Source organism: Arthrobacter sp. Y3221087 (assembly GCF_059089905.1).
The window spans coordinates 449,339-671,771 of sequence record NZ_JBNHFE010000001.1; the positions used below are offsets into that span (position 1 = coordinate 449,339).

Below are 222,433 nucleotides of genomic sequence, written 5' to 3' on the forward strand. Positions count from 1 at the left end.
GCCAGTAACCACCGTCGTCGAACCTGTTCCCTGGGGCAAGAAATCAGGCGCGCATTTCCGTGAGCCCGGCAGGTTCCTGCACTTGTCTCGTCGCGGCGGCGGAACGCTTCCCCGGCGCAAAGGAGTTGCGGGTCACCGGTTGAAGATCCGGGACGGTGACCTCATCGATGTTGATAGGTTGAGGCTTACGTCAGTCGCCCGGACGTGGGTGGACCTCGGTTCAATCTTGCCTTTGGATGACCTCATAGTTGCCGGGGACGCCATCGCCAGCGAGCACAGCAGAAGCTTCGGAGAGGCAAGGCTGCCAATGGTATCCCTGCGGGAACTCAGGAAATTCGTGGAAGGGGCGAACGGGATTCATGGCGTGCGCAAGGCCAGGGAAGCACTGGAGCAATTGCGCGTGGGGGTCGACTCACCGCCGGAAACGAGGCTGCGACTGATGCTGGACGACGCCGGCCTGCCGGAGTTCCTGCCCAACTGCCGGGTTGATGATGCGCTGGGCAGACCCGTCTGGACTGATTTGGGCTGTCCCCGGTTCCGGACCTGCCTTGAGTATGAGGGCCTGCACCATCTGACGCCGGAACAGCAGGGGCTGGATGCGTACCGGGACCAGCGCGTTGGTGAGGCCGGGTGGCGGCAGGTGAAGATCAACCGCATCGACATGGAGCGGGGTGCGGAGTGGGTGGTGTCCAGGGTCCGTCAGGCGCTGCGCAAACAGGGCTGGCACCGCTGAGTTTTTGTCCAGATACGGCGGGTTCAGGCGGACATAACTCGCCATATCTGGACAAAAACTTCAAGGCAGGGAAGGAGCTTAGAGGGGGAGGAGCTCCGAGAGGTCCGCGCGCAGCCCGGACGCTGCCACCTTGCCGGCAGCGACGGCCTCCGCCCAGCCCAACTGTCCCGTCACCATGCCAAGCCAGGTGGCGGCGTCGCACTCAATGACGTTGGGCGGGGTGCCGCGCGTATGCCGGGGACCTTCCACGCACTGCGTGACACCGAACGGCGGCACGCGCACCTCCACCGAATTGCCGGGTGCGCGGGCGGTGACTTCCTCCAGTGAAAAGCGCACAGCCGTAGCCAGCACAGTTCGGGGCAGCGGAGCGTCCGACGGCGATTCGGCGGCTTTCCGCCATGCGGCCAGCGCCGCCGCACCTTCCTCAACATCGATCCGACGGCGTGCTACAGCCATGTTTCCGGCTCCCATCCGGTAGGAATTCTCAGTATTGCGCCCTGAATGGGCGAGTAGCGGTCCACCGGAAAGACGGGTAGCCGCAAGGGCAATTAGAGTACCGCGGTGACTGGTGGGATCCGAACCCGATCGAGCATGCTCGTAAGGAAGGCTCATCGAAGAGCCGGCAGCAGAAGCCCGGACCCTCAAGAAACGGGGGCATCATCCAGGGCCCGCCACATCTTTCCGTGGCGGCAAGACCTAGCGCCGGCCGTTCAGCCGGCGATTCCCTCACTGATTTTCCCCAGCGAAGGACTGCCCATGCCTACTCTTCCGCCCTACATCGACGACGCATTCAAGCTACTCATCGGCAGCAGCTTCAGTGAGTTCTACGCAGAATTCTCGCCCTACTTTCCGCTGGCCGTGGCAGGCGTCATCGTCTGGGGCCTCTGGCTGTACCGTTTCGTACTGTCCCACCGGGCAGGCCCCATCGTCACGGACTTCCGGGCGTCGACGTCGGTGATTGTCCCCTCGTTCCATGAGGATCCAGACATCCTGATGGGTGCGCTGGAGTCCTGGCGGCAGCAGAAGCCGGACGAGATCATCATTGTCCTTGATGTGGAGGACCTGGAGGCCCACCAGCGCATCACCGCCCTCGGTGACAGCACCATCCGCCCCGTCCTGTTCCACCACCTGGGCAAAAGGTCCGCCCTGGGAGTGGGCATGCGGATGGCCCGGCACGAGATCCTGGTCCTCACGGACTCGGACACGTGGTGGCAGCCCGGCCTGCTCGCCAATGTCCAGATGCCCTTTGCGGACCCGTTGGTGGGAGCAGTGGGCACCCACCAGAACGTGTACCAGCGGGACACCAGCATCTGGCGCCGCATCGCGGACTGGCTGGTCAACGTCAGGTACCTGGACTATGTCCCGGCCATGGGCCGCGCAGGCGCCGTTCCCTGCGTTTCCGGCCGCACGGCCGTCTACCGCCGAAGCGCGGTGTTGGACGTCATCGAGCACCTGGAAAACGAGTACTTCATGGGCCGCCGCTGCATCTCCGGCGACGACGGCCGCCTCACCTGGCTGGTCCTGGCCTCCGGCTACAGGACAGTCCACCAGTCATCGGCCCGGGCCCTGTCCATGTTCCCCGCCAGCTTCCGGGCGTTCATGAAACAACGTATCCGCTGGAGCCGGAACTCCTACCGCTGCTACCTGACGGCCATCGCCAAAGGATGGCTGTGGCGGGTCCCGTTCGTGACAAAGGTGACGGTCCTGCAGATCCTGCTGACCCCTGTCACCATGGGCCTCACCCTGGTGTACCTCATCTTCCACCGACTGGATCCCACCCCCTTTGGTGTCGGCGCCGCCGCCTGCTGGCTACTCCTCGGCCGTGGGATCCGCGGCATCTCCCACCTTCGCCGGCACCCCAAGGACCTCCTGATCCTGCCGGTCCTGGCCCTGACGGTGATCCTGGTGGCGCTGCCCATCAAGATGTACGCCTTCGTAACCATGAACAAGCAGGGCTGGCTCACCCGCCACGCCCACCAGACGGGCGGCGACGGCCAGGACGCCCGAACCCTCAGCACGGGGGAGGTGGCGGCATGAGGGCCCGGCGGGCCATCGCAGCGGCAGGCCTCACCGCGGTGCTGGGGACAGCGGGCTTCATCTACGCCGGCACCCCGGGCGGGGACCCTGCCGCGGAGGCGCTGGGCCGGAACGAGATAGCGGCCAACGGCAACGTGCAGGGCGTGCTGTACCCGGGCAACCCGGCCAGTGAAGCCCGGCTCGTAGAACAGGAGGATGAACGCCTGGTCTACGTCCGGACCATCGCGTCGGCAGCACGCTGGCGGGTGGAAGGGCTGGAAGGTCCCTACCGGATCCGGACAGGATCCAGTTACACGCTGGTCCTGCCCGCCAGGAGTGAGCCGTACACCGTGGCCGACCTGCTCGCCCTTGCCCCCAATGCCTTCCGCCTGCATTCCGACGGTGCGTACCTGCTGTCCGAAAGTATCGCTGTCCTTGCCGGCGCCACCTTGTCCCTTGCCCCGCCGGACCCTGCTGCGGCCCTGAACCTGCGGCTGGAGAGCGGGCCGGAGACTTTCGTGTCCATCGTGTCCCTCGGCGGGTCCCTCGCGCTCGCCGGCTCCGAACCGGCCCGTGTCAACATCACCAGCTGGGACAGTACAAAGGGCGCGCCCGACAGAAGCACCGTGGACGGGCGCGCCTACATCAGGGTGCTGGGCGGCCACGCTTCCTTCGCCTCCGCGGACGTAACCGACATGGGTTTCTGGAGCGGCAATACCGGTGGGCTTTCCCTCACCGGCACCGACGCTGTGGGCACCTTCACGGGGGAACCGCCGACGCCAGCCGAAACGGAGGCCGCCACCGGCGGCGCCCGTCTCCTGCCGGACGCGGACCTGGCGACCCTCACCCAGGAATCAGCACAGGACTACAGCATGGTGACGGCGGGAATCGACAATGTCCGGCTCCGCAACAACGCCTTCGGCCTCTTCGTTACCAACGCCAGGGACATCGCCGTGCGGGACACCACCATCACCGGAAGCCTCGTCGATGGCCTGGTGCTCCACCGGTTTGTCTCCAACGCCACCATCACCGCCACCATCTCATCCGGAAACGCCGTGGACGGCATCAGCGTGGGACGCTCCACCCGGGGCGTCACGCTGGACGGGGTGCAGGCCGCGGGCAACGGACGGAACGGGATCTCGTTGGACGGGCGCGCCCTGGCGGACGGTCCCAACGCCGTCGGAACCGCCGTCGACGTTTATGGCGGCAACACCGTTGCTGGCAGTACCTTCGAAGACAACGCACGTTATGGGATCGAGGTCATCGGCGGTACCGCGCTGGCGCTCAGGGACAACCGCGTGACAGGCAGCGAATTGGGCATCGTGGCAGCTGACGGCGCCAAAGGCGTCACCATCACGGGAAACAGACTGGCGGACAACGCCCGCCAGTCCATTGCCGTGCGGGACGCGGGCTCCACCGCCGAGGTGAGCGGCAATACCATCACCGGGGGCGACACCGGCATCTATGTCCGCGACGCCGGCGCCAGGATCAGCGGCAACCATCTGAACGGCATTTCCAACCACGGCATCAGCTTGCTGGGGGAGGTGCCCACGACCACGGTGTCCGGCAACTCCATCGCCGGCAACGGGTCCACCGCCATCTGGATGGAAGCCTCGGCAGGAGCGTCGCTGGGCGAAAACGACGTTCTGGCCTGGACTCCTGCGTTCACGGTGGAACGGGCGGTCAAATCCGTTTTCCAGCCCCTTACCTTCATCTGGTTGGTCCTCGCGGCGCTACTGCTGGTCACCGCCGTCGCCCGCGGCAGGAACGCCGAGCGCGTCATCCGCAGCCCCTACGCGGACCACGTCCCGCTGACCTCCCTGGGCAGGGGAGTGGTGGCATACGACGACGTGAGGCAGCCGACGTGACCAGCCGCCGGATCACACCCGGAGCCTGGGCAGCGCTCGCCGCAGTCCTGGCCGCCCTGGTGATTGGAGCTCTGGCCATCATGAGCATTGAGGACACCGGACCCCAAGGCGGCGGCGCACCACCGGCAGGGACGGACGGAAGCCTAGAAGGCCCCGCGCCTTCCGTCGGCGCCAGTGTTCTTGCCGTCCCCGCGCCATGCCCTCCCACGACAGTGACGGTGACGACGGCGGCGGAGCTCGCCGCCGCCCTGGCCGCCCCGGCGCCCGGCACCGTCATTCATCTGGCTGACGGCACCTACCTGGGCAACTTCCGGGCAACCGGGGCAGGAACCGCAGGGCAGCGGATAACCCTCTGCGGCGGGCAGGGGGCTGTCCTTGACGGCGGCGGCGTGGAGGACGGCTACGTCCTCCACGTGGAACAGGCCTCGTACTGGGTACTGCAGGGCTTCACCGTCCGGAACGGGCAAAAGGGTGTCATGGCCGATGAAACAGACCACTCGGTTTTCCAGGGGCTGACGATCGAAAACGTCGGTGACGAAGCCATCCACTTGCGGAAGTTCAGCACCGACAACAAAATCACCGGCAACACCATCCGCGGCGCCGGACTCCGAAAGCCGAAGTTCGGTGAGGGGATCTACATCGGCACCGCGGAAAGCAACTGGTGCGGCGTCGCCTCCTGCGAACCTGACAAGAGCGACAGGAACGAGATCCGGGGCAACACGGTCTCCAACACCACCGCCGAAAGCGTCGACATCAAGGAAGGCACATCCGGCGGTGTCCTGGCCGGGAACGTCTTTGACGGCACGGGCATGACGGAGGCCGACTCCTGGGTGGACGTCAAAGGCAGGGGCTGGAAGATCGAGGCGAATTCCGGCAGGAACTCGCCGCAGGACGGATTCCAGACACACGAGATTATTGACGGCTGGGGCACGGACAACGTCTTCCGCGGCAACGTGGCCGAAGTCAACGGGCCCGGACTCGGCTACTCATTGAAACCCGCGCGCGACAACATCGTCGATTGCAGCAACACAGCCTCGCAGGCTGGCCAGGGACTGTCCAACATCACCTGTACCAGCTAGGGGACCTGCCGGCCATCCGGCGCAACACCCGCTCCTCCCTCCGAGACGGAATCGAGAAACCAATGAACACCCTTCCTTCCTTCAGTGCGCCCAAAATCACGGTGGTCGGGACCGGCTACCTCGGTGCCACGCACGCCATCTGTATGGCGGTCATGGGCTTTGACGTCCTGGGATTCGATGTTGACCAGCGCAAGATCGCGCAACTGTCCGCCGGCGAAGTCCCCTTCTATGAACCCGGGCTTCCGGAGAAGCTGGACGAGGCGCTGGCATCCGGGCGGCTGATGTTCACCACCGACCTGGACGAGGTGGCGCAGTTCGGCGACGTGCACTTCATCTGTGTGGGAACACCCCAGGCGCCCAACTCGTCGGCCGCGGACCTGACCTATGTGGACGCCGCCTTTGCCGGCCTCGCGGCGCGGATCAACCGCAAGGCCCTGCTGGTGGGGAAATCCACGGTGCCCATTGGTACAGCCGCCCGGCTCGCGGGGATGGTTGCGGACATCTCGCCCCTGGGGCCGGAGCTGGAGGTGGCGTGGAATCCGGAGTTCCTGCGTGAGGGGTTCGCCGTGCAGGACACCCTGCACCCGGACCGGCTGGTGTTCGGGGTGGCATCGGAATGGTCTGAATCCATCCTGCGGCAGGCCTTCGAACCGCTGCTGGCGGCAGGCACCCCGCTGATCGTGGCGGACATGCCGACGGCGGAACTCGTTAAGGTGGCAGCAAACTCCTTCCTGGCCACCAAAATCTCCTTCATCAACGCCATGGCCGAAGTCTGCGAGGCAACCTCCGCGGACGTCAGCATGCTGGCCCAAGCCCTCAGCCTGGACGACCGGATCGGCGGCAGGTTCCTCAAGCCCGGGCTCGGCTTCGGCGGCGGTTGCCTGCCCAAGGACATCCGCGCCTTCAAGCACCGGGCCGAACAGCTGGGGGTGGGTCAGGCTGTCAGCTTCCTGGGCGAAGTGGACTCGATCAACAACCGACGTCGCGTCCGCACCGTGGACCTGGTACGGGAACTTGCAGGGGGAAACCTGGCCGGGGTCCGGGTGGCTGCGCTGGGTGCCGCCTTCAAACCGAACTCCGACGACGTCCGCGACGCACCCGCCCTGGACGTAGCCCGGATGCTCTACCTGGAAGGGGCGTTGGTCACGGTGTACGACCCTGAGGCAAATGCCAATGCACACCGGCTGTATCCGGACCTGAACTACGCGGCTTCACTGGCCTCCGCCGTCGGGGACGCCGACGTGGTGGCGCTCCTGACGGAGTGGGACGAGTTCCGGTCCGCCGAACCGGACTACCTGGGCAGCCTGGTCCGGCACCGCCGGATGGTTGACGGCCGGCACGCCCTTGATGCAGGCCGGTACCGTGCCTGCGGCTGGGAATACCGTGCCCTGGGCCGGCCGTACCAGGCCGCACTGGCACGGCAGGAAGCGGAGGGGTCAGTCCAGCAGCGCTGATACGGCGGGTCCGAGCCGGATCCTGCCCACCGGCCGTCCGCCGCCGAGAACCGGTTCCACCACCCGTTCCAGGACACTGGCGACGCCCGGAATGTCGACGGCGCCGGCCGCGGCAAGGAGCGTCAGGGCCACCAGCGAGGTGGCCCTGACGTTGCCGTCCAGGATCTTGACCGCCACGGACACGCCCTGCGCGGTGGCCATGGCCAGGACCCCTTCCGCCCCGATCTTGGCAATGATTCCCAGCTCGTCCATCACCATCGTGTTGGCCTCACCCACGCCCTGGACTGCCCACGGGTAATCCAGCATGGAGGTTGCAATGGTGGCTGCGCGGGCGCTGTATGCCTGGTCGCCTGGAGCCTTGGCCAGCTGCGAGTAGCCCCGGGCCACGCCCGTCAGGGAAACTGCCGCCACCGGGGCGCCGCAGCCGTCGATGCCCAGGTGGGCGATCTTCTCGCCCGTGTATTCCTCGATCACGGTGCGGACCCGCTGCTGCAGCGGATGGTTGGGCTCGAGGTAGCTGTGGGTGTCCCAGCCGTTTTCAGTGCAGGCCCAGAGGAAGGCCGCATGTTTGCCGGAACAGTTGTACGCCAGCCGCGACTTGCCCTTTTCCGAGCGGACCAGCCAGTTCCTGGCCGTCTCGTCCTGTGGCCACGCCTCCGGGCACTGGAGCTGGTCCTCCCGGACACCTGCAGCCTTCAGCATTCCGGCCACCACGTCCATGTGGTCCAGCGATCCGGTGTGGCTGCCGCAGGCAATCGCCACCTGGGCTCCGCGCAGCGGGACGCCGGACTGCATGGCCGCCAGCGCTTGGAACGGCTTCAGGGCGGACCTGGCGTAGATGGGCGTGTGGATGTCGCCAAGCTCGGTGACCACCGATCCGTCGGCGGACAGGAGGACTGCTGAGCCGATGTGCCGCGACTCCACGAAACCGCTGCGCTCGATCACGGCCAGTTCGACGGCGGAGTCCACGGTGAACGTGGCGTGCGGATTGTGCGGCATGGTGCCAGTCTAGGGGCCGCCCGCAGGAATATCGCAGAAGGTGCTACTCCACCGTGACCATCACGGACTGCCAGCCGGACGCACCGTCGGGCACGGGGTCGGCCCGCTGGTCCGTCTGCACCTCGCCGGTGCCGTCCGTGGCCCGGACCTTGATGTAGTGGGCGCCCGGCGCGGCATCCCACTCGTAGGACCATTGGCGCCAGGTCACCAGTGATGCCTCGGTGGACAGCTCAGCCTCCACCCAGTCCGCATTGTCGATCTGGATCTCCACCTTGGTGATGCCGCGGGTCTGCGCCCAGGCCGTGCCGCCCACCGCGACCTTTCCGGCCGGAACCTTGGCGAACGATTTCGGCACGTCCACGCGTGCCATCGTCTTGATGGGGCCGCGCTCGGACCAGCCACGCTCGGTCCAGTACGCCTTGCTGTCCGCGAAGCGGGTCACTTCCAGGTCAACCACCCATTTGGTGGCGGACACGAAGCCGTACAGCCCCGGAACCACCATCCGCACCGGGTAGCCGTGCTCCAGCGGCAGCGGCTCATCATTCATCCCGATGGCCAACATGGCGTCACGGTCATCCTGCAGGACCTCCAGCGGGGTGGAAGCGCTGAAGCCGTCGATGGAGGTGGAAAGCACCATGTCGGCGCCGTCCTTTGGCCGGGCCCGGCGCAGCACCTCCCGAATGGGCAGGCCCAGCCACTTTGCATTGCCCGCCAGGTTGCCGCCCACCGGATTGGACACGCAGGTGAGGGTCACGTGGGACTCGATCAGGTCGGCGTCGAGCAGATCCTGGAAGGTGAGGCGGACCTCCTCCTCCACCAGTCCGTGGACGCGGAGCTCCCATTCCTCGGCGTTTATCTCCGGCACGCTAAGGGCGGTATCGATGCGGTAGAACTCGTCGTTGGGGGTCACCCAGGGCGCCACGCCGGCCACGCCGGACTGTACGCCGGCGGGAACGGGGGGCGCGGCTTTGGCCGGGGACGGCAGCTGGAGGGCCTCCCGGGCCTTGGCGATGTTGCTGCGGGCGGCACCGAGAAGGCGTCCTCCCGTTGCGGCGATTCCGGCGGCCGCCGCGGTAATGCCCGCCGCAGCGAAGAACCGGCGGCGGCTGGTTGCCGGATTGCCTGGGGCAGCATCGGCCGGTGCCTCCGGCCACTGTTTCATGCCATGCAGCGGGGCCAGCAGCCGCCGCAGCACCACCAGGCCAGCGAGCGTTCCGAGCACGCTGGGCACCGCATCCACCGGTTCGACGCCGGCGCGGGTCACCACGCTGGCCACAATCACCGCGCCCATGAACAGGACGCCCAGGACGCCCAGGGCCCACCGCCGGTAGGCCAGCACGCCCAGGACGCACGCGAGCGCGGCGATGGTCAGCCCCATGCCCACAAACAGGGCGGCCTTGTCGTTGGTGCCGAACGTGGCAATGGCGAAATCCTTGAGCCAGGCCGGCGTGAAGTCGATGAATGTTGAGCCCAGGGCGAGCAGCGGTGCTGCCCGGGCGGTGAAGAATGCGCCAGCCAGCTCCGCAACGGCAAGGACGACGGCGGCCGCCGCCACCCCTGCCAGCGCAGACAGTGCGGGTGGGCCTTTGAGCCAGTTCCGAAGCTTCGTCATGGCAGTTGTTCGGAGCGGCACAGGCGGCGGACTTGTCGCGGGATCCGGAAGCGGTCACAGCTTAGGAGCGGGCAGGGTGCACAAAGTACCCTTGGTGACTGTGAAGGTACTCGTCATCGGCCCCGGAGGCCGCGAACACGCCATTGTCCGCTCCCTGCTCGCAGACCCCAACGTGTCCGAGGTCCACGCAGCGCCCGGCAACGCAGGCATCAGCAAGCTGGTCCCCACGTACAACGTCAACGGCAACGATCCCGACGCCGTGGCGGCGCTCGCAACCAAGCTGGCAGTTGACCTGGTGGTGGTTGGCCCCGAGGCCCCGCTCGCCGCGGGCGTTTCGGACGCCGTGCGCGACGCCGGGATTCCCGTGTTCGGGCCCAGCAAGGCGGCTGCACAGCTGGAGGCCTCCAAGGCGTTCGCCAAAGAGGTCATGGCTGAAGCCGGTGTTCCAACAGCCATGGCCATGGTGGCCTCCAATGCTGAGGAAGCGGCCTCGGCGCTTGATACCTTCGGCGCCCCTTACGTGGTCAAGGATGACGGGCTTGCCGCCGGCAAGGGCGTGGTGGTCACCAGGAACCGCGACGAGGCCCTCGCCCACGCGCAGTCCTGCTTCGACGCCGGCGGTTCGGTGGTCATCGAGGAGTTCCTGGACGGGCCCGAGGTCTCCCTTTTCGTGCTCTGCGACGGCCACAACACCGTGGCGCTCTCTCCGGCCCAGGACTTCAAGCGCATTTTCGACAACGACGAAGGCCCCAACACCGGCGGCATGGGAGCATACACGCCCCTGGAATGGGCTCCGGACGGCCTGGTGGAGGAAGTCCTTGAGCGGGTTGCCCAGCCCACGGTCAACGAGATGGCCCGCCGCGGCACCCCCTTCGTGGGCGTCCTGTTCGTGGGACTCGCCCTGACGTCACGCGGCACCCGCGTCATCGAGTTCAACGTCCGCTTCGGCGACCCGGAGACCCAGGCCGTCCTCGCCCGCCTGAAGACGCCGCTCGGTTCCCTGCTCCTGGCGGCCGCGAAGGGCGAACTGGACAAGGCGGAGGAGCTGCGCTGGGCGAAGGAAACCGCCGTCGCCGTCGTCGTGGCCTCGGAAAACTATCCGGACACGCCGCGCACCGGCGACCGTATCCGGGGGCTGAAGAAGGTGGAGGAGTTGGAGGGCGTGCACGTCATCCATGCCGGAACCGCCCTTGACGACCAGGGCAAGGTCATTTCCGCCGGCGGCCGGGTGCTCGCCGTCGTCGCACTGGGCAGCGACCTGGTGGAGGCGCGCGAACGGGCTTACGACGGCGTGGAGCTGGTGCAGCTGGAAGGCTCGCAGTACCGCACTGACATTGCAGGGAAAGCAGCCCGCGGGGAAATCACGGTTCCGTACGGAGCCACCGGTTCCCTGCCCGTGACGAAAGCGAAGGCCTGACATGACGGACACCCCCGCACCGCGCGGCTTCAACACCAGCACCCTGGACCTCCCGGGCTGGAAGCACGTCTACTCCGGCAAGGTGAGGGACCTGTACGAGCCCGCTGACGAGTCCATCGTCCAGCAGGTGGGCCAGGAATGCGTGCTGGTGGTTGCCAGCGACCGCATCAGCGCCTACGACCATGTGCTGTCCAGCGAGATTCCGGACAAGGGCCGCATCCTCACCCAGCTGAGCCTGTGGTGGTTCGACCAGCTGGGCGTGGAGCACCACGTGCTGGCCTCGACGGTTGAGGGCGGCGTGCCCGCAGAGGTCGAGGGCCGCGCCATGATCTGCAAGAAGCTGGACATGTTCCCGGTGGAATGCATCGCGCGCGGCTACCTCACCGGGTCCGGGCTGCAGGAATACCGGGCGTCCGGCACCGTCTGCGGCATCCCGCTGCCGGAGGGGCTGGTGGACGGTTCCAGGCTGGAGCATGCCATCTTCACGCCCTCGGCCAAGGCCGAAGTGGGCGAGCATGACGAGAACATCACGTATGACGCCGTTGTGGCCCTCGTGGGTGATGACATCGCGGGCCGGCTCAGCGAACTGACCCTGAAGATCTACACGACGGCGGAGCGCATCGCGCGCGAACGGGGCATCATCCTCGCCGATACCAAGGTGGAGTTCGGGTACGACGCCGTCTCCGGGTCCATCACCCTGGGCGACGAGGTGCTGACACCGGATTCCTCCCGGTTCTGGGATGCCGCCACCTACAAGCCGGGGCAGGCTCAGCCGTCCTACGACAAGCAGTACGTCCGGGACTGGCTGACATCTGCCGAATCCGGATGGGACAAGTCCTCGGACACGCCTCCGCCGGCGCTTCCGGCCGAGGTTGTTGAACGCACCCGCAGCCGTTACGTCGAGGCCTACGAGAAAATCACCGGCAAAACCTTCGTCTGACCGGAGCCCCGGCTGCTCCGGCGGACGGCCTGGCTAACCGGCCTGCTTGGCGGGTTTGGGGGTTGATCCGGCGCGCTTTTGTGCCAGCCGGATTTCCAGGATCGCGTCCAGCGCCTGCTGGACGCGGTCCCCGGCGCCCGCGGCGCTGAAGGCCTTTTGCGCCTCTTCGAGGTGCACCAGGGCTTCGTCGGGTTCGCCGGCAGCCTTAAGGGACTTGCCGAGCAGAAGCGAAACCTCGCCCGCGGTGTGCTTGGCCAGGGCAGCGCGGTCGGCATGGATCTCGCGGAGTTTTTCGACGGCGGCAACGATGTCTCCGGTGAGGTACAGCCACCGGGCGCGGATGAAGGCGACCTCCAGCGCATCACTCTTGGTCCCGCTGACGATCGAGAAGGCAAGCTCCGCGCGTTCGATGGATGAGAGGGTTTCCGGCTCAACAATGCCGGCCTGCAGCCTGACGGCGGCGGATGCCTTGTTGAAGCGGGCCCACATCTCGATGTCATTGGCGGGGGACAGCAGTTTTGCCGCCCGCTCATGGTGCCGGACGCCTTCCACGTAGTCGTGGCGCATGAACGCCACGTTGCCGATGACCCACGCCACTTCGCCGGCAAGCTGCGTCATGGCCTCTTCATCCACCTGCTCGTGCAGCTTCTGGCAGTACTTCCACGCCTCTTCAAGCCGGCCGCTCTCCGCCAGTGCCCCGATCAGGACCCGCAGGGCGCCGGTGATGATGGTGGAACTCTTCGGCAGCTGCTCGGACAGCCTGACCGCTTCCATTGCCTCCTCCACGGCAGCCGGCAACTGCCCGCGGCGCTGCAGGACTGCCGCGAGCATCTGGTGGGCACGGACGCCCAGCCCTACCGATTCCCGGGCCATAGGGTGCTCGATGAGCCTTTCCACGATCCGCTGGCACTCCGTGAGGTCGTCTTGCCTCATCAGGCACTCGGCCTGCATGTACGTCATGTTCCACCAGGCGCTCGTGTTCCGGCCTTCGAGCGCGAGCTGCGCGGCCGTGGCGGCGTGGCTGGCTGCCAGGGCATAGTCCCGAAGGTCCCAGGCCTGCCTGGCGTAGAGGCCGGCAAGGACGTATTCGGCGTCGCTGGCGGAGATCGGCTGGCTCCACGCCTCCAACGCCTTGGGAGCCAGCTCAAGCCGGCGGGCCAGTTCCTCAATGACCTCCGCGGTGGGCTCCCTGCGGCCGGTTTCGAGCAGTGAAATGTAGCTGGGGGAGTACAGGTCCTTACCCAGTTCGGCCTGCGTGAGGCCTCGCTCCAAGCGCTCCGCCCGGAGCTTCTCCCCGAATCCGTTGCCCACGGGACTTCCTCCTTGTTCCGGACAGCTCAGAAATAGCGCTTGACAGCGCCTGTGGAAAACATTTTACAATGTATGTCAACAAGGGCAGTGCTGACTTTGTAACGAATCCGACTCGTATTGAGGAACCAACATGTTCAAGAAATTGGTCACGGCCACGGTCCTGGCTGGCGCCCTAGCATTCTCTGCCGCGGCTCCGGCCGTACTGTCTGCGGGTTCTCTGGCGGATAATTCCGGTAATGCTGTTGCCACCGGCAACTGGCCGAACCCCATGTCCACCAAGGACAAGAAGAAGGACAAGAGCACCGACACCAGCACTGAGACCAGCGACACCTCGTACACCACGTACACAGGAAACTGGCCCAACCCCATGTAGGAACCTCCTCACCAAGGAGGCGAGGAAAAGCCCCGGAGCCCTGCTCCGGGGCTTTTCTTTTGGTCCAGGTGTAAAGGTTTGGTGATGGATCCGCGTAAGGCCCTTTTGACTTGCATACCGGGAATATTGCGCTAGGTAACGAAACAAAAAAGAGGGCCTTCTCAGAAGACCCTCTTTTTTCTCTTTGGTCGGGATGACAGGATTTGAACCTGCGACCTCTTCGTCCCGAACGAAGCGCGCTACCAAGCTGCGCTACATCCCGATCCGCTGCAAAAGCAACTTTACAAGGATAGCTGATGCCCGGCCTCGATGTGAAATCCGGACCCCGGTACCCGGGGCTAGACCAGTGAGTCCTTCCAGGCTCCGTGAAGTTCGGCGAACCTGCCCCCGCCGCGGATCAGCTCGGTGGGGCTGCCATCCTCCACGACGCGGCCGTCGTGCACCACCAGGACTCGGTCCGCCGTCTCGACAGTGGACAGACGGTGGGCGATGATCAGGGCAGTCCTTCCCGCGGATCCGGTGCCGGTGAGCAGCCGGGCCAGCCCGTTCTGCACCAGCCGCTCGGAGGGGATGTCCAGTGACGAGGTGGCCTCATCCAGGATCAGCACGGCCGGCTTTGCCAGGAAGGCCCTGGCGAAGCTGATGAGCTGCCGCTGCCCGGAGGACACGCGCCCGCCGCGCTTGTTAACATCGGTGTCGTAGCCCTCCGGCAGGGCCATGATGAAGCCGTGGGCGCCCACCGCCTTGGCCGCTTCCTCGATCTCCGCCCGGGAGGCCTCCGGCCGGCCCAGGGCAATGTTGTCCGCCACGGAGCCGCTGAAGAGGAAGGCCTCCTGGGTGACCATCACGATGTTCCGCCGCAGGTCAGTGGTGCTGAGGTTCCGCAGATCCACGCCGTCGAGGGTCAGCGAGCCGGACGTGACGTCGTAGAAGCGGGCAATCAGCTTGGCCAGGGTGGACTTCCCGGCCCCGGTCTGGCCCACCAGGGCGACGGTCTGCCCGGCAGGAATATGCAGGTTCATCGTCGGAACAATGACAGGGCCGTCGCCGTACCGGAACTCCACGTCCCTGAAGTCGATCTCGCCGGCGGCGTCCTTAAGCGCCACGGGATTCCGGGGCGGCCGGACCGTGGGCACCTCTTCGAGCAGTCCCGAGACTTTCTCGAGGGCAGCCTGGGCGCTCTGGAACGAGTTGTAGAACATGGCCATCTGGTCCACCGGCTGGAAGAAGCGCTTGGTGGACAGGATCAGGGCCAGCAGCACGCCCACGGCAAGGTCGCCGCCGAGGACCCGGAAGCCGCCGAAGAGCAGCACGACGGCCACGCAGACGTTGCCGATCAGCACCAGCCCGGGCTGGAAAATGCCGTTGAGGTTGATGGAGCGGACGGTGGCCTGCCGGTAGTCCTCGGCGAGCTGCCCGTACTGTTCGGCGTTCTCCCGTTCCTTCCGGAACGCCTTGACGGCGCGGATGCCGGTCATGGTTTCCACGAAGTGCACGATCAGCCGGGCGGACACCACCCGGGACTGCCGGAACGCGATCTGCGAGTGCTTCTGGTACCAGCGGGCCAGGAAGAACATGGGCACGCCTGCGGCCAGCACCAGCAGGCCGCTGCGCCAGTCCAGGGCGAAAACGGTGACGGCGGTGAACACCATGAACAGCAGGCCCGAGGCCAGCGAGCTCACCCCGGAATCGAGGAGTTCGCGGAGGGCCTCAAGGTCGGAGGTCTGCCGGGCGATGATCCGTCCGGAGGTGTACTTCTCGTGGAATTCCAGGCTCAGCCGCTGCGTGTGCCGGAAGACCCTGACGCGCAGGTCCAGCAGCATCGACTGGCTGAGCTTCGCCGTGGAGGTGACGTACAGGGCGGTGAGTCCCGCCGTCGCGATGGCAGCCAGGAGATACACGACGCCGGTGAGCACCAGGGGAAGGTTGTCCCCGGCGCGCAGCGCGGGCAGGGCGTGGTCGATGCCGAACGCGATGAGTGCCGGGCCCGCCACTCGGGCCGCCTGCGAAAGGACCACAGTGGCGATAGTCAGCCAGAACCGTACCCGCACCGGACGGATCAGGGACCGCAGCAAGGCGAGCGACCGGCGACGTACCGCCCTGCTGTCACTCTTGCTCAGGTGGGCGTTGTCCTCATTGGCGGTGCCGAACGTGGCGGTGCTCATCGGATGGCTTCCTCTGCATGGTCCTCGAGGTCCGAGAGCTCCGAGTCCAGATCCCGGGGTTCCTGGTCCAGGCTGGCGATGACATACCGGTAGTGGTGGTTGCCTGCGAGCAGTTCCGTATGGGTTCCGACGGCGGTGATGCGGCCTTCCTCCAGCAGCGCCACGCGGTCAGCGAGCGCCACGGTGGACGGCCGGTGGGCCACGATCAGTGTTGTGGTGTCCTTGAGGACCTCCCGAAGGCGCGTCTCCACCAGTTCCTCGGTGTGCACATCCAAGGCGGACAGGGGATCATCCAAGACCAGGATGCGCGGCCGCGCTGCAATGGCACGGGCCAGTGCTATCCGCTGCCGCTGGCCGCCGGAGAGGCTGAGGCCCTCCTCGCCGATCAGGGTGTCCACGCCCTCCGGGAGGGAGTAGGCGAAGTGCGCCTGTGCCACATCCAGTGCTTCCTCGAGGACGTGGTCGGTCCGCTCCCGGGCGCCCAGCAGCACGTTGTCCCTGACGGAGCTGGAGAACAGGGTGGTGTCCTCGAAGGCCACGCCCACAATGCGACGGAGTTCCGCGACGTCGAACGCGCGCAGGTCCACGCCGTCGATGGTGATGGCGCCGGCGGTGACGTCATACAGCCTGGGCACCAGTTGGATCAGGGCGCTCTTGCCGCTGCCCGTGATGCCCACCAGGGCCATGGTTTCGCCGGGCCGGACCTCGAGGTCGATGTCCTTGAGGATGGGCTTGTCCGGAGCGTCGTCGAAAGCGAAGGACGCGTTGTTGAAGCCCAGCGCACCGTCCAGCCTCTCCGGCATGCACGGTTCGGGTGGACTGGTGAGGGTGTTCTCCGTGTCCATCACCTCGTAATGGCGGTCGACGGCGGTCTTGGCCGTGAGTGCCATGGCCAGCAGCATGCCCGAGAACTCCACGGGGGAGGCGATGACGGCTGCGGTTGCGAAGAATGCCACCAGCGCACCGATGTCCAGCTGGCCGGTGGCGCAGAGCATCACGCCCACCACCAGCCCGGCGCCGAGGGCGAGCTCCGGCAGGAGCGTGACCACCATGGTGAAGGTTGCCTGGTGCCGGGCCTTCTGGATCTCGGTCTGGCGGAGCTCCTCGGCCTGCTCGTTGAAGCTTTCCAGTGCTTCGCGGCTCCGGCCGAAGGCCTTCAGCACGCGGATGCCGTGAACCGATTCCTCCACCGTGGTGGCGAGGTCACCGGCCTGGTCTTGGCTGCGGCGGGCAACTTTGCTGAAGCGTGTCCGGAACCGGAAGCTGTAGGCCATGATGGGCGCCGCGGCCGCCAGGAAGATCAGCGCCAGCTGCCAGCTCATGGCGAACATGGTGGCAATGCCGATGATGACGGTCAGGGTGGTGACCACCAGCATGATGGCGCCGAAGGCCATCCACCGGCGCAGGAAGTTCAGGTCCGTCATGGCCCGGGACAGCAGCTGGCCTGAGCCCCAGCGGTCGTGGAAGGACACGGTGAGATCCTGCAGATGGCCATACAGGGACACCCGCATCCGGGTTTCCACCGTGGTGGCCGGGTTGATGACGAATTGGCGGCGGAGCGCCACCAGGCCTGCTTCCGCCACGCCGAGGACCAGGATGAGGCCGGCGGAAGTCCAGACCGCTTGCGTGGCGCCGCCTGGCTTCAGGGATTCGTTGATGAGGACCCTCAGGACCTGCGGAATGGCCAGGGCAACCACACTGGCAAGGAGGGCGCAGAGAAGGCCCAGCAGCAGCCGGGGAATGATGGGGCGGACATGGGGATAGAGACGGCTGATGGATCGAAAAAATGGAGTTTGCTCGGCCATGCCCGCTTCTCAAGCTCTGAATCGAAGGTAGTTTCCCTTAGCAACTACCCTATGCCATGGCCTTGGACGATTCACAGGGTTTACAGCCCGGTCGGTACGCTTGCTTACTTATTGCAGTCCGTGATGGCTTGCGGCTGGTGCGGCTCAGGCAGGGGAGGTAAGCGTCAGCAGGACTGCCTCAGGTTTGCAGGCGATCCGGACCGGGGAGAAGCGGGAGGTGCCGATGCCGCCCGAGACGTTGACAGGCGTCGTGCTTCCATTGCTGGACCAGTCATTCAGGCCCTTCGCACGCCAGGTGGGGAGGTCGCAGTTGGACACCAGCGCCCCGTAGCCGGGGATGCAGAGCTGGCCGCCGTGGGTGTGGCCGGCGAGCAGGAGGTCCGCGCCGCTATCGGTGAAGTGGTCAAGCACGCGCTGGTAAGGGGCATGGATCACGGCGATCTTGAGGTGGTCGTTGGCATCCTGGTTGATGGTTCCCTTGGGCCAGCCCGCATAGCGTTCGCGGTTCAGGTGCGGATCGTCCACGCCGGAGAAATCGAAGCGCATGCCATTAAGGACCACTGACTGGTGGCGGTTGGTCAGGTCGATCCAGCCGGCCATCCCGAAGCCCGACCGCAGCCGCGGCCAGTCCAAGGGGAAGGTCTTGGGCTTGACCTTTGACGGCCCCAGCAGATAGGAGGCCGGGTTTTTAGGGCTGGGAGCGAAGTAGTCGTTGGAGCCGGGGACGAAAACGCCGGGAAACTCAAGCAGCGGGCGCAGGGCGGCAAGGAGTGGGTCCACCGCCTTGGCGTGACTCAGGTTGTCGCCGGTGTTCACCACCAGGTCTGGCTGGAGTCCGGCCAGGGACTCCAACCAGGCTGCCTTCTTCCGCTGCCCGGGGACAAAGTGGATATCGCTGAGGTGGAGGATGCGGAACGGGTCCCGGCCTGGAGGCAGGATCTCCAGCGTCTCTTCACGCAGCACGAACTGGTTCTTTTCCCACAGCCCGTACCCGGCGGCGGCCAGTCCGGCAGCCGCCCCGGCTCCCGCGGTGACGGCAAAGCCGCGCCCGATGGTACGGACGCGGCCGGCCAGCGCATTCAGGGCCACGGCTAGCCGTTTCCGTTGCCGTTGTCGTTGTCATCGCCGTTCCCGTTTCCGTTGCCGGTCGGCTGGGGCGCGGGCTGTTGGGTGGGCTGCTGGGCGGGTGCCGGTGCCGGGGCCGGCGCCTGGCTCGCTTGGGGGGCGGTGGTGGCGGGCGTGGTGTTGCGGTTGGAACCGTTGAGCAGGTTGCCGGGCGGTGCCGGGAACGGCTCCGTGCCATAGGCGGGAGCGATGCGGGACATGAAGTTGGAGAACATCGGGCCGGCGATCATGTAACCGTCGATGCCCTTGTAGAACTTCCCGTTTACGGTGATGTTCTGGCCCGGCCGGTTCTGGGCGCCCAGCGGATCACCAAACCAGGCCGCGGTGGCCAGGCCGGTGGTGTGGCCAACAACCCACGTCGATTCATTCATGTTTGACGTACCGGTCTTGGCGCCGATGGGGAAGTTGGTCCGGGTGGAGATCCGGGGCTGGATCAGTGAGCCGGAACCACGGTTGAGGACTTCCTGGAGCGCGTAGTTCACGCCGCGCGCAACCTCAGGCTTGACGGCGTCCCGGCAGCTGGTGGACTGTGCCGGCAGCTGCTTGCCCGTTGCGTCAGTGACGGAGGTGATGGCGATGGCCTCGCAGAACTTGCCGTCGTTCGCGAAGGTGGCGAAGGCGCTGGCCATGGTCAGCGGGGAGGTCTGCGTGGAGCCCAGCAGGTTGCCCAGGAGGGACATGTTGATCTTCGGGTTCGGGTCCCCCTCAGCGGGCAGGCCGCCGTGGAGGCCGGTGGCGTCCACGATCTTCTGGATCCCGCAGAAGTCCAGCTGGGCCGCCGAGGCGAAGGTCACGGTGTTGATGGAGTTGTAGAGGCCCTCAAGGACGGACAGCGGGCGGTACCACTGCGGCTCGGCGTTCTGCAGGTCATCAGCCGTGCCGAGGCCCTGGTTCTTCTGCGCGGTGCTGTAACCGCCGGTCACCTTGCCGCAGGTGTGGCGCCAGGGGAAGCTCAGGGGGTAGACGCGCTGGGCCGAATTCACCACGGTGTTCATGGACTTGCCCTCGTTGAGCCATTCGGCGAACGTGAAGGGCTTCATGGTGGAGCCGGGCTGTGCGCCGCCCAGGCCGTTGAGGTCGTTGCCGTCCTTGTCCAGCTTGTCCACGTTGAAGTTCACCTGCGAGTCGAAAGAGCCCTCGGCAGGCAGGAAGGTGGTGTTCTGCGCCATCGAAATGATCTTGCCGGAGTTGGGCTGCACGGAAACCATGGCAGCACCCCACTTGTCCGGGTTGGCGCCGGCGGAGGCGTTGACCTGCTCCTGGGCCGCGGCCTGGGCAGCCGGGTCCAGGGTGGTGGTGATGGTCAGGCCGCCGCCGTAGATGAGGCGCTGGCGCTCCTTGGGGTCCGCGCCGTAGGCAGGATTGTTCTCCAGCAGGTGCAGGACGTAGTCACAGAAGTACGGTGCCGTGGAAGCGTAAGCGCAGCCCTGGCGGGCGGGGGTCACTTTGGTTTCCACGGGAGTGGCCACCGCGGCGTCGTAATCGGCCTGCGTGATCCTGCCCTGGTCCAGCATGAGTCCCAGCACCAGGTCGCGGCGCTGCTTGGAGCTCTCCGGGTTGTTGATGGGATCGAACGCGGACGGGCTGTTCACGAGCCCGGCCAGCAGTGCGGCCTGGGGGAGCGTGAGGTCCTTGGCGGAGGTGCTGAAGAAGAACCTGGAAGCAGCCTCGATGCCGTAGGCGTCCCGGTTGAAGAACACGATGTTCAGGTAGCCCTCAAGGATCTGCTCCTTGCTGAATTCCTTTTCCAGGGCGATGGCGAGCTTCATTTCGCGGAGCTTGTCGCCCACGCCCTTGTTCACGCCGTTGAGCTTGATCTGGTCCTCGTTGCCCTCGGCCGCGAGGTTGGCGTTCAGGACGTTGTTCACGTACTGCTGCGTGATGGTGGAGGCACCCTGGCGGTTGCCGCGCGCGGTGCTGACCAGCGCCCGGAGGATGCCGGTGGTGTCCACGCCGCCGTGATCATAAAAACGGCTGTCCTCGACGGCGATGACAGCTTCCTTCACGAACGGTGAGATCTGGTCCAGGGCGACCTTGGTGCGGTTCTCCGTGTAAACGTTGGCAATCTCGCTGCCGTCCGCCGCCAGGATCCTCGTGGTCTGGTTCGGCGGGTCAACCTTGAGCTCCGCCGGAAGTGTGTCGAAGAACTCGATGGAACCGCTTGCAGCACTGCCCGAAACTGCGGCCGCGGGGACCAGCAGGCCAGCTACCAGGACACCGCAAATCGCACTCACGCCAAGGAAAACTAGGATCTTTCCGAGGGTGGTGGCAGTATCGAATAAGGGGTTCTTACGAGTCGCCATGTTTTCCACTTTACCGGCAACGACTAGTCTTTCTCTCATGACCAAATGGGAGTACGCGACGATTCCGCTCATTATCCACGCCACAAAGCAGATCCTGGACCAGTGGGGAGAGGACGGCTGGGAGCTCGTCCAGGTTGTCCCCGGCCCCGACGGCAACGGCCTCGTTGCCTACCTGAAGAGGGAGAAGCAGTAGCATGAGCACCCCCGCAGAAGCCCGTTCCGGCGCGGCTACACAGCCCGTTTCCGCCGTCGAGCAGCGCCTCGCAGAACTCGGATTGACCCTTCCCCAGGTGGCTGCCCCCGTGGCCGCCTACGTCCCGGCCATCATCTCCGGCAACCACGTCTACACCTCCGGGCAGCTGCCCTTTATTAACGGCAAACTCGAAGCTACCGGCAAGGTGTCGGCAGGCGCCGAGGGTGCCGCGGACGAGCCCACAGTGTCCCCCGAGGACGCCCAGCGCTACGCCGCCGTATGCGCCGTGAACGCACTGGCCGCGGTCAAGAGCGTGATCGGCGACCTGGACCGGATCACCCGCATTGTTAAAGTTGTGGGCTTCGTCTCCTCGGACCCGTCCTTCACCGGGCAGCCGGCTGTCATCAATGGCGCGTCGGAATTGCTGGGCCGCGTCCTCGGTGACGCCGGCCAGCACGCCCGTTCCGCCGTCGGCGTTGCCGTCCTGCCGCTCGACTCGCCGGTTGAAGTCGAACTGATCGCCGAATTCAGCTAGGACCGGTCGCTTCCCTTGCCACAGCTCGCCCGACGCCTTTTTGCACTTCCCCAGGATCTTGAAGGGGCAGCGCAGAGCTGGCTCGAACACGGCGAACGCACCCCGCGCGCCGCGCGCTTTGCCTCCTCCGTGGTCCTGCTGCGGGATTCCCCCACCGGCCTGGAAACCTGGCTGGCCTACCGGCCAGGTTCCTCGCCGCTGGGGGTCCTTGCGTTCCCCGGCGGTTCCCTGGACGCCGCCGACGACGATCCGATCGGCTGGCTGGGCCCGTCACCGCAGTATTGGGCCGAGCAGATGGGGACGGACGACGTCGGGCTTGCACGACGGCACGTGGTAGGCGCCATCCGCGAACTCTTCGAGGAGACGGGCGTGCTGCTGGCCGGCCCGGACAATGCGGGCACCGTCGAAGCCACCTCCACCCCGGAGTGGATGCGCGCCAGGCTTGCGGTGGCCGAGCAGGAAAAGACGCTCGCGCAGGTCCTGGAGAAGCGCGGGCTCTCGCTCCGGACCGACCTGCTGAAATCCCTCGTCAACTGGCGCAGCCCCGACTTCGCCCACCGCAGGTTCGACACCCGCTACTTCGCCGCCACGGTGCCGCTTGGCCAGGAGCCGACGCTGCTGGAAGGCAAGGGAGTCTGGGGCCGGTGGGTGAACGCCGCCAAAGTCATCGAGGAACGGAACAGCACCATCCTCGGGGAAGAGGTGGGCCAGGAAAACACGGTGGGCCGCACCCTCGGCGAACTGATGGTGCCGGGGTCCGAGATCATGCTCGAGAAGATGGCCACGGCCAACGGCTGCATCGCCTACCTCAGCTACAAGCGCAAGGCCCACGTGTACCAGCCCACGCTGGTGGTGGAGGACGGCAGGATGCTGCTCGAAGTGGAAGCGGCGAAGACCATGCCCGGCGATCCCCAGCGCGAACGCTGAGTGCCGCGGAACGCTAGATCCTGGGCAGCGTGGAATAGGGGCGGCTGGGCAGCGTCCCGGCTGTCCAAGGCCGGATGGAGGGTTCCGGCGGAATTTCGCCCCGGCCGTCGCGGATGACGAGGACTATCGTTCCGGCAATGGCGGCCACGGCGGCCACGCCCAGCAGGATCAACAGGACAAACATAGCCACGGACATTGCCATGCACCTCTGGCTTCCATTTTACCGCCCGTAGTTCCGGCCGGGATGGAGTGTGCGCAGTCAGGGCGCAGCGAAAAGGCCGCCCCGTGGGGCGGCCTTTTGCTTGGCTTTTGCCTAGCGGGAGCGCTGGCGGAGGCGCTGCATATCCAGGATGACGACGGCGCGGGCTTCCAGCCGGAGCCAGCCGCGCTGGACGAATTCGGCGAGGGCCTTGTTGACGGTTTCGCGGGAGGCGCCCACCAGCTGGGCCAGCTCTTCCTGCGTGAGTTCGTGGGCGACCAGGACGCCGTCGGTGGCCGGGCGGCCAAAGCGGTCGGCCAGGTCCAGCAGGGCCTTGGCAACGCGGCCCGGAACATCCGAGAAGACGAGGTCGGAGAGGGAGTCGTTGGTGCGGCGCAGGCGGCGGGCCAGGGCCTGCAGCAGCTGGGCCGAAACCTCGGGGCGGGTGCGCAGGAGGTTGTTCAGGCTCTCGTTCTTCAGGCCTGCCAGCCGCGTTTCGGAGACGGCGGTGGCCGTGGCGGTGCGCGGGGAGGGGTCGAACAGGGCCATTTCGCCGAACAGTTCGCCCGGGCCCAGGATCGCGAGGAGGGATTCGCGGCCGTCGGGGGAGGTGCGGCCGAGCTTTACCTTGCCGGAGACGATGAAGTAGAGCTGGTCACCCTGGTCGCCTTCACGGAAGACCGAGGCACCGCGGGAGAGGTCCACCTCGGTGAGCTCGTCCGTCAGCAGCCGGAATGCGTCGTCGTCAAGCGTGGCGAAAAGTGGTGCTCGGCGCAGTACCTCGATGTCCATAAAATCTCCTGAGTAAAAGTATCGGCTGTGGCGCTTTTGCCATTGTTTCAGAATTTTCAAGGTTCTGTGACGAACTTGGCACCCGATCCGCCGTGATGACGGGCTCACTGACTCCGCAGGCGACCCCGGAAGATTGTCAGGGAGCGCCATTAGAATGAGGTTTCAACTGTTAATAAGGAGCCCCTCGTGGTCGGCTTGACTGTCCTGGACCTGATCCTGATCCTGGCGCTGCTGTCCTACCTGGTCTACGGCCTGCGCAACGGCTTCCTCGTCACGGCAGGCGGCATCGCCGGTTTCGCCGCCGGTGCGGTGGCCGCATTCTTCGCCGTTCCCCTGGTCAGCGGCTTTGTTGAGGACTCCGGCTGGCGGCTCACCGCCATTGTGGCGGCCGCCGTCGTCCTTGTGGTCCTGGGACACGGTCTGGGAACTATGGTGGGACGGCAGATCCGGGGTGCCGTGCGGATCCGGCCGCTGCGTGCGGTGGACCGGGTTGTGGGCGGCGCCGTGAATGTCGTGGTGTCGGCGCTGGTCATGTCCATGCTGGCGTTCAGCATCAGTTCGCTGGGTGTCCCGCTGGTGTCCCAGCAGCTGGCCGAGTCCAAGGTCATCCGCTTCATCGACGGTCTGACCCCCACGCCCGTCAAGGCCACCATGGCTGAGCTCCGCTCCGCGGTGATCGGGAACGGGATCCCCACCCTCATCGAGGGGCTGGAACAGGGCCCCGCCGTGCCGGTGCCCAACGCCAGCACTGACACGCCTGCCCTCAACCGGGCGGCAGAATCCGTCCTCCGGATCGCCGGGACCGCCTACGAATGCGGCCAAAACCAGACCGGCACGGGCTTCGTAGTCTCCGAGGACCGGGTGGTCACCAACGCGCATGTGGTGGCGGGAGTGTCGCAGCCCGTGGTGGAAATGTCCGACGGCGGCGCGATGCCGGGGCGGGTTGTCTACTTCGACACCAAGCATGACATCGCCGTGCTGGCCGTGGAGGATCTGCCCGCGCAGCCGCTGCCCCTGAGTGCGGATCTCCCTGGCGGCAGCCCGGCCGCGTTCGCTGGGTACCCGCACGGCGGCCCGTTCCAGTCCAAGCCGGCCACGGTGCAGGACATCACCACGGTGCTGGTTCCGGATATCTACGGTAGCAACCCCACGCCTGAGGAGATCTACCGGCTGGCGGGCGACGTGCAGCCGGGCAACTCCGGTGGACCGCTGCTCACTACCGACGGTGCGGTGGCCGGCGTGATCTTCGCCAAGGCAACGTCGGATACGGACATGGGTTTCGCCATCACCATGGACGACCTCAACCCGGTGGCCGCGCAGGCCCCCGCGCTGACGGCAACTGTGTCGTCGGGCCAGTGCATCCAGAAGTGACGGTCCGCCGGAGCTGTCCGTCTAGAGGACCTCGGCCAGGTAGTCGATGGCCAGCCGGTACCCGGTAACGCCTGCTCCGACAATCACTGCCGAGCACACGGGGGACAGGTAGGAGTGGTGCCGGAATTCCTCGCGCTGGTGAACGTTGGTGATGTGCACCTCGACGGCGGGAAGCTGTACGGCGGCGAGGGCGTCGCGAAGCGCCACGGACGTGTGCGTGAAGGCGCCGGCATTGATGACGATGCCGGCGGCGTTTTCGCGGGCGGCGTGGATGGTGTCCAGTAGAACGCCTTCATGGTTGGACTGGACGCACTCCGCCACAAAGCCGTGGGCCTTCGCGGCCGCCGCGGCCAGGTCCTCCACGTCGGAAAGGGTGGAGGTGCCGTACTTTTCCGGCTCACGGGTGCCCAGCAGGTTCAGGTTGGGGCCGTTGATTACCAGGATGGTGCCGCGGCCGATATCGGTGGCGGAGGAAGGTTCGGTCATGGGTGCCAATCTATCCTTAGGTGACGGGGTGCTGTGCATGCTCCGCACCTGTCACGGTTCCCGCCAGGCGGGTGCAACCCGAAGCTTGGTCTTTTCACCGATTATGCGTTGGGCGTCGGCACCAAGGCCCGCATCGCTGATGACCTCATCCACGTCGTCGAGGGCGGCGATGGAGCTGATGCCCAGCATGCCCCACTTGGTGTGGTCGGCCAGGACAACCGTCTTGCGGGCTGCCGCCACGAAGGCGCGGTCTGTCTCCGCCTCGAGAAGGTTGGGCGTGGTGAAGCCCGCGTCAGCGTCCATGCCGTGGACGCCGAGGAAGAGGATGTCCAGGTGCAGCTGTTTCAGCGCGCCGGTGGCGATGGGACCCACCAGGGCATCCGAGGGCGTGCGCTCACCACCGATCAGGATCACCGTGGACGCGTAGCGCGCCGATCCGGACGACGACGCGTGGTGGAACAGGTCGGCGATCCGCACGGAGTTGGTCACCACCGTGATCCGGGGACCAGCGGCGAGTTCCTTGGCCAGCGCCCAAGTGGTGGTACCGGCGCTCAGGCCCACCGCCATGCCTTCCTGCACCAGCGCCGCGGCCTCCACGGCGATGGCCCGCTTCTCCGCGGTCAGCTGCGTGGATTTCTGTTCAAAGCCGGGCTCGTACGTGCTGGCATCGCCCGGGAGCTTGGCCCCGCCGTGGATGCGCTCCAGCTTGCCGCCCTCCTCCAGCTGCTCGATATCGCGCCGCACGGTCATGAGGGACACGCCAAGCTGCTGGGCAAGGTCCGAAACCCGCACCACCCGTTCACGCTGGACGGCGTCCACGATGGCCTGGTGACGTGCAGCGGGAAGCATCAGGGCGCATCCTTCGGGGCAGGGGACAGGTCTGCTCCCAGCATACGGCGGCGGCGCCTCCCCACCGCTGGGGAAGCGCCGCCGCCGTCGTCCTACTTCCGGAGGCTCGCCGCGATCTGCTGCATGATCGTGGGATCCGAAAGGGTGGTGGCGTCGCCGGGGTCGCGGCCTTCGGCGACGTCTTTGAGGAGGCGGCGCATGATTTTGCCCGAGCGGGTCTTGGGCAGTTCGGGGACCACCAGGATGTTCTTGGGTTTGGCGATGGGGCCGATTTCCTTGCCGACATGGTTGCGGAGTTCGGTGATGGTGTCCTCGCCGGTGTCCACGGCGTCGCCGCGGAGGATGACGAACGCGACCACGGCCTGGCCGGTGGTTTCGTCGGCGGCGCCCACGACGGCGGCCTCGGCCACGGCCGGGTGGGAGACCAGGGCGGACTCGATCTCGGTGGTGGAGAGCCGGTGACCGGAGACGTTCATGACGTCGTCCACCCGGCCCAGGAGCCAGACGTCGCCGTCCTCGTCCTTTTTGGCCCCGTCGCCGGCGAAGTACATGTTCTCGAACCGGGACCAGTAGGTGTCCTTGAACCGTTCGGGGTCGCCCCAGATGCCGCGGAGCATCGCGGGCCAGGGTTCGCGGATGACCAGGAACCCGCCGTGGCCGTTGGGCACGGAGGCGCCGTTTTCGTCCACGACGTCCACGGCGATGCCGGGCAGCGGGACCTGCGCGGAGCCGGGTTTGGCGGCGGTGACGCCGGGCAGCGGGGCGATCATCTGCGCACCGGTTTCGGTCTGCCACCAGGTGTCCACGATCGGTGCCTTGCCGCCGCCGATGACTTCCCGGTACCACATCCAGGCCTCGGGGTTGATGGGTTCACCCACGGAGCCAAGGACGCGCAGCGAGGTCAGGTCGTACTTGTCCGGGATTTCCCGGCCCCATTTCATGAAGGTGCGGATCGCGGTGGGCGCGGTGTAGAGGATGGACACCTTGTACTTTTCCACGATCTCCCACCACCGGCCCTGGTGCGGGGAGTCCGGGGTGCCCTCGTACATGACCTGGGTGGCGCCGTTGATGAGCGGGGCGTAGGTGACGTAGGAATGGCCAGTGACCCAGCCGACGTCGGCGGTGCACCAGTACACATCCGTGTCCGGGTGCAGGTCGAACACGGCCCTGTGGGTGTAGGCGGTCTGGATGAGGTACCCGCCGGTGGTGTGCAGGATGCCCTTGGGCTTGCCGGTGGTCCCGGAGGTGTAGAGGATGAACAAAGGGTGTTCGGAGTCGTGCCCGACGGCGGTGTGCTGGTTCGAGGCGGCGTCCACGGTGTCCGCCCACCAGTGGTCCCGGCCCTCGGTCCAGTCCACGTCCTGGCCGTTGCGCTTAACCACCACCACGTTCTGCACGGTGTGGCCGTCCTTGGACAGGGCCTCGTCCACGGCGGGCTTGAGGGCGCTGGGCTTGCCGCGCCGGTAGGTCCCGTCGGCGGTGACCACCAGCTTGGCTTCGGCGTCATCGATGCGGGAGCGAAGCGCGTCGGCGGAGAACCCGCCAAACACCACCGAATGCACAGCCCCGATCCGGGCGCAGGCCAGCAGCGTGATCACGGCCTCGGGGATCATCGGCAGGTATACGGCCACCCGGTCGCCCTTGGCCACGCCGAGGGACTCGAACGCGTTCGCGGCCTTCTTCACCTCCTCGGTCAGCTCGGCGTAGGTGTAGGAGCGGGTGTCGCCCGGTTCGCCCTCGAAGTGGATGGCCACCCGGTCGCCGCGGCCGTTTTCCACGTGCCGGTCTAGCGCGTTGTACGCCGCGTTGACTTCCCCGCCCACGAACCACTTTGCGAACGGCGGGTTGGACCAGTCCAGAGCCTCGTCGAAGTCCTTGCTCCAGGTCAGCAGCTCCCGGGCCTGCTTCGCCCAGAAACCCGGCCGGTCGGCGTCGGCCTCCCGGTACTCCTCCGCGGTGACAACCGCGTGGGCCGCGAACTCCGGCGACGGCGGGAACGTCCGCGTCTCATGGAGCAGGTTTTCGAACGCGTCACCGTGCTGTTCGGAGCCGGCAGGAACGGTGGCCGTGGAGCTTGGAGTGTCCTGGGACATGTGAACCTCATCATTCATCGATCTTCGCTGGCGGCATGATCGCCGGCCGGGCTCCGCCGCATGCACGACATCGGGCACCGGCCCGTCACGGTCGTACCGCAAAGAGCTGTTCCGGAATCAAGACTAATGCTTGGCCGCGCAGGTGTGTGTGCCGTGTCACAAGCCGGCCCGCGAGCGGCGTTTATTAAGCGGTGAATGGTCTGCCGCGCGGCCCTTCGGTGGTCCCGGCGGTCCCTTGTCAGCTAGTGATCAGCCCGGCTGTTGACTAGGCTGAAATGGAATTGTGACTTCACCTCGGGCCGCTGGAGCCGGGCGCTACCAGTGCCGGGCAGCAGCGGATCCGGTGTTACGACGGGACGGTACCGGGGCAGGCCCCGGTACCGCCACGCTAAGGAGAACAGAATGAACCAGCAGAGCTACGGCCAGAAAACAGGCCCCGACACCGCGGCTGGCGCAGGCGCCGAAGGGCCCGCCTCCGGGGACGGTCCGCAGGCGGCGGCCGCTGGAGAGGGCAGCCGCACAGGCCTTTCCAAGGATGCCAACCAGGCAGTGCTCGGGCCGTTCACCGTGCGGGACCTGGCTGTCTTCGGCGGCACCCTCATCCTGTTCATCGCCTCACTGCTGCCCATCTTCGGCGGGCGGTACAACCTGTGGAACCTGAACAACCTGTTCTTCCTGGGGTTGGGAATCATCCTTCCCCTGATCACCAGCGCCCTCTTCGCCGCGCGCAGGCTCGCGCCCGCCACCAGGATCCGCATCGGTTCCCTGTCCGTGGACCAGTTCGCCTCCGTGGTGGCCTGCTTCGCCGTTGCCTTCTTCTTCCTGTCCGTGGCAGGCGCTTACGCGCCCAGCCTGCTGGTGGGCCTGATCGGCTCCCTGGTCCTTTTCGCGGCAACCGTTCTGGGCCGCTTCCTGCCGTACCTCAAGGGTGACTTCCAGGGCCGCGCCGAAACGCCGGCCCACGTGGCGGCCCGTGAAGCAGCTGTCCCGGTCCAGAAGCCGCGTGCCCCCAAAGAACCCAAGCCGGAATCCGAGTCCAAGCCGGGCGCGGGGAAGCTGCTCAGTTCCGCCGGCGGCAAGCTCTTCGGCGGCGCGGGTGCCGGATCCTCGGCTGTCCAGCCGCGGTCAAACGACCATGCGCCCGCCAACAACCAGGCGCCGGCCACCGCCGCCGTCCCGTCCGTTTCCGCACACCATTCCCCGGCCACCGCGGCCGTGCCCGCCAGCGGTCCTGCACCGGCAGGGACCCCCGCGGCAGGCACTCCCGTGTCCACCGCTCCCGAAGTAGCCGACCACGCTCCTGAAATCGACGCTGGCCCGCCCACGCAGGCGGCCGACGTCGTGCGTCCCGCTGCGGGATCCGGCGAGGACACGCATTTCCGGGAGGTGCCGGCCGGATCCGGTTCGTCCGTCACAAACGGTGCGCCTGGCGGACATCACGACGCCGGTGCGCAGCCGGTTGCCTCCGGTGCGGCTGCCTCCGCAGCCCGGAGGTCGTGGGAGCCGCCTGCAGCAACTGCGGTGCACCAGCAGATCCGCCCCGAGGAACCGATCGGGGCAACAGTTGACCCGTCGAGCCGGCACGACCAACTGGACGAGCAGCCCATCCACGAGGCGTTCTGGTTCGCTGTTGCCCAGCACCGCACCGCCTACGATCCGCGCACGGGGGCGCCGGCCTTCATCATTGAACCAGGTGGCTGGGTCCTTGCCCTCGAAGACCGCGGCCATGAGTTCCTGGTCCAGCACACCGACGGGCGGCTGGGCGTCCTGCGGGACCTCAGCAACATCGAGCGCGGCTAGGTCCCGTGGCCGCGCCCCGTGCCGCAAAGGCCGGCGGAAAGACGGCCTCCGCCGGCCAAACCGCCGGGATGCCGGTGGTTTCCTCCGAGTCGATGCTCGCGCTGAAGCGGCGGGCACGGCGCATCAACAGGGCACTGGCTGAGAAGTACCCCTACGCGCACGCGGAGCTCGATTTCACCAACCCGTTTGAACTGCTGGTGGCCACCGTCCTTTCGGCCCAGACCACGGACGTCACGGTCAACCAGATCACGCCGCTGCTCTTCGCCCGCTACCCGGACGCGCGGGCCATGGCGGAGGCGGACCCGGCCACGCTCGAGGAAATCATCAAGCCAACCGGTTTCTTCCGGGCGAAGTCACGGAACCTTCTGGCGCTGGCCGCCAGGCTGGTGGATGAGTACGACGGCGTTGTGCCCGGCCGGATCGAGGACCTGGTCACCCTGCCCGGCGTGGGCCGCAAGACCGCCAACGTGGTGCTCGGAAACGCCTTCGGCATCCCGGGCATCACGGTGGACACCCACTTCGGCCGGCTGGCCCGCAGGTTCGGCTGGACGCAGTCGGAGGATCCCGTGCAGATCGAGTCCGATGTGGCCGAGCTGTTCGAACCGAAGGATTGGACCATGCTCTCGCATCGGGTGGTGTTCCATGGCCGGCGGGTCTGCCATTCCCGGAAACCCGCCTGCGGGGCGTGTCCGGTGGCCAACTGGTGTCCCAGCTACGGCCTGGGTGAAACGGACCCGGCCAAAGCGGCCAAGCTCCTGAAATACGAACTGGCGCCGGGCAGCGAGGACCTGCTCGCAGATCTGCTGGCCAACACGGCGCGGGCCGCGGAGATCAGGATGGCATCCCGGAAGAAGGCGCCGTGAGTGCCCGGGATGACCTGATCGGCTTGGTCCGTCGGTCCGAATCGGGAGTCGACGCTACACCGGACCCCCGTTGGGCCGCCCTTACCGTGGACGAGGAGGCGGCACGAAAAGCCGCCGTGCTGATGCTTTTCGGCGCGCTGGATGACGTCCCCGCCGCCTCGGGCAAGCCCCTTGCCCCCGCCGACCTCGACGTGCTGCTCCTTGAACGCGCCCACACGCTGGGCTCGCACCCGGGGCAGGTCGCTTTTCCAGGCGGCAGCATCGACGCCGGCGAGTCAGCAGTCGAGGCCGCCCTCCGCGAAGCCGAGGAGGAAACCGGGCTCGACGCGGGCGGCGTCGAAGTCCTGGGCACGCTCCAGCAGCTCGGCTTGGCCCACAGCAACTTCCTGGTGACCCCGGTGCTGGGCTGGTGGCGCTCACCCTCGCCGGTCCGGGTGGTGGATTACGCCGAATCAGCCCAGGTCTTCCGGGTACCGGTGCGGGACCTGCTGGATCCCGACAACCGGGTGATGGCTACCGTGCACCGGGCAGGGCGCACGTTCGAAAGCCCCGGATTCACCGTTAATGGTGTTCTGGTCTGGGGTTTTACCGGAATTGTCCTGAGCGGACTTTTCGACCAGCTGGGCTGGTCCGTCCCGTGGGACCGCACCCGCCTTCACAGGCTGGGCGTCTAATTCCAAAAGAATAGGGAAGCCACGCGCGCCTTTGAGCGCGGCTGCCCGGTCTTGGGGCGGGTCCCCGGCAAAAGCCGGGGAGCCCGGTGCGTGGTGCTTCAGGCCTGCTGCTGCCTCAGGTCCACCACGATGCCTGTCGCCGCGTTTTCCCGCATCGCCTTGATGCCTTCAAGCAGCGTGTTGAGCGACTTGAAGTTGGGTGAAACGGCAACGATGTTGCCTTCCGCATCTGTGAGCCGCAGCCGGTATGACTCGTCTCCTACGCGGTGAATTTCGAACCTGCCCGCCATATGTCGGACCTCCCCTTGTATGCGTCGTTGCATCAGCCGTCCCGACCGGTCTGCCTCAGTCGCCGCTATGAACTGTAATGCCCGTCACGCTGCCCGTCGAGCTACTGCCGGGTAGGTTACATTCCCCGACTTGTGGGTACGTGTGCTGACTTATATGCCGTCACTTGGCGTGGTCATAGGAGTCCACCACGGCCATGCTGACGGGAAACTCCACCGGAACGGGGCCGAACAGCAGTTCCTTGGCCGCATTGGCCGCGTCCTCGATGGCCCTGGTGCAGGCAGCCACCCGGTCCGCCGGAGCATGGACCATTACTTCGTCATGGAGGAAGAAAACAAGTTCGGCACCCGCGGCACCATCCGCGCGCAAGCCGCGCAGCCGCCGTCGTAATTCCGCAAGCCAGCAGGCCGCCCAGTCAGCGGCTGAGCCCTGGACCACGAAGTTCCGCGTGAAGCGGCCGCGGGACCTGGCAAAGGATTCCGCGCGGCGCTGCTCCTCGGCGGTGGTGGACCGCTGGCTGTGGAACCAGCGCTCCGACGGCGGCGGGCTGCTGCGGCCCAGCCTGGTGGTGACCGTTCCGCCGGTCTCACCGGTCCGCGCCGCACGCTCCACAAAGTCCACGGCGCGCGGGTATGTCCGGGCCAGCTGGGGCATAAGCCGCCCCGCTTCCCCCGACGTGGCCCCGTACATGGCGCCGAGCAGGGCCATCTTCGCCTTCGCCCGGTCCCCGCCGAAGCCCTTGGCGGCGATGGCCGCGTACAGGTCCTGGTCGCGCGCGGCCTCGGCCATCACAGAGTCCTGCGCCAGCGCAACCAGGACGCGGGGCTCCAGCTGGGACGCGTCCGCCACGATCAGTTTGTGGCCGGGATCGGCATGCACGGCGCCGCGGACCTGGCGCGGAATCTGCAGGGCACCGCCGCCACGGGACGTCCAGCGCCCGGAGACCACGCCGCCCACCACGTACTCTGGCCGGAACCTGCCTCCCGCCACCCAGGCATCGAGCCAGGCCCAGCCGTTGGCCGTGTGGAGCCGGGAGAGTTTCTTGTACTCCAGCAGCGGCTCTATGGCCGGATGGCCGGACTCCCGCAGCTCCCACTTGCGGGTGCTTTTCACCTCGATGCCGTTGCGGTGGAGGGCCCGGATCAGGTCCTGCGGGGAGTCCGGGTTCAGGGCGGGCGCGTTCAGCAGGTTCCGTAGTTCCGCGGCCAGGGCCTCCAGCCTGGCCGGGCGGTGCCCCAAAGGCGGGCGGGGCCCGAGATGGTCGGCAAGGATCTTTTCATGCAGGTCTTCGCGCCAGGGCACGCCGGCGTGCTGCATTTCGGCGGCGATCATCGCGGCGGCGGACTCTGCCGCGAGCAGCAGCTGAAGCCGGTTGCGCCGGTTCCCCTCCGGGCCCACCCCGGCAAGGGCGGCCTGCTGCGCGGCGTACTCGCTGCGGAGCTCACCGGGCGTTTGCCGGGGTAGGGGCGCCGTGTCCGGCTCATCGAACAGGGCACCCTGGTCCGCCGGCGGGCGGGGCGGCAGGAGTGTTTTGGGCGGGAGGACCGGGTCCTCCACCGGGGTCCTGTCCGCGGTGCGGGCGTACTCCGTGTGGGCGGTGAACTGGGAGAAGGCGAGGATGTTTCCGCAGAGGGTGAGGTCGTAGCACCGCTCCAGTTCCACGCCGGACGCCAGCAGGCCGGGGTACCAGTCCTGCGTGCGGTGCCAGATCCAGCGCGGTGGCTGCCCGCCCTTCCGGTCTGTTTCAAGCCGATTCACGACGGCGGGGAGGTCTTCGCGGGCGATAATGTGCGGTTCGGGGTTGGCCGGCTGGGGCTCGCCCGCCTGGGTCAGTTCCTGAAGGGCCGCGCCGTGGGGGTGGGCGGCGAGCAACAGGTACATGCTCCAATTGTGCCCTGATCAGGCGGCTGTCCTGGTGCGGGCAGCGCCCGGGCCCGGCTTTTCCACATAGCGGCCGCGGTGCCTTACCTGCTTCCGCGCGCCCGTGGAGAGTGGCTCCATGAGCAGGCACCAGTTGACCCCGTCCCATACAGATCCAGGCAGTGCCGGCAGTTCCGCGCGGTCCTCCGGCCAGGTGCCGGCCGGGACGGCGGATACCGGAGCCACCCCGGGGGACGACGCCGCCGGGGCGTGGCTTCCGGCCGGTGCTGACGAGGTGCTGCTGGTGACGTCGTCCGTCCTCCTCCGGTCCGAGGTGGAGCGGATTGTGGCGGCCGCCGGCGCGCATCTGCGTGTCGTTGCTGACGCTGCCGAAAGCGGCCGGCACTGGGAAGGGGCGGGCGCGGTCCTGGTGGGCAGTGATATCCGGGAACTGCCGCCGCGGCGCCGGGCACCCGCGGTGCTGGTGGGGCTGGACGGGGAAGGCGATAGCCTGTGGCACCTGGCCGCTGCCCTGGGGGCTGAACGGGTGGCGGTGCTCCCGGACGCCGCAGCATGGCTGGCCGACCATCTCAGCCGGTCGCGATCGCCTGCACCCGGCGGACTGGTGCTGGGCGTGACCGGCGGGTGCGGTGGCGCCGGGGCCACCACTGCGGCCGTCTGGATCGCGCAGGCTGCCGCCGGCCTGGGGGTCCGTGTGCTGCTGGTGGACGGCGACCCCTGGGGCGGAGGAGTGGAGCTTGCCATCGCCGCCGAGGAACACCCGGGCCTGCGCTGGCCGGACCTGTCCGATGCCCGGGGCAGCATAGATCCCGTGCAGCTTTCGGACTCCCTGCCCGTTGCAGGCGGGTTCTCCTTCCTGTCATGGCCCGCCAGCAGGGACCAGCCGGTTCCGGTGGCTGCCTCCACCACCGTGGGTGTACTGGACGCTGCCCGGCGGAGCTACGAACTGGTGGTGGTGGATATAGGCCGGCGGACAGAGCCGCTCCAGGCCTTCACGTGGGATTGCGACCGGATTCTGGTGGTGGTTCCCGCACAGCTCAAAGCTGCCGTGGCGGCGGCGCGGCTGCTCCAGGAGTTCCCTCCGGTTGAGGCTGCCCTCCTGGTCCGCGGAAAGCCCGGTTCCGCGCTGGACGGGCCGCTGCTCTCCGACGCCATTGGGCTTCCCATCCAGGGCCGGGTGCCGGAATTGCGCGGGGTGGCCGCCGCGGTCGAGGCCGGACGGCTCCTTGACCTGGGCAAGCGGCGAAGCATCCGGCACTTCGCCGCATCCGTCCTTGACGCATTGGGCGACGACATGTTTGTGGAGGAACTGGCATGAAACAACACCCCGGGCCGCTGGTGCCGGGCCCGGTCCTGTCCGGGCCCGAACCGGCCGGACCGCCGGCAGCCCGGCCGGGCCCGGGCCCTGTCCGGCGGCGCGACAACCGTGGACAGGACAGCCGGCGCCGGGTTGACGCCGGGCTGCTGGAATCCGTGCGGGAATCAATGATGGCCGAGGCAGGTGCGGTTACGCCGTCGCGGGTGGCAGCCGCCGTGCAGGCCACGGGAAAGCTCCTGGGCACAGCGGGTGCCCTGGCCGCCGCGGAACGGATCAGCGCAGAGCTGAACGGCCTGGGTCCGCTCCAGGAACTCACGCGCGATCCGGCCGCCACGGACATCTTTGTGAACGCACCGGATTCTGTGTGGGTGGACAGGGGCCGCGGCATCGAACGCACGGCCATCGTTTTCGACAACGAATCCCAGCTGCGGGCGCTGGCCTGCAGGCTGGTGGCAGCCGGCGGCCGGCGGCTGGACGACGGCTCACCCTGCGTGGATGTGCGCCTGGCCGGGGGTTACCGTGTCCACGCCGTCCTCCCTCCGGTCTCCACGGCAGGTACCCTGCTGAGCGTCCGTATCCGCCGGGAACGGGTCTTCTCCATGGCCGAACTTGGCGCGGCCGGAATGTTCAGTCCACGGCTGCAGGATGTCCTTAGAAAAGTGGTGGAGCGCAGGTTGAGTTTCCTTGTCAGCGGTGCCACCGGGTCAGGCAAGACCACCCTGCTGTCAACCCTCCTGGGGCTGTGCTCGCCGGAGGAGCGGCTCGTCCTGATCGAGGATGCGGCAGAACTCAATCCCCTCCATCCGCACGTGGTGTCGCTCGAGTCCCGGCACGGGAACCTGGAAGGCGGCGGCGAGGTGGACCTCCGTGAACTGGTCCGGCAGGCGCTGCGCATGCGCCCGGACCGGCTGGTGGTGGGTGAGTGCCGCGGAGCGGAGGTACGCGAGCTCCTCACGGCCATGAACACCGGCCACAGCGGCGGGGGCGGCACCATCCATGCGAACACTGCCGCCGCGGTGCCCGCCAGGTTGACGGCGCTGGGCGCCCTGGCCGGGCTGGGCCCGGACGCCGTGAGGCTTCAGGCAGCAAGCGCCCTTGACATCGTCATCCACGTTGAGCGGACTTCCCGGGGACGGGAAGTGTCCTGTATCGGCGTCATTGGTGATGGCCGGGACGGGCTGGCGGTCGTTCCCGCACTGGAAGCCGCTGCGGGCGTGCCGGACGTGCCCGGCCCGGCATGGCCGGCGCTCGCGGCCCGGCTGGGGATCCGGGCGGGGGATTTGTTGTGATCCTGCTGCTGGCCGCCACCCTCGTCCTGGCGGCCGTCCTGCTGCTGAGGCCGCCACATGGGGCCCCGGCCAGGCTACGCCGCGCGGCAGGACACTACCGGGCTGTGCCCTTTGCCGGTGCCGGGCGGTTCACCATGCCCTGGGCTGTGCGGAAGCGGGGGCGTTCGGCGGGGCGGGGCAGTAAGCCCGCAGCCTCGGCCCTGACCCTGGTGGTCCAGCAACTCGCAGCCCTGCTGAAAGGCGGACGGACGCCCGGCCGGCTCTGGGAGGAACTGTGGGTGGTCTACGGGACGGCGGGCAGCGGTGCGCCGCCGGCGCACCCTCCGGCCAAACTGTTCCGACCGCATCCTGTGCAGTCCCCGGACCGGAACCGTTCCGCCAGCCAGCAGGAGCGGCAGCCCGGCGTGGGACTGTCGGCGGGTTCCGCGGCCGTGCTTGCCGCTGCCAGGGCTGCAGCAGCCGGCGGCCGGCCAGTGTCCGAGGCCATCCGCAGGACCTTGGATTCGACGTCCACGGTCCGGGACCGTGAAGCACGGATCTGGTCCGAACTGGCGGCCTGCCTCGACATCGCGGAAGCCAGCGGATGTCCCCTCGCCGATGTGCTTATACGATTCGCGGCCCAGCTCGAAGTGGAGGACGACGCCGACGCTGCCCGGCAGACGGCCCTGGCAGGCCCAAAGGCCACCGTAACCCTGCTGACCTGGCTGCCGCTGATGGGGTTGGGCCTGGGAGCGGCGCTGGGGGTGGATCCTCTTGCCATTCTGCTGGGAACACCCTTGGGCCTGGCAGCGCTGGCGGCCGGGATAGCTCTCACTGCTGCCGGCCGGATGTGGTCCGCGCGCCTGGTGTCGGCCGCTGCCGGGGCGGGCGTTCCGTGAGCGGGCACATCTCGCTGGCCGGCGCCGTCTTCCTGTCACTTGCAGCTGCCGCCTGCCTCATCTGTTCGGACACATGGACGGCGAGGAAACGCCTTCGCCTCCTGCGCATCAACAAACTGGCCAGGGCTGTCCCGTCCGCCGGCGAGGCAGGAACCACACACAACCGGGGCGGGCCTGGCCTGCGAGATACCGCCATGATGCTCGAACTGGTGGCGGCGATGCTGGACGCAGGTTCCAGCATCGGACGGTCACTGGAACTCGTGGCAGCGTCGGCCTCAAACCGGTACCGTGGGGCGCTTCGGCCTGTAGTGTCCGCCCTGTCCATCGGCGCCGACTGGGAGACCGCCTGGCGCAGTTCAGCTGTCCGGCTCCCCGAGATCCTGGAACTGCGTGACGCCCTCGGGTTCGCCGCCCTCACCGGTGCACCGTCATCGGCCATCCTCTATGCCCAGGCCGCAAGGCTGCGCCGGGAAAGATTCCGGGCGGCAGAGAAACGCGCAGCATCGCTCGGCGTGAAACTCGTCGTCCCGCTGGGACTCTGCTCGCTCCCGGCCTTCATCTGCCTGGGCGTGGTTCCTGTCCTGCTGGCCCTGGTGCCCTCCGGCAGTTAGCCACGTCTTTCCCTCCACACCGGCCGGGAACCCGGCCTTATCCACTTAGGCCACCCGCGCACTTACCGGTCCTGCCCGGGACCGGAAGAGTCAAGACAGCCGGCAACATCACCGGCCCCAGGAAAGGAAACACCACATGTCCATGAACCACCGCCGGTACTACGCCGGACATGCCGCACCTGCCGCTTTCCGTCCGGCCGCTCCGGACCGGGAAGGCAACAGGTCCCGCAGGGCACGGATGAACACCGGCAGCATCCTGCCAGCCAACGTTGTGGAGCTCCACCCGGGCGCACGCCTGCCCCGGAAGCACAGCGGAACCATCAGGCTGATGGGATCGGAGGCGGGCATGGCCACCGCCGAATACGCCATCGCCACACTTGCTGCGGTTGGCCTGGCGGGCCTCCTTGTCTTCATCCTCCGCAGCGACGAGGTCCGCGGCTTCCTGCTGACCCTGATCCGCACCGCGCTGGCACTGCCGTGACCGCTGCGCCGGCCGCGCTCCAGCACCGGACAGCCCGGACCGTTCCCTTCTGCCCGGAAGGCCGGGAAGCCGGCACGGGGGGACACCGCAAGCCCGGTCCCGGACACGGAAGCAGCATGTCGAACGCGGGACGCGGCGCGGTCACTGCCGAGTTCGCCGTGGCGCTTCCCGCGGTGCTGGCCCTGCTGGCCATGCTCCTGGCGGGGGCTGCGGCAGGGGCAACCCAGCTGCGGATCGAGGAAGGGGCGCGGGCCGGTGCGCGGGCGTTGGCGAGGGGCGAGGATCCCGCCACGGTCGAGAGAACCGTCAGGACACTGGCCGGCGGCACGGCGGCAGCCACGGTCGCAGCGGAGGGCGGCTGGTACAGCATCACTGTCACGGACCGTGTGGCCGGGCCGCTGGGCTCCTCGGTTCCTTGGATCCTGACCGCCCGCGCCTCCACGCGCAGCGAAGCGCCGGCAGCATCCTCAGCCGGTGGACTGACTGACGGGAGGGGGACCAAGTGACGGAAGCTCACGGGCGCAACGGGCCGGCGCCTGGCCGCCGGAGTACTTGCAGGCGGCGCGGCTGCGGCCACATTGCGCCGCTCGTTGCGCCCCCTGACGACCACGCTGAGCGGGGCTCCGGGACGGTCCTTGCCGCCGGCCTGGCGCTGGTGGTCCTGCTCGTCGCGGCCATGGTGATGCTGCTGGCCCAATCGGCGGTGCTGGCCAGCAGGGCAGCATCTGCCGCGGATCTCGCTGCCCTTGCCGGTGCCGATGCGCTCCGCGGCCTGGCCGACGGCCAACCCTGTGCAGTAGCGGCAGCGGTGGCCGCCCGCCACGCAGCGGTGGTCGTCAGCTGCGTGGCGGGCCCGGACCAGACACTAGAGGTCCGGACACAGCTGGACGGGTCCATACTGGGTCCGGCCAGCGGCCATGCCAGGGCAGGACCTCCACCCGGTGGGATTCCCTAGGCGCGTGTTGAGCCCGCGCTTGGTTCGCCGATGCCCTGCTGCCCGGTCGCCTCCTGTGGCCCTGCGGCTTCCGGCTGCTCCGTGGCGTCCCTCAGCAGAACGTCCAGCAGCGTGACGGCGGCGTCCTTGTCCAGCGGGTTGTTCTTGTTTCCGCACTTGGGGGACTGCACGCAGGAAGGACAGCCGGAGTCGCACTCGCAGGCCTTGATCGCATCCCGGGTGGCGGCCAGCCACACCTTTGCCTTGTCGAAGCCCCGCTCGGCAAAGCCGGCCCCGCCGGGGTGACCGTCATAGACAAAAATGGTGGGCACCCCGGTGTCGGCATGCAGGGCAGTGGAGACGCCTCCGATGTCCCACCGGTCGCTCGACGCCACCAGCGGCAGGAGCCCGATCGCGGCGTGCTCGGCCGCGTGCAGCGCACCCGGGAACTGGGCTTCGATGAGGCCGGCGGCCGTGAGCGACCTGTTGTCCACCACGAACCACACGGCTTTGGTAAAGAGGTCCCGGGCTCCGAGGTCCAGCGGTTCCTCACCCAGGATCTCGTTGGAAATCAGGGCCTTGCGCTGGAAGGAAACCACCTGCGTGGTGACCTTGACGTCGCCGAAGTGGACGGTGATGTCGCCCCACTGCATGGTGCGCTGGGTCTCCAGCACCTCAATCTGGGTGACGTCCCGGGCGGTGGTGTAGTAGTCCGGGTTGGCCCGGCGCACCACCACGCAGTGGTCCTCCTCGTTCAGGTCCTCCACCACGTAGCTGTCGCCCTGGTGGATGTACACCGCGCCGTTGTGAGCCTGGTAATGAGTCTGTGGCGAATCCATCGTGCCCAGCAGGGAACCAGTGTCCGCGTCCACGATGCTTACCGGCCCGCCGCCGTCCGCCCGGAGGTTGACCATCGCCGCAGCGCTCTGGGCATGGGTCCAGAACCAGCCCGCGGGCCTGCGGCGGAGGTAGCCCTGCGCCACGAGCTTGTCCAGGAGTGCCCCTGCCGTTCCGCCGAACAGGTCCAGTTCCCCAGGACCCAGGGGGAGTTCGGCGGCCGCAGCGCACAGGTGCGGGCCGAGCACATAGGGATTGGAGGGGTCAAAGACCGTGGCCTCCACGGACACGTCGAAAATCGCTTCCGGGTGGTTCACAAGGAAGGTGTCCAGGGGGTCGTCGCTGGCCACGAAGGCGGCGATCGCCTCCTGGCCGGCCCTGCCGGCACGCCCGATCTGCTGGAACAGGGAGGCCCTGGTTCCGGGCCAGCCCGCCACCAGGACAGCGTCCAGGCCGGAAATGTCGATACCCAGCTCCAGGGCGGAGGTGCTGGACACGCCCAGGAGCTGGCCGGAGCGGAGGGCTCTTTCCACGGCGCGGCGTTCCTCCGGGAGGTACCCCGAGCGGTAGGCGGCCACCCGCTGCGGGAGGCTGGGGTCCACCTCGTCCAGGAGGCGCTTGGTAATGGTGGAGATGGTCTCCGCGCCGCGGCGCGATTTGATGAAGGCGATGGTGCGCACCTGTGCGGACACCAAATTGGCGAGCAGGTCGGCTGTTTCGGCCACGGCTGTCCGCCGTTCCTTCGCGCCGTTCTCGCCCCTGACTTCGCTCAGGGCCGGTTCCCAGAAGGCCACCGTGGTGGCGCCGTGGGGTGAACAGTCGCGGGAAACGGCCTGTACCGGGGCGCCGATCAGCCGGGAGAAGGAGGCATCGGGGTCCGAAGCCGTTGCCGAGGCAGCTATGAACACGGGTTCGGGGAAGGAGGTGCCGGCTCCGTAATAGGCGCAAATGCGACGCAGCCGCCGCATCAGGTTGGCCACATGGGACCCGAACACGCCCCGGTAGCCGTGGGCTTCGTCGACGATCACATAGCGCAGCCGGCGGAAGAACCCCGCCCACCAGGCATGGTTGGGAAGGATGCCGAAATGAAGCATGTCCGGGTTGGCCAGGATGAAGTTCGCATGGTCGCGGATCCAGCGCCGGGAGGCGGGGTCGGTGTCGCCGTCGTACGTCTCGGCCCGGACGGTGGGAAGCTTCAGGGCGCGGATGGCGTTCAGCTGGTCGGCGGCCAGCGCCTTGGTGGGGGAGAGGTACAGGGTGACGGCACCGTCGTCGTGGATCTTTCCCGGATCTGCGAGGACACGCAGTTCAGACCGGTGGATGGCATCCAGCGCTGGCAGCTGGTAAGCCAGCGACTTCCCCGAAGCGGTGCCGGTGGCCACCACCACATGGCCGCCGCCGTGCGCGATCCCGGCGGCTTCCACCTGGTGCCGGTAGGGCTCCCGGATGCCCAGGGAAGTGTAGGCGTCCACCAGGTCCGGATGGACCCAGCCCGGCCATGGTGCGTGGACCGCCGCGCGCGCCGGCAGGGTGCGGACATGACGGAGCTGTTCCGGATCCGGGCCGCGGCCCAGCATGGGAATCAGGGAGTCATGGGGGTTCACCCCAACATTGTTTCACCCGCGGGGAAACCGCAGCCCCGGTTCCCCCAAGGGCGAACCGGGGCTGCGGGACAAAGAGGAGGGAACGGTCAGCTCAGGGACAGATCCGAACCGTCGTGGGATGCGGACAGCATCAGCACGCGCGAGACCGTGCTCCAGCCCAGATGCGAGTAGAGCTTCTGGCCGTCAACGGATGCCAGCAGCAGCCCTGTGGTGACATCGTGCTCGAACGCCTGCGCGGCGAGGGCCCGCATGATGAAACTGCCCAGTCCGCGGCGCTGGAACCCCGGCTCGGTAATGATCTTGTCGAACACGGCGGTGTCCCCCACCACAAACACCCGGCCGCTCGCGGCCAGGGCATCGCCGGATCGCACCTCCGCGTAGTGGACTCCGTTCTGCTCGGTTGCGGAGAAGGTCAGGTCGTCGTCGGAAAGCCAGGGGTCCTCGGCATCCTGCGTCTCCATGTCAACGATCATCATGGTCTGGCTATCCGAGGTGACGTTTAGCCCGTGCCTGCCGGCCATGGCTGCATAGCGGGGGATGTCGTTGGTGAGGATCGTCAGGACGCGGGGCGGAACCTCTGCGGTTTTGGCAGCCAGGGCGGCGAATTCGTCGTCAGTGGGGTCGGACGCGAAGTATTCCCATTCGCCGCTCGTGTCCGCCCGGAGTGCAGCGGGGAAACGGCCCTCTGTGGATGTCTGGTACCCGCGGCAGCCGGCCCAGCCAGCCACCCACACTTCAAGAAGGCCAGTGATGTCTTCAATCATGGTTTCCGGACTCATGGCATGAACACTATTCCAGCCTGAACGCCAGCAACAGGGTGCTTACGCAATTGTGATGGAGGAGGTTCCGGACGCCGGTACGGGTGCTCGGGGCCAGCCCAACGGCGCAGGTGCACGGACCCCAGCCGGTACCCTTAAACACGTGGCTTTGAACCGAATCGTGCTCTTCTACGGCTTTACCCCCATCGTTGACCCGGACGCAGTGCGTCTCTGGCAGCGTGCCCTCTGCGAGAAGCTGGGCCTGACCGGGCGCATCATCATCTCCAAGGACGGCATCAACGCCACCGTGGGCGGCGAGATCGGCGCGGTGAAGCAATATGTCAAAACCACACGGGAATACAAGGGCTTCCGCGGCATCGACGTCAAATGGTCCGACGGCGGCGCGGAGGACTTTCCAAGGCTCAGCGTCAAGGTGCGCGACGAGATCGTCTCCTTCGGCGCACCCGGCGAGCTCAAGGTGGATGAGAACGGTGTGGTGGGCGGCGGCAAGCACCTTAAGCCCGAAGAGCTGCACCAGCTGGTGGACGCCCGGAAACAGGACGGCGAAGAGGTGGTCTTCTTCGACGGCCGGAACGCCTTTGAGGCCCAGATCGGCCGGTTCAAGGATGCCGTGGTCCCGGACGTCGCCACCACCCATGACTTCATCAAGGAACTGGACTCCGGTAAGTACGACGCCCTGAAGGACAAGCCGGTGGTGACCTACTGCACCGGCGGCATCCGCTGCGAGGTGCTTTCGAGCCTGATGGTGAACCGCGGCTTCAAAGAGGTCTACCAGCTGGACGGCGGCATCGTCCGCTACGGCGAAACCTTCAAGGACCAGGGCCTCTGGGAAGGCTCCCTGTACGTCTTCGACAAGCGCATGCACCTCGAGTTCAGCGAAGACGCCAAGACCATCGGCCAATGCACGCGCTGCTCCGCGCCCACCAGCAAGTTCGAGAACTGCTCCAACCCCAGCTGCCGCACCCTCACGCTGTACTGCGCCGAATGCGCCGCAAGCCCCGAAACGCTGCGCTGCCCCGAGGGTTGCGCCGCCTGAGCCACAGCTTCAGCCGGTCGGCTGCAGCGCGGCCACGTACAAGCCGCCCTCACAGCCGCCGCACCCGGTAGGCAAAGTTGGCGCCGGTCCTGGCCTCCACCGTGATGCTCAAGGAAGTCTCGGCGGAGAGGTAGATGACGTTCTCCCGGTTGACCCCGCATCTCAGCCCCAGGTCCACCAGGGTCAGCGCATCACTGCGGACAACGAAATCGACCCGCCGCTGGCTCCGGCAGGCCAGGGCCAGAGCGTAGGTGCCGGTTTCCAGCACCGGAGTGGTTTCCGTCCGCACTTCCGCGGCGGCAAGGAGCCCGGCCCCTGCATGGACCACCGGCTGCGGGGGGTCGGGCAGGGTCCGCTCCACCCACGCCTCCAGTTCCCCTTCCGGCACGGGGTCGCGCCGCAGTGCATCGCGGGTGAAGGCCGGAGCAGGAGTAACGGAAGGTTCCGCCGGGACGCCCGACCAGTCCCGGCCGTCGTCGTACGTGTATTCACAGCCGCCCAACGCCATCCCGGCTGCCAGCACAAGGCCCAGGACGACGGCGGCCGCCGGCCTCCGCGCCAGCGGTGCCCGTGCTGTCCCTCCGGAAAGGGGCGCGGAGAGCCTCCGCACGGTGGGCATAGTCCGACTCTAAGCCTGCAAGGCCCGGCGGGCCAGAGCGGAAGGACCGCTATCGGGCGGGCACCAAATGGTAGGCGTAGATGAGCGGGGCATCGACGCTGGAGGTGCTGACCTCCACCGTGCCGGGCTCGGGCAACGTGATCCTGGTGACTTCCCGGCTGCCGTTGCAGGCCGCCCCGGCGTCCACCACCTGGGTGCCGTTAAGTGATAGCGCGAAGAAGGCTTTTCCGCCGCCTTCGCAGGTGGCCGTCAGAGTGTAGCGTCCGGCCGGAACGCTGGACGCTTCCTGCACGATGTGGTCCCGGTTCAGAATCTTCCCGGCGTCCGACAGCACGGCTCCCGCGGCGGAAGGCAGGGCAGTGGCCTGCCACTGCGGCACGTCCGCGTTCTCTATCGACACCACGGGGGAACAAGCAGCCAGGGCAAGCGCCGCGGCGGGCATGACGGCAGCCAGCAGCAGCCCTCCGGACTTCAGCGGGCGGCAGGGGACGGCAGCCCGGCGGCGGGCGCGCGGAAGGAGGGGCAGCGGAGAAGGCATGCTTCAACGCTACCCCGCGGACAGGACACCCCTTGTACGAGACCCCGTCCGCCCCTGCCCGGACCGCCGGACTAAACTTGACCGGTGCCTAGATCCCCATACGAGTTTTCCGCCGGCAGCATCCCCGACGCCCCGCGCAGCGACCTTCCCCAACTGCTGTCAGCCCTCGCAGCGGACCTGCGCCGGACCGGATACGCCCTCGATGGCGTCGCGCAGCTCCTTGGGCCCGCGGCCTCGGCGGCACTCAACAGGGACCAGATCATCCCGGCCCTGCTGGCCACCGAACGCGCGGCCCGGCGGGACGAAAGTGCCCGGCCGCTTGCCGCCGTCGTCCGTCTTTGGCTCCTGGCCGAACCGCAGGAACGGGACGTGCTGGACGCCGCCCTCCCGGGCATCCGCAGCGGGGGCCTCCTGGAACTGGGGCTGGTGCAGCCGGTGTCCGGCAGCACCCTGCTGGCAGCCAAGGCTGACCTGCGCCCCTACGGCTGGGACGCGAATGAGGATGGAAGCGGCGGGGCCGAGCTGTGGGTGGCCAGCGACCTCGCGGCCCACCAGCAGGAGGGGGTCCTCCGGCATGACCACGTCCTGGGCATCGGGCAGGCCTCCACCACCCTGGTGCAGACCACCATCCGCCGCCACACCAGGCGGGCTCTGGACCTTGGCACGGGGTGTGGGATCCAGACGTTCCACCTGCTGCACCACTGCGAGCACGTGACGGCCACGGACATTTCAGAACGTGCGCTCGCCTTCACCCGTTTTAACATCCTGCTCAACGCCGAGCCCCTTTCCGTGGACCCGGCCCGGTTCGAGGACCGCGTGAGCCTCCGCCTGGGGTCGCTCCTGGAACCGGTAGCCGGCGAGGAATTTGACCTGGTGGTGTCAAACCCGCCCTTCGTCATCACGCCCCGCCGCGCCGGAGAGGACGCCGCGGGACAGTTCACCTACCGCGACGGCGGGCTGCCGGGCGATGACATCGTTTCCTCGCTGGTGGCGGACCTGCCCGGCGTGCTGGCGCCGGGCGGCACGGCGCAGATGCTCGGCAACTGGGAGGTGACAGCCGACGCGGAGTGGCACGAACGGCCCAGGACCTGGGTCCGGCCCGGCACGGACGCATGGTTCATCCAGCGCGAGCAGGTCAGCCCGGAGCAGTACGCCGAGACCTGGCTGCAGGACGCGTCCGAAGGCCGTGACCGGCAGCATTACCGGGATGCTTACGCCGCCTACCTTAGCGACTTCGAGTCCCGGAACGTGGAAGGGATCGGCTTCGGCATGGTCTGGCTCCGCCGTCCCCTGCCTGGCGGGCAGGCCACCGTCAGTCGCTTCGAGGAAATCACCTACCCCATCGAGCAGCCCATCGGTCCCCACCTGGGCGCCGCCGTCCAACGCTGCGACTGGCTCGCTGCCAACGGGCTCGAGGACACTCACCTGCTGGTGGCGGAGGACGTCACCGAGGAACGGCACCAGCGGCCCGGCGCGGAGCATCCGGGCGTGATCCTGCTCCGCCAGGGGGCCGGGCTGCGGCGGACCAACCTGCTCAGCACCGAACTCGCCGGGTTCGTGTCGGCCTGCGACGGCGACCTGACCGCCGGCCAGATCGCGGGCGCCCTGGAGGCGCTCCTGGGCGGCGGCATTGACCGCGCCGGCACGGAATTCGATGCCGGCAGCTTCCGCAGCGCGCTGCTGGCCGACGTGGAAAACCTGGTCCGCGACGGCTTCCTGGTTCCGGCCCACGGCTGAGCCATTCGGAGCCTTTGCGCACCGCAGGGTTTTCCACACCGAATGCGCACAATTGTCCAAAATATGGTGAACTAGGCCAATATGGGCTCATCTGCCCCAGCAACCTTTTTCTGTAGGAGCACCGTGCCAAGCAAGGCCAAAACCGGCAAGAAACTCGTGATTGTGGAGTCTCCGGCCAAGAGCAAGACCATCGCCAAGTACCTGGGCGAGGGCTTCATTGTCGAGGCCTCCATCGGTCACATCCGCGACCTGCCGCAGCCGTCTGAGCTTCCCGCAGAACTGAAGAAAACCTCGGTAGGCAAGTTCGCCGTCGATATCGAGCACGACTTCAAGCCCTACTACGTGGTGTCCGCGGACAAGAAGAAAAAGGTCACTGAACTCAAGGCGGCGCTCAAAGACGCCGACGAACTCTACCTCGCAACCGATGGGGACCGCGAGGGCGAAGCCATCGCGTGGCACCTGCTGGAAGTGCTCAAGCCCAAGGTCCCGGTATACCGGATGACGTTCGGCGAAATCACCAAGGAAGCGATCCAGCGCGCCATGGGCAACCTGCGCGACGTCGACTCCGCACTGGTGGACGCACAGGAAACCCGCCGCATCCTGGACCGCCTCTACGGCTACGAGATCTCTCCCGTCCTGTGGCGCAAGGTGGCCCGCGGCCTGTCCGCCGGCCGCGTCCAGTCCGTTGTCACCCGTATGGTGGTGGACCGCGAACGCGAACGCATGGCATTCAAGGCGGCGTCCTACTGGGACCTCACCGGCCAGTTCGGCGCCGACGCCGGCTCCTTCAAGGCCAAGCTCGCCGCCGTTGACGGTGCAAAGGTCGCCACCGGCCGTGACTTCAACGACGACGGCGTCCTGGTCTCCAAGAACGTCGCCCACCTCAACGAGGAACTTGCCTCGTCGCTTGCCGCCGGGCTCCAGGACGCGGACTTCCGCGTCCGCTCGGTGGACACCAAGCCGTACACGCGGCGCCCCGCCGCGCCGTTCACCACCTCGACGCTGCAGCAGGAAGCAGGCCGCAAGCTGCGGTTCTCCTCCAAGAGCACCATGCAGATCGCACAGCGGCTGTATGAAAACGGCTACATCACCTATATGCGTACGGACTCCTCGGCGCTGAGCGACGAGGCCATCACCGCCGCCCGCCGGCAGGCGTCGGAGCTGTACGGCCCCGAGTACATTCCGGGCTCGCCCCGGGTCTACTCCAACAAGGCCGCGAACGCGCAGGAAGCCCACGAGGCCATCCGTCCCGCTGGCGACTCGTTCCGGACCCCGGCGCAGGTTGCCTCGCAGCTCTCCGGCGACGAGTTCCGGCTCTACGAGCTGATCTGGAAGCGGACCGTCGCCTCCCAGATGGCCGACGCCAAGGGTTCGACGGCCACCATCCGGCTCGGTGCGGTGGCATCGGACGGCCGGGACGCAGAGTTCTCCGCTTCCGGCACCGTCATCACCTTCCCCGGATTCCTCGCCGCCTATGAGGAGGGCAAGGACGAGACCCGCGGGGACGACGACTCCGACGAAGGCCGCCGCCTGCCCAACGTGGCCAAGGACGACGCCCTCACGGCGTCGGAGATCGTGGCCGTGGGCCACGAGACCTCACCGCCGCCGCGGTACACCGAAGCGTCGCTGACCGCCGAGCTGGAAAAGAAGGGCATCGGCCGGCCGTCCACCTACGCGTCCACCATCTCCACCATCCAAGACCGCGGCTACGTCCGGAAACAGGGCTCCGCCCTGGTACCCAGCTGGATCGCGTTCTCCGTGATCCGCCTGCTGGAGCAGCACTTCAGCGACTACGTGGACTACGAATTCACGGCCGACATGGAAGGCGACCTGGACAAGATCGCCAACGGCCAGGCCGTGGGTGCTTCCTGGCTTCGCCACTTCTACTTTGGAGAGGATTCCGATCCCGGCCTGCTGAGCATCGTCAACAACCTCGGCGAGATCGACGCGCGGGAAATCAACTCTATTCCAATCACCGACGAGATCACCCTGCGGGTGGGCAAGTTCGGCCCGTACCTGGAGAGCTCCGCGGCCACTGTCGACCCCAAGACGGGGGAGATCGTGGAATCGGCGCGCGCGAACGTCCCGGAGGACCTTGCCCCGGACGAACTGACGGCTGCCAAGGCCATCGAGCTGATGGAGACCGCCGCCCCCGAGGAACGCGTGCTGGGCACCGACCCGCACACCGGCCACACCATCGTGGCCAAGAACGGCCGCTACGGCGCGTATGTCACCGAGATCATCCCCGAGATGACCGAGGAACAGATCGCCGCCCAGCCCGTCGAGTACTACAAGAACGGCAAGCCCAAGCCGCCCAAGAAACCGGTCAAGGCCAAGCCGCGCACCGGCTCGCTCTTCAAGTCCATGACGGTTGAGTCGGTGACCCTGGACGAGGCACTGCAGCTCATGAGCCTGCCGCGGGTCCTGGGCGAGGACGCCGAGGGCAACGCCATCACGGTGCAGAACGGCCGCTTCGGCCCGTACCTGAAGAAGGGGACAGACTCCCGGTCCATCGGCTCGGAAGAGGAAATCTTCACCATCACGCTGGAGCAGGCGCTGGAGATCTACTCCCAGCCGAAGCAACGTGGTGCCCGTGCAGCCGTACCGCCGCTGGCGGAGTTCGGCCCGGACCCGGTGTCGGAGAAGAACATCGTGGTGAAGGAGGGCCGCTTCGGGCCCTACATCACCGACGGCATCACCAACATCACTGTTCCCCGCGCCACCTCCCTGGAAGAACTGACGCGGGAACAGGCTGTGGAGCTCCTCGCCGAGAAGCGTGCCAAGGGGCCGGTCAAGCGCACCGCCACCCGGAAGGCGCCGGCCAAGAAGAAGGCCACGGCGAAGAAGTAGGCTGGTGGCCGGGCAGCGGCCCGGCCACCGGCGGGGAATTGCACAGGGCACCCGAACGTGATCGGGTAGGGGGATGACTGAACAGCCTGCAATTGCCGACCCCACTCCGCTGAACGACCTCGAGGAGCAGCTCGCCAAGGGCGGACAGCCGGACGCGAGTCCCGTGGACGTCATCCTGTCCTTCCTCAACAGCGAGGTCTACATCATCAGCTCGGATACGGTGGAGGGCGAGGACTCCCAGGTGGAGCCGCTGGTCCTCGCCAATGCCGAGGGTGACCCCGTCCTGGCCGTCTTCTCACACCCGAGCCGGGTGGACCGGCAGTACCTGGATGCCGCACCGAACGTACTGGGCACCCAGGGCGCAGCGATCATCGCCAACATAGGTGAGGAGCTGGGCATGGTGATCAACCCAGGCGCTGCCTACGGCTTCGAAATCAACCCGGAGGGCGTGGCCAACATCAAGCGCGACTTCAAGCGCGCGGACGAGCTTCCGCACACCGCCCCGGAGGACCCTGCCGGCATCTGAGCACGTCAACGGGCTGCGCACCGCGGTGCCCAGTTGGAATACGGCGCCCGCGCCGGTGAATAATGTCACCATGCGGCTAGGCGTCCTCGATATCGGGTCCAACACTGTCCATCTTCTGCTGGTGGATGCCCACCCTGGCGCGCGGCCGGTTCCGTTTGCCTCGCACAAGCGCCCCCTGTCCCTGGTCCAGTACCTGGAACCGGACGGCAGCATCAGTGATGCCGGGCAGCACGAGCTCACGGAGTTCGTCCTGGAAGCCTGGGAGTTCGCGGCCCGGCACAAGGCCGAAGACCTGCTGGCTTTCTGTACCTCCGCCATCCGTGAAGCAACCAACGGGCCGGAGGTGCTGGCCCGGGTCAAGCATGAAACCACGGTGACGCTGCAGGAACTCAGCGGCAGCGAGGAGGCGTCCATGACGTTCTTCGCCGTCCGGCGCTGGCACGGCTGGGGCGCCGGGCCCATCCTGAACCTGGACATCGGGGGCGGGTCCTTCGAAATGGCCTTCGGACAGGATGAGCTGCCTGAGTTGGCCACCTCGGTGCCGCTCGGCGCCAGCAGGCTGACCCGTGACTGGCTCGCCGATGATCCGCCCACTGCCAAGAGCGTCAAGGAACTGCGGCGCTACATCCGGGCCACCCTGAAGCCGGCTGTCCGTGAGTTCGACAGCCTGGGCAGGGCGAACGTTGTTGCCGGCACGTCGAAGACCTTCCGGTCCCTTGCCCGGATAGCCGGGGCAGCCCCCAGCGATGCCGGTCCCTACGTCAAACGCGAGCTCAACGCCACGGACCTGGGCATCTGGGCCCAGCGTATTTCCGCCATGAAGGCCGAGGACCGGCTGCACCTGCCGGGTGTCTCGGAAGCGCGTGCCCACCAGCTGCTGGCCGGGGCGCTGGTTGCCGAGGCCGCACTGGAATTGTTTAAGTTCAAGAAGCTGCGGATCTGTCCCTGGGCCCTGCGTGAGGGCCTCATCCTCCGGCGGCTCGACCAGCTGGTCTTCGACGGGCCGCTCGAGCCCGCGCCGCACATTGCGCCGCCGCAGGCTGTCCGGGCCGCCGTGTAGTTGCCTGCCCTCGGGGAGCAGGGCCGGAGGCTGCTAAAGGGGCGGAAGGCTGCTTAAAAGCGGAAACACCGGGGCCGGCAACAGGAAAATGGGGGAAAACCTGTTGCCGGCCGCCGGTGCCCTGGCAGGCATCCCCATGCCTGCCGCATCACTCGCACCCTCAATGAGGTAATAACCACAGTAGGGGCGCCAGATGTGAGCTACCTGCACTGAACATGGGAGCAACCTGTGAATACGTGCAGCGCTGTTCGGGAGATGGTGGCGTAAGGAATCGGCACGGGCCATGCCTAACTGCAATGATGGAGCCATGAGCAACCGAATCGCCTTCCTTGGCTGTGGGTCCATGAACGAAGCCATCCTGAGTGGCTTGCTGGAAGCAGGAACGGATCCGGCGGACATCGTCGCCACCGTCCGGCGCGCTGAGCGTGCCGCGGAACTGGCCGAACGGTACCACGGGGTCACGGCCATCGCCGGCGAGGAGGAGCCGGACAACAACAAGCAGGCCACCAAGGGGTCAGGCGTGGTCATCCTGGGCGTCAAACCGGTAGGCATCACCGACCTCGCCCGGGAAATCAGCGGAGCCCTGGCACCGGGCACCGTGGTGGTGAGCGTGGCGGCGGCCGTGTCCATCGCCCAGCTCGAGGCCGCCCTTCCGGCAGGCCAGCCGGTCATCCGGACCATGCCCAACACCCCGGCCAAACTGGGCCGCGGCGTCGTGTCCGTGTCGCCGGGAACCAACTGCAGCCCGGAACAGCTGCAAAAGGTCAAGGACATCCTGCAGGGCGCAGGAACCGTCGTCGAGGTCCCCGAGGAACAGGTGGATGCGCTCTCGGCCATCAGCGGCTCAGGGCCCGCATACGCGTTCTACCTCGCCGAGGCGATGGCCGCGGCAGGCGAGGAACTGGGCCTGGACCGCGAACTGTCACTGCTCCTGGCCCGCGAAACGGTGGCCGGCGCCGGGCTCATGCTCGCCGAGCCGGGCGCAGACCCGTCCGCCCTGCGCAAAGCGGTCACCAGCCCCAAGGGCACCACCGAGCGGGCCATCGCCACCTTTGATGAGCGGGGCATGCCCTCCATCATCGCCGCCGGCGCCCGCGCAGCGGCAGACCGGGCAGCGGAGATCACCCGCCAGCTCGGCTAACCCGGAGCTTTTGTCCAGATATGGAGGCTTCCGCGGCCTGGAAGTCACCATATCTGGACAAAAACTCTAAGCGAAGGGTCAGGGGCGGGCGGCGAACCGTTCCAGCAGGTCCACGTGCCCGGACACGATCAGCATGTCGCGGGAGGACACCTTGGTTTCCGGGCGGGCGTATGTGAAGTCCTCGCCCGGGGACTTCACCCCGACGATCGTCACACCGTACTTGGAGCGCACCTTGGACTCGTCCAGGGTGAAGCCCACGGTTTCGCGCGGCGGGTACATTTTCACGATGGCGAAGTCGTCGTCGAACTCGATGAAGTCGAGCATGCGCCCCGAAACCAGGTGCGCGGCGCGGACGCCGGCGTCGGCCTCGGGGTAAATGACGTGGTTGGCGCCGATGCGGGTGAGGATCTTGCCGTGCGACGGCGTGATGGCCTTAACCCACAGGTGCTCGATGCCCAGGTCCACCAGGTTGACGGTGATCAGTACCGAAGACTCGATGGACGTGCCGACGCCCACGACGGCGGAGCTGAATTCCTGCGCGCCAAGTTGGCGGAGGGCGTCGATGTTCGTGGCGTCGGCCTCCACCACGTGTGTGAGGGTTGAGGCCCACTTCTGCACCAGGCTCCGGTCACGCTCGATGGCAAGGACCTCCCGGCCCTGCTTGACCAGTTGCTCGGCAGTCGCTGAGCCGAAGCGTCCCAACCCCACCACCAGCACGGGGGCATTGTGGGCGGGACGCCTGCCGACTTCTGTGGAACTAGCCAATGATGGGCCTCTCTTCCGGATAGTGGTAAAGCTGCCTGCGTTGCCGCAGGGCAAGGGCTGCGGCGAGGGTCACGGTTCCCACACGTCCCATAAACATCAATGCGGTCAGCACGTAAGCACCGGCAGGTGGTACCTCAGCGCTCAGGTTCGTGCTCAGGCCACAGGTGGCAAAAGCCGAGATGGCTTCAAAGAGGACGCGGTCCAAAGATTCGCCGCTGATTGACAACAGCAGGAACGATCCAACGGAAACCAGGGTTGCCCCCGCAACGATAACGGAAATGGCCACCCGCATGGCACCCTCCGGGATGGTGCGTCCGTGGACCTTCACGTCGGCGTCGCCCCGGGCTTCGGCCGCAATGGCCAGGAACATGACGGCAATCGTGGTCACCTTGATGCCGCCCGCCGTAGATGCCGACCCTCCGCCGGCAAACATCAGAGCGTCGGTCAGCAGCATGGTGGTGGACTCCAGCTGGTTTTGGTCCACCAGGTTGAAGCCGCCGGAACGGATCTGGACTGACGCGAAGACGGAATTCAGGATCTTGTCACTGAAACTGAGCAACCCGATGGTTCGGGCATTGTCCCACTCCATCAACGCCCAAAGGATGCTTCCTGCTGCGAAGAGGATGAGTGAAACCTCAATGGTCAGCTTGGTGTGCAGATTCCATTTTTTCCAGTTCAGGCCGTTCTGCAGCAGAACCATAACCACCGGAAATCCGAGGCTGCCGAAAAATACACCAGCCATGATTGGAGCAAGTATCCACAAGTCACTGGCGAAGGGAACGATGCCGTCTGCATGGGCCGTGAATCCTGCGTTGTTGAACGAGGAGATGGCATAGAAGAACCCATGCCAGACCGCACCCCAGAAACTCTCGCCCAGCACGAGGAACCGGGGGATCAGGACCAGGGCAAGGGCGGCTTCGATCACCACAGACGTGGTGATGACAATCCGCAACAGGGCGCCCACTTCACCAAGGCGTCCGGCGTTATTCATCGATTCCGCCGCGATGATCTTGCCGCGGACCCCGAGCCTCTTGCTCACCATCAGTGCGAGGAGTGACGCAAGCGTCAGCGTGCCCAGGCCGCCGATGAACACGCCGATCAGAATCACCAGCTGGCCGAAAAAGGACCAATGGACGGCAGTTGTGACCACCGTCAAGCCGGTAACGCAGACAGCGGATACCGCAGTGAACATAGCCTGATGCAGGGGGGTGGACTGCCCATCCGCCGACGCGGCCGGCAGCGAGAGCAGGAACGTAAATAGAAGGCAGACGGCGGCAAACACAGTTAGGGCAAGCCGGGCGGGGGAGGTGTTGGCGATGTCATCAATGAAGTCGCGCAGCCGCGTCAGTATCCAGAGGCCTTCCCGCTCCTGTGCTGCGGGATGCCAGCTGGCCGGATTCCGTGGCCTCGACTGGCTTTGCGTCATGTGTGGCTTTTCCTCGGTTGAATCTGATTCCCTCTGTAGTAAACCACTAATGTCCGCGTAATGGCCGGGCCGGGCGGGGCCCGTGCTCGGGTAGCCTGTGATTGATGACATACCTGCCCGGTCTCAGCAAGCCCGCGCCGCCAACGCTGGTGGCGTGGGGTCCTGACATGACCGCCTACAACTTTGGCCCGGGCCACCCGATGGCGCCGGAGCGGATGGATCTCACCGCCCGCCTGGCGCAGAGCCTGGGGCTGTTCGCCCTGGACCATGTTTCCGTGGAACCTCCGGAGGTGGCCAGCGACGCCGAGCTCGAACTGGTGCACTCGCCCGAGTTCGTGGCGGCCGTGCGTCGTGTCAGCGAGGACCCAACCGAGCCGGACGAGTCCCGCGGCCTGGGCACCGAGGATGATCCAGCGTTCGGGGGCATGCATGAGGCGGCCGCACGGCTGGCCGGTGGCTCCCTGCTGTGCGCCGCGCAGATCCTGGACGGCTCGGCCCTGCATGCCGTCAACTTCGGCGGGGGCATGCATCATGCCGCCCGTGACCGTGCCAGCGGCTTCTGCATCTACAACGACGCCGCGCTCGCCGTGCAGAGGCTGCTCCACGGCGGCATCCGCAAGGTGGTGTATATCGACGTCGATGCCCACCACGGCGACGGGACGGAAAGCATCTTCTGGAACGATCCCCGGGTGCTGACGATTTCACTGCATGAGTCCGGCCTTACCCTGTTTCCCGGGACCGGGTTCGCCAACGAAATCGGCGGTCCACAGGCGGAGGGAACGGCCGTGAACCTTTCCCTGCCCGCGGGAACCGGCGACGCCGGGTGGCTCCGGGCCTTCTACGCGGTGGTGCCGCAGCTGGTGGCCGCCTTCGGGCCTGAAGTGATCGTGAGCCAGCACGGCTGCGACTCCCACCGCACGGATCCGCTGACGCACCTCAATCTCAGCGTGGACGGCCAGCGGGAGGCGGCCAGCGCCGTCGGGCAGCTCGCCGAACGCCTCTGCGGTGGCCGCTGGATTGCCACCGGCGGCGGCGGGTACAACGTCCTGGACGTGGTACCCCGGTCGTGGAGCCACCTGGTGGCCATCGCCGCGGGGCGGCCCGTCCCCCTGCGCGCGGCCGTGCCCCAGGACTGGCGGGACTACGTGGAGGACAAGTTCGGCGCCGCTGCTCCCGGGCTGATGGGCGATGACGTGGAGCTCTGGTGGCGGTCCTGGGAGGTGGGTTTCGACCCCAACGATGCCGTGGACCGCACCGTCATGGCCACCCGCAAGGCGGTGTTCCCGCTGCACGGGCTGGATCCCTGGTTCGACTAGGACGGGACCAGGCGTCGGTCTTCTCGGTCTGGAACACCCGCGGCAGGGCGTCCAGGCTGCGTTCTAGCACCGGCCGGGGCAGCGGGCAAGGGGCGGGTCCGGGGGCCGAAATAGTTGATGCCTTTCGGCGTATATGTCGCTAGGGTGGGAGGCATGGTGACAGACGACGTATTTGCCGTCATTGCGGAATCGACCCGGCGGGACATCCTGGTGTCCCTTCGTTCCGGGGACAAGGCCGTGGGGGAACTGGTGGAGGAACTGGCCGCAAGCCAGCCCACTATTTCCAAGCACCTGAAGGTCCTGCGCGAGGCCCAGCTGGTCAGCATGCGGGCGCAGGGCCAAAAGCGCTACTACGCGCTGAACCGCAAGCCCCTTGAGGGCATCGCCAGCTGGCTTGAGACGTTCGACGTCGGGTCCCCGGCGGCAGCCGGCACACCCGGAAAGGCCGCACAGCAGACCGCGGCAGCACTCGAAACAGCAGCCGCCGGCGGGGAGACGCCCGAAGCCGTAGCCGCGGGCGCCGTCTCCGAAGGCGTGCTGGCGCCCGACGGCGTGGAACTGAGTCCCGCCGTCGTCATCCCTGGCGGCACCACCGCTCCGCTCAGTGATGACAGCGTTCCCCAGCAGATCGGACGCACCGTTGGCCGTGCGGCCACCCGCGCGGCCGACCTGCTGGCAAACCTCCCGAAGTTTGGGCGCAAGAAGTAGGAGCCTACTTCCCCAGCAGCCGGACGTGGTCGGGCGTGAGCTCGGAAATCCGGCTGACACCCAGCAGCGCCATGGTGCGGGCCATGTCCTTCTCAAGGATCTGCAAGGTGCGGTCCACGCCGGCGCGGCCACCGGCCATCAGGCCGTAGAGGTAGGCGCGGCCGATCAGGGTGAAGTCGGCGCCAAGGGCCAGCGAGGCAACGATGTCCGCGCCGCTCATGATGCCGGTGTCCAGCATGATGGCCGCGTCCGTGTTATCCGCCGCGAAGGCCTGCTTGATCTCCGGGAGCAGGTGGAACGGGATGGGCGCGCGGTCCAGCTGGCGGCCGCCGTGGTTAGACAGTACGACCCCGTCCGCGCCGTGGTCCACCACCCGCCGGGCGTCCTCAACGGTCTGGATGCCCTTGACCACCAGCTTGCCCTTCCAGGTTTCGCGCAGCCAGTCGAGGTCCTCGAAGGTCAGGGTGGGATCGAACATGGAGTTGATCAGGTCGGCAACCGTGCCCGTGTAGCGTGACAGGGACGCGAACGTCAGCGGCTCGTGGGTGAGGAAGTTGAACCACCAGGCGGGCCGGTAGGAAGCGTCCAGTACGGTCTTGACGGTCAGCGCCGGCGGGATGGTCATGCCGTTGCGGACGTCGCGGAGGCGGGCGCCGGCCACGGCGGTGTCGACCGTAACCATGAGGGTGTCGTTTCCGGCCTTGGCCGCGCGCTCGATCAGTTCCAGCGAGCGGTCGCGGTCTGTCCACAGGTACAGCTGGAACCAGTTGCGGCCGTTCGGGGCAGCGGCGGCGACGTCCTCGATGGACGCCGTGCCCATGGTGGAGAGCGTGTAGGGGATGCCGGCGGCTTCCGCGGCCTGCGAACCCGCGTACTCACCCTCGGACTGCATCATCCGGGTGAAGCCGGTGGGAGCGATACCGACGGGGAGCCGGGACGGCTTGCCCAGGATGTCGGTGCTGAGGTCGATGCTTGAGACGTTGCGGAGGATCCCGGGGCGGAATTCGATGTCCAGGAAGGCCTGGCGCGCGCGGCGGAGGGTGATTTCCTCTTCGGCGGCGCCGTCTGTGTAATCGAACGGCGCCTGCGGGGTGCGGCGCTTGGCGATGTCGCGGAGTTCCCAGATGGTGCTGGCCCGCTTCAGCCGGGCTTCCTTGCTGAACTCGGGCTTCTTGAACTGCATCAGGGGAGCGAGGTCCGAGTACTTGGGAATGCGGCGCTTCAGTGCTGCCGGAACAGCGGACGACGCCGGCGCGGGAGTGCGTGCCGGCGCGGCGGGAATGTCGGTGGCATCCGGCGCGGGAGTGGTTTCGGGGTTGTTGGGCTGGATTGTATGGGTCATGGGTCCTCCATTGGGCCGGCGGTCCGTCTCCGGAGCCTCTGTGGTCTAACCACACTCTAGGTCATGTGGTCCAACCACATCAACTACTATTTATCCATGCGCACTCACCAGCTTGTCCTGTCGTGGATCGAGAACGAGCTCTCCGCCGGCAGGCTGGCCGTGGGCGGTCGCCTTCCCGCCGAGCGCACGCTGGCCGAGCAGCTGAAAGTGTCGCGGACCTCGGTCCGCGAGGCGATCCGCATCCTGGAAGCCATGGGTGTGGTGCGTGCAGGCGTGGGGTCCGGCCCGGACGCCGGAACGGTTGTCATTTCGGATCCCGCGGCGGCGCTTGGCTCTGCCCTTCGGCTCCACGTCGCCACCCAGCACCTGCCGGTGGCGGACATTGTGGAGACGCGTGTGCTCCTGGAATCCTGGGCCGTGGCGAAGGCAAGCCCGGACGCCCCGGAGCTGGATGGTGCCGCGGCGCTCCTGGAAGGCATGGACGCGGAAGACCTTGCCATCAGCGACTTCCTGGCAATGGACGTCCGATTTCACCTGGCCCTGGCCGACGCCGCGGGCAACGCCGTTGTCAGCGCCATGATGGGGTCGCTCCGGGAATCCATCCAGGGCTACGCGGCCGAGCTGACCTCCAGCCTGCCGGACTGGGATGCTACCGCGTCGCGCCTCCGTGCCGAGCACCATGACATCCTGGCGGCCATCAGGAACGGCGACGGCGGGCATGCCGCCCAGCTGGTGGTTGCCCACATCGAGGGGTACTACAAGGAGGCCGGGCTGGGTTCCGGCAGGACTGCGGACCCGTCAGCCGTGCACGGTTGACCGCGGAGCCTTGGCCGGGCCGGTGCTGGCGCGCACCTCAAGCCTGGGCTGGTACCGGCTGCCCGGCGCTTCATTCTCTTCCTTACGGATGAGTGCATGCAGCTGCTCCCAAGCCTGCTCACCCAGTTCGGTGATGGGGACCGCCGCCGTGGTGAGGGCCGGCGTCGTGTACTTGGCGAAGGGGATGTCGTCGAAGCCGGTGACGGAGATGTCCCCGGGCACGTCCAGCCCGCGCTCGTGCAGCCCGCTCATCAGGCCCATGGCCACGAGGTCGTTAAAGGCCAGGATTCCCGTGGCGCCGCTTTCCAGTACCGCGTCAACCGCCTCGTGTCCGGTGTCGAAGTCGGAGCCGCCCTCCAGCATCGTCACGTCCACCTGGGGATGTGCCGCCTTGAAGGCCTCCAGCCCTTGAAGCCGAAGCCCGTTCGAGGCACTGCGGGGCGGGCCGGCGAGGAAGGCAAGGCGGGTGTGCCCAAGCTCCACGAGGTGCTCCGCGATGTCCTGTACGCCTTGGCCGTAGTCGACCACCAGGCTGGGTACGCCCGCGGCGGCAGTGGTCCGGTTGATCAGCACCAGGGGGTGCAGCGAGGGGGCAATTTCTTCGAGCTCGGCGTCCGTCATGCGCGGTGCACACAGCACCAGCCCGTCACAACGACGGCGGGCCTCGCCGGCGAGGATGGCCTCCTCGCTGGAGACCTCGAACGAATCGGCGATGAGGACACGGTAGCCGTCCTGCGCGGCGGCACGGCTAAGGCCCCGGAGAATCGCCTGGAAGGTCGGGTTCGCCAGGTCCGGCACCACGATGCCGATGGTGTCCGTCTTGCCCAGGGCCAGGCTGCGTCCTACGGGGTTGGGCTGGTACTTCAGCTCAGCCGCGGCGGCCCGGACACGGGCTGCGATGTCAGGATCCACCGTGAAGTTCCCGTTCATGACGCGGGAAACCGTGGCGTGCGAAACCCCTGCCTTAACGGCAACATCAGCGATTCCGATCCGGCCGGTTGCCGATTTCCTGACCATGCTGGTCCCTTCCTTAGCGCCCGCGAAGCAGCGGGCCGTGTGCTTTTGCTGCCGGCGGCAGCGCCCGGCCGACCGGAGGGCAGTGTTTGAGGCAAAGCATATAACGGGATGGGAAAACGATTTCTATTGCTTTCCCATGTTTTCCCAAGGTATTTTCCGCTGCGAATACGGCCGGCACAGGCGGTCTGCGAGAAAACGGTTTCTTTCAACGCCCGGAACGGTTGACGGATTGCTGTCCGGGTTGATACAAATCTTATAGCGAACCGAGAAAACGCTTTCTCACAACGGTGCAGCAGTGCGCCGGCACCACACCTGAACGGCCATCAGAACGGCCGGGTATTTTGAGCTTTCGAAAGGGACCCAATGGTCAACACAGCCGAATCGAGTTCAGCAACAGCGGTATCCCGGACCGGCGCTGCCGCCGGCACCGAAACTGTTGCAGCCCCCGCCACAAAGGGCGGCGGCAAGGCCCGTATTGCCCTGATCGGCACCGGCGGCCGCTCTGAAATGTACATCCGGGCGATCTTCGGCAAGCACGCTGATACCGCAGAGCTGGTGGCTTTCTCGGACGTCAACCCGGGCCGCGTGGAGTTTTACCAGAAGCTCATCCAGGAACTGGGTGCGCCGGGGCCGGTTGCCTCGTTTGATCCCGCGGACCTCACCGCCTTCATCCAGGCCAACAATATTGACCGCGTGGTGGTGACCACCCCGGATTACACCCACGCCGACTACATCGTTGAAGCACTCGGTGCCGGGGCTGACGTCGTGGTGGAAAAGCCCCTCACCATCGATGCTGAGGGCTGCCGCCGCATCACCAGGGCCGTGCACGAAACCGGACGCAACGTGGTGGTCACGTTCAACTACCGCTACTCGCCGCGCAACAGTGCGCTTAAGGAAATCATCCAGAGTGGGGTGATTGGCAAGGTCACGTCCATCGACTTCAGCTGGGTCCTGGACACTGTCCACGGCGCGGACTACTTCCGCCGCTGGCACCGGGAGAAGAAGAACTCCGGCGGCCTGCTGATCCACAAGGCCTCGCACCACTTCGATCTGGTCAACTGGTGGATCGATGACGTCCCCGAGCGCGTCTTCGCTTCCGGAGGGCTGAAATTCTATGGTGACAAGAACGCTGCGGAGCGCGGACTGGGTCCCCGTCCCGAACGCGGCACGCCCGCGGCTGATGCCCCGGCCACAGCCGAAAAGGACCCGTTCACGCTGGACCTCCGCGAGGATGAGCGGCTCAAGGCACTGTTCCTGGACAACGAGCACTACGACGGCTACCGCCGTGACCAGGACGTTTTCACCGGTGGCATCACCATCGAGGACAACCTCGCGCTGGTAGTGGAGTACCAGGGTGGTCCGCGCCTGAGCTACTCGCTGAACGCCCACAGTCCGTGGGAGGGCTACCGCGTCGCCGTCAACGGCACCGAGGGCCGAGCCGAGCTGGAGGTCGTGGAACGCGCCGCTGTCACCAGCAGCACGGATAAGAAGACCGTGGTCGACCCCAGCGCAACCCCCATCGAGGAGGACGACGCCATTCGCCGCAACGGCGAACGGCTGGTGGTCCAGCGCCACTGGGAGGCTGCCTACGAAGTGCCCATCGTCAACGGTGAAGGGGGCCACGGCGGCGGCGACGAACTGCTGCTCTCCGACCTCTTCAACGGACCGGGCGAGGACCCGCTCGGCCGGCCCTCCGGCTACCTGGACGGACTGCGGTCCGTCTCCGTGGGCATTGCCGGCAACCGCTCTCTTGAATCGTCCCTGCCCGTTCGCATTGAGGACCTGGACCTCGGCGTCGACCTCCGCCGCGGCAACTGACCGCCCGGACCAGAAGGAAAAACATGAGCAGGATTTTTGTCACCGGCGGCTCCGGCAGGCTGGGACGCAGTGTGGTGGCGGGTCTCGCCGAAGCCGGCCACCATGTCATCTCGGTGGACCGGGACGCAGTACCGGCGGAGCAGTTGCCGGCGGGCGTAGTCCAGGAAACCGCAGACCTCCTGGCACCCGGTGAGGCCCTGCGCCTGCTCCGGGAGACCAGGCCCGACGCCGTCATCCACCTTGCAGCGATCGCCGTGCCGTTCAGCGCGCCCGAGGACGTCATTTTCGCCACGAACACCCGGCTCGCCTTCGCCGTCGTCAGCGCCGCAACGGAGCTGGGAGTGCCAAAGATCGTCACGGCCAGCAGCCCCACCGTTCTTGGCTACGGTTCTCCTGCCGGCTGGCTGCCGGCAGCCTTCCCGCTGGATGAACGGACCACTCCTCGCCCCTGGAACGCCTACGCGTTGTCCAAGCTCATCGCGGAACAGACCGTGCAGATGTTCGCGGCGGCGCAGGGCGAAAAGATCCGCTACGCCGCCTTCCGCCCCTGCTATGTCATCTCTCCGGAGGAGTGGGAAGGCGCACCCACGCAGCAGGGCCACACCCTGGCCGAGCGGATCGCCGATCCATCGCTGTCCGCGCCGGCGCTGTTCAACTACGTGGATGCCCGGGACGTTGCGGATTTCCTGGACCTGCTCCTGCAGAAGATGGAGTCCATTCCCAACGGGGAAACCTTTTTCGTGGGCGCTGCAGACGCGCTGGCCACGGCACCCCTGGCGGAGCTCATGCCCCGGTTCCTGCCCGGAAGCGAAGCCCTGAGCGCGGTTTTGACGGGCACCAGCCCCGCCTTCTCCATCGCCAAGGCCCAGGAACTCCTCGGCTGGCAGCCCAAGCGCAGCTGGCGCACGGAACTCAAGTCCCATTCCATCCTCAACGACGAGACCTCCGCGCTGGTCAGCGCCGGCAGCGGAACCAAGGAGACACCATGAAATTCGACGGCGTACTGTTTTTCCCCGTCACCCCGTTCACGCCGGAGGGCACGGTGGACACAGAGCTCCTCAAGGAGCACATCAGCTCGCGGCTGCCGTTCGGACCCGGCGGAGTGTTCCCGGCCTGCGGCACCGGCGAATTCCACGCGCTGAGCCTTGAAGAGGTCCGCACCGTGGTGGCGGCCGCCGTCGAGGTTGTGGCCGGAAAGGTTCCCGTAGTCGCAGGGGCCGGTGGACCGCTGGGACACGCCCTGGCCGCGGCCCGGGTGGCCGAGGAGGCTGGTGCCGACGCCCTCCTGGTGCTGCCGCCCTATCTGGTGACAGGCCCTACTGACGGTCTGGTGGCCTACATCGAAGCCGTGGCTGCTGCCAGCAGCCTGCCGGTTATCGTGTACCACCGCGGCAACGCAAAGTTCACGGCCGAGTCCATGGTCCGGCTGGCAGCCAACCCCAAGGTTGTCGGCTTCAAGGATGGCCTGGGAGACGTTGGACTGGCGCAGGAGATTGTGTCCGCCGTCAAGGCCGCGGGCCGCGAGGATTTCGCCTTCTTCAACGGATTGCTCACCGCGGAACTGACCCAGGGCGCCTACCGTGGCCTGGGCATTCCGCTCTACTCCTCGGCCGCTTTCGCCATGGCACCGGAAATTGCCAAGGCATACTACGATGCGTACATCTCCGGGGACGAGGAGCGCCGGAACGCCTTGCTTGAGGGCTTCTACACGCCCCTGGTCCGCCTTCGCGACCAGACCCCCGGCTTCGGCGTCTCCCTGATCAAGGCAGGGCTTCGGCTGGGCGGACTTCCCGTTGGACCGGTCCGTCCGCCCCTGGTGGACCCCACTGAGGAACAGCAGCTGGAGCTTAAGGCCATCCTCGCCAAGGGCTACGAGCTGGCCGGCCACTGATGAGTGCCCCGGCGGCCGAAGCTGTCCGCACCGTTCCCCGGATCAGTCGCCTTTCCTCCAGGCTCATCACCGTTCCGCTGCGCCGGAGCTGGGGCGCTGAGGCCCCGGAAAACCATGTGATCGTCACCGAGGTCCACACGGACGACGGCGGTGCCGGACATGGATTCTCCTGGACTCCCACCATCGGCCCGCACGCTGTCAAGGCGCTGCTGGACTGCGACATCGCCCCGTTCATCACCGGGCTGCCGGCAACACCCGAAGCGGTGTGGGACGCGTTGTGGAAACGGCTGCACGAAGCCGGCGGGGGAGGGCTCACCACCATCGCCATGGCCGGCGTCGACCTTGCCCTGTGGGACCTGCAGGCACGCTGCGCCCGCACCTCCCTCACCGGGCTCCTGGGGCAGCGCCACGAGTCCGCCGAGGTTTACGGCTCGGGGGTGAACCTGCACTACAGCCTCGAAGAGCTCGTGGCCCAGACTAAGAGGTGGGTTGCCGCCGGACACCAGGCAGTGAAGATCAAGGTGGGCAAGCCGGACATCCGCGAGGACGCCGAACGGGTGGCCGCCGTCCGCTCCGTCCTGGGCCCGCACCGGAAGCTGATGATTGATGCGAACCAGCGCTGGGACCTGCCCACCACATTCCGTGCCTTGGATGTCCTGTCGGAATTCGGGCTGGAATGGCTGGAGGAACCCATCCGCGCCGACGACCTGTGGGCCTACCGCAGGCTGCGCAAACATTCGCCGGTGCCCATCGCCCTCGGCGAAAACCTGCACACCATCTACCGTTTCCGCGATTTTATTGATGCGGAGGCAGTGGACATCATCCAGCCCAACATCGTCCGGGTTGGCGGGATCACCCCGTTCCGGAGGATTGTGGAGCTGGCCCGGACCAACAGCATCCGCGTGATGCCCCATCTGCTCCCGGAACTTTCGGGACAGCTGGCGCTTACCCTGGCAGAGTCCACCCTGGTGGAGGATGTTGAGGAAGCATCGTTCGAGCAGCTGGGCATCCTGGCCGGGCCTTCTCCGGTGCGGTTCAATGACAGCCGGGTCAGCCTGACCGATCAGCCAGGATTGGGCTTCCGGTTCCGCGATGAGCTGTAACGCAGCGACTGCATGGAAGGGTGCCGGCAGGCAGGAGCTCTGCCGGCACCACAGCTCCGATAATGTATATACGAAGAACAGGTATCCGACGTGACAACTGCAACGCTTTCCCTGACTGAACTCACCGCCGCTGCCACCCGTGCCGCCAAGAATTCTGCAGCCTCGACGGATGCCGAACGTGCAGCCTGGCTTACGGCAGTAGCTGACGCGCTGGACGCCAACGCGGCCGAACTGGTGGAAATCGCAGACGCGGAGACCAGCCTCGGCGCAACCCGCCTCACGGGCGAAGTGGCCCGGACAACCGGACAGCTCCGCCTGTTCGCCCGCGTGATCACCGAGGGTTCCTACCTCGAAGCCGTGATCGACCATGCCGACCCCAACTCCACGCCACCCAAGCCTGACCTCCGCCGCATCCTGCGCCCTATCGGTCCGGTGGCAGTCTTCTCCGCCTCCAACTTCCCGTTCGCCTTCTCTGTCGCCGGTGGCGACACCGCCTCTGCCCTTGCCGTGGGGTGCTCGGTCATTGTCAAGGCCCACTCCGGCCACCTGCGCCTCTCGGAGCGGACCGCCGAAATTATGGCCGATGCACTGTCTGCCGCAGGAGCGCCGGAAGGCCTCTTCGCCCTGGTATCCGGCCGCGAGGTGGGAACCGCGCTTGTGCAGGATCCCGCCATCAAAGCGGTCGGCTTCACCGGCTCCATCCCCGGCGGCCGCGCCCTCTTCGACCTGGCCACGTCCCGCCCCGAGCCCATCCCGTTCTACGGTGAACTCGGCAGCCTGAACCCCGTCGTCGTTACCGGGCAGGCCCTGGCGGAGCGCTCCGCGCAGCTGGCCGAGGGCCTGGCCGGATCCTTCACCCTTGGCGCCGGCCAGTTCTGCACCAAACCCGGGCTGGTCTTCATTCCGGCGGGAACGGACTTCGCCACGAAAGTGGCGGAGGCCAGCAAGGACAAGCCGGCGCTCGGCATGCTGACCACCCGGATCGCCGAGGCGTACCCGGACGGCCTGCGCAGCTTCGCTTCCGTGGAGGGCGTTGATGTTGTGAGCGGCAGCGTGGACCAGGATGCGGTGTCCGACGGGGCCGCCCCGGTGGTTTTCTCCACCTCCGCGGCGAAGGCTCTTGAGCGCCCCGAGGAACTGCTGGAGGAGTGCTTCGGCCCCACTACCATGCTGATCGAATACACGGACCAGGAGGAGCTGTCCGCAGTCCTGGCCAAGGTACCGGGCAGCCTGACCGCCACGGTGCACGCCCAGCCGGGCGAGGACGTTTCCGGGCTCGTGGAGCAGCTGTCCAACCTGGCCGGCCGGGTCCTGTTCGACGGCTGGCCCACCGGTGTTGCCGTCAACTGGGCACAGCAGCACGGCGGCCCCTACCCGGCCACCACATCGCTCTTCACCTCGGTGGGTGCGACGGCGGTCCGCAGGTTCCAGCGCCCGGTTGCCTACCAGGACGCCCCGGAAACGGTGCTGCACCCGGCGCTGCACGAAAGCAACCCGCTGGGCATCCCCCGCCGGGTCGACGGGGAACTGGTGCTTCCCCAGTAACGCTCCCTCACTTGATGCTGGTTTAACCGAAACGCTCTCCCACAGAATGAACTGCTCCCCGGAAGTTGGACTGAGAAATTCAGTTCCGACTCCGGGGAGCAGTTTATGCGTGCATGTAGTTCGTTGTCTGAAGTCCAGCGCGAGGCGGCGGTAGCGTGGTTTGGGAAAGGCATCGGGTATCGGGCAGCGGCTCGTTTGCTTGATGCGCCTGGTGTGCCGGTAAGGGCACTATATGGGCGGTGGAGGATTCATGGGCAAGGAGTGCTGGTGAGCAAACCGGCAAAGTCGTACTCGGTCGAGTTCAAGCTGACCTTAGTGGAGCGGTTCCTCGCGGGCGAGGCCGGTCCGGACCTGGATGTGGCGTACCGCCCCGACGCCCTGGCAACGGCACTGAACGAGTACATCCACTGGTACAACAACGAAAGAATCTCCACAAAGCTCAAGGGTCTGGGCCCGGTGCAAAACCGGGCCCAGACCCTTGCGGCCTAGAATCCCATTTAGCCAGTCCAACTATCGGGGACCAGCTCATGTACTGAGAGAGAGTTTGGCGTTTTACCGCAGAATTTGCAAGAGCGTCGTGGCTAGAGCTGCAGGGTTGCGGGGCGCTGCAGCCCGTTTATGGTGGTAACCGGCCAGCGGAGATCGACTGTGAGAACCTGCAGGCCGGAGCCGGTCAGCTGCACGGTGTCCTCGATCTTGACTCCGGGACCGGAAGGGTTCCAGGTAAAGGCCTGTCCCAGTACCACCGTGTCCGTGGCGGCCGCGGTGACCCGGGGATCACGGCCCGCGTAACCGGCGGGTCCGCCCTGATGGTGCAGTTCCCACTGGTCTTCGCCAAAGCCGTGGCGGACGTAGGATGCCTTGATCTCAGCGAAGATCCGGTCCAGTTGCGTCCCCGGAACCGTGGCGTCGAAGATGTCCGCCTCCACCGCGGCGATCCGTGCCTCGGCATCACGTTCCTCCGGCGTGCCGGCGTCGAACCGCACCCAGCGGGTGATGTTGGCGACCAGGCCGTCCCGCCGGGCGCACACCACAGCCATGGCACGGCGGCCGAGGGGTGAGTGCGTGGCCAGCGGGTGCCGGAACGTGCTGCGGGCGCTGCCGTTGCACAGGAGGACCAACGGTTCGGCGCCCGCAGCCACCACGCGTTCGGCCAGGGCCGAGACCAGTTCGAACTCCGTTGTGTCCGGCCGGGCGGTGGAGAGCACGTCCGTCATGAGGGCCGCCAGTTCGCCGCTGAGGCGGGCGTACCGGGCGCTTTCGGCCGGGAGCAGCTGCTGCCGGGCAGCACGCAGCTCAGCCGCGACGTCCGCTTCCGGCAGCGGGTCCTGTACGCCGGCGGAAGCCCCGACGGCGGCGGCCGCCCCGTGCAGATTCCCGTACCAGGGAACGGTGTGCAGGGAGACACCGGGGGGAAGCTCTTCAGCGGCGATGCGGCCGGCTTCGTTGTTGAATGTCACCAGGTGGTCGCCGGCGCGGTCCACCAACACTGCAGCGATGGGGTCGCCCGCCAGGCTGATGTGGACCCGGCTGCCGTCCAGGTACCAGGTCAGGGCAGTATGCGTGGTCAGGAGCAGCGAGTCCCGTCCGGCGGCGTCCAGGATTTCCAGGACCCGCCGGCGCTTAACGGCGCGATCTGCCGTGGAACCCGGAGCCACCCGGACCTCCTGGACGGAGCCGGGAATGAAGTCCACACTGCCGGTGCCCGCATTGGCAGCCGGCAATGAAGTGGCTGCGGGTTGGGGTGCGGCGGCTGCTGTCTGGGTCATGAAAGGTCCCCCTGCTGGTTAATCAACGTTTCGATATCGGCTGTGCCCAGGATGCCGTCGGCCACAAAGACGGAAATGTTGCGGCGAACCGGATTTCCGGGTTCCGCGATGACAGGGGAATCCCAGGCGAGGGACTGGCCCACTCCGGGGTAGCCCTCCACCCGGACGAACCAGGGGTCGGTGGATCCTTCAGGAGCAACGAAAATCAGGGTTGCGTCGCCGCCCGTTCCCGCGCCAAATGTTCCTGACCACGCAAGCCAGCGCGTCACGCTGCCATGCACCGCGGATTCTCCGGCGCCGGCCGGAGTCCACACCGAAGCATCCTGGCACTCGGGAAGCCGCCAGAAGAAGCCGCCGTAGCCGCCCTCGTGTCGGCCGTGGGACCCCGGGCTGCCCAGGCTGACCGGCTGGTCGCCGGCGGGGGAGAGGGCGAACTCGAGGGACAGGCTCCACACGGACGGGCCGGTGCCCTTCCAGCTCCAGGTCCGGTCCTCCGTGAGGACGGGCATGCCGTCCGGGCCGTTCCAGCTGAGCGTTTCCTCCAGCCTGCCGCCCGGGCCGCCGGACGTGGCCGCGGTTTGTTCAACGGTTGTGGCTGTGACGGCGATGCTGCCATGGTCGGGGCGCCAGACGTACTGCCCGGCTTCGCGGGTGTAAGTGCGGCCGCCCCAGAAGTTGACGCCGTCCACGTCCTGCAGTGCAACGCCGGCGCCAAGATGCCAGACATGGTCGAGCGGCTGGTGATCGGTCACCACGGTGCCGGCAAGAGTGCGGACGGGGTGCAGGTAGGGCCGCGGGGAGGAAACGGCACGGATGAGGCTGCCGTCCTGGTAGTCTGCCACCGGTTTCCCGTCCAAGGTCAGTGTACGGACCGGTAGCAGGGCGCGGGCCCAGGGGACGCCAAGTTCGGCGAACGTAGCCTGCGCCTTTGCAGCCCGGTCGATCAGTTCTGCGACGCCGTGCACCACGGGATGCGCGTCGTCACCTTCGCCCTCCCAGCTGATGTGGTCCGCCCCAATAGCCTGGGGTGCCGGGGAGGTCCGGATGGCTTCCAGAACAGTGGTGAACGCCCCGGTGTCCGGCAGTGAGCACAGCAGCGGCGCGCCGGTGCTTCGGGCTTCGAGAAGGTTTTCGAGCAGGTCGGTCCGGCCGTAGGTTTCCCGGCGCTCGCCATCCGGGGTAGTGATGACAACCTCGTCCTGCGTGTAGAACAGGGTGATCTCACCCCGGGTGCCGTGAACGGTGACCGAGGGATTCAGTTGCTCCGGGGCGCACAGGGTCAGGCTGCAGAGGAGGGTGGCACCGTGCGCTGTGCGGACCCGGATCACCGAGGTGTCATCGCTCTCGGTATCGTGGGCGCGGTAGAGGTCCGTCTCCACCGACGCCACGTCAGCTACCGTGCGGGCGCCGGCCATATTCAGCGCAGTAGCGACGGCATGGGCCAGCGCATTGGTGGCCACGCCATCCACGACGTCGATGCCGTCCAGGCTGCGCTTCCCGGCCCAGCGTGAGCGCTTGAAGTAGGCCTTGTTCCGCACCCATTGTCCCTTGGCGCTCAGGCCCAGAACGTCGCCGATCGCGCCTGATTCCACGAGGTTGCGGATGGCGGGCAGCGCATGGGAGCCGAGGCTCTGAAATCCCACCTGGACGAGCTTCCCTGCTGCATCGGCAGCTGCCAGGACCTCGTTGAACTGGGTGAGGGAGGCTACCGGGGGCTTTTCCACATAGACATCCATCCCGGCAGCCAGTGCCGCGAGGGCCAGCGGCGCGTGCGTCTGGATGGGGGTGGCGAGGATGGCGACGTCTGCGCCCGGCTGTGCGGCCAGCAGCTCGTCCAGGTTGGCAAAGACGGCCACCGACTCGGCGAGCCGGCCCGGTGCGGGAGGGTTGGGATCAGCGACGGCAACCAGTTCCAAAGCGCCGGCCTCCTCCAGCCGGGCGAGGTTGGCCAGGTGCCGTTCACCGAAACCGTGGACGCCCACCAGGGCTATACGGGGAACGGCGACCGGTGCAGGGGAGGCATCGCGGGGGCCGCTGCCGTGTTCCGCTGTTGCGGATTGCTGAATCATGAAGGGGTCCTTGCAGGCTAAGGGGCAGTAGCGGATGGGGTTTTAAGTGTCAGGGTGCCGGTCAGGAAATTGAGTGCTTCGGCCTGCATGGCAGCGGTGAAAACGTGGCCTCCGGGCCAGAAGCTTCCGGTGTACGTGCCGTCGCTGTGCAGCGATTCCAGCACCCGGTGTGCCTGCCGCATCCCTTCCTCCGGGAAAAGCTCGTCGGCCAGGGCGTACTGCACCAGGAAATCGGCGTCTGACCGCGCAGCGAGTTCAGGCCAGTCGCCGAGTTTCCACAGCCCGGGCGTCTGCAGCAGCCAGGAGTGGGCGTCGAGGTAGGCGGGCAGCAGTGATTGGAATGTGGTCATCATGCATGTCACCACAGACGCCCGGATCCTGGGCGAGAGGGCGGCCAGCGCCAGGGACCGGCCGCCGCCGCCGGAAAAGCCAACGCAGCCCAGGCGGTCCGGGTCGACTCCGGGCAGCCCGGAAAGTATGTTCAGCGCGGCAAGGTCGTCGTGGGCAACCATGCCGGCCAGGCTGGTGCCCAGCAGCCCGGCTGTTTTGGCCACGGTATCTTCGTGGAAACCCGCCGCGGCGTTGTAATCATCAGCTTCGGAAGGCACGACGCCGTCCTCCCGCCACTGCGTCCGGCGCGCCTCAAGGGCAGACGCGGTCCGCCAGGGCGGGGTGGAGAGGTCAAAACGGCGGCTGCCCCAGGCAAAAGTGTCATGGGCGAGGACGGCAAAGCCCTTGCGGGCGGTGTCGGTGGCAAGGGCGTGTCCGTCGTAGTGGCCGGCGCGGGCGGCCGCGGCGGAAGGATGGTTCGCTGGAAGCTCCACCAACCGGTCCGCGCCGCCAAACTTGTTCCCGCCGTGGCAGTGCAGGGCGAGTACCCCGGGCAATGGGCCAAGGACAACGGCCGGCTTGACGAGCCAGGCCGTTGTCCTTGGCCCGAAGCCCAACTGCCAGCTGAGCTGGGAAGTGGTGACGCCGTCGTACGTTTCTTCCCAATTGACCGTGACCCCAGGAAGGGGGGACGCGCCGGGCACACCCAGCGCGTCCGATAACTCCTGCGCCGCCGGGGTCCCGGCGTTGTATTGGGGATGTTCGCCGACGTAGGCAGGCCAGTCCTCGTAACCGGCGATGGCGCTGGGCCGTGTCGCCGCAGTGTCCCATCCGGTACTGCTTGTTTCAGTACTGCGTGCGCTGGAACCTGCTCCGGTGCCCACTGGCCTGCCTCCTGTCCTGGCGTCGTTGGTGCGATTGCGGTTGTTCAACGGGCAGAGGCCCGGGGGGTCAGCCCAGGTTCTGGTTTACCTCGTTGATCATGCCCTTGGCAGCGTCGCTCGGGGAGATCTTTCCGAACAGTACGTCCGTGTTGTAACGGTTCAGAACCTCCATGGTGGCGGAGGAACCGGCCGGGAACGGCTTCGGCGGATCGATCTTCATCTCGGCAATGCGGTCCAGGTACGCCGCCTCCTTCTGCTGCGTTTCCTTCAGGAGGGGAGTGATGCCGGCCTTCAGTTCGGTGTTGGCAGGCATGCCGCGGTCGCTCTTGATCTTGCTGGCTGCATCCATGTTGTTAACCAGGTAGTTGATGAAAAGTGCGGCTTCCTTGGGGTGTGCCGACTTGGAGGAGATGGCGTACTCCATGGACGAACGCAGCCAGGCGCCCGGCTGCTTGCTCTCACCGGGCAGCTTCATCATCTCCAGCGGCGCCCCCGAGTAGGAGGTCATCTGGTTGCTCCACGAGATCTTCATGCCCTGCTTGCCCTGGCCCATCAGGGTCATCTCAGGCTGGGCCGCGCCGTCTTCCACCGTCTGCGATGCGGAAGGTGCACCGCCCGTTTCCATGAGCTTCTTGTTCAGTTCGAACCAGCGCGTAAGGGTGCCCTCGCTGATGCCCATCTTCTTGCCGTCGTCCGTGTACAGGGCCTCGCCGTTTTGGCGGGCCCAGACGGCCAGGAAGGAATCGTTGGCCATGGGGGTGGTGCCAAAGGTGCCCGCAGGGGACTTCTTGGTGACTTCGGCGGCGATTTCCGCGTAGTCATCCCAGGTCCAGGTCTCGTCGTCCGGAAGTTCAACGCCCGCTGCTTCGAAAACCGTGGGGTCGACCACCATCGACATCGAGTTGACGCCTGCTGTGATGGTGTACTGCTTGCCGTCGATCTTGCCCAGGTCCACTGTTCCTTCGGCGAACTTCGAGGTATCGATCTGGTCCTTGACCTTGTCCAGGTCCAGCAGCACGCCCCGGCTGGAGTATTCGCTGGGGTACGAACCGCTCATGGCGAACACATCCGGGGTTGTGCCGCCGGCGATCTGTGTTGCCATCTTGTCCCAGTACGAGCTGAATTCGGTGTTCTCGCCCTGGACCTTGATATTGGGGTTGGCGGCCTCGAAGTCCTTGATGACTTCAAGGGTGGTCTTGGCCCGGGAATCGTTGCCCCACCAGGCGAAGCGGATGGTGACCGGGTCCTCCGCCGTTCCTACCTTTCCTGCTTCCGGGCTGCTGCCGCAGCCGGTGAGAACCATGGCCAGCGCAGCTGTTGCGCCGGCTACCCCCGTTACTGACTTCTTGAGACGAAACCGCATTGTCCTGCCCCTCATGTTGTGTGATCTAGTGTGAGTGATGCCCGTTACAGAAAACGCTTTCTCAAAAACTAACAAAGGGCTATACAGGAGTCAAGAAACCGTTTACTTTGGTACGGAGCCGCTTTTCCATCAGCACCACCGGCGGCGCCCGGACCATATACACCTAACTCAGTTGGGGCGCAGGTTCCGGCGCCCCTAAAGTGCTCGAAGACGTCGCCCCGGCGATGACAATAACGTGGAGGCCACGATGACCAAAGGAGACCGCATGGCCGCTAAACACATACCCAAGGCACCGCGCACGGCTGGAACGCCGGTTGCAGCGGGCCTGCAGCACGGAACGGGGTTGCCGCAGTGAGCGCCATCAGCGAACTCAGCTCCATCACCCGGCGGAAGGGCAAGCTGACTGCCGAGGAGAAGAAGGCGAACGGCCGGGACAACAAGGCTGCCTACATCTTCCTGCTGCCGTGGCTGGTGGGCCTTGTGGCCATCACCATCGGTCCGATGCTGATGTCCCTGTACCTGTCGTTCACGGACTACAACCTGCTCCAGCCCCCGGAGTGGACGGGGCTGGACAACTTCACCCGCATGCTCAGTGATGCGCGGCTTCATAACTCGTTGGGTGTGACGTTCACGTACGTCTTCATCGGCGTGCCGCTTCAGCTGGCCGTTGCACTCCTGATCGCGCTTGTCCTGGACAAGGGCCTGCGCGGGCTTCCGTTCTACCGTTCGGTGTTCTACCTGCCCTCCCTCCTGGGTGGATCGGTCGCCGTGGCCATCCTCTGGAAGCAGATCTTCGGCACTACCGGCCTGGTGAACCAGGTCCTGGCGATGTTTGGCATCCAGGGTCCGGGCTGGATCTCTGACCCCAGCACCGCGCTCGGTTCGATCATCCTGCTGCATGTGTGGACCTTTGGTGCCCCCATGATCATCTTCCTGGCGGGCCTGCGGCAGATACCGCACATGTACTACGAGGCAGCAAGGGTCGATGGTGCCACCACCCTTCAGCAGTTCTGGCGGATCACAATGCCCATGCTGAGCCCGATCATCTTCTTCAACCTGGTGCTGCAGATCATCGGTTCGTTCCAGTCCTTTACCCAGGCGTTCATCGTCTCGGGCGGCAACGGCGGCCCTTCGGACTCCACGATGTTCTTCACGCTGTACCTCTACCAAAAGGGCTTCGGCCAGTTCGACATGGGCTACGCCTCAGCCATGGCGTGGGTCCTGCTGGTGATCATCGGCGTATTCACCGCCGTCAACTTCATCGCTTCTAAGTATTGGGTTTTCTATGACGACTAAGCTGGAGACGCTGCCCACCCCGGACAAGAAGTCCGGAGGCACCGGCAAGCCTACGACCCACCGCAAGCCCCGCGAGTCCCGCGGAACCCTGGCCTTCAGCCGGGCGCAGCGGAGCAAAGCACTCATGAAGCACGGCATCCTGATCCTGGCCGGCGGCCTGATGATCTACCCGCTGCTCTGGATGGTTGTTTCCTCACTGCGTCCCAACGAGCTGATCTTCCGCGAACCGGGCCTGTGGCTCAACAGCCTGGAGATGAGCAACTACACCTCCGGCTGGTCCGCGCTGACGCATCCGTTCGGCCACTACATGATCAACTCCGCGATCGTGGTGATCGGATGCATCCTGGGCAACCTGATTTCGTGCTCCATGGCCGCCTACGCCTTCGCGCGGCTGCAGTTCACAGCCAAGAAGCTGCTGTTCGGCATCATGCTCCTGACCATCATGCTCCCGTTCCACGTGGTGATCGTGCCGCAGTACATCCTGTTCTCGCAGATCGGCTGGGTGAACACCTTCTGGCCGCTGATCGTACCCAAGCTGCTGGCCACTGAAGCCTTCTTCGTCTTCCTGATGGTGCAGTTCATCCGCGGCATCCCCAAGGACCTGGACGAGGCTGCGAGGATCGACGGCGCCGGCCACCCACGCATCTTCCTGCGCGTTATCCTGCCCCTGATGGTGCCGGCCCTGGCCACCACCACCATCTTCACCTTTATCTGGACCTGGAACGACTTCTTCGGAGCCCTGATCTACCTGACGGATCCGGACATGTTCACCGTTCCGGTAGCGCTGCGGGCCTTCGTTGACTCACAGTCCGCAACCAGCTGGGGCTCACTGTTCGCCATGTCCATCGTGTCCCTCCTGCCGGTCTTCCTGGTTTTCCTCTTCGGTCAGCGGTTCCTCATCAAGGGCATCGCGACCACCGGTATCAAGTAGTCTGCAGCGGGAGGAGCGGGCGCCGCGACCCAGTGACCTCCCCGTAACACCCGCAAGCCCGAGCGGCCCGTCCCTGCGGCGGGCCGCTCGGGTGCCCCTGAAACGTCCTTTGGAATTTCGCCCGGCAACATCTTGTATTACAAGTTTCTTACTTGTAGCATCGGGTCTAGAAAGCGTTTTCCCATAACTGCCCCTCACTATCACTTTCATCGGACCCCCGTACACTCAGCATCCGACGCAACACATCCCCAACCCCAAGATCGAAGAAGATCGGAGCACCCAGTGCCACTTTTCCCCCGCTCTGCATCTGCTGCCAAGCAGGCTGCAGGTACAAACTCCTCCGGCGCAGCCCGCCGAATCCGCAAGACAGGAATCGTAGCCGCCGCGGCCGCCGTCGTCATGGCTCTCAGCGCTTGCGGCGGGGGAGCCGCCCCGCAAAGCGACGGCCCTGTTGAGCTCAGGTTCTCCTGGTGGGGCGGCGACAAGCGCGCCCAGGTGACCCAGGAAGCCATTAAGCAGTTCGAAGCCGAGAACCCGAATATCAAGATCAAGCCGGAGTTCGGCGACTGGAGCGGTTACTGGGACAAGCTCGCCACCCAGGTGGCGGCAAACGATGCCCCGGACATCATTCAGATGGACGAAAAGTACATCACCGAATACTCCAGCCGCGGGGCCCTCCTGGACCTTTCGAAGTACGAGATCGACACTTCCAAACTCGACGAAGCGGCGCTCAATGCCGGCAAGAGTGACGACGGCCTGACCGGCATCGCGGCCGGCATTAACGCCGCAACGATCCTGGCCAACCCCAAGGTCTTCGAAGCTGCAGGAGTGCCGCTGCCCGACGATTCCACCTGGACCTGGCAGGACTTTGAGCGGATTGCCACCGAAATCACCGCCAAGTCTCCCAAGGGCACCTACGGCGCCGCTGCCTACGGAACCGATGAAGCTTCGCTGGGCGTCTGGCTCCGCCAGAACGGCAAGTCCCTGTACACCTCAGACGGCAAGTTGGGCTTTGAGCCGAGTGACATCGCCGAATGGTGGGCGTTCCTGAAGCAGCTCAGCCAGAAGCAGGCAGTTCCGTCCGCTTCCGAGGTAGTAGAGGCTGAGGCCGCGCCGCTGGACCAGAGTGGACTCGCCACCGGCAAGAACGGCATGGCCTTCTGGTGGTCCAACCAGGCTCCTGCCCTGGAAAAGGCATCGGGCGGGGACCTGAAGATCCTGCGGTTCCCCACCAAGACCGGAAAGGCCGCTGACGCCGGACTCTGGTACAAGGCTTCGCAGTTCTGGTCTGCCTCCTCACGCACCAAGCATCCTGAGGAAACCGCCAAGTTCATCGACTTCCTGACCAACAACGTCAAAGCCGGCGAAGCGCTCCTGGCCGACCGCGGCGTATACCCGAACTCCGACGTCCGTGCAGCCATTGAATCCAAGCTGACCCCTGCCGACGTCAAGGTGGTCAAGTTCATCGACCAGATCAAGGACGAGCTCGGCGAGGCTCCTGCTCCGCCGCCGAAGGGCGCCGGTTCCATCCAGGAGATCATCAAGCGGTACACCTCCGAGGTCCTCTTCGAGCGGCTGTCCACTGAGGAAGCAGGCAAGAAGGCGCATGACGAGATGAAGTCCGCGATCAGCAGTTAGTCTTCGCACCCCGAACACTGCTCTGGACACCTTGGGTGGATGCCTCCTCCGCCCACAGCGTCCGACGGCGGGTGACAGCTCCGTCCCGGCAGGAACCACTGGTTCCTCCGGGACGGAGCTGTTTAAGGCGGGCTGTTTGAGGCGGAGCTGATAGGCGGGACAGGGCTGGTGCGGCATGACGCGAGGGTTTCCCGCTGTTCGTGCCCCGGCCAGTGCCCCAACCGCTTCCATAAACAAAGTCTTTCCAGCAGGGTCTGACAAAAACTGCCGCGAAGAACCCTATGTGGAAAATTAGGCGCCAGCCGGGACGCAGGCGGTGCAGTAAGGCTTTTCTGACCGCGTGGCAAACAAGGTGGGACGGGGGTGCCAAGCAAGGCGTCGCCGTCGTACATCTATGTGTGCCAGGGCAGCGAGGCTGCCTGCGCCACCGCTGGGGGCGTCACCAATTACCAGCGACGCCCCCAGTGCACTTGGGCCTAGCCCTCGGCAATAACCGCCACATTGCCGGCTGCGACAATTCCGGAGAACGGCTCACCAGTCAGCAGGTCCGTCCCGGCAGCCTCAACGGAAGCATCAGAGCGCGTGTGGTTAATGGCGAACAGGAAGCTGCGCCCATCGGCGGAGCGCCGCCGCGTGACCTCCACCCCCGGATCTGCCACAGCTGCAGGGGCAATGCCGGATTCCGCCAGCAGCCGGTCCACCAGCGACTCGATTCCGTCGCGGTCGGGGAACGTCGCCAGGTACCAGGCGGCCCCGCTGCCAACGGGCCTGCGGGTCAAGGACGGCACGCCTTCCAGCGGGTACTCGGTGAAGGCCTGTACTGCTTCCGCGCCGGCAAGGTGCACATGCTCGCTCCAAACGGAGGACACGCTCCCGTCGTTCAGCTTCAACTGTGACCCGGCCAGCAGGGGATGGAATTCCTCCACCCGCACCCCCAGCAGCTCGCGGAAGGCTCCCGGGTAGCCTCCCAGCCGGACATGGTCCTTCTCGTCCACGATCCCGCTGAAGTAGCTGACCAGCACGGTGGCGCCGGCCGAAGCGGCAGAGGCAATATTGGCTGCGGCATCATCGGTGACCGAGTACAGCGTGCAGACGAGGACCAGATCGTAGCCCTCAAGCGACGCAGAGGGATGCACCATGTCCACGGAGACTCCCCGCAGGAACAGGGAGCGGTGGAAGGCCCGCAGCAGGTCCAGGTACCGGACATCAATGCTGGGCTTGGAATCGATTTCGCTGGCCCACCAGGCCTCGTAGTCAAAAACGATGGCCGCCCGGGACTCCACGCGGGAGCCGCGGACGGGCTCGAGCAGTTTCAGGGCGGCGCCCAGGTCCACTACTTCGCGCCAGACCCGCGTGTCGCGCCCGCCGTGCGGCACCATGGCCGAGTGGAACTTCTCCGATCCGGCAAAACTTTGCCGCCACTGGAAGAACATCACGGCGTCCGCCCCGCGCCCCACGTGGGCGAGGGAATTGCGGAGCATCTCGCCCGGCAGCTTTGGCTGGTTGCGCGGCTGCCAGTTGACGGCCGACGTCGAATGTTCCATCAGGATCCACGGTTCGCCACCCGCGATTCCACGGGTGAGGTCCGCGCTGAACGCGAGTTCTACGTGGCGTTCCGGATCCGCGGCCACCAGGTAGTGGTCGTTGGCAATGACATCCAGGTCCCTGGCCCAGTCGAAGTAGTCCATGGCCTTTGTGGCACTCGATGCCATCAGGTTGGTGGTGCAGGGAACGTTGGGGGTCACTTCACGCAGGACGGCCACGAGGTCGCGGTAGTAGTCCATCAGGACCCACGAGTTAAACCGCTGGAAGTCCAGCTGCTGGCCGGGGTTCAGTGTGCTGGGAGCGACGCCGGGAGGCAGGATCTCCTCGAACGATGCGTAGTTCTGGCTCCAGAATGCCGTGCCCCAGGCGGCGTTCAACGCCTCGATGCTTCCATAACGGCGCTCCAGCCACACGCGGAATGCTGCCGCGTCCTCCTCGCCGTAGAAAGCGGAAACATGGCAGCCCAGTTCGTTGTCCACGTGCCAGAGTGCCAGTGCCGGGTGGTCCTTGTAGCGTTCTGCCAGCGCCCGGGTAATGCCCTTGGCGTACCGACGGTAAGCGGCCGACGACGGCGTGTAGTGCCGCCGCGAGCCCGGTCCCAGCACTGTTCCGTCAGCCGTGACCGGCAGGATTTCGGGGTGTTTGCGGACCAGCCAGGCCGGGGGAGCGGCGGTGGCGGTGGCCAGGGCCACCTTGACGCCGATGCCCGCGAGGTTGCCCAGCACCTCGTCGAGCCAGCCGAAATCGTAGTGCCCTTCAGTAGGCTCGAGCAGTGCCCAGGAGAAGATCCCGACGCTGAGGAAGTTCACGCCGGCTTCCTGCATCAGTTCCAGATCCTCCAGCCGCACGCTGACGGGCCACTGCTCCGGGTTGTAGTCACCGCCGAAGGCAATGCCTTCGACGTTGCTCCAAACGCTGGCCGGGCCGGAAGTTGCCTGGATTGTCATGGGACTCCTATGTCTGCTGCGGGGATAGAACATGTCGGAACGTCAGATGTTTGGAAAACGCTTGCCCAAATGGGGGAATGGCTATATTGTATCGTTTCAGAAGCCGTGTAAGCCAGCTCACTACTCGCGTTGTAGATGAGATCAGGGATTGCACACATCGAGCAAGGAGGCTCCCGTGATCAACAGAAGGCATTTCCTCACCACCGTCGCCGTCGGCACAGCATCTGCCGGCGTTCTGGCTGCGTGCGGCACCGGGTCCAGCACTTCCGGACAGACCGGTTCCGCCGAGAACCCCGTTACCATCAACTACACCTGGTGGGGCAACGACGACCGCGCAGAGCGCACCCGCAAGGCCATTGCCCTGTTCGAATCGAAGAACCCGGACATCAAGGTCAACGGCAACTTCACCGATTTTCCCAGCTACTGGCAGAAGCGTGCCACCGAGGCTGCCGGCGGCGGCCTGCCGGACGTCATGCAGTGGGACCTTTCCTACCTGCGTGACTACGGCCAGCGCAACCAGCTCCTGGACCTGGGCACCGTCAACATCAACACGGACGCCTTCGAGAAATCCCTCCTGCCTTCCGGCCAGATCAAGGGCAAGACCTACGGCATCCCCACCAGCACCAACGCCTTCGCGGTCTACTACGACCCCGCCAAATTGGCTCCCCTCGGTATCGCGGAGCCCACCGGCAAGTGGACCTATGAGGAATTCAACGCTTTCCTCACCGAGGTGGGCAGCAAGAGCAACGGCGCGTTGTTCGGTTCCACTGATTACACCGGTGTCTGGTGGATGTTCAACATCTGGCTCCGCCAGAACAACATCGAGGCCTTCACCGAGGACGGCAAGCTCGGCTTCAGCAAGGATGACCTGAAGAAGTGGTGGAACCTCACCGCCGACCTCCGCGGCACGCCCGCCATCGTCCCTGAAGAGCGGGTGACCCAGCTCAAGCCCAAGTCGGCACTGGGCTCCAATGTGACTGTCTCCGAGGTTACCTGGGACAACTTTATGGCCGGCTACCTCGGCGACAGCGGAGCGAAGGAACTCAGGCTGGTTCCGGTTCCCTCTGACGACCCGGACAACTTGGGCCTGTTCCTGAAGCCCTCCATGCTGATGGTGGCCAGCGCCAAGACCAAGTTCAAGGACGCTGCAGCCCGGTTCATCGACTTCATGGTCAACGACCCCGAGGTGGGCCAGATCTTCAAGACTTCACGTGGCGTGCCGGCGTCCAAGACCCAGCGTGACGGCACCACCTTCGAAGGCACTGACAAGCTGGTTGTCGATTACGAAAAGTCCATCGAACAGTACCTCAAGGACGCTCCGGAGCCGCCCATCGTGGGCTTCGGCACATTGGAAGCATCCTTCGGCCGGATCGCCTCGGAGCTGAACTACGGCAAGCTGGACGTCAACGCTGCTGCCGACAGCTGGTTCAAGGAAGCCGAAGACCTCATCAAGCAGAATGCCTGAGCAGGCGCATCGCCTGACCAGGACGTTCACAACTGACGGAATGAACTCGTGACTCAAAGCCCAACAATGAGCAGGCGTTCGACGCAAACCGCCTCCCCGCAGCCGCGCAAGTCGCGGCAGCGGGGAGCGGATGCCCGCGCTGGCTACACCTTCCTGCTGCCCTGGCTGCTCGGATTCATCGCCCTCACTGTTGGGCCCATGATTTCCTCGCTGTACCTGTCCTTCACCAACTACAACCTGTTCGAACCGCCCAAGTGGATCGGCCTGGACAACTACGCCAGCCTCTTCCAGGACGAACGGTTCCTGCAGTCCGTCGGCGTGACCGTCAGCTACGTGGTGTTCGGAACTCCGTTGAAGCTCGCCGCCGCGCTGGCAGTGGCGATGCTGCTGAACAGCAAGCGCCGCGGCCAGGGCTTCTACCGCTCCGCCTTTTACGCACCGTCACTGATCGGCGCGTCGGTCTCCATTGCTATTGTGTGGAAGGCGATGTTCGGCGACTCGGGTCCGGTGGACCAGGGCCTGTCCTTCTTCGGAATCAACCTCGGCGGCTGGGTGGGAAACCCGGCGATGACCATGCCGATGTTCATCCTGCTGACCGTGTGGCAGTTCGGCGCCCCGATGGTGATCTTCCTCGCCGGGCTCAAGCAGATCCCCAACGAGCTCTACGAGGCAGCGTCGATGGACGGTGCAGGCCCGGTGCGGAAGTTCTTCAACATCACCTGGCCCATGCTCTCCCCGGTGATCTTCTTCAACCTGCTGATGGAAACCATCCACGCGTTCCAGATCTTCGCCTCGGCCTACATCATCTCCAACGGTGACGGCGGTCCGGCCGGTTCCACCCTCTTCTACACCCTCTACCTCTACCTGCGGGGCTTCAGCGACTTCCGGATGGGCTACGCCTCGGCGATGGCCTGGCTGCTGGTGATCGTCGTCGGCATCATCACCCTGATCTTTTTCCGCACGTCCAAGTCCTGGGTCCACTACAGCGGTGATGCAAAATGACAACCATGGCAACCCCCACCCAGTCCGCCCCGGACGCACCGGTGCCGGTCTACAACCCGAAATCCGAGTCGGCGGGTGCGAAGCGGGCCAAGAGCCTGGCCTTTCATGCCGCAACCCTCCTCCTCACCGCGATTGTGCTCTATCCGGGCCTGTGGATGATCGCCTCGTCGTTCAAGCCGAACTCGGAAATCGGTGGTGCGAACACGTCTCTGTGGTCGAACAACTTCAGCTTCGACAACTTCGTCACCGCAATGGAGGGGATCGGCGGTGTGTCCACTGTGCAGTTCTTCACCAACTCGTTGATCCTTGCCATCGGGGCAGTGGTAGGCACGATCCTCTCCGCGTCCGTGTCGGCCTACGCGTTCGCCAGGATCAACTTCCCCGGCCGCGGCGTATTCTTCGGCATGATGATCGCCACCCTGCTCCTGCCGTTCCACGTGGTGATCATCCCGCAGTACATTGTGTTCCAGCAGCTTGGCCTGGTGGACACCTACGTGCCGCTGCTGATCGGCAAGTTCCTGGCCGCTGACGCGTTCTTCGTGTTCCTGATGGTCCAGTTCATGCGAAACCTGCCCGGTGAGCTGGACGAGGCCGCAAGGATCGACGGCGCCGGCCACGCGAGGATCTTCACCTCCATCATGCTGCCGCTGATGAAACCGGCGCTGATCTCCACCTCAATCTTCTCCTTCATCTGGAGCTGGAACGACTTCCTTGGCCCGTTGCTCTACCTGAACACCCCGGAGAAGTACCCGCTGCCGCTGGCGCTGCGCCTCTTCGTGGACCAGACGCAGAGCTCCGACTACGGTGCCATGATCGCCATGTCCGTGCTGGCCCTGCTGCCGGTACTGATCTTCTTCCTTGTGTTCCAGCGGTACATTGTTGAGGGCGTCTCCACCCAGGGCCTGAAGGGCTGACGGAGGCAGGAATGAGCATCATGGACAGCACCAGGCCCGCATCCGACCACCATGAACCCGTCCCGGTAAACCGCTTCGCGTTGTTCTCCGAGACCCTCCTGGCAGGGGTCCTGGTGCTGGTCTTGTCCATTCCGCTGGTCACGATCCCCGCCGCCTACGCGGCGGGGATCGCCCATCTGGAACGGCACCTCGCGGGCCGGGACGATTCGGTCCGCGGGCTCTGGGGTACGTTCAAAGGTGCCCTTCCCGGCAGCTGGAGGCTTGGCTTCATCACCGCGGCAGCCGCCGTCGTGATCGTCCTCAATCTCCTGCTGGCCTGGGTGGGCCAGCTGCCCGGCCGGGAGGTGGTCCTGCCGGCAACCCTGCTCCTGGCCGGCTGCGGCGCCATCCTGCTCCTGCGCACCACCGCCGCCTGGTCCGACTCCAGCGGCCCGGGCACAGATGCCAAGAGCGCGTGGCGCTTCGCGCTGGAAACCGGAAAAGCGTTGTCCCTCAAAGACTGGACAGGCTCGCTTCTGCTGGGAGCCGCCCTCTTGGGCACCGTGGTCTTCGTCTGGATGCTCGCGGCACTGTTCGTCGTGGTCCCCGGCACTCTGATCCTCGCAGCCGCCGCAGTAAAGCTTCGCTCACACCGGGCCTGAAAACCCTGCCTCAACACCGTTCCGGCGCCGGCCTCCCGTCGGCGCCGGAACCATTGCCCCAGTCTTCCCAGCTATCGAGTTGAGTCTCCGACGTGCCTTCCGAACGCCCGCGTTCCGAACAGTCCACCCACCCGCCTGAAAGTACCGCCCGCTGGTACCACCCGCTGAAGCAGCACAACTACCGGCTCTTCCTGGGCATGCAGCTGGCGGGCAGCGTCGGCGTCTGGATGCAGCGGCTGGCCCAGGACTGGCTGGTGCTGCAGCTGACCGGGAGCCCGGCGGCCGTGGGCGTCGCCGTCGCCCTGCAGTTCCTTCCCATGCTGGTGGTGGGGCCCCTCGCCGGGCTGGTGGTGGACCTCTACCCCAAGCGCCGAATCATGATGGTCTGCCAGACCGTGATCGTGCTTCTCGCCCTGGGCCTGGCAGCATGGGTGGCCAGCGGCTCCATCACCGTTTGGGCCGTGTATGCAAGTTGCGTTGCGCTGGGAATCACCGCCGCCATTGACCAACCCGCCCGGCAGGTGTTCGTAAACGAGGTGGTGGGCGACGCCGCCCTCCGGCCTGCCATCGGCCTGAACAACGCGCTGGCGCAGCTCGGAGCCATGGCGGGACCTGCCCTCAGCGGCGTGCTCATCGCCCAGGCCGGTCCGGCCGCCGCCTTCGCTGCCAACGCCCTGATCGGCGTACTGATGCTAGGGCTGATCATCGGCATGCGCACCTCGGAACTGTATCCCGGCACTCCTGCCGAACGTGGCCGCGGGCAGCTCCTCGCGGGCTTCCGATATGTCCGGGACAGGCCGCGCCTGCTGCTCCTGATCCTGCTGGCGGGGCTCCTGGGTGCCTTTGGCATGAACGGGCCCGTGGTCCTGGCCGCCTTCGCCGACCGGGTATGGCACAACGGCGTGGAGGGCTTCGGCCTGTTCAATACCGTCAGCGCCATCGGGGCGCTCGCCGGCGCACTGCTTGCCGCCCGGCTCAGGAACATGGGGCGCAGGGGCATCGTGGCGGCGGCCGGCCTCTTTGGACTGTCCCAGCTTATTGCCGCCCTGATGCCCAACCTGGTGCTCTTCACGGCGATGCTGGTAGTGGTGGGCCTCATGACGCTCCTCTTCCTCACCAGCGCCGCCACCGCGGTCCAGCTCGAGGCCGGCCCGGCCATCCGCGGCCGGGTCATGGCGCTGTACCTGCCGCTGCTCCTGGGCGGACACGCCTTGGGAGGGCTCCTCGCCGGCTGGCTGACAGAGCAATTCGGAGTGCGCACCGGACTGGTGGTCACAGGCGGGCTGGGCATGCTGTCCGCCGTTGTCGTGGGCCTGCTGCTGTGGCGGCATGGCAGGCGGGTCCTGCACGCCGTAAATGCCTCGCCGAAGTAAGGCTAGTCAGGACGCAGGGAGGGCGAACGAAGTAGGGGAGCACCCGGCCCATGGCAGGCCGAGTTCGCTGAAGGTGGCATGCTGCCGGCCGGCGCGTTCCAGCGCGTCCTCAATGTCGACCACCACGGCATGGGCTGCTTCGCCGTCGCCCTCCCACCCGACGTAGGCGCCGTCGATGGGGGCGGGTGCCGGCGCGGTGCGGATGGCCTCCAGGACCAGCATGAAGGCGCCGCTGTCCACCGCCGAGCTGAGCAGGGGAACGTTGCCGTTCCGGTGCGCCAGCAGGTTCTCGGTGAGGTCGTCCCGGCCGAAGGTTTCCTCCGTGCGGCCGGACGCCGTTTCGATAGTGAGGCGGTCCTCGGTGTAGTGGAACACCGCGGTTCCGGCCGATCCCTGGAGCGTCACGTACGGCTCCACGGACTCGGTGGCACAGATGGTGAGGGCGCAGGTAATGGGCAGGCCGGATGCGGTGCGGATCCGGATCACGGAGGTGTCGTCCGATTCGATGTCGTTCGCGCGGTACAGCTCAGTTTCCACGGACGCCACATCCGCCGTGGTGCGGGCGCCGGCAATCCGCAGCGCGGTTGCCACGGCATGCGCCAGGGGATTGGTGGCCACCCCGTCCACCACGTCGATGCCGTTGATGCTGCGCTTTCCCGCCCAGCGCGACCGCTTGTAGTACGCCTTGTCGCGCACCCAGCGGCCGGTGGCCGAGATGCCCTGCAGGGTGCCGATGGTGCCCGCCGCCACCAGCTCTTCGATGGCCCGGAGGGCGTGCGAGCCGAGGCTTTGGAATCCGATCTGGACGCTCCTGCCGGAGGCGGCGGCGGCGTCGAGGAGTGTGAAGTAGTCCGCGAGCGAGGCCACCGGCGGCTTTTCCAGGTAGAGGTCGGCTTCAACGGCCAGCGCGGCGAGTGCCAGCGGGGCGTGTGTTTGGATGGGCGTCGCAACGATGATCACGTCCAGCCCCTGCGTGTCCGCCAGCAGTTCAGCGAGCCCCGGAAAGACAACGGCTGACGTCGGCACGGAGCCGGGTGCCGGCGGCTGCGGGTCGGCTACGGCCACGAGTTCGACGGCGCCTGCCGCCTGGAGGCGTTCAAGGTTGCGGAGGTGGTGGGTGCCAAAGCCATGGACACCCACGAGAGCCACGCGGGCGGGGGCCTCGTCCTTGCCGGCAACGGCTGGTGTAGGCAATTCTCGCGATGCCGGAGCTCCTTCCGGCGCGTCCGGTACGCGGGGGCCAGCTGGCATTCCCATGGTTCTCCATTCCGCCCAAGGGCATGAGTTGTCGGCTTCGAGCCTCCGGCTGCGGCAAGCGCTTTCCGCCTTCAAGTGTGCGGCATGGTCCCTACCGCCGTCCAGTGATGTAACGATTCAAAATGGCGGTTGACCTGGCCCGTAAGGTGGTCTAGCTTCTGAGAAGCCGACTACCTGCGCCGAACCCATGCACTTGCGCTATCACCTATGGGCCCCAGGGCGGGTTAAGCCGGCCATCTACCACGGCACTTATCCGGCTGCGGGGGAAGCTGTGCTTTGGCGCACCACCAGTTCGGGGGTGAAAACCACGGAGCGGTGGGTGGCGTTTTGCGACTCCACCTCCTCGGACAGCAGTTCGATGGCGGTGCGCCCCAGTGCCTCGGTGGGCTGCCGGATGGAGGAGAGTGGAACCACTGCGGAGGCGGCGAAGTCGATGTCGTCATAGCCGATCAGCGCAACGTCTTCGGGAATCCGAAACGTGTGCGTCATGGTCAGGGACTGCATGACTCCCAGGGCCAGGAGGTCGTTCGCGCAGAAGATGCCCTCCGGCAGATCGTCCCTGCCGCGCTCCACCAGCATGTTGCCCACGCTGCGGCCCGCCAGGACGGTCATGCCCTCCGAGGTCAGCACCTCTAGCGTTGCGCCCGGCTCCTCCTTCACGGCCCGCTCGGCCCCCTGCAGGCGGTCGGCCACCTGGCGGATGGAGGTTGCGCCGCCCACAAAGGCCAGCCGACGGCGGCCGGTGTCCAGCAGGTGCCGCGCTGCCAGGTACCCGCCGGCGTCGTCGTCCACTGCAACGGAACTGAACTTGGTCTCGTCGGCCAGGCGGTCCACCAGGACGGTGGGCACGCCGCGCTCGCGCAGCAGGTCCAGCCTCTCGGTCACGTCGCCCACAGGGGAAATCAGCAGGCCCTGGACCCGTTGCTCCTGGAACAGGTCGATGTAATTGGCTTCCCGGCCGGCGTCGTGGCCGCTGTCGCCCAGCAGCACGGCGCTGCCGTGGAGGGCAGCGGCGTCCTCCGCCGCCCTGACCACCGAGGTGAAGAAGGGGTTGCCGACGTCCAGGACGATCAGTCCCACGGTACGGCTGTGCCCGGCCCGGAGCTGCCTGGCAGCGTCGTTACGGATGAAGCCGAGCTCGTCAATGGCCTTCAAAACCCGTTCCTTGGTGCGCTCGGACACCCGGTCCGGGTAGTTCAGCACATTCGAAACGGTTCCCACCGCCACGCTGGCGTGCGTGGCGACGTCCTTGATGCTGGCTGAGCGGTTCATGGTTCTCCGTGCTGCTGGTCCGCGTGCGCTGCATTCCGGTCCATGAACGGCCAGACCCGAATGCTTGACACCTACTCTGGTTCAAGAGTACTTTGAATCGTAACAATGAAACGATTCAAAGTTTTGCGAGTTCAGGAGAGTTCCAGATGAGGGTGTGCTTCCGCTCTTCGATCAAGCCGGAGTTGACCGATGAATACAAGCGGCGCCACGCCGCCGTGTGGCCGGAGATGCTCCGCGCGCTGAAGGGTGCCGGCTGGAACAACTACTCCCTGTTCCTGGGGGAGGACGGGCTCCTGGTGGGTTACGTGGAGTGCGACGACTTCGACGCCGCCCGGGCACGCATGGCCCTCACCGACGTAAACACCCGCTGGCAAGCGGAAATGGCAACGCTTTTTGCAGACTCCGGCCAGGCGCCCGATGAAGGATTCCAGGTCCTGGAAGAAGTCTTCAACCTCGACAGCCAGCTTGCGGCAGCAGGAACATCCGCTTTCTGAACCGCCGCAAGCGGCAGCCCCGGCAGCGGGGATGCACCCAACAGACCACAGAACAAGACACCGGGAAGAACCATCATGAATGACGTAGCAACGGCGCTGGGCAGGCTCGGGGAGCTTGCCATCGAGGTCCCCTCGTGGGCCTATGGAAATTCAGGCACGCGGTTCAAGGTGTTCGGCACGCCCGGCACCCCTCGGACCGTGCAGGAGAAGCTGGCCGATGCCGCAAAGGTACATGAACTGACGGGCCTGGCCCCCACGGTGGCGCTGCACATCCCGTGGGACAAGGTGGACGACTACGCCGCGCTGAAGGAATACGCGGCCGGCCTGGGCGTGGGGCTGGGCACCATCAACTCCAACACCTTCCAGGATGACGAGTACAAGTTCGGTTCGCTGACCTCGTCCAACGAGGCGGTCCGCCGACGGGCCATCGACCACCACCTGGACTGCATCGAGATCATGCACGCCACCGGCTCGAAGGACCTCAAGATCTGGCTGGCGGACGGCACCAACTACCCGGGCCAGGATGACATGCGCGGACGGCAGGACCGCCTGGCCGAGTCGCTGCAGGAGATCTACGCCGCCCTGGGCGATGAGCAGCGCCTGGTGCTGGAGTACAAGTTCTTCGAGCCGGCTTTCTACCACACCGATGTTCCGGACTGGGGCACCTCCTATGCCCAGACCTTGGCGCTGGGCGAGAAGGCGTTTGTCTGCCTGGACACCGGCCACCACGCCCCGGGCACCAACATCGAGTTCATCGTGATGCAGCTGCTGCGCCTGGGCAAGCTGGGGTCCTTTGACTTCAACTCCCGCTTCTACGCCGACGACGACCTCATTGTGGGTGCTGCGGATCCGTTCCAGCTCTTCCGCATCATGCACGAGGTCATCCGTGGCGGCGGTTACGGCAAGGACTCCGGTGTGGCCCTGATGCTGGACCAGTGCCACAACCTGGAAGAGAAGATTCCGGGCCAGATCCGCTCGGTCCTGAACGTCCAGGAAATGACCGCCCGCGCCCTGCTGGTGGACACCGCCGCCCTGAACGAGGCCCAGCACGCCGGGGACGTCCTGGCTGCGAACGGCATCTTCAACGATGCCTTCTACACCGACGTCCGGCCTGTGTTGGCCGAGTGGCGTGAATCCCGCGGCCTGCCCGCGGACCCGCTGGCCGCCTTTAAGGCCAGCGGTTACCAAAAGAAGATCAACGAGGACCGCGTGGGCGGCCAGCAAGCCGGATGGGGCGCATAAGAAGCATGAACAAGACTGTTGAAGACCTGATCTCACGCTCCAACCGCCTGGGCGCGGACAAGCGGAACACTAACTTCGCCGGCGGCAACACCTCCGCCAAGGGCACCGAGAAGGACCCGGTCACGGGCGAGGACGTCCAGCTGCTCTGGGTCAAGGGCTCAGGCGGGGACCTGGGCACCCTGAAGGCCGAAAACCTCGCGGTGCTGCGGCTGGACCGGCTGAACGCCCTGAAGAACGCCTACCCCGGTGTTGACCGCGAGGACGAGATGGTGGCGGCCTTCGATTACTGCCTCCACGGTAAGGGCGGCGCAGCCCCCTCGATCGATACCGCCATGCACGGACTGGTGGACGCCGCGCATGTTGACCACCTGCACCCGGATTCCGGCATCGCAATCGCGACGGCGGTGGACGGCGAGGCGCTGACCACCAAGATCTTCGGCAACAAAGTGGTGTGGGTTCCCTGGCGCCGCCCCGGGTTCCAGCTGGGCCTGGACATCGCCGCGATCAAGGACGCCAACCCGCAGGCCGTCGGCACCATCCTTGGCGGCCACGGCATCACCGCCTGGGGCGCCACCAGCGAAGAGGCCGAGCAGAACTCGCTGTGGATCATCGACCAGGCCGAAAAGTACATCCGCGAGAACGGCAAGGCCGAGCCCTTCGGGCCCAAGCTGCCCGGCTACGGTCCGCTGCCCGAGGCCGAGCGCCGTGCCAAGGCCGCGGCCCTGGCACCCGTGATCCGCGGCCTGGCCTCCACGGACAAGCCGCAGCTGGGGCACTTCAGCGATGACGCCGTCGTCCTGGATTTCCTCGAAGCTGCCGAGCACCCGCGCCTGGGCGCCCTGGGCACCTCCTGCCCGGATCACTTCCTCCGCACCAAGGTCAAGCCGCTGATCCTGGACCTGCCCGCCGACGCCTCGGTGGAGGACTCCATCGCCCGGCTGCACGAGCTGCACGCCGACTACCGCGAGGACTACCAGGCCTATTACGACCGCCACGCGGACGAAAACAGCCCGGCGATGCGGGGCGCGGACCCGGCCATCGTGCTGGTCCCGGGCGTGGGTATGTTCTCCTTCGGCGCCACCAAGCAGACCGCCCGGGTTGCCGGTGAGTTCTACATCAACGCCATCAACGTAATGCGCGGCGCCGAGGCCATCTCCACGTACGCGCCGATCAAGGAATCCGAAAAGTTCCGGATTGAGTACTGGGCGCTGGAGGAAGCCAAGCTGGCCCGGATGCCCAAGCCCAAGTCCCACGCCACCCGGATCGCCCTGGTGACCGGTGCGGCGTCGGGAATCGGCAAGGCCATCGCCACCCGCCTCGCCGCGGAAGGCGCCTGCGTGGTCATCGCCGACCTCAACCTTGAGAACGCGCAGAAGGTGGCCGAGGAGCTCGGCGGCTCCGACGTCGCCGTCGGCGTCCAGGCCGACGTGACCGACGAAGCGCAGGTGGCTGCCGCGATCGACGCTGCCGTCCTGGCGTTCGGCGGCGTGGACCTGGTGGTCAACAACGCCGGCCTCTCCATCTCCAAGCCGCTGCTGGAAACCACCGAAAAGGACTGGGACCTGCAGCACAACGTCATGGCCAAGGGCTCGTTCCTGGTGGCCAAGGCCGCTGCCAGGGTGATGATCGCACAGGGCCTGGGCGGGGACATCATCTACATCTCCTCCAAGAACTCCGTGTTCGCGGGCCCGAACAACATCGCGTATTCCGCCACCAAGGCTGACCAGGCCCACCAGGTGCGCCTGCTCGCCGCCGAACTGGGCGAGCACAGCATCCGCGTCAACGGAATCAATCCCGACGGCGTGGTCCGCGGCTCCGGGATCTTCGCCGGCGGCTGGGGTGCCAAGCGCGCAGCGGTCTACGGCGTGGAAGAGGAGAAGCTGGGCGAGTACTACGCCCAGCGCACCCTGCTCAAGCGCGAGGTCCTGCCCGAGCACGTGGCCAACGCCGCCGCCGTGCTCACCAGCAACGAACTGTCGCACACCACCGGCCTGCACATCCCCGTGGATGCCGGAGTGGCCGCAGCCTTCCTGCGATGAGCGGGCACATTTCGAATGTCGACGGCGGCAACGTGTTTGCCGCCGTCGACATCGGCGCCTCCTCCGGCCGGGTCATCCTGGGCCGGGTCGGCAACGGCGGTGTGCAGCTCGAGGTGGTCCACCGCTTCCCCAACGGCGTGGTGGAGATCGACGGCGGCCTCCGCTGGGACTTCGACGCCCTCTTCGCCGAGGTGCTTGAAGGGCTCCGGGCGGCGGCCACCACCGCCGCGGCGCAGGGCGAAAAGATTGCCAGCATCGGCATCGACACCTGGGCCGTGGACTACGGGCTGGTCAACACGGCCGGGGAGCTCACGGCCCAGCCGTTCAGCTACCGCGACGACCGCAGCCGCGCCGCCGTCGAACCCGTGCACCGCAAACTGGACCCGGCCCGCCTCTACGGCACCACCGGGCTGCAGTTCCTGCAGTTCAACACCATCTACCAGCTCGCCACCGAGAAGAACCTGGACGGCCTGCAGGCACTGCTCATCCCGGACCTGATCGCCTTCCTCCTCACCGGTGTCCGGCGGACAGAGGCTACCAACGCCTCCACCACGGGACTGTTCGACGCCGTGGCGGGGGAATGGGCCACGGAATTCCTCGCTGCCCTGGACCTGCGGCGGGACTTGTTCCCGCCGCTGATCCAGCCCGGGGAAACCTTCGGAACCCTGCTGCCGGAGATTGCCGGCCAGGTGGGGCTGCCGCAGTACACGACGGTGGTGGCGGTCGGCTCGCACGACACCGCGTCCGCCGTCGCCGCCGTCCCGGCCCAGGAAGAGGACTTCGCCTACATCTCCTCCGGCACCTGGTCCCTGGTGGGGCTCGAGCTCAAGCACCCCGTCCTTACCGAGGCCAGCCGCGCGGCGAACTTCACCAACGAACACGGCGTGGACGGCACCATCCGTTACCTCCGCAACATGGGCGGCCTTTGGCTGCTCAGCGAATGCCAGCGGACCTGGGCATCGGAGGGATTCCATCCCGAGCTTCCGGCGCTGCTCCAGGCTGCCGCGGCGCTGCCGCCGGGCGGACCGCAGATCAACCCGGACGATCCGTACTTTATTGCCCCGGACAACATGCCGGAGCGGATCCGGGCCGCTGTCCGCCGGACGGGCGAGGTGTTACCGGACGATCCGGCGGCCATCACCCGCTGCATCATGGACAGCCTCGCCGCCGGCTATGCCAGGACTATCCGCGACGCCGAGAAGCTCGCGGACAGTGCAGTGGACGTGGTGCACGTGGTGGGCGGCGGCTCGCAGAACCAGTTGCTCTGCCAGCTCACAGCAGATGTGACGGGCCGGAAAGTGGTGGCCGGACCGGTTGAAGCCACCGCCCTGGGCAACGTCCTGGTCCAGGCTCGGGCGGCCGGCGCGGTGACCGGCGGCCTGGCCGAACTGCGCGCCCTGGTGGCGGCCAGCAGCCCGCTCCAGGTCTTCGCCCCGCAGCTCACACGGCTGTAGCAACCCGCCGGCAAACGCCACGGATCCGGCGGTTCCTGTTTCTGCGGACGATTCTGGGGTAAGTTCCTTTCTGCGGCCGCGAGAAAACGGTTTCCGGCGCAGGGACAGGGATACATGAAACAACTGAGCAGGCTCGGCATTGTGGGCTACGGGGCCGGCGACGCCGCCAACAGCATGATTATCAGCACCGCGAACATGTTCCTGCTGGTCTATTACACGGACGTCGCAGGAATTGGTGCCGCTGCCGCCGGGACCCTGCTGGTGGTGGCGCGGGTGTTCAACGCCTTCACGGACATTGCTGCCGGACGCATCGTGGACCGCGTGCACAGCAGGCGGTGGGGCAAATTCCGGCCCTACCTGATGTTCGGCTTCATTCCGCTCCTGCTCAGTGCGGCGGTTTTCCACGTCCCTGACGCGGACCCTGGGGTGAAGCTGCTGTACGCGTACTGCACCTACGGCCTGGTGTGCCTGGCCTACAGCCTGGTGAACGTGCCCTACGGCTGCCTGGTGGGAGCAATGACCCAGGACCCGCGGGAACGGGCCCGGCTGGCCGGGGCCCGGACCATCGGCGGGCTGTCGGTGGGGGCAACGCTTGGCTTCTTCGTTGCCCCGCTGCTCGGCGCAGGCGGGGACATGCAGCAGATCTTCACGGTCATGACGCTGGTTTTCGCGGCTGTGGGGTCAGGGCTGTACGCGTTCACCGGGATTGCCTGCCGGGAACGGATCGCCGGCAGCGTTCCCAGCATTACGCTGCGCCAAAGTGTGGACGCGCTGAAAGCCAATTCCCCGCTGGTGGTCCTCTGCGTCAGTTCGGTGCTGTTCGTCACCGGCGCCAGCGCCACCGGAGCCGCACAGTTCTTCTACCTCCGCGATGTCCTGTCCCGGGTGGACCTGTTTCCGGTCATGGCGGCCGCGCAGGTGGCCATCACCCTGGTGCTCGCCATCGTGATGCCGCGCATCGTGGCCCGGTGGGGCAAGAAAGCTGTTTACGCGGCCGGTGGCTGCACCGGGGCACTGGGTGGCCTGCTGGTCTTCCTGGTTCCGGCAACCCTGCCTTGGCTTGCCGTTGCAGGCATCGTGCTGGCCATGCTGTCGTCCGCGTCGGTGGGCATTGTGACCTGGGCTCTGATTGCCGACACCGTGGAGTATGGCGAGTGGAAGACCGGCGTGCGCGTGCAGGGCATCAACTATGCGCTCCTGGCGGCAACCCGGAAGCTGGGCATGGGCTTCGGCGGGGGAGTGGTGGCCTTCTCCCTGGCCTGGGGCGGCTATGCCTCAGCGGCTGCGGCGCAGTCGGACGCTGCCGTCTTTGCCATCAGGGCCGCCGCGGGACTGCTGCCCGGCGCACTGACCCTGGCAGCAGCGGCAGCAATGTACTGGTACCGCCTCACCGATAAGAGGCACGCGGAGCTGGTGGCAGGCCTTCAGGAATCGCGCTAGCTGGGGTGGAATGTGACGCAGCCGATTTTGCAGTCCTGTCCGGCGGGGTTATGGTCTTTCCCATGACTAACCGTTGGTATGCGTATTTTTCGTTGGCTCTGGAGGGGCCCGCGTCTAACTGACACGCATCCGACCACCTTCAGAGCCAACAGGGCAGAGATCATTCTCTGCCCTTCGCCGTTTCTCCGGCGGGTTCTGAACTGGGCCCGCTCCCCATCTGGAACAGGACCCGAACATGAGCGCCGCAACAGCAACAGCCGCAAAATCCACCTCGAACCTGCGGGTCAGCGAATTCACTGCGCTGCCCGCCCCTTCCGAACTCATCGCAGAACTTCCCCTGGACGCCCGCGTGGCGGACGTCGTCGAACGCGGACGCGATGAAGTCCGCGCCATCATGGACGGCGTTGACGACCGCCTGCTGGTCATCGTGGGCCCCTGCTCCATCCATGACCCCAAAGCAGGGCTGGAATACGCCCGCCGGCTGGTCAGCCAGGCCGAGAAGCACAAGGCAGACCTGCTGATCGTCATGCGGACCTACTTCGAAAAGCCCCGCACCACCGTGGGCTGGAAGGGCCTGATCAACGATCCCCGGCTGGACGGCAGCCACGACATGGTCACCGGCCTGCGGACCGCCCGGCACTTCCTGCAGCGGGTCACAGCCCTGGGGCTGCCCACCGCCACCGAATTCCTCGAGCCCATCAGCCCGCAGTACATGGCGGACCTGATCTCCTGGGGTGCCATCGGGGCGCGCACCACGGAAAGCCAGATCCACCGGCAGCTCGCGTCCGGCCTGTCCATGCCCATCGGCTTCAAGAACGGGACCGACGGCGACCTCCAGGTGGCCATCGATGCCTGCGGTGCATCCGCGGCGCCGCAGGCATTCCTGGGCATCGACGGCGAAGGCCGGGCGGCGCTGGTGGCCACTGCCGGCAACCCGGACACCCATGTGATTCTGCGCGGCGGGCGGAAGGGCCCCAACTACTCTTCAGCCGACGTCGAAGCCGCCTCGGCGAAGCTGGCCGGGAAGCAGCTGAACCCGCGGCTGATCGTGGACGCCAGCCACGCCAACAGCGGCAAGAGCCACCACCGGCAGGCAGAGGTGGCGCTCGAAATCGGCGCACAGCTTGAGGACGGCGGCACCTCCGCCCAGGCCATTGCCGGCGTCATGCTGGAGAGCTTCCTGGTGGGCGGGGCCCAGAACCTGGATGTTGCCGAGCACGCGGCGGCCCGGGACGAGCTGGTGTACGGCCAGAGCGTCACCGACGCCTGCATGGAGTGGGACGTGACCGCGTCGGTCCTGGACCAGTTGGCGGCGTCTGCACGGAAGCGCCGGGCGGTGAAATAGGGGAGCGCACTACTTTCACATCTGCCACAGGAACATCTAGAGTATCTAGGTAGGTGGTTGGTGGATGGCTCAGCATCGGAACACCGCATTGGCATGTACCTGGGGTCACTGTTGTCCATCCGTCAGCAAAGGAATAGGGAAATGTCGGAACAGAACTTCTCCAACGCGAAGTTCCTCACCGTGGCTGAAGTAGCCCAGGTCATGCGCGTCTCCAAAATGACTGTGTACCGCCTGGTGCACTCCGGCGAAATGCCCGCGGTGCGCTTTGGCCGCTCCTACCGGGTCCCCGAGAACGCCGTCGAGCAGTACCTCAAGGGTGCTGTGGTGGAGGGCCACACCGAGACCGCCTGAGGAGGCCTGTCAAAGGCCGCTCCGGATAGGCGGTACCCTGTTAAGGAACGATTTACGTCATTGTAAGAATCTGTCAGTTGTTCAGTTCGTAGCTTCGTCCACGGACCCGTTCCAGCAGGCAGGTACTGCATCTAGTTTGTAAGGAACTTTCGTGGGTTCAGTAATTAAGAAGCGTCGCAAGCGTATGGCCAAGAAGAAGCACCGCAAGCTGCTTCGCAAGACCCGTCACCAGCGCCGCAACAAGAAGTAGTAATACTTCGAACAGCGTGAATGCCCGTCGCCTTCCAGGCGGCGGGCATTTCTTTGCTCCCGGCTACCTAGATGCGCGGGCCGCGGATGCGGGCGAAGCCCTTCCACAGGCCGTAGACCGCCCCGCCGGCGGTGGCTGCCTTGAGGCCGAACGTTGCGGCGCGCCGTCCCGCCCGGAAATCGTAGACGGGCCAGTTGTTGTCGCGGGCGTGGCGGCGGAGCCGGACGTCCGGATTAATCGCAACGGGATGGCCCACCAGCGAGAGTAGTGGGATGTCGTTATAGGAATCGCTGTAGGCCCAGCAGCGCTTGAGGTCCAGGTCCTCGGCGTCGGCGATGGCCCGGACTGCCACGGCCTTGGCGGACCCGTGCAGGATGTCGCCCACCAGGCGGCCGGTGTACATGCCCTCCGATATTTCGCCCACGGTGCCAAGCGCGCCGGTGAGGCCCAGGCGGGTGGAAATTACCGTTGCCACCTCGATGGGGGTGGCCGTGACCAGCCAGACACGGCGGCCCACCCGCAGGTGTTGCTCTGCCAGCGCCTTGGCTCCGGGCCAGATCCGTGACGCGATCATCTCGTCGTACACTTCCTCGCCCAATGCCTTGATGTCATCGACGGTGATGCCGGCGGCCAGGGTCAGGGCGGAATCACGGACGGCATGGACGTCGTCGATATTCTCGCCCCGGGCCATGAACTTCAACTGCTTCCACGCGAAGCCGGCGGCCTGGGCCATGGTGAAGGCGCCGCGCTGGTGCATCTTGCGCGCCACGTGGAACAGGCTGGCCCCGCGCATGAGCGTGTTGTCCACGTCGAAGAAGGCCGCCTCGCCCGGTTGTGGCGCAGCAACCGGCTTGGTGACTACGGCAACGTACTTCTCCTCGGGCATGGACTCGAGTCTAGTCAATCCAATAGGACGAAGCCGTCGGCGTGCCCGGCACCGCGAACGGGGCTACGGTTAACCCATGGCCATCCCCCGCGTCGTCCTCCTTACCAAAGCCAACTGCCACCTTTGTGAGGAAGCGCGCGACGCCGTTGCGCGGGTCACCGCCTCGCTGGGCCTTGAGTGGACGGAAGAGTTGGTGGACCAGCAGCCGGAGCTGCGGGAACGCTACGGGGAGGAGATACCGGTGGTGCTGGTGGACGGGGTGCAGCGCGACTTCTGGAAGATCGACGAAGCCCGCCTGGAACGCGTCCTCCAGCGCGCCATGGCGCAGTAACGGGGGAGCGTTGCGGTTGATTGCACCTGCTTTGTGGGCACCGGCGGGAGGGCTCTAGAGTGGAGTCACAACGCGACTCAAGGGAGGGGCTGGTGACTTCGCTGGACTCGACTCCCAAGGCTGTCCCGGATCTTCCGGGCGCCGCGGGCACCCCGGCCAAACAGATTCCGCCCGCAGCCGTGGCCCGGCTGACGCTCTACCTGCGCGCCCTGAACACCCTGCTTGCCGACGGAGTGGAGCGCGTCTCCTCCGAGTCCCTCGCCGAAGCCTCAGGCGTCAGCTCCTCCACACTGCGCAAGGACCTGTCCCATGTGGGCTCCTACGGCACCCGCGGAGTGGGTTACGAGGTGCAGTACCTCAGCCGTCATATCGCGGCTGCCCTTGGCCTCACCCACGACTGGAAAGTGGCGATAGTCGGCGCCGGCAACCTGGGCAAGGCCCTGGCACGCTACGGTGGCTTCGAATCCCGCGGGTTCGACGTCGTGGCCATTTTTGACGCGGACCCGATGGTGGTGGGCAACGAAGTGGGATGGCTGCGCGTCAGCGATGTTGCGGACCTGGAAAAGGTCCTGCACCGCACCGGAGCCAACATGGTGGTGCTGGCGCTCCCGGCGGCGGTGGCCCAGGACGTATGCGACAGGGTGGTGGCCGCCGGCGTGCACAGCGTGCTGAGCTTCGCCCCTGTCATGCTGCAGGTTCCCGAAGGGGTCAATCTGCGCAAGGTGGACATGGCCACCGAACTGCAGATCCTGGCCTACCACGCGCAGCGGGCGCAGGCTCCGGGGCAGACTGCCTAGGTACAGAAAACGGCCCCGGATGCATTGCGCTTCCCGGGCCGCTTTCGTTAGCAGGTATTACCGGCCGTACGGGTTTCCAAAGCCGCCGCCGTACGGGTTGGTGAACGGCTGCTGCTTCCGGAAATAGGGAGCAGCAGCGGGCAGGTACAGCAGCACGATGGCGGCGATCCCCAGCAGGGTGCCCAGGGTTCCGATAGTGGGCGGACCGAACAGCCCGAAGATGGACAGGGCCGCGAACACCGTGCCCAGGATGCGGGCCCAGTTCTTGCCCTTGCGGACGAAGAAGGCCACCAGCAGGTACAGGCCTGCGCCGATGATGGCGAACACCACCAGGGTGCCGGCGATGATGCCCTTGATGTCCTCGTACGTGACTCCCGTGGCGCCGCCGGCTTCCATCTGGTCCTCGAAGGTCTGGCGGAACAGCGGGTCATCCAGCTGGGTAAGGCCCGTCAGCAGGGAGACCACGAAGATTACCGCGGACGCAATCAGCAGCCAGAAGGAAATGTTGACGAGCTGGGGCACGCCATTGGCGCCGGAAGGCTGCGGCTGCTCCGACGGGTACTGGGCGTACGGGGACTGGCCGTAGGACGACTGGCCGAACGGCTGCTGGCCGTAGCCGGGAGCCTGCGGCGGGTTCTGCCCGTACTGCGGTGCGTTTTGTCCGTACTGCGGCGCCGACGGCGGCTGGGAACCATACTGCGGCGCGTTCTGCCCGTACTGCGGCGGGTTTTGGCCGTACTGTGGAGCGTTTTCGCCGTAGCGGGGCTGGCTGCCGGGCTGGTTTCCGGACTGGTCATCGTTGGGTACGGGCGGCGGGACTGGAGGAGTGCTCATGAGCGGTCCTTCTGCAGGTCGGATTCCAGGGAGGCTGCCGGGAGCGGTCCTGCGCCGACCCCCAGCAAGGCTTAAGTCCACCGTACCCCCGGGCTGCCGCCTTGTGGGTCATTCTGGCGAGGTATTCCGCCCGGTGGCGGCGGCGAACCAGGCCTGCGCATTCGGCCGCCACATCAGTACTGATGCCGCCAGGCTGACCAGGAAGGCTGTCCAGTTTCCTGCACCCTGCCCAATGCCCGATGCCGTATTAACTCCGGCCAGGACCAGGGTGATCCCGGCAAGCACCGTCAGGGCCACCCGCGCCCAGTTCCGGCCGGCTTTCATCTTGACCGCGAAAACCATCTGCGCGGCCCCAACGGCGGCGGCCAGCAGCATCAGGGCGACGACGGCTGCAGCGGCCGCGGGCGCGGCGGCAAACAGCACCAGGGATGCCAGCATCCCCAGGAGCCCGCCCATCACGGCAAGGACCCCGCCCACGAACCAGATCCAGAATGAGACCTTGATTTCGACGGGCCGGCCGGCGACGGAAAATAGCGCCCCCAAGCCGCCCTGCGGCAGGCGGGAAGAGTTGGTCATGGCGTTCACTGTAGTCCTGCCCGGCGGCGTCGCGGCCAGGCTCGGTAGGCAGGGACTGCTCCCCGTGCAAGGGGCGACGGCTTCACTGCGCAGGCCGGGGCGACGAACGCCATTAAGACGGAAACCTCCGGCACCGGGCCATTGGCCAGTGCCGGAGGTGGTTCCGGGGCTGCTTACGCGGCGGGAGCGATGAAGGCCAGTTCCAGGTTGATGGCAACCTTGTCGCTGACCAGGACACCGCCGGTTTCCAGGACGGCGTTCCAGGTGAGGCCGAAGTCCTTGCGGCTGATGGTGGTCTCGGCGGAAACACCGGCGCGGGTGTTGCCGAACGGATCAACGGCTACGCCGTTGAATTCGGTCTCCAGTGTCACCGGGCGGGTGACGCCCTTGATGGTGAGGTCGCCGTTCAGTTCGTAGCTGTTGCCCTTGGCGACCAGGCCGTTGGAGACGAAGGAGATTTCCGGGAACTTCTCCACGTCGAAGAAGTCCTCACCCTTGACGTGGCCGTCACGGTTCGCGTCGCCGGAGTCGAAGCTGGCGGTGTTGATGGTGGCCTCGATCCTGGCCTCGGCCACATCCTCCGCGAGCTGCAGGGTGGCGGCGGCTTCGGTGAACTGGCCGCGGACCTTGCTGATGCCTGCGTGGCGGACGGTGAAGCCGATCTCGCTGTGGGAGTTGTCGAGGGTCCAGGTGCCGGTGGTGATGTCTGCGGGAAGTGCCATGGTGATGCTCCTTGATTCTGGCGTGCCGGGGTGACGGTTGCGTTGAACCTTCATCTGTTGAAGCCTCAACTATCTTGCTGCATCCAGTATAAACATGCATTTGCATCTTTTGTTCCCGGCCTCGGAACATTTCTTCAAAAACTTCAGTTCTACTCTTTGTAGAAAGCATGTGCGGAAGATTTCGGATCGCACGCCATCTTTGAGAAACTGGTAAACATGCCCCAAGCCACTGTCCATCTGCTCCGCCATGGCGAAGTCCACAATCCGGACGGCGTCCTGTATGGAAGGCTGCCCGAATTCCACCTGTCCGAACTCGGGCGGGAGATGGCCCGCATGCTCGCCGAGCACTTTCGGCAGCGCGTGGAAAACGGTGCCCGGATCACCTACCTGGCCGCTTCGCCGCTGGACCGGGCCCAGGAAACGGCGGCTCCCACCGCGGAGGCGCTGCGCCTGCATATCCACACCGATGAGCGGATCATCGAGGCCGAAAACTATTTCGAGGGCATGAAGGTCAGCAAGGCCGAGTTGCGCCGGCCCAAGCACTGGCCCCGGCTGGTCAACCCCCTGCGCCCGTCCTGGGGCGAGCCGTACAAGCAGCAGGCCTCGCGGGTGATGGCGGCAGTCCAGGAAGCCCGTCTTCACGCCATCGAACTGGCGGACGGCGATTTCGGCGTGTCCGGCCCCGAGGCAATCATGGTCAGCCACCAGCTTCCCATCTGGGCAACCCGCCTCAACGCCGAGGGCAAGCCGCTGTGGCATGACCCGCGGAAGCGCGAATGCACCCTGACATCCATCACGTCGCTGGTGTTCGACGACGACGGCACGCTCCTGCGCGTCCAGTACAGCGAACCAGCGGCGTCCCTTCTTCCCGGTGCCGCCAGCACCCCTGGAGCCTAGTAGTGACCGACAGCAATTTCAGGAACACCCCGGCAGGCAAAGGGCCCGTCAGTTCCCGCCGCAGCGTCCTCGCTGCCGGTGGCCTGGCCCTGACCGCCCTGACCGTGGGCCTGTCCGGTTGCGCCCAGGAGGACGCCCTGGCGCAGCAGGCGAAGGCCGGGGACAACAAGAACTATGTGGCCGGGGACGGTTCCGTCACGGAGTTCGCCGCGGCGGACCGCAAATCGGCCGTCCAGATCAACGGCACGCTCTTCAACGGCACGGCAGTGGCACCGGCTGATTTCCAGGGCAAGGTGACGGTATTGAACTTCTGGTTCGCCGCCTGCGCCCCGTGCCGGGTTGAAGCGCCCATCCTGGAGGAGCTCCACCAGGAGTTCAAGGACCAGGGCGTGCAGTTCTTCGGCGTCAACCTCCGCGACGAGAAGGCCACCGCCGAGGCGTTCGACAAGACGTTCAACCTGACCTATCCCAGCTTCGACGACAAGGACGGCGGGGTCCTGCTCGCCGTGTCCGGACTGGTCCCGCCGGGGGCCGTACCCACCACGCTGGTGTTGGACAAGGAGGGGCGCGTGGCGTCCCGCGTCCTGGGGGAGATCCAAAAGGGCACCCTCAAGGCCCTCATCACCGCAGCCGTGGCAGAGTAGCGGACCCGTGAACAGTCCCTTCGCCGAAGCCATCCTGAGCGGCTCGCTGCTCCTGGCCATTCCCGTGGCCCTGCTCGCGGGACTGGTTTCCTTCCTTTCGCCCTGCGTCCTGCCCCTGGTCCCCGGCTACCTGGGCTACGTCACGGGCCTCAGCGGCGTGGACCTGCAGAAACAGAAGCGTGGCCGCATGCTGGTGGGCATCGGGCTGTTCGTCCTGGGCTTCTCCGTGATCTTCGTGCTCCTGGGCGGTGCTTTCGGCCAGTTGGGAACCCTCATCACCGGCTCCCAGAATGCCTGGATCACCCAGCTGCTTGGCCTCCTGGTGATCGTCATGGGCGTGGTGTTCATGGGCGGTTTCAGCTGGCTGCAGCGCGATGCGAAAATCCATGCCAAGCCGCCGGCAGGCCTGTGGGGCGCGCCGCTGCTGGGCCTGACCTTCGGGCTGGGCTGGGCACCCTGCATCGGCCCCACCTACTCCGCCGTGCAGCTGCTGAGCCTCTCCGGCGGTTCCTCCGCCGCCAAGGGTGCGTTCCTCGCCTTCGTCTACAGCCTGGGGCTGGGGATCCCGTTCCTGCTGATCGCCCTCGCCCTGCGCCGCGGCATGGGCGTGATGGCGTTCTTCCGCAGGCACCGCCTGGCCATCCAGCGCATCGGCGGCGGCATCCTGGTGGTCCTGGGCCTGCTGATGGCCACCGGGGTGTGGGGAGCCTGGGTGACTGAGTTGCAGTACTGGTTCCAAACCGACGTGAAGTTGCCAATCTGATGAGCGAGCGTGTGAACGTAGAGAAGAAGTCCCCAGCCGAGGCCGGCGGCAACGAGCCCGGCGCCAAAGTGCTGGAGGCCAAGGCCGGCGCCGCGCTGCCCGCCCTGGGCCCCAAGGAAATGCTGCGCTGGGCGTGGACCCAGCTGACCAGCATGCGGACGGCCCTGTTCCTGCTGCTGCTCCTGGCTGTCGCTGCGGTCCCGGGCTCGCTCTTCCCGCAGCGCCCGGCCAACCCGGCCGTGGTGACCCAGTACATCAAGGACAACCCGGACTACGGCAAGCTGCTGGACTCCCTCCAGCTCTACGACGTGTATTCCTCGGCATGGTTCTCTGCCATCTACCTGCTGCTGTTCATCTCCCTCATCGGCTGCGTGGTGCCCCGCGCCATCGCCCATTACAAGGCGATGCGCTCCCAGCCGCCGCGCACCCCCAAGCGACTCTCCCGCCTGCCCGAGTACGGCACACTGGTCATTCCCGCCTCCGCGGGAATCCCGGCGTCGGACGCCATCCATGGTGCCGCCGGGCTGCTGCGGAATCGCGGCTACCGCGTTGAAGTGAGGGACGACGACGGCGCGCGGCCGTCTTTGGGTGCCGAACGCGGCTTCCTGAAGGAAGTGGGCAACCTCGTCTTCCATACCTCCCTGATCGGCGTGCTGGTTTCGGTGGCAATTGGAGGACTGTTCGGCTACAGCGGCCAGCGGATCCTCGTGGAGGGCGACACCTTCGTCAACACCCTGGTGGGCTACGACCAGTTCAACCCGGGCACCAACTTCCAGTCCAGCCAGCTGCAGCCGTACTCCATCCAGCTGGACAAGTTCGACATCACCTTCGACCGGGAGTCCCAGGGCAAGTTCGGCCAGCCCATCGACTTCGCCGCCGCCGTGACCACCCGGGAAAACCCGGACGCGCCCGCCAAGCAGGAGACCCTGAAGGTGAACGACCCCGTCACCCTGGGCGGCACCAGCATCTACCTCACCGGCAACGGGTACGCGCCTGTGGTGACCATCCGGGACGGGGAGGGCAACATCGCCATGCAGGGGCCCGTGGTGGCCAAGCTGCAGGGGGATAATTACTACTCGTCCGTGGTCATCAAGGTCCCCGATGCAAAGCCGGACCAGCTGGGCTTCGCAGGCTTCTTCCTCCCCACCGCGTTCGTCACGGATGAGGGCGTGTCCTTCAGCGGGGACCCGGAGCTCTTCAACCCGCAGCTGACCCTGAACTCCTACTTCGGAGACCTTGGCCTGGACGACGGCGCTCCGCAGAACGTCTTCGAGCTGGACGTGGAGGACCTGACGCCGCTGAACGCCCGCAACCTTGACGTCGGCGGCATCACCCTGGCGCCCGGAACCTCCCACACCCTGCCCGACGGCAAGGGCAGCATCAGCTTCGACGGCGTGAAGCGCTACATCGGCGTGGACATCCACCACAATCCCGGCCAGCTGTACGCCCTGATTTTTGCGCTGCTCGCAGTTGCCGGCCTGATCCTCTCCCTGTACGTCAACCGCCGCCGGGCCTGGGTGCGCACCGGCACCCACGAAGACGGCCGGACCATGGTGGAGTACGGGCTCCTGGCCCGCGGCGAGGACCACCGCCTGGCCGCCGAGGCTGCCACCCTCCGCAAGCTGTTCTCCACCGAATGGCGGCTGCCAGGGGACGCGCCTGCCGAACCTTCTTCCGTAACCACCCCAGCAGGCCCCTCCGGGCCCGAAAAGGACCAGTAATGCCGTTCGGAATCAACGAGACCATGGGCCAGTACAGCGAGCTCTTCATGCTGCTGGCGGCGGGCACCTACACGGTTGCCTTCATCGCCTTCGCCTGGGACCTCGCCAAGAGCAGCAAGGCGCTGCGGGCCATCGACCTTAAGGCCGCGCAGGCTGAAGAAGCAGTCAAAGTTCCGGTAGCAGCCGGGGCAGGGGCAGAGTCCTCAGCTGCCGGATCCCGTCCTGATGAGGCTCGCCTTGGCGGGCCGGCAGGCCGGGCCGAGCGGCCGTCGTCGTCCACGGCCAAAGCGGCCGGGGCCGGGGGAGTGGTCACGGCCGACGCCGACATGAAGTACGCGGCCGAGCGCCGCGCTCCCGCGCGGGTAGCGGTGGCCCTGACCGTCCTCGGTGCGCTGATCCACGGTGCGGGCGTGGTGACCCGGGCGCTTGGCGCCGGGCGCGTGCCGTGGGGCAACATGTACGAGTTCCTGACTACCGGCGCGTTCGTGGCGATTGCCGTGTTCCTCCTGGTCCTGGTCCGGCGGGACCTCCGGTTCCTGGGAACGTTCGTGGTGGGCCTGGCCATCATCATGCTGGTGGCTGCCTCTGTGGCCTATTGGACACCGGTCGGGCACCTGGTTCCCGCCCTGCAGAGCTACTGGCTGATCATCCACGTCTCCATCGCTGTGCTCTCATCAGCGCTGTTCACGCTGACCTTCGCCATGTCCGCCCTGCAGCTGGTCCAGTCCCACCGGCAGAAGACGGTGGCTGCGGGCGGCGCGGACAAGCTCGGCTTCATGCGCCTGGTGCCCTCCGCGCTCAGCCTGGAGAACCTGTCCTACCGGATCAACGCCATCGCGTTCATCGGCTGGACCTTCACGCTGATGTTCGGCGCCATCTGGGCGGAGAAGGCCTGGGGACGCTTTTGGGGCTGGGACACCAAGGAAGTCTGGACGTTCGTCATCTGGGTGGTCTACGCCGGCTACCTGCACGCACGGGCCACCCGCGGCTGGACCGGCAACAGGGCGGCCTGGCTCTCGATCGTGGGCTACCTCTGCGTGATCTTCAACTTCACCATCGTGAACCAGTTCTTTAACGGCCTCCACTCCTACTCGGGCCTCTGAGCAGGGGATTCTCCGGAAAGCCCGGGGTGGCCTAGGCAAATAACAAATCGATGTAGCAATGGGGGTGTTCCCGGTCCGCCGGTGATGCTACGTTGGTGACGTTCGCCCGTGATGAAGTTTGCAGGCGAAACGCAAGTTTGCCTGAGGTACCCCATGAGCTACGTTCTCGCCATTGATGTCGGGACCAGTTTCACGGCAGCCGCCGTTGTCCGTTTTCAGCAGGGGATCAAACCCATTCCGGAGTGCCTTCCGCTGGGTCTTCGCGGGTCTGCCGTGCCATCCGTGGTGTACTACCCGGAGGAGGGCCCCATCCTGGTGGGGGAGGCAGCAGAGCGCCGCGGCCTCGATTCCCCCGGCCGCGTGGTGCGGGAGTTCAAGCGCCGGATTGGCGATTCCGTGCCGATTTCCGTGGGCACGTTGTCCCTTCCGCCCGAAGACGTCTTCGCCACCATGGCGCGCTGGGTGGCGGACCGGGCAGCGGAACGGGAGGGGGAGCCGCCGTCGGAAGTCATCCTGACCCACCCTGCCGCCTGGGGCAGCCACCGCACGTCCGTGGTCCGGGACGCCCTAGCCGCCCACGGCCTGCCAAACGTCACGCTGCTGACCGAGCCCGAAGCGGCTGCGCTGCACTACGCATCGCAGGTCCGGGTGGAGGATGGCAGCACGGTGGCCGTCTACGACCTCGGTGGCGGGACCTTCGATACCGCTGTCCTCCGCAAAACCGGCAGCAACCGGTTCGCGGTGCTGGGACGGCCGGAAGGCATTGAGGACCTCGGCGGCGCCGACTTTGACGCCGCAGTATTCCGCTTCGTGGCAGGGAACACCGGCGAAGCCATGGCCGGCCTCGACGCCGAAGACCCGAATGTGCTCGCGGCGCTGGCCCGGCTGCGGCGGGAATGCGTGGAAGCCAAGGAAGCCCTGTCCTCGGACAGCGAGGCCAGCATCTCCGTGCTCCTGCCTGGCCTCCAGCAGCAGGTCCGCCTGGTCCGGTCCGAGTTCGAGGCACTGATCGAGGAGCCGGTCCGCGATACCGTGGACGCCTTGGAACAGTCGCTGGCTCAGCTGGAGCTGGAACCTGCAGACCTCACCGCCGTCCTGCTCATCGGTGGTTCCTCCCGGATCCCGCTGGTGGCCCAGCTGATCTCCGAACAGCTGGACCGGCCCATCGCCGTCGATGCCGATCCCAAATCCTCCATCTGCCTCGGGGCCGCCGTGTCCGCGGTACTGGCACTGCCGGAGATTGCTCCCGCGGCGGCCGCGGAGCCGGAAGCCGCTGCCGCGGATTCCGCCGCAGAGGGAGCTCACCTGCCGGTCCGGCCGGCCAGCTGGTCCCGGAAGGGCCCGGCGGCGGATGCCGCTGCCGCCCATGGTCCCGGGCACGGACACCACGGCGGGGCGCATGCTCCCAAGCCGACAGTGCGGCTGACCGCCATCGCAGCCGCCGCCGCCATGTTCACCGTCCTCACTGCCACCGCTGCCCAAAGCCCGGAGGGTCTAAACAACCTCGCATCCATCTTCCAGCCAGGCGCAGAAGCCGCGCCCGGGGCGAAACCCGACGGCGGATCCGGCACGGGTGACGGAACCGGGGGAGCAGCTGGCGATGCTGCGGCGCCGCTGGCAGGCATCGAGGCCGGAGTGAAGAAGCCGGCACCGCCAAGCGCCGGAGTCGAGGTCGAGGCCTCGCCTACCAGCCGTCCCTCCGCCAGCGCAACCGCCGAGAGCGCGACCAGCGGACCATCCACCGGAGCCGCCACGGGTTCCGAGGCCGGCGCCAGTGCCGCCGCCGCAGGCACGGGCTCCGGAACCGGAAGCACGACGGCGGGTGGCACCACCGAGCCCACCGGCACCCCGACAGGTTCCGGGACCACCGAACCGGCGGCACCGGGAACAACAGAGCCGGCCGCGCCGGGCACATCTGACCCGCTGCCGTCCGACCCGGGAACCACCACGCCCCCGCCAGTAACGGAAGAACCAGAGCCTGCGGTCACGGATGAACCCACGAATGCGACTGAGGAACCGTCCCCGCCCGCAACTGAAGAGCCGCCTCCAGTGACGCAGGAGCCGGCACCGGTTACGGATGAACCGGTACAGACCACAACAGAAGCGCCGGCAGTGGAAACTGCCGCTCCGACGGAACCGGGGGCTTAGCATGTTGGGCGATCACACCGGGGCCGAGGAACCGGCATATGCGGAGCCGAACCACCAGGGGCAGCCGGCCCACGCCGCCGAACACATGGCCCGGCAGCTCAAGGGCGAGAACGCGGCCGTACGGGAGCTGCTGCTGGCGTTGTCCGTTGGCTTTACCCTTCCGGGACCGCTGCCTGCCGGCCTGCAGCGCAGGATCGACGGCGGCGAGGTGGACAGCCTGGATGTCCTGGTGCAACGCGCAGAGTCCGCAGGCCTGCTGACCACCGATGGCACGGTTGTGGGACAGGCACAGCATGCGTTGCTGACCGTTGCTCCCACCGCGAAAGTCCATGCGCTCCAGCGCGAACTGGTGTCCGCCTACGCCGCTGCCGGCCAGCCGCTGGGTGATGTGGCACGGGAATTGGCCCGTGGCGGCCTTGCCGATCCACGGGTGGCCCTGGAGCTGGAGCACGCTGCCAACAAGGCCTTGAACCACGATCCAGGGCTGGCCTACCAGCTGTACGGTGAAGCACTGCTGGCCGGTGCCGATGAGATTGCCACCGCCGCGCGGCGTGCCCAGGCCGCGGCGGGCGACGGCGACCTGGACACCGCCACGCGCATTATCGACACCCTCCTGGTTGAGGAGGACCCGCCGGACGTGCGCCGTGGTGCCGATGTCGCCGCCGCCGTCTGGGCCCAGCGCGGGATGCTGGCACGCGGCGCTGACATCTACAGCTGGCTGGGGTCCTCGCGGGTGGGGCAATCGGCGCCCCTCGCCGCCGTCGCCCTGCTTGGCTGCGGCAACCGTGCCGGCGCCGAGGCACTGTTCCGTGCGGACGCGCCGGCGGCTTCGCCCACGCTCCTGGCCACCACGCTCGCCCAGACCGGCAAGGGCCTCCTGGAGTCCCTTGCGGCTGATCCGCACCAGGGCCTCCCCCTCCTGATCCACGCCTCGGATATGCTCAACGCCGCCGGCACGGCGCTTCCCATGCCGGAGACACCCGCCGCGCTGGCCGCACTGGTGGCCCTGCACAGCGGGGAGCCGCATCTGGCCGAAACCGTCTGCCGTTCCGCGGCTGCGGCGGGCCAGGGCGGCAACGGGGCCAAGCCCCGGCTCTTCCTCTTGCAGGCATGGTCGGCGATGATGCAGGACAAACTCGAGGATGCCCGGCTCGCCATCAACGAGGCATCCAAAACGAACCACTGGCCGCTGGTGCCGCGGGACGAGTTCCTGTGCTCGGCACTTGAAGTTGGCCTAGCACGCCGCAACGGCGACGTTCCCGAACTACTCAAGGCCTGGGAACGGGCCCGCGAGGCGATGCTGCACACCGTCGTCGATCTTTACAGCCTCCTGCCGTGGGGCGAACTGATGATCGCTGCAGCCCGGCTCCGGGAAACCCGCCGGGTTGTGCACTATTTCGACGAGGCGAACCGGCTGCTCGGCCGCCTCGGTGATCCGCCTCTGTGGGCTGTGCCGTTCCACTGGGCGGCGGTCCAGGCAGCCATGCTCAGCGAGAGCCCGTCGGACCTCGCACCCCATGCCGCAGCCCTGGCCCGCGCGGCGAACCACAGCCATCTCGCGGCGGTGCTCGCCACCGCCGGCAAGGCATGGGTTTCCGTCCTGGCCAACAGGTTCAGTCCCGCCGAGGTTGAAGCGGCAGCACGAAGCCTGGGCAGGGTGGGAATGCCCTGGGAGGGTGCCCGGCTGGCTGGCCACGCTGCCGCGAAGGCGGAGGATCGCAAAGACATGGTGCGTCTGCTGTCCTGTGCCCGCGACCTCCATCCGCAGGGCAGCTCCGCGGGCGGGGGAAGCTCCGGCTCGGTCGAATCCGGTACCGCCCCTGCCGAGACGGGAAACGGCATGCATCCCGACGGGACGGGGCTCAGCGAGCGGGAAAAGGAAGTGGCCCGGCTGGTGCTTGAGGGCAAGACCTATCGGGAGATCGGCGAAGCCATCTACATCTCGCCACGAACGGCCGAACACCACATTGCCCGCATGCGCCGGCGCCTGGGAGCGGAGAACCGATCGGACCTGCTGGCCCGGCTGCGCGTAGCCCTGAACTCGGAGAATCCTCCTCTCGAGTGAACCCCTAATGCCCCTAACAGGGGGTGCGGCAGTTCCCCAGCAGGGGGACTGCTGGAAGGGGGAATCGGCCCGATGCCCGGTTCTGCACCCGGACCATACGTTTGATCCAAGCCCGGCAAGGAAGCTTGGCGGAATTCAACTCAGAGAAACCAGGGGACCATCAAATGACACTCGCAAACGACCTCGTACAGTTCCTGATGCACCTCTTCGGCGACCGCCAGGCCGCGCAGGACTTCCTGGATGATCCGGAGAAGGTCCTGGAAGACCATGGCCTTGGCCATGTTTGCTCGGCAGATGTTGACGCCGCGATGCCGGTTGTCCTGGACTACGCACCCATCACGGTCAACTCCCGGTTCGACCGCGAATACAACACCGGTGGCAACACCTCCTGGACCCGGGATAACGACGGCGGCAACCACGGTGGTGGCGGCAACCATGGTGGCGGCGGACACGGCGGCGGCCACCATGGCGGCGGACATGGTGGCGGCGGCCACCACGGTGGCGACGACCACGCCCATGCCGTCCAGCAGCTGCACCACGTGGTGAACAACTACTCGTACACCTCAACGGTTGATGACCGCGACAACATCGTTGACCAGTCGGTCAACCAGAACATCTGGGCCGACGGGGACGTCAAGCAGTGGTTCGACAACGATTCCGTGATCGCCTCCGGCGACCGTGCCGTTGCTGCCGGCGATGACGCCTACGTTAAGGATTCCAACAACATCGAGGATTCCTACAACACGGACAACTCTACGGATAACTCCACGGACAACTCGATCAAGGCCGGCGGCGACGTCAACATCGGCAACGAGGAAACCAACGTCGACGACTCCTTCAACACGGACGTGGACGTGGACGCCGACATCGACGATTCGTTCAACGACAACTCGGACAACTCGGACAACTCCATCGAGGACTCGTTCAACGACAACTCGGATCATTCCGACAACTCCACGGACAACTCGGTTGACGTTGACATTGACGATTCCTTCAACGACGAGAGCGTCGAGATCGACGAGTCCTTCAACGAGGACAAGTCCACGAACACCGACATCGACGTTGACTTCGAGGATTCCTTCAATGACAACTCGACCACGGAGACCAACACCACCGAGGTGGAAATCGAGGATTCATTCCAGGACAACTCCACCGATGTTGATGTCGACGTCGAGGACTCGTTCCAGGACAACTCGCAGACCGCCGTCCTTCAGGACAACATCATTGTCGCCGACAACGAACTCAGCTACTCGGAGGAGACCACCAACACCACCGAGATCGACACGGACATTGAGGTCGAAGACGTGAATGTGGCAGGGGACGACGTAACGCTCTAAGAGGCAACGCTGTAGCACACCGGAAGCAGCCCGGCAGGTGAACCCAGAACACCTGCCGGGCTCTTCCCAACCCATCCCACATTCCAAATCGGGACTCGAGGAAAAGGACACGCTGTGGCAGAAGAAGGACCGGCCAAACCCACTACCCCGGCGACGGCGGCGCAGCTTATCAAACTGGTGGAGCACGGCCTTCAACTGGTCAGCACCGGTGACCGGGCGGACCTCCGGAAGCGCCTGGACCAGACCCTGGGCAGGCTCAGGGACCCCAGCATCCGCGTCATCGTGGTGGGCGAGTTCAAGCAGGGAAAGAGCAAACTTATAAACGCCCTGGTCAGCGCCCCCGCATGTCCCGTGGATGATGATATTGCCACCTCGGTGCCCACCGTGGTCCGCTACGGCGACCCTGCATCGGCGTCCATCCTGGTTCCCAAAGCTGACAAGGACGGCGCCGACGAGGCCAGTGTGGAACGGCAGCCCATCCCGCTTGCCGACCTCCCGGCCTATGTTTCCGAGCATGGCAACCCGGGAAACAGCAAGAAGCTCGTGGCCGCGGAGGTCTGCCTGCCCCGGAAGATCCTGACCGGCGGGCTTACCGTCATTGACTCCCCGGGCGTTGGCGGGATGGGCTCGTCCCACACCCTGACCACCCTGACCGCGCTGCCCACCGCCGATGCCATGCTGCTGGTGTCGGATGCTTCACAGGAGTACACCGAACCTGAACTGCGTTTCCTCCGCCAGGCCATGCGGATCACCCCCAGCGTTGTTGGTGTCCTGTCCAAGACGGATCTGTACCCGGACTGGCGCCGGGTGGAAGAAACGGACCGTGCCCACCTGGGCAGGGTGGCTCCGGATATTCCGTTGTTCCCCGTGTCCTCAGACCTGCGGCTGGAGGCTGCGCGCCTGCAGGACAGCGAGTTGAACGCCGAATCCGGCTTTCCGGTCCTGATTACGCACCTTCGGAATGAGATCGTCGGAAAGGCCCAGCGCCTGCAGCGCCGTTCCGTCAGCCAAGACCTGCTCTCCGTTACCGAAAACCTTCGGCTCTCACTGCAGTCAGAGCTTGAAGCACTCGAAAACCCCGAGGGCACGCCCCGGATGATCGCCGAACTGGAAATGGCCAGGACCGAGGCGGACGAACTCCGCAAACGCTCGGCCCGGTGGCAGATCACCCTCAACGACGGCATCAGCGACCTCATTGCGGACATGGAATACGACCTAAGGGACCGCCTGCGCCGCATCCAGAGGGAAGCTGAGACTGCCATCGACCAGGGGGACCCGGGACCAAGCTGGAACGAGTTTTCCAAGTGGCTGGAGGAATGCGCCGCCGCCGCCATCTCGGACACCTTTGTGTGGACCAGCGAGCGGGCGCAGTGGCTGGCGGCCCAGGTTGCCGAGCACTTCGCCGCCGAGGAAGTGTCACTGCCGGTCATGCGCGTGTCCGATTCCGGTGACGCGCTGGATCCCGTGGACGCAATGCCGGACATGGACGACGGCCGCATCAACCCGATGCAAAAAGTGCTGATCGGCATGCGCGGCTCCTATGGTGGCGTGCTGATGTTCGGCCTTTTGACCGGCATCTTCGGCATGGCCCTGATCAATCCGCTCTCCGTTGGCGCCGGCCTGTTGCTGGGCCGCAAAGCGTACCGGGAGGACAAGGAGGCGCGGCTCAAGCGACGGCAGGGCGAAGCGAAGGCGCTGGTCAGGCGGCAAATCGATGACGTGACATTCCAGGTGGGCAAGCAGCTCAAGGACCGGCTTCGGCTGGTCCAGCGGTCCATCCGCGACCACTTCACCGAGATCGCGGAAGAACACCACCGCTCCCTGACCGATTCCGTGAGCGCAGCGCAGAAGGCTGCCACCACCTACGCGCTGGAGAAGGACGTCCGGATCAAGGACATCAGGGCCGAGCTCAAGAAAGTCGATGCCCTCCACCGGGCGGCAGAGGCGGTCGCTGCCGAGGTGGCAGCCGGCGCCCAGAAGCTCACGTCTGTGGGCGCAGGATGACCGGTTCAACCATTGACGGTGCCGCCGGCCTGGTCCAGGAGGCCCTGAAAGTTTACGGCGATGACCCGGCGGCTGCCGGGGTGCTGCGCAATTATGCCCGCAGGCTGGCCGAGCCCCTGCGGATAGCCATTGCCGGGATGGTGAAGGCGGGCAAGTCCACTCTGCTGAACGCCATCATCGGCGAGGAAATCGCGCCCACGGACACGGGCGAGTGCACCAGGATCGTCACGTGGTACCGCTACGGGCACACACCCCGCATCACCCTCCACCCCCGGGTCGGGGAACCCCGCATCCTGCCGCTCAAGCGCGTGGACGGCCGCCTGGTGTTCGTCCTGGGTGACGTGCAGGCGGAGGACGTGGAGCGGCTGGACGTGGAGTGGCCGTCGCCCACGCTGCGGACCATGACCCTGATCGATACGCCGGGCATCGCTTCCCTTTCCGAGGACGTGTCTGCCCGGTCCACGAGCTTCCTGACGCCCGGGGACACGCCGTCGGAAGCGGACGCGATCATCTACCTGATGCGCCACATGCACGCCTCCGACCTCCGGTTCCTCGAATCCTTTCGGGACACGGAGGCAGGCCGCTCCGGCACCGTCAATGCGCTCGCGGTCCTGTCCCGCGCGGATGAGGTAGGCGCAGGGCGCATCGATTCGCTGCTCTCGGCCGGGGAAATCGCCGAGCGGTACCGGCGGGACCACAACCTGCGGAAGCTGGCCCTGGGCGTGGTCCCCGTGGCCGGCCTCCTTGCCCAGAGCGCCCGCACCATGCGCCAGCAGGACTTTGCCGCCCTGCAGCTGCTGGCAGGCCTGGAGCGTGCCGACCGCGAAAAGATGCTGCTCTCTGCCGACCGGTTCGTCCGGTCCGCCGGACCGGAGGGCCTGACGGCGGAGGCCCGGGTTTCCCTGTTGTCCAGGTATGGATTGTTCGGTATCCGGCTGGCCGTCGTCCTGCTCCGGAACGGGTTCGACGAACCCACGCCGCTGGCTCACGAACTCGCCCGCCGCAGCGGCCTGGATCCGCTGCTGGAGCTGCTCAACCGCCAGTTCCAGGCCCGCGCCGAGGCGTTGAAGGCCCGGACCGCCCTGGTGGGGGTGGAATCCCTGCTGCGCACCTCCCCCCGCCCGGATACCGGGCAGCTGGCCGCCGCGCTGGAACGGTTGCAGGCCAATGCCCACGAGTTCCGGGAACTGCGGCTGCTGGCCACACTGCGGACTTCAGGCGTGCCTATCCGCCCGGAACTTGCAGCGGAGGCAGAAGGCCTGATCGGGGGCTGGGGCGCTGCGCCGCACGTCCGGCTGGGGCTGGGCGAGGACGCAAGCCCTGACGACGTGGCGGACGAGGCCCGCCGGTTCCTGCTCCGGTGGCGCTCGGTGGCCGAGAACCCGCTGACGGACCGCGCCGCGCTGGACGCCTGCAGGGTTGTTATCCGCAGTTGTGAGGGAGTGCTGGCGGAAGCATCCACCCGGCAGCGCCAGCCGCTTCGGCACTCCGCCTGAGCGGCCGGCGGTCAGCCGGCGGGGTGGCTCGTCTTGAGCCAGGCGTTCGCTGAGGGCAGGAAGAACATCACCAGCCCGACCAGGGCCAGGAGCAGTTCGGCGCCCCAGAGCAGCAGGACGTAGCTGGCGCCGTCACCCTCGGGGACGAGGAACGCGATGGCGACGATCATCACCAGCGCGTGGCCGGCGAGCAGCGGGATGAGGGCCCACCTGGCCCAGCCCTGCCGGCCCAGCACCACGCCCAGCATCGCTGCCTCAAGGAGGATCACCAGCAGCAAGGCTCCTCCGCTTCCCCAAAAAACGATCCCGGTGGCGGTGGTCACGGCCTCTGCGTCACCGCCCGGCGCCATCTGCTCCACCACTCCGCGCAGCCGTTCCAGGTGCCCGTCGCGGGTGAGGAAGGAACCCACCAGGACGGCCAGGCCCGCCAGGAAGCTGGCAAGCCACAGTGTGCGGCCATGCCTGATGGTGCCCGGAGCCGGCGGGATGACGGCGATGGGGGCAGGTGCGGAATAGGACAGCCCCGGCCGCGGCGGCGGGGCGTGCTGGGTGGGAGGCGGTGCCGGGGGCTGGCCGGCGGACGAATCGGACGGTTCGGTGGCTTGCCCCTCTGCCGGATAGGCGGTCCCGGATGTATTGGTCCGCAGACGCTCTTCTCCGTCAGGTTGGTGAGCCATAGGTCCTACTTCCGTCCGTCGGTATCGCGTTCGTCGGTTTCGTGCTTGTCCTTGCCGCCGTCGTCCTTGGCCTTGGCATCCAGCTCTTCCTTGAGCTTCTTAAGGCGGGCAGCCTCGGCCTCGTTGCGGCGGCGGAGTTCAAGGTTACGGAGGAAATCGGGGTCGTCGTCCGGGGCGGTGGGGTGCCGGTAGTTCTGTTGCTGCGGGGCGGAACCGCGCGGCCGACCGATGAGCAGCCAGAGGATGGCGCCCAGGACGGGGAGGACGATCATCACCACGATCCATGCGGGTTTGGAAATTCCCCGCGTGAGCCGGCCGTCCGTGCGGATCACGTCCACGAGGCCATACACGAAGATGACGAGGACTGCCACGGCCAAAGCCACACGGAGGAGCATGCCATCAAGTCTATCGCCCGCAGGGCCGCGGGACCCCGGGCGGGAGACGGCTAAACTTGAATGTGGCCTTTTTGAAATATTCCCTGATCCGACTTGCCCTCTTCGCACCGCTGTTCGTGCTGTTCACGCTCCTGCAGCTGGGCGTCCTGATGTCCGTGATCTGTGCCGCCCTGATCGCCTTCGCCGTCAGCTACCTTTTCTTCCAGAAGCAGCGGGACGAGGCTGCCGCAGCCCTGCACCATCGGTTCTCCGGCAAGGCCAAGCCGCTCCGTTCGGCCAATGAGGTCCAGGACGCCAACGCAGAGGACGCGCTCCTGGACGCTAACCCGGACATCGCCATCAGCAATGACGCGAAGGACCACAAGCCGCGCAGCTAGGGCCTAGAACCCGTGGCTGAGCACCAGGCCCAGTGAGAACAGCAGGCTGTACCCGAGGTTGATGAGGCCGGTCTGCTTCAGCACCGGGATGAGGCTCTTGCGCTTGCGGCCGTTGATCATCAGCCAGGACGGCATCAGGCAGGCCGGTATCAGCAGCAGCACAATCAGCATCCATGGCCGCGCCGGAGCCAGGATGACCACCAGCAGGATGGCCACGGCCAGCATCAGCACGTAGCTTTCCCGGGCATGCTTGTCACCCAGCCGCACGGCCAGGGTCTTCTTGCCCACCTGCATGTCCGTGGGGATGTCCCGCACGTTGTTGGCCATCAGCAGGGCGGTGGCAATGAGCCCGGTGCCGATGGCGCCGATGATGGCGGGCAGGTTGATCTGCCCTGCCTGGGTGTAGGTGGTGCCGAGCGTCGCCACCAGGCCGAAGAACACGAACACGAACACGTCGCCCAAGCCCATGTAGCCGTAGGGGTTCTTGCCGCCCGTGTACCCCCAGGCAGCCATGACGCAGCCCAGTCCCACCAGGATCAGCCACCAGCTCTGGGTGATGATCACCAGGACCAGCCCGAACACCATCGCCGCAGCAAAGGTCCCGAACGCGGCTCGCTTCACGTGCTCCGGCTTGGCCACGCCGGAACCGACCAGGCGCAGCGGGCCTACCCGGTCATCGTCCGTCCCGCGGATGCCGTCGGAGTAGTCGTTGGCGAAGTTCACGCCCACCTGCAGCAGCAGGGCCACCAGTGCAGCGAGGATGGCGTTGAACAGGAGGAACGAATCCATCTCGTAGGCGGCAGCGGAGCCGATAAGTACCGGCGCTATCGCGGCGGGCAGGGTTCGCAGTCGCGCGCCTTGGATCCATTGTGCGGCTGTGGCCACGGTTAGTACCTCGTATTGAATCGGGAGTCCGGCGGGGCGGAAGCACGCACCCGCCGCTTTGGTGCAGGTCCACTCTACTTTCCCTGGTGCAGGGCGCTGAGTTCGGCGGTCATGGCAACCCGGTCGGGTTTGCCGTTGGGCAGCATCAGCAGGGCGGAGGCGGCCAGCACGGTTTTGGGTGCCAGCACCCCCAGCCTGCGGTGCCATTCCTGTTCAAGCACGACGGCGCGTTCCCCCGGTGCGGCGACCGAACCGGCGGCACCCGGGGCGGCGGGTTCGTCCGCGAGGGCAACATACGCGGCCACGGCCTGGCCCCACTCCGCGGAGGGAACGCCAGCCACGAACGCGGCCGTGACGCCGTCGGACTTTTCCAGTTCCTCCTGCACGTGCAGAGCGGAGACTTTCATGCCGCCGGTGATGATCACGTCGTCCATCCTGCCCAGCACGGTGAGCCGGCCGTCGTCGTCAATGCTGCCGAGGTCGTTGGTGCGGTACCACCGCACGCCGTCCTCCTCGAAGAAGGTGCCGGACTCCTGGTCCGGCGCCTCAAGGTAGCCGGCGGCGATGGTGTCGCCGCCCAGCAGGATGCGGCCGTCCCCGTCCACCCGGACGGACACGCCTTCCAGGGGGTAGCCGTTGTAGATGCAGCCGCCGGAGGATTCCGCGGACCCGTAGGTGGTGACAACGCGTACGCCGGCGTCCCGGGCAGCGTCCAGCAGGGACTCAGGCGCCGGACCCCCGCCCAGGAGGACGGCGTTGAACCGGCGGAGCACCGCCAGGGTTTCGGGTGACGGGTCATCAAGGAGCCGCTGCAGCTGGGTGGGGACCAGTGAGGTAAAGCGGATCTTGTCCGTCAGCTCCAGTGCCGCGGCTGTGAAAGCCTCCGGCGTGAACCCGCCGGACATGTCCATAACCCAGAGGCGCGTGCCGGCGAACAGCGAACGCACCAGCACCTGGATGCCTGCCACGTACTGCACCGGCAGGGCCAGGAGCCACTGCCCTTCACCCTTCAGCGCCAACGCCGTGGCCATGGAGGACGCGGCTAGCGATTCCACGGTGAGGACCGTCGCCTTGGGCGTTCCGGTGGATCCGGAGGTGCGGACCACGGCCACCGCATCGTCGCAGCCGGGCGTTTCAACGTGGCCCACCACCAGGGAGCCGTCCCCGGCGATGGAAAGTTCGACGGCGGGGCCCTCGCCATGGAGGGCGGCCGCCAGGGCCTTCAGGGCCGGTTCGATGTTGAGGGGACCGCTGCTCATTGCCGCGCCTGCCTTAGAAGTAGTGCGGGAAGGAGGACCAGTCGGGGTCGCGTTTTTGCAGGAAGGCTTCCTTGCCCTCCACCGCCTCGTCCGTCATGTATGCCAGCCGGGTGGCTTCACCGGCGAACACCTGCTGGCCGGCCAGGCCGTCGTCGGCAAGGTTGAAGGCGAACTTCAGCATCCGGATGGCCTGCGGCGACTGGCGGGCGATGTCAGCCGCGTACTCCAGGGCCACCTCCTCGAGGCGTTCATGGTCCACGGCCTCGTTCACGGCGCCCATCCGGACCATGTCCTCAGCGGAATATTCGCGGGCCAGGAAGAAGATCTCCCGGGCGGCCTTCTGCCCGATCTGGCGGGCCAGGAGCGCCGAGCCGTAACCGGCGTCGAAGCTTCCCACGGTGGCATCGGTCTGCTTGAACTTGCCGTGCTGGCGGGACGCGATGGTCAGATCCGCCACCACGTGCAGCGAGTGTCCGCCGCCTGCCGCCCAGCCGTTGACGACGGCGATGACCACCTTGGGCATGGTCCGCATCAGCCGCTGGACTTCCAGGATGTGGAGCCGGCCGGCCCTGGCGGGGTCGATGGTTTCGTGGGTCTCGCCGTCGGCGTATTTATAGCCGTCCCGGCCGCGGATCCGCTGGTCACCGCCGGAGCAGAACGAGTGGCCGCCGTCCTTTGGGGAGGGGCCGTTGCCGGTGAGCAGGACGGTGGCCACGTCCGGGGTCATCCGCGCGTGGTCCATGGCGCGGTACAGCTCATCCACGGTGCCCGGCCGGAATGCGTTGCGGACTTCGGGCCGGTTGAAGGCGATCCGGACCGTCGGCAGGTCACGTACCCAGCCGCCGTCGGAATCCCGCTCCACCTGGCGGTGGTAGGTCATGTCCTGGAAGTCTTCAAAGCCGGACACCACGCGCCAGCGGGTGGGATCGAAGACGTCGGACACCGGGGCGGGGATCTGGTTGCTCACCGTCCAAGTGTAGTAATCAGGCTTAGCTGATGCAGAACCCGGTTGCCCAGCGGGGTGCCAGAAGCGCGGTCCTGACGGTCCGTACCGGCACCTAGGCCGGAACGCCCTGCTGGAGCTGGTCGTACAGCTCCGGCGGGATGGCGTAGAGAAAGACGACGGCCAGCAGGTTCTTGGCGGCATGGACGAAGTAGGAGAACATCAGGTTTTTCCCGGTCCAGACGTAGACGAACACCAGGGTGGCGCCCATCGCCAGGTATGGGAGCAGCACCGTCAGTGTGATGGTCCCCTGACTCATCATGTGCATGACCGCGAACAGGGACACGGACAGCGCACAGCAGACCCAGATGTTGACACGGCGGCTGAGCTTGCCGATCAGCAGGTGCCGGAAGATGTACTCCTCGACAAAGGGGCCTACAAGCACCAACAGTGGAACCATGAGCCAGGCAGGAACCTGCTGGATCAGCGACTGCACACCCGCTTGGTTTGCTGACGTCTGTACTTCGCCACCAACAGTCACTACCAGCGCAGTGAAGGCCATCATGGCGACCACTGCCGCTGGAATCATTAGCAGGGTGAACCATGGCCGGGTGGCAAGGACCCGGAGGTCCCTGCTTGCAACCCGGCGGGCAGCCACAATCGCTACGATCCCCACCGAACCAAACCACAACAGGTTTGCCGCGTAGGATACGGCCGCCGGGGAGGGGGCAACCTGGCGCAGGAAGGGGGCCAGAAGGCCACCCCCGAATGCAAAGAATCCGGCGATCGCAACGAAAAGTCCTACTGCGGTGAAGTCCAGGGGAGTAAACCGGTACAGCTGCGGCTGAGGAGCAGGTGGTATGCGGTGGGCGGTAGCCATGGTTTCAGCCTATCCCGGGGAAGGGGAGGCTGCGTTGCCCGCGGAAACCTGCTTCGCGTAAAATGTTCGGTATGCCTAAATTTACGTTTCGGTGCGCCAAAGTAGCCGCCCGGACCAGTGCCGCGCACCGGCTGCGCCTCCGCGCCGCGGCCGTTGCCGCCATCGTGCTTTCCCTCTTGCTCACCGGCTGCGGAGGCGGCGCCGCCGGCAACGGCGACGACGGCAAGAAGGTGGTCCTGACCACCTTTACTGTGCTGGCCGACGTCGCCCGGAACGTTGCAGGGGACAAGCTAACGGTGGAGTCCATCACCAAGGCGGGCGCCGAGATCCACGGCTACGAGCCGACGCCGGGGGACATCCGGAAAGCGTCCAAAGCCGACCTCATCCTTGATAACGGGCTGAACCTGGAAGCTTGGTTCGCCCAGTTCGTGGAGGGGCTGGACGTGCCGCACGCCGTGGTCAGTGAGGGCGTGGAACCCATGAACATCAGCGAGGACGCCTACCAGGGCAAGCCGAACCCGCACGCCTGGATGTCGCCGCTGAACGTACAAACCTACGTGGACAACATGGTGAAGGCCTTCTCGGAGCTGGATCCGGACAACGCCGAGGCCTTCAAGACCAACGGGGACGCCTACAAGGCCGAGCTCCAGGCTGTGCAGGACCAGATGACCACCCGCCTGGCCGGAGTGCCGGAGGCGCAGCGCGCCCTAGTCACCTGCGAGGGCGCATTCTCCTACCTGGCCCGCGATGCCGGGCTGAAAGAGCTCTACATCTGGGCCGTGAACGCCGAGCAGCAGGCCACCCCGCAGCAGATCACCCGGGCCATCGAGTACGTCAAGGCCAACAACGTTCCCGCGGTGTTCTGCGAGTCAACCGTCTCGGACGCCCCCATGCAGCAGGTGGTGGGTGCCACCGGCGCCAAGTTCGGCGGCACCCTCTACGTGGACTCGCTCTCCGAGGCTGACGGCCCCGTGCCCACCTACCTGGACCTCATCAGGCACGACGCCGACGTCATCACCAAGGCCCTCACCGGAGCCGGGTCATGAGCACCCCCGCCATCCTCGTTGACAACGTCACCGTCCACTACGGCGAGGTCCTGGCGCTGGATGCCGCCTCCCTGACCCTGGATCCCGCCCGGATCTGCGGCCTGGTGGGCATGAACGGTTCCGGCAAGTCCACGCTGTTCAAAGTGATCATGGGCATGATCAAGCCCGACGCCGGCACGGTCCGGATCAACGGGAAGTCACCCGGCCGGGCCCGCCGGGAAGGCGGGATCGGATATGTGCCGCAGAGCGAGGACGTGGACTGGCAGTTCCCGCTGTCCGTCCGCGACGTGGTGATGATGGGCCGCTACGGGCACCAGGGCTTCACCCGCCGCGCGTCCAAAGCCGACCGCGCCGCCGTCGACGAGGCACTGGACCGGGTGGAGCTGGGCGGCTACGCCGGGCGCCAGATCGGCCAGCTGTCCGGCGGCCAGAAGAAACGCGCGTTCGTGGCGCGGGGGATCGCGCAGGGGGCCACCACCATGCTCCTGGACGAACCTTTTGCCGGCGTGGACAAGCGCTCCGAGGCCACCATCACCCGGCTGCTCCGCGAGCTCGCCTCGGACAGCTGCACCATCCTGGTATCCACGCACGACCTGCACGCCCTGCCCCAGCTCTGCGACGAGGCCGTGCTGCTGATGCACCGGGTGCTCATGCACGGGCCGCCGGAGCAGGTGCTGCAGCCGGAGAACCTGGCGATGGCCTTCGGCCTGGACGTGCTGAACCGCGGTCTGCCGGACCAGGACATGGATGCCCGGAAGGAGCGGACCGCCTGATGGAGCTCCTCCTCGAACCCCTGTCCTATGACTTCATGGTCCGGGCCATCGTCACCACCGCGCTCGCCGCCGTCGTCTGTGCCGTGCTCAGCTGCTGGCTGGTCCTGATCGGATGGTCCCTCATGGGCGACGCCGTTTCGCACGCGGTGCTGCCCGGCGTCGTGCTTGCCTACATCGTGGGCGCCCCGTTTGCGCTGGGTGCGCTGGTGTTCGCGCTGGTGGCGGTCACCCTGATCGGGGTGGTCCGCAACACCAGCCGGGTGAAGGAAGACGCCGCAATCGGGATCGTGTTCTCCTCGCTGTTCGCGCTGGGCCTGGTGCTGATCTCCGTCACGCCCAGCCAGACCGACCTCAACCACATCATCTTCGGCAACCTCCTCGGCGTCAGCGTCCCGGACCTGATCCAGGTGCTGGTGCTCGGCGTGGTGGCCTTCGCCATCCTCATCCTCAAGCGCCGCGACCTCACCCTCTACGCCTTCGACCCCACCCATGCGCATGCCATCGGGCTTTCGCCCCGCCGGCTCGGCGCGCTCCTGCTCGGCCTGCTCGCCCTGACGTCCGTGGTGGCGCTGCAGACCGTGGGCGTGGTGCTGGTGGTGGCCATGCTCATCATCCCCGGGGCCACCGCCTACCTGCTGACCGACCGGTTCTCCCGAATGCTGGTCATCGCGCCCACCATCTCGGCCCTCTGCTCCGTGGCGGGCATCTACATCAGCTACTACCTGGACACCGCTTCCGGGGCCATGGTGGTGCTGACCCAGGGCGTGGTGTTCGGCGCCGTCTACCTCTTCAGCCCGCGGCAGGGCCTGATCGGGACCCGGCTGGCAAAGGCCCGGCGCCGTAAAGCGGCTGCACTGGCGGTGTGATTCCCGCTTCCGTTCCGTCGGTTCCCTGCCCGCTCGACGTTTCCCGCCGTCGAGTCTGCAGGGAACCGTCGAAATGGCTTACGACGGCGGCACGCGGCCCGGTGCCGCGGCACCTCTTGGGATCCTGAGTCAGGCTGAGCACCCTCCGGAAACGGTGAGGTTGGCGTAAAGGAATCTTTACGGCGGAACCGGTGAGCTGAAACATCGGCGGCGCAGGATGGGCAGTGCCAGTTGTTGTGCTGCCGAAAGGATCCCGCCCGTGCTGACCCAGAATCTCTTCCTGCAGGGCATCTACTCCTTCCAGGGCGCGGGAATGGAAAAGCCCGTGCCCATCCACAGTGAGCTTTTGCACTACGTCCCGGACGGGGTGGTCAACCAGACGCTGTATTTCCGCGGCGGCAATTCCAGCGCGGAACTGATCGCCGTGGTGCTCCTGCGCAACGGTGTCCCCATGCGCTACTTCCCCATCGGCGCTAAGAGCGACGTCCACGTTCCCCTGCGGGTGGTGGAGGACATCGAAGGCGGCACGGCCATTGAACTGCACGTGGCCGCGCCGGAGGGTGTGGCCGGAACCGTGGTGGTGGACCTGGGCATGGTGGAGCACTGATGGCCACCGTCCTGGTCAACCCCCGGAGCCTGCGGTCCGGCCGGAAACAGCGCCGGCATTTGGTGGTCATCGGCAATGGAATGGCAGGAGCCCGGGCCGTGGAGGAGATCCTGGCCCGCGGCGGCGCGGACATGTTCACCATCACCATGTTCGGCGACGAGCCCTACGGGAACTACAACCGCATCATGCTCAGCCACGTCCTCTCCGGCGACGAAACCGACGCCGGGATCCTCCTGAACCCCCTGTCCTGGTACCAGGAGAACGGCATCACGCTGCACGCCGGGGTCCGGGTGGACAGGATTGACCGTTTCGCCAAGAACGTGCACTCCAGCGACGGCAGGGTGACCCCGTACGACACGCTGGTGATCGCCACCGGAAGCCGTTCGCACCTGCCGCCGATGGACGGGTTGTACACACCCGCCGGATCCCTCAAACAGGGCATTTTCGGGTTCCGCACCATCGATGACACGCGGAACATGCTGGCCCACGCGCGGACCGGCCATACCCGGCATGCCGTGGTGATCGGCGGGGGACTGCTGGGGCTTGAGGCGGCGTCCGGGCTTCGCCGCCACGGCGTAACCGTGGACGTGGTCCATTCCGGCGGGCACCTCATGAGCGCCCAGATGGGGCCCGACGGCGGTGCGGTGCTCCGCCGCAGCGTGGAGGCCCTGGGCATCGGGGTGCTTACCAATTGCCGCACCACCGCCGTCCTGGGCACCGACAGGGTCACCGGGGTCCAGCTGCGCGACAGGCCCGACCTTGGGTGCGACATGGTGGTGATGACCGCCGGAATACGCCCCAACGTGTACCTGGCGGTGCTCAGCGGGCTGCCGGTGGAGCGGGCCATCGTGGTGGACGATTCACTCCGGGTCCAGGACGAGGACGACATCTACGCCGTGGGCGAATGCGTCCAGCACCGCGGCGAGGTTTACGGCCTGGTGGCCCCGCTCTGGGAGCAGGCGGTGGTGCTGGCCAACCACGTGACCGGCGCCGACACGTCGTCGGCCTACCTAGGCACCCGGACGGCCACCAAGCTGAAGGTGGCGGGGGTGGAGGTGGCCTCGATGGGCCTGCACGGGCCGGAACTGGACACGGACGAACATATTGTCTTCTCCGAGCCCAGCCGCGGGGTGTTCAAGTCGATTGTGGTCCGGGACAACAAGATGGTGGGGGCCACGCTCCTGGGCGACAGCCGCAAGGTGGCCTACCTCGCGCAGGCGTACGGCAACGGGCTGCCGCTGCCGGAGGAGCGGCTGGGCCTGATGTTCGACCTTGGAACGCCGGGCGCGGAGACCGGCGTGGAGGAGCTCGACGGCGGCACCCAGGTCTGCAACTGCAACGGCGTCAGCAAGGACGCGCTGGTGCAGGCGGTCAAGGGCGGCTGCACCACGGTGGCCGGAGCCATGGAAGCCACGCGCGCCGGCAAGGGCTGCGGCTCCTGCAAGCTGCTGGTGGGCCAGGTCGTGGAATGGGCTGCCGGGGGAGCCGTGGAGGAGGACCCCGCCGCCAACTACTACGTTCCCGGCATCCCACTGGATAAGCCCGCGCTCATGGCCGAAATCCGGAGGCTGGGGCTGCGGTCCGTCTCCCAGGTGTTTCAGGCCCTGGCGCCGGACGGCCAGGAGGATGCGAAGTCCAAGATGGGCCTGGCCTCGCTGCTGAAAATGATGTGGGCCCGCGAGTACATCGATGAACGTGACGCCCGGTTTATCAACGACCGGGTCCATGCCAACATCCAGCGCGACGGAACCTTCTCCGTTGTGCCGCAGATGAAGGGCGGCGTGACCAGCGTCGAGCAGCTGCGGCGCATCGCCGACGTTGCGGAGAAACACAACGTGCCGCTGATCAAGCTCACGGGTGGGCAGCGGATCGATCTGCTGGGCATTCGCAAGGAGGACCTGCCGCAGGTATGGGCGGACCTGGACATGCCCTCCGGCTACGCCTACGGCAAGAGTTTCCGCACGGTCAAAACCTGTGTGGGCAAGGACTTTTGCCGCTACGGCACCGGGGATTCCACCGCCCTCGGCGTCAGGATCGAGTCCCGTTTCCAGGGGCTGGAGTCGCCGGCGAAGCTGAAGCTGGCTGTCTCCGGCTGCCCCCGAAACTGCGCCGAGTCCCTGGTCAAGGACGTGGGCGTGGTGGCCGTCGAGGGCGGCCGCTGGGAGATCTACGTCGGCGGAGCCGCGGGTGCCCACATCCGCAAGGGCGACCTGCTGGCCACGGTGGACAGCCAGGACGAGGTCATGGCCCTGGCCGGCCGGTTCATGCAGTACTACCGCGAGCACGCCAACTGGCTGGAGCGGACGTACTCGTTCGTGCCGCGCGTGGGCATCGAACACTTGCGGGCCGTGATCGTCGAGGACTCGGAGGGGCTCGCCGGCAGGCTGGACGAGGCCGTGCAGGCTTCGGTGGACGGCTACGCGGATCCGTGGCGGGAACGCGACGACCCCCAGACGCCGGGCCAGTTCCGGACCTCGCTGCCGCTGACGGTCCTGCCGCAGGTGCCGGTCCGATGAGCGGCACGCACGCGCGCAGCCACAACCTCGGCCCCGTGGACCAGATCCCGGTCGGGGAGGGCCGGGCCTTCGGCGTCGATGGGACGCAGGTGGCGGTCTTCCGGCTGCGGGACGGTTCCGTGCGCGCAGTCTCGGCCGTCTGCCCGCACCGAGGAGGACCCATCGCGGACGGCACCATCGACCGGCGGGTGGTGATGTGCCCCCTGCACCAGCACGCCTTCGACCTCGCCACCGGCTGCTCCACCACCGGCATGGACCCGCTGCAGAGCTACCGGGTGTGCTTGGACGGGCAGCAGAATCTGATCCTGGAGACAGGGCTGGTGTAGCCCACGTCACGTAGCACCCCCTCCCGTCTTGTAGGATGGACAAGCCGCGCGAAGCTTCGGCTTTACGAGGGTTTGGACTCATAAACTGTCGCTGCAGGAGCAGAACGCCGAATTTGTGAGCTGGATTACTTCGTATTCCGGATGCGGCCAACCCCCAACCCACAAGGAACAGTTGTGCCTCAAAGTACCCCAACAGATCTCCAGAACAGCACGGCACCATCCACCGCCGTCGATCCCTCCCTCAGTGCCGAGGGCTACAGCAAGACGCTGGGCAGGCGCCATGTCACCATGATCGCCATGGGCGGCGCCATCGGCGTCGGCCTCTTCATGGGTGCAGGCGGCCGCCTCGCCTCCACCGGCCCGGCCCTGATCTTCTCGTACGCCATTGCCGGCGTCATCGCCTACCTGCTGATGCGGGCCCTGGGTGAGCTCATCATGTACCGCCAGACCTCAGGCTCGTTCGTCAGCTATGCCGGCGAGATGTTCGGCAAGAAGGGCGCGTTCCTGTCCGGCTGGATGTATTTCATCAATTGGGGCATGACCGGCATCGCCGAGCTCATCGCGATCGGCCTGTACTTCCAGTTTTTCTTCCCCAACGTCCCGGTGGAGGCCTCCGCCATTGCGGCACTGGCGCTGCTGGTGGCAGTGAACCTGCTCAGCGTCAAGGCGTTCGGTGAATTCGAATTCTGGGCCTCCTGCCTCAAGGTGGGCGCCATCCTCATCTTCCTGGTGGTTGGTACCTTCATGGTGGTCACCAACGCCCAGGTGGGTGACGGCAACGCCTCCGTGGCGAACCTCTTCGCTGCCGAAGGCGGCATGTTCCCCAAGGGCGCCCTGGTGATGGTCCTGGTCCTGAACGCCGTGATCTTCGCCTACAACGGCATCGAACTGGTCGGCATCACCGCAGGCGAGATGCAGAACCCGGAACGCGAAGTGCCCAAGGCGATCCGCGCCGTCGTGCTCCGCATCGTGGTGTTCTATGTCGGTTCCGTGACCCTGCTGGCCATGCTCCTGCCCTCGGACCAGTACAAGGCCGGCACCTCCCCGTTCGTGACGGTCTTTGGCCAAATGGGCCTTGGCTGGGTGGGTGACGTGATGAATATGATCGTCATCACCGCAGCACTGTCCTCCTGCAACTCCGGCCTGTACTCGATCGGCCGCGTCTTCCGCACCATGGCCAACAACGGCCACGCCCCGCAGTGGCTCACCCGGATGTCCAAGCGGCACGTACCGTACGCGGCCATCCTGGCCATCGCGGCGTTCTACCTGGTGGGCATCCTGTTGAACATCTGGCTGGGCGGCTCGCACGCGTTCGACCTGGCCCTGAACACCGCCTCGATCGGCGTGATCTTCACCTGGGGTGCCATCTTCGCCAGCCAGATCGTGCTCCGCCACCGCAAGGGCGTCACCTCCAGCCTGCCGATGCCCGGATCGCCGTGGACAAGCTGGGCCGGCCTGCTCGGCCTGCTGGCCATCACCGTGCTGATCGGCTTCGACACCATGACCAGCAAGACCGGCGAGGTGTTCTACCTGGGCCTGTGGACCCTGGCCACCATCCCGTTCTTCGCGGTGCTCCTCTGGCTCGGCTGGCAGAAGGTCAAGAACAACGAGCCCAAGAACGCGCTCTACAGCTAAACATGCCTTAGCAATGAATGACGGCGGGACGCCCCTGGGGAGGGCGGGCCCGCCGTCGGCGTTTTCCGGCTTGGGTGCGGGAAATGGTGGTGCGGAGCGCCGGGCGGGGGCAGACTGTGGCTTGTGGGAGAACCCTGGGTGCTGCATGTTGACCTCGACCAGTTCATCGCCGCCGTCGAGGTGCTCCGCCGGCCGGAGCTGGCGGGCAAGCCCTTGATCGTGGGCGGCCGAGGTGATCCCACCGAGCGGGCGGTGGTGTCCACGGCGTCCTACGAGGCCAGGGCGTACGGCGTCGGCTCCGGAATGCCGCTGCGCATTGCCGCCCGGAAAGTCCCCGACGCCGTCATCCTGCCCGTGGACCAGGACGCCTACCTTGAAGCGTCCGGGAAAGTCATGGCGGTGCTGCGTGCACAGCCGGACGCCACTGTCCAGGTGCTGGGGTGGGATGAAGCGTTTGTGGGCGTGCATACGGAGGACCCGGACAACTATGCCCGGCAGCTGCAGCAGGCGGTCCTGTCCGAGACCCGGCTGCACTGCAGCGTGGGCATCGGTGACACGCTGGTCCGCGCCAAGGTGGCCACGACTTTTGGCAAGCCCGCCGGGGTCTTCCGTCTCACCGAGGGCAACTGGCTTGACGTCATGGGCGGCCGGCCCACCATCGACCTATGGGGTGTGGGAACCAAAGTCTCGCGCCGCCTGGCCAAGCTCGGGATCGAAACGGTCGCCCAGCTGGCGGCATCCAACCCTGATGACCTGGTCCCCGAGTTCGGCCCGAAGATGGGACCCTGGTACGCACAGCTGGGCCGCGGCGACGGCGCCCGGGAAGTCGACGACACGCCCTGGGTGGCACGGGGGCACAGCCGGGAAACCACCTTCCAGCAGGACCTGACCGGGCCCGCGCAGGTTGACGCCGCCATCCGTGAACTGGCCGGGCACGTCCTCGAGGACGTGGCGGCCGAGGGGCGGCCGGTGGTCGGTCTGACCCTGAAGGTCCGCTACGCCCCGTTCATCACCAAAACTTATGCCCGGAAAATCCCGGAGACAGCCGATCCCGCGGAAGTGCTGGCCAGGGCGCTGGACCTGGTGGCGAAGATCGAGCCGGACCGCCCCATCCGGCTGTTGGGGCTGCGGGCTGAGATGACCATGCCCGGGGACTCCCGGCAGGGGCACACCCCCACCCCCACCCGCAGCGGCTGGTGACGGGCAACCTCAGGGAAAGCAGAACGGCGGCGGATCCGAAAGGGATCCGCCGCCATTTCTGGCTGTTGCAGCACGCCGTTCGCTGCGGCTGCGCCAGCAAGGACCTAGTCGCGCTTGAACTCGTCCTTGACGCTTTCGCCAACCTTCTTGGCATCAGCCTTGACCTGGTCCTTCTGGCCTTCGGCCCTCAGGCGGTCATTGTCAGTCGCGTTGCCCGCAGCTTCCTTGGCCTTGCCGCCCATGTCTTCTGCTGCATTACCGATCTTGTCTCCGAGGCCCATGATGGACTCCTTTCGTTTCGTCGATCAACCTGACCACTTCACCCTAACACGAAGCATGCTTACTATTTCAAGCCCGTGTATCCGCGGGCGGATGCCTGTTGATTGTCAGTGCCCGGGGCTAGGCTCGGAACCATGGAACAAACCACCACGCTCACCCAGCACATCCAGGCCGCCCCGGAGAAGGTGTGGTCTGTCATCACGGACATCCCGGGCTCGGCGGCGACACTGTCCGGCGTGGAGGCGGTCCAGCTCCTCACGGACGGCCCGTACGGCGAGGGAACCCGGTGGAAGGAAACCCGGAAGATGTTCGGCCGGTCGGAAACCGTGGAGATGTGGGTGGACCAGGTGGATCCGCCCCGCAACACCACGGTGAAGGCCGTCCAAGGCGGTGCGGATTACAGCACGCGGTTCAACCTTGCTCCGCGGGACGGCGGAACGGACCTCACAGTCACGTTCGGGGCAGAGGTTGCCAAGCCCGCTGCCGCAAGCCGCATCATGATGGCGCTTTTCGGAAAGATGGGCCTGGCGGCCACGCGCAAAGCCTTGGCCAAGGACCTGGCGGAGATCGCAGCGAAGGCTGAGTCGCTGTAGTGGCGGACGCCCGGCCCGCAGTCCGGAAGAAGCCGGGCCAGGGGGTCGCGGCGCCCCGGCTTTCACAGGTGGTGCCGGCGGACCTTTCGGACGAGCCTGCGCCGGAGTTCGTGCGCGGCGGGAAATACGACGGCGCTGCACCATCGGCACCCTTGACTTAACCGGTGTCAGGCTCAAGGATTTCGACCTCCGGGGCACCGATTTCCGTGGCATCGGCGAACTGGGCAGCGTCGCCGGAATGGTGGTCGACGATTACCAGCTGGGACTCCTGGCGCCGCTCCTGGCTGCGCACCTCGGCATCACCATCCTCTAGCTGGAGTTTTTGTCCACTTACGGCGACCTACGCGCCGCTGAAGTCCCGCGTAGCGGTCGCCAGATGTGGACAAAAACTCCAGAGGTACGCAACGGCAGCCCTGCCGTGTACTATTTACAGAACGAACGGTCGGTAAGTGGAGGATTCCGCGATGCCGGATGCCGATGACAGTGCTGTTTATCGCATGAAGGGTGTTTCCATGGCTGCAACCGCAGGTCCGCAGGCTTTCCTTGTTGGCGGGGTCCGAACGCCAGTAGGCAAATACGGCGGCGCGCTCTCGTCCGTCCGCCCCGATGACCTTGCCGCTTTGGTAGTCCGGGAAGCCGTAAACCGGGCGGGCCTGGACCCGGACAGCATTGACGAGGTCATCCTGGGCAACGCCAACGGCGCGGGCGAAGAAAACCGGAACGTGGCCCGGATGGCAACCCTGCTGGCCGGGCTGCCGCTCCACATTCCCGGAATCACGGTCAACAGGCTGTGCTCCTCGGGCCTGAGTGCCATCATCCAGGCCAGCCACATGATCAAGGCCGGTGCCGCGGACATCGTGATCGCCGGCGGCGTGGAGTCCATGAGCCGGGCACCATGGGTGCAGGAGAAGCCCGCCGCCGCCTTCGCCAAGCCGGGCCAGATCTTCGACACCTCCATCGGTTGGCGCTTCGCCAATCCGCATTTCCAGCACGGTGCCCTGTCCCGCGACGGCAAGATGACGTACTCCATGCCGGAAACCGCGGAAGAGGTGGCCAGGGTGGACAACATCTCCCGTGAGGACGCCGACGCCTTCGCCGTCCGCTCGCACGAGCGGTCCCTCGCAGCCATCGAAGCCGGCCGGTTCAAGGACGAGATCGTCCCCGTCACGGTGAAGACCCGCAAATCGGAAAGTGTGGTGGACACCGACGAAGGCCCGCGGCCGGGAACCACCATGGATGTCCTCGCCGGGCTGAAGCCGGTGGCGCATGGCGGCACGGTGGTCACCGCCGGCAACTCCTCATCCTTGAACGACGGCGCCTCCGCGATCATCGTGGCCTCGGAGGCCGCCATCGAACGGCTGGGCCTGACGCCCCGGGCACGCATCATCGACGGCGCCTCGGCCGGCTGCGAGCCGGAGATCATGGGCATCGGACCGGTTCCCGCCACCCAGAAAGTCCTGAAGCGCAGCGGCCTCAGCGTGGGCGACCTTGCAACCGTCGAACTTAACGAAGCCTTCGCCACGCAGTCCCTTGCCTGCATCCGCCGGCTGGGCCTCGAGCCGGACATTGTCAACAACGACGGCGGCGCCATAGCCCTGGGGCACCCGCTCGGTTCCAGCGGTGCCAGGATTGCGATCACCCTGCTGGGCCGGATGGAACGCGAGGACGCCCGGATTGGCCTCGCCACCATGTGCATCGGCGTGGGCCAGGGCACGGCAATGCTGCTGGAGAAGGTCTGATGCCCGGCGCCGTGGACCTGGCCGCGGAAAAGTTTCACGCCCTCCTGGTGGAGGAACGCAGCGACCGGGTGGTGGTGCTGCTCAACAGGCCGGAGGTGCGGAACGCCATCGACCAGCAGATGGTGGACGAACTGCACACCGTCTGCACCGCGTTGGAACAGAACCCCAAAATCCTGATTATCGCCGGCGTGGAGGGCGTCTTCGCCTCCGGGGCGGACATTGCACAGCTCCGGGAGCGCCGCCGGGACGACGCACTGCAGGGAATCAACTCCACCATCTTCGTCCGGATCGCCAAGCTGCCTATGCCGGTGATCGCGGCCCTGGACGGGTACTGCCTGGGTGGTGGGGCGGAACTGGCATACGCGGCCGATTTCCGGATCGGCACGCCGGCCGTGCGGATTGGCAATCCCGAAAGCGGGCTGGGGATCCTCGCCGCAGCCGGTGCCAGCTGGCGGCTCAAAGAGCTGGTGGGGGAGCCGGTGGCCAAGCAGATCCTGCTGGCCGGGCGGGTCCTTGGCGCCGATGAGGCGCTGGCAGTCAACCTCATCACCGAAATTCATGAGCCGGACGGCCTGCTGGACGCAGCCCACCACCTCGCGGATGGGATCGGGCGGCAGGACCCGCTGGCGGTCCGCATCACCAAGTCCGTGTTCCATGCCCCGGCCGAGGCCCACCCCCTGATCGACCAGCTGGCCCAGGGGATCCTGTTCGAATCTGAGGCGAAGTTCGAGCGCATGCAGAAATTCCTGGACAGGAACGCCGCCAAGAAGGCCGGCAGGGAATCCGGCGTGGAAGCCGGCAGCGAAACCGGAAAGAAGGACCGATGACCAACCCCAAACTCGCACCCGGACTTCCCTCACACGTCGGTGTCCTAGGCGGCGGCCGCATGGGCGCCGGCATCGCGCACGCCTTCCTGGTCAAGGGCGCCGACGTGCTGGTGATCGAGCGCGACGAGCCGTCCGCCGAGGCAGCCCGAGAACGGATCGAGGCGGCCGCGGCCAAAAGCATTGAACGCGGCGCCACTGACGCCAGCCTGGACGAGATGGTGTCCCGGCTGGCTGTGGGCGTGGACTACGACGCCTTCACCGGCCGGCAGCTGGTGGTGGAGGCCGTGCCGGAGGACTGGGACCTGAAGGTCACCGCCCTGCGCGGCATTGAGGAGCGGCTGGGCGACGACGCGTACCTCGCCTCCAACACCTCGTCCCTGTCCGTCAACGGGCTGGCCGGCGAGCTGAAGCGGCCGGAGAACTTCCTGGGCCTGCACTTCTTCAACCCGGTCCCGGCGTCCACCCTCATCGAAGTGGTGCTGGGGGAGCGCACATCACCCGGACTCGCGCGAGCGGCCAAGGGGTGGGTGGAGGCACTCGGCAAAACCGCCGTCGTTGTCAATGACGCCCCCGGATTCGCGTCCTCCCGCCTCGGGGTCGCCATCGCGCTGGAGGCGATGCGCATGGTGGAAGAGGGCGTCGCCTCGCCGGAGGACATCGACGCCGCCATGGTCCTGGGCTACAAGCACCCCACGGGGCCGCTTCGGACCACCGACATTGTGGGGCTGGATGTCCGGCTAGGGATTGCTGAGTACCTGCACTCCACCCTGGGGGAGCGGTTCGCGCCGCCGCAGATCCTCAAGGACAAGGTGGCCCGCGGTGAACTGGGACGCAAGGCCGGCAAGGGCTTCTTCGACTGGTCCAGCTAGGACGGCGCTTTAGGCGCTTGCCTAGTCGAAGAACCCGACGATATAGCCGATGAAGTAGAGCAAGGACAGCAGGACCACGATCCCGATGATCGCGATCCACAGGAACTGGGTGCTCTTCTTGGTCCCGTGCTCGTCGTGCCCCTGCGGGCCGGCGGTGGAGGCTTCGCCGGGCGGGGTCTCTCCCGGCGGCACGCCGCCGCCGGGCTCCAGGCCTGTGATCCTGTCGTCCTCCGGGTCCGGATTTGTTCCTGACACGTCAACTCCCTTTTGCTCGCCGTCCTGGTGCTGTCCCAGCGTAACCGGCACCGATGAGGGGGCCTAGGCTGGTGCAGTGACTTTCCTAGAACCCCTTACCCTGACCGGCCGCCATGTAATCCTGGAGCCGCTGGCCGAGGAGCACCACGACGGCCTGGTTGCTGCGGCAACCGACGGTGAGCTGTGGAAGCTCTGGTACACCTCGGTGCCGGCGCCGGAGGAAATGGCCGAAGAGATCCGGCGCCGCCTGGCGCTGCAGGACGAGGGCTCGATGCTGCCGTTCACCACCCGGCTGATCGACCCCGCCACTGGGGGTCCCGGCAGGATCATCGGGATGACCACGTATATGAATATCGACGCCGGCACGCCCCGGGTGGAGATCGGCTCCACCTGGAACGCGGCGTCAGCCCAGGGCACGGGCACCAATCCGGACTCCAAGCTGCTGCTGCTCCGGCACGCGTTCGAGACCATCGGCTGCCCGGCCGTCGAGTTCCGCACTCACTGGCTCAACCACCAGTCGCGCGAGGCGATCGCGCGGCTGGGTGCCAAGCAGGACGGCGTGCTGCGTAACCACTCCCGGACCCGCGACGGCATCCTCCGCGACACCGTGGTGTTCTCCATCCTTGAGCACGAATGGCCCATGGTCCGCACCGGGCTGGAGCACAGGCTCGCCCGGCGCGGGTAGGTTTAGGACTACGGCCGGACCAGTTGACCCAGTTTTATCGAAGACAGCAAGGCGGAAGCATACGCCCGGTGCCCGCTGGGGGTTGGATGGAAGTTGTAGTCCGCGGTGAAGTCCGTTAGTGCCAGTTGGAGCCAGGGTTCGGTTGAATTCACTGCATGACCGGCAAACTCATCTGTCACATCAATGTATTGCGCGTTGGCCTGATAGAGGGCATTGGCAGTACTCGCTGCGGCTGCGATTGCGGCATTTACCCGCAGTGTTGCCTCGTTCATCAGCATTTGGTTAACCACCGGGATGGGAGCAAAAGTACTGGACGGCTCAAAGAGCAAGGGGTAACCAAGGACCGCAATCTTTGCGTTGGGTGCGGCCTGGTGAATTGCTGCATACGTCTGAACCAGGCTGGCTGTTAGGAACGCCAGGGCCTCAGGCGAGGTCGACTGCGTCACAGCTGCCCGGCATGCTTCCTCAGAAGAGAATGCGCAGACTCCCAGGACGTCGGCGAATCCGAGGTCGTTCGCTCCAGCCGTGATGGACACCAGTTCCGTATCGGACGAAAGTGCCCCCGAGCTCACCAGGAATTGGATTTGTTCCTGAACAGTTGGCGTATAGATAACAGGGTCCCAGGTGGGGCTGGCCATGGAGAGAACAGCGCCGTGGCATGCAGCATTGGCCACCAACTCAACACGTCCAGTCTTTCCGATCCGATCAACATATCCAGGACTGCTCTGCCAGCAGTCAACGCCCGCTGGCCGTTCCGGAGCCCCGGCGCCTGTTCCAGCCGTGTAGGAGTCACCCAGCGCAACGTAATCAACGTTCGGCGGGGGAGCCGCGTTCGCTGGGATGGCTGTGAAGCCCAGGGCCATGGCCAAGGTGGCGAGGCCGGCCGCAAAAGCTGACTGTCGCCGTCGTACTGGTGCAATTCCCATCGCAGTTCTCCTTTGAACACCGCCTCAGGCACAAACGTGTAGGTGTACGTTACGCCCGGCGCGGGCGGGCGTCCTCAGCGTGCGGCCCGCAATTTCCCTAATTCTTCCCCAATCGTGACGTGCGTCTCCTGTGACTGGTGTGATTAGCTGGCCGAGTGACGAAAACGGGCAGGTCCATGGATTGGGACGGTGCTGTCAACGCGTGGCACGTGGCCGGCGGCGTTTACCGGATGGGACGCCGCGAATGGCTGACGGAGGCGGGCTGGCAGCAGGCGTTAGACGACGGCGTCCGCACCGTCGTCGACCTTCGCAATGCCGCGGAGGCGCGCCGCCGGGACACCGATCCTCTGGTGTCGGACGCCGCATGGCACGGCATGGCCGTCGTCTCGGCACCCACCGAAGAACCCGGCCACCCCCGCTTCACCGAACTGTGCGGTCCCTACCTCAACGATCCCGCCTTCTATGCGGACAACGCCCGCATCTTCCCTGCAAAGCTGGTGGGCGTCTTCCGGGCGCTTGCGGCAGGGGCGGAGCGCGGCGGGGTGATCCTGCACTGCGCCGCCGGACGCGACCGCAGCGGCATGGTGGCCGCCATGGTGCAGGACCTGGCGGGGGACTCAGACCAGGACATCGCCGAGGGCTACTGCCGCGCGGCCCGCGGCATCAATGAGCGCTACCGGACCCACGGTCCGCCGCATGACCGGGAACGCTACCTGGACGACGCCGAACTGGCACCGCTGCTCGAGCGGCGCGGGGCCGCAGTGGTGGAGTTCGTCCGTGCCCTGGATACCCGGGGTTACTTGCTCCGGAACGGCCTCAGCACCGACGAACTCGACGCCGTGCCGTCCCTGTGCGGGATGGGAGTGGCCCGATGAGGGCGGCCCGCCTGCCCCGCTTCCTGTCCCTTGGCGCCGTCGCCGGGGTGCTGGCGTCCTCCGCCTACATCGCTGCTCCGGCGGGGGCGGCGGACCAGGCTCCTGAGGCTCCCGGCGTCCGGCTGTCTGAAGGCGGCCCCGGCCTTTCGGAAGCGGCGCTGGCCGAAGCGGTGCAGCGGGATCTCGGCCTCACCCAAGCGCAGTTCGCCTCGGCTGGGGAGCTTGGTTCCCGGGCGGCTGCTGCGGCAGTGCAGCTCCGCGACGTCCCGGGCTACGTAGGCATCAGGCTGGAAGACGGCCGGGTGGTGGTGACAGGGTCCGGTGCCGAGCTGCTGGCAAAAGTGGCCGGGCTCGCTGTCCAAATACCGGAACTGGTGGTGGAGGCACCGTCGCCCGAAGCCAGGCTGGCGGATCCTGGCGCCGCAGCTGCCCCTGGCGAAGGGGCGGAACTGGCCGTCAGCACCGAGCAGCTGTTCCAGGCCTACTTGCGCGAGGTCGGCCCGGAAGGACTCCAGGCTGTGCTGGCGTCCGGCGGGAAATTCGTGATCCGCACCGGTGGCGTCAACACGCCCGAGTCAACCGGGAAGACCGGCACAACGTCCGTTCCGGTTCGCAGCGGGAAAGTGTCGCCCGCCGAGTTCGTGGCCAAGTACGCCAACGTGGAGCTCGACGGCGGCGCCTCGCTTGCGCCCGAAGCGGACGTTCCGGGGGGAGTCGGCTACATCGCCGACACCGGCTGGGTCTGCTCCACGGGCTTTTCCGCCTTCGACCCCGCAGGCCTGCCCGCTGTTCTCTCCGCCGGGCACTGCGCCTCCGATGGTGCGGCGAAGTCCGCAACCCTGCAGTTCCTCGGCGAGTCTGCCGGCCTGCTGGGCGACTTTGGCTTCAGCCAGTACGGCGGCCCGGGCAACTCCAGGGTCCTGGACCCCAACACCCCCACCGGCCCGGGCGGCACGGCTCTGACTGACCCCGGGAATGTGGGCACCGACATCTCCGTCATCGAGTCCCTGCGCACGGACGTGGACCCGCTGCCGGCAGCCAGCACGTGGGGCCACCCCGCCCAGCCGGGCCCGGACGTCAAGATCATCGGCAGCGCAGACCCCGTGCCGGGAATGCCGGTGTGCCGCTCGGGACGGACGTCTTTCTGGTCCTGCGGGACCATCGATGCGGTGGGGATCTTCGTTGTCCCCGGCCATGGCTACGCAACGGACCCCACCGACTTGCGGGCCTTCCGCGGTTTCCTGTCCTACGCCGTGCAGTCCAGTGGCGGTGACTCCGGCGGCCCCTACGTCAGCGGCAACTACGCCGTGGGGACGCATGCTGCCGGCGACACCCCGGACGAGAACGGCAACGTCGTCCAGAACATGGCCATTGCGGCGACCCTCAGCGAGGGCCTGGCTGTCCTGCCTGGTTACCAACTGGAAGTCTTCCTCAACAAGCCTGCCGTCACCAGCCCCGCGCCCGGCGGCACCTTCGAAGCGGGGCAGCCGGTCAGCGGCACGGTTCCCGCCGCACCGGCTTCCGCCGTGGCTGAAGGGTCAACAGTCCGGATCACCCTGGACGGCGAAGATCCCTTCGAGGTGCCGGTGGACAGCGCCGGAAACTGGAGCTTCACGGCCCCTGAAAGCATCCCCGGGGGCAGCGGAAAGCTGCGGTTCACCGCCGAGACGGTCAACGGGTTCAGTGTTTCCGGCATCAGCAGTTTCGAGTTTGGGGATGTACCGGAAGAGCCGCCCGCACCTCCGGCACCGGCTGAACCGCCCGCCCCTCCCGCTCCGGCTGAACCGCCCGTGCCTCCGGTGCCAGTCGAACCGGCAGCAATGGTGCCTGCCCCCGCGCCCACCGGAACGGCCCCCGCGAGCCCGGCCCCGGCTGGCCCGGCTCCTGTCCCCCCGTCGGATCCCTCGGATGGCGGCGCCGCCGTCGTACCTTCCCCGACCGGGACGCCGCCCGCCGGCCTGGCCGATACATCGGGCCCGTACAGGGCGGGCTCCACTGGCGGGCTCGCCTACACCGGAACCAGCGCACTCCTGCCGGCGGCAGGTGCGGCGTTGGCGGCGCTCGCCGTCGGCATCCTCCTGACAGTCCTGGTCCGCCGGCGGAACCGGCGCCGCGTCCCCTAGTTTCGAATGGGCGGGGACGCCTGCGGCGCCCCGCCCATGTGGCCAGCCATCGGGGCCGGACCCCGTGCCCGCGGTCAGCGGTGACCGTGCCACCTGTCGTCGCCGTCAACCACCTGCACGGCCGTGGCCAAGGTGCCGTCGGCCAGGCTTCCCCAGGCATAGACGATGGTGTTCGTCCCGCCTGCAACGGTGATGTCGGCCGGGCCGATCACCGGAGCGGTGGTTCCTGCCGCGGCTACCGCAGCTGAGATCGTGCCGGCCCTCAGCTTCAGCACAGCTTCATCGGGATTCGTGAGGCCTTGGATAACGGGTTCGCCGTAAGCCAGCACATCGACGGCGGGAGCTGCGGCCACGTGCCTGACCGTCAGTTTGCCTTTCCGGTCGTTGCGCAGGCCCTTGGTGCTGTTTTCGAACAGCGAAGCCGTGGGGGCGCCCTCGGCGCTGAGATGGGCCACGGCTGTGTAGTTGCCACCCTCGTCGAGCTGCACATCCACAGGCCCAATCACCGGGTTCTTGGCGGAGGTGGCATCGGCGGCAGTCACGGCGATCTGGTAGTAGCCGGCAGCCAATTCCAGCGGCCCTGCCAAGGTGCCGGGAGTGAAGTCATCAAGCGTGAGGTTCCCGTTCACCCACACATCCACCGTCAGGCCCGGAACACCATGGAGGACGGACAGCAACGCGCCGTCGTCCTCGTGGTGCCAACCGCCGGCCTGGGCGGGAGCGGCGAAGGCCAACGAGGCGGCCAGGGAAAGTGCTCCGGCGGCGTAACCCATTCTGCGCATGTCAAACTCCTTCAAGGATGCCCGGCAGCCCGGGCTGTTTGTGCTTACGCGCTTAATACCGGGGAAGTGCAGTCTTTGGATGCACCGTGGGGTAGTTTTTCCTGGCTAGTGCTTGTTGCGGCTAGTGCTTGTGGCGCCGCATCAGCAGGTTGGTGATGCGGAGCGTGCACAGCCGCTGACCGATCTCGTTGGTGATCAGCACCTCGTGCGTGGTGAGCGTGCCGCCCAGGTGGATGGGCGTGGCCGTGATGGTGATTAGCCCTTCCCTAGCAGACCGGTGGTGCGTGGCGGAAACATCTACGCCCACCGCCGTCTTGCCCATCGTGCTGGCGTGGATCACGGCGGCCCAGGAGCCTACCGCCTCGCCCACGGCCAGCGAGGCTCCACCGTGGAGCAGTCCGAACGACTGCCTGTTGCCCTCCACCGGCATGGTGGCCACAACGCGCTCCACCGACTCCTCCACGATCTTCACCCCCATCTTCTCGTCCAGCTCGCCGAGGGTGATCTTCCACAGCTCGTGCTCTGTGGGGGAGTGGTCCTGCGTCTCGGCGGAATTCGGAACAGGGGTGCTCATGGGAGTCTCCTTCGGTGTTGCCGGACGGCACATTCATGTATGGTTCTTATATTACCGAACGGACGGTCAGTAATCATCGACCGCCTTTCTGCCCCCCTTGTTGGAAGGACCCGTCAACGATGACCACCACAGCCACAGCGCCCCAGGCCACGGTCGACACCGTGGAGACAGTGCCCAGCTTCATCCAGGATGCCTGGTGGACCCCCGACGCCGGCACCTCGGCCTCCGCAGTCCCCGTCCGTGACGCGAGCACCGGGGAGATCCTGGCCAAGGTGAGCACCGAGGGGCTGGACCTGCAGGCCGTGGTGGACTACGGCCGCGGCACCGGCCAGGAAGAATTGGGCAAGCTCACCTTCCACCAGCGTGCGCTCAAACTCAAGGAGCTCGCTCAGTACCTGCACGCCCGGCGCGAGCACTTCTACAACTTCTCCTTCCAGACCGGCGCCACCAAGATCGACTCCATGGTGGATATCGACGGCGGCATCGGCGTCCTCTTCACCTTCGGCTCCAAGGGCCGGCGCGAGCTGCCCAACTCGCAGGTGGTGGTGGACGGGCCCATGGAGGTGCTTTCCAAGGATGGCTCCTTCGCCGGCGAGCACATCTACACCCGCATCCCGGGTGTGGCCGTGCAGATCAACGCCTTCAACTTCCCGGTTTGGGGCATGCTCGAAAAGTTCGCCCCCGCGTTCATCGCGGGGGTTCCCACCATCGTCAAGCCCGCCACCCCCACCGGCTATGTTGCCGCGGCTGTGGTCAAGGCCATCGTCGAATCCAACATCCTGCCCAAGGGCTCGCTGCAGCTGATCTCCGGCTCGGTCCGCGGCCTGCTGGACGTGCTGGATTACCGCGATTACGTCTCTTTCACCGGCTCGGCCTCCACTGCCCTGTCCCTGAAGTCCCACCCGAACGTGGTCCAGGGCGGCGTCCGGTTCACGTCGGAGACCGACTCCCTGAACGCGGCCATCCTCGGCCCCGACGCCGTGGAGGACACCCCGGAGTTCGATGCCTTCGTGAAGTCCGTGGTCACCGAAATGACCGTCAAGGCCGGCCAGAAGTGCACCGCCATCCGCCGGACCATCGTCCCGGAGGCGCTGGTGCCCGCCGTCGTGTCCGCCATCGGCAAGCGGGTCCAGGAGCGCGTGGTGCTCGGCGACCCCCGCGGCGAAGGCGTCACCATGGGCGCCCTGGCCTCCGTGGAGCAGCTCCAGGACGTGCGCGCCGCCGTGCAGTCCATGCTCGACGCCGGCGGCGAGCTTGCGTACGGAACGCTGGATTCGCCGTCGGTCACCACCGCCGACGGCACCTCTGCGGTGGTGGAGGACGGTGCCTTCATGTCTCCCGTCGTGCTCAGCTGGAATGATCCGGAAGCGGAGGCGCTGCACTCCCTGGAGGCCTTCGGCCCCGTTTCGTCGGTGATCGGCTACAAGGACCTGGCCGACGCCGTCCGCCTCGCCGCCCGGGGCAGCGGCTCCCTGGTGGCCACCGTTTGCACCAACGATCCCGCCGTGGCGCGGGAACTGGTAACGGGCATTGCCGCCCATCACGGCCGCGTGCTGATGCTCAACCGCGAGGACGCGCGGTCCTCCACCGGCCACGGATCGCCCGTGCCGCACCTGGTCCACGGCGGACCCGGCCGCGCCGGCGGCGGCGAGGAACTGGGCGGCATCCGCTCCGTGATGCACCATATGCAGCGCACCGCCATCCAGGGCTCGCCGAACATGCTCACGGCAGTCACCGGCATCTGGCATGCCGGGGCGGACCGCAACTTCACCGTGGAAACCGAAGGGACCCACCCGTTCCGGAAGCCGTTGGAGACGCTGCGGATCGGCGACGCCGTCCGGTCCGACCTGCGGCAGGTCACCCTGGAGGACATCACCGCCTTCGCCAACAGCACCGGCGACACCTTCTACGCCCACACCAACCAGGAAGCCGCCGAAGCCAATCCGTTCTTCCCGGGCATCGTTGCCCACGGCTACCTGCTGCTCAGCTGGGCCGCCGGTTTGTTCGTGGAACCAGCGCCGGGCCCGGTGCTGGCCAACTACGGGCTGGAGAACCTGCGCTTCATCACCCCGGTGGCTGCCGGCGACTCCATCCGGGTTACCCTCACCGCCAAGAAGATCACCCCGCGCGAGACGGACGAGTACGGCGAGGTGGCCTGGGACGCCGTCCTGACCAACCAGAACGACGAGATCGTGGCCACCTACGACGTCCTCACCCTCGTCGAAAAGTAACCCACCCCCGGACGCTCTCTCACTCCCTGCGGCTTCCCCCGGTACGCCCGCTCACTTATGGTTGCCTTTTCCCCAATGCCCGCTCACCTAGGTGAGCGGGCATTGGCATTTTGGCCGCCAAAAGTGAGCGGGCGTTCGGGTTTTAGCGACCATAGGTGAGCGGGCATTGGCATTTTGGGCTCTAAAAGTGAGAGAGCGTTTTAGGGGCTGGGGGCGTAAAATTCTGCCCGTAGGAGGTGGCCACATGACCCTAAGAATGAAATCAGCCACAACCATCCTGCCAGTCGATGATGCAGCCCGCGCCCACAGTTTCTACACCGAGAAACTTGGACTCCCGCACCGCGGTATGACAGACGATGGAAGCGAAATACTGGGCATCGATGGCAGCGCCATGCTGCAGCTGATGCCGGTGAGGGACGGCAAGCACTCGGAACACACGGCCCTCAGCTTCGAGGTGACGGACATCGAGCAAACTGTCCGCGAGATGGAGTCCATGGGCGTGCAGTTCCAGGACTACGACCTGCCCAACCTGAAGACCGAGAACCACATCTGCACCACGGGCTCGGAGAAGAGCGCGTGGTTCATGGACAGCGAGCACAACATCCTCTGCGTCCACGAAAACCTGGGCAACAGGATGGAGTACCAGCTCTAGGCATCACAGAAACACCAGGGGCGCCCCGGGAATCCGGGGCACCCCTGGTGTTTTGTGGTGTCAGGACTCGGCACCGCCGTGCAGGGCGTCGTCGCTGCTGTCGTCCTCGGGTCCGGTGCCGCGGCCGCCTTCGCTTTGGTCGGAGAGGTCCATGTTGCCGCGGGCCTCGTCCATGGTGGGGCCGCCGGAGGGAACGCTGTAGGTATCCGGGCGGATGCCGTGGGACTGCTCCTCGATCAGTGCCTGTTCCTCGCTGAAGCGGATCACGTTCGCTTCGTCGCCGGCGTCGCCGGGAACGTCCTCACGGACCTTGGAGGGGTCGGGAACGATGAAGCCTGCCTCAGGTTCTTCTTTGGAGTTGCTCATTTCCATTCCTTCCTATCGGGTGGTGCTATCTCTGGGACGTTCGGCGAGGTCCACCTTGACGTCCCGGGTCTCGTCGCCGCGCTTGACGGCAAAATTCACGGTGTCGCCCGGATTGCGGCCGCGCAGTTCGGACAGGAGCTTCTCTGGCGCGGTCAGTTCAACGCCTTCCATCGACTCCAGGACGTCCCCGGGGCGGATCCCGGCGCGTCCGGCCGGGCCGTCCTCGGAAACGGCCAGCACCAGCACGCCGGAGACCTGCTCGATGCCCAGCTGCTCGGCGATCTGTGCCGTCAGCTCGCCCGGGGTGAGGCCCACGTAGGCGTGTTCGGCGGTGCCGTCGGCCAGGAGTTCTTCGGCCACTTCCACGGCGGTTGCGGCGGGGATGGCGAAGCCGAGGGCAACCGCCCCGGCCGACGGCGGGATGTAGGCCTCGCTGATACCGATGATTTCGCCGCGCATATTGATCACGGCGCCTCCGGAGTTGCCGGGGCTGATGGGCGCATCCGTCTGGATCAGGTCCACCAGGGACAGGCTGTTGGACGCGGACCCGGGAATCGAGCGGTGGAGCCCGGAGATGATGCCGGCGGTGGCGGTGTTCTCGAAACCGAGCGGCGAGCCGAGCACCACGGCACCCTCGCCCACCTTGGGCAGGGTGGTCTGGTACACCGGTTTGGGCAGGCCGGTGCGGTCGGCCTGCACCAGCGCGAGGTCCGTGACGGGGTCGGTGGCCCGGACGGTGCCCTCCACCCGCTGGCCGTCCGCGAAGGCGACCTCAACCCTGGTGTTGCCGCGGATGACGTGCTCGTTGGTGAGGACCAGGCCGTTCTCGGAGTACACTACGCCGCTGCCCAGCCCGCCTTCGGTGAAGATGGTCACCACCGACGGCGCAAGGTTCTCCACGAGCTGCGGGATGCCGCCCGCCGCGTCCTCCTCGGCGGGCGCGGGCGGGGAAGCGGCCGGACTGGCCGCAGGGGTGTTGCCGGAGTGGGCGGTCCCGCTCGGCGGGGGAGGAGGCGAGCCTCCTGTGCAGGCGGAGAGCACGACGGCGGCACTTAGGGCTAGTGCGGCGGCGGCGGTCCTGGGCGGACCGGGACGTCTCCGGGTGCCCAGGGCCCGGCTGCGGGGCCCCGGATGGATGGCCGGGCTCATTGACTACCTCCCCTGCGGACGGCGGCTTTCTACCACCGTAGCCGGGGAGCAGGGCAAATACCAAGCACGCTTAGTATTTGCCGGCCCGCAACGCGGGAAGAGGCGCTGGCGGGCTAGGAGTGGCCGTGCAGCCCGTCGAACGCCATGGTGATGACGTCGTCGGCGAGGCGCTCCGGTGACAGCGAACCGCCGGGCTTGTACCACTCCACGATGGAGTTGATCATGCCGAACAGGAGGCGCGTGACGGTCCGGGGATCGATGTCGGTGCGGAGCGAGCCCTCGTCCCGGGCCGCCGAAATCAGGGCCGCCACCTTGTGGTCGAAGGTGCGCCGCCGCTCCAGGGCGTCCCGTTCAATTTCCGTGTTGCCGCGCAGGCGCAGCAGCAGTGTCACGAACGGCAGCCGGTCCACCAGCACGGCCACCGTCTGGCGCAGGACGAACTCGAGCCGCGCGTCGGCGGCGCCGGACGTTGCCTCCGGCTCCTCGAGGATTGACTCAAGACCGCCGAGGGCATGGTCAAGGGCGAGCTTGAGGAGGTCGCCCTTGGAAGGCACGTGGTGGTAAATGGCCGACTTCGAGATGCCCAGGTTCTCGGCCAGGATGCCCATGGAGGTGGCGTCGTAGCCGTGCCGGTTGAAGACGTCCACGGCTATCCTCAGCACGGATTGCTGGTCGTAGCCGGGGCGGCCGCGTTTGGCTGATCCGTTGACGGCTGCGCCGTTGGTACTGGTTGTCTGGCTGGGCATAGGTGCTAGTTTCTCACGAACGGTCGGTTGGTCCGGGCAGGCCCCGGGCCGGACAGCCCGGCACCTCCCGTGCGGCTATCCCTTCGGGCGCAGGTCGTAGATGCGGCGGAGCTTGCCGTTGGACCGCTCAAGCGAACCCGGTTCCACCACCGCCACCGTGCACGAAGAACCCACGTGGATCTTGATCTGCTCCTTCAAGGTGCGTGCCGCCGTCGCGCTCTGCTCGGCGGTGACGTTGTCCCGCCGCTCGATCTTCACGGTCAGCTGGTCCATCCGCTGCCCCTCCGGCCGGGTGAGCTCAAGCTGGAAGTGCGGGCTGAGCTCGGGGATGCGCAGCGCGATCTCCTCGATCTGCGACGGGAAGAGGTTCACGCCGCGGAGAATGATCATGTCGTCGCTGCGGCCGGTGATGCGTCCCATCCGGCGGTGCGCGGGGCGGGCGGTGCCGGGCAGGAGGCGGGTGAGGTCCTTGGTGCGGTACCGGATGATGGGCAGCGCCTCCTTGGTGAGCGAGGTGAAGACCAGTTCGCCGTGCTCGCCGTCGCCCAGGACGTTCTCCCTGCCGGGGACGGGATTGAAGGGGTCGATGATTTCGGGGCGGAAGTGGTCCTCCCAGATGTGGCTGCCGTCCTGGGTCTCCACGGCCTCGCCGGCGACGCCCGGACCCATCACCTCGGACAGGCCGTAGATGTCGCAGGCCTTGATGTCCATGGTGACTTCGAGTTCGTGCCGCATCTCCTGGGTCCACGGCTCGGCCCCGAGCACGGCGTACTTCAGGGACGTGGAGGTGGGGTCGATGCCCATGTGTGCCATGGCGTCTGCGATGGTCAGCAGGTAGGTGGGGGTACAGAGGATGGCGTCCGGCTGGAAGTCCTGGATGAGCTGGATCTGCCGCTCTGTCTGGCCGCCGGACATGGGGATGACGGTGCAGCCCAGGGCCTCGGCACCGGCGTGCGCGCCCAGGCCGCCGGTGAACAGGCCGTAGCCGTAGGCGTTGTGGACCTTCATCCCGGGGCGGATGCCGGAGGCGCGGAAGCAGCGGGCAACGAGCTTTGCCCAGTCCGCCAGGTCCTGCTTCGTGTAGCCCACCACGGTGGGCCGGCCGGTGGTGCCGGAGCTGGCGTGCACGCGGGCCACCTCGTGCTGCGGCACAGCGAACATCCCGAACGGGTACTCCTGGCGCAGGTCCTCCTTGGTGGTGAAGGGGAAGTTGCCCAGGTCTGCCAGTTCGCGGAGGTCTGACGGGTGGATGCCGGCGTCGTCGAACTTGCGCTTGTACAGCGGCACCCGCTCGTAGGCGTAGGCAACGGTGTGCTGCAGGCGGCTGAGCTGGAGGGCCTCGAGCTCATCCCGGGAGATGGTCTCCCCGCGGTCAAGGACGGCATCCGCCGACTGGACGGTTGCTGCGGCGGGCGTTTCGGGGGCATGCAGGGTCATGGTTTCCTACTTCTTGGGGATGGTGCGGCTGCGTCCGCGGAACTCTGCAACGAGCTCGCCGGGGGTGCCGGAGGTGGGGGATTCGGGCTGGTCCGCGTCGGCGGCGAAGATCTGGATGTCGTACAGGCCGCTGCGGCCGGCGCTGGAACGTCGGTCCGCGACGGCGGTCAGCACCTGGCCGCGGAACGCGGGCTTGAGGAAATTGATGTCCACGCCCGAGGCCACGGTGATGGTGTTCTCCTCGCCGGGCGCCGGGTTGATGGGGTTGCACGCGAGGGCGAAAGCGGTGTCACCGAAGGCGAAGATCATTCCGCCGTGGGCCATGCCGAAGCCGTTGAGCATTTCCTGCCGGAGGGTCATTCGGATGGTGGCGTGGCCGTCGCTCAGGGAGAGGACCTCGATGCCCATCCACTCGGAGGCATAGTCGTTTTCCAGGATGGGGTGGGGTGGCCCGGAAAGTGTTGTTTCAGCCATGCGTCATTGCCTCCAGCTTTATTTACCGAATGTTCATTAGGTAATCCCATGTGGGGGTCCGGTGTCAAGGGAGGGCGTGCGTTCCCGCCCGTTTACTCCGGCTCGGCAGACCCTCCCAAGCCGGGACACGCCGTCGTCCGCGGCACGGTGGGGAAGCGCCGGAAAAGCAACTGGGCGGGAGCGCGCGACGGCGGCCTCGCCGAAGTGCCGGCAGTCCCGTTGCGTGCCCATCACCACACCTCCCGGCGGGCAAGCGGTGCCGCAAGTCCCGGTGCAGGTGCAAGGATGGAGGGACCGGCAGAAGCAGACCAGCAAAGGGCGGACCATGGCCAAAGGCATCTACGTCAGCGCAACCACTCCCGGATCGGGCAAGTCCCTCGTGGCCCTGGGCCTGGCGGACACCCTGCACCGGCACGCGGACAGGATCGGCTTCTTCAAGCCCGTGGTGACCGGCCCTTCCGCCGCGGATGACCCCATGGTGGCCCTGATGAAGTCCCGGTTCGCGCTGGAGGACGAGCGTTGCCGCGGCGGCCTGACGTTCCAGGAAGTGCGGAGCCTGCTCGCCGAGGGAAACCGCGAGGAGATCGACTCACGGTGCGTGGAGATCTTCGCCGACATCTCGCGGCACTGCGACGTGGTGATCGTCGAGGGAACGGACCTGACCGGCCAGGACGCCGCCGTCGAGTTCGACCTCAACGCCCGCCTGGCCAACAACCTTGCCGCCCCGGTGGTGGCCGTGGTGGGCGCCAAGGGGCGGACCGTGGCGGAGGCGGCCGCTGCCGTCGAGGTTGCCCGGAAGGAGCTGTCCGCGGAAAAGTGCGCGCTCCTGGCCATCCTGGTGAACCGCGCGGACCCGGACCTGGTGGACGCCATCGCCGCGGAGGTTAAGGTGGGCGCGTCCGGCCGTCCCGTGTACGTCCTGCCCGAGCTGGAGGAGATCGCGCGGCCCACCACCGGCGAGGTGGCCACGGCGCTCGCCGTACGCCAGATCGCCGGCCGCCCGGACATGGAGCGGGACGTGAAGGACATCAAAGTGGCGGCCATGAACGTGGGCAACTTCCTCAACGTCCTGGATCAGGGCGCCCTGGTGATCGTTCCGGGGGACCGGGCAGACGTGATGGTCGCATGCCTGGCATCGTCCTTCTCGCCCGAATTCCCGGTGGCGTCCGCGCTGATCCTCACCGGCGGCCTGGCACCCGACGCCAACATCTACCCGCTCCTGGCGCAGGCGCCCTTCCCGGTATTCGCCTCCCGGGAGGACACATACACCACTGCGAAGCGGGTGTCGGAGGTCCGGAGCGAGATCTGGTCCGGGCACCGGCGCAAGGTGGCCTCGGCCGTGGGACTGTGGTCGCGCCGGGTGGATGAGACCGAGCTGGTGGAGCGCCTGCACCTGCCCCGGCCGGAGCGGATGACCCCGCTGCGGTTCCTGCACGAGCTCATCGAGCGGGCCCGTTCGCAGCGCCGGCACGTGGTGCTGCCGGAGGGCACGGACGTGCGCATCCTGCGCGCTGCCGAGATCCTGCACCGCCGCGACGTCTGCGACCTGACCGTCCTTGGCCCGGAAACGGACGTCCGTGAGCTGGCGGCGGCCCGGGGCATCGACCTTTCCGGCATCAACGTGGTGGACCCGGCAACCTCGGACCTGCGCCAGAAGTTCGCCGAAAAGTACGCGGAACTCCGGGCGCACAAGGGCGTGGACCTGGCCAAGGCCCTGGAGATCATGCAGGACGTGAGCTACTTCGGCACCATGATGGTCCAGCTGGGGGTGGTGGACGGCATGGTGTCCGGCGCGGCCCACACCACGGCCCACACCATCCGGCCGGCGCTGGAGTTCGTGAAGACGCGCCCCGGGGTGAAGATCGTCTCCTCGGTGTTCCTGATGCTGATGCCGGACCGCGTGCTGGTTTACGGCGACTGCGCGGTGAACCCGGATCCCAACGTGGAGCAGCTGGCGGACATCGCGCTGGCCTCCGCGGAAACCGCTGCACAGTTCGGGGTGGAGCCGCGGGTTGCCATGCTCTCCTACTCGACCGGCGGTTCGGGCTCCGGCGAGGCGGTGGACGAGGTGCGGCAGGCCACCGAACTGGTGCGCCAGCGCCGGCCGGACCTCGCCGTGGAGGGGCCCATCCAGTACGACGCCGCCGTGGACGCCTCCATCGCCGAGTCCAAGATGCCGGGCTCCACCGTGGCCGGGCAGGCGACGGTGTTCATCTTCCCGGACCTCAACACCGGCAACAACACATACAAGGCGGTGCAGCAGAGCTCCGGGGCCGTCGCCGTCGGGCCGGTCCTGCAGGGGCTGCGGAAGCCGGTCAACGATCTCTCCCGCGGCTGCACCGTGGAGGACATCGTGAACACGGTGGCCATCACGGCCATCCAGGCGCAGGCGCCGCTTTCGTAGGACGGGTTAACGGACGACGGCGGCACCCGGGTGGGTGCCGCCGTCGGACCGTAATGACTAGCTGTTGTCCGGCTTGGCCAGGCTTTCCTTGTCCTCTTCCTTGGCGGGCTCGTCTGACAGGCCCTGCGGGGTCAGGTCCAGGCCCTCAGGGTTCTCGGGTGCCTGCGGCGCCTCGCCCGTCTCGCCGGCCTTGGGACTGCCGGAATCGTCCAGCGCGGGATTGGCGCCCTCGACGCCGGTGGGGTCCTTGCTGCCGGATCCGGCGCCGGTGTGGAGCGGCGCGGTGCTGCTGGATCCGGTGTTGGTGGGGTCGTTCTCGTCGATCGAAGTGGGCTCGTTCGTCATTGGAATGTCCTCTCGGCGTGGTCCAGCCTGTCCGCCGACTGTAGGCACAGCCCGGCCCGATCCGCAAGGAATCCGCCGCCGGAAGGGACGCACATATAGTGGGGACTGAACCGCTGGCGCAAAGGCTCAGGAGGCCCCGCATGCTCGTCCTCGTCATCAACTCCGGCTCGTCCTCGCTCAAGTACCAGGTGCGTGACGTCGCAGCCGGAACCGTCCTCACGGAGGGCCTGATCGAAAAGATCGGGATGGGCAACGGGGGAGAAGGCGACGGGGAGATCGTGGGCCCGCGGGACCATGCGGCAGCGTTGGAGCAGGTGGACGAAGCCATCCACCAGGAACTGGGCGACCTGCAGCTGGGGGCGGTTGGGCACCGGGTGGTCCACGGCGGCGAGCGGTTCGCCGAGCCGGTGCTGATCGACAACGAAATCACCCGTGCCATCGAGCGGCTCAACCCGCTGGCGCCGCTGCATAACCCCGCCAACGTCCTGGGTATCCGGGCCATCACCAAGAAGTGGCCGGACATGCCCCAGGTGGCCGTGTTCGATACCGCCTTCCACCGCACCCTCCCCGAGCACGCCTGGCGGTACGCCGTCCCGGACGAGCTCTACACAAACCACGGCATCCGCCGCTACGGCTTCCACGGCACTTCCCACGAGTACGTGACGCGCCGCGCCGCAGCGCTGCTGGACGTCCCGGTGGAGGAGTTCGACGGCGTCATCGCGCACCTGGGCAACGGCGCCTCCGTGACGGCCATCCAGGGCGGCCGGTCCGTGGACACGTCCATGGGCTTCACCCCGCTGGAGGGCCTGGTGATGGGCACCCGCTCCGGCGACCTGGACCCCTCCATCCTGGTGTTCCTGGGCAGGGCCGGCTGGACCCCCGAGGACATCGACACCATGCTGAACCGCGAATCCGGACTCAAGGGCCTGGCCGGCAACAACGACATGCGCTCCGTGGTCGAGGCCTCGGAAGACGGCGATGCGCGGGCAGCGACGGCGCTCGCGGTCACCTCCTACCGGCTGGCCAAGTACATCGGCGGCTACCACGTGGCGGTGGGTGGAGCCAAGGCCCTCGTGTTCACGGCGGGGATCGGCGAGAACTCCCACCAGTTCCGCGCACTGGTGGCGGACAAGCTGGGCGCTCTGGGAGTGGAGCTCGACGGCGGCCTGAACGCGGAGCGGTCCAAGGAACCGCGCGTGATCTCCACGCAGCAGTCGGCCATCCCCATCCTGGTGGTTCCCACCGACGAGGAGCGCGCCATCGCGGAGGCGACGGCCGCCGTCGTGAATCCCTAGGCCCGGCCCTTGAGGATCAGGTTCCAGTAGATCTGCGGGAACATGTCCCGGTCCACCACCCAGGACAGCTTGCTCTCGTTCCAGGTGGGCACCCGGGGGATGGTGGGCATGGGCCGGTACCGGTCGTCGAACTCGGCGAACACCACTGTGTCGCGTGAAACGGTAAACGGGCACACCGAGTAGCCGTTGTACTTCTGGGTCAGCGGCTTGCCCTTCCGCGCCGCCACCAGGTTCTTCGCCAGCACCTTGGTCTGCTTGCGCAGCGAACCTCCTGACTTGGAGTTGGTGGTGCCGGCGGCATCCCCCAGCGACCACACGTTGTGGTACCGGATGTGCCGCAGCGTCTGCCGGTCCACCTCCACGAAGCCGCCCTTGTCCCCGGCCGCCGGCAGGTCTGTGGCCTTCAGCCAGTCCGGCGCCGACTGCGGCGGCACGCCGTTGAGGACGTCGTAGTGCAGGGACTCCTGCTCACCGGTCTCAACATTGCGGATGTTGGCCGTCTGGCCGGCGGCGTCCACCGAGACCAATTCGCTGTTGGTCCACAGTTCGATCCCGTACTCGGCGATCTTGCGGTCCAGCTCCCGGTCCACCTCCGGCACGCCGAAGACGGTGGGGTAGGGCTGGACCATCACCACGCGGATCTCGTCCAGGACGCCCTGCTCCTGCCAGTAGTCGCAGGCCAGGTACATGGGCTTCTGGCTGGCGCCTCCACACTTGATGGGCCCTGCCGGCATGGTGAACACTGCGGTGCCGGAGGTCAGTCCGCTGAGGAGCGTCCAGGCCTTGGGGGCCAGTTCGAACTCGTAGTGCGAGGCGCCGTGAGGGGAGTGAACGGCCTCGGCCAGTCCGGGCACCGCGTCCCAGTCGTACTGCAGGCCCGGGCAGACCACCAGCTGCCCGTAGGCCACGGTGGAGCCGGACGCGAGCGTGACGGTGTTGGCGTTGGCATCTACGTCCACCGCGCTGTCCCGGATCCAGGTAACACCATTGGGGGTCACGGACTCCTGGCTGCGGACCGCCTCCTTGGCCGACGCGCGGCCCCCGGCGATATGCGAAAACAGGGGCTGGTAAAGGTGGTGGTCCTTCGGCTCGATAAGTGCCACGTCCTTGACCCCGTAGCGCTCCAGCCGCGCCGCCAGCGAGACGCCGGCATTGCCGCCGCCGATGATCACCACCTCGTGCTGCCCGGCCACGGCGCTACTTCTTCTCGGTCAGGGCGGAGGCCTTGTGCGCGGCCCGGGCACCTGTCTTGGCCGATTCCACCACAAACTGCGGCTCGTCCTCGCTGGCCCGGTGCGTGTGGCCGTCCAGCTCGAAGCTGCTGGTTTTCTTCTCGATGATCTTGCCGTGCGTCTTGCCCTGCGGCGTGTTCCACTCCACGGACGTTCCCTTGCTCAACGACATTTGTTCTCCTAGCTGGGGTTTGCGGTGGGTTGGGGCTCCACGGCGGGGGCCGTGCCCCCAGTATCCGCCGTTGGCAGCGGCGTCTCAATGGGTGCGTCCGACGGCGGCGCATCACCTATCGCAGGCTGCGTTGCCGGGGCGGGGGCCGGGGCTGTTCCTGCCGGAGCCGGTGCCGTCCCGCCCGGTGCCGGTGAGGAGGGAGCCGTGCTTCCGGCTGGAGTGTCTGTTCCCGTGGGGGCCGGCGCCGCCGAGGACGTGGCGGTACTGCCCGTGTTGCCGGAGGCGGCCGGAGCTGCCTTGACGATGGCAGTGATCTGTTCCTTGTACGCCGCGAGCCGGGCCTGGATTTCCGAGAGTGGAACGTTTTGGAGGTTCCGCCCGTATTCGGCGATTTCGGCCCACAGGGCGTTGAGCTGCGCCAGGCTGTCCCCGTCCAGAGGTCCGTCAAGGGTAAGGACCAGCTGGCTGGCCAGCGCGTACGCAAGGCAATCGATGCAGTTGTAGTTCGCGGCTGCGGACAGGTTCTCCGGGACGATGACGTCCGCCTGGCCCACGATGAGGACCACCTGGAAGCCAACAGCCACCGCAGCGCAGCCGCTGCAGCTGGCGAACGCGTAGGCCTCGTTGCGGGTATCCACCGGCTCGCCGTCCTCGGCCCACACCAGGGCGAAGGCCACGCTGTAGGTGACCGAACCGTCGGTGGTATTCACGGCCAAGGCCTGGTTGCCGTCGCCCTCCGGTGCGGCGGGCCGGTCGAACGGGAACACCCATGAGGGGGCGGCCGTGGCTGGATTGCCCGTGGCTGCGGGCGCGGCGGCTGCTTCCGCCGGCACCAGCACCATGGCCAGCTGGGGGTTGTCGCGGGTTGGTTTCGGGCTGCCTTCGGGCCAGATCGCAACCGTGCGTTCGCTGCTACCCTCGCGCAGCGAAGTATTGCTGGCCTGGGGAAGGATTGTGGCGGTGGCATCAGCCAGCGTGCCGCGCTCGTAAGGCTGCACCGGACGGTATGTCCCGCCGTCGGGCCACCAGGCCCACGCGAGGCCGACAAGCAAAGCGGCAATGGCGGCCATGGCAGCCGTGCGCTGCAGGGCCTTCCCGCGGGTCTTCTTCCAGAGGCCGGTGACCAGCTGGCGCAGCAGCCGGACCAGGATGTACAGCATGCCGAGCATTGGCAGTGCGACGGCGGCGATCGCGAGGACCCGTACGGCGGCGCCGGCCAGGTCACCCGCGGCCAGGCCCGCGGCCAGCATCTCCTGCTGCCTGACCACGCTGTCCCAGGCGGTTGCCAGCAGCCGCGGCAGTGCGATCACCATGACGGCCAGGCTGAAGAGGAGCAGCGGCACGGTGACCAGGACCCAGAGCGCCACCACCGCTCGGGCCCACGGCTTGAGCACGCGGCTTTCAGGCTTTCCCCAGTGCCACGGCAGCAGGCCCAGCAGTGTGGGCCTGATGCGCTGGAACAGGTCCGGGACGCCGGTGGTGTCAGCCAGGATGTGGTACCCGTCGAACCTGACCAGGGGGAGGAGCTGCCGGACCATCTGGAGGATCTGGGTCACCACCACCAGCAGCAGGGCATCGAACCCGGTGGCCCACCAGACGCCCATGATGGCGACCGCCACGATCGCGTTGAAATAGAGTCCGCCCAGGTCGGTACGGAGCCTACCCCCGCGGCCAAGCCGGTACGAATCCGTGACGTCCGTGAAGAAGGCAGGCCAGACCAGATAGAGTCCTGCCCCCATGGCGCCTGGCGTTGCACCGCCCTTGCGCGCCGCGGCGGCGTGGCCGAACTCGTGGAACCCGGCCGAGAGGATGGTGATGGCGAAGATCAGCAGCAGCAGCCCGGGATTGGCGAAGGCCTCGTGCGTGGCGGAGCCCAAGCCCTTGACCATCAGAACCCACCAGCAGGCTGCAAGGAACGCGGCGGTAACGGCCACGATGATCAGCGGGTTGAAAAGCACTGTGAACGGGGCCGTGATCCTGCGGGTGCGCTCCGGGTCCGTCACGGTGTAGCGGAAACGCATGCCCAGCAGGGGGTCGGCCTTGCGGACCTCGGGTTCTGACCCGTCGGCCAGGCGCAGCAGGCCCATCGGCAGCAGTTGCGAGTCCATAAGGGTGCGCACGTTGTCGGCGCTGACCTGCCGGCCCGAGCCCTGGCTCGCGTGCCGGGCAATGTCCTCCACGTCACGTGTCCCGTCAGCCGCCTCCAGCACCAGATAGAGCAGGCGGGTCAGCTGCAGTGTCTGGCCGTCCGAGCGGCGCACCAGTGAGGGCGCTTCGCGGTAGCCGGACCCTTCGGACTGACCGAGGAGCTGGACACCGCCGGCCCGGGCCGGAAACTTCCGCGGGTGCCCGGCAGTGGGGGCAGGGGACGACGGCGGGCCGGCCTGGGAGCGCGGCCCGCCGGTGACGTGGCTCATTTGGGCTTACTGCTGCAGGTCGGACTGCTGGTCGGCAGAGGCGTTGGCTGCGCCGTCGATGTTCTGCGAGATGATGGCGTCCTGCTCGGCCACCGCGTAGGCCTGGCTGTCGATGGAGCCGATGTTCGCGGCGACGGCGGCATCGATCGGGGCGGCCACGTTGGCGTTGGCTGCGACAGCACCGTTGATGGGTGCGGCGATGTCCGCGTCCGCGGCGAGGTCCACGTTGACGTTGAGCTGGTCCCCGTCCAGGGCAGCTGTGGGGTCGGTGGGCAGGGCGCCGACGTCCGGCAGGCTGCCGTCGGGAAGGACAGTGCCGCCGTCGACCGTTTCGGTGGCGTCTGGGGTGCCGCCGTCGATGGTGTCGTTGCTTTGGTCGATGGTGCTGTCCTGGGTGGATTCGGCGTTCGCGTCGGCGGTGATCCCCTGCTCGATCACCACGCCCTGGTCGGCCAGCGCCTGGGCGTCGGAACCGAAGGAGAGGATGTTGGCCGAGGCGGCGGCGTCAATCGGTGCTGCCACGTTGGCGTTGGCGGCGACGGCCAGGTCGATGGGTGCCGCGGCGTCGATGCCCAGGTCGAGGTCCGCGTTCAGGTCCAGGACCGAGGCAACCTCCTTGTCCGGCAAAGCGGTGGCCTGCTCCGCAAGCAGTTCATCGTCACTCAGGGGACGCATTTCATGTTCCATGTTTCTGCAACCTCCGGTACGCGCGGGTTGGCCTGCCCCCAGCGGGCAGCCCTGCGCCAACCAATAGTAAGCATGATTAGCATTACTGCGTAGCGTGCGGAGGCCGGTATTACTGCAGGTGGGTGGCATTGACAGGAGTTGAAGAGAGGTCCAAGCTGGCGCTGTGCCTGCCTTCCTGCCGGCAGAGCCGCCGGCATCAGGCGCCCTTCAAAGGAGAACCCAATGCCTGTTGTAGAAGAAAGCGTTGTTATTGCCCGGCCGCCGCAGGAGGTCTTTGACTTCGTGTCGAAGTTCCAGAACGTTGCGGTATTCGATTCCTCCGTCACCTCCTCGGAGCAGGTGGGGGACGGCCCCCTGGGCGTCGGCACCCGCGGGCGCGGTACCAGCAAAGTCATGGGCCGGCAGTTCGACTGGACTGTCGAGGTCACCGAGTTCGATCCGCCCCGGCGCATGGTGTCCCGTTCCGTTGAGGGCAAGCTGGACTTCACCATCACTTTTCAGGTTGAACCGGCCGACGGCGGCACCCGCCTCACCCAGCGCATCGATGCCGCATCAGGCCTGGGCGGCGTCTTCGGCAAGCTGGCTGATCCGTTGGTGGAGCGCGCGCAGGGGAGGACGGTCCGCGCCAACCTCGAAACCCTGGCGGAGTGGCTGGCAGAGCACCCGCAGACCTGAGTGGCCGGCGGAAGGCCTTACCTGAGCCCCGCGCCGGGCAGCAGTTCGGTGGCGCCGAGGGAATCGGCGATGAACGCGTAGTCCCACGCCCGCTCGCGCCACTGCACGTACCGGCCGGAGGCGCCGCCGTGCCCGCCGTCCATCTCGATTTTCATGAGGATGGGCTCGGATCCGGTGGTCCGGTTCCGCAGCTCCTGCACCCACTTGGCCGGCTCCACGTACAGCACCCGGGTGTCATTGAAGGACGTGACGGCGGCGATTTTCGGGTAGGCCACCTTGCGGACATTCTCATAGGGGGAGTAGGACTTCATGTACTGGTACACCTGCGGGTCCGTGATCGGGTTGCCCCATTCCTCCCACTCGAGGGCGGACAGCGGCAGGTCCGGGTCCAGGATGCTGGTGAGCGGATCCACGAACGGCACCTGCGCCACGATGGCGGCGTACTTTTCCGGCGCGATGTTCGCCACCGCCCCCATCAGCAGGCCGCCGGCGGAGCCGCCCAGCGCCGCGATCCGCGCCGGGTCCACCCAGCCCGAGCCGGCCAGCCAGTCGGTGGCGGCGATGAAGTCAGTGAAGGTGTTCTTCTTGGTGAGTTTCTTGCCGTCCTCGTACCAGTGCCGGCCCAGCTCACCGCCGCCGCGGATGTGCGCGATCACGAACACCACGCCGCGGTCCAACAGCGAAAGGCGCGCAATGCCGAAGCCCGGATCCATGCTCAGCTCGTAGGAGCCGTACCCGTACACCAGGCCCGCCGCCGTCGAATCCTGCTTGATGCCCTTGTGCCGCAGCACCGAGAGCGGGATCCGGGTGCCGTCCGCCGCCGTCGCCCATTCGCGGGTGGCCACGTAGTCGCTGCCGTCGTAGCCGCCCAGCACCGGGCTTTCCTTCCGCAGCAGCAGCTCACCGGCGGGCTGCTTCGGGGTGGGCAGCACGAAGTCGTACACGCGCGACGGTGTGAAATAGGAGGTGTAGCCCAGCCGGATGACGGGGGCCTCATAGTCTGATCCGCTGACGCCTGCGGTGTAGAGCTCCTCGTCGAATGCCGGCTCCACCGGGGATTCTTGTGCCGGCGTGCCCAGCCCGGCGAGGCCCATCACCTGTACCCGTTCAATGGTGTCCTTCCGGATGGACACGATCAGGTGCGTGGCGGTGACGCCCGCGCCGTTGACCCGGACGTCGTCGGAATGTGCGACGACGGTCTGCCACGTCTGCTGGGCCAGCGGCTTTTCCAGCTCGGCCGGGTCCGCCAGCGAGACCATGGAGTTGATGGCGCCGCGGTTGTGTGTGAGGAGGATCCGTTCTGTCTTTTGCCCGTCCGGGCCCTCCAGCAGGAACGGCTCGGCCTCGTAAAGGACCCGCTCGTTGCGGGAGATAACCGTCCGGACGGTCCCGGAGGGGTCGTCGAAACGGAGCAGCCGGGTTTCGCTGTATTCGGAGCAGCCGATGCCCAGCACCAGGTAGCGCCGGTCCGCGGAGAGCTCAAAGCCCAGCCACATGGCGGCGTCGTCTTCCTGGTAGATGACCACGTCGTCGGTGACGGGCGTGCCCAGCACGTGCGCCTTCACCTGGTACGGGCGCCAGGAATCATCCACCACGGTGTAGAAGATGCGCGCGCCGTCCGGGGAGAACGAGACGCCGTAGAAGACGTTCTCGATGACGTCCGGCAGCAGTTCGCCGGTGCGGAGGTCCTTGATCCGGAGGGTGAAGCGCTCGTCGCCGGAGTTGTCCACGGCGTAGGCGTAGAGGTTGCCGTCCACGGTTACGGCCGAGCCGCCCACGGAAAAGAAGGGCTTGCCCTCAGCCTCGACGTTGCCGTCCAGCAGGACTTCCTCGCCGGGAATCGCGACGCCGGGCTCCACGGCCGGCGGGGTCCAGTCGGCAATCCTGTCCCCGGTGTCGGCGGCCCTGACCCGGCACTGGATGCCGTATTCCTTGCCCTCCACGGAGCGGCTGTAGTACCACCAGTCGTCCTTGCGGTGCGGAACCGAGAGGTCGGTTTCCTGGGTGCGGCCCTTGATCTCCTGGAAGATGGCTTCGCGGAGCGGCTCCTGGTGGGCGGTGACCGCTTCCTGGTAGGCGTTCTCGGCCTTCAGGTGCTCCACCACCTCGGCGGATTCCTTGTCCCGCAGCCACTCGTAGTTGTCAACGAAAGTGTCCCCGTGGTGCGTCCGCTCCAGGGGAACCCTCCTGGCCACAGGCGGCGTGGCGGCGGACGCGGGCGTACTGGCGGAATCCTGCAGCGGAGTGGAGGTCATGCCTTCAATATATCCACCGCCTCCGGGAAAGGCCGGGCCCGTTCGCTACCGGGGGACTGAACCCACAACCGCCCGTCGCGATGCCCTGTCACTTATGGTCCCGAAACTGAGGTTTACCCGCCATAACTGACAGGACAGCCGGCCGGGACGGGGCCTAGTGGCCTTCCGGCGGCAGGCGTATCCTGATCACGCCAGGCACATCAGCCACGCGTGAGAGGGGAAGTTTATGACCATCCCGCCAGTGCACGAACCCGAGCCGTTTCCGCCGGAACCAGGCCCTGAACCCACACCGCCAGATCCCACCCAGCCCCAGCCCGGGCATCCGTCTCCCAACCCGTTCCCGGCGCCGCCGTCTCCCGGCCCGCTGCCCGTGCCCGATCCGGGGCCGGCGCCGCTGCGCCCGGACCCAACCCGGAGCTAGCAGGGACCAGCCGGAGGGGGCCTTCCACGGGCCGTGGGAGGCCCCTTTTCCTTGCCCAAAACCGGTCCAAAAAAGTTGCAAATTTCCTTCCTGCACCGCTTGCGGATCTGTTTCTGCGGTGCTAAAAAATCTATATCAGCCAATACAGATCGGCTGATACTCGAAACGATGTTGGACCATCTCTTACGAGGAGGGAAGCCATGTTGATGCGAACCGATCCGTTCCGCGAGCTGGACAGGCTGGCCCAGCAGGTCCTCGGAACGGCAGCGCGTCCGGCAGCCATGCCGATGGACGCCTGGCGGGAGGACAAGGAATTTGTCGTGGCCTTCGATCTGCCCGGCGTCGCGGTGGATTCAGTGGATCTGGATGTGGAACGGAATGTCCTGACGGTGCGGGCCGAGCGGCCTGACGTTGCGGGCAAGGACACCGAATTGGTCGCCTCCGAGAGGCCGCGCGGCGTCTTCAGCCGCCAGCTGATCCTCGGGGACACCCTGGATGTGGACAAGATCAAGGCAAGCTACGATGCCGGTGTCCTGACGCTGCGGATTCCTGTCGCCGAAAAGGCCCAGCCGCGGAAGATCGAGATCGAGACAAAGGGGACAAAGCAGGAGATCGCGGCCTAGTTCCCTCCAAGGATCGGGACGTCGGGTTCTCTGTTGACTGCCAGGATGGGGCGGGTCGCACCGAGTGCACGCCACAGCGCCAGACAGCGCATCGGCAGCGTCAACCCGTACTTCCCGATACGGTGGCCCCCGGCTCCGGCCGGGGGTCGTCCAAAGTTACCGGCGGGGATGCCTTGTCTTGGTCCACGTGCCGGTGCTAGAACAGGGTTACCGGGAGGATCCGAACGCGTTGTATCTGCCAGTTTTGGGCGGTTTGCCTTTAAGGAACGCCACAGCGCCGGTAGCGCATCGGCAGTTGCGAGTGATCCCCTCCGATACGATGGCCCCCGAGCTTCCAAGCAGGGGGCCATCCCTTTGCGCACGGGCAGGGTTTCCTCGTCCCGGAAATCAGGTGTTCAGTTCCAGCATCAGCGCGGGCAGTTCGTCGGCGAGTTCGCGGGCAAGGAACCCGAGCGGGCCCATCCTGCTGGCCAGCCGGTCGGCAGCCGCCGCGTGCAGGTGCGTTCCCCAGCACGCCGCCTGTGCCCCGCTGGTCCCGCGGGCCTTCAGGCCGGCAATTGCCCCGGCCAGAACATCCCCGCTGCCGGAGGTCCCCAGGCCGCCGTACCCGGTGGTGATCTTCCACAGCTCCGGTTCCCCGCCGCCCTCCGCACCGGGTGGCTGGGCAACGATGCCCTGGCAGCTCACCACGGCGTCGAACCGCCTGGCAACAGCGGCCACGTCGCTTTCCAGGTCCCCGATGTCCCGGCCCAGCAGGATCTCCGTTTCCTTCGGGTTCGGGGTCAGGATCAGCCGTCCGCGCCACGGTTCCAGCTGCTCTTCAACCTTGGTCAGGCCGCCCAGGGCATAGGCGTCAAGCACGACGGCGGCGCCCCCTTCACCATCCGGCCCGCCGGCGGACTCCCGCTCCAGCAGGGCCCGCAACAGTTCTTCAGCCAGTCCGGGGTCGTCCAGGCCCGGGCCCACCAGGATGGCGTCCGCCCGGTCCAGGTAGGAGGAGATTCGGTCCAGCCCATCAGCCTTGACCGATCCGTCGGCGGTCTCCGGCAGGGCGATCGCACCGCACTCCGGCAGCGCCACCCCCATCTGCACGGCCACAGACTCTGCAACGGCCACCGTCAGCTTCCCGGCACCGGCGCGCAGCGCTGCGGTTCCGGCGAGCAGGACAGCGCCGGGAGTGGCCCGCGCCCCGCCGATCACCAACACCGAGCCCCGCGAGTACTTGTCCTCACCCGGAGCCGGCAGCGGCCACTCGCGCAGCAGCGACGGCGTCACCAGCACGGGGCTGGTCCCGTCACCGCGGGTGGACACTCGTGTCCCCTGCATGCTCGGTGACCTCCACGCCCTGCTCCGTGAGGTGGTCGGCCACATTGAAGCTCTCCAAGGTCCACGGCCCGGCACCGGACGGACGCACATACCTGGTGATCGACGCGTTCAGGATGGATGTGCTCGCAGCAAGGTCCAGGAGTTCCCGCTCGGACATGCCCTCCAGCACGTAGCGGAACAGCATGATCACGGCGTCGTGGCAGACGAGCATCACGCGGTGGCCGCTGCCCAGGTTGTTCAGCTCATCGAGGACCGAACGCAGCCGGAGGGCCACGTCCGCCCAGGACTCACCGCCCGGCGGCCGGTAGTACAGCTTGCCCAGCCAGGACCGGCGTTCCACCTCGTCCGGATAGCGCTTCTCCACGCCCAGCCGGGTCAGCCGGTCCAGGATGCCCAGTTCACGGTCGCGCAGCCGTTCATCGGCGCGCACTTCCACCGGCCAGCCCGCCGCCTCCACGGCAATCTCCGCCGTCTGCCGGGCCCGGGCGTAGGGGGAGGACACCACCGCATCGGGCCGGAACTCCTCGGCGATCCGGGCCAGCGCGGTGCCCAGCGCCTTGGCCTGTTCCTGCCCCGTGCCGGACAGGTTCACGTCGGCATCGCGGGCCGGCACGTCGATGACCTCCGCCCCCGCAAGCCGGGCCTCCGTGGCCGCCACGTTGCCTTCGCTTTCACCGTGCCGAATGAGCAGCAGCTCCACCGCCCCGGCCTCCTGCACAGCCTGTGTCAGTCCGTTTTCGTTCAAGAAAGATCACCCCGTCCGTGTGCGTGCCGAATGCAGGAACACTACCAGCGGCGTACCCACGGGGCGGGGAAAATAACCGGATTACGGCGGCGGCACCACGCTGGGCCGCCGCCGTCGTCGAAAGACCTACCGCTCCGGCGTCAGCACCTTGGAGAACACGGTGGCGCCGTTGGCGTTGCGCAGGCTCACCGTGAAGGTTTCGGAATCAAGCTGGACGTGCCCGAAGAACTGGTTCTCGCCGTCGCGCGGTGACTCACCGGGGAACCGCCCGGCCTTCGAGAACACCACCTCCGGCCCGAACGTTCCGTCCATCGCGTTCGGCCCGAAGGATCCGGCGGCGATGGGCCCGGCCACGAACTCCCAGAAGGGATCGAAGTCGGTGAACGCGGCACGCTCGGGGGAGTAGTGGTGTGCGGCGCAGTAGTGCACGTCCGCGGTCAGCCACACGATGTTCTTCACCCGGTTCCGCTTGAACTCGCTGAGCACCCCCGCGATTTCCAGCTCGCGGCCCAGCGGGACACCGGCGTCGCGGTTGGCAACGCTTTCCTGGTTGACCGGACCGTCCGGCACGATGACGCCCAGGGGCATGTCCGCTGCGATTACCTTCCAGGTGGCCTTCGACGCCGACACCTCCCGGATCAGCCAGTCCACCTGCTCCTGGCCCAGGATGTTGGTGGTGTAGGTTTCCTTGCCGTCGGTGTTCGGGGATTTGAAGGTCCGCATGTCCAGACGGAAGATGTCCAGCTGCGGGCCGCGGGAGATTTTCCGGTAGATGCGCGCGGGCTGGTACTGGCCGGCGTCGTCGAACGTTCCCGGGCGCCACAGTGCGGCACTGTCCGCGATGGGCATATTCTCCTGCCACGCCTGCCGGCCGCGGGCAGCGAGCGTGTTCACGTCGCGCACCGTGTAGCGGGGGTCCTCCAGGATCTCGCCGGGGAACCAGTTGTTGGTGGTTTCGTGGTCGTCCCACTGCGCAATCACGGGCACGTCCGCGAACATGGCCCGCACGTTGGCGTCCATCGAGTTGTACCGGTGCCGGCCGCGGAACTCGGTCAGCGTTTCGGCCACCTTGGACACTTCCTCGGTCACCATGTTCCGCCACACCTGCCCGTCCTTCTCCACCACGGTTTCGGTGATCGGTCCGTCCGCATACACGGTGTCGCCGGAGTGGATGAAGAAGTCCGGACGCGTCTGGTGCATGGCCCGGTAGCCGCGCATCCCGCCGATCTCCTCGTTGATGCCCCAGCCCTGCCCGGCAGTATCGCCGGTCCAGACGAAGCTTTGCGCGGACGACGCCGGGACCCCACCTCCGTTGCTCGTCTCGCCGGTGCGGCCCTTGCCGTTGTACGTCCCGGCGTCCGGGGCCGTGCGGAAGGTCCCGCGGACCGTCTCACTGGCTGCGCCGCCGTCGTCCTCGAAGCTGATCTCCAGCGCGAACCGCGTGTTGGACGGCAGGTTCCCGGCGTGGATCTTGGCGGTGAAGTCGGACGCCAGGGTGGCCCTTGGCCCGCGCAGGGTGCGCTCAAAGGCGCCGCGCCCGCGCAGGATCGCGCCGGCGTCGTCCACTGCGCGGAGGACCGCCGTCATCCGGCCGGCACCGGACGCGCGGGACCACAGCACCGCCGAGTCCGAGGTGACGTCGCCGGTGGCGATGCCGCTGGGCAGGGTGAGCCGGTTGCGGACCAGCGCCACGCCGGCAGGGGAGCGGGTGGGCCAGGCGCTGGCAGCGGCGGGCACGGACGCCAATGCGGCGGCCAGGACGGAGCCCTTGACGATGGTGCGGCGGGAAATTTCAGTGCGGGAAGCGGAAGTCATGCCCTCAGGTTTCCGCCAGCCGGCGCACGGAGCTTTTCCCTCGGGTGAACTGCCGGTAAGGCGAGGCTGAACAGCGTGAATCGACGCTCAAGTGCACCCGCGAGACGGAAATTCCCTGGCGCGGCCGAAATCTCAGCCGCGCCAGGGAGTTTGCGCGTCGTCAGGGACCCTGCGCGTCGCCCGCGAACCCTACGGCCTGGCGAACTCCGCGATCCGCCCGTCCCGCAGGGCAGCCCCCACCGCAGCAATGGCGCCGTAGTCCGGGAACAGCACGGACTGGCCAGCCACGAACCCGGAACCTGCCGTGGGCAGGGTCATGGTGCCGATCGCGTTGGGGTCGAGGTTGCGGAGGCTGTAGGCCAGCATGGCGGCCTGCACGGGATCGAAGCCGCGGTTCACGGTGAGGCAGCAGGACGCGAAATCGACCAGGCCGCGGACGGCGTTGACGTCATTCAGCGCCCCTCCGCCGGTAAGGCGGGCCAGGATGGCACGCAGCAGGATCTGCTGGTTGCGGACCCGCTGGAAGTCGCCGTCCGAAAACGCGTAGCGCTCACGGGCGAACTCCAGGGCTGACTGCCCGTCCAGGTGGTTCAACCCGGCGGCGAAGACATGCTGGGTGTCGTGCGTGGACTGGAACGCGATGGGCACGTTGACGTCGATCCCGCCCAGCCCGTCGATGAGTCCGCGGAAGCCGTGGAAGTCCAGCATCAGGGTGTGGTCGATGGTGATCCCCAGCAGCGACTGCACGGCCGAGGTCTGCATGTCGATGCCCCCGTACTGCAGTGCCGCATTGATCTTGGCACCGCCGAAGCCCGGGATGTCTACCCAGGTGTCGCGGTTGATGGACACGATGTAGAGCGTCCGGCGATCGGCGGGGACGTGGACCACCATCAGGGTGTCGGCGCGGTGGTCGATGGGTTCGCCGGTCCTGGCCGTGTGGTCAGCGGCCTCCCGGGCACTGGCGCGGCTGTCGCTGCCGATCACCAACACGTTCATGGGGACTGCCGGCAGTTCCGGGATGGGCGGTGGCGGCGGGGGTGGCGGAGGCGGCGCGGGCGTTGTCTCCGTGGGCGTTGGCGAGGGCGTCGGCGTCGGGCTCGGCGACTCGGCCTGGGTCGCCGCCGGCTGCGCTTCCTGGCCGGCCCGGTTCAGGCTGATCACGGCCACCACGGCAGCCGCCACGAGCACCAGCGCCAGCAGCGCCGCGATCCAGCGACGCCGACCGTGCGCCACCATGCCGTGGCCTGCCGGGTCCGCGCCCGAACCTGTGGGTCCGGAAGGGCCGGAACCGCCTGGAGTGCTCATATTGCCTCCACATCATCGTGATTGGTGGGATCAGTGTCCGCCCGCCAGCCCCTTGCTGGCTACCAACTTGTCCAAACTGTCATCTGCCAGTACCCGGGCCGGTTTTCCGCAACGGCGCCGTGATCCGGGCACTGTCCCTTGGGGAAAGCTAGCACCGTGAGCACGGCGGCACATCGGGGGAATCCGCACGAAAGCCGCAGAGTAGTCCGCAGCTTCGTTACAGCGTCCTGGCAGCCTTCCGGCGGTCGGGGGCATGCAGGCGTGCGTGCCGCAGGATGGAGACGATGGCCGGGGCGAGCTCGTCTTCCATCTGCCGGTATACCTCCGGGGCGCGGCGGTAGGGGTCGATGACGTCATTGTCGGCCGCATCTGCGGGGAGCGAGAGGTGGCGCACGCCGGCCGCCCGGGCGGGCAGGCTGCGCCAGAGGGCGGTGTTGGCAGCGAGGGAATCGCCGCCGTCGGGCCCCTCTGAAACGGCGGCGGGCGGCTGGGAGGAGCCGTCCCGCTGGTCCAGTACGTCGAGCATGCGGGCGAACTCGCGGATGGTGAAGGTCCGCTTCAACAGGGACGCGTCCAGCTGCAGCACCTCCCCGCGGTGGCCGGAGGTCATGGTGAGCACCAGGTCAACGCCGCGGAGGATTTTCGGGGTGAGCTGGCGGGCCGCGAAGCCCTCCGGGTTGCCGCCAAAGGTCCGCACGATGTCCGCGGAGATGGGCTGGATGGGGTCGCCCACCATGGCGCGGGTTCCGGCGCTGGCTACCTCGAAACCACCCGGCAGCACTTGGTCGAGCCCTGCCTGCAGCAGCCGTTCGGCCACGGGGGAGCGGCAGATGTTGCCGGTGCAGACGGTGAGGATTCGTACTGGTGCGGATGTGTCCAAGGAGATGTCCCTCTTCCCAGCTGGCGGACGGACGTTCAGCCCGTGCCTTTCAACTTAACACGCAACACCCCGCGACGCTCTTTCACATCCTGCGCCTCCTGCCTGCACCCCCTCTCACCTATTGCGGCATTTCCCGCGACGCTCCCGCACTACCCATCCCGTCCAGCTCACGCCACCATGGAAGCAGCCCGGAAACGGAAAGGGGATGACGTGACCGGAGAGACCTCGGAACATGATTGCGTGATCGCTGGCGGCGGACCGGCCGGAATGGTGCTCGGCTACCTGCTCGCGCGGGCCGGCCTCAAGGTTGCCGTGCTGGAAAAGCACGGCGACTTCTTCCGCGACTTCCGCGGCGACACCGTCCACCCCTCCACCGTGACCCTGCTGGGCGAACTCGGGCTGCGCGGGAATTTCCTGCGGCTGCCCCTGACGCGCCTGTCAACGATGGACGCGGTGGTGGACGGCCAGCGCTTCACCCTCGTTGACTTCCACAGCCTCCGCGGTCCGGACAACTTCCTGGTCCTCGCTCCGCAGTGGGACTTCCTCAACTTCCTGGCCGGCGAGGCTGCGGCCTTCCCCACCTTCGAGCTGCACATGGAGACCGAGGCCACCGGACTCATCGTGGAGCATGACAAGGTGCGGGGCATCCGGGCAACAGGGCCCGACGGCGGACGAGAGTTCCGCGCAACGCTGACCGTCGCTGCCGACGGGCGGGCATCAGTGCTCCGCGCGGCGGCCGGGCTGACCCCCGACGAGTTCGGTGTGCCCATCGACGTGCTCTGGTTCGGCCTGCCCAAACCGCCCGACCCGCCGCCCGTAACCCTCGCCTACGTGTCATCGCGGGGAATGGTCCTCACCATCGACCGCGGCGACAGGTACCAGTCAGGCATGGTCATTGCGAAGGGTGGCTTCGAGGGCCTGGAAAAGGCGGGGCTCGGCGCACTACGTGAACGCATCACATACGCGGCACCCTTCCTGCAGCCGGTTGTTGACACGCTGCAGGACTGGGACCAGGTCAAGCTACTCTCCGTCCGGATCAACAGGCTCCGGCGCTGGCACCGCCCCGGCTTTATCGCGATCGGCGATGCCGCGCATGCGATGTCCCCGATGTTCGGCGTCGGCGTGAATTTCGCGATCCAGGATGCGGTGGCACTGGCCAACGCCATTGCCGGAGACCTCGCCGCCGGCACCGCACCGCCGGAGAAGCTCGCCGCCGTGCAGCGTCGGCGCGAGATACCCGTGAAGATCATGCAGCGGCTTCAGCGTGCAGGACACCGGGCCCTTGCCAGGGCAGCCAAAGGCAGCCGGGTTGCGCCGCGCTGGCTGCCTCTTGCCCTCCGGCTCGCCTCGCCGGTGCTGCGGCGCGTGACCGCCCGGTTTGTCGGCGTCGGGATCCTGCCCGAGCATGTGAAGCCGGTGGCACCAAGAGTCAGGCGCCGCCGGCCAGGACGACGCTCGCTCACTTAACGCAACTCTCGAACGCACGCTCGCTCACTTTCCTCAGGAAAGTGAGCGAGCGTTGGACGATTTGGGGCGGTAAGTGAGAGAGCGTCGCGGGAGAGGGTCAGAGCGTGCCGAGCAGCTCCTTCATCTCAGTGATCTCGGCTTCCTGTGCGGTGACGATGTCCCGGGCGAGCTGGATGGACTCCGGGTACTTGCCGGCGCCGATTTCCTGCTGGGCCATGTCGATGGCGCCCTCGTGGTGCTCAACCATGTGTTCGAGGAAGAGCCGGACGGCGTCGGTCCCCTCGGCGGCCTTGAACTTCTCGATGCCGTCAGCGTCCACCATGCCGCTCATGCCGTGCCCGGAGTGGTCGGACATCATGGTAGGCACGTTCCAGCTTTCCAGCCAGCCGGTCATGGTCTCGATCTCGGGCGCCTGGGCGTCCTTGATCCTGGTGGCCAGGGCAGTGACCTCGGCCGGGACGTCCTGCTTGGCCAGGATGATGTCGCTCATCTCCACGGCCTGGGCATGGTGCGGAATCATCATCTGGGAGAACACGATGTCCGCCTGGTTATGGTCGTCGCTGGCGTCCGGCATCATGCTGGACGTCGGGGCGGATGAGCCGCCGTGATGCATGGGCATGGTGCTTCCGCCGGAGCTTCCGGAGCCGGCCGCGCAGCCGGCAAGGCCGAGCGAGGCAGCCAGGGCGGCGGCGAGGGAGAGGGTCTTGATTTTGCTGTTCATGGGAAATGTCCTTCAAGCGGGTCAGTGGAACTGGGCCGAAACGATGCGTGCAGCGGCGCGCCGCGGGGCTCGTTTACGTCCGGCTGATGGACAGTTCGCAGGGCGTGGGACCCGAAGGGATGTAGCTGTAGGCGGCGTACCGGGCTCCTGCCGCCAGGGGAAGCGGAGCTGCCAAGGTGGCCGGGGGAGGGGTGACGCCGGGCGATCCGGCCGGGACCAGCGGGATGCAGGCCGCTCCGGCTTCCTCCGCCCCCGGGCAGCCGGAGCTGCAGGAACCTGAGGCGGCGAAGGACCCGGCCGCGGGCCGGGTGAAGTGCCCTGCGTGGCCGTCATGGGACTGCCCGACGGCGGCCTCCCCGGCATGGCGGGAAGCGTCGCCGTCGTGCGCGGCACCGATATGGCCGGTAGGTGCAGGAGCTGTGGAGGCCGCCGTCGCGTGGGCTGAATGGCCTGCGGTCAGAACGTGCATCCCCAGGATCCCGGCCAGCAGGGCCAGGACTGCAGCGGCCAGCGCGGCCGGGCGGAGGGCAGCCACGACGGCGGTGCGGTTGCCTGCCTTCATGCTGTTCCCTCCTTTCCCGCGGACCCGGTAGGCCACACCTTTCAACGTACCCCGGACGGGTTCAGTTTCAGGCGCCGCAGCAGCTGGGCGTTCAGCGCCACCACAATAGTGGACGCGGACATCAGCACGGCACCCGCCGCCGGCGAGAGGACAACGCCCGCGAACGCCAGGACGCCTGCCGCTAGGGGCACGGACAGGATGTTGTAGCCCGTTGCCCACACCAGGTTCTGCCACATCTTCCGGTAGCTCGCCCGGGACAGGTCCACCATGGACAGCACCGCCCGGGGATCGTTTCCGGCCAGGACCACGCCGGCGGACTCCATGGCCACGTCGGTGCCGGCGCCGATCGCGATGCCCACCTCGGCACGGGCCAGGGCCGGGGAATCGTTGACGCCGTCGCCCACCATGGCCACTTTCAGCCCCCGGGCCTGGAGCTCGGCCACCTTCTTGTCCTTGTCCGCCGGCAGGACCTCGGCGAACACCTCGTCGATCCGGAGGTCCGCCGCCACGGCCTGGGCCACCTGCCGTGCGTCGCCGGTGATCATGGCCACCTGGACGCCCCGGTTCTGCAGCGCGGCCACGGCCTGCCGGGATTCGGGACGCACTGCGTCCTCCAGGCTGACGGCGCCCAGGACGCGGCCGCCGTCGAGCACGTGCAGGACTGCCGCGCCGCGGTCCCTCCAGCCGCGGGTCACCGCGGCCAGGGCAGGGGGTTCGACGGCGGCAAGCTCGCGCAGGAGTGCGGGTCCGCCCACGTGCAGCGTCCGTCCATCCACGCTGGCCCGCACGCCGCGCCCGGTCAGCGCGGCGAACGAGCCGGCGGCCGGCAGCGCCAGGTTCCGTTCCCGGGCCGCGCGGACGATGGCCCGCGCCACGGGATGCTCGCTGTCCGACTCGACGGCCGCGGCGAGGGCCAGCAACTGGCCGGCATCAACGCCCTCGGCCACTGCCACGTCCTTCAGCTCGGGTTCACCGGTGGTGAGGGTGCCGGTCTTGTCGAAGAGGACAACGTCAACGGTCCGCATGCGTTCCAGAGCCATCCGGTTCTTGATCAGCACGCCGGCCCGGGCGGCCTGCTCGGTGGAGATGGCGATGACCAGCGGAATGGCCAGGCCCAGGGCATGCGGGCAGGCGATCACCAGCACGGTCACGGTCCGGGTGACCGCCTCCGGAACACTGCCAAGCAGCGTCCAGGCGATAAAGGTCAGCACGCCCGCGGCGGCGGCGAAGTAGAAGAGGAACGCTGCCGCGCGGTCAGCCAGCGCCTGGGCACGCGAGGATGAGGCCTGTGCTTCGGCCACGAGCCGCTGGATTCCGGCGAGTGCGGTGTCGTCGCCCACGGCCGTGACCCGGACCCGGACGCTGCTGTCCGTGGCGACGGTTCCGGCCACCACCGGAGCGCCGGGGCCCCGGAGAACTGTCTTGGACTCGCCGGTGATCATGGATTCATCGAACTCGGCCTGCCCGTCCACCACTGTTCCGTCGGCGGGCATCCGGGCGCCGGGCCGGACCAGGACCAGGTCCTCCGGGCGGAGTTCAGAGACCGGTACTGTTTCGGTGCCGCCGTCCGTGACGCGCTCGGCCTCGTCAGGCAGCAGCGCGGCGAGGGCGTCCAGGGCGCCCTGCGCCGAACCCAGGGCGCGCATCTCGATCCAGTGGCCCAGGAGCATGATGGCCACCAGCAGCGCGAGCTCCCACCAGAAGTCCAGGTCGAAGCCGCCCAGCCCCAGGCTGGTGGTCCAGGAGGCCGCGAAGGCCACGGTGATGGCCATGGCGATGAGCAGCATCATCCCCGGCCGCTGGTCCTTCAGTTCCTGGAGGCCGCCTTTGAGGAACGGCTGCCCGCCGTACAGGAAAATGACGCTGCCGAGGACTGGCGGGATCCAGGCCGAGCCGGGAAACATGGGCGCCATGTAGCCCAGGATGTGGCCCACCATGGGGCTGAAGTAGACCACGGGGACGGACAGCGTCAGGGTGAGCCAGAACCGGTTCTTGAACATGGCGGTGCTGTGCCCGGCGTGCTGGCCGGACCTGTGGACGGTGTGGTCGTCGTCGCCGTGGTGCTGGTGTGCCGGCTGGTGGTGCTGGTGCCCCTCGGGGGCGGCGGTGTGGCGGGTGAGCGTGCCGCCCGCCTGGCTGCCGTCGTCGTGATGGTGCGTTGGGTGGTGCGTGTGGTCCTGCATGGTTTCCTCCTTGGAGGACTGGTGCTGCGCCGGGCAGTGCCCTTAGAGGCGCAAGAGGTCAGGATGCGGCCAGGGAATACCCGGCAGTGGTGACGGCGGTGCGGACGGGCGCTTCAGGGGAATGTGCGACGGCGGCCGTGGTCTTGGGTGCGTGGCCTGCGGGGGAGCAGCAGCTGCAGCCGTTGGAGGATGCCAGGGGGAGCGCTGTGCGGTGTTCGAGGTTCATGTCAGTTCCATTCCTTGACGAAGGATGAGTCCTTGGTAAGCAGGGTGCTGGGGTTGAACGGCTGTGAAGGCGGTGGTACCGCCGGGACATACCACTTCACTGACAACACAATGAGGATACCCCTAGGGGGTATATTGGTCAAGGCGTCCAGCCCGGCGGAAAACCCCCTGTTTCCCGCAGGTGGTCCATGCCCTACCCGTAGGAGTCCGCCCCGGCCATACTGGTAATAGCGCCCTCGGACTGATCTGTTCCGCCGCGGGTGCTGGATGCTACATGGAGGTGGCCCCTGTGACAACGGACCCGACCGGCCCATACACGTATTCGAGCGCCCTGGGCGACAACGAATGTACCGCCGGGACCTTCCATGTGGACGTGGCCGGGTGGAAGGTCTCCTGGTCGGACGGCATGTACCAGCTGCATGGATACCGGCGGGGAGACGTGGTGCCCACGCTGGAGCTGCTGTACTCGCACAAGCATCCCGAGGACCGTCCGCGGTGCGAGGCAATCGTTGCCCAGGTTGCACAAACCGGCGGCTATTTCGCCATGTACCACCGGATCATTGACGCCAAGGGACGGACCCGGCGGGTGCTCACGTCGGGTGAGGGCATCCTGGACGAGGCAGGCAAAGTCGCCGCCATGGAGGGGGTGATGGTGGACCTCACCACCACCCTGCAGCGGGAAACGGAGCAAACCGCACGGGATGCGGTGGCCGGTGCCACCTCCACCCGCAGCGTGGTGGACCAGGCCCGGGGCATCCTGATGGGCCAGCTGAAGATGGACGCTGATGACGCTTTCAAGATGCTGGTGAGCACCAGCAGCCACCGGAACGTCAAGTTGGTGGTGGTGGCCGCGGAGCTCGTGAAGCTGGCCAACTCGGTGGAGGCCCGGGACTATCTTGACCATGCCGTCAGGGCCATCGCCGCCGAAGGCCGGCAGTCCGGTTCACGGCGCCGGGCGGGGTGACCGCGGGGCTGGGAGGACCCGCATCAGCGGGCTGCTGCATTTTGGTGCCCGCAGCGCCGCCCCTAGAATGGATCGAAGGTGCGCCGGGAAGTCTGGTCGGCAGTAATTTTGTCGAGCCCAAACGTTAGGACTCCTTCATGAACTCCACCCCGCCATCAACACCGCCGCCCGCCGCGCCCCGGGGCACGGTCTTTGCCCGCGGCTCCTACTCCGAGGCCCTGCGGATCGGGGAAATCCTCCGCAAGGAAACGGTGGGTGGCGCCCTGCTGGTGGCAGCGGCAATCATCGCCCTGGTTTGGGCCAACTCGCCGGCTTCGGACAGCTACTTCGCGCTCCGTGACTTCAAGATCGGCTACGAGCCCTGGCACCTGGAGCTGAGCCTTGGTGCGTGGGCTGCGGACGGCCTGCTCGCCATCTTCTTCTTCCTGGTGGGCCTGGAACTCAAGCGCGAATTCGTGGCCGGCGACCTGCGGCAGATCAGCAAGTCGATCGTCCCGGTGGCCGCCGCGGTGGGCGGCGTGGTGGTCCCGGCGGTGATCTACGCCGTCGTCAACCTCGCCAGCCCGGAGACCCTGCGCGGCTGGGCAATCCCCACCGCCACGGACATTGCATTCGCCGTCGCCGTGCTCGCCATTATCGGCTCCCACCTGCCCAGTGCCCTGCGGATCTTCCTGCTGACCCTGGCCGTGGTGGATGACCTGATCGCCATCAGCATCATCGCGTTCTTCTACACCAGCGACCTCCATGTCGCACCGTTGCTGCTGGCCCTTATTCCGCTGGCGGTCTACGCATTCCTGGCGCACCGGTTCCGCTACTTCTTCGGCATGAAGGCTCCGGCCGCCTGGCTGATCCTGCTGCCGCTGGGTGTGGTGACCTGGGCTCTCGTCCATGCCTCGGGCATCCACGCCACCGTGGCAGGTGTCCTGCTGGGCTTCGCCGTACCGGTCATCCGGTCGCAGGCCGGTGGCGGTCCGGAGGCCGGGCCCGGGCTGGCGGAGATTTTTGAGCACCGCTTCCGGCCCATTTCCGCGGGTATCGCCGTCCCCATATTCGCGTTCTTCTCGGCAGGCGTGGCCGTGGGCGGCTGGGACGGGCTGGTCTCCGCACTGGCCGACCCGGTGGCGCTCGGCATCATTCTGGGCCTGGTGCTCGGCAAGCCGATCGGCATCCTTGGCACCACCTGGATCCTGACCAAAGCCACCAGGGCAACCCTGGACAGCTCGTTCAAATGGATCGACGTTTTCGGCGTGGCGCTGCTGGCCGGCATCGGTTTCACGGTGTCCCTGCTGGTGGCCGAGCTCAGCTTCGGGCACGGCAGCCTCCATGACGACCACGCAAAGGTGGGAATCCTCGCCGCCTCGCTGCTCGCCGCCGTGCTGGCCACCCTGGTGTTGCGGACCAGGAACCGTCAGTACCGGCAGGCCGAGGAACTGGAGAAGGTGGACGCGGACCAGGACGGCATCCCGGACGTCTACCAGGACCGGGCATAGGTCACCCCGGCGGCGGCACTCGCCATCACGCCGCGAGCGTGGGCCCGGCGCCGCCGTCGGGGGTTCCTGCCTTAGGCCGCCAGGGTTCCTGCCCCTAGGTCAGCGGCGAACGGACCGCCGCCGGCCGGCCACTGCCTCGGCGGTGCCCACCAGGAGCACCGAGGCGATGACGGCCACAATGAAGCCCAGGAAATTCAGTTCGAAGATGTCCCCGGTCCCCAGCAGCGATGCCACCACTCCGCCGATCACTGAGCCGGCCAGGCCCAGCAGCAAGGTGGCGAGCAGGCCCAGGTTCTGCTTGCCCGGCTTGATGAGGCGGGCAAGCGCCCCGATGATCAGCCCGGCAACGATGAATCCAATCACGGTGTGCTCCTTCGTCGTCGTTACTGCCGCAGCAGCATTCAGGACTGACCCTACCCCTGCCGCCGGACGTTATGCAGGTTCGAGCCTGGTGGCCGGCCGGGCCGGTTGCTCCACGGGCTCTTCCACGTGCCGGATCTCCAAGGCCTCGGGGTCCAGCAGCTTGCGGGTGCCGGTCCTCGCGTCAAGGATCCAGAACAATTCCAGGGCAGGCACCACGCCGGTCACCCGGCCGCGGTGGAAAAGCCTGCCCCGGTGCCAGGCCTCGATGTGGTCTCCAATGCGGAGCTGGTCCGTGCGTACTCCTTGTGCCTCCATGATGGGCTGCCTCCTGCTGTTGTATCCCCGTACGCACAGCTTGCCGTGAGGAGGTTGCCGCAGTGTTTCAGCAGGGTGTTTTTTCTGTGTCAGGTGTGATCGGAGCGCTGGATGCTCAGCATGTGCATCAACAGGGCGCGCTGCGGCTGGCCCGGATTGGCGCTGACGTACCATCGGAGCGAGCTGCGGGCATCGGCCTCGCAGGCGGCGGTTCCGCTGAGGATTTCGTCAATAATCTCAAGGACCTGCAGTTGTAGCTCCAGATGGGCAACTTCCTCGCAAATGCTGCGGGGGAGCTTCCGGTTTCCGTGCATGGGTGCCGCCTTCGCGCCTTAACAGGCTCCCTCCGGAGGAGCGTCGCTGCTGGTCCCCAGCCCGCCGGATGAATAAGCTAAGTGTACTGACAGGGGCATTGCCCACCAAGCACTTTTTGTGGGGCGGTGCACGCTTGTTTTGCTAGTGGCCAACCGCCGGAACCACCACAACGGGACGCCGCTGGGAGTGCTCCAGGGCCTCCGCCACCGAGCCTTCCAGGACCCGTTCGAACCGGGACAGGATGCCCGGGCGGCGGCCGCCCACAATGAACAGGGAAGCGCCAAGGCTGTCTGCCAGCCGCAGCAGGGCCGGGGTAACGGCGCCGTTAAGGACCCGGAAGGACCACTCCACATCGTCGGTCCCGGCCAGGATTTTCTGCAGGCGCCCATAGACTTCCCGTGAGGGGAAGGCCGCCTCATCGTTGACGGCGGGGTCCAGCGAGGCCCCGGGCAGCTCGGGCGCCCATTCCACCAGGTAGCTCGCGGGATCAACGAAGGCGCAGACGAGGTGGAGGTCCATGGCGCCGGCGAATTCGGCGGCCGTCAGCACCAGGTGCTCGGGGCATTCCCAGGGCACGGCCAGGATGGCGGGCCCGATGGACCCGCCGGGCCGGTCCTGGCTGTGCATCACGCCGGTGCCTCAGGAAGCGGTGAGGTCCTGGTGCAGCTTCTGGACCCGGGCACCATTGTCGTCCCGCACCAGGCGCATGCGTTCCATGCCTTCAAGGCCGCGTTCCGAGGGCTCGTCGGTTTCCCAAAGCTCGAAGCGGGCGCCCTCATGCGGCTCCAGCTTTGCCTCGGTGCCCAGGACCACCACCACGTCCGCCGCCTCAAGCACCTCCTCGCTGACGGGCTTGGGGTACTCGCCCTCCACATGGATGCCGAGCTCGGCCAGTGATTCAACGGGCTTCTTTTCCCCGGCGGTGGCGGGAACTGCGTTAGTCATGGGCTTCCTTTGCGGGCTTGAGTTTTCAGTTTTCGGCGGAGCGGCCGTGGGCGAGACCGGTGGGAAAACCCACCAGGACCGGTTCGGGAGCGGCGCAGCAACCGGACTCACCGCCGGCCTCCACAGCGCCGGCTGCGGGCCGGGCAGCGGTAACATCGCAGCTGGTGCCGGCATCGGTGGAGCAGACGCCGGTTTCCGGAAGTTTGAGCTGGACGGTGTCGGCGGCCTCACGGTCCCCGGCCAGGGCAGCGGCAACGGAGCGGACCTGCTCGTAGCCGGTGGCCAGCAGGAAGGTGGGGGCCCTGCCATAAGACTTCATGCCCACAATGTAGAAGTCCTTGTCCTGGTGGGCCAGGAGGCTGGCGCCGTGCGGCGGCACCGTGCCGCAGGAGTGGAATTCCGGGTCGATCAGCGGGCCAAGTTCCAGCGGTGCCTCGACGGCGGGGTCCAGGTTGAGCCGGAGTTCGCGCAGGATGTCCAGGTCCGGCCGGAACCCGGTGCAGGGCACCACGACGTCGGCCTCCAGGGTGCGGCCGTCCACGGCGCCGACGGTGACGCCGGAGTCCAGGAATTTGAAGGAGCTGATGCCGAAGGCGGTGTGCAGTTCGATCGTCCCCGCGTCCACCAGGCGGCGGAGCCGGGCGCCGAGCTGGCCGCGGGCCGGCAGCCCGTCAGCGTCCCCGCCGCCGTAGGTCTTGGCGGGGGAGGCACCCCGGATGGCCCACAGGATCCTGGTATCGGGTGCCTCTTTGGCCAGGGCGGTTAGGTTGAGCAGGGTGTTGGCAGCGGAGTGTCCGGCGCCGACCACCAGGACGCGCTTGCCAGCAAAGGCCTTGCGGTCCCGGCCCAGCACGTCGGGCAGCGGAGAGGAGATGCGGGCCGCGGCCGCCTCCTCGCCGATTGCCGGCAGTCCGGAGGTGCCCAGCGGGTTGCGGGTGGACCAGGTGCCGGAGGCGTCGATCACCGCAGCCACGGTGTGGTCGCGGGTTTCGCCGTCGGAGTGAACCACCCGGACAGTGAAGGGGGCGGTGTCCCGGTTGCGAACGTGGGTCTTGTCCATGCCCTGCCGGGTCACGGCCACTACCCGGGCGCCGGTCTCCAGCCGCGTGGCCAGCGCCGGCAGCGCCGCCAGGGGAGCGAGGTAGTTGTCGATAAGCTCGCCGCCGTACGGCAGGGCGGTGGGCCGGGGCGCTTCCCAGCCGGATGCCCCAAGCAGCCGCACGGCTGCGGCGTCAATATTGAACCGCCATGGCGAGAACAGGCGGATGTGGCGCCAGCCCTCAATGGCCGCCCCCGCCGTCGGACCTGCCTCGAAAACCAGCGGCTCCAGGCCGCGCTCCAACAGGTGCGCTGCGGCGGCAAGTCCCACCGGCCCAGCGCCGATCACTGCAACGGGGAGGGCGCGGGTGTGCTCCATGGCGGTTCCTGTTCGTTCATCTGTTCGTGGCGGGGAACCCAACCAGGTAGCAGTATCTGTCGTTTTCAGGGACCAAAACGACAGTTGGCGCTAGCTGGTTGGGCATGGCGGGGTGGGGAATCAGGGGCTAGCAGCAGTCCTGATCGTCGTCGTCGCAGCAACCGTTGTCGCCGCAGCATTCCGTGTTCATTCAGCCCACCCCCTTCCTGCCCGGGTTGTCAGCTGTGGGTAGGTTCTTCCACCAGCGCCGTGGCGATGCTGTCTGCATCGTCCAGGGCTGCCAGGTAGCGTTCGGCGTCCAGGGCGGCGGCGCAGCCGGTCCCGGCGGCGGTGATGGCCTGGCGGTAGCGGTGGTCCACGGCGTCGCCGCAGGCGAAGACGCCGGAAAGGTTGGTCACCGTGGTGGGGGAGTCCACCTTGATGTAGCCGTCCGCGTCCAGGTCCACCTGGCCGGCCACCAGTTCGGTCCGGGGGACATGGCCGATGGCCACGAAGATTCCGGTGGCCGCCTGGTGCCGGGTTTCGCCGGAACGGGTGTCCGTGAGGGTCACGCCGGTGACCTTGCCGTTGCCGTGGATGGCGGTGACGACGGAGTTCCAGGCGAAGTTGATCTTCGGGTTGTCCTTGGCCCGCTGCGCCATAATCCGGGAGGCCCGCAGTTCCTCACGGCGTACGACGACGGTCACCGACTTTCCGAACCGGGTGAGGAACGTGGCTTCCTCCATGGCGGAGTCGCCGCCGCCTACCACGATGATGTCCTGGTCGCGGAAGAAGAAGCCGTCGCAGGTGGCGCACCAGGAGACGCCGTGGCCGCTGAGCTTCTTCTCCTCCGGCAGGCCGAGTTCCTTGTAGGCCGAGCCGGTGGCCAGGATGACGGCCGGGGCCTGGTGGGTTTCGCCGCCGCCGGTGACCACGGTCTTGAGGTGGCCTCTGAGATCAACCGAGGTGGCGTCGTCGAACACCACTTTGGCGCCGAACTTCTCGGCCTGTTCCTGCAGGCCGTCCATCAGCTCCGGGCCCTGGATGCCACCGGGGAAACCGGGGAAGTTCTCCACCTCGGTGGTGTTCATCAGCGCACCGCCCGCGGTGACCGAGCCGGCCAGCACCAGCGGTCCCAGGCCTGCGCGTGCAGCGTAGATGGCTGCGGTGTAGCCCGCGGGGCCGGAACCGATGATGATCAGCTGTTCGTTCGTCATGGAGATCTCCTGGAGTTACTGGGCGTCCGGGTGCTGCGCGGGCACCAGTTCGGTGATGAGGGCTTCGATGCGGGTCCTGATTTCGTCCCGGATGGGGCGGACGGATTCTACGCCCTTGCCTGCCGGATCCTCCAGCACCCAGTCCTCGTAGCGCTTGCCGGGGAAGTACGGGCACTCGTCGCCGCAGCCCATGGTGATCACCACGTCGGAGTCCTTGACGGCCTCTGTGGTGAGGACCTTGGGAACCTCCGCGGACATGTCGATGCCCACCTCCGCCATGGCCTCGACCGCGGCTGGGTTAATCTTCTCGGCGGGCTGGGACCCGGCGGAGCGGACCTCCACGGAACCCCTGGACAGGGACGTCAGGAAGGCGGCCGCCATCTGCGAACGGCCCGCGTTGTGGACGCAGACGAAAAGGACGGAGGGCTTCTGGGCTGTCTCGGTGGTCACGCTGTTCTCCTATGATGACGTACGGCGGGAGGTGCCGTTGTGGGTGGTTGTGCTCCCGCCCGATCCCGTCAGTCCCGAAAGATTGATGATGATCGATATAGGGAGTATTGCGCTGGATATTGATGATTGTCAATTTATTCTTCAGGCCGCGGTGAGGCGGGGTGCCAGATCGCTGATGCGGTGGGAAATCTGCCCGTACGCCTCCTCAAAGGCTTCGGCCGTGCCCCGCCTGACGGGGTCGGGGATGGACCAGTGAACCCCCTCCAGACCGGGAACCTCCTCGTGGGCGTTGTCGCAGACGGTCACCACGAAATCGCCCTCGCCCATGACCTGGTCCAGCTGCTGCGGTGCGGCGTCGGTTAGGTCCAGCCCATGGCGTGAGGCCACCTCGAGGGCGCCGCGGGAAATGCGGTCCGCGGGATGCGTTCCTGCCGATGCTGCGGGAATGCCGCTGGCCTGGCGCCAGAGGGCCGCCGCGAGCTGGGAGCGTGCACTGTTGCGGGTGCACACGAAAAGGACACGGCGTGCCGTGTGTTCGCTGCCGGGAACCAGGTCCTCCAGCGACCCGGCGACCAGACGGATGTAGCTTCGCCGCCGGTCCGCCTCGGAGCGGTGCCGCGCCGCCAGCCCCGCGTCCTCGAGGATGCGCAGGTGGTGGGCCAGCAGGTTGGATGTCATTCCCAGCTCCGCCTGCAGTTCCGACGGCGAGCGGTCGCCCAGCGTCAGCAGGTCCACGATGCGCAGCCGGCCGGCGTCTGCCAGGGCTGCATGCCTGGCAAGCCGCTGGCGGAATCCTGCGCTTAGTTCAGTTTCCATTGACTCAAGTTTGACTGAGGTAATGCCCGTGGGTCAAGCTGGTTGCATGCACACACCCCAGCCTCCCCTCTGGCGCCGCGCCCTAGCCGAGCTGCTCGGCACCGGCCTCTTGGTGGCCGTCGTTGTCGGCTCCGGCATCGCGGCCCAGCAGCTTTCCCCCAGCGACGTCGGGTTGCAGCTGCTCCAGAACAGCACCGCCACGGTCCTGGGCCTGACCGTGCTCATCCTGATGCTGGGGCCCGTCAGCGGCGCGCACTTCAACCCGGTCGTCTCCCTGGCTGACTGGGCCCTCGGCCGGCGCAGCGGCACGGGCCTGACGCTGCCGGAGGTCGGCGCCTACGCTGCGGCCCAGGTGGCCGGGGCAATAGGGGGGAGCGTGCTGGCCAACGCAATGTTCGACGTCGGGACCTCCATCTCCACGAAGGAGCGCCTCACCGGCGGGCATGTCCTGGGCGAAGTGGTGGCCACGGCCGGGCTCATCCTGCTGATCTTCGCCCTGGCCCGGACCTCGCAAGGAATGCTGGCCGCCCCGGCCGTAGGTGCCTACATTGGCGCGGCTTACTGGTTTACCTCCTCCACTTCCTTCGCCAACCCCGCCGTGACGGTGGGCCGGATGTTCAGCGACACCTTCTCGGGAATTGCGCCTGGCTCCGTGCCCGGGTTCGTCCTGGCGCAGTTGGCGGGCGCCGCCGTCGGACTCGGACTCCTCCTGGCCCTCTTTCCCGCCGCCGGCCAGGCCGCCGACAACGTGGTGATCCCCCACCGCGAGGAACCGGCAGATACGTAACCCCCCACGTAGCCGGTTCCATCCCCAAGACCGTTATGCCGTCACATTGATGAATGTCGATATGGCGGCATAATGGTGTCCATGACCGCTGCCCTGCCATTGACCCGGTCCGTCACGGGGACGGACCCTTCCTGCTGCCCGCCGCCCGCCGGTACAGCCCTCGGGGTGGAGGAGGCCAAGCAGGCCGCGCTGGTTTTCAAGGCACTCGCGGATCCCAACCGCGTGCGGCTGCTCTCGCTGGTGAAGGCGGGGGAGGCGGGCGAGCGCTGCGTTTGCGACCTGACCGAACCGCTCAGCCTGGGCCAGCCCACCGTCTCGCACCACCTGAAGATCCTGGTGGATGCGGGCCTGCTGCACCGTGAAAAGCGGGGCACCTGGGCCTATTATTCCGTGGTTCCGGGCGCGCTGGACCGGGTTGCCGGACTCGTGACGGCCCTGTGACGGCCACGGTTACTTCACGTGGTTCGGCGGGGGAGGTCTTCCGGGTTTTCCTGAAGCTGGGCGTGACATCCTTCGGCGGACCCATTGCGCACCTGGGCTATTTCCGCGACGAACTGGTGGAGCGCCGCAAGTGGGTGGATGACAAGGAATACGCGGACCTCGTGGCGCTCTGCCAGTTCCTTCCGGGGCCCGCCTCCAGCCAGGTGGGATTCGGCCTGGGGCTGCACCGGGCCGGACCCCTCGGCGCCCTCGCCGCGTTCCTGGCTTTCACGTTGCCGTCCGCCGCGCTGCTGGTGGCGTTCGCCGCCGGCGTCTCCCTGTTTCAGGGGGTTCTTGGTTCAGGAATCCTTGACGGGTTGAAAATCGTGGCCGTGGCGATCGTGGCGCAGGCTGTCTGGGGGATGGCGAAGGCTCTGACGCCGGACCGGGAACGGGCGTCGATTGCCGTGGTGGCGGCATTGACCGTGGTCCTGCTGGCGGGCCCGCTGGGGCAGGTGCTGGCCATCGCCGTCGGTGCGTTGGCGGGCCTGTTCTTCTGCCGGGCCGGGACCGGCAGCGTGACGGGTGCGCTCCGCTTCCCGGTGAGCAGGGCGGCCGGGGCCGTTTGCCTGGTCCTGTTCCTGGTGCTGCTGGCCGGCCTGCCGCTGCTGACCCTGGCCACCGGATCGGCCGGCCTCGCCCTCTTCGATGCGTTCTACCGTGCCGGCGCGCTGGTGTTCGGCGGCGGGCATGTGGTCCTGCCCCTGCTCCAGGCCGGCGTGGTCAACCCCGGCGGGGTTACCCCCGAGCAGTTCCTGGCGGGGTACGGCGCTGCCCAGGCCGTTCCGGGTCCGCTGTTCACGTTTGCGGCCTACCTGGGGATGCTGTCCGGCGCCGGCCCCGGCGGCGTTGCCGGTGCCGCCGTCGCCCTGGCCGGGATCTTCCTGCCCGGCTTCCTCCTCCTGGCAGGAGTGCTTCCGTTCTGGGACAGGTTCCGGACCCGGCCGCAGGCGCAGGTGCTGATGCGGGGGGCGAACGCCGCAGTGGTGGGGATCCTGGCCGCGGCCCTCTACAACCCGGTGTTTACCACCGCCATCACCGGGCCCGGGCCGTTTTGCCTGGCCCTGGTCTGCTTCGTCCTGCTCATCGCGTGGAAGGCGCCGCCGTGGGTGGTGGTGCTGGTGGGGGCTGCCGGGGGAGTGCTGCTGGCCATCTCCCCCCTTTGAGTTTTATGGGCAGATATGGCGACTTCAGAGGCCCAGAAGTCGCCATATCTGGACAAAAACTCCTGTGAGTCTTACAGCGGCTGGTTTGGGACTAGCTGGCAGTGTTGATGCCGGTCGTTCTGCTTGCCGCGTGACTCGAAAAAACAATTGCCCCTCGAGGGTGCCTTTCCCACGACTCGTCCGCGCTGGGTGGAGCGGCCGGCGTTGATCGAGCTTCAGCTGGTCTTGAATGAAGCGGTCCCGCGCGTGTCTGGGAGCAGGGCCGTCCCGCACTCAGGTTAAGCATCGAAGGGCGTCTGGATTTTTGGGTCCTGGGACAGGGATGCAATCACTGACGCTGCGACGTCGCGGAGTTTGGTATTGCGGGTGCTGGAGGCGATTTTTAGGATTCTCACTGCTGCGTCCTGGCTGCAGCGGTTTTGGGCCATGATTGCCCCGGCTGCCAGGTCGATGACGGTCCGTGATTCAAGTGCTGCAGCCAGGTGGTTTTTGGATTCGGTTAGTGACTGATGCGAACGGCCAGCCGGAGCGGTGTAATCCGGCCAGCGGTGTTCCCGGTGCATGTCAGGCACGTGGATAACTGCCTCTTCACGGATGGCTGTCAGGCATGGCCCCTCACCGACCCGGTATTGGGTTTCGTCGAGCCGGACGGCGCCCGCTTCGCTGCTGGCAACTGTCACTGGCTTCTTTTGCCGCATGAGTGTGATGCTGCAGAAGGCAATGGCAGGGTCAGACAGTGTGCGAGCGGTGAAATCGGCCAGTTCGTCCAGCATCACCTTCACGTCTTGGGTACTTAGGACGAGGTCCTGGAGGTGGTCGATGAGCAGTTCTGGCTGCAGATGACCTGATTCGTGGGCGATGATGGGATCTTTTCTCTTTCTGGGGTGAGCGTTCTAGCTGTTTCCTGTATGGACGATGCTTTCAGGGTCCTGCTGGTGCGCGGGGGCGTCGGAGAGGCCCTCGGGGGTGAGATCGAGGTCCTCGACCTCATTGTTAGTTGTTGTCTGGGCAGTGGTGTCGCTGATGTCCGTCATGACCGATATACCTTCACTTCTGGCAGGTGATGAATGATGTTGATTCTGGTTCAACGAGTGCAATGGGGCAGTTCCATCTGGAAGCCGCATTGGCAGCCTAGGACCGTGGTGGCGAGGCAGGCGGCAAGGGACTCCCTCGGGTCGGAGGGGTTGTGGATGGCGAATGTCTGCATCGTGGTTTCTGTCTGCGGCGCCGGCGATGCCGTCGGCTCGCCGCAGTGAAACTATCCGTTGTCCCGGTGAACGGGGTCCTTTTGCCCTGTTGCACCAAGGGCGTATCGCCCGCGGCTGATTCTCATTGCGGGGCACGTACTGTTCGGGGCTATGGTCACAGCCGGTTACACCACGGCCTGGTAGCTGGAGAGGATGTAGTCCGCCGCTGCAGGGCCCTTCATCCGAAGATGCTGAGTAGAACCTGCGCGCTGTCGCATTGCTGCCCAGAAGGTCTCTTCCGGACGCGGTGTTTGGTGGGACATCAGGCACCAGCTGGTGTACAGGCCGTAAAGGGAGTCCCCGTCAAGAGTCGTCTCGGACTCCTGGTCACAGTAGGTGGCTTCCTGGAGGAACTGGTCAAATGGTGAATGTGCCATGACGGCTCTTTTCAACAAGGTGCAGTTGTCCACCGTTCGGCTACAGCGGTCTCAAACTCAACGCCTTGCACAGGGACATTGAGCGGAACTGCCGGATCATCGTGAGGTCTCCGGCAGGGTGAAACAAAAGGAAGGAGTTTTTGTCGTGGTGCAGCGACTGTTTGCATCGGTGCCGCTTCGAGGTCCGGGCGCGGACGCCGGAAAGATGCTGTCAGGTCTGGATCTTCGCGTTCATAGGTCTCCCAATGTGGAGAGAGCGGCCAAGTGGCCTTGCAAACCCAGATCCAGGGGAACCATGTCAACAACTTCTCTACACTGTAGACTGTAGGCGTAGAAGAGCTCGTGAGCAAGCTTACGTTTCCCGCCAAGGGCGCGGGCCTGACGCTACCAGCAGGACGGATCCTTCATGCCTTCTCCCAAGAACCCGGCCACAAGGTCAGCACCGCGGAAGGCGCGGCTGAGCAGGGAAATCGTGCTCACAACAGCCCTAGAACTGGTGGACTCCGAAGGCCTGGACGCCTTGAGCATGCGGCGGCTGGGCCAGGAACTCGGGTGCGACCCGATGAGTCTTTACCGGCACGCAGCCAACCGGGCAGCCCTGCTGGACGGGGTCACCGAAATCGTGTTGGACGAACTGGCGATCTTTCCCGACGACCCGGACTGGCAGAACAGTTGCGCCGGATCGCCCACGACCTGAGGCTCTTGGCCCTGCGACATCCTAACGTCGTGCCCCTGTTGGTTACCCGTCCACTCGCCACTCCTTTAGGCTTGCGCCCGTTCGGGACAATCCGCCCGCTCGAACAAATCCTGGGGCTGCTCATAAGGGCGGGCTTCGCCCCCGCAGATGCCCTTCACGTCTACCGCGCCTACTACGGCTTTCTCTACGGCCACATCCTCAACGAACTCCAGGAATTCGTGGTTGACCCGGAAGAGAACGAAGCGCTCCTGCGCCTGGGCCTGCATCGCCTGCCGCCAAAACAGTTCCCCCACCTCCGGGCGCTGGGCCCGGTCCTGGCCGACTACGACGGCGACGCCGCACTGGACCAAGGCCTCAACATCCTGCTCAACGGACTCACCTCGCAACTTTCCGCGCGTCAACCCCCCGGTTCCGACAGGGTGTCAGAAGGCGGACCCCGGGGCACTCCGGGCCGGTAGGACCCATAGGCGGCGACCTGCCCGTCTCCGGCGCCGCGTTCCAGCAGTAAAGCGTCATTCAAGCAGAAGGGAATATCGAAGTGGTTTCTTCAGATATCGCTAGATTCCAAGGTAGCTTCAATGTCATCAACGGGCTGTGGCCGCTGGTGCACATGCGCAGCTTCGAGGCGGTTAGCGGACCCAAAACCGATAAGTGGCTGGTTCGAACGGTTTCAGGCCTGCTCATCACCGTTGGCCTGGAACAAGTCCGTGCAGGCTCCCATGCAGAAGGGGTGATCACAGCCAAGCGCCTTGGCGTTGGGACAGCTGCCACACTGGCAACCATTGACTTGATCTACGTGGCCAAAGGTCGGATCAGCAAGATATACCTGCTGGACGCCGCCGTCGAACTACTCATCATCAGGCGCTGGCTGATAAATACCTAGGCCGGATCCGCCCCGCAACCGCGAGGTTCTGGATGCGAGAATCCCCCCTTACCGCAGTGGACCGGTTGTTTCCTCGAGCATTTTCAAGACGCCCCTGGACCAGACGCGCAGGGGCGGGGTCTAGGGGGCCCAAGCGCCGTCGTTGGCGGCCATGTCTTGCCCGGCCAGCTGGTTTCTGCCTTAGGGCGGTGGCTTAGTCGTGGTTCCAGACTTTGATCGACGAGCAGTAGAAGCAAAACGAGCAGGGGGATGAGGACCAGGTTCGGGACGACTCCCAGGAGCAGGCCGCCGGCAATGGTTCCGGTATGGAGCCCAGGGTCATCGCGATGAGGAACCGTTTGCTTTGTCCCAGGACCGAGAAGCTCTTGTCTTTGCTGAAGCGGGCGAAGGCCACGAGCATGGTGGGCAGCGACACCGCCAGGGAGAGGCTGCCGGCGATTTTGATGTCGGTGCCGTAGAGCAGCACGATCGTAGGGATCAGGAGTTCGCCGCCGGCGACTCCCATCAGGGCCGCGACGACGCCTATGAGGATACCGGCGACGATTCCGAACACAGTCCGCGGGGCTGCGGGAATGCTGAGGGGGTCCACCGGAAAGAAATGGGTGATGAACAGCAGCGCCGCGATCAGGACGAGCAGGACGGCGATGACCCGGAACAACGTTTTCGACTTGAGCCTGGTAGCCCAATGCGGCCCAATCCACGCGCCCACAAGGCTTCCGGCCAGCAGGTTCAGCACGATGTACGAGTGCGGCGATAGCTCCGCGAACGGGACAGCAAATAGTCGGGCTGGCAGGGCCGTGATCACGACGATCAGGCTCATGGCCTTGTTCATGATGATGGCCTGCAGTGCCGCGAAGCCGAACACCCCGATGAGCAGGGGAAGCCTGAACTCAGCACCGCCCAGGCCGATCATGCCCCCCAAGACACCGATGATCGCGCTGGAAGGAAGACCACCGGGAAGGACTGCTGTCGTGCCTGTCCGGGCGTCGACAGCGTGGCGGTATTGTTCATACCCGGAAAATTACCAGCCCGCCTGCCGAATCCGGCTGTCTACGGGCAGCAGGTCGCTCGAACGGGCCATGACAATACCCGCTTCGTGGGAACCCTACTTCACTCAAGCGACCGGCAAAGCAACTTGTCCGCGCCCGCACCCGTTTCCAGCCGCTTGACAGACATAGAAGCGTCGGCGAGGTTAGCGTCGGCGGGTCAGCGCGCGCACCGCGGCCGCGGCACCCAGCCCGGCCAGCACCCAGGGCCCGCCTACCAATAGTGGATCGATCCACTGGTGGTTCACGTCCGCCCGCTTCTTCCCCAACCGGGAGCCCAGGCCGTGCCGGGAGAACTCGCTGAGCACCCCCGTTTCCGTCACGGGGTTGTCCGGCCGGGCTGAAGCCAGGGACGTCAGGTGGTGCTCCCAGGCGTCCACCCGGTCCGCCGCGATCAGCAGCAGCCAGTGCGCGGCGCGGCCCTCGCTGTACTTCCGGTAGGCGAACTTCCGGATGGCACCCGAGACGCCCTTGGGAGGAGTGGAAGTCCCGAACACGGGCGGCAGCATGGCATGCTCAATGGACCGCTCCCGGGGCCAGGACTCCGGCTGGCGTTCGGGAAAGTCCCAGTGCGCCCCGGTCTGGATGCCGGGCTGTTCGCGGGGGTAGGACGGCCGGTCCGCCGGGTTTAGGTCCGCCCCCCAGCCCGGGATGCGTGCCCGCAAAGCGTCCGCGGTTTCCCTGGCGCCGGACTTTCCGGAAACATACGGTGTTGCTGTCTCAGACATGGACTCTTCCCTTCACGGTTCAGGACGCCTCGGCGACGATGAGGGGCTTGATGCAGTCATCGAGCTTCGCGGAAAACATGTGATAACCGTCCGCGATGTGTTCCAGCGGGATCCGGTGGGTGACGATGTCGCTGGGCTTCAGATACCCGTTCCGGATGTGCTCGAACAGCCGCGGCCACTGCCGTTTCACCGGGCACTGGTTCATCCGCAGGGTCAGCCCCTTGTTCACGGCGTCACCGAATTTCACGGCGCTGAAAATCGGCCCGTACGCGCCCACCACGGACACGGTGCCGCCCTTGCGGACGGAATCGATGGCCCAGTTGAGCGCAATGGGCGATCCGCCCTGCAGCTTCAGCTTGGTGCCGGTCACATGCTGGAGGAAGTTGCCGTCCGCTTCGGCCCCCACGGCGTCAATCACGACGTCGGCGCCCAGGTAGTCGGTGGCTTTCTTCAGGTGCACCACAATGTCGTCGTACTCCGCGAAGTTGTACGTCTCGGCGTGCGCGAAAGTCCGGGCCTTCTTCAGCCGGTATTCCAGGTGGTCGATGACGATCACCCGGCCGGCGCCCATCAGCCAGGCGGACTTGGCGGCGAACAGGCCCACCGGCCCGGCGCCGAACACCACCACCGTGTCGCCTTCGACGATGTCGCCGAGTTGGGCGCCGAAGTAGCCGGTGGGCAGGGCGTCGGTGAGCAGGACGGCGTCCTCTTCGTCCATCCAGTCGGGAATCTTTGACGGCCCCACGTCCGCAAAGGGGACCCGTACGAACTCGGCCTGGCCGCCGTCGTAACCGCCGCAGGTGTGGGAGTAGCCGTAGATGCCGCCCACCGCCGTCGCGTTCGGGTTCACGTTATGGCAGTTTGAATACAGCCCGCGGGAGCAGAAGTAGCAGGACCCGCAGTACACGTTGAACGGGACCATCACGCGGTCGCCCACCGTCAGGTTCTGCACCGAGGAACCCACTTCGTGCACCACGCCCACGAACTCATGCCCGAACGTCATGCCCACCCGCGTGTCCGGCATCATGCCGTGATAGAGGTGCAGGTCGGAGCCGCAGATGGCGCCGGTGCTGACCCGCACGATCGCATCGTTGGGGTGCTCGACTTTGGGGATGTCTTTTTCCTCGACCCGGATTTTGTACGGGCCGCGGTAAACCATTGCTCGCAAGGGTGCCGCCTCAATGTTGGCTGGCAGTGGAAAGGTCCCGTCATGCAGGAGCCGCCCCTTGGCTCGAGGTCCCACCGCAGTGCTTCACAGGCTTCCATCTCCGTTGCAGGTGGTCAAGGTCCTTTCAGCGGTGGACATTGGGAGGTCTAGGCCGGTTAGCGTGTACCACGGCGGGTATGGACTAGGTGGACAGGGCACCTTACCGAGGGGGAACAGGGATATGTCAAAGGGAACCTCCGTCCGGCGCACTGCAACGCCGGCTGCTGCTCCGGCATTCGTGTTCGGGATGGGCGTGGGCGGCTTCGTGGACGGAATCGTGCTGCACCAGCTGCTGCAGTGGCACCACATGCTCAGCCACACCGAGCCCGGCAACACCAAAACCGTGGCCGGGCTGGAGCTGAACACCCTGGCGGACGGGTTCTTCCACAGCGCCATGTGGGTGCTGGTGGTGGCGGCGGCCGTGCTGACTATCCGGGCGCGGCGTCAAGGGCGGCTTTCGGCGCGCTGGCAGTTCCACGCCGGGCTCGCTCTCGCAGGCTGGGGCGTCTTCAACGTGGTGGAGGGCCTGGTCAACCACCAGCTGCTCGGCATCCACCATGTCCGCGACGATCTCGGCGGGCCCCTTGCGTGGGACCTGGGGTTCCTGGGCCTGAGCACGGTGCTGGCCGCCGTCGGCTGGTTTTTGTACCGGAACGGCAGGCAGCGCCCAGACTAGCTTGCCACGCGCATCTTAATTCGTGGGTCGCAGAAATTACGACGGCGGCGCGCCGACTTGGGTGCCGGCCCGGGTTGCGGGCGTGAAGCGGAGGGGGTGAGGGGGTGGATTCGGGCGTAGGCTTGGGGGAAAGGCTCTCTCTTTCCCTCTCTTGGGCAGCATGGTTCGCGCCTTGTGCCAGGGCAGGGTGCGAGTGCAAGGAACTACCAGGAGTGGGGTCCGCCGTGGCCGAAGAACTGATGTGGGATGCGGGACACGGCCGCCTGGGCGAGTTTGTGCTTGCCAGTTCCCAGGTGGAGGACTTCCTGCACGATCTTGCCGTCTTCGCGGCCAACGACCTGTCAGCCCCGGACTCCGTTGTCAGCTGCGGAATTACCCTCGTGCGCCACAAGAAGCCCACCACCGTCGCCAGCAGCGACGACCGGGCAAAGGCAATGGACGAGGTGCAGTACCAGTCCAAGGACGGACCCTGCTTGACGTCCATCCGGGAAGGCGTCACCGTGCACGTCCCGGACCTTGCGAATGACGGGCGCTGGCCGGACTATGCCGCGGCGGTAGGCGAAGACAAAATCAACTCCGTCCTCGCCGTACCTTTCCTCGCCGAGGGCGGGGCCAAGGCAGCGCTGAACCTCTATGCCGAGGGAAGCCATGCGTTCTCGGACGAGGCCATCCGCCGGGCCGAGGACTTCGCCCTGCATGCCAGTACGTCGCTGCGCCTGGCACTGCGGATCGCGCAACTCACTGACAACAGCAACGACCTCACCGAGGCCATGAAATCCCGGACCATCATCGATCTCGCCACTGGCGTCATCATGGCCGAGAACAGGTGCAGCCAGGAGGTTGCAATGAACATCCTCAAGAAGGCGTCGAGCAGCCGCAACATCAAGCTGAGGGATGTGGCTGCGGCCGTACTTGCATCCATCAGCAATGAGACGGTCTACACTCACTTTGATGCCTGAGGGCACCGGCGGGCCCGGGCTGTCAGCGGGGGTAGCTCAATACACCTCGTCCGCGTAGGGGGCGTGCAGGGACGGGGTCCCGCCCACCATCTCGTTTGCCGCCATCGCCAGCAGGTCGCGTTCGGTGGCGGGCAGGGACAGCATGCCTTCCACGTAGGCCTGGACCTCGTACTCGCCGACCGAACCGCTCATGCCGAAATACTGCAGCCACAGTTCACTGATGGTGATGTCGGCTGCCTGCAGAACCTCCATGAGCCGGCTGCGCTGTTCCGGCTCATGCATGTCGAAGCCCACAATTTCCCCTCACTGTTCCGGCATCGCCTTATGGATCAGCCTTTCACTGGCTTCAAAGGCTCTGGTCCGGGATCTCCATCTGGAAACCGCACACGCAGCGCAGCACCCGGGTGGCCAGGTAGACGCCCAGCGTCTCAGGCAGCCGCCGCTCGTTGTAGGTGCTGTGGATGCTGCGGACCTCCGCTCCGGCGGCCCGCATGGGCTGTCCGCAGTGGATGTAATGTCCCCCGAACGCCAGTACGTTGGGAGTGCTGCCGGCCCGGTTCAGGATCCGTGCCACCTCGGTGACGTCAGCCGCCTGGGTGAAAGGCATACCGCAGCCGGTGCACCGGAAGGATACCTCCACCAGGGAGGCATGGGATGCAGAGTCCGCGGGAAGCGCATCAATCGAGGTGATCTCCAGGTGGTGGTCATGCCCGCACCGCCGGCATGCCAGCGGGCCGGGCCGGAACTGCGGTGCGTCCCGGTAGCCGTTCGCAGGGGTGGGCATCAAGCTACGGCCGGGTAGCTGTAAAGGATGTAGTCCGCCGCGGCGGGGCCGGTCATGTGCAGCCGGGAATCGTGGACGTCCACTCCGCACCGGTGCATCCCGGCCCGGAAGGCCTGATCCGATTTAGGAGTGAATCCGTGCAGGTTTGCCCAGCTGATGTACAGGCCGTACAGGCAGTCAGGGCCCAGCATCGAATCGCTGGAAGGATCAAAGATGGTTGCTTCTTCAAGGAACTGTTCGAAATGCGAGGCTGCCACGATGGGGCCCTTCCGCTCCTGCATCATACGCCGCCGTTGGACTGCAGCAGCTACTCCCGGGGCCTGTGCAGATGGGCCGGGGAGGGCGGGCCATGACGCCCGTCACAGTTCCGAATGTACCGGTGATCGGGAGGGAAGTACAGGGCTTGGCGTACGACGTCGGGATGGCAGGGGGTGTCCGCGCGAGGGAAAGTCCCCGCCCGGACACGACGGAGCACCCGGGGGCGTTGCCGTCCCGGGTGCTCCGGATCCTTCAGGTGTGCTGGCTATGCGTGCGAGTACGTCAGGCAGTCCGCGTTGTCACGGCCGGGACCTACATGCACCTCGGGCGCCTTGCACATCAGGTGGTCGTTGTGGACGCATTCACTCCGCTGGCAGGCTCCGACGTCGGCCAGGACCTTGGGAAGGCCCCCGTGCACTCCGGTTTCAATGAACGTGGCGCAGTGCGCGTGGTTTTCGGCGCCGCCCACGGTGATGGCGGCTGCGTTGCAGTTGGTGTGGTCGTTAAAGGAACAGTTCGTTACGCTGCAGTCCGCGACGTGCGTTGTCATTGGAAAGTCCTCCTTGGCCGGCCGCCCGGGATAGGCGGCCCTCGTGCGTCTACCGTAAGCCCGCCGGAACCAATCAAAAAGACCCAATACTGTTCGCTAATTTCCGGCCTTCCGGCGTGTCGCGGCCACGCAGGGGCCTTCGCGTCCCAGAAAAACAGGAGCCTCTGGCCCTTTCCGCGGATTGATAAGGGTGCTTATTATGTTGTTCTCTTCGGCGGTAAGCAGAGTCCGTCATCACTTCCGTCCGCCGCTGCAGCCGCGGACTGGCCAGCATACGGCTATCGAAGAGATTGGAAGAAAAGCCGAGATGAATGACATTCCTGAGCACAATGTCCCCGGGCACAGCGTCCCTGAACACAAGGACCTGCCCCTGCCGGACTACGACCATCTGCCTTTGGGGACGCTTCCCACGCGCATCACGGGTTTGGCGGAAGCCGACGTGGCGCAGCTGATCGGCTACGAGAAGGAGCACGGGAACCGGCTGCCTGTCCTGCAAGTCCTGGAGAAGAGGCTGCAGGACCTGCAGGCGGGTGCGGAGCCGAGCGGGCCGCAGGCACCCAGTACCCCGGAAGTGACACCAGGTGCCGCGCCCGCGCAGCAGCCCACATCGGTGCCCGGTCCGCCGGTCAACCCGCCGTCGCAGGGGGTGCCCACCAACCCGGCCCAGCCGCGCACATGACCTGAGGAGTGGGCATGGACAGGCAGGACAGCCCCGCCGCCGCTGCCTCAACGGACGACGGCGGCGCGGACCCGCACGCCTATGTCCACTCCCGGCGGGCAGACCTGAAGCGTCAGTTGGCCGAGTGGGTGCAAGTCCCGGGAATATTGGGGGAACCCGGGCACACCAAGGACCTGCTCCGCTCGGCCAACTGGCTGGCCGCCGCGTTCCGGGACATCGGCTTCCCCGTGGTTGAGGTGCAGCCCACGGGGGAGTCGCACGCGGTGTACGCGGAGTGGTGTGCGGGCCCCGGCGCGCCTACAGTCCTGGTCTACAGACACCACGACGTCCGTGCCGTGAAGCCGGACAACTGGAACCAGACGGCACCGTTCCAGCCGGCGGTGCGCGAGGGCAGGCTGTACGGCCGGGGAAGCTCGGACGCCAAGGGCCAGGTCATGGCCCACCTCGAGGGAGTCCGCGCCCACCTCCACCAACGCTCTCTCACTTCCGGCGCCCAAAACCCCAACGCCCGTTCACTTATGGCGGCAAAATCTGAAACGCCCGCTCACCCCACTTCCCCCCAACAGGCAGGCCCCGTACCCGCCGTCAACCTGAAATTCCTCGTCGAGGGCGAGGAGGAAGGCGGTTCCCCGAACCTGGCCAAGCTTTTGGAGGAACAGACGGAGCGGTTCCAGGCCGACGTCGTCCTTTTCTCCGACACCCTGCTCTGGCGCGAAGACCACCCCGCCCTGTGCGTGGGCCTGCGCGGCATGCTCAGCGCGCAGCTGGAGGTGTTCGGCCCGGAGCGCGACGTCCACAGCGGTGCCGTCTCAGGCAACGCCCCGAACCCGGTGTTCGAAGTGAGCCGGCTGCTGGCGCAGCTGCACGACGAGGACGGCCGGATCGCCATCCCGGGGTTTTACGACGACGTGGAGCCGCTGCCAGCGGACCTGCGGCAGGCTGTTGCGGACCTTCCTTACAGCGACGAGGACTGGCTCGCGCGTTCCGAGAGCGGTGCCATCACAGGGGAGGAGGGCTACACGGTGCTGGAACGGCTGTGGCTGCGCCCCGCCGTCGAGGTCACCTCCCTGGTTGCCGGCGATCCCAGGGAAGTCTCCCGCGCTGCCGTGCCGGCCGTCGCCGCCGCGGACCTCAGTTTCCGCACAGTGCCGGGCCAGCGAGTGGAAAAGGTGGCCGAACTGCTGCAGCAGTGGGTGAACGCCACCATCAGTGGCGCCTTCCAGCACCGGCTGACCCCGGACATAAAAACGGCGCAGGAACCCTACCGGGCCCCGGACCACCCCGCAGTTCCCGCGCTGGAACGGGCCATGGCGCGGGGCTTCAGGTCGGGCAGCGTAGGCAGGATGGGCAACGCGGGCGGAGGGCCAGCGGAGCTTCTGTCCCGCCTGCTCCATGCGCCGGTGCTGTTTTCGGAACCGGGCTTGTGGAGGACCACTGGCATGACAGCGACGAGAGCGTCAGCCTGGACGTCCTGGAGAACGGCGCCGTGACGCTGGCCTGTTTCTGGGACGAACTTGCAAGGATACAACGAGCAAAGGACGACGGCGATGGACACCTTTCCGAATAACGGCACCGGCGGTCCGGGCACGGGCAGCGGCGGGAACATCAGGACCTTCGGTGTGGAGGAAGAACTGCTCCTGGTGGACCCGGGCAGCGGGGACGCCGTGCCGATGGCGGGGGCGCTCCTGGATCTGTATGTCCGGCCGCTTGAGTCCAGTGCCGGTCCAGTGCTGACAGCCGAATTCCAGCAGGAAATGATCGAGGTGGTCACCCCGCCGCATTCCACCATGGCCGCCCTGGAGGCGGACATCGTGGCCGGCCGGGCCATCGCACACCAGGCGGGGGAGGACGTGGGGGTGCGGGTGGCCGCACTGGGCACCTCGCCGCTGCCCTGCGACCCGCACCCGGTGAAGCTGCGGCGCTTCGCCGCCATGGCGGAGGAGTACGGGCTGACCGCACGGGAACAGCTCACCTGCGGCTGCCACATCCACGTCTCGATCGAATCACCGGAGGAGGGCGTGGGGGTGCTGGACAGGATCCGGAACTGGCTGCCGGTGCTGACCGCGCTCAGCGCAAACTCGCCCTTCTGGCACGGGCAAGACACCGGCTACGCCAGCTACCGGTCGCAGGTGTGGAACCGTTGGCCGTCCGCCGGGCCGCTGGAAATCCTGCGGACACCGGACGCCTACTACCAGCTGGTGCATGACATGGTGGACACCGGCGTCGCGTTGGACGAGGGCATGATCTACTTCGACGCCCGGCTCTCCCGGCACTACCCCACGGTGGAGGTCCGGCTCGCCGATGTCTGCCTGCGGCCGGAGAACACGGTGCTGCTCGCCGGGATCGCCCGGGGATTGGTGGAAACGGCCGCGCGGGAGTGGCGGGCCGGCGTCGAACCGGTGGCCGTGCCCACGGCGCTGCTGCGGCTGGCCGGCTGGAAGGCCAGCCGCTGGGGACTGCGCGGGGAACTCCTGGATCCGGTGACCAGCAGGCCCGCGCCGGCGCTCGCCGTCGTCAATTCCCTGCTGAACCATATCCGCCCTGCCCTGGAGGACATCGGGGACCTGCAGCGCGTGGAGGAGCTGACGGACAACCTGCTGCATGTGGGCACCGGCGCCGTCCGGCAACTCGAGGTGCTGCACCGCACCGGCGACCTCGAGGACGTGGTGGACGACGCCGCCAACTGCACGGTGGGGGTCGCAGCGGGCGGCGCCTAGGAATTCTGGAGCGGAACGGGTGAGGCGTCAGCAGACTTGGGTCTTTCTGCCCTAGAAGGCGGTGCTGCCCGGGAGTTGACTGGAATTGCGGGCGGACCGCCCGCAGGAGGTTAACTAGCAGGGAGGCCACTTCCCGGGAGGACGCGGCAATGTTCGAGTTCCTTGACAGGGCCGACGCCGGCCGGCGGCTTGGGCAGCGCCTGGCCGGACTGCGGGGCCGGGACGTGGTGGTGCTGGGATTGCCCCGCGGCGGAGTTCCGGTGGCGTTCGAGGTGGCAAAAGCCCTCGACGCGCCGCTGGATGTGATCACGGTCCGGAAACTGGGGGTTCCGTTCCAGCCGGAAGTGGCCATGGGCGCCATCGGTGAAGGTGGTGCCCGGGTCCTGGATGAGCGCGTCCTCTCCCTTGCGCGGGTCACGGACGATGACCTGGCCGGCGTCGAAAGCAGCGAACGCCAACTGCTGGAGGATCGGACAGCGCGGTACCGGCAGGGCCGGCCGCGCGCTGACCTCCACGGACGAACGGCCATTGTGGTGGACGACGGGATCGCCACCGGATCAACGGCGCGGGTTGCGTGCCGGATTGCCCGCCAGCTTGGCGCGGCCCGGGTGGTCCTGGCGGTGCCGGTGGCCCCGGCCCGTGCCATTCCCTCGCTGAAGGAAGCGGACGACGTCGTTTGCCTGGCTACCCCGCGGAACTTCCGGGCCGTGGGCTATTACTACTACGACTTCTCGGGCACGGAGGACGACGAGGTGGTCCGGCTGCTGGACGACGCCGAACACCGGCTCCGCCTGGTCCGCGGCAAGCATAATTCAGGAGGGCAGGATGCAGGGTGAAACAGGGCAGCAGGGCTTCGTGCGGGGTGAAGGGGCCGAGGAAGAAGTCGAGATCCCGGCCGGAGCAGTCCGGTTGAGTGGAAGCCTGTACCGGCCTCCCGGGTGTGAAGGCATGGTCATTTTCGCCCACGGCAGCGGAAGCAGCAGGCACAGTCCGCGCAACCGTTATGTGGCGTCAGTCCTCCATGATGCCGGACTGGGCACGCTGCTGCTTGACCTTCTCACCCCGGCGGAGGAAGTGGACCGGAGCAACGTGTTTGATATCGCCCTGCTGGCCCAGCGGCTCTGCTCTGCCACCCGGTGGGTGGAATCGCGGCAGGACGGCTGGCATGGCCGGATCGGCTACTTCGGGGCGAGCACGGGGGCCGGTGCCGCACTGTGGGCAGCCGCCGAACCGGACGCCGAGATAGCGGCCGTGGTGTCCAGGGGCGGCCGGCCGGACCTTGCCGGGGCACGGCTCGCCGCCGTGCGTGCCCCCACGCTGCTGATCGTCGGCGGCTCCGATCCCCAGGTGCTTACCCTCAACCGGGAGGCCCAGTCCCTGATGCGGGCCATCACTCGGCTGGAAATCGTGCCGGGAGCCAGCCATCTTTTCGAGGAGCCCGGAACCCTGGCCACGGCGGCCGGACTGGCCGCGGGATGGTTCAGCCAGTACCTCCTCGCTTCATCGGACGGAAGCTCCAGGCGGGAGGTCCAGCAATGACCGGTGGAAGCGGCGATGAGGACGCCGGCCGGGGACCGGAGCTGGACGAGATCCTGGCCCTGGCCCGTCCCCTGGACACCGCCGCCGACCTCGACGGGCTGGTCAGGCCCTGCATGAGTTCTTAGGCGAGCGCTTCCGGGCGCACCTTCAGGGAGCGCAGGGATCGCATCAGCGCGACGGCGGTCAGCGACCCGGCTGCCAGGATGGACGCCAGCACCACCACCTGGAAGCGGCCGGCCTCAAGGGGTGAGGCGCCGCCGAAGATGGCGCCCACAAAGGCGCCGGGCAGGGTTACCAGGCCGGTGGTTTTGGTCTGGTCCGTGGAGGGGATCAGGGCTGCGTGCACGGATTCGCGGGCCTGCCTGAGCGTGGCACGGCCGGGCGTTGCGCCGAGCGCCAGCCAGCCCTCCACCTCGTCCCACTGCTCCCGCACCGCCTCATAGAACCTGCGGCCGGCCAGGACGGCGATGGTCATGCAGTTGCCGATCACGATGCCCCCGACGGCCAGGACGTACCGCGGCGCGAATTCGATGGCACCGGTGCCGAACACCACGCCGAGGGTCACCAGGACACCGGCCGCCATCGTGGCGGACACCACCGCGAACCGGTGCCAGGACCACGCCAGCCGGCGGGTGGCCGTCACCGCGGCCACGGTGAACATGACCAGCAGCGCCGCACCCACCCAGAAGGGATCGGTGATGATGCCGCCCAGGACCAGGCTGATGAGCGCCAGTTGGGCCGCCCCGCGGAGGATGGCGGCGGCGGGAGCAGCGTACGACGGCGTCCGCGAGCCCCACAGGACGCCCACCGTGAGTGCCACCAGGAGGGCGAGGGCCACGAGGGTGGGCACCAGGGCGGCAAGGTCAGGCATGCTGCCAGCTTAGGCGGGCCAGCAGGGACAGGTGCTGTACGACAGGCCCTGTCCCCGCCCGGTGACGCCTTAGGAGTTGCTGTCGGAGATTGCGGAGCTGACGGCCGTAGGGCTGTCGTATTCCTTGTCCGGAATAGCTTCGAGTGCCTGGATCACGTTGCTGTCGGCGCCCGAGTCCTTCGCCCTGGACAGCAGGGCGTCACGCTTTGCGGGATAGTCCACGCCGCCGAGGAACTTCTGGATCTGGATCGGGTTTGGGGTGTCGGCCATCAGGTTTCCTTTCTCGTGCCGGCTCTGAATCCGCACGCCGCCCCCGGCAGGAGGCGGGCGCGGACGGCTTCATCGTAGCCGCGACTGCTCCCGGTGGGAACGGGAGCGGGTGGATCCTAGGCCTGCTGGCTGAACCCCTCCGCCAGGTTTTTGGGACCCTGAACAATGATCTGGTCGTCGTCGTACAGGACGGTCTGGGCGGTGGTGTGCGTCCAAGTCCCGCCGGGCCGCTTCACGGCCACGATGGTGATCCCGTACTGGTCGCGGAGGCCGAGGACACCGAGCGGCCGGTCCCGGGCAACCAGAGGCGGCTGGGTGCGGATCATCACGAAGTCGTCCTCGAATTCCACGTAGTCGAGGATTGAGCCGCGGACCAGGTGCGCCACCCGCTTCCCCATGTCGTGCTCGGGCCGGATCACGTTCTCGACGCCGAGCTGGGCCAGGATTTCGGCGTGCGGTTCGCTGATGGCCTTGGCCCAGATCTGCGGATGCTTGAAGGTGAGCAGCCGGGAGGTGGTCAGGATGCTGGCCTCAAGGTCCGTGCCGATGCCCACCACTACCCTGTCGAACTCGTGGACTGACAGCTGCCGCAGCACGGCCTCCTTGGTGGAGTCGGCGCGGACCACGTGCGTGAGGACGCCGTTGTAGGACTGCACGATCTCCTCGTTGCTGTCGATGCCCAGCACCTCCGTGCCCTGCGCTTCCAGCTCCAGCGCCAGTGACCCGCCGAACCGGCCCAGCCCGATTACTGCCACGGAGTCAGCCTGGGCGGCGCGTCCTGCTCGCCGGGAAAACATGTCCTTAGCCAATGAGGGGCCTTTCCTTCGGGTATTCGTACATGATGGGGCGGCTGCGGAGAGCCAGGGCGGTGGCGAGCGTGACGGGGCCCAGGCGGCCGATGAACATGAGCAAGATCAGCACCACCTGGCCTGCCGGGGGCATTGCCGCCGTGATGCCGGTGGAGAGCCCCACCGTGGCGAAGGCGGAGACCACCTCGAAGAGGATCCGTTCCTGGCCGAAGTCGGTGATGAGCATCAGGAACATGGTGGACGCCGTGATGAGGGCGATGGCCAGCAGGACCACGGTGATGGCCTGGCGGTGGACGGCCCGGGAGAGGCGTTTGCCGAAGATGTTCACCGCCGTGCCGCCGCGCAGTTCGGTGGCCATGATGAAGAACAGGACGGCGAACGTGGTGATCTTGAGGCCGCCTGCCGTCCCGGCCGGGCCGCCGCCAATGAACATCAGGATGTCCATGCCCAGCCAGGACACCGGGTGCATCTGGCTGATGTCAATGCTGTTGAATCCCGCGGTGCGGGTGATTGTGGACTGGAAGAACCCGCCCAAGACCCGCTCACCGGGAGGTAGCGCACCCAGCGTGGCGGAGTTTGTCCACTCCGCGGCCGTCAGGAACACCGTGCCGCCAACCAGGAGGACAGCGCTGCCCAGCAACACCAGCTTGGTGTGCATGCTCCAGAAGACGGGCTGGCGGAACTGGCGGCGCAGTTCGAACAGGACGGGGAACCCAAGGCCGCCGATGATCACGGCCGCGGCAATGGGCAGGCATACCCAGGGATCGCTGACGAACCCCATGAGGTTGTCCGAGTACAGGGCAAACCCGGCATTGTTGAAGGCGGAGATCGAGTGGAACACCCCGTGCCACAGCGCCTTGCCGGGGGAGTAGCCGTAGCCCAGCAGGAACCGCAGCATCAGCACCAGGGCCAGCGTGACCTCAACGAGCAGGGTGATGATCAAGACACCCAGCAGGACCCGGCGGACGTCGCCAAAGCCGGCGCTCTTGGTTTCCGCGGCGGCCAGCATTTTGGAGCGCAGGCCCAGCCGCCGGGCGGTCAGGACACCCAGCAACGTGCCGAAGGACATTACCCCGAAACCGCCCACCTGGATCAGCGCCAGGATCACCACCTGTCCGAACCCGCTCCAGAACACCGGTGTGTCCACGGTAATAAGTCCCGTGACGCAGACGGCCGACGTGGCGGTGAACAGGGCCTCCAGGAAGGAGGCGCCGCCGCCGCCGTTCCTTGCGACCGGCAGCATCAACAGCCCGGTCCCCACGGCGATAGCTAGCGCAAACCCGAGGACGATGAGCTGGGCAGGGTGCCGCGGCAGCAGGCGCCGGCCGAGCTTTTGCAAGGTGGAGAGCTGCTGGTTCTGGAAGGCCGCGACCGAGCGGCTGTAGCCGGCAAGAATTAGGCTTGGTTTTCGCCTCCGGCGCGGTGGCGTGGGGCCGCGCTGGTAGGCCTTCAAATGCATAGGCGTCACCGTACCACCTGGGCAGTGCGTTGCTGGAAAGGGCAGCGGCCAACGCAGGGATCAGCCGTTGCCGCGTTTTTTCTCGGCTTCCTTCTGCGCCTCTTCCAGCTTCTTTTCCGCTTCCTTGCGCAGTTCCTCGGCTTCCTCCTGGGCCTTCTCCCTCTGCTCTTCGGCTTCCTTCCTGGCCTCCTCCGCCTGTTCCAGCTGCTCCTCGGTCAGGGTTGCCGTCGCGGAAGGCTGCGGGGCAGGAGCCACGGCTGCCGCCAGATCATTGCGAATGCTACTGATCGCGGCCTCTATCCGGCTCTTCCGCTGCTCGGACATCCGGCCCTGCCCGGCCGCCGTCGCCACGTCCTGGCTCAGCTGCTGAAGCTCGGCCTGGGCGGCGGGAAAGTCCTGCTGGGCCGCGTGCTGCTTGGCCACGGCCACCCGCTGCTGCAGCTGTTCGGCCACCTCGCTGTCCAAGTCGGGTCCGGCGGAACATCCGGCCAGGAGCCAAAGGCCAAGGCACGCGGCCAGGATCAGGGCCGTGAATCTTCGGACCGGGGTGTGCCTCATGGCGTGACGCTCTCTTCCAGTTCCTTGAAGTGTTCGCCCAGTTGCCCCGGAATCGTGGGGCCCGGAGTTTCCGCCGGGCCTGGCGCCGGCTGCCGGATCGATGTCAGCAACACCACGGCGAGGACCACGACGACGGCGGCCGCCGCGGCCAGGATCCACAGCCGGCTGCCGCGCAGGTCAGCAGGCTTCCGCCACGGACGACGCGAGGGTGCGGCCTGGCGGGCCCGCTGCTCCCCGGCGGAAGCCGGCGCGTGGGATGGCATTCGCGGGGCAGGCTGCCAGGAGGTGGCGTTGGTTGCCTGGTGTTCCGGCAGGAGGGGAAGCCGGGCAGCCGCTGCCGGGATGCCCGGTTGCCGCGGGGCAGAACCCGCATCCAGGACACGGGTTGCCGGAAAAGACGGCTCCGCGGCTGCCGAGCCCTTCGCCTCTTCAGCGGGAAGCGCCCAGCCGGTGGCGGCACCCAGCGTGGCTGCCACGTCCGCCGCAGTGGGCCGGTCCTGCGGGTTCATGGCCGTCATGGCCGTGAGCAGCGAGGTCCACTGCGGCCCCAGGGAGTCGGGGACTTGGGGGCCGCGGGAGAGCCGGGCGACGGCGGCTTCCATGGGCGGCCCGGGAAAGGCCACGCTGCCGGTGAGTGCTTCCAGCAGGACAAGACCCAGCGAATAAATATCAGCCGGCGGCCCCACCGCGTCGCCCCTTGCCTGCTCCGGACTCAGGTAGGCAGCCGTTCCGGGGACCATGTTGGTTGCGGTGACCCGGACGCCGTCGAGCATCCGCGCGATGCCGAAATCGGCGAGCTTGGGGCGGATCGGGGCGTCGGCCGCGTAGCGGGTGAGGAGGATGTTGGCAGGCTTCACGTCCCGGTGCACCACGCCGCGCTGATGGATGTAGTGCAGTGCCTCGGCCAGTTCGGCTCCCAGCCGCGCGGCGTCGTTACCCGCCAACGGCCCGTCCGCCAGCTGCCGGTGGAGGTCTGTTCCCTGCACCAGTTCCATGACCAGGAACGGCACTTCGCGCTGCCCGCGGACCAGCGTCCCGGTGTCGAAGAGCGTGACGAGGCCATGGTGATTCAGCTGCGCCAGCATCCGGGCCTCCGACTGCTGCCTCGCGAGCTCGTTGGCGTCGGTGATGTCGTCGCGGAAAATCTTCAGTGCCACCGGCCGGTCCAGAACCTGGTCGGTGCCCCGGTAGACGCTCCCCATCCCGCCGTGGCCCAGCACTTCGTCCACCCTGTAACGCCCGCCCAGGACGGTCCCGGCCAGGCCGGTTGCCGTGTGTTCGGTCATGGTTGCCGCCTTCCGTTTGCATCCACTCTAGGCGCATCGCCCCCCTGCCGCAGGGGGTCTCGAGGCAGCTGCGAAGGCCCCTACCGCGGCACATCTGCCGCTTGTAGGATGTGGACCGGAGAGCCGGGAAGCCTGGTCGGCCCGCAGACATGCACGCCTGCGGCACGTACCTGGCAGCCGCCTGGGGCGTGAGCTGCGAGACCACGAACGGAACCGCCATGCACACAGATTCAACCCCCGTTGTCCACACCTCCGGCCTTGTGAAGAACTTCGGGCGGATCACCGCGCTGGCAGGCCTGGACCTGACCGTCCTGCCCGGCGAGGTCCACGGCTTCCTTGGGCCCAACGGCGCCGGAAAGTCCACCACCCTGCGGATCCTCCTGGGGCTGATCAAGCCCAGCTCCGGAACCGCCAGGGTTTTCGGGATCGACCCCTGGGCCGAACCGGTCCGGGCGCACCAGGACGTCGCCTACGTTCCCGGGGACGTGACGCTCTGGCCCAACCTGTCCGGCGGGGAGGTCATAGACTTGCTGGCCGGGCTCCGCGGCGGGGCCGACGAAACCCTGCGCCGGCAGCTGATCGAGGAATTCGATTTCGATCCTCGGCGGAAGGCCCGCACCTATTCCAAGGGGAACAGGCAAAAGGCAGCGCTGATCGCCGCGTTTTCCCGCCGCGCCAGGCTGTACCTGCTGGATGAGCCAAGTTCGGGCCTGGACCCGGTGATGGACGCCGTCTTCCGCCGGCATGTCCGGCGGGTAACCGGCGAGGGGGCCACGGTGCTGCTGTCCAGCCACATCCTGGCGGAAGTGGAACAGCTGTGTGACCGGGTGACCATCATCCGGTCCGGGACCGCGGTGGAGTCGGGGACCCTGGCCGAGCTACGGCATCTGACCCGAACCCGCTTCCGGATTACCGCTGCCGTGCAACCGGACGTGCTGGCGGCCCTGCAGGGCTTCCACGACGTGCGGACAGACGGGGACGTCATCGAGTTCGACGCCGACGCCGCCCACCTTGGTGCCGTGCTGGACGCGCTCGCGGCGGCGGGCGTCACCGGCATCACGGCCGCGCCGCCGTCGTTGGAGGAGCTGTTCCTGCGGCATTACAGCGACCAGGCGCCCGCGCCGCAGGTCCAGGCCCAGCAGAACAACGCCGAGCAGAACCAGGCCCAGCAGGGCCAGGTGCTCTGATGGGCGCCGTCCTGCGCCTGGCACTGCTCCAGGCACGGCGTGACCGGGCAATCCTGGCGGCGTGGATCGTGGGCATTGCCGGCCTGGGGTACGCCGCAGCCACAGCCATCACCACCCAGTTCGCGGAGGACAACGAGCGGGCCGCCCTGGTTGCCGTGGCCGCCGCCAGCCCTGCTTTCCTTTTCCTGCGCGGCCTCCCGGACGGCATCAGCTCCGGCGCGGTCACGTTCTTCCAGGGCTATTCCTTCACCGCGGTGCTGGCCGGGTTGATGGGCGCGTTCCTGGTGGTACGGCATACACGTGCCGATGAGGACCAGGGCCGCTTCGAACTTCTCGGCTCCACGGGCGTGACCCGGGCCGCGCCGCTGCAGGCCACCCTGCTGCTTGGAACCTGCGCCAACGGGGTCCTGGCCCTGGCCGTGGCCGGTGGTTTCGCAGGGGCTGGCCTGCCTGTGGAGGGTTCCTTCCTGGCGGGTGCGGCGGTGGGTGCCGTGGGTCTGTTCTTCGTGGGCGCCGCGGCGCTGGTGGCCCAGGTGATGCCGTCCGCCCGTACCGCCAACGGCACCGCTGCGGCCCTGGTGGGTGCCGCCTACATGATCCGGGGCGCCGGCGACGCCCTCGGAACCGCCAATCTCTCAACCCTGCAGGTCACCCCCGCCTGGCCCTCCCTGCTGTCGCCGATCGGCTGGGGGCAGCGCATCCGGCCGTTCACGGAGGCCGATCCGCTGCCTTTACTGGTACTGGCCGGTGCCGCCGCGCTCCTGGGGGCGGCGGCCGTGGTGCTCCGCCGGGGGCGGGACCTGGGTGCCAGCTATATCGCGGCCAACGAGTCGGGCCCGGAGCACGCCCGCCCCGGCCTGGTGTCGATGCCCGGGCTCGCATGGAGGCTGCAGCGCGGAAGCGTGGCGAGCTGGTGCTTCACCGCCGCCGTGATGGGGGCCGTGGCCGGCGGACTGGGCCCGGTGGTCCGGGATGCACTGGCCGGCAACCCTGCACTGATGGAACTGATGGGCCGCCTGGTTCCGGGGGAGTCGGCCATGGTGGACCTGTTCACCACGGCCATGCTCGGCATTGTCGGGGTGCTGGCAGCCGCCGCGGGAATCCAGGCGGTGCTGCGGCTGAGGGCGGAAGAAGCCGAGGGGCGGGCCGAGCTGCTCCTGGCCGTGCCGACGTCGCGCCTCCGGTGGCTGGCCGGGACGCTCGCCGTCGCCGTCATCACCACGACGGCGGTCGCGGCCGCCGCGGGAGCCGCGGCGGCCGCTGTGCTCACCGTCTCCCAGGCAGGGGGCAGCAGCGCGGGCACCGTCTTTGCGGCGGCACTGGCCCATGTCCCGGCGGCGCTGGTCTTTCCCGCGGTGACGGTGCTGGTGTTCGCGCTGGCGTCCCGGTGGAGCAGCGCCGTGGGCTGGGGATTCCTGGCCCTTGGGCTGGTGTTGGGGCAGTTCGGGGAACTGCTGGGGCTGCCGGTGTGGATGCAGGACCTGAGCCCGTTCCGGCATTCGTCCGCGATGCCTGCCGAGGCATTCGATCCGGCCGGCGCCGTGCTGCTCGCCGCCGTCGCCATCGCCCTGGCGGCGGCGGCCGGCCGCCTGGTGCGCGAGCGCGACCTGGCCGGGTACTAGGACAAGGGGCGCTTTGCCCGGCAGTCAGTTCTTCTGCTTGAAGAGGGACATCGGGGTCCGGACCCGGGAGGCCTGCGCTTCCACCAACCAGTAGGCTGCGGCGCATTCGAGCAGGAAACCGGCGACGCCGATGAGGAGAACCTGCGTTGCGACCCCCACGATGACAAACACCACGCCCGCCACGAACGCCAGGCTGGCAAAGACCATCCGCCGGTGAACCCGGTTGCCGGGCTTCCCTTCCTGCAGGTTCCGTGCCAGGGCCGGATCCTGGGCGCTGAGAAGGGTTTCCAGCTCTTCGAGGCGCCGGCGCTCTTCATCGGACAACGGCATGGTGTTCGCCTTCTTTGGCTCAAGCGCAATCCCGGTGCCACGCGGGTACGCAATCCTGCAATCATCAGGCTAGGGACTCCCGATTATCCGGACAATGGGCGTTATCCAGTCGTGAGGAGCCGGGGACATTCTTGATAGTGCCGTAACGTTGGCACCCCGCATCGCCCGGACGACGGCACGCATCCAGCGGCGGCACCGCAAGCCGCCGGCAACTGTAATAGACGTGTGATCTTCCGCGCGAGGACCCCAGGCCAGGCTGGGAAAAGGTGCTCCGGACGCCCTGATCGGGGCACCTTCCTGGCGGCGGACCGCCAGCACGCGCCGCGGCCTTCCCGTCTCCGGTGACGCGCCGCCGTCGTCCTCTCCAACTGATCCTGTAACCCGCAAGGCGGCCACCAACCAGTGGAAAAGAGAGGCCTGTAACCACCTACAGTCCATGCTCCGGCATGCCTGCGCCGGGCTCCTCGCCTCGCTGGGCTGAACGGGAGCCTGGGGTCTTACGTGCGGGCGTTCCGCTTCAGCCAGCCCCACACTATGGTGGCGGCGAACAGCACCAGGCCGATGAGGGCCAGCCACAGCAGGCCCTCGATAATGAAGCCCAGGATGGACAGAACAAGCCAGATGACAAGCAGTGTGATGATTAGTCCCATGCGGGAATACTAGTCCCCGGGCTGGGACGTCCTGTCCTCCCGAAGACTCAAGTCAGGTTTGCTGTTATTGATTCCGTGGTGGGTTAGCCGCCAGGAGTCGGTGCCGGGTTCGATGATGACTCCGGAGAGGTGCCGCTGGTTAGGGCGATGATGCTGGCCGCAGCGTGGGCTGCGGCTCCGTGATGGACGATGTGTGGCTTGCCCGGTATTTCCAGGAAGCGGCCGTCCGGCGCGGTGGCGGCGAGTTTGTGGCACCAGGTCCGCGGCGCTACCGGGTCCCGCGACCCCCGGATGACGAGCACCGGCTGGCTTACCAGGGCAAGCGTGGCTTGAAGGTCGTAGGCCATCATGACGGGAAGCTCGGTAAGGTACCAGTGCATCCCCGAGCGGACGTAGTCGCCGAAGACCATGGCATTGCCCACTGGGCTTTCCATGAGTGAATCCAGCCCCAAGGCAAGGGATTGCTGCAGGACGGTACGGTGTTCCGGATCCACTACCGGCCCCAGGAGCACCACGTGGGAAACCAGGTCAGGGCGTTGCACCGCAAGCTCAGCGGCGAACTGGGTACCCATCGAGTGGCCCACCACCACCGTCCGGGAAGTCCCCATCTTTTCAAGGACCGCCGCGATGTGGTGTGCATAATCGACGACGCCGAGTTGCCGGTCCGGGGTGGGTGTACCGCCGAAGCCCGGGAGGTCTATGGCATGGACATCCCCGTGCCGTGCCAGGTGGAGCTGGAGTTTCCGGTAGTAACGGTGGGACATGCCGATGCCGTGGAGCAGCACGAAGGCCGGGCCGGAGGATGCGGCAGGGCCGTCCAAGGAGTGCACGTGGGAGGTCAATGACGCTGCGGTGACGACTCTCGGCCGTAGCGGCTGGCGCAGCCACGCGAGCGCTCTCCCGCGTGATACAGGTTCGGTTTCCCGTTTTCTATCGCCTTCGCCGTGCACCGCGTTCCTTTCAATAGCGCTCATCAGGTTGGCCTTGCCGTTAGCCTAAAGTCGCCAGGGCGGCCGGTGCACATTCGATAATCACTGGGGTGTTGGCGGCGACGGATTTCACTTCGCCGTCGATTTGGTACGGAATGGGTTTGATGGTCGTGAACCGGTAGCTGCTGACGCTGGGTTGGTCGCCCAGGCCTTGGGTGGTCGCACGCAGTGCGGTCAACAGAACGCGGAGCTTCGACCGGTGGGGGAGAAGCACCACTTCGAACGTCCCGTCGGCCGCCCTGTCGTCGGCCTCGCTCAGGGTGGCGTATTTTGCCATTTCGGCGATGTTGGCCAGGACGAGGCTGTCGAACTTGCGGCGTTTTCCGTCGGCTTGCCGGATTTCGAAGGGCTTGTATTTGGAAAAGGTGCGCATCACAGAGATCATCTCTTTCAGCGCTCCTTTGCTGCCCTTCTCCAAATCGATGGCCATGACCGGGGTCAGGCCGAATCCGATGTAGGAATGCGCGTAGTCCGCGGCATCTCCACTGTTGCCGGTGCGGATACGGAGGAGGTCGATGCGGCGCACGCTGCCGCCGGCGATGGCTTCCTCCAGTGGGCGGGTGGCTATGGTGCGGCGGTGGTCGTTGGCGTTGCCGGCGGCCATCACGGCGCAGACAGCATTGGGGTTGCCGGCCTGCATGACGCCGTTGACCACTTCGTTGTAGCCGCCGTCGCCGCTGACCGAGACGACCAGGACATCCTGGCCGCCCTGGGCGGCTTCGCGCGCAAGTTCGACTGCGTGGCCCGCATGGGCGGTGGGTTGAAGCTGGACGTCCGCTTGGTAGGGGAGAAGCACGGCAAGCCGGGACTGGAGGTCGGCTGCCAGGTTGGCGGCATCTCCGGTGCTGTTGGGATTGAAGATGAGGGTGATTTTGTGAAAGGTCCGTGCAGTACTCATGGTGCGCTCCGTGGCTCTTTTATCGTCTTGCTGTCGGCTTCAGGGAGTCAGACGACGGCCTGGTAGCTGGACAGGATGTAATCCGCAGCAGCCGGACCTTTCATCTTCAAACGCTGTCCGGTGAGGACGCGCTCGTTCATGGCAGCCCAGAAGCTGCGCTCGGCCCGCGGAGTTTTCCCGGACAGGCAACACCAGCTGGTGTACAGGCCGTACAGGGAGTCTCCGTCAAGGATGGAGTCGGAATCCGGCTCTGAATAGGTGGCTTCGCGGAGGAATTGATCGAAGTGTGAATGCGCCATTGAAGGGCTCGTTTCACTGAGGTGCGGTTGTTCGCCGTTGGGCTACAGCGGTTTCGAACTCATATGCCTTGCACAGGACATTGAGGGTAGTGCCGGAACATTGTCCGATTTTATCTACAACGTAGACTTTACGCGTAGACTAAGAGATAAGCAAGATTGCGATCCTCCGGTGGGTGGGCCCGCACTACTCAACAGGAACGGATCTTCATGGCTTCCCAGCGGAAAACCTTGAACCATAGCAAACCGGCAAAGGCCCGGCTGAACAGGGAAATCGTCCTCTCCACGGCGCTGGCACTAGTAGACGCCGAAGGCCTAGAGGCCCTCACCATGCGTCGCCTGGGGCAAGAGCTGGGACGGGACCCAATGAGTCTCTATCGGTATGCCGCGAACCGCGCAGCCCTGCTGGACGGGGTGACGGAAGTGGTGCTCGATGAACTGGCCATTTTTCCTGACGACCCGGACTGGCAGGCCCAGCTTCGCCGGATCGGACACGATTTGCGGCTCCTGGCCCTGCGCCACCCTAACGTGGTGCCGCTGCTGGTCACCAGGCCCCTGTCCACTCCTTTGGGCCTGCGTCCGCTGGGTACCCTGCGTCCGCTTGAGCAGATTCTGGCCCTGCTGATAGAGGCCGGGTTCTCTCCGGCCGACGCCTTGCACGTCTACCGCGCCTATTACGGCTTCCTCTATGGACACATCCTCAACGAACTGCAGGAATACATCGTGGATCCGGACGAAAACGAAGCCATCCTGCGGCTTGGCCTGCACCGCCTTCCGAGCAAGGAGTTTCCGCACTTGCGTGCGCTGGGCCCCGTCCTGGCCGAGTACGACGGCGACGCCGAACTGGACCAGGGGTTGAGCATCCTGCTCTCCGGTCTGGCCGCACAACTGGCTGGACCCGGCAGGCGCGTGGACGGTACCAACCGCTAGTGCACGCGGCTGTCAGGGAATCAAAGCAAGCTGGGTTGGCTCGCCAGAATGTAATCCACCGCCGCCGGGCCTGTCATCGACAGCCCTGGCCAGACCCTCTGCCCTGCGGCGCTGTGTGACTCATGCCCCTGCTGGCTCATGGTTGCCCAGAGTGACGCGTCAGGGCAGGGCTTCTCGCCGTTGAGCAGGCACCAGCTCAGGTACACCCCGTACAGTTCGCCTTCGCGGAGACCAGGGTGCTTCTCTAGGTCCCGGGTAATGCATTCGGAAAGGAACCGGGTGCAATTCACGCTCATGTCTGTAATCCTCCTGCTAGGTGAAGCCCTGCCAACTTTGTCTACGCTTGGCGCCGGGGCCATAAAACCGGCTCCCACGGCAGTTCGTAACAATAGGCCCGAAGGATGGGTCCGGATTTCTGCGCGTTGCGCGGTTGAGCCGGCCCCTTCCATCCGACAGGGCAACGACCTGGGCGAACCGGCGCTAGGTGTGTCCGGCTAGGCTGGAATTAACAGCAACTGGGATTGGGAGCGATCCACAATGGCCGATGAACGGGCGCCGGCAGCCCATTACGACCGGATTACCCTGGTTTTCAATCCGAACAGGCCCGGAATGTCTGACCGGATCGATGAGGTGCAGAGGGACCTTGCAGCAGGCGTGCCGGATCTCGGCATAGAGCTGCTGGCGACAAATTTTGCAGGACACGCCCGCGATTTGGCGCGCTCCGTAGCCGTGCGGGGCGCCCCGCTGATTGTTTCTCTCAGCGGCGACGGCGGGTACAACGAGGTAGTCAACGGGGTGATGGACGTGCCCGGCAGCAATGCCGTGTGTACCGTGCTTCCGGCGGGTAATGCCAACGACCACCACCGGAGCCTGCCGGTCAAGCCCCTGGCGGAGGCCATCCGAGAGAACAGGGTCCGCCGCATCGACCTCCTGCGCGTCACGTTCGGCGGAACCCACAAGGATGAGGTGCGGTATGCCCACTCCTATGTGGGGTTCGGGCTCACACCGCTGATGGCAATCGGAATTGAACAGGGCGGAAAGGGGAAAATCCTCGAGCTGCTCTCCGTCGCCCGGACGCTCAGGGCGCCGAAACCATTCGATCTGGTCCGCGACGACGGTTCCACCGCCCGCTTCGACAGCCTGATTTTGGCCAACATTTCGCGGATGGCCAAGTACGGAACCGTGAGCGAATCCAACCAGCCCGACGACGGGCGGTTCGAGGTGGTAACCCTGCCCCACGCCGGGCTGCTTAAGATGGCACTGATGACCCTGCGCGCCGTCACGCTGGGGTTGGGAAACCAGCCCAGCGTCAGCAGCTATGCCTTCACCACGCGGGACGCTGTTCCGTGCCAGATCGACGGCGAAGTTGTGCACGTCCCGGCGGGGACCCGTGTGCTGGTGGAAAGCGCCAGGCACGCTCTGGCCACGATCTGATCAGCACACCGCTAGGGGCCTACGGCCGGACGCCGGGCTAGGGCTGCACCGAGTCAAAGAACCGGTAATCGGTGGATGGCTCCCCGCCTTGTGCCTCGTGGGACTTCATCCGGATGAAGTCCACGTCATCCTGGCTGAGCGTGGTTTCGCCGTGCGGGTCAACACTCAGGGGTTCACCGGTTGCGGCACTGATCTCCGCAGACAGGGTCCGAGGAAGGATGACGCAGCCGGGGTTGTCGACCAGCCACTGGGTTACCGGCGAGGGAAGCCTGTGCCACTGGTTGCGGATGCTGCTGTCGGTCATGTCGTCTGCCAACGTTCCTTGAAATGCACGGCCGGATCCGCGGAAAAGCCGGGACGGCTGTGACTGGGGTTTAGGGACCCGGGCCTGGATCGCCTGTCTGGGATGGCTGCCGGTTCCCGTTTCGCCGAAGCGCTCCGGTCACGTCCGCCCTCGTTGTCCCAGTAGCTGCGGTGTCAGCATCGAGGCGACTCGATCTACGTGCTCCCCAGATTCGCGGGTGCTGGCAGGAAACGGGCTCTTTTCTCGGGGAACCGGATGTCCAGTCACGACCTCCCGAGGTAGTCCTGAGTGTACGCCCTAAAAACGCCTTTACGGGGCGCAGGGCTTATGCAAGATTTTTGGCAGCCACGGCGCTATTTCGCGGGCGTGCGCCGGTGCGGGAGAGCGGTGGACAACTGCTGGTCTGCAGCCGGCAAAGACGGCGCGGTAATGCCAAACGAGGGGCGCAGTCCAGACCGGTAGGCCGAGTCGATGACGGGCTCGAGCTCGTCCAGGACAGTGCGGTTCCCGGGGAGGACCACGTGGGCGAGGAACTCTGATTCAAGGCTGGCGGCCCCTGCCGCCACCGCTCCGAGCTTGGCATCGATTCCCATTGCCGTGGCGTGCCACATCCTGCGGGCAGCGCGATCGAGGACCTTTCCTTTCGCTTCGCCGGCAGGGCCCTCCGCTGCATCCTTCCGGATCGGCAAAGCCGCATCCGGTTGCGGCAATGCAATGACGATACGGAACTGCCTCCCGCCGCCCTTGAAAGCGATGGCGCTCCGGGTGCCGCGTCGACTGAAGACAACGTCCGTCGCCCCGGAGGATACGAGGGCTCGTTCGATGTGTTCGCGGGAGGCCCCGCAACTGAAGGAATCACCCCGGGTGTAAGGACTTGTCATAGTCCCACTATGCGCCCTGCTGCGCCTCCCACCTAGAGCGCCTTCCTCGCCGACCGCGGGGGCCCCTACGCGCTGGCTTGGTTCTGCCGCTGCGGCGGGCGGTGTTTGGCTGCAAGGTCGGAGAGGTCGTTGATGAGCTGCCGCAACTGGTGCTCGCGGCTGATCGCCTTTCGGGTCGGTGCTTGAGGGGGCACGGGAACATGCGGCGGGTCCGTGGCCGGCGCTGCCGGTGAGGTTGACTGCTTTATTGCAAGCGGAGTGCTTGGGCTTACCCTGTCCATCACCTGTTCCCCTTGGTACTGGTTGCGGTATCCTGCCCGCTGGTCCTCCTGAAGGAGTCCTTGTGATGGCCACCCTAGAAAGCAACGAGGCCGAAGAAAAGGGGTTATCGCCATTCTTGGGATTTATTGTGCGGTTCTTGAGCTGGGCGGTTCCTGGACTCCGATGTCCTCCGTTCTTGCCCGGTTAACCTCCCTGCCATTCCCTTCTCCTACTGTGCCGGGGGACCGGAACAACAAGAGGGAATCGCATGTGCACCGCAACTGAGGAAACAACAACCGCCAGCCGCAGCAGGGAACTGGCCGATGCCGAACCCAATGCCATGGGAGTGAGCCGCCGGCGGATCCTGCACTCGGCTGGGATCCTGGCAGCGGGAACGGCAGCGTCCGCGGCAATGGCGGAACCGGCAGCAGCAAGCGCCGGAAGCAACGATCCCCAGCTGAAATGGCTCGTGGGGGACCACCACGTCCACACCCAGTACAGCCACGACGCCAAGTACCTGATCAAGCAGCAGCTGGATGCAGCGCAGGAATACGGTGTGGACTGGCTGGCCCTGACCGAGCACAGCAACTTCGGCCACGCCAACAACGGCGGGGCCGCCAACTCCAACAAGGAAATCCAGGCGCAGCGCGCCGCCCGGCCGGACCTGCTCATCTTCCAGGGGCTTGAGTGGTACATCCCGGGCGCCGAACACGCCTCGGTTCTCGTGGCTCCCGGGCCCAACGAGGTCAACCTGCTGCGCTCGTTCGAGCTTGTCTGGGACGGCAAGCTGAACCAGTGGGAGAAGCCGGCTCCCGGCACCGCCCAGGTGGAGACCTTCGAACGCAAAGCGGTGGAAGCCATCGCATGGCTGGCCGGGCAGCGCCGGTCCGGCTACATCGAAGACGCGGTGGTGCTCGCCAACCACCCCATGCGGCTGGGCATCGACTCCCCGCACGAGCTGCGCGCCTGACGGGATGCCGCCCGGGAAGTGATGATCGGCATGGAGGGGGCACCAGGAGCCCAGGGCTCCGGGGTCAGCCAGTTCGCCAGGGCAGGAGACCAGCGCGGCGAGTACACCAACAACCCCACCCAGTTCAGCTTCCCCGGCTACCCGGCGGACGCCTTCCGGTCCTACGGCGGCTTCGACTGGGCCGCCGCTACAGTGGGCGGCGTCTGGGACTCCATGCTGGCCGAGGGCCTCCCGTTCTGGATCACGGCCAACTCGGACAACCACCTCACGGTCAAGGACACCTGGAAGACCGGCCCGTACCCTGCCGAGGAGCCCTACCTGAGCCTGCCCAGCGAGTTCGACCGCTGGTCCGTCACCGGCAAGCGCCCCGACCCCTACGACACCCGCGAGAAGCAGGGCGGCAGCGACTACTGGCCAGGGCAGTTCAGCCGGCTCCACACCGGAGTCACCCACCGCTCCTATGGAGGAGTGCTTGAGGCCATCCGCAACGGCCGGATGTGGGTGGACCACGGACACCTGCTCCAGGGTCTGGAGGTGCGGGTCCGTGAGGCGCGCGGTGACGGCGGCGGACGCAACGGCGTCACCCTTGGGTCACGCCTGAGCGTGAGGCGGGGCGCCGACGTCGAACTTTCAATCACCATTACGACGACGGGCTACCGCAACTTCGCCGGTATCCTCCCCAGGCTGGCGCATGTGGACGTGATCGGAGGCCCGGTGACAGGTGCGGCGGCGGACCGTGACACAATGCGCGCTCCCAGTACGCGGGTATGGGAACAGATCGACGTATCCGGCCGCACCGGAACCTTCACGGTCCGGCACGTCATCAGGAATGTGCAGGAATCCTGCTACGTACGCCTCCGCGGCAGCGACGGCAACCGGCACGGCGCAGGCTACTACGGCGCCTCAGTGGATCCCGCGGGCCCGCTCCGCCATGGGAACAACCTGGGCGATGCCGATCCCTGGGCAGACACCTGGTTCTACGCAAACCCCGTCTTCATCGACGTGAGGTGACGTGCAGACGCTTACCGCTGGTCGAGGTGTGCGGTGGAAGATTCACCGGAAACGTTGCGCAAAATGCCTTCCGCCACCGTCCGGACCTTGATGTTCCTGTGGCTTGAGGCCCTGGCCAGGATCTCGAAAGCGGCCTCGTAGGAGCACCTGTTCTGCGCCATGATCACTCCGCAGGCGGCGTCGATGATGGGGCGGCTTTCCAAAGCTGACTGCAACTGGTCAGCGCCGGAGCGGGCGGTCCTGAATTCCTCGGCGATCACGTAGCTGTTGCCTGCCCTCCTGCCGAATGCCGTGGCAGCGGCGGTGACGGATGCGGTGAAGACGTTGTCCCGGGCAGAGAGAAGGGTGAGCGCGGCGAAACGTCCGGAACCCAGTGGCACCGGGACGGACAGCATTGAGCGGTAGCCGGCCTGCTCCGGGATGCGCCAGTAGTCAGGCCAATCAGGATGCGGCAGGTACCCGTTAGCGATGGCTGCCACCCTTCCGGCAAGTGCCTGGGACACTGGACCGTTCCCGTGTTCCTGTGCTCCTCTGGCCAGTCCCAGTGCGCTGTCGTTCGATCCCACCGCCTGCTGGGTTCCGCGGCGCCGTGGCAAAGTCATGGCGCAGTCGAACGGGGATGCCACCACTTCCTGCAGGGTTGACGCCGCGGCTTCGAGGAGCAGGCTGAGGGACGCGGCGGGGCTTTCCGCCCGAAGATCCAGCAGGATCCCGGCGGGCGCTGCGTGCCTCCTCCGGTACGGTGCCGGCTGCCAGCGGGGCGTCAGCACAATACCGCCTCCCTCGGCGGGCCCTCCATGGCGTGCCGTATGTTTCCTCAGTTCCGTGCCCACAAATGAACTCCCTGACAGCCCACAACGCAATCACGGGCTGCTGACTGAACCCTCCTCCGACGGTACCCGCCAGGCATGGGGGATGCACGAGTGGCGGCTACTCGATTTCCGGTTTGCCAATCTCTGCCCTCTCGCGGCTGCCATCCCGGGCCTGCTTGAAAGGGCAGGGATAGGCTTCCGCCGGCGCCCCCGCCCCGGGGGTATGGTTGGGCTGGCGGAGCACCTGTCCAAACCGTCGGAACATTTCGAAGATGCGGGGTATCAGCGTGAACGAATACGAAGCCTCACTGGTCATCAAATCCGGGGCGGAGCTGCTGCTGTCTGCATCGACCGACCCCCGCGCGGATGAAGGTTATACCGCCGTCAAAACAAACGTGTCGCAAGCGCTGGAACTCATGGCGGAGGCGCTGGCGAACTTTGAGGCCGGTGTGAGTGGAACTAACCGGTCAACCGGCTGGGTCCAGGATCTGCGCCGCGTGGCGGACGACTTGGCGGAAAAGTAGGCAGGGGAGCGGTGCGCCCTGGGACGGCTGGCGGGCCGGTAGACCGCAAACTTCCCAGAATCCTCCGAGAGTCTCTTCCGCTGCGCGCGTTCATTTTCGCTGCGCACATTCATCAATGACGCCGGAATCACACCAGCGCCAAGGATTTTGCGCGTCACAGGCGGCTTTGCCTGTCGAGAACCGCTGCACGCGGACGACGGCGGGGCACGCCGGCCTGGCTCAATGACTCCCCGGCCGAGCCCGAGGCTGGATCGGCAAAGTCAAGAACCGCCCTGATCCTCCGGCCAGCAGCAGCGGAATAGATCGCACCGATCCCGGCCTCAAGTTCAGCCTTGGCGATGCCAGCCAACTGCTGATTCCGGTCCGGCCGCAGCACATGGTCCACCGGAGCCACAGCGTGCGTGAACGGAGTGAAAGCGGACAGATCCAGGACGGTGCGGATCCTGTCGGTAACCAGGAGGCCCTCCCGCCGGACCACGTTCAGGCCCGTCCGTGCGGCATAGTAGCGAGTGATTCCGGCACGTGACCGGCCGCCGTCGTCCTTCAACGTGAGCGCCTCGACCGGATGATGCAGCCCGATGGTGGGCACACCCCACAGACTCGCCGCCGAGTGCCGCGAAGATCGTGGGCTTCTGGAACGTTTCCGCAGCTGCCTGGACCCGGAGCCGGTACTGCTGCCACGGCTTCAGCTCCCGCCACGCCGCCCCGTCTGCATAAACGCCATGCCGGACTCGAACCAGGGCGCCTGCGTTCACCCGTTTGGCTGCGGAAGGTCTGGCATATCCCCAAATTGCCAGCCCTGGCCCGTGCACGGGATGGGTTGACACCCTATGTGGAGAACCGCTGGCGACGCGCAAGTTCCTCCTCGACCCGCATCTGACTTGACGCGGCCGAAATTTGGGCCGTGATTTCGCAAATGCGTGTCGAAAGTGGATGTGCGCCCCGGAGATACGACGGCGATACACGCCTCAGGCGCTGACGGCGCGTTTGCGGGCGTAGGCCCGTGCGGCGCGGACCCGGTCCCCGCAGCGGGTTGAGCACCATTGCCGTCGCGCGTGGGTGCGGAGGAAGAACCGCTCGCACGAATCTGCTTCGCAGGCCGCGAGCTGCGCTGCCTGCTCGCTGGCCAGCAGCGACGCAGCATCCTCGGCGATGACTGCCATGACGTGCTCCACCACCTGGGTCACGGGATGGTCGGCGCCGCGGGTGAACCCCCCTTCCGGGTCGAACCGCAGCAGCAGCGCGCCGGGGGAACGGGTGAGCGCACGATTGACAGCATCCACGGCAGTTTCCGGGGGGACGTCCCCGTTGGCGTACGCGGAGAAGAGGGTACGCAGATCTGCGCGCAGCCCCACAAGCCTGGCCTGGCAGTAGTCCTCCAGGACCGACTCCGGCGCGATGAGGTCGCGCTCCCTTAGCCAGGCCGACGCCGCTTCGGGGGTGCCCAGTTCGTCGTAGCGTCTGCCTCCACGCAGTTCAAGTGCGCTGTTGACCAGGGCGAGGGAGGGGTGCTCCTCGGCGCCCGGTGCGGCTGCCAGTTGTATCTCGGCCATGGTTCTCATGGTATCAGTTTCGTTTAAGCGTGATATCCCTGCTAGGCTCCACTCACGTCACGGCAAACAAACTTTTTTCCATGAGGAGCTGTCATGCACTTCGACCAACCATCCGGCGCGGCCCCGTTCACGCTGTCCGTGCTGTCCGCGGGCGGCACCGGAGTGGGAATGAACGCTGCGGAGGGGCTCGCGGCCACGATGTCGCTGGCGCGGACAGCGGACCGGAACGGGTACCACCGGTTCTGGATGTCCGAGCACCATGGGATGGGCGCAACGTCGGTGTCCTCGCCGGCGCTGATGGCGGCCCGCCTCATCGCCGAGACCACGCGCATCCGGCTCGGTGCGGGAGGAGTGATGCTGCCCAATCACTCCCCGCTCTTGATCGCCGAGCAGTTCGGGATGCTTGATGCCCTGGCCTCGGGCGGGATCGATCTGGGGCTGGGCCGCGCCCCGGGCACCGACGCTGCTACCGCTGCGGCACTGCGCCGGGGAGCGGACGCGAATGACGGATTCCCCCAGCAGGTGCTCGAGCTGCTCGGGTTCCTCGGTGACGACTTTCCAGCCGCGCATCCGTACCGGCGGGTCCACGCCGTGCCCGGCCCCTGGCAGGCAAAGGAGAACCGGGTGCCGGCTGCCTCCACCGCGCCGGAGGTGTGGCTGCTGGGCTCCTCGCCGTACTCTGCACAGCTGGCCGCGCAACTTGGCCGGCCGTACGCCTTCGCACTGCAGTTCGGCGACGCGGACATTGACACAGCACTCCGCCTCTACCTGGAAAACTTCCAGCCCTCCGCGGTGCTCGCCGAGCCCCACACCCTCGTCAGCGTGCCCGTGGCGATCAGCGACGACCCGGCCGAAGCAAAGCGGCAGGCGGCAACGTCAGCGATGGCAATGCTGCGCATGTTCAAAGGCGAGGGCTACCTGCTTTTGCCACCGGACGAGGTCGAGGCCTACCCGGCCACGGCCCAGGAGCGGCAGGTCATCGACGCCTACACCAGCCGCACTTTCCATGGCTCCGCCGCTGCTGTCGCCGGCCGTCTCGAGGCCCTGCATGAGCGCACCGGCGTGGACGAGGTGATGCTCGTCGTCGGCGGCCACTCCGCAAGCCTGGACGAACGCGGGATCACCTTGCTCGCCGACCACTACGCACTGCCCGGCGTGGAGGCACCGCTCCCGGCCACCGGGCACTAGTGCCCGACGTTCCACCGTTCACAACCCCCTGAAGGAGAAACCCATGACCGCACCACGCCGGCCCTGATCGTCATCGACGCCCAGCAGGAATACTTCGACGGACTGCTCCCCATCCAATACCCGGCCCGCGAGGAATCCATTGATCGCACCAAAGCCGCGATCAAGGCCGCCCACCAGGCCGGAACACCGGTTGTGCTCGTCCAGCATGAACTCCCGACTGAAGCGCCGGTGTTCGCCGCCGGATCGGCCACCTGGCGGAACCACCCCGGCGTTGCGGCGCATGAGGGCATGGCGGCCAAACGCATCAGCAAGCAGTTCTCCAGCATCTTCGCGGAAACCGGCCTCGAAGCCTGGTTGCGCGGACAGGGCATCGACACCATCACGCTCGCCGGCTACATGACCAACAACTGCGTCATTGCCTCCGCCGCGGCCGCGGAGCCCCTCGGCTTCGCCGTCGAAGTCCTCTCGGATGCCACCGGGGCAATTGACCTCGCCAATGCCGCCGGCACCGCACCCGCACGCCAGGTCCACGAAACCCTCATGGCGCTGCTGCACTCGAACTGGGCCGCCGTCGCTGAAACCGGGACCTGGGCGGAGGCCCTGCGCGCGGGCGCGCCCCTGACCAAGAGCGACCTCGTTACCTCTGCCGCACAAGGCCGCAGCGCCGGGTAGAACTAGGGTGCAAGAAAGCCCGCCAGTGGGGGACCGGCGGGCTTTCCGTGTCTGACAGTACGGGCAATAGATTCCGACATCGAGTGGAGGAGCGGGAGCGGGAGCGTATCCGGTTCACCATCAGCCGTCCGCCCCCTGCTGACGGCCCGCACATTCGTCGGGCGTTCCGAAGTCGACCGTTCCGCGGAAGCTCCCATTGGCGGATGTGAACGGGCAGGGCAAACTTGCGGTATGCGAAGTTTCGGGGTGGAAGAGGAATTTCTCCTCGTTGATTCCCAGACCGGGATGCACGCCGCCGTGGGGGAGGACCTGGTTGCCGAAACGTCTGCGCAGAAGGCCAGGCGGGCGGCAGGGGGAGCCGCTGAACCCTCGACGGCAATGCAAGGCAATACCTTGACCACCGAGGTGCAGCGGGAGCAGGTTGAAGCGATTTCCGCCCCTTTCACCAGCCTGTCCAATCTCGCTGCTGCCCTGAAAGAAGGCAGGGCCGAAGCACAGCGGCAAGCGACGGTCTTCGGCGCGAGTATCGCTGCCCTGGGAACTTCACCGCTTCCTGCACTGCCTCATTTGGTGCAGTCTCCCCGCTATCTCGCCATGGAAGAGCGGTTCGGGCTGGCCCTCCGCGAGCAACTGATGTGCGGATTACACGTGCATGTCTCGGTGGATTCTCCGGAGGAGGGGGTGGCAGCCCTCGACCGGATTCGGATCTGGCTTCCGAACCTGATAGCCCTCTCCGCTAACTCGCCCTTTTGGCAGGGCAAGGACACCGGCTACGCGAGTTACCGCTATCAGGTCTGGAGGCGGTGGCCGACTGCCGGACCAACCGAAGTATTCGGTTCGGCGCAGGCTTATCAGGACCTGGTGGAGATGCTGCTCTCCTGCAACATCCTTTTGGACCGTGGCCAGATTTACTTCGACGCCCGCCTTTCGGCGACCTATCCAACGGTTGAAATCCGTGTCCCGGACGTCTGTACCGAGCTGGCCCATGCCGTAGCTATTGCCGCTATTGCCCGTGCCCTGGTGGAGACTGCGGCTCAGGAGTGGGCAGAGGGCAAGCCTTCCCCGGCTGTGCCTGCCGAGATGCTTCGCCTTGCCTCATGGCGCGCCAGCAGGTACGGCGTCGAGGACCACCTCATCCATCCCATCCTGAACCAGCCCCGTCCGGCCGAAGAGTGTATTGACGCGCTCCTGGAGCACATCAGGCCGGCCCTGACGGAAACCGGAGAGAGCACTCTGGTGGAGAAAAGCATCCGCCAGATCTTTGCCAAGGGGACCGGCGCGAGTCGGCAGAGGACAGTCATGAGCAGGGCGGGCAACTTCCGGAAAGTCATCCTGGATGCCGCAAAGCGCACCCTAGCCTGATGCTTAGGACTTGGCTCTGACCGCTGGGACCTCATCATGAATGATGCTTCCCTGCCGCAGCGCTTGGTGTCGTTAGTGCTCAGCCCTTGGTGACCTGGATCTTGCGGTGCTGCGTGGCTTCCTGGGCGGGCAGGGGAACACGGACCTCCAGGATACCGTCCGTGTAAGTGGCTTTCACATCATTCTGATCGGCACCCTCGGGCAACGGCACGGTCCGGGAAAAGGTGCCATAGCGGAATTCGGAGCGGTAGCCTTCCTTGCCTTTGTGTTCCGATTTTTCCTCGCGGCTGACGTTGATCCGCAACTGGTCCCCGATCATTGTGATGTCCACGTCTTTGTTCGGGTCTATGCCGGGTACTTCGGCTTTGATCACCAGCGTTTGGTCCTCGCGGTATTCCTCGGTCCGCAGCCAGTTGTCGAGGTCTCCTTCAAAGAAACGGCGGAGGGGGTCGGTGATGTCCGCTCCGGCACGCCGGACCAGGTTGTTCATGGCAATGACTCCAATCAGATAGCAGTGTTTCTTGGTGCGGGCCGGTCGCCGGGCTTCATGCGGCGCCGGCCCACGGCTGTGTGCCCCAGGCAGACAGGACACGAGGTCATTGGGTAGGTGCTGGTTGCGCTGCAGGTTTAAGCCGCTGGAAGATATGGCCCGCGATATTGGCGCCGGGCGGGAGGTCCCCTGCCCGGATGCTGTCGGCGGTGGCGTCCATGAGCCCTTAGCTTTTCTGTTGCTACCGTTCGGCCGACTGCCTGGCCTGATTAGCTTTAATTTTTCACAGAACCGGGGAGTAACCAAGGGGTCGGGGAGGAATTCTTATCCGGTCGAATTCCGTGGCGGAAAGGGCTTAACAGCGTGAAGCGCTGGCGGTATTTTCGTGGTGTCAGCAAATGGGGCCCACCGTAGAACGAAGGGCTCCGATGGTGACCGTCATGCAGCCGGCGGTACGGGTTCAGGATGACCGGGAGTGGCCTGATGGCGAACAAACCCGCTAACGGCTCGGAGGTGGAAGCCCTTCGTGACACTGGTGGATCCGATGGCCGGCGCAGGGGTGTTCCTTGGAGAGTGGAAGGAATGCCGGCAAGGGACCAGGGCGGGCAGCCGGGCGAGCGCAAGAGATGGTACGCCCGGTGGCTGTGGCTGGCGGTGCTGTATTTGGGGTTCTTCCTCATCTTCTCGCTCCAGGACCGCGCGTCCGTTCCCGCGACGGTGCCGTACTCCGAATTCAAGGCCCAGGTGCAGGACAACAACGTCGCCGAGGTGTTCTCCCGGGGCGACACCATTGAAGGAAAGCTCCGGCAGGAAAGGCCGCTGCCGGCAACGGAAGGGCAGCCCTACAAAGACTTCGTGACCGAGCGGCCCACATTCGCCGACGATAACCTGCTCAGCGCACTGGAGGCCAACAACGTCACCGTGCGGGCCACGCCTCTGGTGCAGGAGCGTGGCGTCCTGCTCAACCTCCTGATTTCCATTGCGCCGATCGCACTGCTGGTGCTTTTCTACCTGTGGCTTCTGAAACGCCAGGCCGGCATGCTCGGGGGAAGCGGCCTCGGCGGCCTTGGCGGCAAGAAGTTCCGGCCCGTTGACCCGGAAAACATCCGCGTGACGTTCAAGGACGTAGCCGGTATCGACGAAGTCGAAGCGGAAATATCTGAGGTAGTCGACTTCCTCAGGGGCCCTGGAAAGTACCAGGCCATCGGCGCCAAGCCGCCCAAGGGGGTGCTGTTGAGCGGGCCCCCCGGTACGGGCAAGACCCTGCTGGCCAGGGCGACGGCGGGAGAGGCCGGGGTGCCCTTCTTCCACGTCAGCTCGTCCGAGTTCGTCGAAATGGTTGTCGGGGTCGGCGCCAGCCGCGTGCGCGAACTCTTCCAGGCAGCACGGGACGTGGCACCGTCCATCATCTTCATCGACGAGATTGACGCCATCGGCCGCAAGCGCGGCGGCTCCCTCACCGTGGGCGGCCACGATGAGCGGGAGCAGACCCTGAACCAGATTCTGACGGAAATGGACGGCTTCTCCTCCTCCGAAGGAGTTGTTGCCCTGGCCGCCACCAACCGCCCTGATGTGCTGGACCCTGCCCTGCTGCGGCCCGGGCGCTTCGACCGGTCCATCACCGTCCACGCCCCGGACCAGGCAGGCCGCCTGCAGATCCTCCAGGTCCACGCACACAATGTAAGGCTCGACGACGGCGTCGACCTGGACCTGGTCGCCCGCGTCACGCCGGGCATGACTGGGGCGGAACTGGCCAACCTGGTCAACGAGGGCGCCCTGCTGGCAGTCAAACGCGCCCACCCCGCCGTAACCCAGCGCGACTTGCTCGACGCCCTGGAAAAGGTCCAGCTGGGCACCGTCCGGAACGTCGTCATGCCGGCCGACGAGCGCCGCCGGACCGCGTATCACGAATCCGGCCACGCTTTGCTGGGCATGCTGGAGCCTGGAGCGGACCCCGTCCGCAAGATCTCGATCATCCCGCGCGGCCGGGCGCTTGGAGTCACGCTTTCCACCCCGGACACCGACCGCTACGGCTACGACGAGAACTACCTGCGGGGAAGGATTGTGGGCGCTCTGGGCGGAATGGCAGCCGAAAGGCTCGTGTTCGGTGTTGTCACCAGCGGAGCCGAAAGTGACCTGCAAACCAGCACCAACTTGGCGCGGACGATGGTGGGCCGCTGGGGCATGTCACCTCGCATCGGGCCGGTCCAGGTACTGCCTGAAGAAGGCGACCCTCGGGCTCTGGGCATCTCTGAAGGAATGCTGGACATCCTCGCCGAGGAAACCCGCGCCCTCGTCGACCAGTGCTACGAACGGGCCATGGCATTGTTGCGGGAAAACCGGTGGCGCCTCGAATCCCTTGTCGAGCAGCTCCTCGCCAATGAGACGCTGGACGAACCGGAAATATATGCGGCCGCAAGGCTTGAGCGCCCCGCCAGCACAGCGAACATTCCGCAGGAACAGAACGAGGTGAGGGGCTTCCGGTGATGCCGGTAAAGCTGCCGAAGGGACGTGCTTTTTCACGGTAAGCATCTCTTGCCAATCTAAAGTCGCAGTGCTAAAAAATCTACATCAGCGGATATATATCCGGTCACTTGTTGATCGAAGGAGGTATGTCATGTTGATGATGAATGATCCGTTCCGCCAGTTCGACCGGTTGACACAGCAGGTGCTGGGCACAGCTGCCCGCCCCGCGGCGATGCCCATGGATTCCTGGCGTGACGCCAACGAACTGGTGGTCGCTGTGGATTTGCCCGGCGTCGAGCCTGGGTCAATCGATGTGAATGTTGAGCAGAACGTTCTGTCCATCCGGGCCGAGCGCAAGGACACACTTGGGGAAGGTGTTGAACTGATTGCTGCCGAACGCCCCCGCGGCGTCTTCACCCGGCAGCTGCTCCTGGGCGAAACGCTAAATACGGACAAGGTGCAGGCCAGCTACGACGCCGGCGTCCTCACCGTTCGCATCCCGGTGGCCGAGAAGGCCCAACCCCGGAAGATCCAGATCACATCCGGAGCCGGCTCACAGCAGCAGATCGGCAGCTAACAGGCCGGGACGGATGGTGGCACCTTCCGCCAGACAGCGGTCCCCGGTCCCCGCGACCCGGGGGCCGTTCCCTGGCGGGGAAGATCCTTTGGAGTACATGCGGTTGAAGGTGAAGGCAATGACAATCCAGTACATGGACGACGACGGTTTCGCCCCACATGTTGACCGGGGATTCGAAACAGCAAAGGCGCGATTGGAACCCAGCAGGCTCGGTTGGGACCACGGCGGGGAGTCCGAGAAGCATTCGCGGGCCATGGTGGAACACATACTCGCCCTTGAATCTGAACGCGTCCCGGCCGTCACGGCCGAGCTGTTCGCTGAAGCGATCGCCGTGGCCAACGCCGTCCGGCAGGCCCAAGGAAGAGGACCGGTGACGTCGTTCCGTGCCCGGGACTTCTGGGAGATCCTGAAGGACCTGGTCGACAGCGTCCTTGAGCAGTGACGCTCACCATTCCGGCTTGTCCGCTACGTCCACTCCACTGAGACGGCGGGTGGAATACTGCACCTTGGTCGAAAGTTATCCACATAAGGAAAAAATTCTTTCGCAGAAGGAGGCAGAAAGTGAGCGCGGAGGCGCCGGGCACCACCGGCCGTCGTGTTCCCGCCGCCGTCCAGGACGGCGTCGACCGAACAACTGAACACATCGATCACCCCTGGAGCCGGTATGTGGCCCTGGGGGATTCATTTACCGAAGGGGTAGGAGACCCGGAACACGGGAGCCCCGGAGGACTGCGGGGCTGGGCTGACAGAGTGGCCGAGGAATTGGCTGCGGGCCATGAGGGCTTTGCCTATGCCAACCTGGCCGTCCGCGGCCTGCTGCTCAAACAGATCCTGAATCAGCAGATAGGTCCAGCGCTGGCCCTTGAACCGGATTTGATCACCCTGTCCGCAGGCGGCAACGACATGGTTTTCCATGGGAGCGACCCCGACAAGCTCGCTGGCAAACTTGAAGCCGGCGTCCGGCAACTCAGCCAAACAGGTGCCACGCTGGTGCTTTTCACCGGACCGGACTGGGCATCCACGCCGCTGCTGGGCCGCAACCGGGGAAAGGTCGCGATCTTCAATGAGAATGTGCGGGCCATTGCCGGCCGTCACGGTGCAGTGATCGCCGACCTCTGGGCAATGACCCAACTCAAGGACCCGCGCATGTGGAATTCCGACCGCCTGCACCTCTCTCCGCTGGGACATCACACAGTGGCCGCCATGGTGCTCGATACCCTCAACGTCAA

The 222,433-nt window shown here is 66.6% G+C and carries 215 protein-coding genes, 1 tRNA gene and 4 pseudogenes (2 of these 220 cut by a window edge); 118 read left to right on the plus strand and 102 right to left on the minus strand.

Annotated features, from left to right (window positions below; all coding sequences use genetic code 11):
- A protein-coding gene (locus AC5RUO_RS02095) for a putative endonuclease domain-containing protein (RefSeq protein WP_494102679.1) crosses the window boundary here: on the plus strand, window positions 1-733 show its 3' portion. 281 nt of this gene lie to the left of the window's left edge; the window shows 733 of its 1,014 coding nt (coding positions 282-1,014); its start codon lies off the left edge, out of view; the stop codon is at window positions 731-733.
- A gap of 78 nt (window positions 734-811) precedes the next feature.
- Here AC5RUO_RS02095 and AC5RUO_RS02100 read toward each other — a convergent pair whose 3' ends face one another.
- Entirely contained in the window at window positions 812-1,189 is a 378-nt protein-coding gene (locus AC5RUO_RS02100; protein WP_494009925.1) for a sterol carrier family protein, read from the minus strand.
- A gap of 300 nt (window positions 1,190-1,489) precedes the next feature.
- On the opposite strand from AC5RUO_RS02100, the gene AC5RUO_RS02105 reads away from it, so the two are divergent.
- The 4 genes from AC5RUO_RS02105 (at window position 1,490) to AC5RUO_RS02120 (ending at window position 7,150) form a co-directional block, all read left to right on the plus strand.
- Entirely contained in the window at window positions 1,490-2,770 is a 1,281-nt protein-coding gene (locus AC5RUO_RS02105; RefSeq protein WP_494102680.1) for a glycosyltransferase, read from the plus strand.
- On the plus strand, window positions 2,767-4,617 hold the full coding sequence (locus AC5RUO_RS02110) for a right-handed parallel beta-helix repeat-containing protein (protein ID WP_494102681.1): 1,851 nt from the start codon (window positions 2,767-2,769) through the stop codon (window positions 4,615-4,617). The genes AC5RUO_RS02105 and AC5RUO_RS02110 overlap by 4 nt, the downstream gene beginning before the upstream one ends.
- Window positions 4,614-5,696, plus strand: coding sequence for a right-handed parallel beta-helix repeat-containing protein (locus AC5RUO_RS02115; RefSeq protein ID WP_494102682.1), 1,083 nt, complete (start codon window positions 4,614-4,616; stop codon window positions 5,694-5,696). The genes AC5RUO_RS02110 and AC5RUO_RS02115 overlap by 4 nt, the downstream gene beginning before the upstream one ends.
- A 62-nt stretch (window positions 5,697-5,758) precedes the next feature.
- Entirely contained in the window at window positions 5,759-7,150 is a 1,392-nt protein-coding gene (locus AC5RUO_RS02120) for a UDP-glucose dehydrogenase family protein (RefSeq protein WP_494051720.1), read from the plus strand.
- Here the strand turns inward: AC5RUO_RS02120 and AC5RUO_RS02125 are convergent.
- Both AC5RUO_RS02125 and AC5RUO_RS02130 read right to left on the minus strand, forming a co-directional pair.
- Window positions 7,133-8,149, minus strand: a complete 1,017-nt coding sequence (locus tag AC5RUO_RS02125; RefSeq protein ID WP_494102683.1) for an asparaginase — start codon at window positions 8,147-8,149, stop codon at window positions 7,133-7,135. The two genes, AC5RUO_RS02120 and AC5RUO_RS02125, sit on opposite strands and share 18 nt — an antisense overlap.
- 43 nt (window positions 8,150-8,192) lie before the next feature.
- Window positions 8,193-9,761 carry a molybdopterin-dependent oxidoreductase gene (locus AC5RUO_RS02130; RefSeq protein ID WP_494102684.1) on the minus strand — a complete coding sequence of 523 codons (1,569 nt, stop codon included), beginning with the start codon at window positions 9,759-9,761 and terminating at the stop codon, window positions 8,193-8,195.
- A 100-nt stretch (window positions 9,762-9,861) separates the two neighbouring features.
- Here AC5RUO_RS02130 and purD point away from each other — a divergent pair, with 100 nt between their 5' ends.
- Together purD and AC5RUO_RS02140 are read left to right on the plus strand one after the other, a co-directional pair.
- Window positions 9,862-11,178: a phosphoribosylamine--glycine ligase gene (gene purD, locus AC5RUO_RS02135; RefSeq protein ID WP_494103362.1), complete on the plus strand. Its 1,317-nt coding sequence runs from the start codon at window positions 9,862-9,864 to the stop codon at window positions 11,176-11,178.
- A gap of 1 nt (window position 11,179) precedes the next feature.
- Window positions 11,180-12,118: a phosphoribosylaminoimidazolesuccinocarboxamide synthase gene (locus AC5RUO_RS02140; protein ID WP_494102685.1), complete on the plus strand. Its 939-nt coding sequence runs from the start codon at window positions 11,180-11,182 to the stop codon at window positions 12,116-12,118.
- A gap of 33 nt (window positions 12,119-12,151) precedes the next feature.
- Here the strand turns inward: AC5RUO_RS02140 and AC5RUO_RS02145 are convergent, their stop codons facing one another.
- Entirely contained in the window at window positions 12,152-13,429 is a 1,278-nt protein-coding gene (locus AC5RUO_RS02145) for a helix-turn-helix domain-containing protein (RefSeq protein ID WP_494102686.1), read from the minus strand.
- A gap of 130 nt (window positions 13,430-13,559) precedes the next feature.
- On the opposite strand from AC5RUO_RS02145, the gene AC5RUO_RS02150 reads away from it, so the two are divergent.
- Window positions 13,560-13,802 (plus strand): hypothetical protein, encoded by a 243-nt coding sequence (locus AC5RUO_RS02150; protein ID WP_494102687.1) that lies wholly within the window; start codon window positions 13,560-13,562, stop codon window positions 13,800-13,802.
- 185 nt (window positions 13,803-13,987) lie between these two features.
- Here the strand turns inward: AC5RUO_RS02150 and AC5RUO_RS02155 are convergent.
- The 5 genes from AC5RUO_RS02155 to AC5RUO_RS02175 all read right to left on the minus strand — a co-directional run bounded on the left by AC5RUO_RS02155 (window position 13,988) and on the right by AC5RUO_RS02175 (window position 21,200).
- Window positions 13,988-14,064, minus strand: a tRNA-Pro gene (locus tag AC5RUO_RS02155).
- A 76-nt stretch (window positions 14,065-14,140) separates the two neighbouring features.
- Window positions 14,141-15,967, minus strand: a complete 1,827-nt coding sequence (locus tag AC5RUO_RS02160; RefSeq protein WP_494102688.1) for an ABC transporter ATP-binding protein — start codon at window positions 15,965-15,967, stop codon at window positions 14,141-14,143.
- Window positions 15,964-17,772 (minus strand): ABC transporter ATP-binding protein, encoded by a 1,809-nt coding sequence (locus AC5RUO_RS02165; protein ID WP_494102689.1) that lies wholly within the window; start codon window positions 17,770-17,772, stop codon window positions 15,964-15,966. The genes AC5RUO_RS02160 and AC5RUO_RS02165 overlap by 4 nt, the downstream gene beginning before the upstream one ends.
- A 144-nt stretch (window positions 17,773-17,916) precedes the next feature.
- Window positions 17,917-18,861, minus strand: coding sequence for a metallophosphoesterase (locus AC5RUO_RS02170; protein WP_494102690.1), 945 nt, complete (start codon window positions 18,859-18,861; stop codon window positions 17,917-17,919).
- A gap of 2 nt (window positions 18,862-18,863) precedes the next feature.
- Window positions 18,864-21,200, minus strand: coding sequence for a transglycosylase domain-containing protein (locus AC5RUO_RS02175; RefSeq protein ID WP_494102691.1), 2,337 nt, complete (start codon window positions 21,198-21,200; stop codon window positions 18,864-18,866).
- 37 nt (window positions 21,201-21,237) lie between these two features.
- On the opposite strand from AC5RUO_RS02175, the gene sp36 reads away from it, so the two are divergent.
- The 3 genes from sp36 to AC5RUO_RS02190 are packed head-to-tail and all read left to right on the plus strand — an operon-like array spanning window position 21,238 to window position 22,855.
- The gene (gene sp36 / locus AC5RUO_RS02180; RefSeq protein WP_009359196.1) at window positions 21,238-21,393 is read left to right on the plus strand and encodes a Sp36 family protein; all 156 of its coding nucleotides are present in this window, start codon (window positions 21,238-21,240) and stop codon (window positions 21,391-21,393) included.
- 1 nt (window position 21,394) lies between these two features.
- Entirely contained in the window at window positions 21,395-21,928 is a 534-nt protein-coding gene (locus AC5RUO_RS02185; protein WP_494009939.1) for a RidA family protein, read from the plus strand.
- A gap of 15 nt (window positions 21,929-21,943) precedes the next feature.
- On the plus strand, window positions 21,944-22,855 hold the full coding sequence (locus AC5RUO_RS02190; RefSeq protein WP_494009940.1) for an NUDIX hydrolase: 912 nt from the start codon (window positions 21,944-21,946) through the stop codon (window positions 22,853-22,855).
- 13 nt (window positions 22,856-22,868) lie between these two features.
- On the opposite strand, the gene AC5RUO_RS02195 is transcribed toward AC5RUO_RS02190, so the two are convergent.
- Both AC5RUO_RS02195 and AC5RUO_RS02200 read right to left on the minus strand, forming a co-directional pair.
- Window positions 22,869-23,057: a hypothetical protein gene (locus AC5RUO_RS02195; protein WP_494051710.1), complete on the minus strand. Its 189-nt coding sequence runs from the start codon at window positions 23,055-23,057 to the stop codon at window positions 22,869-22,871.
- Between the two features lie 111 nt (window positions 23,058-23,168).
- The gene (locus AC5RUO_RS02200) at window positions 23,169-23,846 is read right to left on the minus strand and encodes a Crp/Fnr family transcriptional regulator (RefSeq protein WP_009359192.1); all 678 of its coding nucleotides are present in this window, start codon (window positions 23,844-23,846) and stop codon (window positions 23,169-23,171) included.
- 186 nt (window positions 23,847-24,032) lie between these two features.
- Here AC5RUO_RS02200 and AC5RUO_RS02205 point away from each other — a divergent pair, with 186 nt between their 5' ends.
- A complete protein-coding gene (locus tag AC5RUO_RS02205; protein WP_494102692.1) occupies window positions 24,033-25,217 on the plus strand; it encodes a MarP family serine protease in 1,185 nt (394 codons plus the stop codon).
- Window positions 25,218-25,238: 21 nt separating this feature from the next.
- Here the strand turns inward: AC5RUO_RS02205 and aroQ are convergent, their stop codons facing one another.
- From aroQ to acs, 3 genes are all read right to left on the minus strand, one after another.
- Window positions 25,239-25,703 (minus strand): type II 3-dehydroquinate dehydratase, encoded by a 465-nt coding sequence (aroQ, locus tag AC5RUO_RS02210; protein WP_494102693.1) that lies wholly within the window; start codon window positions 25,701-25,703, stop codon window positions 25,239-25,241.
- A 51-nt stretch (window positions 25,704-25,754) separates the two neighbouring features.
- Window positions 25,755-26,552, minus strand: a complete 798-nt coding sequence (locus AC5RUO_RS02215; RefSeq protein WP_494102694.1) for a DeoR/GlpR family DNA-binding transcription regulator — start codon at window positions 26,550-26,552, stop codon at window positions 25,755-25,757.
- A 92-nt stretch (window positions 26,553-26,644) separates the two neighbouring features.
- Complete coding sequence (gene acs, locus AC5RUO_RS02220; RefSeq protein WP_494103363.1) at window positions 26,645-28,645, minus strand: acetate--CoA ligase; 2,001 nt, start codon at window positions 28,643-28,645, stop codon at window positions 26,645-26,647.
- A 402-nt stretch (window positions 28,646-29,047) separates the two neighbouring features.
- On the opposite strand from acs, the gene AC5RUO_RS02225 reads away from it, so the two are divergent.
- From AC5RUO_RS02225 to AC5RUO_RS02235, 3 genes are all read left to right on the plus strand, one after another.
- A complete protein-coding gene (locus AC5RUO_RS02225) occupies window positions 29,048-30,445 on the plus strand; it encodes an energy-coupling factor transporter transmembrane component T family protein (RefSeq protein ID WP_494009945.1) in 1,398 nt (465 codons plus the stop codon).
- A gap of 68 nt (window positions 30,446-30,513) precedes the next feature.
- Window positions 30,514-31,308 (plus strand): endonuclease III, encoded by a 795-nt coding sequence (gene nth, locus AC5RUO_RS02230; protein WP_494103364.1) that lies wholly within the window; start codon window positions 30,514-30,516, stop codon window positions 31,306-31,308.
- Entirely contained in the window at window positions 31,305-31,982 is a 678-nt protein-coding gene (locus tag AC5RUO_RS02235; protein ID WP_494009946.1) for an NUDIX hydrolase, read from the plus strand. Before nth ends, AC5RUO_RS02235 begins: the two co-directional genes overlap by 4 nt.
- 98 nt (window positions 31,983-32,080) lie before the next feature.
- Here the strand turns inward: AC5RUO_RS02235 and AC5RUO_RS02240 are convergent, their stop codons facing one another.
- Complete coding sequence (locus AC5RUO_RS02240; RefSeq protein ID WP_494009947.1) at window positions 32,081-32,272, minus strand: YegP family protein; 192 nt, start codon at window positions 32,270-32,272, stop codon at window positions 32,081-32,083.
- Between the two features lie 160 nt (window positions 32,273-32,432).
- Window positions 32,433-34,151 (minus strand): bifunctional 3'-5' exonuclease/DNA polymerase, encoded by a 1,719-nt coding sequence (locus AC5RUO_RS02245; RefSeq protein WP_494009948.1) that lies wholly within the window; start codon window positions 34,149-34,151, stop codon window positions 32,433-32,435.
- A 118-nt stretch (window positions 34,152-34,269) separates the two neighbouring features.
- On the opposite strand from AC5RUO_RS02245, the gene ssd reads away from it, so the two are divergent.
- The 7 genes and pseudogenes from ssd (at window position 34,270) to AC5RUO_RS02280 (ending at window position 39,683) form a co-directional block, all read left to right on the plus strand.
- Entirely contained in the window at window positions 34,270-35,469 is a 1,200-nt protein-coding gene (ssd, locus tag AC5RUO_RS02250) for a septum site-determining protein Ssd (protein WP_494102695.1), read from the plus strand.
- Window positions 35,466-36,746 (plus strand): annotated as a pseudogene (locus tag AC5RUO_RS02255) (TadA family conjugal transfer-associated ATPase); the annotation flags it as partial. The gene ssd and the pseudogene AC5RUO_RS02255, both read left to right, overlap by 4 nt.
- A gap of 11 nt (window positions 36,747-36,757) precedes the next feature.
- Window positions 36,758-37,636 (plus strand): hypothetical protein, encoded by an 879-nt coding sequence (locus AC5RUO_RS02260; protein WP_494010355.1) that lies wholly within the window; start codon window positions 36,758-36,760, stop codon window positions 37,634-37,636.
- Window positions 37,633-38,247, plus strand: coding sequence for a type II secretion system F family protein (locus AC5RUO_RS02265; RefSeq protein WP_494009950.1), 615 nt, complete (start codon window positions 37,633-37,635; stop codon window positions 38,245-38,247). The genes AC5RUO_RS02260 and AC5RUO_RS02265 overlap by 4 nt, the downstream gene beginning before the upstream one ends.
- A gap of 136 nt (window positions 38,248-38,383) precedes the next feature.
- Window positions 38,384-38,728 carry a DUF4244 domain-containing protein gene (locus AC5RUO_RS02270; protein WP_494009951.1) on the plus strand — a complete coding sequence of 115 codons (345 nt, stop codon included), beginning with the start codon at window positions 38,384-38,386 and terminating at the stop codon, window positions 38,726-38,728.
- 116 nt (window positions 38,729-38,844) lie between these two features.
- Entirely contained in the window at window positions 38,845-39,234 is a 390-nt protein-coding gene (locus AC5RUO_RS02275) for a TadE family type IV pilus minor pilin (protein ID WP_494009952.1), read from the plus strand.
- Window positions 39,235-39,305: 71 nt separating this feature from the next.
- Window positions 39,306-39,683, plus strand: coding sequence for an Rv3654c family TadE-like protein (locus tag AC5RUO_RS02280; RefSeq protein ID WP_494010356.1), 378 nt, complete (start codon window positions 39,306-39,308; stop codon window positions 39,681-39,683).
- Here AC5RUO_RS02280 and AC5RUO_RS02285 read toward each other — a convergent pair.
- Both AC5RUO_RS02285 and AC5RUO_RS02290 read right to left on the minus strand, forming a co-directional pair.
- Window positions 39,680-42,103 (minus strand): DEAD/DEAH box helicase, encoded by a 2,424-nt coding sequence (locus tag AC5RUO_RS02285; protein WP_494102696.1) that lies wholly within the window; start codon window positions 42,101-42,103, stop codon window positions 39,680-39,682. The two genes, AC5RUO_RS02280 and AC5RUO_RS02285, sit on opposite strands and share 4 nt — an antisense overlap.
- An 86-nt stretch (window positions 42,104-42,189) precedes the next feature.
- The gene (locus AC5RUO_RS02290) at window positions 42,190-42,882 is read right to left on the minus strand and encodes a GNAT family N-acetyltransferase (RefSeq protein ID WP_494009954.1); all 693 of its coding nucleotides are present in this window, start codon (window positions 42,880-42,882) and stop codon (window positions 42,190-42,192) included.
- A 142-nt stretch (window positions 42,883-43,024) separates the two neighbouring features.
- Here AC5RUO_RS02290 and trhO point away from each other — a divergent pair, with 142 nt between their 5' ends.
- Window positions 43,025-43,918 (plus strand): oxygen-dependent tRNA uridine(34) hydroxylase TrhO, encoded by an 894-nt coding sequence (gene trhO / locus AC5RUO_RS02295; RefSeq protein WP_494009955.1) that lies wholly within the window; start codon window positions 43,025-43,027, stop codon window positions 43,916-43,918.
- Window positions 43,919-43,967: 49 nt separating this feature from the next.
- Here the strand turns inward: trhO and AC5RUO_RS02300 are convergent, their stop codons facing one another.
- Both AC5RUO_RS02300 and AC5RUO_RS02305 read right to left on the minus strand, forming a co-directional pair.
- The gene (locus tag AC5RUO_RS02300; RefSeq protein WP_494009956.1) at window positions 43,968-44,537 is read right to left on the minus strand and encodes a DUF6023 family protein; all 570 of its coding nucleotides are present in this window, start codon (window positions 44,535-44,537) and stop codon (window positions 43,968-43,970) included.
- Window positions 44,538-44,586: 49 nt separating this feature from the next.
- On the minus strand, window positions 44,587-45,075 hold the full coding sequence (locus AC5RUO_RS02305; protein ID WP_494009957.1) for a DUF6023 family protein: 489 nt from the start codon (window positions 45,073-45,075) through the stop codon (window positions 44,587-44,589).
- An 84-nt stretch (window positions 45,076-45,159) separates the two neighbouring features.
- On the opposite strand from AC5RUO_RS02305, the gene AC5RUO_RS02310 reads away from it, so the two are divergent.
- From AC5RUO_RS02310 to proC, 5 genes are all read left to right on the plus strand, one after another.
- Complete coding sequence (locus tag AC5RUO_RS02310) at window positions 45,160-46,812, plus strand: DUF7059 domain-containing protein (protein ID WP_494102697.1); 1,653 nt, start codon at window positions 45,160-45,162, stop codon at window positions 46,810-46,812.
- Between the two features lie 123 nt (window positions 46,813-46,935).
- Window positions 46,936-49,662 (plus strand): type I DNA topoisomerase, encoded by a 2,727-nt coding sequence (topA, locus tag AC5RUO_RS02315; RefSeq protein WP_494009959.1) that lies wholly within the window; start codon window positions 46,936-46,938, stop codon window positions 49,660-49,662.
- A gap of 73 nt (window positions 49,663-49,735) precedes the next feature.
- Window positions 49,736-50,188, plus strand: a complete 453-nt coding sequence (locus AC5RUO_RS02320; RefSeq protein WP_494102698.1) for an SseB family protein — start codon at window positions 49,736-49,738, stop codon at window positions 50,186-50,188.
- A gap of 70 nt (window positions 50,189-50,258) precedes the next feature.
- Window positions 50,259-51,248 carry a Ppx/GppA phosphatase family protein gene (locus tag AC5RUO_RS02325; RefSeq protein ID WP_494009961.1) on the plus strand — a complete coding sequence of 330 codons (990 nt, stop codon included), beginning with the start codon at window positions 50,259-50,261 and terminating at the stop codon, window positions 51,246-51,248.
- 307 nt (window positions 51,249-51,555) lie between these two features.
- The gene (gene proC / locus AC5RUO_RS02330) at window positions 51,556-52,389 is read left to right on the plus strand and encodes a pyrroline-5-carboxylate reductase (RefSeq protein ID WP_494009962.1); all 834 of its coding nucleotides are present in this window, start codon (window positions 51,556-51,558) and stop codon (window positions 52,387-52,389) included.
- Between the two features lie 78 nt (window positions 52,390-52,467).
- On the opposite strand, the gene AC5RUO_RS02335 is transcribed toward proC, so the two are convergent.
- Both AC5RUO_RS02335 and AC5RUO_RS02340 read right to left on the minus strand, forming a co-directional pair.
- Window positions 52,468-53,106: a potassium channel family protein gene (locus AC5RUO_RS02335; protein ID WP_494010357.1), complete on the minus strand. Its 639-nt coding sequence runs from the start codon at window positions 53,104-53,106 to the stop codon at window positions 52,468-52,470.
- Between the two features lie 40 nt (window positions 53,107-53,146).
- Window positions 53,147-54,580 carry a TrkH family potassium uptake protein gene (locus AC5RUO_RS02340; protein WP_494102699.1) on the minus strand — a complete coding sequence of 478 codons (1,434 nt, stop codon included), beginning with the start codon at window positions 54,578-54,580 and terminating at the stop codon, window positions 53,147-53,149.
- Between the two features lie 104 nt (window positions 54,581-54,684).
- Here AC5RUO_RS02340 and AC5RUO_RS02345 point away from each other — a divergent pair, with 104 nt between their 5' ends.
- Both AC5RUO_RS02345 and AC5RUO_RS02350 read left to right on the plus strand, forming a co-directional pair.
- Entirely contained in the window at window positions 54,685-55,896 is a 1,212-nt protein-coding gene (locus tag AC5RUO_RS02345) for an acetoin utilization protein AcuC (protein WP_494102700.1), read from the plus strand.
- 153 nt (window positions 55,897-56,049) lie between these two features.
- Window positions 56,050-56,604 (plus strand): ArsR/SmtB family transcription factor, encoded by a 555-nt coding sequence (locus AC5RUO_RS02350; RefSeq protein ID WP_494102701.1) that lies wholly within the window; start codon window positions 56,050-56,052, stop codon window positions 56,602-56,604.
- 4 nt (window positions 56,605-56,608) lie between these two features.
- Here AC5RUO_RS02350 and AC5RUO_RS02355 read toward each other — a convergent pair whose 3' ends face one another.
- Window positions 56,609-57,946, minus strand: a complete 1,338-nt coding sequence (locus AC5RUO_RS02355; RefSeq protein ID WP_494009966.1) for an alpha-hydroxy acid oxidase — start codon at window positions 57,944-57,946, stop codon at window positions 56,609-56,611.
- A 96-nt stretch (window positions 57,947-58,042) separates the two neighbouring features.
- On the opposite strand from AC5RUO_RS02355, the gene AC5RUO_RS02360 reads away from it, so the two are divergent.
- The gene (locus tag AC5RUO_RS02360) at window positions 58,043-58,762 is read left to right on the plus strand and encodes a FadR/GntR family transcriptional regulator (protein WP_494102702.1); all 720 of its coding nucleotides are present in this window, start codon (window positions 58,043-58,045) and stop codon (window positions 58,760-58,762) included.
- Here the strand turns inward: AC5RUO_RS02360 and AC5RUO_RS02365 are convergent.
- The gene (locus AC5RUO_RS02365; RefSeq protein WP_494009968.1) at window positions 58,745-59,779 is read right to left on the minus strand and encodes a LacI family DNA-binding transcriptional regulator; all 1,035 of its coding nucleotides are present in this window, start codon (window positions 59,777-59,779) and stop codon (window positions 58,745-58,747) included. The genes AC5RUO_RS02360 and AC5RUO_RS02365 overlap by 18 nt on opposite strands.
- A 363-nt stretch (window positions 59,780-60,142) precedes the next feature.
- On the opposite strand from AC5RUO_RS02365, the gene AC5RUO_RS02370 reads away from it, so the two are divergent.
- The 6 genes and pseudogenes from AC5RUO_RS02370 to AC5RUO_RS02395 all read left to right on the plus strand — a co-directional run.
- The gene (locus AC5RUO_RS02370) at window positions 60,143-61,597 is read left to right on the plus strand and encodes a Gfo/Idh/MocA family protein (RefSeq protein ID WP_494102703.1); all 1,455 of its coding nucleotides are present in this window, start codon (window positions 60,143-60,145) and stop codon (window positions 61,595-61,597) included.
- A 23-nt stretch (window positions 61,598-61,620) separates the two neighbouring features.
- Window positions 61,621-62,586 (plus strand): NAD-dependent epimerase/dehydratase family protein, encoded by a 966-nt coding sequence (locus AC5RUO_RS02375; protein ID WP_494009970.1) that lies wholly within the window; start codon window positions 61,621-61,623, stop codon window positions 62,584-62,586.
- A complete protein-coding gene (locus AC5RUO_RS02380) occupies window positions 62,583-63,488 on the plus strand; it encodes a 5-dehydro-4-deoxyglucarate dehydratase (RefSeq protein WP_494102704.1) in 906 nt (301 codons plus the stop codon). The genes AC5RUO_RS02375 and AC5RUO_RS02380 overlap by 4 nt, the downstream gene beginning before the upstream one ends.
- Window positions 63,488-64,591, plus strand: a complete 1,104-nt coding sequence (locus AC5RUO_RS02385; protein ID WP_494009972.1) for a mandelate racemase/muconate lactonizing enzyme family protein — start codon at window positions 63,488-63,490, stop codon at window positions 64,589-64,591. The genes AC5RUO_RS02380 and AC5RUO_RS02385 overlap by 1 nt, the downstream gene beginning before the upstream one ends.
- Before the next feature lie 90 nt (window positions 64,592-64,681).
- Window positions 64,682-66,136 carry an aldehyde dehydrogenase (NADP(+)) gene (locus tag AC5RUO_RS02390; protein ID WP_494102705.1) on the plus strand — a complete coding sequence of 485 codons (1,455 nt, stop codon included), beginning with the start codon at window positions 64,682-64,684 and terminating at the stop codon, window positions 66,134-66,136.
- A 387-nt stretch (window positions 66,137-66,523) separates the two neighbouring features.
- Window positions 66,524-66,625 (plus strand): annotated as a pseudogene (locus tag AC5RUO_RS02395) (IS3 family transposase); the annotation flags it as partial.
- 92 nt (window positions 66,626-66,717) lie between these two features.
- On the opposite strand, the gene AC5RUO_RS02400 reads toward AC5RUO_RS02395, so the two are convergent.
- The 4 genes from AC5RUO_RS02400 to AC5RUO_RS02415 form a co-directional block, all read right to left on the minus strand.
- Window positions 66,718-67,794 carry a M24 family metallopeptidase gene (locus AC5RUO_RS02400; RefSeq protein ID WP_494103365.1) on the minus strand — a complete coding sequence of 359 codons (1,077 nt, stop codon included), beginning with the start codon at window positions 67,792-67,794 and terminating at the stop codon, window positions 66,718-66,720.
- A gap of 107 nt (window positions 67,795-67,901) precedes the next feature.
- Complete coding sequence (locus AC5RUO_RS02405; RefSeq protein WP_494102706.1) at window positions 67,902-69,974, minus strand: DUF6807 family protein; 2,073 nt, start codon at window positions 69,972-69,974, stop codon at window positions 67,902-67,904.
- A gap of 17 nt (window positions 69,975-69,991) precedes the next feature.
- Entirely contained in the window at window positions 69,992-71,188 is a 1,197-nt protein-coding gene (locus AC5RUO_RS02410; RefSeq protein ID WP_494102707.1) for an acetylxylan esterase, read from the minus strand.
- Window positions 71,189-71,255: 67 nt separating this feature from the next.
- A complete protein-coding gene (locus tag AC5RUO_RS02415) occupies window positions 71,256-72,551 on the minus strand; it encodes an ABC transporter substrate-binding protein (RefSeq protein ID WP_494102708.1) in 1,296 nt (431 codons plus the stop codon).
- 351 nt (window positions 72,552-72,902) lie between these two features.
- On the opposite strand from AC5RUO_RS02415, the gene AC5RUO_RS02420 reads away from it, so the two are divergent.
- From AC5RUO_RS02420 to AC5RUO_RS02430, 3 genes are all read left to right on the plus strand, one after another.
- Window positions 72,903-73,847, plus strand: coding sequence for a carbohydrate ABC transporter permease (locus AC5RUO_RS02420; protein WP_494009977.1), 945 nt, complete (start codon window positions 72,903-72,905; stop codon window positions 73,845-73,847).
- Window positions 73,837-74,778: a carbohydrate ABC transporter permease gene (locus tag AC5RUO_RS02425; RefSeq protein ID WP_494102709.1), complete on the plus strand. Its 942-nt coding sequence runs from the start codon at window positions 73,837-73,839 to the stop codon at window positions 74,776-74,778. The genes AC5RUO_RS02420 and AC5RUO_RS02425 overlap by 11 nt, the downstream gene beginning before the upstream one ends.
- Before the next feature lie 282 nt (window positions 74,779-75,060).
- The gene (locus AC5RUO_RS02430; RefSeq protein WP_494102710.1) at window positions 75,061-76,416 is read left to right on the plus strand and encodes an ABC transporter substrate-binding protein; all 1,356 of its coding nucleotides are present in this window, start codon (window positions 75,061-75,063) and stop codon (window positions 76,414-76,416) included.
- Between the two features lie 476 nt (window positions 76,417-76,892).
- On the opposite strand, the gene AC5RUO_RS02435 is transcribed toward AC5RUO_RS02430, so the two are convergent.
- A complete protein-coding gene (locus tag AC5RUO_RS02435; protein ID WP_494102711.1) occupies window positions 76,893-78,908 on the minus strand; it encodes a beta-galactosidase in 2,016 nt (671 codons plus the stop codon).
- A 175-nt stretch (window positions 78,909-79,083) separates the two neighbouring features.
- On the opposite strand from AC5RUO_RS02435, the gene AC5RUO_RS02440 reads away from it, so the two are divergent.
- The 5 genes from AC5RUO_RS02440 (at window position 79,084) to AC5RUO_RS02460 (ending at window position 84,303) form a co-directional block, all read left to right on the plus strand.
- Complete coding sequence (locus tag AC5RUO_RS02440; protein ID WP_494051670.1) at window positions 79,084-80,373, plus strand: ABC transporter substrate-binding protein; 1,290 nt, start codon at window positions 79,084-79,086, stop codon at window positions 80,371-80,373.
- 48 nt (window positions 80,374-80,421) lie between these two features.
- Complete coding sequence (locus tag AC5RUO_RS02445) at window positions 80,422-81,375, plus strand: carbohydrate ABC transporter permease (RefSeq protein ID WP_494009982.1); 954 nt, start codon at window positions 80,422-80,424, stop codon at window positions 81,373-81,375.
- Window positions 81,372-82,289 carry a carbohydrate ABC transporter permease gene (locus AC5RUO_RS02450; RefSeq protein ID WP_494009983.1) on the plus strand — a complete coding sequence of 306 codons (918 nt, stop codon included), beginning with the start codon at window positions 81,372-81,374 and terminating at the stop codon, window positions 82,287-82,289. Before AC5RUO_RS02445 ends, AC5RUO_RS02450 begins: the two co-directional genes overlap by 4 nt.
- 11 nt (window positions 82,290-82,300) lie before the next feature.
- Entirely contained in the window at window positions 82,301-82,930 is a 630-nt protein-coding gene (locus AC5RUO_RS02455) for a Poxvirus protein I5 (protein WP_494009984.1), read from the plus strand.
- Between the two features lie 92 nt (window positions 82,931-83,022).
- The gene (locus AC5RUO_RS02460; RefSeq protein WP_494102712.1) at window positions 83,023-84,303 is read left to right on the plus strand and encodes an MFS transporter; all 1,281 of its coding nucleotides are present in this window, start codon (window positions 83,023-83,025) and stop codon (window positions 84,301-84,303) included.
- A 6-nt stretch (window positions 84,304-84,309) separates the two neighbouring features.
- On the opposite strand, the gene AC5RUO_RS02465 is transcribed toward AC5RUO_RS02460, so the two are convergent.
- Together AC5RUO_RS02465 and AC5RUO_RS02470 are read right to left on the minus strand one after the other, a co-directional pair.
- Window positions 84,310-85,560, minus strand: a complete 1,251-nt coding sequence (locus AC5RUO_RS02465; protein ID WP_494102713.1) for a Gfo/Idh/MocA family protein — start codon at window positions 85,558-85,560, stop codon at window positions 84,310-84,312.
- 249 nt (window positions 85,561-85,809) lie between these two features.
- On the minus strand, window positions 85,810-86,832 hold the full coding sequence (locus AC5RUO_RS02470; protein ID WP_494051666.1) for a LacI family DNA-binding transcriptional regulator: 1,023 nt from the start codon (window positions 86,830-86,832) through the stop codon (window positions 85,810-85,812).
- Window positions 86,833-86,978: 146 nt separating this feature from the next.
- Between AC5RUO_RS02470 and AC5RUO_RS02475 the strand changes: the two genes are divergently transcribed.
- The 8 genes from AC5RUO_RS02475 to AC5RUO_RS02510 all read left to right on the plus strand — a co-directional run bounded on the left by AC5RUO_RS02475 (window position 86,979) and on the right by AC5RUO_RS02510 (window position 95,447).
- Window positions 86,979-87,326, plus strand: a complete 348-nt coding sequence (locus AC5RUO_RS02475; protein ID WP_494102714.1) for an L-rhamnose mutarotase — start codon at window positions 86,979-86,981, stop codon at window positions 87,324-87,326.
- 75 nt (window positions 87,327-87,401) lie between these two features.
- Window positions 87,402-88,568: an L-rhamnose isomerase gene (rhaI, locus tag AC5RUO_RS02480; protein WP_494102715.1), complete on the plus strand. Its 1,167-nt coding sequence runs from the start codon at window positions 87,402-87,404 to the stop codon at window positions 88,566-88,568.
- Between the two features lie 5 nt (window positions 88,569-88,573).
- Window positions 88,574-90,607, plus strand: coding sequence for a bifunctional aldolase/short-chain dehydrogenase (locus AC5RUO_RS02485; RefSeq protein WP_494102716.1), 2,034 nt, complete (start codon window positions 88,574-88,576; stop codon window positions 90,605-90,607).
- Window positions 90,604-92,061: a rhamnulokinase gene (locus tag AC5RUO_RS02490; protein WP_494009991.1), complete on the plus strand. Its 1,458-nt coding sequence runs from the start codon at window positions 90,604-90,606 to the stop codon at window positions 92,059-92,061. The genes AC5RUO_RS02485 and AC5RUO_RS02490 overlap by 4 nt, the downstream gene beginning before the upstream one ends.
- A 114-nt stretch (window positions 92,062-92,175) precedes the next feature.
- On the plus strand, window positions 92,176-93,501 hold the full coding sequence (locus AC5RUO_RS02495; protein WP_494102717.1) for a glycoside-pentoside-hexuronide (GPH):cation symporter: 1,326 nt from the start codon (window positions 92,176-92,178) through the stop codon (window positions 93,499-93,501).
- A 235-nt stretch (window positions 93,502-93,736) separates the two neighbouring features.
- Window positions 93,737-94,846 carry a 3-deoxy-7-phosphoheptulonate synthase gene (locus AC5RUO_RS02500; RefSeq protein WP_494102718.1) on the plus strand — a complete coding sequence of 370 codons (1,110 nt, stop codon included), beginning with the start codon at window positions 93,737-93,739 and terminating at the stop codon, window positions 94,844-94,846.
- Between the two features lie 141 nt (window positions 94,847-94,987).
- On the plus strand, window positions 94,988-95,197 hold the full coding sequence (locus AC5RUO_RS02505; RefSeq protein ID WP_009356681.1) for a helix-turn-helix domain-containing protein: 210 nt from the start codon (window positions 94,988-94,990) through the stop codon (window positions 95,195-95,197).
- Window positions 95,198-95,348: 151 nt separating this feature from the next.
- Window positions 95,349-95,447: a 30S ribosomal protein bS22 gene (locus AC5RUO_RS02510; protein ID WP_003792170.1), complete on the plus strand. Its 99-nt coding sequence runs from the start codon at window positions 95,349-95,351 to the stop codon at window positions 95,445-95,447.
- Between the two features lie 67 nt (window positions 95,448-95,514).
- On the opposite strand, the gene AC5RUO_RS02515 is transcribed toward AC5RUO_RS02510, so the two are convergent.
- A complete protein-coding gene (locus tag AC5RUO_RS02515) occupies window positions 95,515-96,333 on the minus strand; it encodes an HAD family hydrolase (protein WP_494009994.1) in 819 nt (272 codons plus the stop codon).
- 76 nt (window positions 96,334-96,409) lie between these two features.
- Here AC5RUO_RS02515 and AC5RUO_RS02520 point away from each other — a divergent pair, with 76 nt between their 5' ends.
- Together AC5RUO_RS02520 and AC5RUO_RS02525 are read left to right on the plus strand one after the other, a co-directional pair.
- On the plus strand, window positions 96,410-96,664 hold the full coding sequence (locus tag AC5RUO_RS02520; protein WP_494009995.1) for a glutaredoxin family protein: 255 nt from the start codon (window positions 96,410-96,412) through the stop codon (window positions 96,662-96,664).
- Window positions 96,665-96,756: 92 nt separating this feature from the next.
- Complete coding sequence (locus tag AC5RUO_RS02525; RefSeq protein WP_494009996.1) at window positions 96,757-97,461, plus strand: redox-sensing transcriptional repressor Rex; 705 nt, start codon at window positions 96,757-96,759, stop codon at window positions 97,459-97,461.
- A gap of 57 nt (window positions 97,462-97,518) precedes the next feature.
- Here AC5RUO_RS02525 and AC5RUO_RS02530 read toward each other — a convergent pair whose 3' ends face one another.
- From AC5RUO_RS02530 to AC5RUO_RS02540, 3 genes are all read right to left on the minus strand, one after another.
- Window positions 97,519-98,295 carry a hypothetical protein gene (locus tag AC5RUO_RS02530; protein ID WP_494009997.1) on the minus strand — a complete coding sequence of 259 codons (777 nt, stop codon included), beginning with the start codon at window positions 98,293-98,295 and terminating at the stop codon, window positions 97,519-97,521.
- A 108-nt stretch (window positions 98,296-98,403) separates the two neighbouring features.
- Window positions 98,404-98,871 carry a hypothetical protein gene (locus tag AC5RUO_RS02535; RefSeq protein WP_494102719.1) on the minus strand — a complete coding sequence of 156 codons (468 nt, stop codon included), beginning with the start codon at window positions 98,869-98,871 and terminating at the stop codon, window positions 98,404-98,406.
- A gap of 173 nt (window positions 98,872-99,044) precedes the next feature.
- Window positions 99,045-99,593 (minus strand): YceI family protein, encoded by a 549-nt coding sequence (locus AC5RUO_RS02540; RefSeq protein WP_494009999.1) that lies wholly within the window; start codon window positions 99,591-99,593, stop codon window positions 99,045-99,047.
- Between the two features lie 216 nt (window positions 99,594-99,809).
- Here AC5RUO_RS02540 and AC5RUO_RS02545 point away from each other — a divergent pair, with 216 nt between their 5' ends.
- From AC5RUO_RS02545 to AC5RUO_RS02590, 10 genes are all read left to right on the plus strand, one after another.
- On the plus strand, window positions 99,810-100,490 hold the full coding sequence (locus AC5RUO_RS02545; RefSeq protein WP_494010000.1) for a histidine phosphatase family protein: 681 nt from the start codon (window positions 99,810-99,812) through the stop codon (window positions 100,488-100,490).
- Between the two features lie 2 nt (window positions 100,491-100,492).
- A complete protein-coding gene (locus tag AC5RUO_RS02550) occupies window positions 100,493-101,134 on the plus strand; it encodes a TlpA family protein disulfide reductase (RefSeq protein ID WP_205753955.1) in 642 nt (213 codons plus the stop codon).
- A gap of 7 nt (window positions 101,135-101,141) precedes the next feature.
- Window positions 101,142-101,897: a cytochrome c biogenesis CcdA family protein gene (locus AC5RUO_RS02555; RefSeq protein WP_494102720.1), complete on the plus strand. Its 756-nt coding sequence runs from the start codon at window positions 101,142-101,144 to the stop codon at window positions 101,895-101,897.
- A complete protein-coding gene (gene resB, locus AC5RUO_RS02560) occupies window positions 101,897-103,618 on the plus strand; it encodes a cytochrome c biogenesis protein ResB (protein ID WP_494102721.1) in 1,722 nt (573 codons plus the stop codon). The genes AC5RUO_RS02555 and resB overlap by 1 nt, the downstream gene beginning before the upstream one ends.
- A complete protein-coding gene (gene ccsB / locus AC5RUO_RS02565; protein ID WP_494010002.1) occupies window positions 103,618-104,721 on the plus strand; it encodes a c-type cytochrome biogenesis protein CcsB in 1,104 nt (367 codons plus the stop codon). The genes resB and ccsB overlap by 1 nt, the downstream gene beginning before the upstream one ends.
- A gap of 153 nt (window positions 104,722-104,874) precedes the next feature.
- Window positions 104,875-106,869, plus strand: a complete 1,995-nt coding sequence (locus tag AC5RUO_RS02570) for an Hsp70 family protein (RefSeq protein WP_494102722.1) — start codon at window positions 104,875-104,877, stop codon at window positions 106,867-106,869.
- Window position 106,870: 1 nt separating this feature from the next.
- The gene (locus tag AC5RUO_RS02575; protein ID WP_494010004.1) at window positions 106,871-108,934 is read left to right on the plus strand and encodes a LuxR C-terminal-related transcriptional regulator; all 2,064 of its coding nucleotides are present in this window, start codon (window positions 106,871-106,873) and stop codon (window positions 108,932-108,934) included.
- Window positions 108,935-109,098: 164 nt separating this feature from the next.
- On the plus strand, window positions 109,099-110,271 hold the full coding sequence (locus AC5RUO_RS02580; RefSeq protein WP_494102723.1) for an IniB N-terminal domain-containing protein: 1,173 nt from the start codon (window positions 109,099-109,101) through the stop codon (window positions 110,269-110,271).
- A 114-nt stretch (window positions 110,272-110,385) separates the two neighbouring features.
- Complete coding sequence (locus AC5RUO_RS02585; protein ID WP_494102724.1) at window positions 110,386-112,275, plus strand: dynamin family protein; 1,890 nt, start codon at window positions 110,386-110,388, stop codon at window positions 112,273-112,275.
- Window positions 112,272-113,771, plus strand: a complete 1,500-nt coding sequence (locus AC5RUO_RS02590) for a dynamin family protein (protein ID WP_494010007.1) — start codon at window positions 112,272-112,274, stop codon at window positions 113,769-113,771. Before AC5RUO_RS02585 ends, AC5RUO_RS02590 begins: the two co-directional genes overlap by 4 nt.
- A gap of 11 nt (window positions 113,772-113,782) precedes the next feature.
- On the opposite strand, the gene AC5RUO_RS02595 is transcribed toward AC5RUO_RS02590, so the two are convergent.
- The gene (locus tag AC5RUO_RS02595) at window positions 113,783-114,448 is read right to left on the minus strand and encodes a hypothetical protein (RefSeq protein ID WP_494102725.1); all 666 of its coding nucleotides are present in this window, start codon (window positions 114,446-114,448) and stop codon (window positions 113,783-113,785) included.
- A 5-nt stretch (window positions 114,449-114,453) separates the two neighbouring features.
- Window positions 114,454-114,843, minus strand: a complete 390-nt coding sequence (locus tag AC5RUO_RS02600; RefSeq protein ID WP_494102726.1) for a PLD nuclease N-terminal domain-containing protein — start codon at window positions 114,841-114,843, stop codon at window positions 114,454-114,456.
- Between the two features lie 62 nt (window positions 114,844-114,905).
- Here AC5RUO_RS02600 and AC5RUO_RS02605 point away from each other — a divergent pair, with 62 nt between their 5' ends.
- Window positions 114,906-115,220 carry a DUF4229 domain-containing protein gene (locus tag AC5RUO_RS02605; RefSeq protein ID WP_494010010.1) on the plus strand — a complete coding sequence of 105 codons (315 nt, stop codon included), beginning with the start codon at window positions 114,906-114,908 and terminating at the stop codon, window positions 115,218-115,220.
- Window positions 115,221-115,223: 3 nt separating this feature from the next.
- On the opposite strand, the gene AC5RUO_RS02610 is transcribed toward AC5RUO_RS02605, so the two are convergent.
- The 4 genes from AC5RUO_RS02610 to AC5RUO_RS02625 form a co-directional block, all read right to left on the minus strand.
- A complete protein-coding gene (locus AC5RUO_RS02610; protein WP_494051649.1) occupies window positions 115,224-116,105 on the minus strand; it encodes a 1,4-dihydroxy-2-naphthoate polyprenyltransferase in 882 nt (293 codons plus the stop codon).
- A gap of 74 nt (window positions 116,106-116,179) precedes the next feature.
- Window positions 116,180-117,364 carry an AMP-binding protein gene (locus tag AC5RUO_RS02615; protein ID WP_494102727.1) on the minus strand — a complete coding sequence of 395 codons (1,185 nt, stop codon included), beginning with the start codon at window positions 117,362-117,364 and terminating at the stop codon, window positions 116,180-116,182.
- A 13-nt stretch (window positions 117,365-117,377) separates the two neighbouring features.
- Complete coding sequence (locus tag AC5RUO_RS02620; RefSeq protein ID WP_494051647.1) at window positions 117,378-118,331, minus strand: 1,4-dihydroxy-2-naphthoyl-CoA synthase; 954 nt, start codon at window positions 118,329-118,331, stop codon at window positions 117,378-117,380.
- 91 nt (window positions 118,332-118,422) lie between these two features.
- A complete protein-coding gene (locus AC5RUO_RS02625; protein WP_494102728.1) occupies window positions 118,423-119,187 on the minus strand; it encodes a CPBP family intramembrane glutamic endopeptidase in 765 nt (254 codons plus the stop codon).
- Between the two features lie 71 nt (window positions 119,188-119,258).
- Here AC5RUO_RS02625 and AC5RUO_RS02630 point away from each other — a divergent pair, with 71 nt between their 5' ends.
- From AC5RUO_RS02630 to AC5RUO_RS02665, 8 genes are all read left to right on the plus strand, one after another.
- Window positions 119,259-120,233 carry a metal ABC transporter substrate-binding protein gene (locus AC5RUO_RS02630; protein WP_494102729.1) on the plus strand — a complete coding sequence of 325 codons (975 nt, stop codon included), beginning with the start codon at window positions 119,259-119,261 and terminating at the stop codon, window positions 120,231-120,233.
- Window positions 120,230-121,006: a metal ABC transporter ATP-binding protein gene (locus tag AC5RUO_RS02635; protein WP_494102730.1), complete on the plus strand. Its 777-nt coding sequence runs from the start codon at window positions 120,230-120,232 to the stop codon at window positions 121,004-121,006. Before AC5RUO_RS02630 ends, AC5RUO_RS02635 begins: the two co-directional genes overlap by 4 nt.
- The gene (locus tag AC5RUO_RS02640; protein ID WP_494051643.1) at window positions 121,006-121,872 is read left to right on the plus strand and encodes a metal ABC transporter permease; all 867 of its coding nucleotides are present in this window, start codon (window positions 121,006-121,008) and stop codon (window positions 121,870-121,872) included. The genes AC5RUO_RS02635 and AC5RUO_RS02640 overlap by 1 nt, the downstream gene beginning before the upstream one ends.
- A gap of 259 nt (window positions 121,873-122,131) precedes the next feature.
- Window positions 122,132-122,479, plus strand: a complete 348-nt coding sequence (locus AC5RUO_RS02645; RefSeq protein WP_494102731.1) for a molybdopterin oxidoreductase — start codon at window positions 122,132-122,134, stop codon at window positions 122,477-122,479.
- The gene (gene nirB, locus AC5RUO_RS02650) at window positions 122,479-124,995 is read left to right on the plus strand and encodes a nitrite reductase large subunit NirB (RefSeq protein WP_494102732.1); all 2,517 of its coding nucleotides are present in this window, start codon (window positions 122,479-122,481) and stop codon (window positions 124,993-124,995) included. The genes AC5RUO_RS02645 and nirB overlap by 1 nt, the downstream gene beginning before the upstream one ends.
- Entirely contained in the window at window positions 124,992-125,321 is a 330-nt protein-coding gene (locus tag AC5RUO_RS02655) for a Rieske (2Fe-2S) protein (protein ID WP_494010020.1), read from the plus strand. The genes nirB and AC5RUO_RS02655 overlap by 4 nt, the downstream gene beginning before the upstream one ends.
- Window positions 125,322-125,495: 174 nt before the next feature.
- Window positions 125,496-126,956, plus strand: a complete 1,461-nt coding sequence (locus tag AC5RUO_RS02660) for an amino acid permease (protein WP_494102733.1) — start codon at window positions 125,496-125,498, stop codon at window positions 126,954-126,956.
- Window positions 126,957-127,079: 123 nt separating this feature from the next.
- A complete protein-coding gene (locus AC5RUO_RS02665) occupies window positions 127,080-128,156 on the plus strand; it encodes a DNA polymerase IV (RefSeq protein WP_494102734.1) in 1,077 nt (358 codons plus the stop codon).
- A 104-nt stretch (window positions 128,157-128,260) separates the two neighbouring features.
- On the opposite strand, the gene AC5RUO_RS02670 is transcribed toward AC5RUO_RS02665, so the two are convergent.
- On the minus strand, window positions 128,261-128,437 hold the full coding sequence (locus AC5RUO_RS02670) for a CsbD family protein (RefSeq protein ID WP_009356651.1): 177 nt from the start codon (window positions 128,435-128,437) through the stop codon (window positions 128,261-128,263).
- Window positions 128,438-128,569: 132 nt separating this feature from the next.
- Between AC5RUO_RS02670 and AC5RUO_RS02675 the strand changes: the two genes are divergently transcribed.
- The 5 genes and pseudogenes from AC5RUO_RS02675 to AC5RUO_RS02695 all read left to right on the plus strand — a co-directional run bounded on the left by AC5RUO_RS02675 (window position 128,570) and on the right by AC5RUO_RS02695 (window position 132,463).
- Window positions 128,570-129,028, plus strand: coding sequence for an SRPBCC family protein (locus AC5RUO_RS02675; protein WP_494102735.1), 459 nt, complete (start codon window positions 128,570-128,572; stop codon window positions 129,026-129,028).
- A gap of 133 nt (window positions 129,029-129,161) precedes the next feature.
- A pseudogene (locus AC5RUO_RS02680) lies at window positions 129,162-129,341 on the plus strand (pentapeptide repeat-containing protein); the annotation flags it as partial.
- Between the two features lie 199 nt (window positions 129,342-129,540).
- A complete protein-coding gene (locus AC5RUO_RS02685) occupies window positions 129,541-130,767 on the plus strand; it encodes a thiolase family protein (RefSeq protein ID WP_494010024.1) in 1,227 nt (408 codons plus the stop codon).
- Window positions 130,767-131,594 carry an enoyl-CoA hydratase/isomerase family protein gene (locus AC5RUO_RS02690; RefSeq protein WP_494102736.1) on the plus strand — a complete coding sequence of 276 codons (828 nt, stop codon included), beginning with the start codon at window positions 130,767-130,769 and terminating at the stop codon, window positions 131,592-131,594. Before AC5RUO_RS02685 ends, AC5RUO_RS02690 begins: the two co-directional genes overlap by 1 nt.
- A complete protein-coding gene (locus AC5RUO_RS02695) occupies window positions 131,591-132,463 on the plus strand; it encodes a 3-hydroxyacyl-CoA dehydrogenase family protein (RefSeq protein WP_494102737.1) in 873 nt (290 codons plus the stop codon). The genes AC5RUO_RS02690 and AC5RUO_RS02695 overlap by 4 nt, the downstream gene beginning before the upstream one ends.
- A gap of 21 nt (window positions 132,464-132,484) precedes the next feature.
- Here the strand turns inward: AC5RUO_RS02695 and AC5RUO_RS02700 are convergent, their stop codons facing one another.
- On the minus strand, window positions 132,485-132,718 hold the full coding sequence (locus tag AC5RUO_RS02700; RefSeq protein ID WP_494010027.1) for a DUF6480 family protein: 234 nt from the start codon (window positions 132,716-132,718) through the stop codon (window positions 132,485-132,487).
- Between the two features lie 76 nt (window positions 132,719-132,794).
- On the opposite strand from AC5RUO_RS02700, the gene AC5RUO_RS02705 reads away from it, so the two are divergent.
- A complete protein-coding gene (locus AC5RUO_RS02705) occupies window positions 132,795-133,403 on the plus strand; it encodes a GNAT family N-acetyltransferase (RefSeq protein ID WP_494010028.1) in 609 nt (202 codons plus the stop codon).
- An 8-nt stretch (window positions 133,404-133,411) separates the two neighbouring features.
- Here AC5RUO_RS02705 and AC5RUO_RS02710 read toward each other — a convergent pair whose 3' ends face one another.
- Entirely contained in the window at window positions 133,412-134,329 is a 918-nt protein-coding gene (locus AC5RUO_RS02710; RefSeq protein ID WP_494102738.1) for an SGNH/GDSL hydrolase family protein, read from the minus strand.
- Between the two features lie 176 nt (window positions 134,330-134,505).
- Here AC5RUO_RS02710 and AC5RUO_RS02715 point away from each other — a divergent pair, with 176 nt between their 5' ends.
- Both AC5RUO_RS02715 and AC5RUO_RS02720 read left to right on the plus strand, forming a co-directional pair.
- A complete protein-coding gene (locus AC5RUO_RS02715; RefSeq protein ID WP_494103366.1) occupies window positions 134,506-135,204 on the plus strand; it encodes a tyrosine-protein phosphatase in 699 nt (232 codons plus the stop codon).
- A complete protein-coding gene (locus AC5RUO_RS02720) occupies window positions 135,201-137,327 on the plus strand; it encodes a S1 family peptidase (protein WP_494102739.1) in 2,127 nt (708 codons plus the stop codon). The genes AC5RUO_RS02715 and AC5RUO_RS02720 overlap by 4 nt, the downstream gene beginning before the upstream one ends.
- A gap of 74 nt (window positions 137,328-137,401) precedes the next feature.
- On the opposite strand, the gene AC5RUO_RS02725 is transcribed toward AC5RUO_RS02720, so the two are convergent.
- Together AC5RUO_RS02725 and AC5RUO_RS02730 are read right to left on the minus strand one after the other, a co-directional pair.
- Window positions 137,402-138,109: a DUF4397 domain-containing protein gene (locus tag AC5RUO_RS02725; protein ID WP_494010031.1), complete on the minus strand. Its 708-nt coding sequence runs from the start codon at window positions 138,107-138,109 to the stop codon at window positions 137,402-137,404.
- A gap of 121 nt (window positions 138,110-138,230) precedes the next feature.
- Window positions 138,231-138,683 (minus strand): PaaI family thioesterase, encoded by a 453-nt coding sequence (locus AC5RUO_RS02730; RefSeq protein WP_494010032.1) that lies wholly within the window; start codon window positions 138,681-138,683, stop codon window positions 138,231-138,233.
- Window positions 138,684-138,802: 119 nt separating this feature from the next.
- Between AC5RUO_RS02730 and paaZ the strand changes: the two genes are divergently transcribed.
- Both paaZ and AC5RUO_RS02740 read left to right on the plus strand, forming a co-directional pair.
- Window positions 138,803-140,914 (plus strand): phenylacetic acid degradation bifunctional protein PaaZ, encoded by a 2,112-nt coding sequence (paaZ, locus tag AC5RUO_RS02735; protein ID WP_494010033.1) that lies wholly within the window; start codon window positions 138,803-138,805, stop codon window positions 140,912-140,914.
- Window positions 140,915-141,158: 244 nt separating this feature from the next.
- Window positions 141,159-141,566 carry a VOC family protein gene (locus tag AC5RUO_RS02740; protein WP_494102740.1) on the plus strand — a complete coding sequence of 136 codons (408 nt, stop codon included), beginning with the start codon at window positions 141,159-141,161 and terminating at the stop codon, window positions 141,564-141,566.
- A 60-nt stretch (window positions 141,567-141,626) separates the two neighbouring features.
- Here the strand turns inward: AC5RUO_RS02740 and AC5RUO_RS02745 are convergent, their stop codons facing one another.
- The 5 genes from AC5RUO_RS02745 to AC5RUO_RS02765 all read right to left on the minus strand — a co-directional run bounded on the left by AC5RUO_RS02745 (window position 141,627) and on the right by AC5RUO_RS02765 (window position 145,738).
- Window positions 141,627-141,932 carry a hypothetical protein gene (locus AC5RUO_RS02745; RefSeq protein ID WP_494010035.1) on the minus strand — a complete coding sequence of 102 codons (306 nt, stop codon included), beginning with the start codon at window positions 141,930-141,932 and terminating at the stop codon, window positions 141,627-141,629.
- Window positions 141,933-141,944: 12 nt separating this feature from the next.
- The gene (locus AC5RUO_RS02750) at window positions 141,945-143,081 is read right to left on the minus strand and encodes a S1C family serine protease (protein ID WP_494010036.1); all 1,137 of its coding nucleotides are present in this window, start codon (window positions 143,079-143,081) and stop codon (window positions 141,945-141,947) included.
- A gap of 113 nt (window positions 143,082-143,194) precedes the next feature.
- Entirely contained in the window at window positions 143,195-143,827 is a 633-nt protein-coding gene (locus AC5RUO_RS02755; protein WP_494010037.1) for a TetR/AcrR family transcriptional regulator, read from the minus strand.
- A gap of 75 nt (window positions 143,828-143,902) precedes the next feature.
- Window positions 143,903-145,264 (minus strand): phenylacetate--CoA ligase PaaK, encoded by a 1,362-nt coding sequence (gene paaK / locus AC5RUO_RS02760; RefSeq protein ID WP_494010038.1) that lies wholly within the window; start codon window positions 145,262-145,264, stop codon window positions 143,903-143,905.
- 6 nt (window positions 145,265-145,270) lie between these two features.
- Entirely contained in the window at window positions 145,271-145,738 is a 468-nt protein-coding gene (locus AC5RUO_RS02765) for a hotdog fold thioesterase (RefSeq protein ID WP_009356632.1), read from the minus strand.
- A 325-nt stretch (window positions 145,739-146,063) separates the two neighbouring features.
- Here AC5RUO_RS02765 and pta point away from each other — a divergent pair, with 325 nt between their 5' ends.
- The gene (gene pta, locus AC5RUO_RS02770) at window positions 146,064-148,142 is read left to right on the plus strand and encodes a phosphate acetyltransferase (RefSeq protein ID WP_494102741.1); all 2,079 of its coding nucleotides are present in this window, start codon (window positions 146,064-146,066) and stop codon (window positions 148,140-148,142) included.
- Between the two features lie 57 nt (window positions 148,143-148,199).
- On the opposite strand, the gene AC5RUO_RS02775 is transcribed toward pta, so the two are convergent.
- The gene (locus AC5RUO_RS02775) at window positions 148,200-148,487 is read right to left on the minus strand and encodes a hypothetical protein (protein WP_494010040.1); all 288 of its coding nucleotides are present in this window, start codon (window positions 148,485-148,487) and stop codon (window positions 148,200-148,202) included.
- 140 nt (window positions 148,488-148,627) lie between these two features.
- Here AC5RUO_RS02775 and AC5RUO_RS02780 point away from each other — a divergent pair, with 140 nt between their 5' ends.
- Window positions 148,628-149,782 (plus strand): acetate kinase, encoded by a 1,155-nt coding sequence (locus AC5RUO_RS02780; protein ID WP_494102742.1) that lies wholly within the window; start codon window positions 148,628-148,630, stop codon window positions 149,780-149,782.
- On the opposite strand, the gene AC5RUO_RS02785 is transcribed toward AC5RUO_RS02780, so the two are convergent.
- Genes AC5RUO_RS02785 through AC5RUO_RS02800 form a run of 4 tightly spaced genes read right to left on the minus strand, consistent with a single transcriptional unit; the run spans window position 149,779 to window position 154,278 of the window.
- A complete protein-coding gene (locus AC5RUO_RS02785; RefSeq protein WP_494102743.1) occupies window positions 149,779-150,975 on the minus strand; it encodes an NAD(P)/FAD-dependent oxidoreductase in 1,197 nt (398 codons plus the stop codon). The two genes, AC5RUO_RS02780 and AC5RUO_RS02785, sit on opposite strands and share 4 nt — an antisense overlap.
- Window positions 150,976-150,979: 4 nt before the next feature.
- Window positions 150,980-151,186: a hypervirulence associated TUDOR domain-containing protein gene (locus AC5RUO_RS02790; protein ID WP_494102744.1), complete on the minus strand. Its 207-nt coding sequence runs from the start codon at window positions 151,184-151,186 to the stop codon at window positions 150,980-150,982.
- Window positions 151,187-151,194: 8 nt separating this feature from the next.
- The gene (locus AC5RUO_RS02795; protein WP_494102745.1) at window positions 151,195-153,603 is read right to left on the minus strand and encodes a zinc metalloprotease; all 2,409 of its coding nucleotides are present in this window, start codon (window positions 153,601-153,603) and stop codon (window positions 151,195-151,197) included.
- A 6-nt stretch (window positions 153,604-153,609) separates the two neighbouring features.
- Window positions 153,610-154,278, minus strand: coding sequence for a peptidoglycan-binding protein (locus AC5RUO_RS02800; protein ID WP_494102746.1), 669 nt, complete (start codon window positions 154,276-154,278; stop codon window positions 153,610-153,612).
- Between the two features lie 234 nt (window positions 154,279-154,512).
- On the opposite strand from AC5RUO_RS02800, the gene AC5RUO_RS02805 reads away from it, so the two are divergent.
- On the plus strand, window positions 154,513-154,965 hold the full coding sequence (locus AC5RUO_RS02805) for an SRPBCC family protein (RefSeq protein WP_494010046.1): 453 nt from the start codon (window positions 154,513-154,515) through the stop codon (window positions 154,963-154,965).
- A gap of 17 nt (window positions 154,966-154,982) precedes the next feature.
- On the opposite strand, the gene AC5RUO_RS02810 is transcribed toward AC5RUO_RS02805, so the two are convergent.
- Window positions 154,983-157,220 carry a S9 family peptidase gene (locus AC5RUO_RS02810; protein WP_494102747.1) on the minus strand — a complete coding sequence of 746 codons (2,238 nt, stop codon included), beginning with the start codon at window positions 157,218-157,220 and terminating at the stop codon, window positions 154,983-154,985.
- A gap of 621 nt (window positions 157,221-157,841) precedes the next feature.
- Here AC5RUO_RS02810 and AC5RUO_RS02815 point away from each other — a divergent pair.
- Entirely contained in the window at window positions 157,842-158,264 is a 423-nt protein-coding gene (locus AC5RUO_RS02815) for an Hsp20/alpha crystallin family protein (protein WP_494010048.1), read from the plus strand.
- A gap of 387 nt (window positions 158,265-158,651) precedes the next feature.
- Here AC5RUO_RS02815 and AC5RUO_RS02820 read toward each other — a convergent pair whose 3' ends face one another.
- The 5 genes from AC5RUO_RS02820 to AC5RUO_RS02840 form a co-directional block, all read right to left on the minus strand.
- Window positions 158,652-159,590, minus strand: a complete 939-nt coding sequence (locus AC5RUO_RS02820; protein ID WP_494010049.1) for an NAD(P)H-hydrate dehydratase — start codon at window positions 159,588-159,590, stop codon at window positions 158,652-158,654.
- Window positions 159,559-160,335: a histidine phosphatase family protein gene (locus AC5RUO_RS02825; RefSeq protein ID WP_494010050.1), complete on the minus strand. Its 777-nt coding sequence runs from the start codon at window positions 160,333-160,335 to the stop codon at window positions 159,559-159,561. The genes AC5RUO_RS02820 and AC5RUO_RS02825 overlap by 32 nt, the downstream gene beginning before the upstream one ends.
- A 126-nt stretch (window positions 160,336-160,461) precedes the next feature.
- Complete coding sequence (locus AC5RUO_RS02830; RefSeq protein WP_494102748.1) at window positions 160,462-162,150, minus strand: alkaline phosphatase D family protein; 1,689 nt, start codon at window positions 162,148-162,150, stop codon at window positions 160,462-160,464.
- A gap of 189 nt (window positions 162,151-162,339) precedes the next feature.
- A complete protein-coding gene (locus AC5RUO_RS02835) occupies window positions 162,340-163,455 on the minus strand; it encodes an LCP family protein (RefSeq protein ID WP_494102749.1) in 1,116 nt (371 codons plus the stop codon).
- 217 nt (window positions 163,456-163,672) lie between these two features.
- On the minus strand, window positions 163,673-164,335 hold the full coding sequence (locus tag AC5RUO_RS02840) for an arsenate reductase/protein-tyrosine-phosphatase family protein (RefSeq protein WP_494010053.1): 663 nt from the start codon (window positions 164,333-164,335) through the stop codon (window positions 163,673-163,675).
- 210 nt (window positions 164,336-164,545) lie between these two features.
- Between AC5RUO_RS02840 and AC5RUO_RS02845 the strand changes: the two genes are divergently transcribed.
- On the plus strand, window positions 164,546-165,802 hold the full coding sequence (locus AC5RUO_RS02845; RefSeq protein ID WP_494010054.1) for an FAD-dependent oxidoreductase: 1,257 nt from the start codon (window positions 164,546-164,548) through the stop codon (window positions 165,800-165,802).
- A 97-nt stretch (window positions 165,803-165,899) separates the two neighbouring features.
- On the opposite strand, the gene AC5RUO_RS02850 is transcribed toward AC5RUO_RS02845, so the two are convergent.
- The 4 genes from AC5RUO_RS02850 to AC5RUO_RS02865 form a co-directional block, all read right to left on the minus strand.
- The gene (locus AC5RUO_RS02850) at window positions 165,900-166,523 is read right to left on the minus strand and encodes a DUF305 domain-containing protein (protein ID WP_494010055.1); all 624 of its coding nucleotides are present in this window, start codon (window positions 166,521-166,523) and stop codon (window positions 165,900-165,902) included.
- Between the two features lie 73 nt (window positions 166,524-166,596).
- The gene (locus tag AC5RUO_RS02855) at window positions 166,597-167,085 is read right to left on the minus strand and encodes a hypothetical protein (protein ID WP_494102750.1); all 489 of its coding nucleotides are present in this window, start codon (window positions 167,083-167,085) and stop codon (window positions 166,597-166,599) included.
- 41 nt (window positions 167,086-167,126) lie between these two features.
- A complete protein-coding gene (locus tag AC5RUO_RS02860; protein WP_494102751.1) occupies window positions 167,127-169,268 on the minus strand; it encodes a heavy metal translocating P-type ATPase in 2,142 nt (713 codons plus the stop codon).
- A gap of 58 nt (window positions 169,269-169,326) precedes the next feature.
- The gene (locus tag AC5RUO_RS02865) at window positions 169,327-169,494 is read right to left on the minus strand and encodes a hypothetical protein (RefSeq protein ID WP_494010058.1); all 168 of its coding nucleotides are present in this window, start codon (window positions 169,492-169,494) and stop codon (window positions 169,327-169,329) included.
- A gap of 288 nt (window positions 169,495-169,782) precedes the next feature.
- On the opposite strand from AC5RUO_RS02865, the gene AC5RUO_RS02870 reads away from it, so the two are divergent.
- Both AC5RUO_RS02870 and nhaA read left to right on the plus strand, forming a co-directional pair.
- Window positions 169,783-170,457 (plus strand): PAS and ANTAR domain-containing protein, encoded by a 675-nt coding sequence (locus AC5RUO_RS02870; protein WP_494010059.1) that lies wholly within the window; start codon window positions 169,783-169,785, stop codon window positions 170,455-170,457.
- 137 nt (window positions 170,458-170,594) lie between these two features.
- Window positions 170,595-171,947 (plus strand): Na+/H+ antiporter NhaA, encoded by a 1,353-nt coding sequence (gene nhaA / locus AC5RUO_RS02875; RefSeq protein WP_494102752.1) that lies wholly within the window; start codon window positions 170,595-170,597, stop codon window positions 171,945-171,947.
- 99 nt (window positions 171,948-172,046) lie between these two features.
- Here nhaA and AC5RUO_RS02880 read toward each other — a convergent pair whose 3' ends face one another.
- From AC5RUO_RS02880 to AC5RUO_RS02920, 9 genes are all read right to left on the minus strand, one after another.
- Window positions 172,047-172,310 (minus strand): GlsB/YeaQ/YmgE family stress response membrane protein, encoded by a 264-nt coding sequence (locus AC5RUO_RS02880; protein WP_494010061.1) that lies wholly within the window; start codon window positions 172,308-172,310, stop codon window positions 172,047-172,049.
- A 69-nt stretch (window positions 172,311-172,379) separates the two neighbouring features.
- A complete protein-coding gene (locus AC5RUO_RS02885) occupies window positions 172,380-172,625 on the minus strand; it encodes a hypothetical protein (RefSeq protein WP_494010062.1) in 246 nt (81 codons plus the stop codon).
- 89 nt (window positions 172,626-172,714) lie between these two features.
- Window positions 172,715-172,939, minus strand: coding sequence for a hypothetical protein (locus AC5RUO_RS02890; RefSeq protein WP_494010063.1), 225 nt, complete (start codon window positions 172,937-172,939; stop codon window positions 172,715-172,717).
- 142 nt (window positions 172,940-173,081) lie between these two features.
- Window positions 173,082-173,567 (minus strand): universal stress protein, encoded by a 486-nt coding sequence (locus AC5RUO_RS02895; protein ID WP_494010360.1) that lies wholly within the window; start codon window positions 173,565-173,567, stop codon window positions 173,082-173,084.
- A 12-nt stretch (window positions 173,568-173,579) separates the two neighbouring features.
- Window positions 173,580-173,885 carry a hypothetical protein gene (locus tag AC5RUO_RS02900; protein WP_494102753.1) on the minus strand — a complete coding sequence of 102 codons (306 nt, stop codon included), beginning with the start codon at window positions 173,883-173,885 and terminating at the stop codon, window positions 173,580-173,582.
- Between the two features lie 25 nt (window positions 173,886-173,910).
- Entirely contained in the window at window positions 173,911-175,302 is a 1,392-nt protein-coding gene (locus tag AC5RUO_RS02905; RefSeq protein WP_494010065.1) for an FAD-dependent oxidoreductase, read from the minus strand.
- Between the two features lie 218 nt (window positions 175,303-175,520).
- The gene (gene trxB, locus AC5RUO_RS02910; RefSeq protein ID WP_494102754.1) at window positions 175,521-176,498 is read right to left on the minus strand and encodes a thioredoxin-disulfide reductase; all 978 of its coding nucleotides are present in this window, start codon (window positions 176,496-176,498) and stop codon (window positions 175,521-175,523) included.
- Window positions 176,499-176,513: 15 nt separating this feature from the next.
- Entirely contained in the window at window positions 176,514-176,948 is a 435-nt protein-coding gene (locus tag AC5RUO_RS02915) for an arsenate reductase ArsC (RefSeq protein WP_494010067.1), read from the minus strand.
- A 141-nt stretch (window positions 176,949-177,089) separates the two neighbouring features.
- The gene (locus AC5RUO_RS02920) at window positions 177,090-177,764 is read right to left on the minus strand and encodes an arsenate reductase/protein-tyrosine-phosphatase family protein (protein ID WP_494010068.1); all 675 of its coding nucleotides are present in this window, start codon (window positions 177,762-177,764) and stop codon (window positions 177,090-177,092) included.
- A gap of 46 nt (window positions 177,765-177,810) precedes the next feature.
- Here AC5RUO_RS02920 and AC5RUO_RS02925 point away from each other — a divergent pair, with 46 nt between their 5' ends.
- The 3 genes from AC5RUO_RS02925 to chrA all read left to right on the plus strand — a co-directional run bounded on the left by AC5RUO_RS02925 (window position 177,811) and on the right by chrA (window position 180,197).
- Window positions 177,811-178,551, plus strand: a complete 741-nt coding sequence (locus AC5RUO_RS02925; protein ID WP_494010069.1) for an aquaporin — start codon at window positions 177,811-177,813, stop codon at window positions 178,549-178,551.
- A 72-nt stretch (window positions 178,552-178,623) separates the two neighbouring features.
- Complete coding sequence (locus AC5RUO_RS02930) at window positions 178,624-178,992, plus strand: ArsR/SmtB family transcription factor (RefSeq protein WP_494010070.1); 369 nt, start codon at window positions 178,624-178,626, stop codon at window positions 178,990-178,992.
- Window positions 178,989-180,197 (plus strand): chromate efflux transporter, encoded by a 1,209-nt coding sequence (gene chrA / locus AC5RUO_RS02935; RefSeq protein WP_494010071.1) that lies wholly within the window; start codon window positions 178,989-178,991, stop codon window positions 180,195-180,197. The genes AC5RUO_RS02930 and chrA overlap by 4 nt, the downstream gene beginning before the upstream one ends.
- 278 nt (window positions 180,198-180,475) lie before the next feature.
- Here the strand turns inward: chrA and AC5RUO_RS02940 are convergent, their stop codons facing one another.
- The 3 genes from AC5RUO_RS02940 to AC5RUO_RS02950 all read right to left on the minus strand — a co-directional run bounded on the left by AC5RUO_RS02940 (window position 180,476) and on the right by AC5RUO_RS02950 (window position 181,821).
- Window positions 180,476-180,970: a GAF and ANTAR domain-containing protein gene (locus AC5RUO_RS02940; protein WP_494010072.1), complete on the minus strand. Its 495-nt coding sequence runs from the start codon at window positions 180,968-180,970 to the stop codon at window positions 180,476-180,478.
- 120 nt (window positions 180,971-181,090) lie between these two features.
- Entirely contained in the window at window positions 181,091-181,231 is a 141-nt protein-coding gene (locus AC5RUO_RS02945) for a hypothetical protein (RefSeq protein ID WP_494010073.1), read from the minus strand.
- 338 nt (window positions 181,232-181,569) lie between these two features.
- A complete protein-coding gene (locus AC5RUO_RS02950; RefSeq protein ID WP_494010074.1) occupies window positions 181,570-181,821 on the minus strand; it encodes a hypothetical protein in 252 nt (83 codons plus the stop codon).
- A 406-nt stretch (window positions 181,822-182,227) separates the two neighbouring features.
- Here AC5RUO_RS02950 and AC5RUO_RS02955 point away from each other — a divergent pair.
- Window positions 182,228-182,976: pseudogene (locus AC5RUO_RS02955) on the plus strand (TetR/AcrR family transcriptional regulator C-terminal domain-containing protein).
- A gap of 80 nt (window positions 182,977-183,056) precedes the next feature.
- The gene (locus AC5RUO_RS02960; protein WP_494010075.1) at window positions 183,057-183,401 is read left to right on the plus strand and encodes a hypothetical protein; all 345 of its coding nucleotides are present in this window, start codon (window positions 183,057-183,059) and stop codon (window positions 183,399-183,401) included.
- Between the two features lie 193 nt (window positions 183,402-183,594).
- Here AC5RUO_RS02960 and AC5RUO_RS02965 read toward each other — a convergent pair whose 3' ends face one another.
- The 3 genes from AC5RUO_RS02965 to AC5RUO_RS02975 all read right to left on the minus strand — a co-directional run bounded on the left by AC5RUO_RS02965 (window position 183,595) and on the right by AC5RUO_RS02975 (window position 186,343).
- Window positions 183,595-184,335, minus strand: coding sequence for a sulfite exporter TauE/SafE family protein (locus AC5RUO_RS02965; RefSeq protein WP_494103367.1), 741 nt, complete (start codon window positions 184,333-184,335; stop codon window positions 183,595-183,597).
- A gap of 258 nt (window positions 184,336-184,593) precedes the next feature.
- On the minus strand, window positions 184,594-185,175 hold the full coding sequence (locus AC5RUO_RS02970; protein ID WP_494102755.1) for a hypothetical protein: 582 nt from the start codon (window positions 185,173-185,175) through the stop codon (window positions 184,594-184,596).
- Window positions 185,176-185,194: 19 nt separating this feature from the next.
- On the minus strand, window positions 185,195-186,343 hold the full coding sequence (locus tag AC5RUO_RS02975) for a zinc-dependent alcohol dehydrogenase (protein WP_494010077.1): 1,149 nt from the start codon (window positions 186,341-186,343) through the stop codon (window positions 185,195-185,197).
- Window positions 186,344-186,563: 220 nt separating this feature from the next.
- Here AC5RUO_RS02975 and AC5RUO_RS02980 point away from each other — a divergent pair, with 220 nt between their 5' ends.
- A complete protein-coding gene (locus AC5RUO_RS02980) occupies window positions 186,564-187,058 on the plus strand; it encodes a DUF2243 domain-containing protein (protein WP_494102756.1) in 495 nt (164 codons plus the stop codon).
- 212 nt (window positions 187,059-187,270) lie between these two features.
- Window positions 187,271-188,017 carry a GAF and ANTAR domain-containing protein gene (locus AC5RUO_RS02985; protein WP_494102757.1) on the plus strand — a complete coding sequence of 249 codons (747 nt, stop codon included), beginning with the start codon at window positions 187,271-187,273 and terminating at the stop codon, window positions 188,015-188,017.
- Between the two features lie 36 nt (window positions 188,018-188,053).
- Here the strand turns inward: AC5RUO_RS02985 and AC5RUO_RS02990 are convergent, their stop codons facing one another.
- The 4 genes from AC5RUO_RS02990 to AC5RUO_RS03005 all read right to left on the minus strand — a co-directional run bounded on the left by AC5RUO_RS02990 (window position 188,054) and on the right by AC5RUO_RS03005 (window position 189,609).
- Window positions 188,054-188,299, minus strand: a complete 246-nt coding sequence (locus tag AC5RUO_RS02990; protein WP_494102758.1) for a hypothetical protein — start codon at window positions 188,297-188,299, stop codon at window positions 188,054-188,056.
- A 64-nt stretch (window positions 188,300-188,363) separates the two neighbouring features.
- On the minus strand, window positions 188,364-188,801 hold the full coding sequence (locus tag AC5RUO_RS02995) for a hypothetical protein (protein WP_494102759.1): 438 nt from the start codon (window positions 188,799-188,801) through the stop codon (window positions 188,364-188,366).
- Window positions 188,801-189,058: a hypothetical protein gene (locus AC5RUO_RS03000; protein ID WP_494102760.1), complete on the minus strand. Its 258-nt coding sequence runs from the start codon at window positions 189,056-189,058 to the stop codon at window positions 188,801-188,803. The genes AC5RUO_RS02995 and AC5RUO_RS03000 overlap by 1 nt, the downstream gene beginning before the upstream one ends.
- Before the next feature lie 266 nt (window positions 189,059-189,324).
- Complete coding sequence (locus AC5RUO_RS03005) at window positions 189,325-189,609, minus strand: DUF1540 domain-containing protein (protein ID WP_494102761.1); 285 nt, start codon at window positions 189,607-189,609, stop codon at window positions 189,325-189,327.
- Window positions 189,610-189,916: 307 nt separating this feature from the next.
- Between AC5RUO_RS03005 and AC5RUO_RS03010 the strand changes: the two genes are divergently transcribed.
- From AC5RUO_RS03010 to AC5RUO_RS03035, 6 genes are all read left to right on the plus strand, one after another.
- The gene (locus AC5RUO_RS03010; protein WP_494102762.1) at window positions 189,917-190,288 is read left to right on the plus strand and encodes a DUF8129 domain-containing protein; all 372 of its coding nucleotides are present in this window, start codon (window positions 189,917-189,919) and stop codon (window positions 190,286-190,288) included.
- A gap of 14 nt (window positions 190,289-190,302) precedes the next feature.
- A complete protein-coding gene (locus tag AC5RUO_RS03015; protein WP_494102763.1) occupies window positions 190,303-191,778 on the plus strand; it encodes a M20/M25/M40 family metallo-hydrolase in 1,476 nt (491 codons plus the stop codon).
- Window positions 191,779-191,835: 57 nt separating this feature from the next.
- Window positions 191,836-193,005, plus strand: coding sequence for a carboxylate-amine ligase (locus tag AC5RUO_RS03020; RefSeq protein WP_494010092.1), 1,170 nt, complete (start codon window positions 191,836-191,838; stop codon window positions 193,003-193,005).
- Between the two features lie 149 nt (window positions 193,006-193,154).
- Window positions 193,155-193,841 carry a phosphoribosyltransferase gene (locus AC5RUO_RS03025; RefSeq protein ID WP_494102764.1) on the plus strand — a complete coding sequence of 229 codons (687 nt, stop codon included), beginning with the start codon at window positions 193,155-193,157 and terminating at the stop codon, window positions 193,839-193,841.
- Window positions 193,831-194,544 (plus strand): dienelactone hydrolase family protein, encoded by a 714-nt coding sequence (locus AC5RUO_RS03030; RefSeq protein ID WP_494102765.1) that lies wholly within the window; start codon window positions 193,831-193,833, stop codon window positions 194,542-194,544. The genes AC5RUO_RS03025 and AC5RUO_RS03030 overlap by 11 nt, the downstream gene beginning before the upstream one ends.
- On the plus strand, window positions 194,541-194,669 hold the full coding sequence (locus AC5RUO_RS03035; protein WP_494010095.1) for a hypothetical protein: 129 nt from the start codon (window positions 194,541-194,543) through the stop codon (window positions 194,667-194,669). Before AC5RUO_RS03030 ends, AC5RUO_RS03035 begins: the two co-directional genes overlap by 4 nt.
- On the opposite strand, the gene AC5RUO_RS03040 is transcribed toward AC5RUO_RS03035, so the two are convergent.
- The 6 genes from AC5RUO_RS03040 to AC5RUO_RS03065 form a co-directional block, all read right to left on the minus strand.
- Window positions 194,666-195,415: an ABC transporter permease gene (locus tag AC5RUO_RS03040; RefSeq protein ID WP_494102766.1), complete on the minus strand. Its 750-nt coding sequence runs from the start codon at window positions 195,413-195,415 to the stop codon at window positions 194,666-194,668. The two genes, AC5RUO_RS03035 and AC5RUO_RS03040, sit on opposite strands and share 4 nt — an antisense overlap.
- A gap of 69 nt (window positions 195,416-195,484) precedes the next feature.
- Complete coding sequence (locus tag AC5RUO_RS03045; protein WP_494010097.1) at window positions 195,485-195,685, minus strand: DUF2795 domain-containing protein; 201 nt, start codon at window positions 195,683-195,685, stop codon at window positions 195,485-195,487.
- 116 nt (window positions 195,686-195,801) lie between these two features.
- Entirely contained in the window at window positions 195,802-196,494 is a 693-nt protein-coding gene (locus AC5RUO_RS03050) for a potassium channel family protein (protein ID WP_494051270.1), read from the minus strand.
- On the minus strand, window positions 196,487-197,953 hold the full coding sequence (locus AC5RUO_RS03055) for a TrkH family potassium uptake protein (RefSeq protein WP_494102767.1): 1,467 nt from the start codon (window positions 197,951-197,953) through the stop codon (window positions 196,487-196,489). Before AC5RUO_RS03055 ends, AC5RUO_RS03050 begins: the two co-directional genes overlap by 8 nt.
- 60 nt (window positions 197,954-198,013) lie before the next feature.
- Window positions 198,014-198,511 (minus strand): hypothetical protein, encoded by a 498-nt coding sequence (locus AC5RUO_RS03060; protein ID WP_494102768.1) that lies wholly within the window; start codon window positions 198,509-198,511, stop codon window positions 198,014-198,016.
- Window positions 198,508-199,797, minus strand: coding sequence for a serine/threonine-protein kinase (locus AC5RUO_RS03065; protein WP_494102769.1), 1,290 nt, complete (start codon window positions 199,795-199,797; stop codon window positions 198,508-198,510). The genes AC5RUO_RS03060 and AC5RUO_RS03065 overlap by 4 nt, the downstream gene beginning before the upstream one ends.
- 218 nt (window positions 199,798-200,015) lie before the next feature.
- On the opposite strand from AC5RUO_RS03065, the gene AC5RUO_RS03070 reads away from it, so the two are divergent.
- Entirely contained in the window at window positions 200,016-200,984 is a 969-nt protein-coding gene (locus AC5RUO_RS03070; RefSeq protein WP_494010102.1) for an ABC transporter ATP-binding protein, read from the plus strand.
- On the plus strand, window positions 200,984-202,606 hold the full coding sequence (locus AC5RUO_RS03075) for an ABC transporter permease (protein WP_494102770.1): 1,623 nt from the start codon (window positions 200,984-200,986) through the stop codon (window positions 202,604-202,606). Before AC5RUO_RS03070 ends, AC5RUO_RS03075 begins: the two co-directional genes overlap by 1 nt.
- A gap of 24 nt (window positions 202,607-202,630) precedes the next feature.
- Here AC5RUO_RS03075 and AC5RUO_RS03080 read toward each other — a convergent pair whose 3' ends face one another.
- From AC5RUO_RS03080 to AC5RUO_RS03100, 5 genes are all read right to left on the minus strand, one after another.
- On the minus strand, window positions 202,631-202,936 hold the full coding sequence (locus AC5RUO_RS03080) for a DUF3040 domain-containing protein (RefSeq protein ID WP_494102771.1): 306 nt from the start codon (window positions 202,934-202,936) through the stop codon (window positions 202,631-202,633).
- 497 nt (window positions 202,937-203,433) lie between these two features.
- Window positions 203,434-203,586, minus strand: coding sequence for a hypothetical protein (locus AC5RUO_RS03085; RefSeq protein ID WP_494102772.1), 153 nt, complete (start codon window positions 203,584-203,586; stop codon window positions 203,434-203,436).
- Between the two features lie 83 nt (window positions 203,587-203,669).
- Entirely contained in the window at window positions 203,670-204,560 is an 891-nt protein-coding gene (locus AC5RUO_RS03090; RefSeq protein ID WP_494102773.1) for an alpha/beta fold hydrolase, read from the minus strand.
- Window positions 204,561-204,576: 16 nt separating this feature from the next.
- Complete coding sequence (locus AC5RUO_RS03095) at window positions 204,577-205,473, minus strand: diacylglycerol/lipid kinase family protein (protein ID WP_494102774.1); 897 nt, start codon at window positions 205,471-205,473, stop codon at window positions 204,577-204,579.
- A 47-nt stretch (window positions 205,474-205,520) separates the two neighbouring features.
- Window positions 205,521-205,772 carry a hypothetical protein gene (locus tag AC5RUO_RS03100; RefSeq protein WP_494102775.1) on the minus strand — a complete coding sequence of 84 codons (252 nt, stop codon included), beginning with the start codon at window positions 205,770-205,772 and terminating at the stop codon, window positions 205,521-205,523.
- Window positions 205,773-205,979: 207 nt separating this feature from the next.
- Here AC5RUO_RS03100 and AC5RUO_RS03105 point away from each other — a divergent pair, with 207 nt between their 5' ends.
- Both AC5RUO_RS03105 and AC5RUO_RS03110 read left to right on the plus strand, forming a co-directional pair.
- Window positions 205,980-206,699 (plus strand): TetR/AcrR family transcriptional regulator C-terminal domain-containing protein, encoded by a 720-nt coding sequence (locus AC5RUO_RS03105; protein ID WP_494010116.1) that lies wholly within the window; start codon window positions 205,980-205,982, stop codon window positions 206,697-206,699.
- Between the two features lie 537 nt (window positions 206,700-207,236).
- Window positions 207,237-208,133, plus strand: coding sequence for a diacylglycerol/lipid kinase family protein (locus AC5RUO_RS03110; RefSeq protein ID WP_494102776.1), 897 nt, complete (start codon window positions 207,237-207,239; stop codon window positions 208,131-208,133).
- Between the two features lie 37 nt (window positions 208,134-208,170).
- Here the strand turns inward: AC5RUO_RS03110 and AC5RUO_RS03115 are convergent, their stop codons facing one another.
- Both AC5RUO_RS03115 and AC5RUO_RS03120 read right to left on the minus strand, forming a co-directional pair.
- A complete protein-coding gene (locus tag AC5RUO_RS03115; protein ID WP_494102777.1) occupies window positions 208,171-208,437 on the minus strand; it encodes a hypothetical protein in 267 nt (88 codons plus the stop codon).
- Window positions 208,438-208,790: 353 nt separating this feature from the next.
- Window positions 208,791-209,318, minus strand: a complete 528-nt coding sequence (locus tag AC5RUO_RS03120; RefSeq protein WP_494102778.1) for a hypothetical protein — start codon at window positions 209,316-209,318, stop codon at window positions 208,791-208,793.
- Window positions 209,319-209,847: 529 nt separating this feature from the next.
- On the opposite strand from AC5RUO_RS03120, the gene AC5RUO_RS03125 reads away from it, so the two are divergent.
- Window positions 209,848-210,549: a PHP domain-containing protein gene (locus AC5RUO_RS03125; protein ID WP_494102779.1), complete on the plus strand. Its 702-nt coding sequence runs from the start codon at window positions 209,848-209,850 to the stop codon at window positions 210,547-210,549.
- Between the two features lie 30 nt (window positions 210,550-210,579).
- Window positions 210,580-211,560 carry a hypothetical protein gene (locus AC5RUO_RS03130; protein WP_494102780.1) on the plus strand — a complete coding sequence of 327 codons (981 nt, stop codon included), beginning with the start codon at window positions 210,580-210,582 and terminating at the stop codon, window positions 211,558-211,560.
- 11 nt (window positions 211,561-211,571) lie between these two features.
- On the opposite strand, the gene AC5RUO_RS03135 is transcribed toward AC5RUO_RS03130, so the two are convergent.
- Window positions 211,572-212,330 (minus strand): GAF and ANTAR domain-containing protein, encoded by a 759-nt coding sequence (locus tag AC5RUO_RS03135; RefSeq protein WP_494102781.1) that lies wholly within the window; start codon window positions 212,328-212,330, stop codon window positions 211,572-211,574.
- Window positions 212,331-212,659: 329 nt separating this feature from the next.
- Between AC5RUO_RS03135 and AC5RUO_RS03140 the strand changes: the two genes are divergently transcribed.
- Window positions 212,660-212,896 carry a hypothetical protein gene (locus tag AC5RUO_RS03140; protein WP_494102782.1) on the plus strand — a complete coding sequence of 79 codons (237 nt, stop codon included), beginning with the start codon at window positions 212,660-212,662 and terminating at the stop codon, window positions 212,894-212,896.
- Between the two features lie 154 nt (window positions 212,897-213,050).
- Here the strand turns inward: AC5RUO_RS03140 and AC5RUO_RS03145 are convergent, their stop codons facing one another.
- Window positions 213,051-213,485 (minus strand): hypothetical protein, encoded by a 435-nt coding sequence (locus tag AC5RUO_RS03145; RefSeq protein ID WP_494102783.1) that lies wholly within the window; start codon window positions 213,483-213,485, stop codon window positions 213,051-213,053.
- 379 nt (window positions 213,486-213,864) lie between these two features.
- Window positions 213,865-214,449 (minus strand): CGNR zinc finger domain-containing protein, encoded by a 585-nt coding sequence (locus tag AC5RUO_RS03150; RefSeq protein WP_494102784.1) that lies wholly within the window; start codon window positions 214,447-214,449, stop codon window positions 213,865-213,867.
- A 93-nt stretch (window positions 214,450-214,542) separates the two neighbouring features.
- On the opposite strand from AC5RUO_RS03150, the gene AC5RUO_RS03155 reads away from it, so the two are divergent.
- From AC5RUO_RS03155 to AC5RUO_RS03165, 3 genes are all read left to right on the plus strand, one after another.
- Window positions 214,543-215,637 carry an LLM class flavin-dependent oxidoreductase gene (locus tag AC5RUO_RS03155; protein WP_494102785.1) on the plus strand — a complete coding sequence of 365 codons (1,095 nt, stop codon included), beginning with the start codon at window positions 214,543-214,545 and terminating at the stop codon, window positions 215,635-215,637.
- Window positions 215,638-215,748: 111 nt separating this feature from the next.
- Complete coding sequence (locus AC5RUO_RS03160) at window positions 215,749-216,309, plus strand: isochorismatase family protein (RefSeq protein ID WP_494103368.1); 561 nt, start codon at window positions 215,749-215,751, stop codon at window positions 216,307-216,309.
- 231 nt (window positions 216,310-216,540) lie between these two features.
- On the plus strand, window positions 216,541-217,671 hold the full coding sequence (locus AC5RUO_RS03165; protein WP_494102786.1) for a glutamate--cysteine ligase: 1,131 nt from the start codon (window positions 216,541-216,543) through the stop codon (window positions 217,669-217,671).
- A 79-nt stretch (window positions 217,672-217,750) separates the two neighbouring features.
- On the opposite strand, the gene AC5RUO_RS03170 is transcribed toward AC5RUO_RS03165, so the two are convergent.
- Window positions 217,751-218,161 carry an Hsp20/alpha crystallin family protein gene (locus AC5RUO_RS03170; protein WP_494102787.1) on the minus strand — a complete coding sequence of 137 codons (411 nt, stop codon included), beginning with the start codon at window positions 218,159-218,161 and terminating at the stop codon, window positions 217,751-217,753.
- 582 nt (window positions 218,162-218,743) lie between these two features.
- On the opposite strand from AC5RUO_RS03170, the gene ftsH reads away from it, so the two are divergent.
- From ftsH to AC5RUO_RS03190, 4 genes are all read left to right on the plus strand, one after another.
- A complete protein-coding gene (gene ftsH, locus AC5RUO_RS03175) occupies window positions 218,744-220,648 on the plus strand; it encodes an ATP-dependent zinc metalloprotease FtsH (RefSeq protein ID WP_494102788.1) in 1,905 nt (634 codons plus the stop codon).
- Window positions 220,649-220,778: 130 nt separating this feature from the next.
- Window positions 220,779-221,204, plus strand: coding sequence for an Hsp20/alpha crystallin family protein (locus AC5RUO_RS03180; protein WP_494102789.1), 426 nt, complete (start codon window positions 220,779-220,781; stop codon window positions 221,202-221,204).
- A gap of 118 nt (window positions 221,205-221,322) precedes the next feature.
- Window positions 221,323-221,646: a hypothetical protein gene (locus tag AC5RUO_RS03185; protein WP_494102790.1), complete on the plus strand. Its 324-nt coding sequence runs from the start codon at window positions 221,323-221,325 to the stop codon at window positions 221,644-221,646.
- Window positions 221,647-221,846: 200 nt separating this feature from the next.
- Window positions 221,847-222,433 carry the 5' portion of an SGNH/GDSL hydrolase family protein gene (locus tag AC5RUO_RS03190; RefSeq protein WP_494010362.1) on the plus strand. Its footprint extends 280 nt past the window's final position, so 587 of the gene's 867 nt are visible here — the first part of the coding sequence; it begins with the start codon at window positions 221,847-221,849; the stop codon falls past the right edge of the window.

What these genes read in the sequence shown, in the direction of transcription:
- AC5RUO_RS02100 (WP_494009925.1), bottom strand. Translation starts at nt 1,189, where the DNA reads ATGGCTGTAGCACGCCGTCGGATCGATGTTGAGGAAGGTGCGGCGGCG.
- AC5RUO_RS02105 (WP_494102680.1), top strand. Translation starts at nt 1,490, where the DNA reads ATGCCTACTCTTCCGCCCTACATCGACGACGCATTCAAGCTACTCATC.
- AC5RUO_RS02110 (WP_494102681.1), top strand. Translation starts at nt 2,767, where the DNA reads ATGAGGGCCCGGCGGGCCATCGCAGCGGCAGGCCTCACCGCGGTGCTG.
- AC5RUO_RS02120 (WP_494051720.1), top strand. Translation starts at nt 5,759, where the DNA reads ATGAACACCCTTCCTTCCTTCAGTGCGCCCAAAATCACGGTGGTCGGG.
- AC5RUO_RS02125 (WP_494102683.1), bottom strand. Translation starts at nt 8,149, where the DNA reads ATGCCGCACAATCCGCACGCCACGTTCACCGTGGACTCCGCCGTCGAA.
- AC5RUO_RS02130 (WP_494102684.1), bottom strand. Translation starts at nt 9,761, where the DNA reads ATGACGAAGCTTCGGAACTGGCTCAAAGGCCCACCCGCACTGTCTGCG.
- AC5RUO_RS02140 (WP_494102685.1), top strand. Translation starts at nt 11,180, where the DNA reads ATGACGGACACCCCCGCACCGCGCGGCTTCAACACCAGCACCCTGGAC.
- AC5RUO_RS02150 (WP_494102687.1), top strand. Translation starts at nt 13,560, where the DNA reads ATGTTCAAGAAATTGGTCACGGCCACGGTCCTGGCTGGCGCCCTAGCA.
- AC5RUO_RS02160 (WP_494102688.1), bottom strand. Translation starts at nt 15,967, where the DNA reads ATGAGCACCGCCACGTTCGGCACCGCCAATGAGGACAACGCCCACCTG.
- AC5RUO_RS02165 (WP_494102689.1), bottom strand. Translation starts at nt 17,772, where the DNA reads ATGGCCGAGCAAACTCCATTTTTTCGATCCATCAGCCGTCTCTATCCC.
- AC5RUO_RS02175 (WP_494102691.1), bottom strand. Translation starts at nt 21,200, where the DNA reads ATGGCGACTCGTAAGAACCCCTTATTCGATACTGCCACCACCCTCGGA.
- sp36 (WP_009359196.1), top strand. Translation starts at nt 21,238, where the DNA reads ATGACCAAATGGGAGTACGCGACGATTCCGCTCATTATCCACGCCACA.
- AC5RUO_RS02185 (WP_494009939.1), top strand. Translation starts at nt 21,395, where the DNA reads ATGAGCACCCCCGCAGAAGCCCGTTCCGGCGCGGCTACACAGCCCGTT.
- AC5RUO_RS02195 (WP_494051710.1), bottom strand. Translation starts at nt 23,057, where the DNA reads ATGGCAATGTCCGTGGCTATGTTTGTCCTGTTGATCCTGCTGGGCGTG.
- AC5RUO_RS02200 (WP_009359192.1), bottom strand. Translation starts at nt 23,846, where the DNA reads ATGGACATCGAGGTACTGCGCCGAGCACCACTTTTCGCCACGCTTGAC.
- aroQ (WP_494102693.1), bottom strand. Translation starts at nt 25,703, where the DNA reads ATGACCGAACCTTCCTCCGCCACCGATATCGGCCGCGGCACCATCCTG.
- AC5RUO_RS02215 (WP_494102694.1), bottom strand. Translation starts at nt 26,552, where the DNA reads ATGCTTCCCGCTGCACGTCACCAGGCCATCGTGGACGCCGTCCAGCGT.
- acs (WP_494103363.1), bottom strand. Translation starts at nt 28,645, where the DNA reads ATGTCCCAGGACACTCCAAGCTCCACGGCCACCGTTCCTGCCGGCTCC.
- AC5RUO_RS02225 (WP_494009945.1), top strand. Translation starts at nt 29,048, where the DNA reads ATGAACCAGCAGAGCTACGGCCAGAAAACAGGCCCCGACACCGCGGCT.
- nth (WP_494103364.1), top strand. Translation starts at nt 30,514, where the DNA reads ATGCCGGTGGTTTCCTCCGAGTCGATGCTCGCGCTGAAGCGGCGGGCA.
- AC5RUO_RS02240 (WP_494009947.1), bottom strand. Translation starts at nt 32,272, where the DNA reads ATGGCGGGCAGGTTCGAAATTCACCGCGTAGGAGACGAGTCATACCGG.
- AC5RUO_RS02245 (WP_494009948.1), bottom strand. Translation starts at nt 34,151, where the DNA reads ATGTACCTGTTGCTCGCCGCCCACCCCCACGGCGCGGCCCTTCAGGAA.
- ssd (WP_494102695.1), top strand. Translation starts at nt 34,270, where the DNA reads ATGAGCAGGCACCAGTTGACCCCGTCCCATACAGATCCAGGCAGTGCC.
- AC5RUO_RS02270 (WP_494009951.1), top strand. Translation starts at nt 38,384, where the DNA reads ATGTCCATGAACCACCGCCGGTACTACGCCGGACATGCCGCACCTGCC.
- AC5RUO_RS02275 (WP_494009952.1), top strand. Translation starts at nt 38,845, where the DNA reads ATGTCGAACGCGGGACGCGGCGCGGTCACTGCCGAGTTCGCCGTGGCG.
- AC5RUO_RS02290 (WP_494009954.1), bottom strand. Translation starts at nt 42,882, where the DNA reads ATGAGTCCGGAAACCATGATTGAAGACATCACTGGCCTTCTTGAAGTG.
- AC5RUO_RS02300 (WP_494009956.1), bottom strand. Translation starts at nt 44,537, where the DNA reads ATGCCCACCGTGCGGAGGCTCTCCGCGCCCCTTTCCGGAGGGACAGCA.
- AC5RUO_RS02305 (WP_494009957.1), bottom strand. Translation starts at nt 45,075, where the DNA reads ATGCCTTCTCCGCTGCCCCTCCTTCCGCGCGCCCGCCGCCGGGCTGCC.
- AC5RUO_RS02320 (WP_494102698.1), top strand. Translation starts at nt 49,736, where the DNA reads ATGACTGAACAGCCTGCAATTGCCGACCCCACTCCGCTGAACGACCTC.
- AC5RUO_RS02325 (WP_494009961.1), top strand. Translation starts at nt 50,259, where the DNA reads ATGCGGCTAGGCGTCCTCGATATCGGGTCCAACACTGTCCATCTTCTG.
- proC (WP_494009962.1), top strand. Translation starts at nt 51,556, where the DNA reads ATGAGCAACCGAATCGCCTTCCTTGGCTGTGGGTCCATGAACGAAGCC.
- AC5RUO_RS02340 (WP_494102699.1), bottom strand. Translation starts at nt 54,580, where the DNA reads ATGACGCAAAGCCAGTCGAGGCCACGGAATCCGGCCAGCTGGCATCCC.
- AC5RUO_RS02345 (WP_494102700.1), top strand. Translation starts at nt 54,685, where the DNA reads ATGACATACCTGCCCGGTCTCAGCAAGCCCGCGCCGCCAACGCTGGTG.
- AC5RUO_RS02350 (WP_494102701.1), top strand. Translation starts at nt 56,050, where the DNA reads ATGGTGACAGACGACGTATTTGCCGTCATTGCGGAATCGACCCGGCGG.
- AC5RUO_RS02355 (WP_494009966.1), bottom strand. Translation starts at nt 57,946, where the DNA reads ATGACCCATACAATCCAGCCCAACAACCCCGAAACCACTCCCGCGCCG.
- AC5RUO_RS02360 (WP_494102702.1), top strand. Translation starts at nt 58,043, where the DNA reads ATGCGCACTCACCAGCTTGTCCTGTCGTGGATCGAGAACGAGCTCTCC.
- AC5RUO_RS02365 (WP_494009968.1), bottom strand. Translation starts at nt 59,779, where the DNA reads ATGGTCAGGAAATCGGCAACCGGCCGGATCGGAATCGCTGATGTTGCC.
- AC5RUO_RS02370 (WP_494102703.1), top strand. Translation starts at nt 60,143, where the DNA reads ATGGTCAACACAGCCGAATCGAGTTCAGCAACAGCGGTATCCCGGACC.
- AC5RUO_RS02375 (WP_494009970.1), top strand. Translation starts at nt 61,621, where the DNA reads ATGAGCAGGATTTTTGTCACCGGCGGCTCCGGCAGGCTGGGACGCAGT.
- AC5RUO_RS02380 (WP_494102704.1), top strand. Translation starts at nt 62,583, where the DNA reads ATGAAATTCGACGGCGTACTGTTTTTCCCCGTCACCCCGTTCACGCCG.
- AC5RUO_RS02385 (WP_494009972.1), top strand. Translation starts at nt 63,488, where the DNA reads ATGAGTGCCCCGGCGGCCGAAGCTGTCCGCACCGTTCCCCGGATCAGT.
- AC5RUO_RS02405 (WP_494102706.1), bottom strand. Translation starts at nt 69,974, where the DNA reads ATGATTCAGCAATCCGCAACAGCGGAACACGGCAGCGGCCCCCGCGAT.
- AC5RUO_RS02415 (WP_494102708.1), bottom strand. Translation starts at nt 72,551, where the DNA reads ATGCGGTTTCGTCTCAAGAAGTCAGTAACGGGGGTAGCCGGCGCAACA.
- AC5RUO_RS02425 (WP_494102709.1), top strand. Translation starts at nt 73,837, where the DNA reads ATGACGACTAAGCTGGAGACGCTGCCCACCCCGGACAAGAAGTCCGGA.
- AC5RUO_RS02435 (WP_494102711.1), bottom strand. Translation starts at nt 78,908, where the DNA reads ATGACAATCCAGGCAACTTCCGGCCCGGCCAGCGTTTGGAGCAACGTC.
- AC5RUO_RS02450 (WP_494009983.1), top strand. Translation starts at nt 81,372, where the DNA reads ATGACAACCATGGCAACCCCCACCCAGTCCGCCCCGGACGCACCGGTG.
- AC5RUO_RS02455 (WP_494009984.1), top strand. Translation starts at nt 82,301, where the DNA reads ATGAGCATCATGGACAGCACCAGGCCCGCATCCGACCACCATGAACCC.
- AC5RUO_RS02465 (WP_494102713.1), bottom strand. Translation starts at nt 85,560, where the DNA reads ATGGGAATGCCAGCTGGCCCCCGCGTACCGGACGCGCCGGAAGGAGCT.
- AC5RUO_RS02470 (WP_494051666.1), bottom strand. Translation starts at nt 86,832, where the DNA reads ATGAACCGCTCAGCCAGCATCAAGGACGTCGCCACGCACGCCAGCGTG.
- AC5RUO_RS02475 (WP_494102714.1), top strand. Translation starts at nt 86,979, where the DNA reads ATGAGGGTGTGCTTCCGCTCTTCGATCAAGCCGGAGTTGACCGATGAA.
- rhaI (WP_494102715.1), top strand. Translation starts at nt 87,402, where the DNA reads ATGAATGACGTAGCAACGGCGCTGGGCAGGCTCGGGGAGCTTGCCATC.
- AC5RUO_RS02485 (WP_494102716.1), top strand. Translation starts at nt 88,574, where the DNA reads ATGAACAAGACTGTTGAAGACCTGATCTCACGCTCCAACCGCCTGGGC.
- AC5RUO_RS02490 (WP_494009991.1), top strand. Translation starts at nt 90,604, where the DNA reads ATGAGCGGGCACATTTCGAATGTCGACGGCGGCAACGTGTTTGCCGCC.
- AC5RUO_RS02495 (WP_494102717.1), top strand. Translation starts at nt 92,176, where the DNA reads ATGAAACAACTGAGCAGGCTCGGCATTGTGGGCTACGGGGCCGGCGAC.
- AC5RUO_RS02500 (WP_494102718.1), top strand. Translation starts at nt 93,737, where the DNA reads ATGAGCGCCGCAACAGCAACAGCCGCAAAATCCACCTCGAACCTGCGG.
- AC5RUO_RS02505 (WP_009356681.1), top strand. Translation starts at nt 94,988, where the DNA reads ATGTCGGAACAGAACTTCTCCAACGCGAAGTTCCTCACCGTGGCTGAA.
- AC5RUO_RS02515 (WP_494009994.1), bottom strand. Translation starts at nt 96,333, where the DNA reads ATGCCCGAGGAGAAGTACGTTGCCGTAGTCACCAAGCCGGTTGCTGCG.
- AC5RUO_RS02520 (WP_494009995.1), top strand. Translation starts at nt 96,410, where the DNA reads ATGGCCATCCCCCGCGTCGTCCTCCTTACCAAAGCCAACTGCCACCTT.
- AC5RUO_RS02530 (WP_494009997.1), bottom strand. Translation starts at nt 98,295, where the DNA reads ATGAGCACTCCTCCAGTCCCGCCGCCCGTACCCAACGATGACCAGTCC.
- AC5RUO_RS02535 (WP_494102719.1), bottom strand. Translation starts at nt 98,871, where the DNA reads ATGACCAACTCTTCCCGCCTGCCGCAGGGCGGCTTGGGGGCGCTATTT.
- AC5RUO_RS02540 (WP_494009999.1), bottom strand. Translation starts at nt 99,593, where the DNA reads ATGGCACTTCCCGCAGACATCACCACCGGCACCTGGACCCTCGACAAC.
- AC5RUO_RS02545 (WP_494010000.1), top strand. Translation starts at nt 99,810, where the DNA reads ATGCCCCAAGCCACTGTCCATCTGCTCCGCCATGGCGAAGTCCACAAT.
- resB (WP_494102721.1), top strand. Translation starts at nt 101,897, where the DNA reads ATGAGCGAGCGTGTGAACGTAGAGAAGAAGTCCCCAGCCGAGGCCGGC.
- ccsB (WP_494010002.1), top strand. Translation starts at nt 103,618, where the DNA reads ATGCCGTTCGGAATCAACGAGACCATGGGCCAGTACAGCGAGCTCTTC.
- AC5RUO_RS02570 (WP_494102722.1), top strand. Translation starts at nt 104,875, where the DNA reads ATGAGCTACGTTCTCGCCATTGATGTCGGGACCAGTTTCACGGCAGCC.
- AC5RUO_RS02575 (WP_494010004.1), top strand. Translation starts at nt 106,871, where the DNA reads ATGTTGGGCGATCACACCGGGGCCGAGGAACCGGCATATGCGGAGCCG.
- AC5RUO_RS02580 (WP_494102723.1), top strand. Translation starts at nt 109,099, where the DNA reads ATGACACTCGCAAACGACCTCGTACAGTTCCTGATGCACCTCTTCGGC.
- AC5RUO_RS02590 (WP_494010007.1), top strand. Translation starts at nt 112,272, where the DNA reads ATGACCGGTTCAACCATTGACGGTGCCGCCGGCCTGGTCCAGGAGGCC.
- AC5RUO_RS02595 (WP_494102725.1), bottom strand. Translation starts at nt 114,448, where the DNA reads ATGGCTCACCAACCTGACGGAGAAGAGCGTCTGCGGACCAATACATCC.
- AC5RUO_RS02600 (WP_494102726.1), bottom strand. Translation starts at nt 114,843, where the DNA reads ATGCTCCTCCGTGTGGCTTTGGCCGTGGCAGTCCTCGTCATCTTCGTG.
- AC5RUO_RS02615 (WP_494102727.1), bottom strand. Translation starts at nt 117,364, where the DNA reads ATGAGCAGCGGTCCCCTCAACATCGAACCGGCCCTGAAGGCCCTGGCG.
- AC5RUO_RS02625 (WP_494102728.1), bottom strand. Translation starts at nt 119,187, where the DNA reads ATGGCTACCGCCCACCGCATACCACCTGCTCCTCAGCCGCAGCTGTAC.
- AC5RUO_RS02630 (WP_494102729.1), top strand. Translation starts at nt 119,259, where the DNA reads ATGCCTAAATTTACGTTTCGGTGCGCCAAAGTAGCCGCCCGGACCAGT.
- AC5RUO_RS02635 (WP_494102730.1), top strand. Translation starts at nt 120,230, where the DNA reads ATGAGCACCCCCGCCATCCTCGTTGACAACGTCACCGTCCACTACGGC.
- AC5RUO_RS02640 (WP_494051643.1), top strand. Translation starts at nt 121,006, where the DNA reads ATGGAGCTCCTCCTCGAACCCCTGTCCTATGACTTCATGGTCCGGGCC.
- nirB (WP_494102732.1), top strand. Translation starts at nt 122,479, where the DNA reads ATGGCCACCGTCCTGGTCAACCCCCGGAGCCTGCGGTCCGGCCGGAAA.
- AC5RUO_RS02655 (WP_494010020.1), top strand. Translation starts at nt 124,992, where the DNA reads ATGAGCGGCACGCACGCGCGCAGCCACAACCTCGGCCCCGTGGACCAG.
- AC5RUO_RS02670 (WP_009356651.1), bottom strand. Translation starts at nt 128,437, where the DNA reads ATGGGCCTCGGAGACAAGATCGGTAATGCAGCAGAAGACATGGGCGGC.
- AC5RUO_RS02675 (WP_494102735.1), top strand. Translation starts at nt 128,570, where the DNA reads ATGGAACAAACCACCACGCTCACCCAGCACATCCAGGCCGCCCCGGAG.
- AC5RUO_RS02685 (WP_494010024.1), top strand. Translation starts at nt 129,541, where the DNA reads ATGGCTGCAACCGCAGGTCCGCAGGCTTTCCTTGTTGGCGGGGTCCGA.
- AC5RUO_RS02690 (WP_494102736.1), top strand. Translation starts at nt 130,767, where the DNA reads ATGCCCGGCGCCGTGGACCTGGCCGCGGAAAAGTTTCACGCCCTCCTG.
- AC5RUO_RS02695 (WP_494102737.1), top strand. Translation starts at nt 131,591, where the DNA reads ATGACCAACCCCAAACTCGCACCCGGACTTCCCTCACACGTCGGTGTC.
- AC5RUO_RS02710 (WP_494102738.1), bottom strand. Translation starts at nt 134,329, where the DNA reads ATGGGAATTGCACCAGTACGACGGCGACAGTCAGCTTTTGCGGCCGGC.
- AC5RUO_RS02715 (WP_494103366.1), top strand. Translation starts at nt 134,506, where the DNA reads ATGGATTGGGACGGTGCTGTCAACGCGTGGCACGTGGCCGGCGGCGTT.
- AC5RUO_RS02720 (WP_494102739.1), top strand. Translation starts at nt 135,201, where the DNA reads ATGAGGGCGGCCCGCCTGCCCCGCTTCCTGTCCCTTGGCGCCGTCGCC.
- AC5RUO_RS02725 (WP_494010031.1), bottom strand. Translation starts at nt 138,109, where the DNA reads ATGCGCAGAATGGGTTACGCCGCCGGAGCACTTTCCCTGGCCGCCTCG.
- AC5RUO_RS02730 (WP_494010032.1), bottom strand. Translation starts at nt 138,683, where the DNA reads ATGAGCACCCCTGTTCCGAATTCCGCCGAGACGCAGGACCACTCCCCC.
- paaZ (WP_494010033.1), top strand. Translation starts at nt 138,803, where the DNA reads ATGACCACCACAGCCACAGCGCCCCAGGCCACGGTCGACACCGTGGAG.
- AC5RUO_RS02740 (WP_494102740.1), top strand. Translation starts at nt 141,159, where the DNA reads ATGACCCTAAGAATGAAATCAGCCACAACCATCCTGCCAGTCGATGAT.
- AC5RUO_RS02745 (WP_494010035.1), bottom strand. Translation starts at nt 141,932, where the DNA reads ATGAGCAACTCCAAAGAAGAACCTGAGGCAGGCTTCATCGTTCCCGAC.
- AC5RUO_RS02750 (WP_494010036.1), bottom strand. Translation starts at nt 143,081, where the DNA reads ATGAGCCCGGCCATCCATCCGGGGCCCCGCAGCCGGGCCCTGGGCACC.
- AC5RUO_RS02755 (WP_494010037.1), bottom strand. Translation starts at nt 143,827, where the DNA reads ATGCCCAGCCAGACAACCAGTACCAACGGCGCAGCCGTCAACGGATCA.
- paaK (WP_494010038.1), bottom strand. Translation starts at nt 145,264, where the DNA reads ATGACCCTGCATGCCCCCGAAACGCCCGCCGCAGCAACCGTCCAGTCG.
- AC5RUO_RS02765 (WP_009356632.1), bottom strand. Translation starts at nt 145,738, where the DNA reads ATGGCTGAAACAACACTTTCCGGGCCACCCCACCCCATCCTGGAAAAC.
- pta (WP_494102741.1), top strand. Translation starts at nt 146,064, where the DNA reads ATGGCCAAAGGCATCTACGTCAGCGCAACCACTCCCGGATCGGGCAAG.
- AC5RUO_RS02775 (WP_494010040.1), bottom strand. Translation starts at nt 148,487, where the DNA reads ATGACGAACGAGCCCACTTCGATCGACGAGAACGACCCCACCAACACC.
- AC5RUO_RS02780 (WP_494102742.1), top strand. Translation starts at nt 148,628, where the DNA reads ATGCTCGTCCTCGTCATCAACTCCGGCTCGTCCTCGCTCAAGTACCAG.
- AC5RUO_RS02790 (WP_494102744.1), bottom strand. Translation starts at nt 151,186, where the DNA reads ATGTCGTTGAGCAAGGGAACGTCCGTGGAGTGGAACACGCCGCAGGGC.
- AC5RUO_RS02795 (WP_494102745.1), bottom strand. Translation starts at nt 153,603, where the DNA reads ATGAGCCACGTCACCGGCGGGCCGCGCTCCCAGGCCGGCCCGCCGTCG.
- AC5RUO_RS02800 (WP_494102746.1), bottom strand. Translation starts at nt 154,278, where the DNA reads ATGCGTCCCCTGAGTGACGATGAACTGCTTGCGGAGCAGGCCACCGCT.
- AC5RUO_RS02805 (WP_494010046.1), top strand. Translation starts at nt 154,513, where the DNA reads ATGCCTGTTGTAGAAGAAAGCGTTGTTATTGCCCGGCCGCCGCAGGAG.
- AC5RUO_RS02810 (WP_494102747.1), bottom strand. Translation starts at nt 157,220, where the DNA reads ATGACCTCCACTCCGCTGCAGGATTCCGCCAGTACGCCCGCGTCCGCC.
- AC5RUO_RS02815 (WP_494010048.1), top strand. Translation starts at nt 157,842, where the DNA reads ATGTTGATGCGAACCGATCCGTTCCGCGAGCTGGACAGGCTGGCCCAG.
- AC5RUO_RS02820 (WP_494010049.1), bottom strand. Translation starts at nt 159,590, where the DNA reads ATGCAGGGGACACGAGTGTCCACCCGCGGTGACGGGACCAGCCCCGTG.
- AC5RUO_RS02830 (WP_494102748.1), bottom strand. Translation starts at nt 162,150, where the DNA reads ATGACTTCCGCTTCCCGCACTGAAATTTCCCGCCGCACCATCGTCAAG.
- AC5RUO_RS02835 (WP_494102749.1), bottom strand. Translation starts at nt 163,455, where the DNA reads ATGAGCACTCCAGGCGGTTCCGGCCCTTCCGGACCCACAGGTTCGGGC.
- AC5RUO_RS02850 (WP_494010055.1), bottom strand. Translation starts at nt 166,523, where the DNA reads ATGAACAGCAAAATCAAGACCCTCTCCCTCGCCGCCGCCCTGGCTGCC.
- AC5RUO_RS02855 (WP_494102750.1), bottom strand. Translation starts at nt 167,085, where the DNA reads ATGAAGGCAGGCAACCGCACCGCCGTCGTGGCTGCCCTCCGCCCGGCC.
- AC5RUO_RS02860 (WP_494102751.1), bottom strand. Translation starts at nt 169,268, where the DNA reads ATGCAGGACCACACGCACCACCCAACGCACCATCACGACGACGGCAGC.
- AC5RUO_RS02865 (WP_494010058.1), bottom strand. Translation starts at nt 169,494, where the DNA reads ATGAACCTCGAACACCGCACAGCGCTCCCCCTGGCATCCTCCAACGGC.
- nhaA (WP_494102752.1), top strand. Translation starts at nt 170,595, where the DNA reads ATGAACTCCACCCCGCCATCAACACCGCCGCCCGCCGCGCCCCGGGGC.
- AC5RUO_RS02885 (WP_494010062.1), bottom strand. Translation starts at nt 172,625, where the DNA reads ATGGAGGCACAAGGAGTACGCACGGACCAGCTCCGCATTGGAGACCAC.
- AC5RUO_RS02890 (WP_494010063.1), bottom strand. Translation starts at nt 172,939, where the DNA reads ATGCACGGAAACCGGAAGCTCCCCCGCAGCATTTGCGAGGAAGTTGCC.
- AC5RUO_RS02895 (WP_494010360.1), bottom strand. Translation starts at nt 173,567, where the DNA reads ATGCACAGCCAGGACCGGCCCGGCGGGTCCATCGGGCCCGCCATCCTG.
- AC5RUO_RS02900 (WP_494102753.1), bottom strand. Translation starts at nt 173,885, where the DNA reads ATGACTAACGCAGTTCCCGCCACCGCCGGGGAAAAGAAGCCCGTTGAA.
- AC5RUO_RS02905 (WP_494010065.1), bottom strand. Translation starts at nt 175,302, where the DNA reads ATGGAGCACACCCGCGCCCTCCCCGTTGCAGTGATCGGCGCTGGGCCG.
- trxB (WP_494102754.1), bottom strand. Translation starts at nt 176,498, where the DNA reads ATGACGAACGAACAGCTGATCATCATCGGTTCCGGCCCCGCGGGCTAC.
- AC5RUO_RS02920 (WP_494010068.1), bottom strand. Translation starts at nt 177,764, where the DNA reads ATGGAAACTGAACTAAGCGCAGGATTCCGCCAGCGGCTTGCCAGGCAT.
- AC5RUO_RS02925 (WP_494010069.1), top strand. Translation starts at nt 177,811, where the DNA reads ATGCACACACCCCAGCCTCCCCTCTGGCGCCGCGCCCTAGCCGAGCTG.
- AC5RUO_RS02930 (WP_494010070.1), top strand. Translation starts at nt 178,624, where the DNA reads ATGGTGTCCATGACCGCTGCCCTGCCATTGACCCGGTCCGTCACGGGG.
- AC5RUO_RS02940 (WP_494010072.1), bottom strand. Translation starts at nt 180,970, where the DNA reads ATGCTGGACGAACTGGCCGATTTCACCGCTCGCACACTGTCTGACCCT.
- AC5RUO_RS02945 (WP_494010073.1), bottom strand. Translation starts at nt 181,231, where the DNA reads ATGACGGACATCAGCGACACCACTGCCCAGACAACAACTAACAATGAG.
- AC5RUO_RS02950 (WP_494010074.1), bottom strand. Translation starts at nt 181,821, where the DNA reads ATGGCACATTCACCATTTGACCAGTTCCTCCAGGAAGCCACCTACTGT.
- AC5RUO_RS02970 (WP_494102755.1), bottom strand. Translation starts at nt 185,175, where the DNA reads ATGTCTGAGACAGCAACACCGTATGTTTCCGGAAAGTCCGGCGCCAGG.
- AC5RUO_RS02980 (WP_494102756.1), top strand. Translation starts at nt 186,564, where the DNA reads ATGTCAAAGGGAACCTCCGTCCGGCGCACTGCAACGCCGGCTGCTGCT.
- AC5RUO_RS02990 (WP_494102758.1), bottom strand. Translation starts at nt 188,299, where the DNA reads ATGCATGAGCCGGAACAGCGCAGCCGGCTCATGGAGGTTCTGCAGGCA.
- AC5RUO_RS02995 (WP_494102759.1), bottom strand. Translation starts at nt 188,801, where the DNA reads ATGCCCACCCCTGCGAACGGCTACCGGGACGCACCGCAGTTCCGGCCC.
- AC5RUO_RS03005 (WP_494102761.1), bottom strand. Translation starts at nt 189,609, where the DNA reads ATGACAACGCACGTCGCGGACTGCAGCGTAACGAACTGTTCCTTTAAC.
- AC5RUO_RS03010 (WP_494102762.1), top strand. Translation starts at nt 189,917, where the DNA reads ATGAATGACATTCCTGAGCACAATGTCCCCGGGCACAGCGTCCCTGAA.
- AC5RUO_RS03015 (WP_494102763.1), top strand. Translation starts at nt 190,303, where the DNA reads ATGGACAGGCAGGACAGCCCCGCCGCCGCTGCCTCAACGGACGACGGC.
- AC5RUO_RS03020 (WP_494010092.1), top strand. Translation starts at nt 191,836, where the DNA reads ATGGACACCTTTCCGAATAACGGCACCGGCGGTCCGGGCACGGGCAGC.
- AC5RUO_RS03025 (WP_494102764.1), top strand. Translation starts at nt 193,155, where the DNA reads ATGTTCGAGTTCCTTGACAGGGCCGACGCCGGCCGGCGGCTTGGGCAG.
- AC5RUO_RS03030 (WP_494102765.1), top strand. Translation starts at nt 193,831, where the DNA reads ATGCAGGGTGAAACAGGGCAGCAGGGCTTCGTGCGGGGTGAAGGGGCC.
- AC5RUO_RS03035 (WP_494010095.1), top strand. Translation starts at nt 194,541, where the DNA reads ATGACCGGTGGAAGCGGCGATGAGGACGCCGGCCGGGGACCGGAGCTG.
- AC5RUO_RS03040 (WP_494102766.1), bottom strand. Translation starts at nt 195,415, where the DNA reads ATGCCTGACCTTGCCGCCCTGGTGCCCACCCTCGTGGCCCTCGCCCTC.
- AC5RUO_RS03045 (WP_494010097.1), bottom strand. Translation starts at nt 195,685, where the DNA reads ATGGCCGACACCCCAAACCCGATCCAGATCCAGAAGTTCCTCGGCGGC.
- AC5RUO_RS03055 (WP_494102767.1), bottom strand. Translation starts at nt 197,953, where the DNA reads ATGCATTTGAAGGCCTACCAGCGCGGCCCCACGCCACCGCGCCGGAGG.
- AC5RUO_RS03060 (WP_494102768.1), bottom strand. Translation starts at nt 198,511, where the DNA reads ATGAGGCACACCCCGGTCCGAAGATTCACGGCCCTGATCCTGGCCGCG.
- AC5RUO_RS03065 (WP_494102769.1), bottom strand. Translation starts at nt 199,797, where the DNA reads ATGACCGAACACACGGCAACCGGCCTGGCCGGGACCGTCCTGGGCGGG.
- AC5RUO_RS03070 (WP_494010102.1), top strand. Translation starts at nt 200,016, where the DNA reads ATGCACACAGATTCAACCCCCGTTGTCCACACCTCCGGCCTTGTGAAG.
- AC5RUO_RS03075 (WP_494102770.1), top strand. Translation starts at nt 200,984, where the DNA reads ATGGGCGCCGTCCTGCGCCTGGCACTGCTCCAGGCACGGCGTGACCGG.
- AC5RUO_RS03080 (WP_494102771.1), bottom strand. Translation starts at nt 202,936, where the DNA reads ATGCCGTTGTCCGATGAAGAGCGCCGGCGCCTCGAAGAGCTGGAAACC.
- AC5RUO_RS03085 (WP_494102772.1), bottom strand. Translation starts at nt 203,586, where the DNA reads ATGGGACTAATCATCACACTGCTTGTCATCTGGCTTGTTCTGTCCATC.
- AC5RUO_RS03090 (WP_494102773.1), bottom strand. Translation starts at nt 204,560, where the DNA reads ATGAGCGCTATTGAAAGGAACGCGGTGCACGGCGAAGGCGATAGAAAA.
- AC5RUO_RS03095 (WP_494102774.1), bottom strand. Translation starts at nt 205,473, where the DNA reads ATGAGTACTGCACGGACCTTTCACAAAATCACCCTCATCTTCAATCCC.
- AC5RUO_RS03100 (WP_494102775.1), bottom strand. Translation starts at nt 205,772, where the DNA reads ATGGCGCATTCACACTTCGATCAATTCCTCCGCGAAGCCACCTATTCA.
- AC5RUO_RS03105 (WP_494010116.1), top strand. Translation starts at nt 205,980, where the DNA reads ATGGCTTCCCAGCGGAAAACCTTGAACCATAGCAAACCGGCAAAGGCC.
- AC5RUO_RS03110 (WP_494102776.1), top strand. Translation starts at nt 207,237, where the DNA reads ATGGCCGATGAACGGGCGCCGGCAGCCCATTACGACCGGATTACCCTG.
- AC5RUO_RS03115 (WP_494102777.1), bottom strand. Translation starts at nt 208,437, where the DNA reads ATGACCGACAGCAGCATCCGCAACCAGTGGCACAGGCTTCCCTCGCCG.
- AC5RUO_RS03120 (WP_494102778.1), bottom strand. Translation starts at nt 209,318, where the DNA reads ATGACAAGTCCTTACACCCGGGGTGATTCCTTCAGTTGCGGGGCCTCC.
- AC5RUO_RS03125 (WP_494102779.1), top strand. Translation starts at nt 209,848, where the DNA reads ATGTGCACCGCAACTGAGGAAACAACAACCGCCAGCCGCAGCAGGGAA.
- AC5RUO_RS03130 (WP_494102780.1), top strand. Translation starts at nt 210,580, where the DNA reads ATGGAGGGGGCACCAGGAGCCCAGGGCTCCGGGGTCAGCCAGTTCGCC.
- AC5RUO_RS03150 (WP_494102784.1), bottom strand. Translation starts at nt 214,449, where the DNA reads ATGGCCGAGATACAACTGGCAGCCGCACCGGGCGCCGAGGAGCACCCC.
- AC5RUO_RS03155 (WP_494102785.1), top strand. Translation starts at nt 214,543, where the DNA reads ATGCACTTCGACCAACCATCCGGCGCGGCCCCGTTCACGCTGTCCGTG.
- AC5RUO_RS03165 (WP_494102786.1), top strand. Translation starts at nt 216,541, where the DNA reads ATGCGAAGTTTCGGGGTGGAAGAGGAATTTCTCCTCGTTGATTCCCAG.
- AC5RUO_RS03170 (WP_494102787.1), bottom strand. Translation starts at nt 218,161, where the DNA reads ATGAACAACCTGGTCCGGCGTGCCGGAGCGGACATCACCGACCCCCTC.
- ftsH (WP_494102788.1), top strand. Translation starts at nt 218,744, where the DNA reads ATGCCGGCAAGGGACCAGGGCGGGCAGCCGGGCGAGCGCAAGAGATGG.
- AC5RUO_RS03180 (WP_494102789.1), top strand. Translation starts at nt 220,779, where the DNA reads ATGTTGATGATGAATGATCCGTTCCGCCAGTTCGACCGGTTGACACAG.
- AC5RUO_RS03185 (WP_494102790.1), top strand. Translation starts at nt 221,323, where the DNA reads ATGACAATCCAGTACATGGACGACGACGGTTTCGCCCCACATGTTGAC.